This is a genomic window from Bradyrhizobium lupini (genome assembly GCF_040939785.1).
Taxonomy (GTDB): domain Bacteria; phylum Pseudomonadota; class Alphaproteobacteria; order Rhizobiales; family Xanthobacteraceae; genus Bradyrhizobium; species Bradyrhizobium canariense_D.
In genome coordinates this window covers 1525256-1754276 of the sequence record NZ_CP162553.1, presented here as the reverse complement: position 1 = coordinate 1754276, position 229021 = coordinate 1525256, and the positions used below count along the sequence as shown (strand labels likewise).

General features: G+C 63.5%; 196 protein-coding genes, 1 tRNA gene, 11 pseudogenes and 1 riboswitch (2 of these 209 cut by a window edge). Of the genes and pseudogenes, 121 read left to right on the top strand and 87 right to left on the bottom strand.

The genetic code is table 11. The features are described 5' to 3' along the window. A protein-coding gene (locus AB3L03_RS08545; protein WP_204513888.1) for an MBL fold metallo-hydrolase crosses the window boundary here: on the top strand, positions 1–841 show its 3' portion. Its footprint begins 83 nt before the window's first position; 841 of the gene's 924 nt are visible here — the last part of the coding sequence; the start codon falls outside the window, past its left edge; the stop codon is at positions 839–841. Between the two features lie 7 nt (positions 842–848). On the opposite strand, the gene AB3L03_RS08540 is transcribed toward AB3L03_RS08545, so the two are convergent. Both AB3L03_RS08540 and AB3L03_RS08535 read right to left on the bottom strand, forming a co-directional pair. Further along, entirely contained in the window at positions 849–1703 is an 855-nt protein-coding gene (locus AB3L03_RS08540; protein ID WP_085352553.1) for a DUF1499 domain-containing protein, read from the bottom strand. A 242-nt stretch (positions 1704–1945) separates the two neighbouring features. Further along, complete coding sequence (locus AB3L03_RS08535; RefSeq protein WP_085352551.1) at positions 1946–3574, bottom strand: fatty-acid--CoA ligase; 1629 nt, start codon at positions 3572–3574, stop codon at positions 1946–1948. A gap of 65 nt (positions 3575–3639) precedes the next feature. On the opposite strand from AB3L03_RS08535, the pseudogene AB3L03_RS08530 reads away from it, so the two are divergent. After that, a pseudogene (locus tag AB3L03_RS08530) lies at positions 3640–4760 on the top strand (extensin family protein). Positions 4761–4797: 37 nt separating this feature from the next. Here the strand turns inward: AB3L03_RS08530 and AB3L03_RS08525 are convergent. Then, positions 4798–5484, bottom strand: a complete 687-nt coding sequence (locus tag AB3L03_RS08525; protein ID WP_018456233.1) for a L,D-transpeptidase — start codon at positions 5482–5484, stop codon at positions 4798–4800. Positions 5485–5820: 336 nt separating this feature from the next. Here AB3L03_RS08525 and AB3L03_RS08520 point away from each other — a divergent pair, with 336 nt between their 5' ends. Both AB3L03_RS08520 and AB3L03_RS08515 read left to right on the top strand, forming a co-directional pair. Next, positions 5821–6798: a magnesium transporter CorA family protein gene (locus AB3L03_RS08520; RefSeq protein ID WP_018456234.1), complete on the top strand. Its 978-nt coding sequence runs from the start codon at positions 5821–5823 to the stop codon at positions 6796–6798. A gap of 186 nt (positions 6799–6984) precedes the next feature. Beyond that, the gene (locus AB3L03_RS08515; RefSeq protein WP_026233114.1) at positions 6985–7203 is read left to right on the top strand and encodes a hypothetical protein; all 219 of its coding nucleotides are present in this window, start codon (positions 6985–6987) and stop codon (positions 7201–7203) included. Between the two features lie 206 nt (positions 7204–7409). Here the strand turns inward: AB3L03_RS08515 and AB3L03_RS08510 are convergent, their stop codons facing one another. Both AB3L03_RS08510 and pdxH read right to left on the bottom strand, forming a co-directional pair. Then, positions 7410–8162, bottom strand: coding sequence for an SDR family NAD(P)-dependent oxidoreductase (locus tag AB3L03_RS08510; RefSeq protein WP_026233115.1), 753 nt, complete (start codon positions 8160–8162; stop codon positions 7410–7412). Between the two features lie 97 nt (positions 8163–8259). Beyond that, the gene (pdxH, locus tag AB3L03_RS08505) at positions 8260–8901 is read right to left on the bottom strand and encodes a pyridoxamine 5'-phosphate oxidase (RefSeq protein ID WP_018456236.1); all 642 of its coding nucleotides are present in this window, start codon (positions 8899–8901) and stop codon (positions 8260–8262) included. A 113-nt stretch (positions 8902–9014) separates the two neighbouring features. On the opposite strand from pdxH, the gene AB3L03_RS08500 reads away from it, so the two are divergent. Next, positions 9015–9422, top strand: coding sequence for an RT0821/Lpp0805 family surface protein (locus tag AB3L03_RS08500; protein WP_018456237.1), 408 nt, complete (start codon positions 9015–9017; stop codon positions 9420–9422). A gap of 109 nt (positions 9423–9531) precedes the next feature. Then, the gene (locus AB3L03_RS08495) at positions 9532–10497 is read left to right on the top strand and encodes a DnaJ C-terminal domain-containing protein (protein WP_018456238.1); all 966 of its coding nucleotides are present in this window, start codon (positions 9532–9534) and stop codon (positions 10495–10497) included. A gap of 328 nt (positions 10498–10825) precedes the next feature. Here AB3L03_RS08495 and AB3L03_RS08490 read toward each other — a convergent pair whose 3' ends face one another. Together AB3L03_RS08490 and AB3L03_RS08485 are read right to left on the bottom strand one after the other, a co-directional pair. Next, positions 10826–11596 carry an anti-sigma factor gene (locus AB3L03_RS08490; RefSeq protein ID WP_085352549.1) on the bottom strand — a complete coding sequence of 257 codons (771 nt, stop codon included), beginning with the start codon at positions 11594–11596 and terminating at the stop codon, positions 10826–10828. Positions 11597–11702: 106 nt separating this feature from the next. Continuing rightward, positions 11703–12191 carry a sigma-70 family RNA polymerase sigma factor gene (locus tag AB3L03_RS08485; protein WP_007594679.1) on the bottom strand — a complete coding sequence of 163 codons (489 nt, stop codon included), beginning with the start codon at positions 12189–12191 and terminating at the stop codon, positions 11703–11705. Between the two features lie 172 nt (positions 12192–12363). Here AB3L03_RS08485 and fabI point away from each other — a divergent pair, with 172 nt between their 5' ends. The 4 genes from fabI to AB3L03_RS08465 all read left to right on the top strand — a co-directional run bounded on the left by fabI (position 12364) and on the right by AB3L03_RS08465 (position 16318). Next, on the top strand, positions 12364–13179 hold the full coding sequence (gene fabI, locus AB3L03_RS08480) for an enoyl-ACP reductase FabI (RefSeq protein ID WP_204513889.1): 816 nt from the start codon (positions 12364–12366) through the stop codon (positions 13177–13179). Positions 13180–13193: 14 nt separating this feature from the next. Then, the gene (locus tag AB3L03_RS08475; protein WP_204513890.1) at positions 13194–13793 is read left to right on the top strand and encodes a histidine phosphatase family protein; all 600 of its coding nucleotides are present in this window, start codon (positions 13194–13196) and stop codon (positions 13791–13793) included. Between the two features lie 165 nt (positions 13794–13958). Further along, entirely contained in the window at positions 13959–15047 is a 1089-nt protein-coding gene (aroC, locus tag AB3L03_RS08470) for a chorismate synthase (protein ID WP_018456243.1), read from the top strand. Positions 15048–15127: 80 nt separating this feature from the next. Next, positions 15128–16318, top strand: coding sequence for an adenylate/guanylate cyclase domain-containing protein (locus AB3L03_RS08465; RefSeq protein ID WP_204513891.1), 1191 nt, complete (start codon positions 15128–15130; stop codon positions 16316–16318). A 44-nt stretch (positions 16319–16362) separates the two neighbouring features. Here AB3L03_RS08465 and AB3L03_RS08460 read toward each other — a convergent pair whose 3' ends face one another. The 7 genes from AB3L03_RS08460 to AB3L03_RS08430 form a co-directional block, all read right to left on the bottom strand. Then, positions 16363–17478 carry an HWE histidine kinase domain-containing protein gene (locus AB3L03_RS08460; RefSeq protein ID WP_231188772.1) on the bottom strand — a complete coding sequence of 372 codons (1116 nt, stop codon included), beginning with the start codon at positions 17476–17478 and terminating at the stop codon, positions 16363–16365. Between the two features lie 112 nt (positions 17479–17590). After that, positions 17591–17842, bottom strand: coding sequence for a hypothetical protein (locus AB3L03_RS08455; protein WP_026233118.1), 252 nt, complete (start codon positions 17840–17842; stop codon positions 17591–17593). A gap of 551 nt (positions 17843–18393) precedes the next feature. After that, positions 18394–18699, bottom strand: coding sequence for an ATP-dependent Clp protease adapter ClpS (clpS, locus tag AB3L03_RS08450; RefSeq protein ID WP_007594672.1), 306 nt, complete (start codon positions 18697–18699; stop codon positions 18394–18396). A gap of 43 nt (positions 18700–18742) precedes the next feature. After that, positions 18743–19084 carry a DUF190 domain-containing protein gene (locus tag AB3L03_RS08445; protein WP_085384121.1) on the bottom strand — a complete coding sequence of 114 codons (342 nt, stop codon included), beginning with the start codon at positions 19082–19084 and terminating at the stop codon, positions 18743–18745. A 2-nt stretch (positions 19085–19086) separates the two neighbouring features. Next, entirely contained in the window at positions 19087–19515 is a 429-nt protein-coding gene (crcB, locus tag AB3L03_RS08440; RefSeq protein ID WP_085361373.1) for a fluoride efflux transporter CrcB, read from the bottom strand. A 6-nt stretch (positions 19516–19521) separates the two neighbouring features. Beyond that, positions 19522–19920 (bottom strand): fluoride efflux transporter CrcB, encoded by a 399-nt coding sequence (gene crcB, locus AB3L03_RS08435; RefSeq protein WP_162847276.1) that lies wholly within the window; start codon positions 19918–19920, stop codon positions 19522–19524. Between the two features lie 7 nt (positions 19921–19927). After that, positions 19928–21136: an MFS transporter gene (locus AB3L03_RS08430; protein ID WP_368508429.1), complete on the bottom strand. Its 1209-nt coding sequence runs from the start codon at positions 21134–21136 to the stop codon at positions 19928–19930. Between the two features lie 126 nt (positions 21137–21262). Beyond that, positions 21263–21340, bottom strand: a riboswitch (Fluoride riboswitch). A 286-nt stretch (positions 21341–21626) separates the two neighbouring features. Between AB3L03_RS08430 and AB3L03_RS08425 the strand changes: the two genes are divergently transcribed. Then, on the top strand, positions 21627–22511 hold the full coding sequence (locus AB3L03_RS08425; RefSeq protein ID WP_018456251.1) for a DUF1194 domain-containing protein: 885 nt from the start codon (positions 21627–21629) through the stop codon (positions 22509–22511). Between the two features lie 175 nt (positions 22512–22686). After that, positions 22687–23319, top strand: coding sequence for a hypothetical protein (locus tag AB3L03_RS08420; RefSeq protein WP_018456252.1), 633 nt, complete (start codon positions 22687–22689; stop codon positions 23317–23319). A gap of 4 nt (positions 23320–23323) precedes the next feature. On the opposite strand, the gene AB3L03_RS08415 is transcribed toward AB3L03_RS08420, so the two are convergent. The 3 genes from AB3L03_RS08415 to AB3L03_RS08405 all read right to left on the bottom strand — a co-directional run bounded on the left by AB3L03_RS08415 (position 23324) and on the right by AB3L03_RS08405 (position 25168). Beyond that, entirely contained in the window at positions 23324–23488 is a 165-nt protein-coding gene (locus AB3L03_RS08415) for a hypothetical protein (RefSeq protein WP_018456253.1), read from the bottom strand. A gap of 29 nt (positions 23489–23517) precedes the next feature. Then, on the bottom strand, positions 23518–23706 hold the full coding sequence (locus tag AB3L03_RS08410) for a hypothetical protein (protein ID WP_204513893.1): 189 nt from the start codon (positions 23704–23706) through the stop codon (positions 23518–23520). Between the two features lie 403 nt (positions 23707–24109). Continuing rightward, entirely contained in the window at positions 24110–25168 is a 1059-nt protein-coding gene (locus AB3L03_RS08405; protein ID WP_204513894.1) for a class I SAM-dependent methyltransferase, read from the bottom strand. A 166-nt stretch (positions 25169–25334) separates the two neighbouring features. Here AB3L03_RS08405 and AB3L03_RS08400 point away from each other — a divergent pair, with 166 nt between their 5' ends. Then, positions 25335–25937: a hypothetical protein gene (locus AB3L03_RS08400; protein WP_204513895.1), complete on the top strand. Its 603-nt coding sequence runs from the start codon at positions 25335–25337 to the stop codon at positions 25935–25937. On the opposite strand, the gene AB3L03_RS08395 is transcribed toward AB3L03_RS08400, so the two are convergent. From AB3L03_RS08395 to AB3L03_RS08360, 8 genes are all read right to left on the bottom strand, one after another. Next, entirely contained in the window at positions 25938–27185 is a 1248-nt protein-coding gene (locus AB3L03_RS08395) for a class I SAM-dependent RNA methyltransferase (RefSeq protein WP_204513896.1), read from the bottom strand. It abuts the gene before it with no gap. After that, positions 27178–27912 (bottom strand): TlyA family RNA methyltransferase, encoded by a 735-nt coding sequence (locus AB3L03_RS08390; RefSeq protein ID WP_085384123.1) that lies wholly within the window; start codon positions 27910–27912, stop codon positions 27178–27180. The genes AB3L03_RS08395 and AB3L03_RS08390 overlap by 8 nt, the downstream gene beginning before the upstream one ends. 26 nt (positions 27913–27938) lie before the next feature. Next, positions 27939–28493: a nucleoside 2-deoxyribosyltransferase gene (locus tag AB3L03_RS08385; RefSeq protein WP_368508428.1), complete on the bottom strand. Its 555-nt coding sequence runs from the start codon at positions 28491–28493 to the stop codon at positions 27939–27941. A gap of 33 nt (positions 28494–28526) precedes the next feature. Continuing rightward, the gene (gene dxs / locus AB3L03_RS08380) at positions 28527–30455 is read right to left on the bottom strand and encodes a 1-deoxy-D-xylulose-5-phosphate synthase (protein ID WP_026233122.1); all 1929 of its coding nucleotides are present in this window, start codon (positions 30453–30455) and stop codon (positions 28527–28529) included. Between the two features lie 598 nt (positions 30456–31053). Next, on the bottom strand, positions 31054–31305 hold the full coding sequence (locus AB3L03_RS08375) for an exodeoxyribonuclease VII small subunit (protein ID WP_368508427.1): 252 nt from the start codon (positions 31303–31305) through the stop codon (positions 31054–31056). Between the two features lie 73 nt (positions 31306–31378). Then, a complete protein-coding gene (locus AB3L03_RS08370) occupies positions 31379–32308 on the bottom strand; it encodes a histone deacetylase family protein (protein ID WP_018456262.1) in 930 nt (309 codons plus the stop codon). Positions 32309–32441: 133 nt separating this feature from the next. Then, on the bottom strand, positions 32442–34100 hold the full coding sequence (locus AB3L03_RS08365; RefSeq protein ID WP_368508426.1) for a bifunctional UDP-sugar hydrolase/5'-nucleotidase: 1659 nt from the start codon (positions 34098–34100) through the stop codon (positions 32442–32444). Positions 34101–34300: 200 nt separating this feature from the next. After that, on the bottom strand, positions 34301–35059 hold the full coding sequence (locus tag AB3L03_RS08360) for an enoyl-CoA hydratase-related protein (protein WP_204513897.1): 759 nt from the start codon (positions 35057–35059) through the stop codon (positions 34301–34303). A 245-nt stretch (positions 35060–35304) separates the two neighbouring features. Between AB3L03_RS08360 and AB3L03_RS08355 the strand changes: the two genes are divergently transcribed. Then, a complete protein-coding gene (locus AB3L03_RS08355) occupies positions 35305–36546 on the top strand; it encodes an MFS transporter (RefSeq protein WP_085352688.1) in 1242 nt (413 codons plus the stop codon). Positions 36547–36637: 91 nt separating this feature from the next. On the opposite strand, the gene AB3L03_RS08350 is transcribed toward AB3L03_RS08355, so the two are convergent. Beyond that, positions 36638–38416 (bottom strand): acyl-CoA dehydrogenase, encoded by a 1779-nt coding sequence (locus AB3L03_RS08350; RefSeq protein WP_085352538.1) that lies wholly within the window; start codon positions 38414–38416, stop codon positions 36638–36640. Positions 38417–38670: 254 nt separating this feature from the next. Between AB3L03_RS08350 and AB3L03_RS08345 the strand changes: the two genes are divergently transcribed. The 3 genes and pseudogenes from AB3L03_RS08345 to AB3L03_RS08335 all read left to right on the top strand — a co-directional run bounded on the left by AB3L03_RS08345 (position 38671) and on the right by AB3L03_RS08335 (position 39851). Beyond that, positions 38671–38745, top strand: a tRNA-Gln gene (locus tag AB3L03_RS08345). Between the two features lie 274 nt (positions 38746–39019). Further along, positions 39020–39299, top strand: a pseudogene (locus AB3L03_RS08340) (aldehyde dehydrogenase family protein); the annotation flags it as partial. 75 nt (positions 39300–39374) lie between these two features. Beyond that, positions 39375–39851 (top strand): 2Fe-2S iron-sulfur cluster binding domain-containing protein, encoded by a 477-nt coding sequence (locus tag AB3L03_RS08335; protein ID WP_083926417.1) that lies wholly within the window; start codon positions 39375–39377, stop codon positions 39849–39851. Here the strand turns inward: AB3L03_RS08335 and AB3L03_RS08330 are convergent. Then, positions 39799–40140, bottom strand: a complete 342-nt coding sequence (locus tag AB3L03_RS08330; protein WP_231190922.1) for a cyclic nucleotide-binding domain-containing protein — start codon at positions 40138–40140, stop codon at positions 39799–39801. The two genes, AB3L03_RS08335 and AB3L03_RS08330, sit on opposite strands and share 53 nt — an antisense overlap. A 1752-nt stretch (positions 40141–41892) precedes the next feature. Between AB3L03_RS08330 and AB3L03_RS08325 the strand changes: the two genes are divergently transcribed. Further along, complete coding sequence (locus AB3L03_RS08325; protein WP_204513898.1) at positions 41893–42237, top strand: hypothetical protein; 345 nt, start codon at positions 41893–41895, stop codon at positions 42235–42237. A gap of 246 nt (positions 42238–42483) precedes the next feature. Further along, complete coding sequence (locus AB3L03_RS08320) at positions 42484–42666, top strand: hypothetical protein (RefSeq protein WP_085351024.1); 183 nt, start codon at positions 42484–42486, stop codon at positions 42664–42666. A gap of 335 nt (positions 42667–43001) precedes the next feature. Here AB3L03_RS08320 and AB3L03_RS08315 read toward each other — a convergent pair whose 3' ends face one another. The 3 genes from AB3L03_RS08315 to AB3L03_RS08305 all read right to left on the bottom strand — a co-directional run bounded on the left by AB3L03_RS08315 (position 43002) and on the right by AB3L03_RS08305 (position 45771). After that, on the bottom strand, positions 43002–43175 hold the full coding sequence (locus AB3L03_RS08315; RefSeq protein WP_204513899.1) for a hypothetical protein: 174 nt from the start codon (positions 43173–43175) through the stop codon (positions 43002–43004). A gap of 1036 nt (positions 43176–44211) precedes the next feature. Further along, complete coding sequence (locus AB3L03_RS08310; protein ID WP_231188768.1) at positions 44212–44388, bottom strand: hypothetical protein; 177 nt, start codon at positions 44386–44388, stop codon at positions 44212–44214. Positions 44389–45432: 1044 nt separating this feature from the next. Further along, positions 45433–45771 carry an H-NS family nucleoid-associated regulatory protein gene (locus AB3L03_RS08305; protein ID WP_204510834.1) on the bottom strand — a complete coding sequence of 113 codons (339 nt, stop codon included), beginning with the start codon at positions 45769–45771 and terminating at the stop codon, positions 45433–45435. 628 nt (positions 45772–46399) lie between these two features. On the opposite strand from AB3L03_RS08305, the gene AB3L03_RS08300 reads away from it, so the two are divergent. From AB3L03_RS08300 to AB3L03_RS08175, 26 genes are all read left to right on the top strand, one after another. Beyond that, positions 46400–46879: a hypothetical protein gene (locus tag AB3L03_RS08300; RefSeq protein ID WP_231188667.1), complete on the top strand. Its 480-nt coding sequence runs from the start codon at positions 46400–46402 to the stop codon at positions 46877–46879. 2303 nt (positions 46880–49182) lie between these two features. After that, complete coding sequence (locus AB3L03_RS08295; RefSeq protein WP_368508425.1) at positions 49183–52035, top strand: VCBS domain-containing protein; 2853 nt, start codon at positions 49183–49185, stop codon at positions 52033–52035. Beyond that, positions 52032–53534 carry a VCBS domain-containing protein gene (locus tag AB3L03_RS08290; RefSeq protein WP_368509024.1) on the top strand — a complete coding sequence of 501 codons (1503 nt, stop codon included), beginning with the start codon at positions 52032–52034 and terminating at the stop codon, positions 53532–53534. Before AB3L03_RS08295 ends, AB3L03_RS08290 begins: the two co-directional genes overlap by 4 nt. Next, positions 53531–55933 carry a VCBS domain-containing protein gene (locus AB3L03_RS08285; RefSeq protein ID WP_368509023.1) on the top strand — a complete coding sequence of 801 codons (2403 nt, stop codon included), beginning with the start codon at positions 53531–53533 and terminating at the stop codon, positions 55931–55933. Before AB3L03_RS08290 ends, AB3L03_RS08285 begins: the two co-directional genes overlap by 4 nt. Beyond that, complete coding sequence (locus AB3L03_RS08280; RefSeq protein ID WP_368509022.1) at positions 55930–57132, top strand: VCBS domain-containing protein; 1203 nt, start codon at positions 55930–55932, stop codon at positions 57130–57132. The genes AB3L03_RS08285 and AB3L03_RS08280 overlap by 4 nt, the downstream gene beginning before the upstream one ends. Then, complete coding sequence (locus AB3L03_RS08275; RefSeq protein ID WP_326956064.1) at positions 57129–58031, top strand: VCBS domain-containing protein; 903 nt, start codon at positions 57129–57131, stop codon at positions 58029–58031. Before AB3L03_RS08280 ends, AB3L03_RS08275 begins: the two co-directional genes overlap by 4 nt. Further along, entirely contained in the window at positions 58028–64147 is a 6120-nt protein-coding gene (locus AB3L03_RS08270; protein ID WP_368509021.1) for a VCBS domain-containing protein, read from the top strand. Before AB3L03_RS08275 ends, AB3L03_RS08270 begins: the two co-directional genes overlap by 4 nt. A gap of 94 nt (positions 64148–64241) precedes the next feature. After that, positions 64242–65954 (top strand): type I secretion system permease/ATPase, encoded by a 1713-nt coding sequence (locus AB3L03_RS08265; protein ID WP_368508424.1) that lies wholly within the window; start codon positions 64242–64244, stop codon positions 65952–65954. 9 nt (positions 65955–65963) lie between these two features. Beyond that, positions 65964–67334, top strand: coding sequence for an HlyD family type I secretion periplasmic adaptor subunit (locus tag AB3L03_RS08260; protein WP_204513902.1), 1371 nt, complete (start codon positions 65964–65966; stop codon positions 67332–67334). A 406-nt stretch (positions 67335–67740) separates the two neighbouring features. Further along, positions 67741–67980 carry a hypothetical protein gene (locus AB3L03_RS08255; RefSeq protein WP_204513903.1) on the top strand — a complete coding sequence of 80 codons (240 nt, stop codon included), beginning with the start codon at positions 67741–67743 and terminating at the stop codon, positions 67978–67980. Positions 67981–67997: 17 nt separating this feature from the next. After that, positions 67998–68213, top strand: coding sequence for a hypothetical protein (locus tag AB3L03_RS08250; protein ID WP_018458240.1), 216 nt, complete (start codon positions 67998–68000; stop codon positions 68211–68213). A gap of 101 nt (positions 68214–68314) precedes the next feature. After that, positions 68315–68821, top strand: a complete 507-nt coding sequence (locus AB3L03_RS08245) for a prepilin peptidase (RefSeq protein ID WP_162496568.1) — start codon at positions 68315–68317, stop codon at positions 68819–68821. A 1-nt stretch (position 68822) separates the two neighbouring features. Then, positions 68823–69788 (top strand): Flp pilus assembly protein CpaB, encoded by a 966-nt coding sequence (cpaB, locus tag AB3L03_RS08240; RefSeq protein WP_018458242.1) that lies wholly within the window; start codon positions 68823–68825, stop codon positions 69786–69788. Next, complete coding sequence (locus tag AB3L03_RS08235) at positions 69788–70993, top strand: Flp pilus assembly protein, ATPase CpaE (RefSeq protein ID WP_018458243.1); 1206 nt, start codon at positions 69788–69790, stop codon at positions 70991–70993. The genes cpaB and AB3L03_RS08235 overlap by 1 nt, the downstream gene beginning before the upstream one ends. Then, positions 70990–72414 (top strand): CpaF family protein, encoded by a 1425-nt coding sequence (locus AB3L03_RS08230; protein ID WP_204513904.1) that lies wholly within the window; start codon positions 70990–70992, stop codon positions 72412–72414. The genes AB3L03_RS08235 and AB3L03_RS08230 overlap by 4 nt, the downstream gene beginning before the upstream one ends. Beyond that, on the top strand, positions 72411–73343 hold the full coding sequence (locus AB3L03_RS08225; RefSeq protein WP_368508423.1) for a type II secretion system F family protein: 933 nt from the start codon (positions 72411–72413) through the stop codon (positions 73341–73343). Before AB3L03_RS08230 ends, AB3L03_RS08225 begins: the two co-directional genes overlap by 4 nt. Before the next feature lie 53 nt (positions 73344–73396). Continuing rightward, positions 73397–73981: a hypothetical protein gene (locus AB3L03_RS08220; RefSeq protein ID WP_368508422.1), complete on the top strand. Its 585-nt coding sequence runs from the start codon at positions 73397–73399 to the stop codon at positions 73979–73981. Positions 73982–74021: 40 nt separating this feature from the next. Continuing rightward, positions 74022–74249 carry a type II secretion system F family protein gene (locus AB3L03_RS08215; protein ID WP_368508421.1) on the top strand — a complete coding sequence of 76 codons (228 nt, stop codon included), beginning with the start codon at positions 74022–74024 and terminating at the stop codon, positions 74247–74249. Positions 74250–74251: 2 nt separating this feature from the next. After that, positions 74252–74899 (top strand): isoprenylcysteine carboxylmethyltransferase family protein, encoded by a 648-nt coding sequence (locus AB3L03_RS08210; protein WP_018458248.1) that lies wholly within the window; start codon positions 74252–74254, stop codon positions 74897–74899. A 51-nt stretch (positions 74900–74950) separates the two neighbouring features. Then, the gene (locus tag AB3L03_RS08205; RefSeq protein WP_051113041.1) at positions 74951–75397 is read left to right on the top strand and encodes a hypothetical protein; all 447 of its coding nucleotides are present in this window, start codon (positions 74951–74953) and stop codon (positions 75395–75397) included. Between the two features lie 9 nt (positions 75398–75406). Continuing rightward, positions 75407–76744, top strand: a complete 1338-nt coding sequence (locus AB3L03_RS08200; RefSeq protein ID WP_026233541.1) for a TadE/TadG family type IV pilus assembly protein — start codon at positions 75407–75409, stop codon at positions 76742–76744. After that, positions 76741–77160, top strand: coding sequence for a TadE family protein (locus AB3L03_RS08195; protein WP_018458251.1), 420 nt, complete (start codon positions 76741–76743; stop codon positions 77158–77160). The genes AB3L03_RS08200 and AB3L03_RS08195 overlap by 4 nt, the downstream gene beginning before the upstream one ends. 493 nt (positions 77161–77653) lie before the next feature. Further along, on the top strand, positions 77654–78211 hold the full coding sequence (locus AB3L03_RS08190) for a pilus assembly protein N-terminal domain-containing protein (protein WP_368508420.1): 558 nt from the start codon (positions 77654–77656) through the stop codon (positions 78209–78211). Beyond that, positions 78208–79308, top strand: a complete 1101-nt coding sequence (locus AB3L03_RS08185; RefSeq protein ID WP_368508419.1) for a type II and III secretion system protein family protein — start codon at positions 78208–78210, stop codon at positions 79306–79308. Before AB3L03_RS08190 ends, AB3L03_RS08185 begins: the two co-directional genes overlap by 4 nt. Before the next feature lie 12 nt (positions 79309–79320). Beyond that, positions 79321–79719: a hypothetical protein gene (locus AB3L03_RS08180; protein ID WP_018458253.1), complete on the top strand. Its 399-nt coding sequence runs from the start codon at positions 79321–79323 to the stop codon at positions 79717–79719. Positions 79720–79888: 169 nt separating this feature from the next. Then, positions 79889–80338: a tetratricopeptide repeat protein gene (locus tag AB3L03_RS08175; protein WP_368508418.1), complete on the top strand. Its 450-nt coding sequence runs from the start codon at positions 79889–79891 to the stop codon at positions 80336–80338. A 37-nt stretch (positions 80339–80375) separates the two neighbouring features. Here AB3L03_RS08175 and AB3L03_RS08170 read toward each other — a convergent pair whose 3' ends face one another. Together AB3L03_RS08170 and AB3L03_RS08165 are read right to left on the bottom strand one after the other, a co-directional pair. Beyond that, complete coding sequence (locus tag AB3L03_RS08170; RefSeq protein ID WP_368508417.1) at positions 80376–81146, bottom strand: hypothetical protein; 771 nt, start codon at positions 81144–81146, stop codon at positions 80376–80378. 598 nt (positions 81147–81744) lie between these two features. After that, on the bottom strand, positions 81745–83007 hold the full coding sequence (locus AB3L03_RS08165) for an ROK family protein (protein WP_026233544.1): 1263 nt from the start codon (positions 83005–83007) through the stop codon (positions 81745–81747). A gap of 256 nt (positions 83008–83263) precedes the next feature. On the opposite strand from AB3L03_RS08165, the gene AB3L03_RS08160 reads away from it, so the two are divergent. The 4 genes from AB3L03_RS08160 (at position 83264) to AB3L03_RS08145 (ending at position 88363) form a co-directional block, all read left to right on the top strand. Beyond that, positions 83264–84229, top strand: coding sequence for a sugar-binding protein (locus AB3L03_RS08160; RefSeq protein WP_368508416.1), 966 nt, complete (start codon positions 83264–83266; stop codon positions 84227–84229). A gap of 65 nt (positions 84230–84294) precedes the next feature. Beyond that, positions 84295–85821, top strand: a complete 1527-nt coding sequence (locus tag AB3L03_RS08155; protein WP_247404635.1) for a sugar ABC transporter ATP-binding protein — start codon at positions 84295–84297, stop codon at positions 85819–85821. Beyond that, positions 85818–86879 carry an ABC transporter permease gene (locus AB3L03_RS08150; protein WP_204510524.1) on the top strand — a complete coding sequence of 354 codons (1062 nt, stop codon included), beginning with the start codon at positions 85818–85820 and terminating at the stop codon, positions 86877–86879. Before AB3L03_RS08155 ends, AB3L03_RS08150 begins: the two co-directional genes overlap by 4 nt. Positions 86880–87016: 137 nt before the next feature. Next, positions 87017–88363, top strand: coding sequence for a carbohydrate porin (locus AB3L03_RS08145; protein ID WP_368508415.1), 1347 nt, complete (start codon positions 87017–87019; stop codon positions 88361–88363). 109 nt (positions 88364–88472) lie between these two features. Here the strand turns inward: AB3L03_RS08145 and AB3L03_RS08140 are convergent, their stop codons facing one another. Then, the gene (locus tag AB3L03_RS08140; protein WP_368508414.1) at positions 88473–89360 is read right to left on the bottom strand and encodes a VOC family protein; all 888 of its coding nucleotides are present in this window, start codon (positions 89358–89360) and stop codon (positions 88473–88475) included. Between the two features lie 166 nt (positions 89361–89526). On the opposite strand from AB3L03_RS08140, the gene AB3L03_RS08135 reads away from it, so the two are divergent. Further along, a complete protein-coding gene (locus tag AB3L03_RS08135) occupies positions 89527–90714 on the top strand; it encodes a CaiB/BaiF CoA-transferase family protein (RefSeq protein ID WP_018458263.1) in 1188 nt (395 codons plus the stop codon). Here the strand turns inward: AB3L03_RS08135 and AB3L03_RS08130 are convergent. After that, a complete protein-coding gene (locus tag AB3L03_RS08130) occupies positions 90711–91496 on the bottom strand; it encodes a DUF72 domain-containing protein (protein WP_085352054.1) in 786 nt (261 codons plus the stop codon). The two genes, AB3L03_RS08135 and AB3L03_RS08130, sit on opposite strands and share 4 nt — an antisense overlap. Here AB3L03_RS08130 and AB3L03_RS08125 point away from each other — a divergent pair. Continuing rightward, positions 91495–91806 (top strand): hypothetical protein, encoded by a 312-nt coding sequence (locus AB3L03_RS08125; protein ID WP_018458265.1) that lies wholly within the window; start codon positions 91495–91497, stop codon positions 91804–91806. The genes AB3L03_RS08130 and AB3L03_RS08125 overlap by 2 nt on opposite strands. 6 nt (positions 91807–91812) lie before the next feature. On the opposite strand, the gene AB3L03_RS08120 is transcribed toward AB3L03_RS08125, so the two are convergent. The 4 genes from AB3L03_RS08120 to AB3L03_RS08105 all read right to left on the bottom strand — a co-directional run bounded on the left by AB3L03_RS08120 (position 91813) and on the right by AB3L03_RS08105 (position 96701). Further along, on the bottom strand, positions 91813–92961 hold the full coding sequence (locus AB3L03_RS08120) for an amidohydrolase (protein WP_085352055.1): 1149 nt from the start codon (positions 92959–92961) through the stop codon (positions 91813–91815). Positions 92962–93066: 105 nt separating this feature from the next. Further along, positions 93067–94155, bottom strand: coding sequence for a mandelate racemase/muconate lactonizing enzyme family protein (locus AB3L03_RS08115; RefSeq protein WP_018458267.1), 1089 nt, complete (start codon positions 94153–94155; stop codon positions 93067–93069). Positions 94156–94229: 74 nt separating this feature from the next. Further along, positions 94230–95423 (bottom strand): M20/M25/M40 family metallo-hydrolase, encoded by a 1194-nt coding sequence (locus tag AB3L03_RS08110; protein WP_204510528.1) that lies wholly within the window; start codon positions 95421–95423, stop codon positions 94230–94232. Positions 95424–95447: 24 nt separating this feature from the next. Continuing rightward, complete coding sequence (locus AB3L03_RS08105) at positions 95448–96701, bottom strand: MFS transporter (protein ID WP_368508413.1); 1254 nt, start codon at positions 96699–96701, stop codon at positions 95448–95450. Positions 96702–96844: 143 nt separating this feature from the next. On the opposite strand from AB3L03_RS08105, the gene xylB reads away from it, so the two are divergent. From xylB to AB3L03_RS08075, 6 genes are all read left to right on the top strand, one after another. Continuing rightward, positions 96845–98290: a xylulokinase gene (gene xylB, locus AB3L03_RS08100; RefSeq protein WP_204510530.1), complete on the top strand. Its 1446-nt coding sequence runs from the start codon at positions 96845–96847 to the stop codon at positions 98288–98290. Positions 98291–98501: 211 nt separating this feature from the next. Further along, positions 98502–100037, top strand: coding sequence for a sugar ABC transporter ATP-binding protein (locus AB3L03_RS08095; RefSeq protein WP_368508412.1), 1536 nt, complete (start codon positions 98502–98504; stop codon positions 100035–100037). After that, a complete protein-coding gene (locus AB3L03_RS08090; RefSeq protein WP_018458272.1) occupies positions 100030–101085 on the top strand; it encodes a ribose ABC transporter permease in 1056 nt (351 codons plus the stop codon). The genes AB3L03_RS08095 and AB3L03_RS08090 overlap by 8 nt, the downstream gene beginning before the upstream one ends. 153 nt (positions 101086–101238) lie before the next feature. Next, positions 101239–102186: an ABC transporter substrate-binding protein gene (locus tag AB3L03_RS08085; RefSeq protein ID WP_018458273.1), complete on the top strand. Its 948-nt coding sequence runs from the start codon at positions 101239–101241 to the stop codon at positions 102184–102186. Between the two features lie 983 nt (positions 102187–103169). Beyond that, positions 103170–104117, top strand: coding sequence for a phosphatase PAP2 family protein (locus AB3L03_RS08080; RefSeq protein ID WP_085352062.1), 948 nt, complete (start codon positions 103170–103172; stop codon positions 104115–104117). A 387-nt stretch (positions 104118–104504) separates the two neighbouring features. Next, positions 104505–105551 (top strand): sensor histidine kinase, encoded by a 1047-nt coding sequence (locus AB3L03_RS08075; protein ID WP_247363506.1) that lies wholly within the window; start codon positions 104505–104507, stop codon positions 105549–105551. A 156-nt stretch (positions 105552–105707) separates the two neighbouring features. On the opposite strand, the pseudogene AB3L03_RS08070 reads toward AB3L03_RS08075, so the two are convergent. The 6 genes and pseudogenes from AB3L03_RS08070 to AB3L03_RS08045 all read right to left on the bottom strand — a co-directional run. Continuing rightward, positions 105708–106822, bottom strand: a pseudogene (locus tag AB3L03_RS08070) (adenylate/guanylate cyclase domain-containing protein); the annotation flags it as partial. Positions 106823–106884: 62 nt separating this feature from the next. Further along, the gene (locus tag AB3L03_RS08065; protein WP_368508411.1) at positions 106885–107436 is read right to left on the bottom strand and encodes a hypothetical protein; all 552 of its coding nucleotides are present in this window, start codon (positions 107434–107436) and stop codon (positions 106885–106887) included. 130 nt (positions 107437–107566) lie between these two features. After that, positions 107567–108973 (bottom strand): invasion associated locus B family protein, encoded by a 1407-nt coding sequence (locus AB3L03_RS08060; RefSeq protein ID WP_368508410.1) that lies wholly within the window; start codon positions 108971–108973, stop codon positions 107567–107569. A 358-nt stretch (positions 108974–109331) separates the two neighbouring features. Next, a complete protein-coding gene (locus tag AB3L03_RS08055; RefSeq protein ID WP_039799972.1) occupies positions 109332–109682 on the bottom strand; it encodes a hypothetical protein in 351 nt (116 codons plus the stop codon). A gap of 406 nt (positions 109683–110088) precedes the next feature. Continuing rightward, positions 110089–110337, bottom strand: coding sequence for an HGGxSTG domain-containing protein (locus tag AB3L03_RS08050; RefSeq protein WP_368509020.1), 249 nt, complete (start codon positions 110335–110337; stop codon positions 110089–110091). Positions 110338–110366: 29 nt separating this feature from the next. Then, positions 110367–111023: a hypothetical protein gene (locus tag AB3L03_RS08045; protein ID WP_247367108.1), complete on the bottom strand. Its 657-nt coding sequence runs from the start codon at positions 111021–111023 to the stop codon at positions 110367–110369. 441 nt (positions 111024–111464) lie between these two features. Between AB3L03_RS08045 and AB3L03_RS08040 the strand changes: the two genes are divergently transcribed. Continuing rightward, entirely contained in the window at positions 111465–112439 is a 975-nt protein-coding gene (locus AB3L03_RS08040) for a Bug family tripartite tricarboxylate transporter substrate binding protein (protein ID WP_368508409.1), read from the top strand. Here AB3L03_RS08040 and AB3L03_RS08035 read toward each other — a convergent pair. Beyond that, entirely contained in the window at positions 112426–112908 is a 483-nt protein-coding gene (locus AB3L03_RS08035; RefSeq protein WP_085352065.1) for an NUDIX domain-containing protein, read from the bottom strand. The two genes, AB3L03_RS08040 and AB3L03_RS08035, sit on opposite strands and share 14 nt — an antisense overlap. Before the next feature lie 102 nt (positions 112909–113010). On the opposite strand from AB3L03_RS08035, the gene AB3L03_RS08030 reads away from it, so the two are divergent. Then, a complete protein-coding gene (locus AB3L03_RS08030) occupies positions 113011–114135 on the top strand; it encodes a DUF1236 domain-containing protein (protein ID WP_368508408.1) in 1125 nt (374 codons plus the stop codon). Between the two features lie 49 nt (positions 114136–114184). Here the strand turns inward: AB3L03_RS08030 and AB3L03_RS08025 are convergent, their stop codons facing one another. Continuing rightward, positions 114185–115141 carry a lytic transglycosylase domain-containing protein gene (locus tag AB3L03_RS08025; protein ID WP_368508407.1) on the bottom strand — a complete coding sequence of 319 codons (957 nt, stop codon included), beginning with the start codon at positions 115139–115141 and terminating at the stop codon, positions 114185–114187. Positions 115142–115324: 183 nt separating this feature from the next. Between AB3L03_RS08025 and AB3L03_RS08020 the strand changes: the two genes are divergently transcribed. Further along, positions 115325–116359, top strand: coding sequence for a L,D-transpeptidase family protein (locus AB3L03_RS08020; RefSeq protein WP_368508406.1), 1035 nt, complete (start codon positions 115325–115327; stop codon positions 116357–116359). Between the two features lie 346 nt (positions 116360–116705). On the opposite strand, the gene AB3L03_RS08015 is transcribed toward AB3L03_RS08020, so the two are convergent. Beyond that, positions 116706–117563 carry a VOC family protein gene (locus AB3L03_RS08015; RefSeq protein WP_231188748.1) on the bottom strand — a complete coding sequence of 286 codons (858 nt, stop codon included), beginning with the start codon at positions 117561–117563 and terminating at the stop codon, positions 116706–116708. Positions 117564–117710: 147 nt separating this feature from the next. Then, positions 117711–118901 carry a urate hydroxylase PuuD gene (locus AB3L03_RS08010; protein ID WP_204510541.1) on the bottom strand — a complete coding sequence of 397 codons (1191 nt, stop codon included), beginning with the start codon at positions 118899–118901 and terminating at the stop codon, positions 117711–117713. Positions 118902–119135: 234 nt separating this feature from the next. On the opposite strand from AB3L03_RS08010, the gene AB3L03_RS08005 reads away from it, so the two are divergent. After that, positions 119136–120476 (top strand): sorbosone dehydrogenase family protein, encoded by a 1341-nt coding sequence (locus tag AB3L03_RS08005; RefSeq protein WP_204510542.1) that lies wholly within the window; start codon positions 119136–119138, stop codon positions 120474–120476. Positions 120477–120644: 168 nt separating this feature from the next. Here the strand turns inward: AB3L03_RS08005 and AB3L03_RS08000 are convergent, their stop codons facing one another. The 3 genes from AB3L03_RS08000 to AB3L03_RS07990 are packed head-to-tail and all read right to left on the bottom strand — an operon-like array spanning position 120645 to position 122828. Further along, the gene (locus tag AB3L03_RS08000) at positions 120645–121445 is read right to left on the bottom strand and encodes an SDR family NAD(P)-dependent oxidoreductase (protein ID WP_085352069.1); all 801 of its coding nucleotides are present in this window, start codon (positions 121443–121445) and stop codon (positions 120645–120647) included. Between the two features lies 1 nt (position 121446). Continuing rightward, positions 121447–122001 (bottom strand): carboxymuconolactone decarboxylase family protein, encoded by a 555-nt coding sequence (locus tag AB3L03_RS07995; RefSeq protein WP_204510543.1) that lies wholly within the window; start codon positions 121999–122001, stop codon positions 121447–121449. Positions 122002–122015: 14 nt separating this feature from the next. Continuing rightward, positions 122016–122828, bottom strand: a complete 813-nt coding sequence (locus tag AB3L03_RS07990) for an SDR family NAD(P)-dependent oxidoreductase (RefSeq protein ID WP_204510544.1) — start codon at positions 122826–122828, stop codon at positions 122016–122018. A gap of 232 nt (positions 122829–123060) precedes the next feature. On the opposite strand from AB3L03_RS07990, the gene AB3L03_RS07985 reads away from it, so the two are divergent. The 4 genes from AB3L03_RS07985 to cyoD are packed head-to-tail and all read left to right on the top strand — an operon-like array spanning position 123061 to position 126911. Further along, positions 123061–123894, top strand: coding sequence for a ubiquinol oxidase polypeptide II (locus AB3L03_RS07985; RefSeq protein ID WP_018457175.1), 834 nt, complete (start codon positions 123061–123063; stop codon positions 123892–123894). Then, positions 123884–125884, top strand: a complete 2001-nt coding sequence (cyoB, locus tag AB3L03_RS07980; RefSeq protein ID WP_085362444.1) for a cytochrome o ubiquinol oxidase subunit I — start codon at positions 123884–123886, stop codon at positions 125882–125884. The genes AB3L03_RS07985 and cyoB overlap by 11 nt, the downstream gene beginning before the upstream one ends. After that, entirely contained in the window at positions 125884–126525 is a 642-nt protein-coding gene (locus tag AB3L03_RS07975; protein ID WP_018457173.1) for a cytochrome (ubi)quinol oxidase subunit III, read from the top strand. Before cyoB ends, AB3L03_RS07975 begins: the two co-directional genes overlap by 1 nt. Beyond that, positions 126522–126911 (top strand): cytochrome o ubiquinol oxidase subunit IV, encoded by a 390-nt coding sequence (gene cyoD / locus AB3L03_RS07970; RefSeq protein ID WP_018457172.1) that lies wholly within the window; start codon positions 126522–126524, stop codon positions 126909–126911. The genes AB3L03_RS07975 and cyoD overlap by 4 nt, the downstream gene beginning before the upstream one ends. Positions 126912–127130: 219 nt before the next feature. Here cyoD and AB3L03_RS07965 read toward each other — a convergent pair whose 3' ends face one another. Next, entirely contained in the window at positions 127131–127919 is a 789-nt protein-coding gene (locus AB3L03_RS07965; protein ID WP_368508405.1) for a thermonuclease family protein, read from the bottom strand. 196 nt (positions 127920–128115) lie between these two features. On the opposite strand from AB3L03_RS07965, the gene AB3L03_RS07960 reads away from it, so the two are divergent. The 4 genes and pseudogenes from AB3L03_RS07960 to AB3L03_RS07945 all read left to right on the top strand — a co-directional run bounded on the left by AB3L03_RS07960 (position 128116) and on the right by AB3L03_RS07945 (position 133056). Continuing rightward, positions 128116–129714, top strand: a complete 1599-nt coding sequence (locus tag AB3L03_RS07960) for a GMC family oxidoreductase (protein ID WP_368508404.1) — start codon at positions 128116–128118, stop codon at positions 129712–129714. A 7-nt stretch (positions 129715–129721) separates the two neighbouring features. Further along, a pseudogene (locus AB3L03_RS07955) lies at positions 129722–130172 on the top strand (hypothetical protein). 91 nt (positions 130173–130263) lie between these two features. Beyond that, on the top strand, positions 130264–131271 hold the full coding sequence (locus AB3L03_RS07950) for a S1C family serine protease (RefSeq protein ID WP_247296333.1): 1008 nt from the start codon (positions 130264–130266) through the stop codon (positions 131269–131271). A gap of 59 nt (positions 131272–131330) precedes the next feature. Further along, positions 131331–133056, top strand: a pseudogene (locus tag AB3L03_RS07945) (FAD-dependent oxidoreductase). Between the two features lie 205 nt (positions 133057–133261). On the opposite strand, the gene AB3L03_RS07940 reads toward AB3L03_RS07945, so the two are convergent. Next, positions 133262–136738: an indolepyruvate ferredoxin oxidoreductase family protein gene (locus tag AB3L03_RS07940; RefSeq protein WP_247363501.1), complete on the bottom strand. Its 3477-nt coding sequence runs from the start codon at positions 136736–136738 to the stop codon at positions 133262–133264. Positions 136739–136914: 176 nt separating this feature from the next. On the opposite strand from AB3L03_RS07940, the pseudogene AB3L03_RS07935 reads away from it, so the two are divergent. The 3 genes and pseudogenes from AB3L03_RS07935 to AB3L03_RS07925 all read left to right on the top strand — a co-directional run bounded on the left by AB3L03_RS07935 (position 136915) and on the right by AB3L03_RS07925 (position 140458). Next, positions 136915–137885: pseudogene (locus tag AB3L03_RS07935) on the top strand (hypothetical protein). Positions 137886–138090: 205 nt separating this feature from the next. Next, on the top strand, positions 138091–138792 hold the full coding sequence (locus AB3L03_RS07930; RefSeq protein ID WP_018457164.1) for a cysteine hydrolase family protein: 702 nt from the start codon (positions 138091–138093) through the stop codon (positions 138790–138792). Between the two features lie 10 nt (positions 138793–138802). Next, positions 138803–140458 carry a regulator gene (locus AB3L03_RS07925; RefSeq protein WP_368508403.1) on the top strand — a complete coding sequence of 552 codons (1656 nt, stop codon included), beginning with the start codon at positions 138803–138805 and terminating at the stop codon, positions 140456–140458. On the opposite strand, the gene AB3L03_RS07920 is transcribed toward AB3L03_RS07925, so the two are convergent. From AB3L03_RS07920 to AB3L03_RS07875, 10 genes are all read right to left on the bottom strand, one after another. Continuing rightward, positions 140459–141283 (bottom strand): carbohydrate ABC transporter permease, encoded by an 825-nt coding sequence (locus AB3L03_RS07920; protein ID WP_204510551.1) that lies wholly within the window; start codon positions 141281–141283, stop codon positions 140459–140461. After that, complete coding sequence (locus AB3L03_RS07915; RefSeq protein WP_204510552.1) at positions 141280–142218, bottom strand: carbohydrate ABC transporter permease; 939 nt, start codon at positions 142216–142218, stop codon at positions 141280–141282. The genes AB3L03_RS07920 and AB3L03_RS07915 overlap by 4 nt, the downstream gene beginning before the upstream one ends. Further along, positions 142215–143537: an ABC transporter substrate-binding protein gene (locus AB3L03_RS07910; RefSeq protein WP_204510553.1), complete on the bottom strand. Its 1323-nt coding sequence runs from the start codon at positions 143535–143537 to the stop codon at positions 142215–142217. Before AB3L03_RS07910 ends, AB3L03_RS07915 begins: the two co-directional genes overlap by 4 nt. A gap of 78 nt (positions 143538–143615) precedes the next feature. Continuing rightward, on the bottom strand, positions 143616–144395 hold the full coding sequence (soxA, locus tag AB3L03_RS07905; protein WP_204510554.1) for a sulfur oxidation c-type cytochrome SoxA: 780 nt from the start codon (positions 144393–144395) through the stop codon (positions 143616–143618). Continuing rightward, a complete protein-coding gene (soxZ, locus tag AB3L03_RS07900) occupies positions 144392–144709 on the bottom strand; it encodes a thiosulfate oxidation carrier complex protein SoxZ (protein WP_204510555.1) in 318 nt (105 codons plus the stop codon). Before soxZ ends, soxA begins: the two co-directional genes overlap by 4 nt. Next, entirely contained in the window at positions 144709–145176 is a 468-nt protein-coding gene (locus tag AB3L03_RS07895; RefSeq protein ID WP_204510556.1) for a SoxY-related AACIE arm protein, read from the bottom strand. The genes soxZ and AB3L03_RS07895 overlap by 1 nt, the downstream gene beginning before the upstream one ends. A gap of 8 nt (positions 145177–145184) precedes the next feature. Further along, the gene (soxX, locus tag AB3L03_RS07890; RefSeq protein WP_204510557.1) at positions 145185–145634 is read right to left on the bottom strand and encodes a sulfur oxidation c-type cytochrome SoxX; all 450 of its coding nucleotides are present in this window, start codon (positions 145632–145634) and stop codon (positions 145185–145187) included. Next, positions 145627–146898: an FCSD flavin-binding domain-containing protein gene (locus AB3L03_RS07885; protein WP_368508402.1), complete on the bottom strand. Its 1272-nt coding sequence runs from the start codon at positions 146896–146898 to the stop codon at positions 145627–145629. Before AB3L03_RS07885 ends, soxX begins: the two co-directional genes overlap by 8 nt. Before the next feature lie 54 nt (positions 146899–146952). After that, positions 146953–149139, bottom strand: coding sequence for a molybdopterin cofactor-binding domain-containing protein (locus tag AB3L03_RS07880; RefSeq protein WP_204510559.1), 2187 nt, complete (start codon positions 149137–149139; stop codon positions 146953–146955). 11 nt (positions 149140–149150) lie between these two features. After that, positions 149151–149600, bottom strand: a complete 450-nt coding sequence (locus AB3L03_RS07875; protein ID WP_007594050.1) for a (2Fe-2S)-binding protein — start codon at positions 149598–149600, stop codon at positions 149151–149153. Between the two features lie 257 nt (positions 149601–149857). On the opposite strand from AB3L03_RS07875, the gene AB3L03_RS07870 reads away from it, so the two are divergent. Further along, positions 149858–151477, top strand: coding sequence for a B12-binding domain-containing radical SAM protein (locus AB3L03_RS07870; RefSeq protein ID WP_018457153.1), 1620 nt, complete (start codon positions 149858–149860; stop codon positions 151475–151477). A 4-nt stretch (positions 151478–151481) separates the two neighbouring features. Here the strand turns inward: AB3L03_RS07870 and AB3L03_RS07865 are convergent, their stop codons facing one another. Further along, the gene (locus AB3L03_RS07865) at positions 151482–152870 is read right to left on the bottom strand and encodes an MFS transporter (protein WP_085362235.1); all 1389 of its coding nucleotides are present in this window, start codon (positions 152868–152870) and stop codon (positions 151482–151484) included. A 169-nt stretch (positions 152871–153039) separates the two neighbouring features. Between AB3L03_RS07865 and AB3L03_RS07860 the strand changes: the two genes are divergently transcribed. Together AB3L03_RS07860 and AB3L03_RS07855 are read left to right on the top strand one after the other, a co-directional pair. Next, complete coding sequence (locus AB3L03_RS07860; protein WP_368508401.1) at positions 153040–154101, top strand: isocitrate/isopropylmalate dehydrogenase family protein; 1062 nt, start codon at positions 153040–153042, stop codon at positions 154099–154101. A gap of 237 nt (positions 154102–154338) precedes the next feature. After that, positions 154339–154692: a UBP-type zinc finger domain-containing protein gene (locus AB3L03_RS07855; protein ID WP_081747934.1), complete on the top strand. Its 354-nt coding sequence runs from the start codon at positions 154339–154341 to the stop codon at positions 154690–154692. A gap of 110 nt (positions 154693–154802) precedes the next feature. Here AB3L03_RS07855 and AB3L03_RS07850 read toward each other — a convergent pair whose 3' ends face one another. Further along, positions 154803–155546 (bottom strand): SDR family NAD(P)-dependent oxidoreductase, encoded by a 744-nt coding sequence (locus AB3L03_RS07850; RefSeq protein WP_368508400.1) that lies wholly within the window; start codon positions 155544–155546, stop codon positions 154803–154805. 163 nt (positions 155547–155709) lie between these two features. On the opposite strand from AB3L03_RS07850, the gene AB3L03_RS07845 reads away from it, so the two are divergent. The 5 genes and pseudogenes from AB3L03_RS07845 (at position 155710) to AB3L03_RS07825 (ending at position 161876) form a co-directional block, all read left to right on the top strand. Continuing rightward, entirely contained in the window at positions 155710–156480 is a 771-nt protein-coding gene (locus AB3L03_RS07845; protein ID WP_368508399.1) for a methyltransferase domain-containing protein, read from the top strand. A gap of 210 nt (positions 156481–156690) precedes the next feature. Further along, positions 156691–157692 carry a DctP family TRAP transporter solute-binding subunit gene (locus AB3L03_RS07840; protein WP_018457148.1) on the top strand — a complete coding sequence of 334 codons (1002 nt, stop codon included), beginning with the start codon at positions 156691–156693 and terminating at the stop codon, positions 157690–157692. Between the two features lie 67 nt (positions 157693–157759). Next, a pseudogene (locus AB3L03_RS07835) lies at positions 157760–158272 on the top strand (TRAP transporter small permease); the annotation flags it as partial. 267 nt (positions 158273–158539) lie between these two features. Continuing rightward, entirely contained in the window at positions 158540–159820 is a 1281-nt protein-coding gene (locus AB3L03_RS07830) for a TRAP transporter large permease subunit (protein ID WP_240543406.1), read from the top strand. Positions 159821–159944: 124 nt separating this feature from the next. Continuing rightward, a complete protein-coding gene (locus AB3L03_RS07825) occupies positions 159945–161876 on the top strand; it encodes an alkyl/aryl-sulfatase (protein WP_204510562.1) in 1932 nt (643 codons plus the stop codon). A gap of 133 nt (positions 161877–162009) precedes the next feature. On the opposite strand, the gene AB3L03_RS07820 is transcribed toward AB3L03_RS07825, so the two are convergent. Next, positions 162010–163080 carry a glycosyltransferase family 4 protein gene (locus AB3L03_RS07820; protein ID WP_018457145.1) on the bottom strand — a complete coding sequence of 357 codons (1071 nt, stop codon included), beginning with the start codon at positions 163078–163080 and terminating at the stop codon, positions 162010–162012. Positions 163081–163190: 110 nt separating this feature from the next. Beyond that, positions 163191–163457, bottom strand: coding sequence for a hypothetical protein (locus AB3L03_RS07815; RefSeq protein ID WP_247300332.1), 267 nt, complete (start codon positions 163455–163457; stop codon positions 163191–163193). Between AB3L03_RS07815 and AB3L03_RS07810 the strand changes: the two are divergent. The 4 genes and pseudogenes from AB3L03_RS07810 (at position 163380) to AB3L03_RS07795 (ending at position 169285) form a co-directional block, all read left to right on the top strand. Then, positions 163380–165145: pseudogene (locus AB3L03_RS07810) on the top strand (ABC transporter ATP-binding protein). The gene AB3L03_RS07815 and the pseudogene AB3L03_RS07810 overlap by 78 nt on opposite strands. A gap of 56 nt (positions 165146–165201) precedes the next feature. After that, positions 165202–167406 carry an amylo-alpha-1,6-glucosidase gene (locus tag AB3L03_RS07805; protein ID WP_247300300.1) on the top strand — a complete coding sequence of 735 codons (2205 nt, stop codon included), beginning with the start codon at positions 165202–165204 and terminating at the stop codon, positions 167404–167406. Between the two features lie 22 nt (positions 167407–167428). Then, positions 167429–167950: a PRC-barrel domain-containing protein gene (locus AB3L03_RS07800; RefSeq protein ID WP_026233310.1), complete on the top strand. Its 522-nt coding sequence runs from the start codon at positions 167429–167431 to the stop codon at positions 167948–167950. Between the two features lie 23 nt (positions 167951–167973). Then, positions 167974–169285 (top strand): annotated as a pseudogene (locus AB3L03_RS07795) (MFS transporter). Between the two features lie 38 nt (positions 169286–169323). Here AB3L03_RS07795 and AB3L03_RS07790 read toward each other — a convergent pair. The 4 genes and pseudogenes from AB3L03_RS07790 to fixL form a co-directional block, all read right to left on the bottom strand. Beyond that, positions 169324–170022: a helix-turn-helix domain-containing protein gene (locus AB3L03_RS07790; RefSeq protein ID WP_026233309.1), complete on the bottom strand. Its 699-nt coding sequence runs from the start codon at positions 170020–170022 to the stop codon at positions 169324–169326. Between the two features lie 103 nt (positions 170023–170125). Continuing rightward, complete coding sequence (locus AB3L03_RS07785) at positions 170126–170548, bottom strand: response regulator (protein WP_018457138.1); 423 nt, start codon at positions 170546–170548, stop codon at positions 170126–170128. Positions 170549–170607: 59 nt separating this feature from the next. Beyond that, positions 170608–171225, bottom strand: a complete 618-nt coding sequence (gene fixJ / locus AB3L03_RS07780; protein WP_018457137.1) for a response regulator FixJ — start codon at positions 171223–171225, stop codon at positions 170608–170610. Positions 171226–171228: 3 nt separating this feature from the next. After that, positions 171229–172744: pseudogene (fixL, locus tag AB3L03_RS07775) on the bottom strand (sensor protein FixL). Between the two features lie 205 nt (positions 172745–172949). Here fixL and AB3L03_RS07770 point away from each other — a divergent pair. The 10 genes from AB3L03_RS07770 to ccoS all read left to right on the top strand — a co-directional run bounded on the left by AB3L03_RS07770 (position 172950) and on the right by ccoS (position 182360). Further along, a complete protein-coding gene (locus tag AB3L03_RS07770) occupies positions 172950–173783 on the top strand; it encodes a universal stress protein (protein ID WP_204510564.1) in 834 nt (277 codons plus the stop codon). A 38-nt stretch (positions 173784–173821) separates the two neighbouring features. Further along, complete coding sequence (locus tag AB3L03_RS07765; RefSeq protein ID WP_085362242.1) at positions 173822–174247, top strand: HPP family protein; 426 nt, start codon at positions 173822–173824, stop codon at positions 174245–174247. 208 nt (positions 174248–174455) lie between these two features. Further along, positions 174456–176105, top strand: a complete 1650-nt coding sequence (gene ccoN / locus AB3L03_RS07760) for a cytochrome-c oxidase, cbb3-type subunit I (protein ID WP_007607681.1) — start codon at positions 174456–174458, stop codon at positions 176103–176105. A 10-nt stretch (positions 176106–176115) separates the two neighbouring features. Next, positions 176116–176850, top strand: coding sequence for a cytochrome-c oxidase, cbb3-type subunit II (gene ccoO, locus AB3L03_RS07755; RefSeq protein ID WP_204510565.1), 735 nt, complete (start codon positions 176116–176118; stop codon positions 176848–176850). Positions 176851–176863: 13 nt separating this feature from the next. Continuing rightward, positions 176864–177028, top strand: a complete 165-nt coding sequence (locus tag AB3L03_RS07750; RefSeq protein ID WP_018457132.1) for a CcoQ/FixQ family Cbb3-type cytochrome c oxidase assembly chaperone — start codon at positions 176864–176866, stop codon at positions 177026–177028. A gap of 6 nt (positions 177029–177034) precedes the next feature. Beyond that, positions 177035–177910 (top strand): cytochrome-c oxidase, cbb3-type subunit III, encoded by an 876-nt coding sequence (gene ccoP / locus AB3L03_RS07745; RefSeq protein ID WP_204510566.1) that lies wholly within the window; start codon positions 177035–177037, stop codon positions 177908–177910. 111 nt (positions 177911–178021) lie between these two features. Then, positions 178022–179488 (top strand): cytochrome c oxidase accessory protein CcoG, encoded by a 1467-nt coding sequence (gene ccoG, locus AB3L03_RS07740; RefSeq protein ID WP_204510567.1) that lies wholly within the window; start codon positions 178022–178024, stop codon positions 179486–179488. A 15-nt stretch (positions 179489–179503) separates the two neighbouring features. Then, positions 179504–179989, top strand: a complete 486-nt coding sequence (locus AB3L03_RS07735) for a FixH family protein (protein WP_085352098.1) — start codon at positions 179504–179506, stop codon at positions 179987–179989. Positions 179990–180000: 11 nt separating this feature from the next. Beyond that, a complete protein-coding gene (locus tag AB3L03_RS07730; RefSeq protein WP_204510568.1) occupies positions 180001–182193 on the top strand; it encodes a cation-translocating P-type ATPase in 2193 nt (730 codons plus the stop codon). After that, positions 182193–182360 carry a cbb3-type cytochrome oxidase assembly protein CcoS gene (ccoS, locus tag AB3L03_RS07725; protein ID WP_007594007.1) on the top strand — a complete coding sequence of 56 codons (168 nt, stop codon included), beginning with the start codon at positions 182193–182195 and terminating at the stop codon, positions 182358–182360. Before AB3L03_RS07730 ends, ccoS begins: the two co-directional genes overlap by 1 nt. Here ccoS and AB3L03_RS07720 read toward each other — a convergent pair. Both AB3L03_RS07720 and AB3L03_RS07715 read right to left on the bottom strand, forming a co-directional pair. Further along, positions 182357–183559, bottom strand: a complete 1203-nt coding sequence (locus tag AB3L03_RS07720) for an MFS transporter (protein ID WP_368508398.1) — start codon at positions 183557–183559, stop codon at positions 182357–182359. The two genes, ccoS and AB3L03_RS07720, sit on opposite strands and share 4 nt — an antisense overlap. Positions 183560–183659: 100 nt before the next feature. After that, entirely contained in the window at positions 183660–184142 is a 483-nt protein-coding gene (locus AB3L03_RS07715; RefSeq protein WP_204510570.1) for a cupin domain-containing protein, read from the bottom strand. A gap of 242 nt (positions 184143–184384) precedes the next feature. Here AB3L03_RS07715 and AB3L03_RS07710 point away from each other — a divergent pair, with 242 nt between their 5' ends. Both AB3L03_RS07710 and AB3L03_RS07705 read left to right on the top strand, forming a co-directional pair. Further along, positions 184385–184669 (top strand): hypothetical protein, encoded by a 285-nt coding sequence (locus AB3L03_RS07710; protein WP_204510571.1) that lies wholly within the window; start codon positions 184385–184387, stop codon positions 184667–184669. Between the two features lie 80 nt (positions 184670–184749). Then, a complete protein-coding gene (locus tag AB3L03_RS07705; RefSeq protein ID WP_368508397.1) occupies positions 184750–185466 on the top strand; it encodes a peroxiredoxin-like family protein in 717 nt (238 codons plus the stop codon). A gap of 24 nt (positions 185467–185490) precedes the next feature. On the opposite strand, the gene AB3L03_RS07700 is transcribed toward AB3L03_RS07705, so the two are convergent. Next, on the bottom strand, positions 185491–186378 hold the full coding sequence (locus tag AB3L03_RS07700; RefSeq protein WP_018457123.1) for a LysR family transcriptional regulator: 888 nt from the start codon (positions 186376–186378) through the stop codon (positions 185491–185493). A gap of 177 nt (positions 186379–186555) precedes the next feature. Here AB3L03_RS07700 and AB3L03_RS07695 point away from each other — a divergent pair, with 177 nt between their 5' ends. The 3 genes from AB3L03_RS07695 (at position 186556) to AB3L03_RS07685 (ending at position 189620) form a co-directional block, all read left to right on the top strand. Further along, on the top strand, positions 186556–187371 hold the full coding sequence (locus AB3L03_RS07695) for a 3-hydroxybutyrate dehydrogenase (RefSeq protein ID WP_094183368.1): 816 nt from the start codon (positions 186556–186558) through the stop codon (positions 187369–187371). A gap of 68 nt (positions 187372–187439) precedes the next feature. After that, the gene (locus tag AB3L03_RS07690; RefSeq protein WP_018457121.1) at positions 187440–188585 is read left to right on the top strand and encodes a patatin-like phospholipase family protein; all 1146 of its coding nucleotides are present in this window, start codon (positions 187440–187442) and stop codon (positions 188583–188585) included. Positions 188586–188669: 84 nt separating this feature from the next. Beyond that, positions 188670–189620 (top strand): oxygenase MpaB family protein, encoded by a 951-nt coding sequence (locus AB3L03_RS07685; RefSeq protein WP_085385949.1) that lies wholly within the window; start codon positions 188670–188672, stop codon positions 189618–189620. 127 nt (positions 189621–189747) lie between these two features. Here the strand turns inward: AB3L03_RS07685 and glgA are convergent, their stop codons facing one another. Then, positions 189748–191163 carry a glycogen synthase GlgA gene (glgA, locus tag AB3L03_RS07680; protein ID WP_085352107.1) on the bottom strand — a complete coding sequence of 472 codons (1416 nt, stop codon included), beginning with the start codon at positions 191161–191163 and terminating at the stop codon, positions 189748–189750. 195 nt (positions 191164–191358) lie between these two features. Between glgA and AB3L03_RS07675 the strand changes: the two genes are divergently transcribed. From AB3L03_RS07675 to AB3L03_RS07665, 3 genes and pseudogenes are all read left to right on the top strand, one after another. Beyond that, a complete protein-coding gene (locus tag AB3L03_RS07675) occupies positions 191359–192555 on the top strand; it encodes a CaiB/BaiF CoA-transferase family protein (protein WP_204510572.1) in 1197 nt (398 codons plus the stop codon). 184 nt (positions 192556–192739) lie between these two features. Then, entirely contained in the window at positions 192740–193807 is a 1068-nt protein-coding gene (locus AB3L03_RS07670) for an alcohol dehydrogenase (protein WP_204510573.1), read from the top strand. A 131-nt stretch (positions 193808–193938) separates the two neighbouring features. Continuing rightward, positions 193939–195017 (top strand): annotated as a pseudogene (locus AB3L03_RS07665) (isocitrate/isopropylmalate dehydrogenase family protein). 32 nt (positions 195018–195049) lie between these two features. Here AB3L03_RS07665 and AB3L03_RS07660 read toward each other — a convergent pair. The 5 genes from AB3L03_RS07660 to AB3L03_RS07640 all read right to left on the bottom strand — a co-directional run bounded on the left by AB3L03_RS07660 (position 195050) and on the right by AB3L03_RS07640 (position 199620). Further along, positions 195050–195334: a hypothetical protein gene (locus AB3L03_RS07660; protein WP_085352111.1), complete on the bottom strand. Its 285-nt coding sequence runs from the start codon at positions 195332–195334 to the stop codon at positions 195050–195052. A gap of 180 nt (positions 195335–195514) precedes the next feature. Beyond that, positions 195515–196336, bottom strand: a complete 822-nt coding sequence (locus tag AB3L03_RS07655; RefSeq protein ID WP_018457114.1) for an enoyl-CoA hydratase — start codon at positions 196334–196336, stop codon at positions 195515–195517. 111 nt (positions 196337–196447) lie between these two features. Continuing rightward, positions 196448–197797 (bottom strand): murein L,D-transpeptidase, encoded by a 1350-nt coding sequence (locus AB3L03_RS07650; protein WP_085352113.1) that lies wholly within the window; start codon positions 197795–197797, stop codon positions 196448–196450. A gap of 375 nt (positions 197798–198172) precedes the next feature. Further along, positions 198173–198544 carry a helix-turn-helix domain-containing protein gene (locus AB3L03_RS07645; RefSeq protein WP_026233304.1) on the bottom strand — a complete coding sequence of 124 codons (372 nt, stop codon included), beginning with the start codon at positions 198542–198544 and terminating at the stop codon, positions 198173–198175. A gap of 29 nt (positions 198545–198573) precedes the next feature. After that, positions 198574–199620 (bottom strand): LysR family transcriptional regulator, encoded by a 1047-nt coding sequence (locus AB3L03_RS07640; protein ID WP_231188740.1) that lies wholly within the window; start codon positions 199618–199620, stop codon positions 198574–198576. A 514-nt stretch (positions 199621–200134) separates the two neighbouring features. Here AB3L03_RS07640 and AB3L03_RS07635 point away from each other — a divergent pair. Together AB3L03_RS07635 and AB3L03_RS07630 are read left to right on the top strand one after the other, a co-directional pair. After that, positions 200135–200401: a hypothetical protein gene (locus AB3L03_RS07635; RefSeq protein ID WP_018457109.1), complete on the top strand. Its 267-nt coding sequence runs from the start codon at positions 200135–200137 to the stop codon at positions 200399–200401. Between the two features lie 206 nt (positions 200402–200607). After that, positions 200608–201339 carry a cytochrome c biogenesis CcdA family protein gene (locus AB3L03_RS07630; protein WP_204510575.1) on the top strand — a complete coding sequence of 244 codons (732 nt, stop codon included), beginning with the start codon at positions 200608–200610 and terminating at the stop codon, positions 201337–201339. On the opposite strand, the gene AB3L03_RS07625 is transcribed toward AB3L03_RS07630, so the two are convergent. From AB3L03_RS07625 to AB3L03_RS07615, 3 genes are all read right to left on the bottom strand, one after another. Next, positions 201336–202472, bottom strand: a complete 1137-nt coding sequence (locus AB3L03_RS07625) for a mandelate racemase/muconate lactonizing enzyme family protein (protein ID WP_368508396.1) — start codon at positions 202470–202472, stop codon at positions 201336–201338. The two genes, AB3L03_RS07630 and AB3L03_RS07625, sit on opposite strands and share 4 nt — an antisense overlap. A 13-nt stretch (positions 202473–202485) precedes the next feature. Beyond that, the gene (locus tag AB3L03_RS07620) at positions 202486–203943 is read right to left on the bottom strand and encodes a sensor histidine kinase (RefSeq protein WP_368509019.1); all 1458 of its coding nucleotides are present in this window, start codon (positions 203941–203943) and stop codon (positions 202486–202488) included. 347 nt (positions 203944–204290) lie between these two features. After that, positions 204291–204635 carry a DUF1236 domain-containing protein gene (locus tag AB3L03_RS07615; protein ID WP_018457104.1) on the bottom strand — a complete coding sequence of 115 codons (345 nt, stop codon included), beginning with the start codon at positions 204633–204635 and terminating at the stop codon, positions 204291–204293. A 137-nt stretch (positions 204636–204772) separates the two neighbouring features. Here AB3L03_RS07615 and AB3L03_RS07610 point away from each other — a divergent pair, with 137 nt between their 5' ends. The 4 genes from AB3L03_RS07610 (at position 204773) to AB3L03_RS07595 (ending at position 208295) form a co-directional block, all read left to right on the top strand. Then, the gene (locus AB3L03_RS07610; protein ID WP_026233301.1) at positions 204773–205006 is read left to right on the top strand and encodes a hypothetical protein; all 234 of its coding nucleotides are present in this window, start codon (positions 204773–204775) and stop codon (positions 205004–205006) included. Between the two features lie 374 nt (positions 205007–205380). Then, the gene (locus AB3L03_RS07605) at positions 205381–206379 is read left to right on the top strand and encodes a TRAP transporter substrate-binding protein (RefSeq protein WP_018457102.1); all 999 of its coding nucleotides are present in this window, start codon (positions 205381–205383) and stop codon (positions 206377–206379) included. Between the two features lie 84 nt (positions 206380–206463). Next, positions 206464–206979 carry a TRAP transporter small permease gene (locus AB3L03_RS07600; RefSeq protein ID WP_368508395.1) on the top strand — a complete coding sequence of 172 codons (516 nt, stop codon included), beginning with the start codon at positions 206464–206466 and terminating at the stop codon, positions 206977–206979. Next, the gene (locus AB3L03_RS07595) at positions 206976–208295 is read left to right on the top strand and encodes a TRAP transporter large permease (RefSeq protein WP_018457100.1); all 1320 of its coding nucleotides are present in this window, start codon (positions 206976–206978) and stop codon (positions 208293–208295) included. Before AB3L03_RS07600 ends, AB3L03_RS07595 begins: the two co-directional genes overlap by 4 nt. Positions 208296–208344: 49 nt before the next feature. On the opposite strand, the gene AB3L03_RS07590 is transcribed toward AB3L03_RS07595, so the two are convergent. Further along, complete coding sequence (locus AB3L03_RS07590; RefSeq protein ID WP_018457099.1) at positions 208345–209619, bottom strand: serine hydrolase; 1275 nt, start codon at positions 209617–209619, stop codon at positions 208345–208347. Positions 209620–209789: 170 nt separating this feature from the next. On the opposite strand from AB3L03_RS07590, the gene AB3L03_RS07585 reads away from it, so the two are divergent. Further along, positions 209790–210707, top strand: coding sequence for an intradiol ring-cleavage dioxygenase (locus AB3L03_RS07585; protein ID WP_204510580.1), 918 nt, complete (start codon positions 209790–209792; stop codon positions 210705–210707). Positions 210708–210738: 31 nt separating this feature from the next. On the opposite strand, the gene AB3L03_RS07580 is transcribed toward AB3L03_RS07585, so the two are convergent. After that, positions 210739–211632 (bottom strand): LysR family transcriptional regulator, encoded by an 894-nt coding sequence (locus AB3L03_RS07580; RefSeq protein ID WP_204513906.1) that lies wholly within the window; start codon positions 211630–211632, stop codon positions 210739–210741. 100 nt (positions 211633–211732) lie between these two features. Between AB3L03_RS07580 and AB3L03_RS07575 the strand changes: the two genes are divergently transcribed. Further along, complete coding sequence (locus AB3L03_RS07575; RefSeq protein WP_204510581.1) at positions 211733–212602, top strand: SDR family oxidoreductase; 870 nt, start codon at positions 211733–211735, stop codon at positions 212600–212602. Positions 212603–212644: 42 nt separating this feature from the next. After that, complete coding sequence (locus AB3L03_RS07570) at positions 212645–213319, top strand: NAD(P)-dependent oxidoreductase (protein ID WP_204510582.1); 675 nt, start codon at positions 212645–212647, stop codon at positions 213317–213319. Between the two features lie 23 nt (positions 213320–213342). Here AB3L03_RS07570 and AB3L03_RS07565 read toward each other — a convergent pair whose 3' ends face one another. Together AB3L03_RS07565 and AB3L03_RS07560 are read right to left on the bottom strand one after the other, a co-directional pair. Next, complete coding sequence (locus AB3L03_RS07565) at positions 213343–215079, bottom strand: bifunctional protein-serine/threonine kinase/phosphatase (protein ID WP_204513907.1); 1737 nt, start codon at positions 215077–215079, stop codon at positions 213343–213345. Positions 215080–215134: 55 nt separating this feature from the next. Continuing rightward, entirely contained in the window at positions 215135–215974 is an 840-nt protein-coding gene (locus AB3L03_RS07560; RefSeq protein WP_018457093.1) for a formate/nitrite transporter family protein, read from the bottom strand. A gap of 674 nt (positions 215975–216648) precedes the next feature. Between AB3L03_RS07560 and AB3L03_RS07555 the strand changes: the two genes are divergently transcribed. The 10 genes from AB3L03_RS07555 to AB3L03_RS07510 all read left to right on the top strand — a co-directional run. Continuing rightward, entirely contained in the window at positions 216649–217968 is a 1320-nt protein-coding gene (locus AB3L03_RS07555) for a CmpA/NrtA family ABC transporter substrate-binding protein (protein ID WP_085362268.1), read from the top strand. Positions 217969–218028: 60 nt separating this feature from the next. Next, complete coding sequence (ntrB, locus tag AB3L03_RS07550; protein WP_085352122.1) at positions 218029–218925, top strand: nitrate ABC transporter permease; 897 nt, start codon at positions 218029–218031, stop codon at positions 218923–218925. A 12-nt stretch (positions 218926–218937) separates the two neighbouring features. Beyond that, the gene (locus AB3L03_RS07545) at positions 218938–219732 is read left to right on the top strand and encodes an ABC transporter ATP-binding protein (RefSeq protein WP_085362269.1); all 795 of its coding nucleotides are present in this window, start codon (positions 218938–218940) and stop codon (positions 219730–219732) included. 338 nt (positions 219733–220070) lie between these two features. Then, the gene (locus AB3L03_RS07540; RefSeq protein ID WP_204510584.1) at positions 220071–221450 is read left to right on the top strand and encodes an MFS transporter; all 1380 of its coding nucleotides are present in this window, start codon (positions 220071–220073) and stop codon (positions 221448–221450) included. A 119-nt stretch (positions 221451–221569) separates the two neighbouring features. After that, complete coding sequence (locus tag AB3L03_RS07535) at positions 221570–221998, top strand: globin family protein (RefSeq protein WP_026233298.1); 429 nt, start codon at positions 221570–221572, stop codon at positions 221996–221998. Positions 221999–222041: 43 nt separating this feature from the next. After that, a complete protein-coding gene (locus tag AB3L03_RS07530) occupies positions 222042–223226 on the top strand; it encodes an NAD(P)/FAD-dependent oxidoreductase (RefSeq protein ID WP_231190911.1) in 1185 nt (394 codons plus the stop codon). 15 nt (positions 223227–223241) lie between these two features. Next, positions 223242–225947 carry a nitrate reductase gene (locus AB3L03_RS07525; protein WP_204510585.1) on the top strand — a complete coding sequence of 902 codons (2706 nt, stop codon included), beginning with the start codon at positions 223242–223244 and terminating at the stop codon, positions 225945–225947. A gap of 232 nt (positions 225948–226179) precedes the next feature. Continuing rightward, positions 226180–227082: an SMP-30/gluconolactonase/LRE family protein gene (locus tag AB3L03_RS07520; protein WP_085352126.1), complete on the top strand. Its 903-nt coding sequence runs from the start codon at positions 226180–226182 to the stop codon at positions 227080–227082. A 45-nt stretch (positions 227083–227127) separates the two neighbouring features. Continuing rightward, a complete protein-coding gene (locus AB3L03_RS07515; RefSeq protein ID WP_085352127.1) occupies positions 227128–227967 on the top strand; it encodes an aldo/keto reductase in 840 nt (279 codons plus the stop codon). 185 nt (positions 227968–228152) lie between these two features. Beyond that, positions 228153–229021, top strand: partial view of a DMT family transporter gene (locus AB3L03_RS07510; protein ID WP_018457082.1) — the 5' portion only. 73 nt of this gene lie beyond the right edge of the window; the window shows 869 of its 942 coding nt (coding positions 1–869); the start codon lies at positions 228153–228155; its stop codon lies beyond the right edge, outside the window.

Below are 229021 nucleotides of genomic sequence, written 5' to 3'. Positions count from 1 at the left end.
GCGCGTGCTCTGTAACAATCCGAGTCCGTTCACTTTCACCGGCACGGTCAGCTACATCGTGGGCCGGGGCAACGTCGCGATCATCGATCCCGGTCCGGACGACGAGGCGCATGCGGCGGCGCTGCTCGATGCCGTCAGCGGCGAGACGGTGAGCCATATCTTCGTCACCCACACCCACCGCGACCATTCGCCGAACACCGCGCGGATCAAGCGGTCGACCGGCGCGCCAGTTTACGCCGAAGGCCCGCACCGCGCCTCGCGCCCGCGCTTCGAGAGCGAGAAGCACAACCCGGAATCCGGCGCCGACCGCGACTTCGCGCCCGATATCAGGATCGGCCATGGCGACGTGGTCGAAGGAGATGGCTGGCGGCTCGAGGCCGTGGCGACACCCGGCCATACCGCCAATCACCTCGCTTTTGCCTGGTCCGAGCGAAAATTCAACTTCGTCGGCGATCACGTGATGGGGTGGTCGACCTCGATCGTGGCCCCGCCCGACGGGTCGATGATCGACTACATGGAATCGCTGGATCGTCTCGCCGCGCGCGAGGAGGATGTGTATTTCTCCGGTCACGGCCCCGAAATTCCGGACGGTCCGCGCTTCGTGCGCTTCCTGATCCGTCACCGCAAGGCGCGCGAGGCCTCCATCCTGCACCGCCTTGCCAAGGGCGAGACCGACATCCCGACCATGGTCCGGGCGATCTATATCGGCATCGATCCGAGGCTCACCACGGCGGCGGGCTACTCCGTGCTGGCGCATCTGGAAGACCTGGTCGCCCGCGGCGTGGTGGCGACGGACGGCGATCCCGTGATCGGCGGGACCTATCGGATGGCGAACGCTTAGCCTACCGTCACTTCTTCACCGTCTTCGCCGGCGCCTTCGGCGGCGCCACCGGCGTCTTCTTCACCGGCTTGAGTGCGTCGGCATCGGCGGCGGTGTTGAGATCGTCGATGAATTTCTTCACGCGTGCGGCGTTGCTGCCGAGGTCGCTCTCGAAATAGCGCGAGGCGGAGCGGATATCGACGCGGGAATCCTCGCCGTCGGGCACGACCCGGATGGCGATGTCCTCGCGGAAACCCATGATCGGTGAGCGCGCCACCGCCTCGATGCGGCCGATGCGGCGCGGGGGCTGCGGCGCGCGCTCGTCGATGATCAACCATTTGCGCTTGTTGACCAGCTGAAGCGCGATCGCATAGGCGCGGTCGACTGAAATCTCGAGCTCGATCGGCTCGATATCGGGATAGAATTGACGCTGCTGCTCGGCCGAATAGAGGCCGGCATACACAGCGGTATTGGCACCATCGCCGGTGCGCAGGCGGGCCAGGGCGTCGAAGCGCGGCGGGTCGATCGGGTCGGTGGTGATGTCGTGGATCGCCGGCAGCTTGCGGTATTGCAGGCCGAGATAAGCGGGATAGGCGAGGATCGCGCCGTCGATCAGGAACGCAAGCAGGATGCGCGCCATGCCGCGCGAGCCGTTCTGCCAGATCGCGGCGAAGCCGGCGAGCCCGAACAGGATCGAGAGCGCGGCAATCCCGAGCCCGCCGAAGAAGGTCGCGAGCGCCGGCTTCATCTCCAGGAAGCCGAACCGGACGATGATGATCGAGACCACCACCGCCACCACGGCGAACACGGCCAGATTGCGCGCCCAGCTCGCGAGGCTGGAGACGGGCTCCGACTGGTAGGGAGCGGAAAACCTGCGGGCCATCGGGTCAGCTCTGCCGGGATCTTGGGGACGGTGCCGGCCGATCTGGCACGACGATGGGCCGTTGAGACCACGGCCCGCGGGCAAATTCAAGAGTTCCGCAGAAGGCTGCATCGTCATGGCCGGGCTTGACCGGCCATTCACGTCTTTTTGCCATGAGGACGCGGATGTCCGGGCCGTCGCCGCGCCGAAGGGGCTTTGGCCCCGCAGGCGGGACGAAGCCCGGGCACGACGTCCGAGATGGCCTACGCCGCCGCGTTCGGGAAGCGGTATTCCCTAAACTGATCGCGCAGCGCGGTCTTCAGGATCTTGCCCGTCGCCGTGTGGGGGATACCGTCGACGAAGGCAACGTCGTCGGGCATCCACCATTTGGCGATCTTGCCATCCATGAACTTCAGGATGTCCTCGCGGCTGGCCTGCTGGCCCTGCTTCAGCTGCACGATCAGCAGCGGACGCTCGTCCCATTTGGGATGGAACACGCCGATCACGGCGGCTTCCGCCACCGCGGGATGGCCGACTGCGAGGTTCTCCAGCTCGATCGAGGAAATCCACTCGCCGCCGGACTTGATCACGTCCTTGGAGCGGTCGGTGATCCGCATGTAGCCGGCTTCGTCGATGGTCGCGACGTCGCCGGTGTCGAAGAAGCCGTCCTCGTCGAGAATGTTGGCGTCGACCCGGTAATAGGCCTTGGCGACGGCCGGGCCGGCGACCTTGAGGCGGCCGAAGGTCGTGCCGTCCCACGGCAGTTCCTTGCCGGCATCGTCGGTGATCTTCATCTCGACGGCGAACGGCGCGTAGCCCTGCATCTGGAGCACGTCGAGCCGCGCCTCGCCGGTCGCATTCTGGAACGGCGGCTTCAGCGCCGCGACGCTGCCGATCGGGCTCATCTCGGTCATGCCCCAGGCGTGACGGACGTTCGAGCCCATGTCGAGGAAGGCCTTGATCATCGAACGCGGCATCGCCGAGCCGCCGCAGATCACCATCTTCAGGTCCGGCAGCTTCAGATTGTTCGCGGTCATGTGCTGGAGCAGCATCAGCCACACCGTGGGCACGCCGGCGGTATGCGTCACCCTCTCGGTCGAGAGCAGCTCATAGACCGAGGCGCCGTCGAGCTTGGCGCCGGGCATGACGAGCTTGGTGCCCTGCGACGGCGCGGAGAAGGCGATGCCCCAGCTGTTGGCGTGGAAGAGCGGCACCACGGGAAGCATGGTTTCGGAGGCGCTGGTACCGAGCGCGTCGACATTGTTGGCCATCAGCGCGTGCAGCACGTTGGAGCGATGCGAATACAGCACGCCTTTGGGATCGCCGGTGGTGCCCGATGTGTAGCACATCGCGGCCGCCGTGTTCTCGTCAAAGTCCTTCCATTTAAACTTGCCGTCGGCCTCCGCAATCCAGTCCTCGTAGGCGACCACGTTCTTCAGCGTCGTCTGCGGCATGTGCGCCTTGTCGGTGAGCACGACATAGCGTTCCACGCTTGTCAGCTTGTCGGCGATCTTCTCCAGGACCGGAATGAACGTGATATCGGTCATCACGATGCGGTCCTGCGCATGGTTGATGATCCAGGCGATCTGCTCGGGGAAAAGGCGGGGATTGACGGTATGGCAGATGGCGCCGATCCCCATGATGCCGTACCAGACCTCAAGATGGCGCCAGGTGTTCCAGGCGATCGTTGCGACACGGTCGCCGAGCTTGATGCCGTCGCGCTCCAGCATCTGCGAGACCTTGAGCGCGCGCTTGTGGATATCGGCATAGGTGGTGCGATGGATCGGTCCCTCGACCGAGCGCGTCACGACCTCCTGCTTGCCATGAATCTTGGCGGCGTGTTCGATGATCCTGTGGCAGAGCAGGGGCCAGTCTTGCATCAAACCAAGCATTCCGTCGTTCCTCCGAGAAGCCGCTGGGCGGATTGTCGCTCTCAGCGTTGGGCCAAAGAATTGTCATGAGTTTTAGCCTGCCCGCCTTTCGCCGCAAATGGTCTTATCGCGGCTATATGTCCGTCGGCGCGGCAATGGTTACCGTCGCGCTCGGGCTCGCGGATCGGGCAGAGGCGCGCAAATATGGGTCCCCGCTGGACATCTTTGGTATTGCGGCACCACGGCCGCGCGCCACGGTTCATTCTGCCAATATCTCTGGCAGGATCCCGCTCCCAAGACCTCGCCCCGAGGAGGCCCCCAAGGGGTCGGCCAAGGCATCGGACGAGGCTCCTGCGGAGACCGAAGACAAGCCTTCCGCGGACAAACCTGGCGCCGCCCAGCCCGCCGAAGCCGCGCCGCCGCCCGAGAAGCAGGCCTCGGCGTGCCGCCTCGCGCTGACCGAGGAGATCGCGATCGCGCCTTCGATCCCGGATATCCGCGGCCCCGGCGCCTGTGGCGGCGAGGATCTGGTGCGGCTCGAGGCCATCGTGCTGCCGGACAAGCGCAAGGTGGCGGTCAAGCCGGCGGCGATCCTCCGCTGCACCATGGCATCCGCAATCGCCGATTGGGTGCGCAAGGACGTGGTGCCGCTGGCCGCGAGCCTCGGCTCGACCATCAGCGATCTCGACAATTTCGACAGCTTCGAGTGTCGTGGCCGCAACCGCGTCGTCGGCGCCATGCTGTCCGAGCACGGCAAGGCCAATGCGATCGATGTGCGCGCCATCAAGCTCGCTAACGGGCAGTCGATCGGCCTGACCGACCGCACCATGCCGCGCGAGGTGCGCGAGCGCGTGCTGCATTCGGTCTGCTCGCGCTTTTCGACCGTGCTCGGCCCCGGCTCGGATTGGTACCACGAGGACCATATCCATCTCGATCTCGCGCAGCGGCGCAACGACTACCGGATCTGCCAGTGGAACGTCTGGGATCCGCTGCCGCAGGTTGCCCCGCTGCTGCCGGCGGAACGGCCCGAGGAGGCGCCGCCGCGTGAGGTCGCGGCCAAACCCGAAGCGAAGCCCGAGGCCAAGCCCGAGACGAAGCAAGGAATTGACGACGAGGCGTCGGAGAAGTCGGCTGCCTCCCCGGACAAGCCGGCGGCCGACGGCCAAAAGCCCGGCCGCACAAGCCGGCAACAAAAAAGCGCCGGTGAGACCGGCGCTTTTGAATGTCAGAGATCAGGTACCTGATCAGTAGCTGCCCGCCTGGCCAGTTTGGCTGCCGCCGAGCGCAAGCCGTGAATTGTAGGGCGAGTCGCCATGCTTGGGCTCGAGCACCACAACGAGGGTGCCGACCTTGACGCGATCATAGAGGTCGATCGCGTCCTCGTTGGTCAGGCGGATGCAGCCCGACGAGATCGACGCGCCGATATATTCCGGCTGGTTGGTGCCGTGAATGCGGAACAATGTGTCCTTGCCGCCGGAGTAGAGATACATCGCGCGGGAGCCCATTGGATTGTCCGGACCGGGGGCGACGAAGGTGGGCACGCCCAGGCGCGAAATTTCGCCGGGGGTGGGGTGCCAGGCCGGCCACTCGGTCTTGCTGCCCACCTTGGCGATGCCCGACCAAGCCATGGCTTCTTCACCGACGGTGATGCCGTAGCGGATCGCCTTGCCGCCATCCAGAACGTAGTAGAGGTAATGGTTGTCGGAATCGACCACAATCGAGCCCGGCGATTCCTTGCGGTGGTACTCAACGATGGCGCGGCGGAACGGCTCTGCGACCGGGGTGTTCTCGTACCGAACCTTGGCAAGGAGTTCCTTGTCCTTCGGCTTGAAGGCCTTGGTGTCGGTCGCTTCAAAATGCGTGGCCTGCATGCAGCCCGACAGCATCAGGCCAGCGGCCAAAATACCCAGCGTAACTTTCAGCGACGACATGATTTGGTTCCAATCGACAACAACAAGCTTTCGTGGAGCTTGAGTAAGCCCAATTCCACGATTCCGTTGGCCCCATTATCGTTGAAATCTGCCACAATTCCAGCCTCACGACGCTTCTCCCGCGCTGCAAGACCTTACCTGTGGCTTTTCTGCCGCAAGTTTTGCGGGCCAGCGCCGGTTTTTGGGCAAAACGGTCGTAAGTGTCGATTCCGTGCCACAGCTGGGCCATGGCGTCGCCACAAATGCAAACGCTCCGTTAATGTGCTTGTCATCATCAACTTGTCAGAATCGCGCTAAGCGCTGTCAGTCTGTCGCAGGCCCCTGCTGGAGTTGTGCATGTTTTCTGTGTTCGTTCCCTTCGAGTCCTCCCTCAAGAAGGCCGTCATCGAGGATCTCGCAGCAGTCCCGGAGCATGCGGTCTGGATCGACCTGGTCAACCCCACCGCGGCCGAGGACAAAGCCGTCGAGAAGCTCTCGGGGATCGCAATCCCGACCCGGGAGGACATGCAGGAGATCGAGATCTCGAGCCGCCTCTATATGGAGAACGGCGCGCGCTACATGACCGCGACGCTGATGTGCCAATCCGATACCGATATGCCGAGGACCACGGCGGTCACGTTCATTCTGGGCGACCACCGCCTGGTAACGGTGCGCTATGACCAGCCCAAGCCCTTTGCGCTGGTCGAGGCCAAGCTGGCCCGTTCCTGCACACCGGCCATCACCGGCGAGATGGTGCTGATGGAGCTGCTCGATGCCGTGATCGACCGCTGCGCCGACATCCTGGAGCGCTGCGGCGCCGAGATCGATCAGGTCTCCCATGACATTTTCGAGCCGGAGAGCGAGCGCCACGGTCACGCCAAGCAATATTCGCAAATCCTGATCTCGATCGGCCGCAAGGGCGATCTGACCTCCAAGGTCCGCGAGAGCCTGGTCTCGATCGGCCGCGTCGTCGCCTTCCTTTCCGCGGTGGTGGAGGGCGTGAAATGGTCGAAGGACATGCGCGAGCAGCTCAAGACCATGCAGCGTGACGTCGTCTCGCTGACCGATCATGCCTCCTATCTCTCCAGCAAGATCACCTTTGTGCTCGACGCCATGCTCGGCGTCGTCAATCTCGAGCAGAACAACATCATCAAGCTGTTTTCGGTCATGGCGGTTGTCCTGATGCCGCCGACGCTAATCGCCTCGATCTACGGCATGAACTTCAAGTCGATGCCGGAACTCGAATGGGTGCACGGTTATCCGTTCGCGCTGGTGCTGATGCTGATTGCGGCGATCGTTCCGTACTGGATATTCAAGTGGAAGAAGTGGCTGTAATAGTGACCGAGACCTTACGCCGGACGCAGAGACACAGTGTCTGGTGTCGCAGAATAGAGCGGGATTGCGGCCGCACGGCGATGTGTGCTCGCCGCCCCAATTCCTCCGGTAAAATTTGAGCGGTGGGCTGAACGTTTGCGCGAAACTTGTCTGCGATAAGGAGCAGGTAAGCCGCGAGGAACAGCCATGGTTGAAAAACACATAACGACGCCCCCCAACGTCATCGATCTGGCGAGCTATCGCCACGTCGCGACGAGCGGCAAGGCGTCGTCGATGTCGGCGCGCATGTGCCGGCACTGTGGTGCTCCGCTGCTCGACGGCGAGAACGACGACGATTGCTCGACTGCAATCAGCACGGCCGCTCCGCAGCCACGCGAGAGGTCACGTCGGATTCGACTCGATTGAGGAACGGAAAGCTAAGGGCGATCCAGGTCTTGCGGCGGCGTTGTCTGGATCGCCTTGCTTCTCCGGCGTAATTTCCAGCATCATCATTGCGAGGAGCTCGCGACAAAATTGCGAAGCAATTTTGCACTGAAGCGACGAGGCAATCCAGACTGTCCTCACCGAGGCAGTCTGGATTGCTTCGCTTGCGCTTGCAATGACGCGGTAGCCTACACGTGCTGGCCGCCGTTGATGTGGATCTCGGCGCCGTTGACGTAAGAACTGGTGTCCGTGCACAGCACGTAGATGATCTTGGCGACCTCGTCCGGTGTGCCGAGCCGGTGCATCGGGATCTGCTGGTCGACGATCTTCTCGGTGCCCGGCGACAGGATCGAGGTGTCGATCTCGCCCGGCGCGATCGCGTTGACGCGCACGCCGACGCGGCCGAAGTCGGAGGCCATTTCGCGCGTCAGGGACGCCAGCGCGGCCTTCGAGGTGGCGTAGGCCGCGCCCGCGAAGGGATGCACGCGCGAGCCCGCGATCGAGGTGACGTTCACGACAGAGCCCTTGGCCGCCTTCAATTCCTCGATCAGCCCGCGCGCCATCATGATCGGCGCGAAGAAGTTGACATTGAACACGTGCGTCCAGGTGTCGAGGTCGGTGTCGATCGAGCCGAGCCTGGAGCCGCCGGCCCCCTTCGGCGAGATCGCGGCGTTGTTGACCAGCGCATGCAGCATGCCGCCTTCGAGACGGTCGCGGATGTCGGAGATCGCGCGCGTGGTATCTGCGGGGGTGGCGAGGTCGACCTGGATATGGTCCTCAGGGCCCGCGTCCCAGGGACAATCCTCCGGGAACGGATGCCGCGAGCAGGTGATCACGCGCCAGCCGGCCGAGGAGAAACGGATCACGGTGGCATGGCCGATGCCGCGGCTCGCCCCGGTCAGGAGCAGCGTACGGCGCGGCGCATTGGACGACTGCGGCATGGACATCTTTCAGGCTGGAGCATGATCCGGACCCGGAGGGCCGCGTTAGCGCAAACTGTGCAGCGGTTTTCCGAAGGGATCATTCTCGAACAAAGTTCTAGGGATACATTCGCGTCTTGGACCATTTCTGGCCGGCCGCGTCACGGCGAAATTCAATGCGGTCGTGCAGGCGGAACGGGCGGTCGTGCCAGAACTCGATACGCGACGGTGTTATACGCCAGCCGCTCCAGCCCGGCGGACGCGGCACCTTGCCGATCATGTGCTTGGCGGCGACCTTGGCGATCGCCTGCTCGAAAGCGAAGCGGCTCTCGAGCTCCTGCGACTGCTTGCTCGCCCAGGCGCCGATCTGCGCCTGCTTGGGACGGGTGGCGAAATAGGCGTCGGCTTCGGCCTCGGTCACCGGCGTCACGTTGCCGCGGATGCGGACCTGACGGCGCAGCGACTTCCAGTGAAAAAGTAACGCCGCCTTAGGATTTGCGGCGAGTTCGCGGCCCTTCTGGCTGGCGATGTGGCTGTAGAAGACGAAACCATCGGTATCGAAGCCCTTCATCAGCACCATGCGCACGTCCGGCAGGCCGTCGGGATCGACGGTCGCGAGCGCCATGGCGTTCGGATCGTTCGGCTCGCTCTTGATGGCTTCGTTCAGCCAGGCCTCGAACAGCGCAAACGGCTCGTCGGCGGCGGTGAAATCACCGGATGTTAAGGGTGTCTGGTGTTTCATCGAGGTCGTGTCGGTCATGTCTGGGGTCCGAGTTGCGTCCTGCGGTCCAAAACGCGTTGTTGTCTGCTACCGCCCTATATAGGGTATGGGGACGCGTTGGCCTATCGGCGATCCGGCCGTCCGGCTTCGTCATGACGATCATTCTGATCGGACTCGGCACCGGCGGTTGCAGCTTTTCCCGCAACGACAAGAGTGCCTACGCCAAGGCCGATGACAGCGACCTTACCGGCTCGATCGCAATGCCGGCCAGGGTGGCGGCACCGACAGAGACCGATCTCGCCTTTGCCCGCAACGCCGCCTCCGACGTGCTCAGCAAGAACGATAAGGATTCCAGCCAGCATTGGGAGAATCCGGAAACCGGGGCGCGCGGTTCGGTCACGCCGATCGCGCAATCCTATGCCGCCGAGGACGGCCGCAAGTGCCGCGACTTCCTGGCGAGCTACGTCAATGGCAGCACCGAAAGCTGGCTCCAGGGCGCGGGCTGCCAAAGCAGCCGTGGCAGTTGGGAGATTCATACGCTAAAGCCGTGGCGGAGCTAGGAATCGCTTCACCAGGCTAGTTGCAAAAATACCACTCGCCCCCCACATGAGGCTCAGTTGGGGCGGGGAGCCCTTTGAACAATTCGATTTCTTGAAGGAGACGTGACGGATGCGCGACCCCTATGAGGTCTTGGGGGTGCCGCGGAGCGCCAACGCTGCCGCGATCAAGAGCGCCTATCGCAAGCTTGCCAAGAAGCACCATCCCGACAGCAACAAGAACGACCCGAAGGCGGCCGAGCGCTTCGCTGAGCTCAATACGGCCAATGAGATCCTCGGCGACGAGGACAAGCGCAAGCAATTCGACCGCGGCGAGATCGACGCCGACGGCAAGCCGCGCTTCCAGGGTTTTCCGGGCGGCGGCGGTGGGCCGCGCGGGCGCGCGGGTCCCGGCGGGTTCGAGAGCTATACGTTCCGCGGTGGCGGCGCGGGCCCTGGTCCGGGCGGCGGCGCGTTCGAGGACATCCTCAACAGCATGTTCGGAGGAGGGCCGCGTCCGCGCCCAGGGGCCGGCGGCGGTGCCCAGTTCGAATTCGACACCGGCGGGATCGGGCTCGATCTCGACGTCAATGTCGCCATGACCGTCTCGCTGGAGGAGGCGGTGAAGGGCGGCGAGAAGCGCGTCCGGCTGCCGAACGGCAAGGAGCTCAACGTCAAGATTCCGGCCGGCGTGACCGAAGGCCAGCAGATCCGGTTGCGGGGGCAGGGCGAGAGCGCTCAGGGCCACCCGCCGGGCGATCTCCTGATCACGATCGGCATCGCGCAGCATCCGTTCTTCAAGATCGAGGGCGCCGATCTCAGGATCGACCTGCCGGTCACGCTCTACGAGGCGGTGCTTGGCGGCAAGGTCCGCGTGCCCACCCTCGGCAATGCCGTAGAGCTTTCGGTTCCGCAAAACACCTCCAGCGGCCGGACCTTCCGCCTCAAGGGCAAAGGATTGCCAAAAACTGGTGGAACCGGGGATCTCTTCGTCACCGTCAGGATTATGCTACCGGACGGGAACGACGCCGAGCTTGAAGCATTGATGGAAAAGTGGCGGGAGCAGCGCCCCTACAATCCACGTAGCGGGCTTGGCTAAGTGTGATCCGGAAAGTGTGAGGGGTTCTCCTAAAGACTGAGAGCGTCGTGCATCGAGATGATGCTCATCATATGCCCGAGGCGTGGTAGCCCTTCTTGGCTCACGTGCTCGACGTGTCGGCTGTCCGGCGGGGCAGCCGATAAAAAGGTGCGGCCTCGAGAGGGGGACCAGCGCGGTACCAAAAACCCCAATCGAGGCCGCCCGCGTCGATCGGCGGATCGAACGCTGCTCATTTTCGCGTGATCATCCGGTGCGATAATGAGACGCGCCGATGTCTTCATTCCAAATTTTCAATGTCGGAATCGAGGCACCGCGTTTGCGTGGTTGTCTAGGTGCCGCTTTTCTCTGCTTGGTCGTAGACCGCCTGCGCCACTTTGGTCAGCCGGTCCCGGTCGCCGCCACCGCTGACGACGTAGCCGACACCGCGCTCCGACCAGAACAGCGCCCCGTCCTTGTCCGTTCTGGCATACCGCATCTGCGTCGCGCCATTCTCGGTCTTGGCGGTGTAGATCGTGTACCGCTCGCCCGAGGCGCCCTCATACATCAGGAACGACGCCGGGCCGTTCGGCCCCGGCAAGAGCCGGCCGCCGACGAGCTTTAGTCCACTCGCCTCCAGGTTCGGAGCAAACACGGTCCAGCCGCAGCGTCTGGTCAGCCAGGCCTGGAGGTGGTCGCGCTCGTTGCCGCCGACCTCGACGGGATGGCGAACCTCGACGACATAGAGGCGGTGGGCGTCGAGTGCGTCGGTCGTAAAGCTCTGGAAAGTCGAGGGCGCGTTGGCGGCACCGTGCGCCAGCCAGCCGGCGGTGCCGCCGGCCATGAAGGCCACCAGCACAGCCGCGGCGGCGCCATAGAGCCAGTGCCGCGGGCGGCGCTCCAGCCGTTCGAGCTCGAGCCGCGCCGGCACCGGCTCCTGGGCGACGGAATCGTAGCGGGCGTGCAGCATCTCGGCCATGGCGCGCCAGGACTGCACGCGCTCGCCATCCTCGGGCTGCGCGGCAAGCCAGGCCTCGACATCGGCGCGGCGCTCGGCCGGCAGCTCGCCGTCAACATAGGCGTGCAGTTCGTCCTCGGTCACTGGGATCTTGCGGTCGTTCATATCGATCGTCTCTGGCTCTGCGGCCCAAAATGTTCTTCGTGGTTCAACTGCGCCGCTTTCCGCGCCATGCAGGAGAAACGACCGGCGCGATGCATCAATCCTGCCATCATTTCACCCGCCTGAGCGCCGGGCGCTCGCCCTCCAGCGAGGCTTTGACGTGGGCGCGGGCGCGTGCCAGGCGCGACATCACTGTGCCGATCGGCACGCCCTGGATGTCGGCGACCTCGCGGTAGCTCATGCCCTCCAGCATCACCAGGAGCAGCACCGAGCGTTGCTCCTCGACGAGCGTCGCCAGCGCCCTCTCGATATCGCGCCCTTCGGCTTCGGTCCCGCTGGCATCCGGGTTGTTCTCCGTCAGCTGCATGAATTGCGGCCGTCGTGCCAGCGAACGCCGCCGGTTCTTGTTGAGGTTGGTCAGGATCGTATAGAGCCAGCTCCTGACGTCGCCTCCGAGGAACAGACGCTCCGAACGCAGCGCCCGCACCAGCGTATCCTGCACCAGATCGTCGGCCGCATCCGCCTCGCGCGTGAGCGCGCGGGCGTAGCGGCGCAACGCCGGGATCATGGCTTCAACACTCTGGCGAAACGCACTCATTGCGGTCTTGACGTCCTGATGTCGGCGCGAGCGCCACAACGATCATAACACCCGAGCGGAACGGCTATTCCGGCGCTTGAAACAGCGTTAACGCCGCGTATTAGGACTGTACCGCAACGGAGGGCTGGTGTACCTCCAAACCTCACCGGGAGCTCGACGGGACGTTAGCAAAATGGCGCAGAATTCAGGTCTGATGCAGGGCAAGCGGGGCGTGGTCCTCGGCGTTGCCAACAACCGCTCGATCGCCTGGGGCATTGCCAAGGCATGCCACGCGGCCGGCGCGGAGCTTGCCTTCACCTATCAGGGCGATGCGCTGAAGAAGCGCGTCGAGCCGCTCGCCGCCGAGATCGGCGGGCTCGTGCTCGGCCATTGCGACGTCACCGATGCTGCGACCATCGATGCGGCCTTCGCGGTGCTGAAGGAGAAGTGGGGCAAGATCGACTTTCTGGTGCATGCGATCGCCTATGGCGAGCAACTCGACGGCCGCTACGTCGACACCACGCAGGAGAATTTTTCGAAATCCCTGCTGATCTCCTGCTATTCGTTCACGGCGGTGGCGCAGCGCGCCGAGAAGCTGATGACCGACGGTGGCTCGCTCATCACGCTCAGCTATTACGGCGCCGAGAAGTGGATGCCGCATTACAACGTCATGGGCGTCGCGAAAGCGGCGCTCGAAGCGAGCGTGCGTTATCTCGCCGTCGATCTCGGTGAGAAGAATATCCGCGTCAACGCGATCTCCGCGGGGCCGATCAAGACCCTCGCGGCGTCCGGCATCGGCGATTTCAGATATATCCTGAAGTGGAACGAGGCCAACGCACCGCTGCGGCGCAACGTCTCCACGGAAGACGTCGGCGGCAGCGCGCTGTATTTCCTCTCCGACCTCTCGCGCGGCGTCACCGGCGAGGTGCACCACGTCGATTCCGGCTATCACGTGCTCGGCATGAAGCGCCCGGACGCGCCGGACATTTCGTTCGGCGGGAAGGACTAACTTTTCACCCAGCAATGCCCGTCCCCACGATCTATTACCTTCGCCACGGCGAGACCGAGTGGAATGCGCTCGGGAGGCTTCAGGGCATCAAGGACATTCCGCTGAACGCACGCGGTCGCGGTCAGGCGGTGCAGGCCGGCGGCATTCTCGCCGATCTCTTCAAGCGCGAGGACCGCGACAAGGCCGCATTACCCTACGTGTCGAGTCCGCTTGGCCGCGCACGAGAGACCATGGAACTGGCGCGGAGCAAGCTCGAACTGCCGACTGCGGGCTATACGCTCGACGATCGCCTGCGTGAGATCGGCTACGGCACCTGGGAGGGACTGACGCTGGCCGAGAGCGAGGCCTCCGATCCCGACATCTACGCCCGGCGCCTCGCCGACAAATGGACGGTGGGCCCCGCGGGCGGAGAGACCTACGCCGATGTGCAGGTCCGCGTGCGCGCTTGGTACGACCAACTCCGGACCGACACCGTCGCGGTCGCCCATGGTGGGACCTGCCGGGCCCTGATGGTTTCACTCGGCCTGGAGACGCCGGCGAGCGCCGCCGAACTTTATATCGAGCAGGGCGCCGTCTACGTGTTCCGCGACGGGCGGTTGGAGAAGTTTAGTTAAGCCGGTTCGCTTGCGCGTCCTGCGCCGTCATGCCCGGGGCGCCCTTTTGCGCTTGTGGGCCAAGAACGTGGATGGCGGGACAAGCCCGGCCATGACGACCGTGTAGGCATTTGACCCCAATTTCAGGGCGAGTTAAGTCAGCACTGACTTACGAGCTAGATACGGATGTCCTTCAACACCTTCGGCCACATGTTCCGCGTCACGACCTTCGGCGAGAGCCATGGGGTGGCGATCGGCTGCGTGGTCGACGGCTGCCCGCCCATGATCCCGCTCGTCGAGGCCGACATCCAGGGTGATCTTGATCGCCGCCGACCCGGCCAGTCGCGCTTCACGACCCAGCGTCAGGAGCCGGACCAGGTCAAGATCCTCTCCGGCGTGATGGCGCATCCGGAGACCGGCGTGCAGGTGACGACGGGCACGCCGATCGGGCTCCTGATCGAGAACACCGACCAGCGCTCAAAAGACTATTCCGAGATCAAGGACAAGTTTCGGCCTGGCCACGCTGACTTTACCTATGAAGCGAAGTACGGCCTGCGCGACTATCGCGGCGGCGGCCGCTCCTCGGCGCGCGAGACCGCGACGCGCGTCGCCGCCGGCGCGATCGCTCGAAAGGTGCTGCCCGATGTGAAGGTGCGCGGCGCGCTGGTGCAGATGGGGCCACACAAGATCGACCGCGCGAAATGGGACTGGGACGAGATCGCGAAAAACCCGTTCTTCTGTCCGGACAAGGACAAGGCCGCGTTCTTCGAGACCTATCTCGACGGCATCCGCAAGAGCGGCTCCTCGATCGGCGCGGTGATCGAGGTCGTCGCCGAAGGTGTGCCGGCTGGCCTTGGCGCCCCGATCTACGCCAAGCTCGATGCCGAGCTCGCCGCCGCAATGATGAGCATCAATGCGGTGAAGGGCGTCGAGATCGGCGCCGGCTTCGGCGCGGCCGAACTCACCGGGGAAGAGAATGCCGACGAGATGCGCACGGGCAATGACGGCACGCGTTTTCTGTCCAACCACGCTGGTGGCGTGCTGGGCGGCATCTCCACGGGGCAGCCGGTGGTGGTGCGTTTCGCCGTCAAGCCGACCTCGTCGATCCTGCAGCCGCGTCTCACCGTCGATCGCAACGGCGCCGACACCGAGATCATGACCAAGGGCCGCCACGATCCCTGCGTCGGCATCCGCGCCGTCCCCGTCGGCGAAGCCATGATGGCCTGCGTGTTGGCGGATCATTTCCTGCGCGACCGCGGCCAGGTCGGGCGCTAGCGTTCCGCAGGGCGCTTGTATCGCGCCACTAGTCCACCGCGCAGCTTGACGATCCCACAACTTCGTCCGCAAATGCGCGCATGGAAAGCTCCGAGCTCCAACGTATCACCAACTGGCTGATCGACGGCGCCTGGTCGTCGAAGGCCCCGGCCGAGATGACGGCCGAAGCCTGCGAACGGATGGTTGCAGCCGGTCTGCCGCTATGGCGGTTCGGCATCTTCATCCGCACGCTGCATCCCGAAATTTTCGGTCGCAACTTCATCTGGCGGGAAGGCGAGGAGGTCGAGATCGGCACGGTCGATTTCGAGATCCTGGAGACGCCGGAATTCGCCAGAAGTCCGCTGCGGGTCGTGTTCGAGCAGGGACTTGAGGTGCGGGGACGCATGGACGATCCCGGCAGCAAGCATTTCCCTTTTTTCGACGATATGCGTGCCGAAGGCGTAACCGACTACGTCGCGACGCCAATGCAGTTTCTCGACGGCTCGGTCCACGCGACGAGCTGGACAACGCGCCATCCAGGCGGCTTCACCGATGAACACATCGCGGCGATTCACACCATCGTCAAGCCGCTCGCGCGCATCACCGAGATCATCAGCCTGCGCCGCACCGCCGAGATGCTGCTCGACACCTATGTCGGCAATCGTGCCGGCGCGCGCATCCTTGGCGGTCAGATCCGCCGCGGCCACAACGACACCATGCAGGCTGCGATCTGGCTCTCCGATCTGCGCGGCTTCACGGCGCTGTCGGACCGGCTGCCGGCCGAGACCGTGGTCGAGATCCTCAACCATTATTTCGACTGCCAGGTTGCCGCGATCCGCGGCCATGGCGGCGAGGTGCTGAAATTCATGGGCGACGGCCTGCTCGCGGTATTCCCGATCGACGAATATGTCGGCGATGCCGCGCATGTCTGCACGCGGGTGCTGGAGGCAGCGCGCGAATCTCGCGCCAGTGTCGAGGCGCTCGCATATCCTGTCGGCGACGTCGTCGAGCGCTTCCGCTTCGGCGTGGCGCTCCACGTCGGCAACATCCTCTACGGCAATATTGGCGGCGGCAACCGCCTCGACTTCACCTGCATTGGCCCCGCGGTCAATCTTGCTGCGCGGCTGGAGAAGATCACGGGTCGCCTGGGGCGGACCGTCGTGGCCTCAGAAGGCTTCGCCAATGTCTGCCACCACGACTGGCACGAGCTCGGCGAATTCCCGATCGCGGGCTTTTCCAAGGCGCAGCGCGTGTACGGGCTGACGGAGGAGACGCCGGTGGTGATGGCCTGAGGTCATCCTCGGATGTCCGCCGCCGTCAGCCTGGTGAGCAGAATTCAGGCGTTCGACGCCATCACCGACTTCAGCGGTACATCCAGCTGATAGACAAATCCGGACGGTTCGTAGGCCAGCCGCACCTGTCCGTTCAGTTGCTGGCCGAGCGACTCGATCATCCGGGTGCCGTAGCTCCGTCGTGTCGGCGGCGCCACCACGGGGCCGCCGCTTTCGCTCCACTTCAGGCGCAGCCTTTGCTCGATCTCGTCCACCGTCCATGCGATCTCGACATGTCCGGAGGAACTGGACAGTGCGCCGAACTTCGTCGTGTTGGTGCAGAGCTCGTTGAACGTCATCGCGAGCGCTATCACGGCACCGGATGTGATCCGGAGATCCGGCCCATTGAAATGGAATCGTCGACCTCCCTGACCGTCATAGGGATCGGTGGCGCCGCTCAGGGTATGAGTGAGGCTCGCATTGGACCAGCTGACCTGTATCAACAGGTCGTGGGCGCGCCCCAACGCCAGCAAGCGGCCATCCATGGCTTTTTGGCCTTGCTCGAGATTGATTGCGGCCCGGAAGCTCTGGGCTGCGATTGCGCTCACCGTCGCAAGCGTATTCTTGATGCGATGATGCAGCTCTCCGAGGATGAGCTTTTGCAACTTGTCGGCCGCCTCGCGTTCGTGGGCTTCGATGCCGGCTTGAGCGAGCAGGACCTTGGCGTCGGTGTCGGCCTGTTCCAGCAACAGGCGCAGATTGTCGTTCTCCGCCACCAGAACCGATTCCTGTGGCGATCGGGCAACCCCAAGGTTTTCCCCGGGATCCGTTGTGGTCGGAAGGATTTTTAGCGCGCCCGCTCCGATCATCGTCTGCAACTGCGAGATCATTTCGTCGACGGCGAGCGGCTTGCGAAAGAAGCGGCTGTCCGCCGGCGTTTCGGTTTCAGACGGCTTTACCTGACCGGAGACCAGTACGATCTTGATGGCAGGCCAGCGATCGTGCACCGCGTGGGCCAGCTTCAGGCCGTCCATGGTCCCGGGCATCTGGATGTCGCTGAACAGAAGCGAGATGTCCGACCGCGACTCGAGGATCGAGATGGCTTCGTCGGCGTTGACGGCCTCCACAGGGCAGAAGCCTGCATCCTCTACGATATCGACCGCGCGCATGCGCAGGATCATCTCGTCTTCGACGACGAGAACGTTCGGCAAGGAGGTTGGGGGCGTTGACATCTGTGCACGACACTTTCCTGGATCATCCGACAAGCTCGGCCGGCGCTTTGCGATGGTTGGTCTAGCGGCGAGCCGTCACCAAACGAGCTTCATGAACCCTGACATCGGATTCACCCCGGCGCAGACACGATGCTTCGAAGTCCGGCCAGACCTGGCCCAGGCAATTCCGCGCCACCGGAAGGCTCGCCAGCCGGTCCGCCTTCGCCAAAGCAACGGTTTCGCGCGCTTTTACTTGCGGAGCAAAACCGGGCAGCACCATTACGGACACTCCGAGGAGCGCGAACATCGCGAACGCGACAAGAGATTTCATCATTTGGGCTGCTTTGGCTGTTGACCGCCCCGTTTCGTTTGGGGACGCTGTTATAACAACCAAAATGAAATATAGTTCATTTCATACAACTTATATTTGAAGTGCGATTTGAAGGCGGATGCCGCCCTTGGCCCGGATCGTCGCTCGACGTGAACAGGCGGTCGACAAGGTTTGCTTGCCATTACCTCGGGGTTTTGGGGCCAGGCAGGCTTATCCAATCATGAATGTGCGAGGCCGTTTCACTCAATCGCGCCGCCTTGAGCAGCGATTCCCGCTGAACGCCGGGCGGGGCAATCTCTGCGCGACGGCGAGCCTCGGCTGCCAATTGGGCAAGGCGATTGCTCAGAGGGATGGTGCGCTTGGTGGTGTCTTGCATAGGACGCTCCGCATTGGGCGGGAGCGCAAAGACTCTCTCAGTCACCGATGGATGCCGTGATGAGCCGGTGATGGCTCAGCATGCGCCTGTTGACAGCCAATAGATACACTATTCGGCAGAGCAGATTCGGCGCCGAAATCGAAAGCGGGCGCAAAAGCACCAAAGCCGGACCGGTGCACTATTCCTCCGGCTCCGTGGTGAACAGCAGGGGATAGCCCTTGGTGCGGCCGGCATCCGTTGCGCGGGTAGCCTTGGTCTCGGCGACGTCCTTGGTGAAGACCGCGACGACGCAGGCGCCGAGCTTGTGGGCGGTGATCATCACCTTGTAGGCCTGATCCTCGGTCATGCGGAACTCGGCCTTGAGGATCATCGTGACGAATTCGCGGGGCGTAAAGTCGTCGTTGATCAGGATGACCTTATGCAGCTTCGGCCGCTCGACCTTGGTCTTCGTCCTGGTTTTCGGTTTGGCAACGGTATCGTTCATTCCGCCTCCCGGATATGGCGGGCTCGGGTTCCTGCCGGCGCGCTCAGCGCGCGGCCTTCTCACCATATTGCAGGACCTGCACCTTCTCCAAGGTGATCAGGCCGCTCGACATCATGCCATCCAGGATGGGCAGGAATGCATTGATGTTGTCCTCGCTGTCGACGATCTCGATCAGCAACGGCAAGTCTTCCGAGAGCCGCAGAATCTTGGAAGTGTGGAGCCGGCTGGACTTGCCGAAGCCCATCGGGCCGCGCAGCACGGTGGCGCCGGCCAGATGCCGCTCGCGCGCCGTCATCACGATCGCTTCATAGAGCGGCTTGCCGTCGAATTGGTCGTTCTCGCCAAGGAAGATCCGGAGCGAAACTGCCTGATTAAGGATTTGCATGGTCAGCTCCTTCGCAAGCGGTTGGTGCCGCTGGCTATCATGTGGCCTGCCCATACCGACACCAGCCAGCAGATGACGGATGCCGCGATATAGGCGAGCGCCGTATATTTCATGCCGCCGTGGAACAGGCGGAAGGTCTCCAGGCTGAAGGTTGAAAAGGTCGTGTAGCCGCCGCAGAACCCGGTCATGACGAACTGCCGGTGCTCGGGCCGCGCCAGCAGGCGGCCGTCGGGCCCGGTCAGCGTCGCGTAGAAGCCGATGACTAGTGAGCCGGTGGCGTTGATGAACAGCGTCGCGACCGGGAAGCCGGAGCCGGTGTCGAGCGCGAGCCCGACCAGATAGCGCGTTAGCCCGCCGACCATGCTGCCGGCGGCAATCCAGGCATAGAGCGTCGCGGTGCGCCAGCGATCGGCAGAGGAGGGGGACTTCATCTGCCTCTAGCCTCCCAGAGTGTCCGCGAGGAGGAAGCCGCAACTGACGGCCGCGAGGCAGAGCACGACCGAGACCGCGAGATTCCCGAGCGCGTGCATCGCCTCGCCGTTGCGCGCCAGCGTCAGCGTTTGCAGGCTGAACGAGGACACCGTGGTGTAGCAGCCAAGAAAGCCGGTGACCGCGAACAGCCATGGATCGGGCGCGGCGAAGACCGAGCCGGGATGGGTCGCCAATGCGCCAAAAATGCCGATCAGGAAGGCGCCGGTGACGTTGACGGTCACGGTGCCCCACGGAAACGTCTCGCCCAGCCGCCGCGCGATCGCGCCGGAGATGAAATAGCGCGCACAGCCGCCCAGCACGCTGCCGATCATAATCGCAAGCACTCCGCTCAGCACGGCGAACAGCCCCCCGTCATCGTTTCTCCTCCGTTGCCAGCCCGTTGCCGACGGCAAATAGTCCCATGAGCGCGACCAGCGCGAAGCCGAGCCCCGCCAGGAACGTGCCGGCCGGACCATAGGCATCCCACAAGGCGCCGGCGATCACGCTTGCGGCCAGCAAGGCAAGGCCGGTGAACAGGTTGAAATAGCCGAACGCGGTGCCGCGCAAGCTCGGTGGCGCTGCGTCGGCGACGAGGGCCGAGAGCAGGCCTTGCGTCAATCCCATATGCAGTCCCCACAGCACGACGCCGAGGGCGAGGCCGCCAAGGTTTGGCAGCAGCGCGAGCGCGAGATCGGCGCCGGCGAGGAAGACGAGGCCGAGCGCGAGCAGGCCGGTGCGGTTGATCCGGTCCGAGAGCACGCCGGCCGGATAGGCCGACAACGCATAGACGATGTTCATCAGCACCAGCACGGCCGGCACCCACATCGCATTGAGCCCGATATTCTGCGCACGCAGGATCAGGAAGGCCTCGCTGAAACGTGCCAGCGTGAACACGGCGCCAACCGCGACCACGCGCCAGTACACGGACCCGAGCTGGCGCATCGCAGCGGTATTCAGCGGATTCCTTGACGGCTCCCGGCCGGGGTCCGGCTCCGGCTCGCTCACCGCGAACGCGATCAGTCCGAACGACAGGAAGCCCGGCAGCACGGCCACCCAGAACACCATCGTAAAATTGTCCGCCGTCCACCACATCAGGCCGATCGCCATCAGCGGCCCGACGAACGCACCGATGGTGTCGAGCGACTGCCGCAGGCCGAAGCTCGCGCCGCGCAGACCGATAGGTGCTATATCGGCGATCAGCGCATCGCGCGGCGCGCCGCGAATGCCCTTGCCGACGCGATCGATGAAGCGCGCGGCAACCAGCCATTCGACGCTGGGGGCAAGCGGGAACAGCGGTTTTGTCAGCGCGGCCAGCCCGTAGCCGAGCGCAGCGAGCAATTTGCGCCGACCGAGCCAGTCGGACAACGCGCCGGAGAAGATCTTCGTGATCGAGGCGGTCGCCTCGGCAATGCCCTCGATGAAGCCGACGGTGAGCGTGGAGGCGCCGAGCACGGTGACGAGATAGACCGGCAGCAGCGCGTGGATCATCTCGGAAGAGACGTCCATCAGCATCGAGACGAAACCGAGCACCCAGATCCCCCTGGGCAGCCCCGCACGCGCAGCATTCGGTGTTGTCGTCATCACGTCCAGGACTTCTCCTCGGCCTCTGCTTGACCTCTCCTCGGCCTTCATCCAGGCAACAAAAAACCCGCCGGCGGCGGGTTTGTCCATGCTCCCGCCGAAGGCAGAGGCCTAGAAATTGCCTCTCCTCAAGCAGGAGTCATCAGCCCACTACGGTCACAGGCCGCCGGGCGGTTGTCGGGGGACTCCATCCCCATCTGTCCGGCCAGCCTAACATGGAAATCGCGCCGGACAAGTGGGCGAGGTGCGCTGTCCAGTGGCCCGTCAGTCCGGGAGCGGACCGCACATGACGGCATGCCGGCGCCAGCGATCGCGCAGTCCAGCGGCGCGAGCGCGGCAACATCGCGGCCGCTTTGCGTACTGCTTCGCAATTCCGCCTGCAAATGCCTAACTGGCAAATGCCTAACCGGAATGTGAAGCGCGAGCGATCTTCGGACTTTGCGGCAAGGCGATTGCATGTCACCATCAGGTCATACGACGGGAGGCTGCGATGCGCTTGCTGTTCTCGATCGGGGCTGTGCTGGTGACCGGCATGTTCGCCGGAGGGGACGTCGCGGGCATCGCGGCACCAGGACCCAAGTTTGAGTCGCCCAGACTGGCGCTACTCAAAAATCAGCCGCAGCGGCAAGCAGCCGACAGAGACGCGCAGACGGTCGATGTCGAGCTGATCCTCGCCGTCGACGTCTCCTACTCCATGGACATGGACGAGCTCGCGGTCCAGCGTGAAGGCTATGCGCAGGCGATCCAGTCGAAGGAATTCCTGCAGGCGCTGAAGCTGGGCCCGAACGGCCGGATCGCGGTGACCTATTTCGAGTGGGCCGCTTCGACCGACCAGAAGATCATCATTCCGTGGCGGCTGGTCGACGGACCGGAGACCGCCGATGCCGTCGCCGCCGAAATCCTGAAGACGCCGATCCGGCGTGCCTCGCGCACCTCGATCTCCGGCGCGATCAGTTTCGCGATGCCGCTGTTCGACGAGGATCCCTATCGGGGCTTGCGCCGCGTGATCGACATTTCCGGCGACGGTCCCAACAACAATGGCACTCCGGTCACGATTGCGCGCGACGCAGCGATCGAGAAGGGTATCGTCATCAACGGCCTGCCGATCATGGTCAAGGAACCCTCCTACTCGACTATGGATATCGACAATCTCGATTTCTACTATGAGGATTGCGTCATCGGCGGCCCCGGTTCCTTCGTCATCACGATCAAGGACCGCGATAAGTTCAAGGAAGCCATCCGCACCAAGCTCTTGATGGAGGTTGCGGGCCGTATGCCGGAGCGTCCCGTGATGCGGGTTGCGGAGAAGGACAAGGAGCCGCGTGTGAACTGCATGATCGGCGAGAAGATCTGGTCGGACCGCTGGGGTCGCTGAGCGCGGCCACCGGACGAGACCTTTTGCCCTATTTGCCGGCGATGGAATTTTAACCATGCGTTTACCGTTGCGTGGCCCTAATCGGCTGCTTTCATTTGTTTCCGGATAAGGTTCTGACGTTGCTGTCGGGGCGCGAAAGAAGCGGGCCTGTCAGACACATCCGCCGAGCAACCCAATGGCCATCGTCACCTCGAGCACCAGCCAGATTTCTCCCGCTCTCGAGCGAGTGTATCACCAGAGCTCCCTGCTCGGTGAGTGGAAGGGCAATTGGGCTGGCAACAACCAGCCCGTCAGCTTCAAGGTCGTGAACATCCGCGGGGCCCGGGCGCAAGTCGAGTACACCCATAACGGGCGCACCGAGCGCGGCTTTGGCGAGGTCGCCGGTTCGCTTCTCACCTTCGGCACGGTCACGGTCGGCACCAAGGACGGCAAGAGTCTGGTGCTGTTGTCATCTGCAGGCGCGGGCAAGCAGACCGCGACTCTCGAGAAGCAGGCGCCGCCGGCCTCCGACAGCCGCCTGATGGGAAGCTGGGGCGGCTATTCCAGTGACAATGGCAAGAGCGCGAGCTTCAGGGTGCTCGCTGTCAACGGCAACGAAGCGCAGGTCAGCGTCACCACAGATGGCGTCACCCGTCAGGGCACCGGCACCGTCTACAAGAACGTCATCATGTTCGGCCAGGCGCAGATTGCGACCGACGACGGGCAGAATGGCAAGATCATCTACCAGGTCCGCAACAAGTCCTTCGTGGTGCCCGTGACCAAATATCCGCCGTCGGATACATCGTCCTCGGTGGACAGGACGGCGTAGCAGATCACGGCTGCTGCTCGCTGGACCGCGTCAGCGCCTTCAATTGCCGGTCGATCTGACGCAAGACGTCGCAGGCGGTCGCCAAAGCGCCATTGCCGATCAGTCGCCAGATCTCCGTCGCCTGCTCGTCCAGATGCGGAATTGTCAGCGGTAACCGCGCTGCTTCCATAGCGCACCCTTCTCGTTGATGAGATAGCGCTAATTCAGTGCGAACACGATCTGCGCAACGCAGGCCAGCGACCGGTAGACGCATCCGGCGATATGGGTCTGCTCGTTACGTGCGGCCGCAAGCTCCGCATTCTCGATGCCGAAGAGGATTTCCCACTGGAAGCGCCGGATCAGGGCATCCCGCAACGGTTGCGGGTAGGGCAGCGCGATCGATTTCAACCGGTTGATCAGGTCTTGCGGATCGCGCAGTGGTTGGCAATGCGATCTCGCCCATCCAGATCGCCGAGCAGAAGCCGTGTGGATGGCCGGGTTGGTAGTCCATGGTGATGATGCCGGCCCGACAGGATTCCATGATGACTTCGACAGCGTCGGCGTTGCGATAGAGCAGGTCGACCCTTGTCCGCCAACGGACAGCCAGGCACCTCCGATGATCCACGGCCCCCATTCAGCGCCATCGCAAATTCATGGAGAGCGGCTTCGTCGTCCTCCCGTCATGACGGACTCGCGTCGCCTTGTCCGATCGCCAGCTTATGTCGCGGCGCGAGCGAGGAGGGTGTCGGCGCCGGGCGTGGCTGCAGCATCGGCATGGCATATGCCGCGGCCACGCGCCGGAATCGGAAGATCAGATCCGCGCCTCCAGAATCAGATTGAAGGGCGTTTCAGCGGCGCGGCGGAAGCGCGTCAGTCCGCCCTCTTGCGCGACCTTGCGCAGCCTTGCCTCGCCCGCTTGCGCGCCCAGTGCGAGGCCCACCTCCTGGTCGAGCGAGGCCGGCGTGCAGATCATGGTCGACGCCGCATAATAGACCCGCCCGACCGGGTTGAGATTGTCCTCGAGGCGGTCGCCTGCGAACGGCTCGACCAGCATGCAGGTGCCGTCCTTTGCCATGGTCTCGCGCACGTGGCCGATGGCGCCGACGGGATCGCCCATGTCATGCAGGCAATCGAAGAAGCAGACGAGATCATAGCCCTCGGCCGGATAGGTCTTGGCGGAATGAACAGCGAAGCTGACCCGGTCGCCCAATCCGGCTTCGGTGGCCGCCTTTCGCGCGGCCTCGATCGAACCCTCGTGATAGTCGAAGCCGTAGAAGCGGGAGTTCGGGAAGGCTTCCGCCATCAGCCGTGTCGAGACGCCGTGCCCGCAGCCGACATCGGCGACCTTGGCGCCGCGCTTCAGCTTGTCCACGACGCCGTCGAGCGCGGGCAGCCATTCCTGCACCAGATGATGCATGTACCCGGTCCGGAAGAAGCGGGCGGTGCCGCAGAACAGGCACTCGCTGCGCCGGTTCCAGCCGACGCCCTTGCCGGATTTGAATGCGTCCGAGATCTTCGGCTCGTCGAGAAACGCCGAGGCAATGACATTGCCGAACGCGCCGAGGAACACCGGACTGTCCTCATCGGCAAGCGCCATCGCCTGCTCCGGTAGCATCGAGAATTTTGCCGAAGCGGAATCGTATTCGATGTAGCCGGACGCCGCCTGACTCGCGAGCCATTCGCGGACGTAGCGCTCCGCCGTCCCGGTGGCGCTTGCGAGCTCGGACGAGTTCATCGGTCCCTTGGCGGCAAGGGTACGGTAGAGACCGAGCTTGTCCCCGAGCAGGACCAGCGACGCATTCATCGCCGCCCCGAATTCGGTGACCATCTTGCCCATAAAGGCATTCAACTTGTCGGAATTGACCTCCATGACAGCCTCCGTGCTGACGCGCCCCCTTAGGTGGGTCAATCCGGCATGGGGGAAGTTCAAATTGGCAGAAAAACGTGATCCCGGAACTCAGGGAAGAATGGTGTCGCTATGCTGGCATTCATGATGTCTGGTGGGTATAATTCGCAAGCTTTTCGACGGTTATTGAATGTTCAGGCTTACACCCTCTTGCGGTCTCGCGGTTTTTCTTGCCCTGCTCTGCCTCGGCGAAGCGCCGGCTCATGCGCAAGCCGCACCCCTGCAATATTGGATCCCCGGCGGACCTTTCGGCTTCGGCGGTGTTGCCGGCCAGAGCGCCGATAGCTACGGCATTTTCCCGAGCTTCAATGGCGGCGACGCAAGCGGCCGCAGCAATTCTGCGAACGGCTTCTTTGTCGGCAGCCAGCATGGCAATCTCAATTGGAGCGGCCTCAGCCCGGCCGGACTGAGCGGCAATTTCACCGCGCTCTCCTACGACAGCACGCAGTTCGGCTACAACACCAAGACCGCGGGCGGCATGCCCGTCACGTTCTTTGCCGGGTTCGACACCCTGAAATACGGCGGCGGCATTGGCAGCTCGCTTGCGCCGCTCACCTCCAGCGCCTCGCCCGGCTACGGCGCATTTGCGGGTGTCGAGCTCAAGCCGACCTCCAACCTCAGCCTGTCGTTTGGGGCCGGGTTCACCCAGCAGGACTCGGGCCGCATGGATAGCGATCTCAGATCGAACATGCTGCCCGGCGAGTCGCCGGCGTTGAATGGCCTTCGACGCTAACTAGCGCGTGAACTTCGCAACGAGCTCGACATGCGGCGTGTGGCGGAACTGATCCACCGGCACGACTACGTCGATCTTGTACCCGCCATCGATCAGCAGCCGCGCGTCGCGGGCAAAGGTCGCGACATTGCAGGAGACCGCGACCACCACCGGCACCTTGCTCGCGACGAGCTTCAAGGCCTGCGCCTGCGCGCCCTGGCGCGGCGGGTCGAACACGACGGCGTCGAAATCGCGCAGCTCCGGCGCCACCAGGGGACGGCGAAACAGATCGCGCGGCTCGGCCTTGATCGGCTTGAGACCCGGCGTGCGCGCGGCCTTTGCGAGCGCTGCAATGGCGCCGGCGTCGTTGTCATGGGCGGTGACGCGGGCCTTCTCGGCGAGCCGCAATGCAAACGGCCCGACGCCGCAGAAGAGATCGAGAACGTTCTTCGCCTTGCCGATGCGCTCGGCGACCAGCGACGCGAGCGTCTCTTCGCCGGCGACGGTCGCCTGCAGGAACGAGCCCGGCGGCAGCGTCACCTCGGCGCGGCCCATCTGCAGGGTCGGTGGCAGGCGTTGCAGCACCAGTTCGCCGTGCCGTGTCAGCCGCGCCAGGCGGTGCTGCTCGGCGACGCGCGACAGCGCCGTCACGAGCGACGTGGGCAGCGGGCCGGAGCCGCGCACGTCGACATCGAGACCGTTGGCGGTCGCGGTGACCTGGATGTCCAGCGGTTTCGTCACCGGCATTTTGGACGTCAGCAGCTCGGCGAGCGCCCAACCGGCATCGAGTGCACCCTCGAGCCCGGGATCGAGGATCGGGCAGCGATCAATCGGGATGACGTCGTGCGCGCTGGCAGCCGAAAAGCCGACCTTGAGGATGTCATGGGTGCCGAACCGGCCGTGCAGCGTGATGCGCCTGCGCCCCGCGCCGTGAGCGTCGACCAGCGGCGTCACCTCGCAGTCGATGCCGGCCTGGGCCAGGGTCTCGACCACGATGCCGCGCTTCCAGGCGTGATACGGTTCAGTCGCCCAGTGCTGGATCGCGCAGCCGCCGCAGACGCCGAAATGCGGACAGAACGGCGCGACGCGCTCGGGACTGGCGACGTCCACTACCAGCAGCTTGCGGCGGTCGGGATGATTGCCGACGACATGATCGACTTCGACGGTCTCGCCGCCGAGCGTGTAGGGCACATAGATGGCATCGCCAGCGTCGAGCGAGACGCCGTCGCCGCGATGGCCGACGTGATCGATCGTCACGCGCTCAACCACGGCGCGCGCCCAGGAAGAATTCGATGTTGCCGTCGCCGCCGGTGATCGTCGACGGGAACACCTCGATACCGGTGCAGCCGAGCGAGGCAGCAAAGGCGGCGATGTCGTCGCAGATCTCGCGGTGCACGGCGGCGTCGCGGACGATGCCCTTCTTGTTGTGCTTCCGGTCCGCCTCGAATTGCGGCTTGATCAGCGCCAGCAGGCTCATCGGCGCGGCGGCCAGCGACAGCGCGATGGGCAGCACCGTCTTGAGCGAGATGAAGCTGACGTCGATCACGACGACATCGGGCCGCGCCGGCAGGCGCTTGCCGTCATAGGCGCGGATGTCGGTCTCTTCCATCGACACGATCTTGGCGTGACCGCGCAGCGAGGGATGCAACTGGCTGGTGCCGACATCGACGGCAAAGACGAGGCTCGCGCCATTCGCCAGCAGTACCTCGGTGAATCCGCCGGTGGAGGCGCCGACGTCGAGGCAGACATGGTCCTCGATCTCGATCGGGTAGCGCTCCAGCGCGCCGGCGAGCTTGACGCCGCCGCGGGAGACGTAGGGGTGCGCGGGCTCGGCCTGGATCACGGCGTCCTCGGCGATGGTCTCCGACGGCTTTGCGACCTGCTTGTCGTCGGCGGTGACGAGCCCGGCCTCGATCGCCGCGCGCGCCCGCGCCCGGCTCTCGAACAGGCCGCGCTCGACCAGCAGAACATCCGCGCGCTTGCGGGCAGGGGACATCATCTCTCCGAAGACGCCTGAGGCGCTTATGTAGCGATCAATCGCGCGGCCGCCATCCGGACGCAAGCCTCGAACGCGGCCAGATCGTGCCAGACGTCGATCGGCATCTGCGCCGGCGTCACCAGCGGGCAGCCATGCAGCTCCAGCGCGTGGATCATCATGAGATTATCGACGAGGCCAAAATCCTCGACCGTCAGCCCCTGCGCATCGACCAGCCGTCCGTCTTCGGACGTCACGTCCATGAAGCGACTGACACGGTTGGCATAGGCGGCACCGTCATTGGAATAGGCGAGGCAGAACTTGCGGCGGCCGGCCATGTAGCCGAGCTCGTAGACGGTGCCGGGATCGGCGCCGGCGCCGCGGAACGGCGTGAGGTTGGCGATGATCGCATCGGCCGCGTCCATCATCGCCTCGTTGCCGCAAAAGATCTGCCGCGAGGCGTCGGGCGCGGCGCGGTCGATTTCGTTGTCGAGGGGATAGAGGCCGGTGACGCCGTGCGCGGCACAGACCGCGACTTTGTGCCGGCCGATCTCGACCGCATCTGGCAGGAACACGTCGGGGCCTGCCAGATAGATTTTCATCACAGCTGCTTCGCGGAAGGTCGAAGCTCGCTATCAGGCGAGCTTGACCGTCTCGGCCTTGACGTCCTTGCCGAGCGCCTCGAACACCTTGGCGACGATGCCCTTGGCGTCGAGACCGGCACGACCGTACATCGCCGCCGGGGTGTCGTGGTCCTGGAACACGTCGGGCAGCACCATGGTGCGGAACCGCACCAGGCCGCTGTCGAGCGCGCCCTGATCGGTCAGATATTGCGCGACATGCGAGCCGAAACCGCCGACCGAGCCTTCCTCGATCGTGATCAGGATCTCGTGGTCGCGCGCGAGCTTGAGCACGAGCTCGGTGTCCAGCGGTTTCATGAAGCGCGCATCAGCGATCGTGGTCGAAAGGCCGTGGGCTGCAAGCTCGTCGGCGGCCTTCTCGCATTCGGCGAGGCGCGTGCCGAAGGAGAGCAGGGCGATCTTGCTGCCCTGGCGGACGATGCGGCCCTTGCCGATCTCGAGCGGAATGCCGACTTCGGGCATCTCGATGCCTCGGCCTTCGCCGCGCGGATAGCGCAGCGAGCTCGGACGATCATTGATCGCGACCTGGGTTGCAACCATGTGCACCAGCTCGGCTTCATCGGACGCGGCCATGATCACCATGTTCGGCAGACAACCGAGATAGGCGTTGTCGAACGAACCGGCATGGGTGGCGCCGTCGGCGCCGACGAGGCCGGCGCGGTCGATGGCGAAGCGAACCGGCAGGCTCTGGATCGCGACGTCATGCACGATCTGGTCGTAGCCGCGCTGCAGGAACGTCGAGTAGATCGCGCAGAACGGCTTGTAGCCCTCGGTGGCGAGACCGGCGGCGAACGTCACTGCGTGCTGCTCGGCGATGCCGACGTCGAAGGTGCGGTCCGGGAACGCCTTGTTGAAGATGTCGACGCCGGTGCCGGAAGGCATGGCCGCGGTGATGGCGACGATCTTGTCGTCCTTCTCCGCTTCCTTGACGAGGCTCTGGCCGAATACGTTCTGATAGGCCGGCGCGTTCGGCTTGGACTTGGCCTGGGTGCCGGTCGCGACGTCGAACTTGACGACCGCGTGGTACTTGTCGGCGGAGGCTTCCGCCGGGCCGTAGCCCTTGCCCTTCTGCGTCACGACGTGGAGCAGGATCGGGCCGGTCTCCATGTCGCGCACGTTCTTCAGCACCGGCAGGAGATGGTCGAGGTTGTGGCCGTCGATCGGGCCCACGTAATAGAAGCCGAGCTCCTCGAACAGCGTGCCGCCATCCATCATGAAGCCGCGGGAATATTCCTCGACGCGGTTGGCTCGGTTCGCGAGGATCTTGGGCAGGCGCTGGTTGATCTGCTTGGCCACATCGCGCAGCGTGCGATAGGTCTTGCCCGAGTAGAGCCGCGACAGATAGGCGCTCATCGCGCCGACCGGCGGCGCGATCGACATGTCGTTGTCGTTGAGGATGACGATCAGGCGCGAGTTCATCGCCCCCGCATTGTTCATGGCCTCATAGGCCATGCCCGCCGACATCGCGCCGTCACCGATGACGGCTATAACGTTGTTCTTGCCGCCGGAGAGGTCGCGCGCGACCGCCATGCCGAGGCCGGCGGAGATCGAGGTCGAGGAATGCGCGGCGCCGAACGGATCGTAATCGCTCTCGCTGCGCTTGGTGAAGCCGGACAGGCCGCCGCCGGTGCGCAGCGTGCGGATGCGATCGCGCCGGCCGGTGAGGATCTTGTGCGGATAGGCCTGGTGGCCGACGTCCCAGATCAGCCGGTCGCGCGGGGTGTCGAAGACGTAATGGATTGCAGTGGTGAGCTCGACCACACCGAGGCCTGCGCCGAAGTGACCGCCGGTCACCGAGACGGCATCGATGGTCTCCTGGCGCAGCTCGTCGGCGACCTGGCGAACCTGCTCGACCTTGAGTTTGCGCAGGTCGTCCGGCGTCCGGATGGTGTCGAGAAGCGGCGTTTTACTATATGCGTTCACGGCGATTTCCAATTTGTCAGCGCCGGAAGATCGTTCCGGCGCGCGATGGGTTTGCTCAATATCGGCGCAGCGCGAGTCCTTAAACCGTCGGAGCCACCTGCATGGGGCAAAGCCCCGTCTTCAAGCTTAGGTGAGCTTAAGCGCTCTCCGGTTCAGTCTCTGTGATCCCTGTCACTTAGATCGGCTTCGTCCATCCCAGCCAATTCATCAGCAGTTTGAAGCGCTTGTCGTCGGTAATCAGTGCCCACGCAAGGCTTACAAAAAGCCACACTCCGCGCAGCTTTACACCAAAGCTTGGGCCAAAGCCAACCCGCTGGGCCCGATTACGGGCATGCACCTGCAACCCGCGGGCCAGAGTGGTTAATCATGGCGCCATCGGAAGGGTTCCAAGCTAGCCCGGTTCCTCGGCAAGGTTTTTCGCGTGGGGAAGCTATTTTTAGGCCGGATTCAGGAGGGCGAGGAGCGCTCTGAGGGAGGTTCCATAATCTCCGGAGCGCCGGTTCCCTGGAATCAAGCAGCAGCAACGCCGACGGCGGCGTGCGATCATGAAAAATTGCCGGTGCGCGCTGCGTGAGATAGGCGGCTTTGAAGGCGGCCCTTACTGGACGTCGAGCGGCGCGGTGCCGGTCGCCTGGCCGCTGGCATTGGTGGTGATCTTGTCGACGCGCGCCTCGGCCTGGCGCAGCAACTCCTCGCAGCGGCGCTTCAGGGCCTCGCCGCGCTCGTAGATCGTCACGGATTCCTCGAGCGGCACCTTGCCGTCCTCGAGCCGTTTCACGATCGTTTCGAGCTCCTCGATGGCGCGTTCGAAGGTCAGCCTGGAGATGTCGATTTGGGTATTTTCGGCCATATAAGTTTCCGATTGCCCGATTCGGTTCACGTCGCAGAAAGCAAAGTTTTGCGGGCGCAATGTGGCGGGTGTATCAGGCGCCCATCAGGGCGCCGACATGCGCCGTAACAGATTCTTTCAGTCCTTGCAGGTCGTAGCCGCCCTCGAGCACAGAAACAACGCGCCCCCCGGCGGTCTTGTCGGCGAGGTCCATCAGCTTGCGCGTCACCCAGGCATAATCCTCCGCGCGCAAATTCAGCGACGCCAGCGGATCGCGATAATGCGCGTCGAAGCCGGCAGAAATGACGAGCAGTTCCGGGCTGAATTTTTCGAGCTGCGGCAGGATCAAATTCTCGAATGCGATGCGGAATTCCGGCCCACCGTCCTCGGAGGCGAGCGGCGCGTTGACGATGGTGTCGTGGTCGCCGCGCTCGCTCTTGGCACCGGTGCCCGGAAACAGCGGCATCTGGTGCGTCGAGCAGTACATCACGGTCGGGTCCGACCAGAAGATGTCCTGCGTGCCGTTGCCGTGATGAACGTCGAAATCGACGATGGCCGCGCGCTTGATGCCGTATTTGCGCTGCGCGTGGCGCGCGGCGATCGCGACGTTGTCGAAGAAGCAGAAGCCCATCGGCTTGCCGATCTCGGCGTGGTGGCCGGGCGGGCGCACCGCGACGAAGGCGTTGCGATGCTCGCCCGCCATCACCGCTTCGGTTGCTGCGACCGCGCCGCCGACGCCGCGCATCACCGCTTCCCACGTGCCCGGCGACATCGAGGTGTCGCCATCGATATAGACCTGTCCGCTGGTCGGCGCGATGTGGCGCAGCTCCGTGACGTAGTGCTCGTTGTGGCAGAGCGTGACGAGATCGAGATCGCCCTCCGGCGCCTGGTCGCGCACCAGGAACTGGAAACGCTCATGCGACAGCGCCTCCTCCACCGCGCGCAGGCGGTCCGGCCTTTCAGGGTGTCCCGGCGGCGTGACGTGGTCGAGGCAGGCCTTGTGGGAGAGGAGAAGCGTACTCATCAGTCGGCCTCATGGGATGCGGGCTCTCGACGTCGCTTGGCGCATCCGGCGCCAAAACGCAAATGCAAAACCCAATCTATGCGTTCCCCCGGGAATGGCAAAGGGTGTCCCGAACCAGCCCGTTTGATCCGGATCAATTCACGCGCAGGATGCGGCTCAGCGGCAACGGCCCGATCGGTCCGTGCGCCCTGAAGAACGCGAACAGCGCGTCGGCGTCGTAGCCGCCATATTGCGGCCCCGTGCCTTGTTTGGCGGCCGTAAAGCCGTCGCCACCGACTGCGAGGTAATCGTTGAGGGTGACGCGGTAGCCGCTTCCGGCTTCGATCGGCCTGCCATTGAGCGTCATCTTCTCGTTGATCACGCGCTCGCCGAATGGCTTCGCCGCATCCCAGGCGTAACTGAACCCGTTCGAGACCTGGAGTATCCGCGGCCGCTTCGGATCGAGCCATTGCTGCTCCAGCATATCCTTGAGCTGGCTGCCCGTGAGCGTCATGGTGACGAGCTGGTTGCGGAACGGCTGGCTGGCGAAAACGTCGCCGAAGGTGATCGCACCGTTCTCCTTTGGAACGATGTCGGTGCGGATGCCGCCGGGATTGGTGAGCGCGATGACGGCGCCGCCGTCCTTGGCGTCCCTGGTCGCGGCGAGCTGCGCGTCCGCGATGACGTCACCGAGCGGGCTTTCGCCGGCCTCGTTCGGCACGCGTGACAGCGTCTGCGTCACCGATCCAGCCGGGCGATCGGCGATCGGCGCCGAAAGCCTGTCGTACGCGTCAATCAGTGCGGTCTGCTCGGGATCCCTAGGCAGCGAGGCATTGGCGACGAGGACGTTCTCCGCCCTGGCGCCGACGACGTCGCGCGTCGCCGGATCGAGCTTGAGGTCGATCGCGGTGACCAGGGTACCGTATTTGTCGCCGCTGGTGACGAGCCGCCCGTCAATATCGCAGACATAAGCACGATGGGTGTGGCCGCTGACGACGAGGTCGACGGCGCGATCGATTTTTTTCACGATGTCGACGATCGGCCCCGTGATAGCAGGGCATTCATTGTAGTCGCCGGCCGGCTCGCCGCCCTGGTGGATCAGCACTACGATCGCCTCGACCCCACCCGCTTTCAGCTGCGGCACCAGCGCGTTCACCGTTTCGGCTTCGTCGCGGAATTCGAGGCCGGTGATGCCCGATGGCGAGACGATGCCCGCGGTGTCCTTCAAGGTCAGCCCGATGAAGGCGATGGGGATGCCTTCGAATTCCCTGATCTCGTAAGGCGGCAGCACGCTCTTGCCCGTCGCCGTCTCGATGGTGGACGCCGCTAGATAGCGGAATCTGGCGCCCGTAAAGGAATGCGGCCCCTGACAGCCGTCGACGGGATGACAGCCCCCGTTCTGCATCCGCAGGAGCTCGGTCTTGCCTTCGTCGAATTCGTGATTGCCGACCGAGCTGATCGCGAGCCCCATCATCGAGAGCGACTCGATCGACGGTTCGTCGTGGAACATCGCCGACAGGAACGGGCTCGCGCCGATCAGGTCGCCGGCGGCGACGAAGATCGTGTTCTTGTGTCCCTCGCGCAGCTGCTTCACCAGCGTCGCCATGTATTCGGCACCGCCGGCCGCCACCATCACCTTCCTGGCCTTGTCCTCGGGATCGCTGATCCGGATGCCGCCCGGCGGCGGGCGCAGATTGCCGTGGAAATCGTTGATCGCCAGGATGCGCAGCTCGACGGGTGCGGCGGTTTGGGCGGACGCGGGCAGGGCGGCGAGCGCGAGCGAGAAGACGGTCAGCCGGAGAACATGTTGCATGAAACCAGACTAGTCGTTCCGCACGAAGATTTCACGAAGCTTTCTTCCTTCTCCCCTTCTCGAGAAGGTGTCGCGAAGCGCCGGATGAGGGGGTGTCTCCGCAAATTCAAATGTGAGTTCGACTCGCGGATAGAACCCGTCACCCGTCTCGCCGCTTTGCGGCGAGCCAGGCTCTCCCGCCATGGGAGAGGGAAGACAGCCTACCGCTTCTTCCTGTTCATAAACGCGTTGAACGCGGCGGTGGCTTCTTCCGACTTCAGCCGCTCGCCGAACAGATGGGCCTCCTGATCGATGCGGCGGGTGAGCTCCTCGGATGCGACGCGGAGCAGTTTGCGCGAGATCGCGACCGCTTCGGCGGGAAGCCGGCAGATATCGCGCGCCACCTTGCGTGCCTCGACCTCGGTATGACCCGGCGAGACCACGGTGTTGACGAAGCCGGCGGCATGCGCTTCCGCGGCCGTAAAAGTCCGTCCCATCACCAGCATGGCGAAGGCGCGCTGGTAGCCCATCGTGTTCGGCATCAAGAGGCTGGACGCGCCGACCGGCACGAGCCCGAGATGGATGTAGGGCGCGGAGAAGGTCGCCGCGTTCGAGGCCAGCACATAGTCGCAATGGAACAGCATCACGGTGCCCATGCCGATCGACGCGCCGTCCACGGCCGCGATCACCGGCTTGGCGTTGTGAGCTAGCGAATAGAGAAACTTGGCGCCGTCGGACAGCGTCTCGGGGCGCGACGTGTCGGCGTGCATGAAATCGTCGATGTCGTCGCCGGCGGTGAACACGCCGGAGCCCCCGGTGATGATCATGCAGCGGATGTCGGGATTGTTCTGCGCGGTGTCGATCGCGCGGCTCATCTCCCGATACATGTCCTGCGTGATCGCGTTCTTCTTGCTCGGGCGGCGCAGGGTGATCACGCGCGTTCCGCGCTCTTCGCTGACGACGATATTGCCATTCGGCATGAGGGGCCCCTGCGGTCGCCGCGATACTGACATTGCTAGACTCGCGAAACGTCAGCCTACATCATCTTGCAGGCGTGCCAATGCGCTAGCGCGACCTTTTGGAGACCGAATTCGCCCGAGACGGGCGCATCACGCTCGCCGCCGTGTTCCGCGTTGCAATGATCAACCGCCATTTTCGATTGAAAAACCACTGGTTGTGGTGCACGATCGCCTCGCGCCGTTCCATTTGGCCGATTGCCCGATTGATGATTGCCGCCACTCGTGTTGACGAATCCTCGCTGCACTATCGCGGCTGGCGCGTCGTGCTGGCCTGCTTCCTGATGGCTTTCTTCATGTTCGGCTTCGGCCTGTACGGTCAGGGCGTCTATCTCGCGGAACTGCAGCGCGCCCATGGCTGGCCGGGCACGCTGGTCTCCGCGGCCAGCACCTTCTCCTTTCTCCTGACTGCCGTCCTCGTCATCTTCACCGACGATCTGCTCGCCCGCATCGGGCTGCGGTCGCTGATCCTGTGCGGCCTGTCGGCGCTCGGCGCTTCGACGGTGCTGCTGGCGCTGCTGCAGACGCCGTGGCAGCTCTATCTCGCTTATGCGCTGATGTCGGTCGGCTGGACCGGCATGGGCACGGTGGTGATCGCGACCGTGCTGAACTCCTGGTTCGAACGGCGCCGCGGGCTCGCGCTCAGCCTCGCCTACAACGGCGCGACCTGCGGGGGCATCGTGCTCGTGCCGCTGCTGCTGTCGCTGAGTGGCAGCATCGGCTTTCGTTCCGCGATGCTGGCGGCCACGCTGGCGATGGTGGTGCTGGTGCTGCCGGTGGTGGTCATCTTCACCGGGTGGCGAACCGAAATGCCGCCGACGTCGGGTGGGAATTCATCCACTGGCGGCACTGCCTTGCCTTCGGTTCACTCACGCAAGACGCTGCTCGCCAACGCGGCGTTCTGGACCATGGTGCTGCCGATCGCGGTCGCGCTGCTGGCGCAGATGGGATTCATCATCCATCAGGTGACGTTCCTCGAACCGCTGATCGGCCGCGCCAGTGCGGGCCTTGCCGTCACCGTCATGGCGGCGATGGCGGTGGTCGGGCGCCTCTCGCTCGGCCTGTTCGTGGACCGGCTCGATCCGCGGCTCGCCTGCGCGGCATCGATGACGAGCCAGGCGGCGGCGCTGTTCGTGCTTCTGCAAAGCACGAATCCGACCGTGCTGCTCGTGTGCTGCGCCGTCTACGGTTTCTCGATCGGCAACATGATCACGTTTCCGCCCTTGATCATCCAGCGGGAGATCGGCGCGAGCGCCTTCGCCGCTGCGATGGGGCTGGGCACCTCGATCAGCGGCATCGTCAGCGCCTTCGGCCCCGGCATCGTCGGTCTCGTGCGCAGCGTAACCGGCGACTACACGAGCGCGTTTGCGATGTGCGTGGTGCTCGACGTGGTGGCGGCGAGCGTCGTACTATGGCGGCCGGGGCGACGTACGAAGCTTGCGGCTTCGTAGCCCGGATGGAGCGCAGCGCAATCCGGAATTCGTGTCACCAGCAATGATGGCCCCGGATTGCGCTGCGCTCCATCCGGGCTACGCGTCCCAGCTACCCCAACAGCACCGCATCCGCTGCCGCGACCGACTCCGCACTCTCCGTCACGGTGCGCTCGAGCGCGCCGGCCTGCACGGCGATGTTCTCGGCGAAGAAGCGCGCCAGCGAGACGTAGCGCCCGGCGTCCGCGATGCCGTCGGATTTCGCGGCGAGCGCTTCAGACGCCAGCATGCAGCCGCCGAGCGTGGCGCCGAACTGTTGCAGATACGGCGTCGCGCCGGCCAGCGCCTCGTTCGGCGCGGAAGGAAGCCGCTCCAGCAGCCATTTGCTGGTGCGCGTCAGCGCCTCCAGTGCCTCACGCAATTTCACGCCCGTGGTGCCGAAGGCGGGATCGTTGGAGGCTTCGACCTGCTTCACGATTGCGGAGAGTTCGTCGAGCAGCGCCCACACCGACGCGCCGCCGTTGGCCGCGAGCTTTCGCGTGACGAGGTCGATGGCCTGGATGCCGTTGGTGCCCTCGTAGATCGCGGTGATGCGGGCATCGCGATAGTGCTGCGCCGCGCCGGTCTCCTCGATGAAGCCCATGCCGCCATGCACCTGCACGCCGAGATAGGCGACCTCGTTGCCGATGTCGGTCGAATAGCCCTTGGCCATCGGCGTCAGCAATGCCGCACGCGCTGCAGCGTCGGCGCGGACCTTCGGATCCCTGGCACGCGTCGAGACGTCGATCGCCACCGCGGTCGCATAGCAGATGGTGCGCGCCGCAGCGGTCTGCGCCCGCATCCGCATCAGCATGCGCTTGACGTCGGGATGCACGAAGATCGCATCGGAACCGTCACCCTTGTTGCCGAGGGCGCGGCCCTGCTTGCGCTCTTGTGCGTACGACAATGCCTGCTGATAGGCACGGTCGGCAACACCGACGCCTTCGAGGCCGACGCCGAGGCGGGCCTGGTTCATCATCGTGAACATGCAGCGCATGCCCTGGTTCTCTTCGCCGACCAGGAAGCCGATCGCGCCGCCATGATCGCCCATGGTCATGGTGCAGGTGGGGGAGGCATGCATGCCGAGCTTGTGCTCGACGCCGGAGGCAAAGATGTCATTGCGCGCACCCAGCGAGCCGTCTTCGTTGACCATGAATTTCGGCACGAGGAACAGCGATATCCCCTTGGTCCCTGCGGGCGCGTCCGGCAGGCGCGCCAGCACGAAATGCACGATGTTGTCGGTCATGTCGTGCTCGCCGTAGGTGATGAAGATCTTCGTCCCCTTGATGCGATAGGTGCCGTCGGCCTGCTTCTCGGCGCGGGTGCGCAACGCGCCGACATCGGAGCCGGCCTGCGGCTCGGTCAGCTGCATCGTGCCGGTCCATTCGCCGGAGACGAGCTTCTCGAGATAGATTTTCTTCAGCTCGTCGCTGCCATGCGCGTCCAGCGCCTCCATCGCCGACGCCGTCAGCAGCGGGCAGAGGCCGAAGGCGACGTTGGCGGCGCTCCAGATCTCGGTGCAGGCGGCGTTGATCGCGAGCGGCAGGCCCTGGCCGCCGAAATCCTCGGGGCCCGAGACCGCGTTCCAGCCGCCCTCGGTCCAGCGCTTGTAGGCATCCGGCCAGCCCGGCGCGGTCGTGACCTTGCCGTCGCTGAGCTTGATGCCGTGCTCGTCGCCGACTTTGTTGAGCGGCGCCAGCACGTCGGTTGCGAACTTGCCGGCTTCCTCCAGCACGGCGCTCACGATATCGCCGTCGAAATCGCCGTAATGGCCGGCCTCCATGGCAGCTTTCAGGCCGGCGCCGTGGTTGAGCGACAGCAGCATGTCAGAGATCGGCGCGCGGTAGGTCATGGCTCACTCCCGTGGACAGTTCTTGGCGCCGTATTCCCATGAAACGGGGGAGGTCTCAACTGTCAGGAGGGGTGGCGGAACGCCCGTCGGCAACGGGCTGGCGTAGCGCTCCTGTAAGGCATGGCGCGGCGCCACCGGCGCCTGTGGTATTTTGCCCCTCCGGGCGGTTGAAATGCCGCGCCTCTCCCTATAGACCGGCACCACTCGAGGGAATCCGCGGACGCTCCTGTCGCCGCCGTTTCCCGAGGGCCTGATGGGGCGTAGCCAAGTGGTAAGGCAGCGGATTTTGATTCCGCCATTCGGAGGTTCGATCCCTCCCGCCCCAGCCAGCGCTTAAGCTGCTGAGTTCGTTATGTAAGCAGCTCTGATGCCGCCGAATTTTTTGAACGCGTTTGGAAATGGAGCTTCTGATGCTCGTTCCCGAATCAAACTAAACGGCGTCGTGCATTACATCGACCATAGTGGCCTATCTCCGTGGCTTTCATCTCAGTATATACCGCCGAGGCTACTTGGGGTGGTCTGTTACGCCCTCATCGTAGGATAGGGTACTACAGCGAACAATCGGACAAGCAGTCGAAATAATGCATTGGTGCGGAATTCGCCGTGCTGTCCATCATTTCCTACAACACAGTGGAGGAGGCGATCGAGATCGCCGACGACACTGTCTACGGCCTCGGCGCCCACGTGCAGGGCACGGATATGGAAACGGTGCGGGCCGTAGCCGGAGAGATCCGGTCTGGTCAGGTCCATGTGAACTATCCTGACTGGGACCCGAACGCACCTTTCGGTGGATACAAGCGTTCCGGCAACGGCCGGGAGTACGGCCTAGAGGGGTTTGGAAGAATATCTCGAGACAAAGGCCGTTCTCGGATTCTACTCATGAAGTTGCTCTCGTCGCATCGGGTCTTGGCGCTCGTCACGACCAGCGTCCGCCAATGCAAAAGTGTTTCCGGCCGTGATGGCACACGCGTCGGAATCCGCAGAACACCTTCTGGCTCAAGGTCGGGGCTTTGACGGCTGGCTGAGTTGGCCCGTGAGTTCAGTTCGCCCGACATGTGGAGCGGTATCTCATATTTCTCCAGGCCATTTCGAAATCAATCTGTCGCGAGAAACCCGTGCGGCCGTGGATAGATGGCTCCGCGTCGCTGAAGCAAACCGATGGTTCGCGCGATCTTGGGTTGGAAGATGGGCACGGCCGTTATGTTTCGATATCGTGCGATTGCCGTTGAGCCCGGGAAGTCGATTCCTGGATGCACTGATCGATTCAGGAATTTCGCTTGTGGAAGGTGGCTGCGGAACCTGCGAGACACGCGTGATCGAAGGCATGCCGGATCACCGCGAGCAGTTTCTGAGCAAGCAGGAACAAGAGACAAACAAGACGATCATGATTTGCTATTCGGGTGCAAAGTCGAAAAAGCTGACCTTGGACCTCTAAATAGGCCCAACCGACTGCCAACGTCTAATGACAGAACGTGCGCCTTGTCCGATGAGGGGATTCGCGAGGCGATGCCCGCGGCACGAACGACGGCGGTAACGGCCGAAGGGGACGGCTCTAGCACGGAAAGAGTGCCTACTGCTCCCTCGCGCCCTATTGCGGCGCTGGCGACCGTCTGTCCGTTGGCCATGTCGATCATCACAGAAATGGCGCCACTATGAGGAAAGAGGACGTGCTCGGTCTGGTCACCCGCCTGCGAGACGACCGCATCCCGATCGAGCGCTACCATCTCTAGCTCGGGCGCCAGCAGTTCGAGGTCCGCCGCCGGCAGTGTTGCCAGAAGTCGGTTGCCAATTTCGGCGGGAAGCGTCACTGCGGCCTACCTCGAACGATCCGCCGCATCGCATTTCGAGCGTCATAGGGCGGCCAACTCGAACTTTGTTTGAATCCGCCTACGCCTCGCGCCCCGAAGTCCAATTCAGCTGCGGAAGTTCTCAATCTCAAAAACTCCAACCACACGCGTCTCGGAGGCGAATTGTTGTCTCTCAGGATGATTTAGGAGTTAGGTCCCAGCGCGCCGCTGCACAATTGCGAAATGCGCATGGGTAACACCATAGGGAGTTCCGCTTTCCGGGACGCGGCAAGCGCTGCGGCGATCTCGGAAGTGTGGGGCTCGGCTTGACCTAGAAGCTCAACAGCTACGTGATGAAGCCGGGTCATTTCCGCCAGGACAAACGAGACAGTCTGCTTAGGAAGGCCCGGCAGAACGAAATCACGTCTCAGTAACCGAGTGGCTGACCTTGTCAGTAACCGAGTGGCTGGCCTTGCCAAGATGGCAGCCACCGAAATAGGGCGCCTCCGTTGGCGGCATGAGTGGCGGCTCAAACGAGCATCCACATCGTAAACGCGGCGCAGAGGCAGATCGTGCCCACGACAGTCATCCGGCAAAGAAGCGCTCGGTCCGGTCCATGTCGATCATCTTCGAGATCGATCCACGCCCGTAAACGTTTAAAGCTGCACGCTGGCTCCTGCTTGCGCCTGTCGTAATCTGTCAGAGCTTACGTCCCATTAGATGGTGTGAGCGCTCTGCGAACTGGCATTCCAGCAAATTCGATCTGAGGGGCTTCGAAATCAACTGAATCAGCTGGTTGCTAACCGCTATCTGCAAGCCCGCACTGAGCAGCTCTTGACCCTGAGTACGGCAACGCTCGTTGCGTGTGTCGGGCTCTTAGTGTCCAAGTTGCAGTAACTGATAGCCCTCCGAGGCTCGCGCAATAGCGGGGGTTGTGTTGATCAATTGGCATCGGTCGTCGAGCAGGTTCGTGGTCCAATGCGGCGAGACAAAGTAAGGATCAAACGTCGGAGTGATGAAAAGCTAACCATAATCGAAGAAGGATCGCTCAAAAGTTCACTGCTGCTGGTGCGAACCTTATTGCATGCCTGCGCAGAGCGCAGGCGGACGACGCTCTGGCGCTGACACTCGACATTGCACTCAGCGCTGGGACTGCTCACCTGCTTTGATGGATGGCGGACAAAAGGCTCCAGTCATCGGACTGGAGCCGCCACCTTCCTAAGCGCCTCCGCGAGGGGGATTGCGGGCAGTCGGAAGAGCGGGGTTTATCGATCTAGGTCAATGTTTCAACCGGATGCACGCTAGCGGCAAAAGTCAGACTATTGCGCTGTCATAAAACCAGTCAAACACCGGGCTTGTCATTTCAATCTGCGAGACTTTAACTCTGACACTCAGAAATAACAGGTTTGTGAAAAACAAGCCGAAGGGGGTCCGCAGTGGAGAAGGTGCGACGCTTACGCGCGATGGGTTCGCTGTGTCGTCAACAAGCAGCGTACAATGGCGTGAATAAATGGAAGCTCCTCGCGGAAGCAGAATACTGGGAGCACTTGGCTGAGCTTGAGCTGTCGTCCCATTTCCAAGAATGCAACGTCGCTTGTGCAAATGAAAGAACAGAGCCTCAAGCACGCACAGAGGAGAATGATTACTCGCGCCGGGAGACGATTGCCCCCGGATCAACGGCGACCACGAATGACGCGCAGTGTGCGCTTATGCCCCTATGAGCAAGATCCTCGTCGCGGCAATCGAAATGTGGGTTGGTCCAGCGCGCCAGTGTCGGCGACCTTACTCTTCTGGCCTATATGTCGCGATTTTGCGCGCACCTTCCCAAAGCTCGACGTCTTGGCCGTTAACGAGCTGCTTGGCTCGTTCGCTCGCCGTTGGTTCGTCGACGCAATCAAGTTCAAGGCGAAGCTGTATGTGGCCGTCCGATCCAAGAATGTAGGCTCGATACTCCGGCATGAGTTGCTCCAAAACATCAGTTCCGAAGCTGAAACCCGAGAAAATTACAACAACATCAAGAAGCTGTCCATTTAATTAGGACGATACTCCCATCCGTTCCAGACGGATCACTGCTCTGGACATACTCAAGAGCGCCACCGACGCTGAGGAGGTACACGTTCGGATTCACTCAACCCCGAATATTAAGCTGCCTATGATCGATTAATACATTTTACGAATTAAATTCGGATAACTGAAAATAATGTGGTACCTTTGTCGGTCCGAAGACGTTCGTGAAGTGGATGTCATACCTCGACAGAAGATGACGATCGACGTGAATTTTTGAAGACCTGCGGTAGATTTGCGGCCGTAACGCCGCCCGCCATGACCTTGCTTCTATCGACCTCACTCACGTCAAACGCCATCGCTGCGTCTGGGGCAAAAGGTGTGAACGGAGGTGGGGCAGAGCACCATCACCATGAGCACCACCTCGAACACCATCCTCACGACCGGGACGACGATTAGTTGATGAGGGAAGAGGTCCGCCTCAGGCACTCCGGGGCCTCTGCCTTGTAAGCACATGGCCTACTCACCTAGTCGTGAGTTGGGTCGCTGTCGGCGCTCTACACATCTCGGTCGGGTTAATCGAGACGGTCTCTCGCCCATGGGCGCGACCTGCGCCGATAGTGCCACAAACAGCATCAATGTCGTTAGGGGCACCATTCCGGCGCATCATGCTCGCGCGCCGAGAGCGTCGTCGGTCGTGGCGACGTGCAGCGTGTTCAGACTGCGGCCATCGGGCAGCGGAACGGATCAGCAATCACGCCGCTGTCAGTCTCGATTGCTCATCATGCTTCGTGCTACTGCAGTTTCTGGTTGTTGGCTACTTCTCGCGCTAAACTAAGCTCAAGCTCAGTGAGCTTTTCGATCAAGTGCTCCACGATCTCCGCGCAGTCCGAATGCGTCAGCGAATGCACTCCGCGCGATGTCAGGTGGTTCTTGAGGATAGTCGCCATCATGGCTTTGACGCTCATGGACCGGCCTCGTCTGAAAAAGCGGATCGTCACAAAATCAATCTGAAGTAGACGTTGACTATGGACGACACGCAACGGCAAGAAGTTTGGTTCAACCTCCATACAAGTACGGGCGGCGCCTCGCGCTATGTTGCGTTGCGAAGCACGTGCCGTTGCAACACCAAAGCAGCGCTTCGCTCCGAATTCGGGACTTACGAAACAATTCGTTAGCTTTTATCTGGCTTGCTAGGTGCGTGCCGATTACCGCCGATTGCGGCACATGGAATGGGAATACCGGCCCCGGCTGTTCCTCCCAACCTGCGGCCGGGGCCGTTTGAACTTGCACTGCACCGTTCAACCCGGTCCACGACAATGTTTAGAGGCATTGCCATCACGCTATTTGGGCTGACCATTCTTTCGCAGCTCGATCAGACGCTCTTCTATGGTCGAAATACTGGCGCCGCGCTCAGGCTTGTGCGGGACATTAGTCGTGGTTCCGGCCTGTGGTCAGCCGTGCTGCGCTCCTTCGGGCGGGGCATGCGCGAGCTTCCTCGACGGCTACTTCTTCAACAATACCCCTATCGTTCGCGCCATTCGCCTCACTGATCCTGCGTGACGGCCCAGCTCGGCTGCAATCTTCGATACGCCAGCGCCCGTCCGTGCCAGCTTCGACAATTGCTGGACCTCGCGGTCGGTCCATTGCTTTGGCTTCGGCGTTTTCATGGTGCGGTGCTCACCCGCACCAGTTAACCAGCGCGCCTCGTTTCGAACACTTGGGAAATTTACGGGTGGGTCCGTGGGCTGCGATCGAGGTTCACCGAGAAATAGTCGACCACTTCCGTAGCCTCGGCGCCTTGCCTGAAACCCCGCTGTTCTTCGAAATCGACGGAAGGACCATATGGATGAACTGCTGGCGGCGTACAATGACATCACCGCTTCCGGATTGGGCCCTCCCAACCGCAATGCGATGCGGCGAAGGCGGAGCAGCGTTCGCTGGCGGAGCCATGCGCAAAGTTCGGTTGTGCACGCCGATCTAGCCGGCTTGACCTCTTCCGCATCAGCCACGCGTTCGCTGAGAGGGCGGCTTAAACTCCACGACCTCGTGCTGGTCGCACGGATTAGCTCGCTCATTTTTCTTGACGATTAGCTCAAGCTCGAGAGCCTCGAAGGCGAGTTCATCCGCCAAGCGCTTAAACAGCTCGCGCTTTTCTATGTCCGTCGCTTGCTGGCTCATCAGCATAAACTCTCTGGCGTCAGCGCGGACCTTTTCCAAACGTCGTCGGAGGTCCTTCATGTGTGCCGGCTTAGCTTTTAAACTTATCCTTGGCCCGAACAAATCAGTTTGCTGGTTCGGATCCACCCGGAGTCAACTGCCGAAACTCGATACTGGTTCTATGCGGACCGCCAAATTCGCCGCTCTTCGTGCTGCGATATTTGGGCCACGCTCCATGACCCCGCCCCTGTTCAGGGATTGCGGGCTGAGGACGGCCGTCTTGGCCGATGAGCCATCCCTGTCCGGCTCTCGCCGGATGATGCATAGAACTAGCATACCTGAAGGGGGCATGAATGTTCGAAAGCGCACAGACGCGAGTGTTGCGCCGGACTAGGCTGGGAGCGATCCTGGACGCTCGCAAAGCGCTCGGGACCCAACGGCCTCGGGGAGATGCGAAAATGTGCCGGCTGCGCTGAAGCGGCTCCGTCCGCGAACGCAGTGTTGCCGGTTGCGTGCCGGGTATGAGGCAGGAGTAAGCTCGGCAGATTTAGATCAACGATGGTCGTTCTCGTGCGTACTTTTCTTCTCATTGTGGGAATATGGCTACTGGTGAACGTTCTGTTCGTTGTAGTTGTCCTGCCCTCGCGCAGACCGTCACCTACTCGGCGAGCAGGAATTCCATCTCCGGTGACGATTAACACGACGGCCGGTCGCTCGGACGATCACGACCCACCACTCCTGCAGCGCGCAATGAGGCCGGTTGCAATCAGGGTTCTTTTCATCGTGCTCATCCCTCCAGTCCTTCGAGCGTGGAATGCGGTTAGGCGGCACTTCAGAGGGCACGACAACTAGACACGGCCATCGCGTGCTTGAGATTCTCGTCGATGTCCTCACTGCGCCGCGGGCCCCCGAGCGATTCAGCGAGACCATCAGCACAGCGCTCTCGCTATGGCCATGCCTCGAAGCATGGTTATGACCCGCGCTTCAACGATGATGTGAGGAGCTCAGAGCCCAGGGGGAACAGCCGGCGCCAGCATTTCCATCCCAAAATGCCGCAACGCGCGCTCAATTGGTCTGCCGCTTTTCGGCTGAAGCCCGATCGATTAGGAAATCGTCCAATTTTCGGCCGCCTCGAAGCTGCGGCCGCAGCCATCGAGGCAGCCTGCCGCGACCCGACCATGTCTCCGCCGGGTTCTTCGGATTGCGATATTTGGGACGAACGGGCGGGTATGGACGGCGCTCGCGATTGAACCGCGTGGCCTCGTTGGCCAGTCCAATCCTGTGGAGCCGTTCCTCCAAATGTGCTTTTTGCATCAACATTTTCTGAGTGAGTTTGGCGGCGACCTCTTGGTGAAATATCCAGAGCTCGTCAACGGAGAGCGAATTGAAATGCGCGGTGTTCATGGCTCCATCCCTAATCTTGGGCAGAAGGCCCAGGCAGACAAGTCGGGAATCCGGGAACAGACAAGCCCTCAGTTAAATATTGATCATGCAATCCACATTTAATACGAGAGGTAGCAGGGAGAAAGGCGCGACAGTGGTAATATCGTGGCGGAGTATTTAAATCGCCGCGCGGGGTAGCCACGTCTCGTGACCTCCACAAACTCACCCTTGGCCAGTTGCGCTTTCGTGCTCGGGGACGAGCGCAAAGATGGCGATCACCGGACGGCGGCGCGGACGGCTCGATGAATCGCGCTGCCTCGTGACCGGCATATTAATCAGGTAGCCAAGAGTACAATTAATTAATTCATCGCGCCGCCCGATTTAAGCCGCATGGGAGCCGTTGTCGCCGCTAAGGTTCGAGCGGGGGGTGGGGCGCACCCGGGAGTTTTCGATGTCCGGTCATTTGCGATTATACTTCGCCAGTTTGGTGCTTGTCGGAGGTTTATCGGCGGCGCCTGCGTCTTCCAACCCTCTTGCCGACTTCTTCAATACTGCTACGCCCCAACCCACGGTAACCTCTCCGCCGCAAGCCGAATGCGTCCCGCGTCCCGGTACCTCGACCACTGGTGGACAGCATTGGGTCTACCGAATGGACGGTCGCCGCAAATGCTGGTTCCTGGCCGAGGGCATCGCGACGGTGAAGAAGCCGATTCGGGCTCGCATGGCCAAAGACCGCAGCGCCAGTTTGGACGAGAACGGGACGAGGTGGAGCGCGGTCGTTGATGCGCGCGCGGAGGTGCTGCGCTCCGCACCGCCCGAGCAATCTCAGCCGCCTGTACCCGAAATGAAGGTAGCTGATGCCGCTTCCAATCTCGGCACGGGGTCGGCGGCCCCCATTGTCGATCTTCCCAACCAGATCACCTCCGAACACTCCGCACCGGGCCAAGTCGACGTTGGGCAGCTTCTCGCCGACGCACCTCAAGATATGCCGCTGGGCGCGCGCACTGCAGAGGCGCACGGCGAAGCGCGCAGCTGGACGGCCTGGTTCGGTGTACTGCTGATGACGCTTGGTGGCCTCTCGCTCTTGAGCTCGAGCCGCACGCTTCGGCATGCGTGGAGATTACGTTAGCTTAGATGCGAGGTACATCCGCCGCGCAATCAATGGATTCCACGAGCCGGTATAGCCGAACTGCCACACGTACAAAGATTCCGTGCGCCACGCCTAGTTTGGCACCGGCTTAGACGGACATTCGAGTACGATGACGGTCGCCTTTGGGATCGGACTGCATTATGCGGTACAAGGTGTTCGTGGTGGACGGCAGCCGGCAACTGATCTGCGCTGCAAAGCTCGACTGCATTGATGAGCAGACGGCGAGACGCCGAGCCGAGCAAATGCATGACGAGCACGACGTTGAGCTTTGGCAAGGCGATCGACTCGTTGCTGTGTTCCGAAGTGCAACGTCGAATGAAGGTCGGAGCTAACGCGCGATCCTGAATCGACGGCCGGTCTCGCCGCCGAGTTAGTTCGAGCATTGTGAGGCACCCCGGCCTGGCTGGTTGCCGACATGTCGCAGCGACGTCGTCACCAAGGCTCGCTACTGCGGTCCCGGCCGTCTCTAAACGGCTCTTGCTCCGCCGCTCGCTTTGGTACGCCGTCTTCTGCCCATCGTTCTTGCTTCTACATGTCGGAGCTTGCGTCGAAGCTTCTCCACCTCTCTAAGCTCCTCCAGAAGCGCCTGGTGCCGTTCATTCAGAACAGCACTAGAAAAAATCTGACGCGTACTCGACATCACATGCCTCAGAAAATGATTTGAAGTAAGAAGTCGACGAAAAGCGAAAGATAAAGAATACTCCACCGAAGCTCAATGAGCTGAAGCCGCAGCCGCCAGATGCTCCCAGTACTCTGCCTCTGCAAGCAGTTTCCAGCTTCTCTCAGGTTGGAGTGCGGCAGTCTGTCGGCATAGCAGCGCCATTGCACGCAGGCGGCGGGCAGCTTCCATTTCAACCTCCCATGTTTTCCCCCAACATATTTTTCGTTTTTGCGATGGAGTCATCATGATTATATGACATAATCAAATTTCTCATTTAATGGCGGTCAATTTGGTTCCATTTGTAAGCCGACCGGGAACTGCTTTCGGTTTAAGCTTCACATGGATTTCGAATGCTTGCTCGCCGACCCCCGCTGCGCGGTAAAGCGAACGAGACTGCACGGGACGGCAGCACGAGATGCGAAGCTTCATGCGCGAGCATCGCAATGTCAGAAATCCCAGCCGAGGACTCCTCGCCGCCCTCCAGGGCACGTGCGTCGGCTACTGAGCGATAACCCAGCAGTTGGGTTGCGTCAGCGGTCTGGCTACGCGCCTCGCTCTAGGAGCGCACCACCCTTGAGTCCCGCGATGGTCTCACACTCTGGAACGTGGGCCCCCGGCGACAACCACGGCTACCGCCCTCCATGAGGATGACCAGCATCACATTGAAAGCCAAATTCGCCGCGTCACGGCGGGCTTACCTGGAGCGCGTCGGGTGCGTAAGTTAATAATCACGCGCGACGCATTGCGAGGCTGTTGCTTTCATGCCTCGTCTTCGCAGATAGGGCTGAGTTTGGCTCCAGTTGGCTCCCTGCGACTGTCGATCTACGCGAAGCAATGACCATCTCGCGGACGGAGTGCATCAGGGTAAAAGCCGTAAAATTCCGGAGTCGCCTCGCAAGGAGTGGCGCAAGAGCCCCCTTCTTCTTGATTTTGATGCATTAATCATTAAATGCGGCGTATAAATAAATAAATAGACTGACGCTTTAATTTAAAATAGGTTTGATTTAATCCGGGAGTGGATGATCGTGACGCTTCTTGGCCACGGTGGTCGCTTCTGAAGTGGCGAATATTGCAAAATCAATAATTGCCAAACGTGGCGGCCAAGCACTGGCCACGATGGGCAAGGGGGGGTACCGCTAGATCTTTCGCGTAACTTGGCAGCAGTTGATGGAGCTGCGGTCGGCGGACCTATCGCCGTTCGAGCGAGCGCTACCAATTTGCGTGAATTGATTTTGCGGCGACGCTCTCTGCTCTGCATTGGCAGGCGAGGTTGCGAATGACGTGCACGCATTTTGTAGCAATGTTCACTCGGGCGCGGGAAATTTCGAATTCTTCTCCGTCAATTTTCGATTTTTCGATCCAGCCAAGTTTGCGGTTTGCAAACATGGCAGCTGTCGGGCGCTCGACCGTGCACACGACATTCGCTCGCAAGCTCGGAGCGGCTCTAGCCCTAAACAGGCTTGAGCGGCACGAAGCGCTGAGCAGGACGATAGGCATGCTGAGTAGCTCGGCATCTTTCTTCAGCAGCATAGGCAAGGCAACGGCCGATCATCCCCGCGCCATTGTGCAATTTGTGCCGGTCCGTGAATGCGGACGGCGCATCATCCAGAGGATTTAAGCTATGGCGACGCAGGCAACGGGCGGCGGCAGCACGGTTTCGTTCGGCAATACTCCGCAAGCCAACACGGACATTTTCTCGTTTGCGGAAGACGCCAGCAACATTCTCATCTTGAACGTGCTGGCAAATGATCTTGGGGGCGCGGCCAAGACGCTGTTCTCCCTGGACGATGGAATGAGCTCCTCCGCGTCCACCAAAAACTACGCACCAGCGGACTTACTGGTCAAAGATGTAGCGTACAGCAGCGATGCCGCCGGAATGGCCGCAACCGGTGACCGCAGCGCCCTCGGTGCACGCATCTGGATCGAAGCGGACGGCACCGTTCATTACGACAAGGGCGACATCAACGTTCAGCTTCAGGCGCTGGCGACCGGGCAAACGCTGACTGACACGTTCACCTACGCGATCCAGCTGGGCAATGGCACGCTCAGTTGGGCGACCGTGACACTCCAGTTCAATGGGGCAAACGACTCGGTCTTCATCACATCGAGTCCGCAGAGCGGTTCGGTGGTCGAAGACGCGAATGCCACACCCGATGTCTCGGATTCGCAGAGCGCGGCCGGCACTATCAGTTTCAACGACGCCGATCTCAACGACACGCATTCGGCCTCGTTCGCAGCAGCTTCTTCTAACACCACTTCACTCGGCACTTTCTCGCTCGACCCTGTCAACGAGGCGCCCAATGCCGCCAACGGCGCGGTGCAGTGGCACTACAATTTGAACAACGCGGCTGCGCAGTACCTCGCTGCAGGCCAAACCGTCGCCGAGAGTTTCGTGGTGACGATCAATGATGGCCACGGCTCGACAGCCACCCAGACGGTGACGGTCACGATCACCGGCACCAACGACATCGTGTCGATCACCTCGGGTGTCCAGAGCGGCGCGGTGGTGGAGGACGCCCCGTCGACGCCAAGTCTGTCGGATTCCCTGGCTACGGCCGGGAGCATCAGCTTTAACGACGTAGATCTGAGCGATGGGCATACCGCGACGTTTGTCGCCGGGGCCGGCAACACTACCGCGCTCGGCACGTTCTCGCTCGATCCGGTGAGCGAGGCGGCCAATGCTGCCAACGGGTCGGTGCAGTGGCACTACGCCTTGAACAGCGCGGCTGCGCAGTACCTCGCCGAGGGCCAGAGCGTGACCGAGAGCTTCGTGGTGACGATCAATGATGGCCACGGCTCGACAGCCACCCAGACGGTGACGGTCACGACCACCGGCACCAACGACATCGTGTCGATCACCTCGGGTGTCCAGAGCGGCTCGGTGGTGGAGGACGCCCCGGCGACTCCGGATCCGTCGGATTCCCTGACGACAGCCGGCACCATCAGCTTTACCGACGTGGATCTGAGCGACGGGCATACCGCGACGTTTGTCGCCGCGCCAGCCAACACCTCCGCGCTCGGCACCTTCTCGCTTGATACGGTGAGCGAGGGCGCCAACACTGCTAGCGGCTCGGTGCAGTGGCACTACAACTTGAACAACGCGGCCGCGCAATACCTCGCTGCGGGCCAGAGCGTGGTCGAGCACTACGCCGTGACAGTGAGCGACGGCCAAGGCTCGACGGTCACTCAGGACGTCGCCATCACCATAGCTGGTGCGAATGACGTCGTTAGCGTCACCTCTGGTGTTCAGGCCGGCACAGTGGTCGAGGATGCCCCGGCGACGCCGGACCCGTCGGATTCTCTGACCGCAGCCGGCACGGTCAGCTTCACTGACGTGGATCTAAGCGACGGGCATACCGCCACATTCGTCGTTGCGCCAGCCAACACGACTGCGCTCGGCACCTTCTCGCTTGGTCCGGTGAGCGAGGCGGCAAATGCCGCCAACGGGTCGGTGCAGTGGCACTACAACCTTGACAACGTGGCCGCGCAGCACCTCGCTGCGGGCCAGAGCGTGACCGAGAGCTTTGTCGTTACTGTCAATGATGGTCATGGCTCAACGGCCACCCAGACCGTGACGATCACGCTGACCGGCACCAACGACACGCCGGTTGCGGTTGCCGACACCAACAGCGGTCTGGAAGACAGCACCATCACGGGCTCTGTGGCGACCAACGACAGCGACGTGGATGACGGCGCGACGCTGACCTATGCGCAGACCAGCGCGGTCGCCGGCCTGACGATCAACGCGGACGGCAGCTACAGCTTCGAGGCGTCGAATGCGGCCTACCAGCACCTGGCCGAGGGCGCGACGCAGGTCGTGGTTGCGAATTACACGGTCACCGACGAGCATGGCGCCAGCGCCCCCTCGACGCTGACGATCACGCTGACCGGCACCAACGACACGCCGGTTGCGGTTGCCGACACCAACAGCGGTCTGGAAGACAGCACCATCACGGGCTCTGTGGCGACCAACGACAGCGACGTGGATGACGGCGCGACGCTGACCTATGCGCAGACCAGCGCGGTCGCCGGCCTGACGATCAACGCGGACGGCAGCTACAGCTTCGAGGCGTCGAATGCGGCCTACCAGCACCTGGCCGAGGGCGCGACGCAGGTCGTGGTTGCGAATTACACGGTCACCGACGAGCATGGCGCCAGCGCCCCCTCGACGCTGACGATCACGCTGACCGGCACCAACGACACGCCGGTTGCGGTTGCCGACACCAACAGCGGTCTGGAAGACAGCACCATCACGGGCTCTGTGGCGACCAACGACAGCGACGTGGATGACGGCGCGACGCTGACCTATGCGCAGACCAGCGCGGTCGCCGGCCTGACGATCAACGCGGACGGCAGCTACAGCTTCGAGGCGTCGAATGCGGCCTACCAGCACCTGGCCGAGGGCGCGACGCAGGTCGTGGTTGCGAATTACACGGTCACCGACGAGCATGGCGCCAGCGCCCCTCGACGCTGACGATCACGCTGACCGGCACCAACGACACGCCGGTTGCGGTTGCCGACACCAACAGCGGTCTGGAAGACAGCACCATCACGGGCTCTGTGGCGACCAACGACAGCGACGTGGATGACGGCGCGACGCTGACCTATGCGCAGACCAGCGCGGTCGCCGGCCTGACGATCAACGCGGACGGCAGCTACAGCTTCGAGGCGTCGAATGCGGCCTACCAGCACCTGGCCGAGGGCGCGACGCAGGTCGTGGTTGCGAATTACACGGTCACCGACGAGCATGGCGCCAGCGCCCCCTCGACGCTGACGATCACGCTGACCGGCACCAACGACACGCCGGTTGCGGTTGCCGACACCAACAGCGGTCTGGAAGACAGCACCATCACGGGCTCTGTGGCGACCAACGACAGCGACGTGGATGACGGCGCGACGCTGACCTATGCGCAGACCAGCGCGGTCGCCGGCCTGACGATCAACGCGGACGGCAGCTACAGCTTCGAGGCGTCGAATGCGGCCTACCAGCACCTGGCCGAGGGCGCGACGCAGGTCGTGGTTGCGAATTACACGGTCACCGACGAGCATGGCGCCAGCGCCCCCTCGACGCTGACGATCACGCTGACCGGCACCAACGACACGCCGGTTGCGGTTGCCGACACCAACAGCGGTCTGGAAGACAGCACCATCACGGGCTCTGTGGCGACCAACGACAGCGACGTGGATGACGGCGCGACGCTGACCTATGCGCAGACCAGCGCGGTCGCCGGCCTGACGATCAACGCGGACGGCAGCTACAGCTTCGAGGCGTCGAATGCGGCCTACCAGCACCTGGCCGAGGGCGCGACGCAGGTCGTGGTTGCGAATTACACGGTCACCGACGAGCATGGCGCCAGCGCCCCCTCGACGCTGACGATCACGCTGACCGGCACCAACGACACGCCGGTTGCGGTTGCCGACACCAACAGCGGTCTGGAAGACAGCACCATCACGGGCTCTGTGGCGACCAACGACAGCGACGTGGATGACGGCGCGACGCTGACCTATGCGCAGACCAGCGCGGTCGCCGGCCTGACGATCAACGCGGACGGCAGCTACAGCTTCGAGGCGTCGAATGCGGCCTACCAGCACCTGGCCGAGGGCGCGACGCAGGTCGTGGTTGCGAATTACACGGTCACCGACGAGCATGGCGCCAGCGCCCCCTCGACGCTGACGATCACGCTGACCGGCACCAACGACACGCCGGTTGCGGTTGCCGACACCAACAGCGGTCTGGAAGACAGCACCATCACGGGCTCTGTGGCGACCAACGACAGCGACGTGGATGACGGCGCGACGCTGACCTATGCGCAGACCAGCGCGGTCGCCGGCCTGACGATCAACGCGGACGGCAGCTACAGCTTCGAGGCGTCGAATGCGGCCTACCAGCACCTGGCCGAGGGCGCGACGCAGGTCGTGGTTGCGAATTACACGGTCACCGACGAGCATGGCGCCAGCGCCCCTCGACGCTGACGATCACGCTGACCGGCACCAACGACACGCCGGTTGCGGTTGCCGACACCAACAGCGGTCTGGAAGACAGCACCATCACGGGCTCTGTGGCGACCAACGACAGCGACGTGGATGACGGCGCGACGCTGACCTATGCGCAGACCAGCGCGGTCGCCGGCCTGACGATCAACGCGGACGGCAGCTACAGCTTCGAGGCGTCGAATGCGGCCTACCAGCACCTGGCCGAGGGCGCGACGCAGGTCGTGGTTGCGAATTACACGGTCACCGACGAGCATGGCGCCAGCGCCCCCTCGACGCTGACGATCACGCTGACCGGCACCAACGACACGCCGGTTGCGGTTGCCGACACCAACAGCGGTCTGGAAGACAGCACCATCACGGGCTCTGTGGCGACCAACGACAGCGACGTGGATGACGGCGCGACGCTGACCTATGCGCAGACCAGCGCGGTCGCCGGCCTGACGATCAACGCGGACGGCAGCTACAGCTTCGAGGCGTCGAATGCGGCCTACCAGCACCTGGCCGAGGGCGCGACGCAGGTCGTGGTTGCGAATTACACGGTCACCGACGAGCATGGCGCCAGCGCCCCCTCGACGCTGACGATCACGCTGACCGGCACCAACGACACGCCGGTTGCGGTTGCCGACACCAACAGCGGTCTGGAAGACAGCACCATCACGGGCTCTGTGGCGACCAACGACAGCGACGTGGATGACGGCGCGACGCTGACCTATGCGCAGACCAGCGCGGTCGCCGGCCTGACGATCAACGCGGACGGCAGCTACAGCTTCGAGGCGTCGAATGCGGCCTACCAGCACCTGGCCGAGGGCGCGACGCAGGTCGTGGTTGCGAATTACACGGTCACCGACGAGCATGGCGCCAGCGCCCCCTCGACGCTGACGATCACGCTGACCGGCACCAACGACACGCCGGTTGCGGTTGCCGACACCAACAGCGGTCTGGAAGACAGCACCATCACGGGCTCTGTGGCGACCAACGACAGCGACGTGGATGACGGCGCGACGCTGACCTATGCGCAGACCAGCGCGGTCGCCGGCCTGACGATCAACGCGGACGGCAGCTACAGCTTCGAGGCGTCGAATGCGGCCTACCAGCACCTGGCCGAGGGCGCGACGCAGGTCGTGGTTGCGAATTACACGGTCACCGACGAGCATGGCGCCAGCGCCCCCTCGACGCTGACGATCACGCTGACCGGCACCAACGACACGCCGGTTGCGGTTGCCGACACCAACAGCGGTCTGGAAGACAGCACCATCACGGGCTCTGTGGCGACCAACGACAGCGACGTGGATGACGGCGCGACGCTGACCTATGCGCAGACCAGCGCGGTCGCCGGCCTGACGATCAACGCGGACGGCAGCTACAGCTTCGAGGCGTCGAATGCGGCCTACCAGCACCTGGCCGAGGGCGCGACGCAGGTCGTGGTTGCGAATTACACGGTCACCGACGAGCATGGCGCCAGCGCCCCCTCGACGCTGACGATCACGCTGACCGGCACCAACGACACGCCGGTTGCGGTTGCCGACACCAACAGCGGTCTGGAAGACAGCACCATCACGGGCTCTGTGGCGACCAACGACAGCGACGTGGATGACGGCGCGACGCTGACCTATGCGCAGACCAGCGCGGTCGCCGGCCTGACGATCAACGCGGACGGCAGCTACAGCTTCGAGGCGTCGAATGCGGCCTACCAGCACCTGGCCGAGGGCGCGACGCAGGTCGTGGTTGCGAATTACACGGTCACCGACGAGCATGGCGCCAGCGCCCCCTCGACGCTGACGATCACGCTGACCGGCACCAACGACACGCCGGTTGCGGTTGCCGACACCAACAGCGGTCTGGAAGACAGCACCATCACGGGCTCTGTGGCGACCAACGACAGCGACGTGGATGACGGCGCGACGCTGACCTATGCGCAGACCAGCGCGGTCGCCGGCCTGACGATCAACGCGGACGGCAGCTACAGCTTCGAGGCGTCGAATGCGGCCTACCAGCACCTGGCCGAGGGCGCGACGCAGGTCGTGGTTGCGAATTACACGGTCACCGACGAGCATGGCGCCAGCGCCCCCTCGACGCTGACGATCACGCTGACCGGCACCAACGACACGCCGGTTGCGGTTGCCGACACCAACAGCGGTCTGGAAGACAGCACCATCACGGGCTCTGTGGCGACCAACGACAGCGACGTGGATGACGGCGCGACGCTGACCTATGCGCAGACCAGCGCGGTCGCCGGCCTGACGATCAACGCGGACGGCAGCTACAGCTTCGAGGCGTCGAATGCGGCCTACCAGCACCTGGCCGAGGGCGCGACGCAGGTCGTGGTTGCGAATTACACGGTCACCGACGAGCATGGCGCCAGCGCCCCTCGACGCTGACGATCACGCTGACCGGCACCAACGACACGCCGGTTGCGGTTGCCGACACCAACAGCGGTCTGGAAGACAGCACCATCACGGGCTCTGTGGCGACCAACGACAGCGACGTGGATGACGGCGCGACGCTGACCTATGCGCAGACCAGCGCGGTCGCCGGCCTGACGATCAACGCGGACGGCAGCTACAGCTTCGAGGCGTCGAATGCGGCCTACCAGCACCTGGCCGAGGGCGCGACGCAGGTCGTGGTTGCGAATTACACGGTCACCGACGAGCATGGCGCCAGCGCCCCCTCGACGCTGACGATCACGCTGACCGGCACCAACGACACGCCGGTTGCGGTTGCCGACACCAACAGCGGTCTGGAAGACAGCACCATCACGGGCTCTGTGGCGACCAACGACAGCGACGTGGATGACGGCGCGACGCTGACCTATGCGCAGACCAGCGCGGTCGCCGGCCTGACGATCAACGCGGACGGCAGCTACAGCTTCGAGGCGTCGAATGCGGCCTACCAGCACCTGGCCGAGGGCGCGACGCAGGTCGTGGTTGCGAATTACACGGTCACCGACGAGCATGGCGCCAGCGCCCCCTCGACGCTGACGATCACGCTGACCGGCACCAACGACACGCCGGTTGCGGTTGCCGACACCAACAGCGGTCTGGAAGACAGCACCATCACGGGCTCTGTGGCGACCAACGACAGCGACGTGGATGACGGCGCGACGCTGACCTATGCGCAGACCAGCGCGGTCGCCGGCCTGACGATCAACGCGGACGGCAGCTACAGCTTCGAGGCGTCGAATGCGGCCTACCAGCACCTGGCCGAGGGCGCGACGCAGGTCGTGGTTGCGAATTACACGGTCACCGACGAGCATGGCGCCAGCGCCCCCTCGACGCTGACGATCACGCTGACCGGCACCAACGACACGCCGGTTGCGGTTGCCGACACCAACAGCGGTCTGGAAGACAGCACCATCACGGGCTCTGTGGCGACCAACGACAGCGACGTGGATGACGGCGCGACGCTGACCTATGCGCAGACCAGCGCGGTCGCCGGCCTGACGATCAACGCGGACGGCAGCTACAGCTTCGAGGCGTCGAATGCGGCCTACCAGCACCTGGCCGAGGGCGCGACGCAGGTCGTGGTTGCGAATTACACGGTCACCGACGAGCATGGCGCCAGCGCCCCTCGACGCTGACGATCACGCTGACCGGCACCAACGACACGCCGGTTGCGGTTGCCGACACCAACAGCGGTCTGGAAGACAGCACCATCACGGGCTCTGTGGCGACCAACGACAGCGACGTGGATGACGGCGCGACGCTGACCTATGCGCAGACCAGCGCGGTCGCCGGCCTGACGATCAACGCGGACGGCAGCTACAGCTTCGAGGCGTCGAATGCGGCCTACCAGCACCTGGCCGAGGGCGCGACGCAGGTCGTGGTTGCGAATTACACGGTCACCGACGAGCATGGCGCCAGCGCCCCCTCGACGCTGACGATCACGCTGACCGGCACCAACGACACGCCGGTTGCGGTTGCCGACACCAACAGCGGTCTGGAAGACAGCACCATCACGGGCTCTGTGGCGACCAACGACAGCGACGTGGATGACGGCGCGACGCTGACCTATGCGCAGACCAGCGCGGTCGCCGGCCTGACGATCAACGCGGACGGCAGCTACAGCTTCGAGGCGTCGAATGCGGCCTACCAGCACCTGGCCGAGGGCGCGACGCAGGTCGTGGTTGCGAATTACACGGTCACCGACGAGCATGGCGCCAGCGCCCCCTCGACGCTGACGATCACGCTGACCGGCACCAACGACACGCCGGTTGCGGTTGCCGACACCAACAGCGGTCTGGAAGACAGCACCATCACGGGCTCTGTGGCGACCAACGACAGCGACGTGGATGACGGCGCGACGCTGACCTATGCGCAGACCAGCGCGGTCGCCGGCCTGACGATCAACGCGGACGGCAGCTACAGCTTCGAGGCGTCGAATGCGGCCTACCAGCACCTGGCCGAGGGCGCGACGCAGGTCGTGGTTGCGAATTACACGGTCACCGACGAGCATGGCGCCAGCGCCCCTCGACGCTGACGATCACGCTGACCGGCACCAACGACACGCCGGTTGCGGTTGCCGACACCAACAGCGGTCTGGAAGACAGCACCATCACGGGCTCTGTGGCGACCAACGACAGCGACGTGGATGACGGCGCGACGCTGACCTATGCGCAGACCAGCGCGGTCGCCGGCCTGACGATCAACGCGGACGGCAGCTACAGCTTCGAGGCGTCGAATGCGGCCTACCAGCACCTGGCCGAGGGCGCGACGCAGGTCGTGGTTGCGAATTACACGGTCACCGACGAGCATGGCGCCAGCGCCCCCTCGACGCTGACGATCACGCTGACCGGCACCAACGACACGCCGGTTGCGGTTGCCGACACCAACAGCGGTCTGGAAGACAGCACCATCACGGGCTCTGTGGCGACCAACGACAGCGACGTGGATGACGGCGCGACGCTGACCTATGCGCAGACCAGCGCGGTCGCCGGCCTGACGATCAACGCGGACGGCAGCTACAGCTTCGAGGCGTCGAATGCGGCCTACCAGCACCTGGCCGAGGGCGCGACGCAGGTCGTGGTTGCGAATTACACGGTCACCGACGAGCATGGCGCCAGCGCCCCCTCGACGCTGACGATCACGCTGACCGGCACCAACGACACGCCGGTTGCGGTTGCCGACACCAACAGCGGTCTGGAAGACAGCACCATCACGGGCTCTGTGGCGACCAACGACAGCGACGTGGATGACGGCGCGACGCTGACCTATGCGCAGACCAGCGCGGTCGCCGGCCTGACGATCAACGCGGACGGCAGCTACAGCTTCGAGGCGTCGAATGCGGCCTACCAGCACCTGGCCGAGGGCGCGACGCAGGTCGTGGTTGCGAATTACACGGTCACCGACGAGCATGGCGCCAGCGCCCCCTCGACGCTGACGATCACGCTGACCGGCACCAACGACACGCCGGTTGCGGTTGCCGACACCAACAGCGGTCTGGAAGACAGCACCATCACGGGCTCTGTGGCGACCAACGACAGCGACGTGGATGACGGCGCGACGCTGACCTATGCGCAGACCAGCGCGGTCGCCGGCCTGACGATCAACGCGGACGGCAGCTACAGCTTCGAGGCGTCGAATGCGGCCTACCAGCACCTGGCCGAGGGCGCGACGCAGGTCGTGGTTGCGAATTACACGGTCACCGACGAGCATGGCGCCAGCGCCCCCTCGACGCTGACGATCACGCTGACCGGCACCAACGACACGCCGGTTGCGGTTGCCGACACCAACAGCGGTCTGGAAGACAGCACCATCACGGGCTCTGTGGCGACCAACGACAGCGACGTGGATGACGGCGCGACGCTGACCTATGCGCAGACCAGCGCGGTCGCCGGCCTGACGATCAACGCGGACGGCAGCTACAGCTTCGAGGCGTCGAATGCGGCCTACCAGCACCTGGCCGAGGGCGCGACGCAGGTCGTGGTTGCGAATTACACGGTCACCGACGAGCATGGCGCCAGCGCCCCCTCGACGCTGACGATCACGCTGACCGGCACCAACGACACGCCGGTTGCGGTTGCCGACACCAACAGCGGTCTGGAAGACAGCACCATCACGGGCTCTGTGGCGACCAACGACAGCGACGTGGATGACGGCGCGACGCTGACCTATGCGCAGACCAGCGCGGTCGCCGGCCTGACGATCAACGCGGACGGCAGCTACAGCTTCGAGGCGTCGAATGCGGCCTACCAGCACCTGGCCGAGGGCGCGACGCAGGTCGTGGTTGCGAATTACACGGTCACCGACGAGCATGGCGCCAGCGCCCCCTCGACGCTGACGATCACGCTGACCGGCACCAACGACACGCCGGTTGCGGTTGCCGACACCAACAGCGGTCTGGAAGACAGCACCATCACGGGCTCTGTGGCGACCAACGACAGCGACGTGGATGACGGCGCGACGCTGACCTATGCGCAGACCAGCGCGGTCGCCGGCCTGACGATCAACGCGGACGGCAGCTACAGCTTCGAGGCGTCGAATGCGGCCTACCAGCACCTGGCCGAGGGCGCGACGCAGGTCGTGGTTGCGAATTACACGGTCACCGACGAGCATGGCGCCAGCGCCCCCTCGACGCTGACGATCACGCTGACCGGCACCAACGACACGCCGGTTGCGGTTGCCGACACCAACAGCGGTCTGGAAGACAGCACCATCACGGGCTCTGTGGCGACCAACGACAGCGACGTGGATGACGGCGCGACGCTGACCTATGCGCAGACCAGCGCGGTCGCCGGCCTGACGATCAACGCGGACGGCAGCTACAGCTTCGAGGCGTCGAATGCGGCCTACCAGCACCTGGCCGAGGGCGCGACGCAGGTCGTGGTTGCGAATTACACGGTCACCGACGAGCATGGCGCCAGCGCCCCCTCGACGCTGACGATCACGCTGACCGGCACCAACGACACGCCGGTTGCGGTTGCCGACACCAACAGCGGTCTGGAAGACAGCACCATCACGGGCTCTGTGGCGACCAACGACAGCGACGTGGATGACGGCGCGACGCTGACCTATGCGCAGACCAGCGCGGTCGCCGGCCTGACGATCAACGCGGACGGCAGCTACAGCTTCGAGGCGTCGAATGCGGCCTACCAGCACCTGGCCGAGGGCGCGACGCAGGTCGTGGTTGCGAATTACACGGTCACCGACGAGCATGGCGCCAGCGCCCCCTCGACGCTGACGATCACGCTGACCGGCACCAACGACACGCCGGTTGCGGTTGCCGACACCAACAGCGGTCTGGAAGACAGCACCATCACGGGCTCTGTGGCGACCAACGACAGCGACGTGGATGACGGCGCGACGCTGACCTATGCGCAGACCAGCGCGGTCGCCGGCCTGACGATCAACGCGGACGGCAGCTACAGCTTCGAGGCGTCGAATGCGGCCTACCAGCACCTGGCCGAGGGCGCGACGCAGGTCGTGGTTGCGAATTACACGGTCACCGACGAGCATGGCGCCAGCGCCCCCTCGACGCTGACGATCACGCTGACCGGCACCAACGACACGCCGGTTGCGGTTGCCGGTCATACGCTCAACTACACGGAAAACCACGCCGCCACCGCGATCGACCCGGCGCTGACGGTGTCAGACGTCGACAACGCCAATCTCGTCTCGGCGACGGTGCAGATCACCGGCAATTACGTCAATGGCCAGGATGTGCTGGGCTTTACCAACCAGAACGGCATCACCGGATCGTTCAACGCGGCGACCGGGATGCTCACTTTGACCGGGTCATCCAGCGTCGCGAACTACCAGACCGCGCTGGACTCGGTAACCTACTTCAACACCAGTGATAACCCGTCGGGCCTGGCGCGCACTGTCACCATCATCACCAATGACGGGGCCGCCAACAGCGTGGCCGTGACAGACATGATCAATGTGACGCCGGTGAACGACGCACCGGCGCTGGCGACGACCAGCACGCTGGCCTACACCGAGAACCAGGCTGCGACGGCGATCAACACGGCGCTGACGGTCACCGACGCGGACAACCCGACGCTCACCAGCGGCACGGTATCGATCACGGCAAACTTCGTCTCGGGGCAGGACATTCTGGCCTTTACCAATGTCCCCGCAACCATGGGCAACATCGCCGGCTCCTACAACGGCGCTACCGGGGTCATGACCCTAACTTCGGCCGGCGGCACGGCAACGCTGGCGCAGTGGCAGGCGGCGGAGCGTGCGGTGACCTATGCCAACAGCAGCGACAATCCGTCGACGCTGGCGCGTACCGTGACCTATACGGTGGACGACGGCCAGGGCGTCAATCACGCCAGCAACGGGCTGACGAGCACCATCAACATCACGGCAGTGAACGACGCACCGGCGCTAGCGACGACCAGCGCGCTGGCCTACACCGAGAACCAGGCTGCGACGGCGATCAACACGGCGCTGACGGTCACCGACGCGGACAACCCGACGCTCACCAGCGGCACGGTATCGATCACGGCAAACTTCGTCTCGGGGCAGGACATTCTGGCCTTTACCAATGTCCCCGCAACCATGGGCAACATCGCCGGCTCCTACAACGGCGCTACCGGGGTCATGACCCTAACTTCGGCCGGCGGCACGGCAACGCTGGCGCAGTGGCAGGCGGCGGAGCGTGCGGTGACCTATGCCAACAGCAGCGACAATCCGTCGACGCTGGCGCGTACCGTGACCTATACGGTGGACGACGGCCAGGGCGTCAATCACGCCAGCAACGGGCTGACGAGCACCATCAACATCACGGCGGTGAACGACGCACCGGTGAACACTGTTCCTGCTACTTCGGTGAATGCGGGCAATGGATCGGGCACGGCGACTTTTTCGGGAGCAAGCCTCATCAGCATTAGTGATGTGGACGCCGGAAGCGGCAGCGTTACCGTGTCACTATCCCTTGGCGCTTCGGCCCAATCTCTAACCGGTATTCTTACACTTGCTACGACTACCGGCCTCACATTCAACGCCGGAGCCAATGCTACAAAGGCCATGACGTTCACGGGCACAATCACCGATATCAATAACGCCCTGAATGGCATGGTATTCAGTAACGGTTCAAATAATAGTACCCGAACACTGACGATTACAACCAACGACAACGGAAATTCCGGCTCAGGCGGAAGCCATACCGATGTTGACACCGTCTCGGTCGTAAAGGGAAATGGGTCTACCCCCATTACGCCGGCCGGCACTGCCGGAGAGGCGATCAACTTAGCTCTTCCGGATCAGTCGTTAGATCACTTGGTTGCCGTCACGGCTAACATTTCCGGTATTCCCTCTGGATGGATATTGAGCGAGGGAGCCGTTAACAGCGACGGTAGCTGGACCGTGGTGACCAATGACATCGCATCGCTCGCAATTACCTCACCCTCGAATTATACGGGTGCATTGGTGCTCAACGTGACGGAGACCTGGACCAATACTGACGGTAGCACCGGGTCCGCAATTGCCATCGATAACGTCGAAGCCTATGCGCCGGGATCGCCGATCTTCGCGCTCTCAGGGGACGACAACCTGACTGGCTCGAGCGGCCACGACATGTTTGTGTTCTCGCAGCCGATCGGTCATGACGTGATCTATAGCTTCGACGCGACCTCGGATCGGATCGATCTGATCGGCTATGCCAACTTCACCGGCTTTGGCGACATCCAGGCGCACATGGCCAACGATGCTGCCGGCAATGCGGTGATCACGCTCGCCGATGGCCAGTCGATCACGCTAAATGGGGTCGACGCCTCATCGCTCACGGCAAGCGACTTCATCTTCGATCAAACGCCGGTCACTGAAAACGCCGGCCACATGGTGATCAGCGACGGCGCGATCCTACCGCTCTCCGGTGTCATCGACAACACCGGCACGATGGAGTTGAACTCGACAGGCGACGAGACAGACCTTCAGCTGATCGAGCATGGCATCACACTGCAGGGCGGCGGCCATGTCGACCTTTCGGACAGCAGCGAGAACGTGATCACCGGAACGGTCTCGGACGTCACGCTGACGAACGTGGACAACACGATCTCCGGCGCCGGCCATCTCGGAGATGGGGTGATGGTGCTGGTCAACGAAGGCACGATCATCGCCACCGGCACCAATGCACTCGACATCGATACCGGATCTAACGCCGTGACCAACACCGGAACGCTCGAGGCAACAGGAACCGGTGGACTGGAAGTCCACAGCGACCTCATCAACACCGGCGTGTTGTGGGCCAATGGCGGCAACGTCACAATCGATGGCAATGTCAGCGGTAACGGAACGGCTCAGATTAGCGGTTCGGCCACACTCGAATTCGGAGCGGCTTCATCTGCGAATGTAGCGCTTGATGCCCAAGCGACCGGGACAATCGTGCTCCATGACTCCTTCGACTTTAGCGGGGTCGTGTCCGGATTTAACGGGGATGACCACCTGGATCTCCTCGATGTGGCATTCGGGGCCGGCACGACCGCGAGCTATGTCGCAAACCAGGCCGGTACGGGAGGAACCCTGTCGGTGACCGACGGAGTCCATACCGCCAATATTACCCTGTTGGGCCAGTACGACCCCGCGGGCTTCCAAACCGAGGCAGACAAGAACACGGGAACGCTCATCAGCTACCACGACCATCTGGCCTGATGCGCTGCGGGGAAATGGGTCGGGGCGAATGTTGCGGCTCCGACTTTGGATTACGGTGTGATTTTGAAGAGGGGCGGATTTTCCGCTGATCTGTGTGAGTACTCCGTTCAAAAGACCCGACGAACTCCGGCGTTTGCTGCAAAGCTGCCGGGGCTATTTCGTCACTGCCGCGATCTTCAGCTTGGCGATCAATCTGCTTTACCTGGCCGGACCGCTCTACATGCTGCAGGTCTATGACCGGGTGATCGCAAGCGCCAGCGAGATCACGCTGCTGATGCTCACGATCGCGCTGTTGATGGCGTTGCTGGCGCTGGCAGGGCTGGATGCCGTACGCGCCCGCGTGCTGACCCGCGCCAGCATTCGCCTCGACCAGACGATCGCGGCGCGCGTGATGACGGCGATCATTCATCGCTCCGCTGGCGCCGGCGGCGCGCGCAGCCAGCTGCTGCGCGATTTCGACACCTTCCGCCAGTTCGTCACCGGCATGGGGATCCATGCGATCTTCGATCTGCCCTGGGCGCCGATCTACATTGCCGTGATTTTTGTGCTGCACCCGTTCCTGGGGGCGTTCGCATTGGGCTGCTCCATCTTGCTGATTCTTATGGCCCTGTTTAACGAGTGGCGGGTCAAGCTGCCGTTGACGGAGGCCGGCGAGGCGGCTTCCCGGAGCTATAGCTTTACCGAGATGAGCCTGCGCAATACCGAAGTGGTGCGGGCAATGGGCATGACCGAAGGGCTGCTGAGGCGTTGGGCCCGTGATCGCACCCGCATGCTTGAACGGCAGGTCTCTGCGAGCGATCGCGCCGCCACCATGCAGAGCATGATCCGTTTTCTGCGGCTTGCCATGCAGTCGATGATACTTGGCCTCGGCGCCTATCTCGTGATCGAGCGACTTGCAACCGTCGGCGCCATGTTCGCCGCGAGCATTCTGCTCGGAAGAGCCCTGCAGCCGGTAGAGCAGATCGTTGGATCCTGGCGCAATCTTGTATCTGCTCGTGGAGCATTCCTGCGCATCCGCGAGCTCTTGAAAGCCGATCCCCAACGGGAGGTCGGTTTGACGCTGCCGCGCCCGCAGGGCCGACTCTCGGTCGAGGGGCTCTCCTATGTGCCGCCGTTTGGTTCGAAGCCCATCCTGCGCGGGGTATCGTTCGCAATCGAGCCGGGCGAAGTACTAGGCATCATTGGTCCTTCGGGCGCCGGGAAATCCACGCTTTCGCGTCATCTGGTCGGTGTGCTTGCGCCATCTGCTGGCGCGGTGCGACTGGACGGGGCGGACGTCTCGAGCTGGATCAAGACGTCACTCGGCCAGCATATCGGTTATCTCCCCCAGGATATTGAGCTGTTTGCTGACACAGTTGCCGTCAACATCAGCCGATTCCAGGAGGGCGAAGACAGGGAGGTGATTCTGGCGGCGCGGATGGCGGACGTGCACGAGATGATCCTGCGCCTGCCGGATGGCTATGATACGCAGGTGGGAGAAGGCGGCGCCATACTCTCGGGCGGTTATCGTCAGCGTATTGGTCTTGCCCGCGCCATCTTCGCCAATCCGAGCCTTCTCGTGCTCGACGAGCCGAGCTCCAATCTCGACGCCGAAGGAGACGCCGCGCTCGCCGATTGCATTCTTCAACTCAAGAAGCGCGGCACGACGGTGGTGATTATCTCCCATCGGCCGGCCACCATCGGCGTGGCTGACAAGATCCTGGTGCTGCGTGAAGGCGTCGTCGAGATGTTCGGACCGCGCGCCGAGATCCTGGCCCGTCTGACGAGGCCCGTACCGATCCACACGGTCCGCGAGACGACGGGTTAGGACATGGTCATGGCGCTGATGGAGTTTACAAGCTGGTCGAAACCACGCGCATTAGCGCCGAGCTCGACGACTGATCAACTCAGGAGCGGTGCACCGAGCGACTCGATTCGTCGCGTAGCACTCGCGGGATGGCTGATCATCGCCATCTTTTTCGGCGGATTCGGCACCTGGGCGCTGACGGCACCACTCAACGGCGCCGTGGTTGCAAATGCTATCGTAAAGGTCGACGGCAACCGCAAGAGCGTTCAGCACCTCGATGGCGGCATTGTCAGGGAATTGCATGTCCGAGAAGGGGAGCGGGTGCTGGCAGGCGATCTCCTGATCGTTCTGGACGATACGCAGGTCCGTGCCGAGTATGAGGTGCTCACACAACAATATGCCGTGCTTCGTGCAACGGAAGTACGGCTCCTGACGGAGCTCGATCATGGATCCGAGCTGGCCATGCCGGCCGATTTGAGGGCGCGCTCTGATGACCGCTACTTTAAGAGCGTATGGACCGGTCAGCTCAATCAGTTCGACAGTCGGCGAGCATCGCTTGACGGGCAACGAAGCGTCATTCGCGAGAAGATCAACCAGCTTGGGTCACAGATTGTGGGCGCCGAGGCACAGGTCAAGGCCTTCACCGATCAGATCAACTCGGTCCGCAACGAGGCAAAGGATCTTGCGCCGTTGGTCGAACGGGGCCTGATTGCGCGTCCGCGAATTCTCCAGCTGGAGCGGACGGCGTACGGTTTGGAAGGCCAGATCGCCGATACAAAAGCCGGTATCGCGAAGGCCCGACAGGCCATCGCCGAGCAAGAGCAGCAGATCGCCCAACTCGACAATGATCGGATGACAGATGTCACCAAGGACTTGCGTGACACGCAGGCCAGATTGCTCGAGGTCATTCCGAAGGCGTTGAGTGCAAAGTCGGTCCTGGGTCGCATGGAAATTCGGGCGCCCTATACCGGCCGGGTCGTGGGATTGACCGTGTTCGCCGTCGGCAGCGTCATCCAGCGCGGCGACAAGATCCTCGACATCGTACCGGCCGAGGACGCACTCACCATCGAAGCCCAGGTTGCGGTGGAGGACATCAGCGACGTACATCCCAATATGCGCGCCGAAGTCCATCTCACTGCCTACAAGCAGCGCATCGTCCCGATCATTCACGGCGACGTCATTCAGGTTTCGGCTGACCGCCTCACTGATCCCAAGACAAATGCGCCGTACTACACGGCCTTTGTCCGGATTGATCAGAGTGAGTTGGCGGACATGCCGAACATTCGCCTGTACCCTGGCATGCCGGCGACCGTTATGATCCCGACCGTCCAGCGAACCGCGTTTGATTACATCGTCGGGCCGCTCGCGATGTCATTCAATCAGTCGTTCCGGCAGAAGTAACCGGTCAAGCAACCGATGGACGAGGCAATCCAGTAGCGACGCCGAGCCGGACGACGAAGGATCAAATGGCCTCGTCCCGGAGGCCAACTTCGCTTGACGACGCAAATCGCTGCAAAAGCCAGAGGCCGAGGAGGTGCGGTGTGAGAGGCACGAGGCCATCAAGGCATTCATAGCGCTTACCGCACGGGCGATATCAACGGCTTACAGACGGCGCGCTAGGTCATCCGGCCGACCTCGCGAAATTTGATCCATGCACGCTGGTGTCGTCGCTGCATCCGCCGGACATATGCGAGTGGATTGAAAGGGTTGGATGCACTCCGACAGCTCATCGGCTTTGCATAAATATCGAATTTCCGAATAATCAAATTATACCGGCGGCCACCCGTAATAATCCGGTGATTCTTTAATGACTCTCAGCCAGCGCTCTGCCCAGGATTCCGATTGTTGGCCGGCTATCGTCTTTGTATTACGACGTTTTATCGATTTTTGGATTGTCACGACGGCGCGTTTTGCGGCGGTTAATTCAGGATGGCATTATATATTAAATATTGACGCTAATAAACATTTAATGGATAGTTTATCGCTGGCGGCCGGATATAATCCGCAGCCGCTGGAAGTTGCCGAGGTGTCTGCAAATTCATCTTGAAAGAAGGGATTCTTCCAATGTTGCAATATTACATCGAGACCAAGGAAGCGTTGAAGCGTCTGCGGACGGACCAGGATGGCGTGGTGTCATTCGAGTACATCATCGTCGCGGTTTGCATCGTTGGCGCAGTGGGTGCCGTGTTCGGTGGCGGAGCCGGTGGACAGATCGGGGCGGCGTTAACGACCGGGATCACCGCAATCACCACCGCTTTCACCACCGCGATCGCTGGTTGATACGGCCATCTTGGCGCCAGAGGGGGGCAATCCAAGCTGCCCCCCTCCCGCAGGAGTGCTCCCGCTAGTTTGCCTTCCACCTTTTTTGAACCGTGCATTTCATGAGTTGGATTGCTCCCACAGCCTCGACCCTGGAAATCCTGTTGTTGCTCTATGTCGCAACGATGGACGTTGCGACGCGCCTGATCCGAAACGAAATTTGTCTCGCGCTGGCGCTCCTCGGGATCGCCGGTCAGTTGCCTAGCCCGATTCAAGTCGCTGTGTCGCTGATCGCAGCCGCGATCCTCTTTCTGCTGCTTTTTGTCCTATACGCGCGCGGAGGAATTGGTGGCGGCGATGTCAAGCTGCTGGTTGCCCTGGCGGTTGGTCTCCCCCCGAGCGGCGTGATGCAGTTGCTAACGGTCACCGTGCTGGCCGGCGGCGTTCTTGCCTTGGGGCATCTGATGATGCGCCACCTGCCATATCCCAGGTTGGCACCCGCCGGATCGTCGCTCGTACGGCGGATCTACGCGATCGAGCGTTGGCGCCATTTGCGACACGCCCCGCTGCCTTACGGAGTTGCTATCGCATGTGGCGGTATCTGGACCATACTGAGCAAAGGATCGTGAAATGTCATCCGCGCTGCGTCTGTCGATCATCGTGGTGCTTTTGCTTGCAACCACAGCGTTCGGACTGATTGCCTATAGCATGAACCTGCCGAAGGCCACGCCTCCGGTCCCGGTACAGGTGACAGCGACGACCCTCGCGCCGGCGGCGCCGGCGACGGCCGGATACTTTATCGCGGTACGGCCGTTGCCGAGGGGGACGTTGGCCCGCGAAGAGGATTTCGCCGTGCGCGCGGTGCCGCCGGAGCGCGTTCCCCAGGGAGCTATCCTTGAAACCCCCGAGTCCAAGTCCGGACTTCCGGGGTCACTCATCCGCAACTTCGTCGAAGCGGGCAGTCTCATTACATTGCAGGATATCCTGCGTCCGCGGGATCGGGGTTTCCTCGCCAGTATCCTGGCGCCAGACAGCCGTGCCATCAGCATCAAGGTTGACGAGGAGGCCGGTGTCTCGGGCCTCATCAGGCCGGGCGATCACGTGGACGTCGTGTTGACCCAGGTTTTCGAGAAAGTCGATACCGCGCGTCGCGCCCTGAGCGAAACCGTTCTGCGCAATGTTCGAGTCATCGCGATTGATCAGGAGATCGTGCAGGGCGCGCGACCCATTAGCGGGATGGCAGGTAAGCAAACGCAGACTGTTTCACTGGAGCTTACGCAGGTCCAGGTCAAGAAAGTCACCGTCGCAAAGCAGCTCGGGACGCTCTCCTTGGCCGTACGCGCAGCAGTCGATCAGTGGGACAAGGCAGACACCGGCGCGATGTCGAGCTGTGATGTGTCGCCTGAACTTGCCCGCCAGTATGCAATTTCTGCACAGAGAACGGCAGTAGTCGTTCATTCAGGCGGTGAGGTCAAGCAATACACGGTCAGAAAGCAAGTGGAAGACGCTCTCGTCAGCTGCGATGGTGCATCGGATGCCGTAGGCCCGACTGCAACGGCGGTGGGTTACGATAACAGGTTGTCGGAGAAACGCTGATGAACATTGCCATAGCCACTCCGCCTGAAGAATCGACCTCAATCGTCACGCGTAACCGCATCGTCGGTTTCGTAAATGATGAGCTCAGCGCTGCGGCGTTGCGCAAGGGGCTCGAAGGCGCCAACCTCTCGATCAGGCGCGGCACGATCCGCAATGCCATACGGATGCTTGAAACCGACACCGACCTGTTTGCGCTGGTGGCAGACATCAGTGGCATCGATGATCCTTTTACTGAACTGGAAAGGCTGTCTGGCGTCTGTCCACCCGATGTCCGAGTAGCCGTGATCGGCGATAACAGGGAGATTACCTTCTACCGTGAGCTCCTGGAGCTCGGCTTGACGGAGTATCTGCCGCGGCCGCTCACGCGCGATATGGTGCTGGACAAGCTGCGCCCCAAGCTGCTCGGCGACGTGGCAGCCAACCACATCGATCGTGGCGGGCACGTGGTCTCGATCTGCGGGGCGCAGGGCGGCGCCGGCGCCACGAGCATCGCGATCAATCTGGCGCTGCAACTCGCCGAGACAACCAAGGCCAAAGTGGCGCTGCTTGATCTTCATTTGCAGGGCGGCGAGGCCGCCGTGATGCTGGGTGTTCGTCCCGGGCCGGGGCTGCGCATCGCTCTGGAAAATCCGATGCGGGCGGACACACTCTTCCTCGAGCGCGCGGCAATCGAAGTCAACGAAAGGGTTTGCTTGGTCTCGGCCGACGAGGACCTCGATGCGCAGCTCGAAATTACGGAAGCTGGCATACGACACGTGCTGGGTCTGCTGCGTCAACGGTTCAACTACATCGTCGTGGATGTACCCGTCCCGTTTCCGCCGTCGATCTATCCCGTGATTAAACTTTCCCGTCATGTGATGGTGCTGCTCGAATCCGAGGTGACCGGACTTCGCAATGCCCATGCGCTACGCGCCGCCGTGATCAACATCGCGGGCAAGGACCGGGTCTTTACCTTGCTCAACCGGGCCGGTCGTCCCGGGGGCCTGCCGAGGGCGGCGGTCGTCAAGGCGTTGGGTGCAGAGCCCGACATCGTCATTCCCGATCTCGGCAAGGGCATGACCGAGGCGCTCAATCTGGGCATTCCAGCTCTGAAGCACGTCAGAAAATTGCGGCGCCACCTGGCACCGATCGTACGGGAGATCAGCGGTGTCGCTGCTGAGCGGAGTGGCTGGTGGAGGAGGGTGCTCACAGCACATCTGCGATGAAAAAATTTGGTAGGCGTGAAGACGACGCACCAGCTCACATATCTTCATTGGCGACAAGCCTCCCTGCATCTGCGATGGGCTTGCCTTTGCCGCCGCTCAGCACGGCTGTATCCGCACCGAGCGTGCCGTCGCCCGCGCCAAGGCGCGACGAACCGCCGATCGACCAACCCATAATCCCGCCTTCGCTGCGCGAACGGGTAATTGAGCAGATCGAGCCATCGGTGGCCGCAACCGTCTCGCGGGAAGTTCTCCGGCGGCAGATTGAGGAGATCATCCATCAAATTGCCAACCAGGAACGGCTCGAGCTGTCGGGCCGTGAGCAGCTGCAGCTCGCAGACGAAATTGCCGACGACATGACGGGCTACGGGCCGCTCCGTCCGCTACTACTGGACCAATCGATCAACGATATCATGGTGAACGGTCCGAGTAATGTCTACGTGGAGCGAAACGGCAAGCTGGAACGAGTTGCGGTGCGATTCCGGGACAATGGTCACATTGCTTCCGTCGCTCAGAAGATTGCCGCGCAGGTTGGTCGGCGCGTCGACGAGTCCAGTCCGATGGTCGATTGTCGCCTGCTGGATGGCAGCCGGGTCAACATCATCCTCCCGCCGCTGGCGATCCATAGTCCGTGCATTTCCATCCGAAAATTTCCAAGCCGCCGTTTGGACATAGCCGGATTGATTGAAAACGGCTCAATGACCGCGGCCATCGGACGTTTGCTGGAGATCGCCGCCCGCTCGCGGCTCAATGTTCTGGTCTCCGGCGGTACCGGATCCGGCAAGACGACGCTCCTGAACGCTATGAGCCAGTTCATCGATCACACCGAACGCATTGTCACGATCGAGGACGCGGCGGAGTTGCAGCTTCAGCAGCCGCACGTGATCAGCCTGGAGACCCGGCCCCCCAGCCTCGAGGGCACAGGGCAGGTGACACAGCGCGATTTGCTGGTGAATGCCCTGCGCATGCGTCCCGACCGGATCGTCGTTGGCGAGGTGCGCAGTGCCGAAGCATTCGACATGCTGCAGGCGATGAACACCGGCCATGATGGTTCGATCTCCACGGTACACGCGAACAGTACCCGGGATGCCCTGACCCGCATCGAAAACATGGTGCAGATGGGACAGGTCAATCTACCGTCGCGCGCCATTCGAAGTCAGATCGTCGCTGCGCTGGATCTCATTGTGCAGGTCGAACGCATGCGGGACGGACAGCGCCGCATCATTCAGATCAGCGAGGTGATCGGCCTTGAAGGGGAGGTGATCACCACCAATGACATCGCAGCCTTCGAGTATCAAGAGGAGGATGTGAACGGGCGGATATCGGGCAGCTATAAGTCCAACCTTGCAACTCCGAAGTTCAAAAGCCGTCTTGTCTATTTCGGGCTAGATGGTGCTTGGGCCGAGGCCATGAGGCAAGTATGATGCTGGAGTCCGTGATCGTCACTGTTCTGGCCCTCGCGATGTGTGCAGCAGCCATCTCGTTGTGGCTCGACGCTCGGGAAAGACGCATCAATCGCCAGTTGGCGATTGCTCTGCCAACGTCGCATCCGGCTAACCTACCATCCATTCGCCGCTTGGAGACCGGGTCCCAGGCTCAGTTTCTCAATCGGCTGTCCAATTACAATCCCGATATACCCTACGTGTTGCATCCGGCCTATGTGCTGCTCGCCGGTGCATTCGGAGCAGCAGCGATCCTTTATGCGAACAGCCAGCTGGGATATTCCCTGGTCTACGTGTCCATCGTCGCCGCAATCACGGCCATTATTGTGATACGAGGCCTGTTTGGATGGCAGAAACGTCGGTTCGCTCTTCAGCTTTTTCGACAGCTGCCTGACGCGATCCAGCTGGTGACAAGTACCGTGCGATCAGGCCTGCCTGTGCAGGAGGCATTTCGTGCCCTCGCGCGCGATATGCCGCAGCCAACGGCTGGGCAGTTTGCCATCGTATGCAGCGAAGTGAATCTGGGTAGACCTCCAGAGGAAGCTGTCCAGGCTGTCTATCGGCGAACTCAGGTGGCGGAGTATGCGATCTTTGCGGTGACACTTGCCGTTCAGATGAAGTCCGGTGGCAGCCTGGCCGAGACCTTGCAGAACCTGGGAGACACTGTCAGGCAACGTGTTGCGCTGGCTGCTCGCGCCAAGGCACTGGCGGGAGAGGTGATCTTTTCCTCACGAGCGCTGACGGTCTCGCCATTGATTGCAGGTGGGGTCCTATACGCAGCCAATCCGCAAACCGTCGATCTGTTGTTCACCGATCCGGTCGGAAACAAGCTGCTGGTCTACGCAGTCGTTTCGGTGCTTGTTGGAGCCCTGGTGATAAGTTGGATGGTCAGAAGGGAAACAGCACTATGACCTCTGGTCTCAGTCTGGTGGCCCTCGCAGTCGTGGCTGGGACTGCGTCCTGCATGTTGATTATCCGCGAAATACACGTTCGTACATTGGACGCCCGGGTGTCGAACGCTGTGATGGGCGTTGCTGGCCAGTCTGCCCCCTTCCAGGATGTGACCGGTTGGTTTTCGTCACTCGGCATGCGGTATCGTCGCTTCTATGCTGAGGAAAATCTGGATCAGCTACGAACCATCCTTCAATCATCAGGTTTCAATCATCATCGAGCCTTGCCGACCTGGATCGGTGTCAAAGCCGTCAGCATGGCCCTCTGCCCGATCATCGCCGGGTGTGTCGCTCAGCTTTTCGGGAAGGCACTGCTGGATGTGCTGGTCTTCACACTTATTGGCGTGGCGATCGGCATTTTAGCGCCGCGATTGATACTGGCGGTGCTGAAGCGGCGGTTTGATGCCGCCATTCGACTGGGCACGCCGGATATGATCGATTTGCTGGTTGTGTGCAGCGGATCGGGAATGGGCCTGGAAAGCGGGCTGGCACGCGTAGCGCAAGAAATGCATGAGACCAATCCTGCTATAGCCCGGGTCATGAGCGGCCTTCTTGATGATCTCCAGAATCCTGCCAAGGCGCAGCGACGCATTCGATAAACTGGGATCTACGTCGGATGGGCTCCGCCGGTTCGGACTCATGGTCGCCCAAAGCCTGCAATACGGAACGCCGGTGGGCCAGGCTCTGCGGAGTGTCGCTGTCGACCTCCGGCGCGAACGTATTACCAAGCTTGAAGAAAGAGCACACAAGTTGGGCGCCAAGCTGACTATTCCGATGGTGTTGTTCCTGCTTCCAGCCATGTTCGTCATTTTGGGAGGAAGTCCCATTCTGCACCTCGTGCGTTCGTTCGCCAGCTTCGGTAAGTAGCCATGAGCACGATTGCCCTGTCGAAAACCTCCTCTTACGATCGGACGATGCAACTGTTCGGCGGCATGTGGTTCATGTTGCTGGCGCTTGGCGTCGCCATCAAGATCGGATCGTCGGCTCATGATCCCTGGCCGTCGCTCCTGTCGAGTGTTTGCCTCGCTGTCTTCTACGTGCTCCTGGCGCTGTTGATCATCACGCGGCCTCCGGCGAAGGCGCAAGCGAACGGCCGTCTGCCAAGGATAGCGGCGTTCGTCGGTACCTACATGCCGTGGACGATCGCCTTCTTCGGCGAAACCGACAAGGCGTTACCAAACCTGGCGTCCACCGCGTGCGTGTTGATCGGCATGATCATGATGCTGGTCACCATCCGACATCTTGGCAGGTCGTTCAGTCTGGTGCCACAGGCGCGCAACGTGGTGCAAACGGGCCCGTATCGGTGGATCAAGCACCCGCTCTACCTTGCGGAGGAAATCGCCGTGTTGGGCGTGGTGCTGAGAAGCCCGACGCCGCTGACAGCGGCCTTGCTCGTCTTGCATATCGGCGTTCAGGTTTGCCGCATTTATTACGAAGAGGACCTGCTTCGTCGCAACTGCCCGGAATATTCCGGTTACGAAGCATCGCGCTGGAGAGTGGTCCCTTACGTTTGGTGAGTGCTGTTCCGGTCGGAGACCGGAAGGGTGAGTATCGGTGGAGGTCAACTCATGAGCCACAAGAAGTCGTTGATCGTGGATCAACGCGGCGCCGTCGGGCTTGAGGCCATGATCGTCTACATTTTCTTGGCGTCGTTCCTGCTTGTGCCGCTCGCCGACCTGGCTGCTGCGGGCTTCCAGTTTATCTCCGCATGGAGCGCATTGCGCTCCTTCGGGCAGTATGTGCAGTACGCTAATCCGCTCGCCCCTGACGGCACGGTGAGCTGGAAGACAGGGCTACAGACCACAGTCGCAGGTCATGCGATCAGCAACCTTCAGGTTTTGTGCGGCGACGCAGGGGCCACCTGTTCGCCGAGCAATCTTGCTTCTCCAAAGTACATTACATTTTCGACAACCGTCACTTTGGCCCCGCTTGGGGCACGCCCGCCTTTTGTGGGTTCGCTGCTGTGTCCGACCACCTGCACGTACACGCTGCGTCACTCAGAACGCTTCCAGTAGGGTGTTTCCATGCGTGATCTGCTCCGTTCCCAACGAGGTTCCGCCGCATTAGCAACAGTCATCGCTCTCGTGCCGCTCATCGGAGTAGTCGCGATCGGGGCCGAGGCCGGATCGTGGTACGTCACCCGCCAGCACGCGCAGAACGCCGCGGACTCGGCGGCCTATTCGGGCGCATTGCGGCTTTCATGTACGATGGCGGGCGCGGCCTGCGAAACCCAGACAGTGGATTATCGCGGCAAGGAATTCGCGGCACAGAACGGGTTTTGCAACTACAGTCCCAACGACGCTACCGGCTATCCGGGGAGAAACTGTCCGACGAGCCTACCGACCAGAACCTCGCGGGCCGTGCAGATCGATATCGGCGATTACAATGCGGGCGCGTTCACAACGCCACCTGCAGGCACCGGCAATGCCGTTCGCGCCAGGGTCAGCCAGCAACAACCGGCGTACCTGGCGGCAGTGCTGGGTTTGACAACCGTCAACATCCCCGCCCAAGCGATTGCCATGGTTCAGCAGCCGACAAAGGCCTGCGTCCTGGCGCTTGGACCTGACTCAGGCGCGCTCAAGCTTGCTGGCAACCTCAGCAACAACGGAACCGGCTGCGCGCTGATGTCGGATAGCAGTGTTCAACTTGCCAGCACTCCAACGTTCACCGGCTCGGGATGGGCAGTTTATGGTGTAAGTGGCTGCACCCCCACGGGCAGCTGCAGCAATGTCAGCGTGCCGCACAACTATTTCATGACGTACGCTAGCAATCCGCTCAGCAAACTGGACACCGCATCGTTTAACAGCAGGACGGGCAATACAAGTATGCCCTGCACCCTTCAGGCGGATGGGTGGAAGCATTGCGCGCCCAATAGCGCGGGGACTGGAGCTTACGGCAATTTCACGGTGCAGAATGGCGACAAGTACGTTTTGGATCCGGGAACATATTTCTTCTACAAAGCAAATATAAAGATGACCGGCGGACAACTGAAAGGCGCAGGCGTAACCCTCGTCTTGCTCGGAGACTCGCAGCTCACCATCAACGGGGGGACGGCTGATCTCTCCGCACCTGCCACTAACACCTTCTCCTCTGATCTAAATGGCGTCTTGATTGATGATCAGGCCCCGAGCAAGACCAGCAACAAGGTCACTATAAACGGCGGCGGCCAGGTTAGCCTGGGCGGGGCTATCTACTTTCCCAAGGTCGACGTTAGCTGGGCCGGTACGACTTCAAGTGCGAATACGACCTGTTCGCAAGTGATCGCCAAAACGATCGACATGAGCGGTGGCGGCTACCTCAGCACGCAAGGCTGTGCGCCGGCCACCATCATTTACACCCAAGTTGTCGCTTTGGTGCAATGATGAGAAAGCTCGACAATCGCGGTATCGCGCCCTTTGAATTCATCGTGGTGTTCGTGGCGCTTTTCACATTGATGTTCGTCATCTTCGATCTTGGGCGCTATGCCATCACGATGCAATCCTTGCGGACGCTTGCGAGTGCTGGCGCCCGTGCGGTCATGATCAGCTGCTATACGCCTGCCTTGCTTCAAAGCCCGCCGCAGTCGCCGGCCGGCTGCACCGGGGATCCCCTGTCCACCGCCGCCAAGAAGAACGCGGCTCCCTTCCTGTTTTTCGGAGGTCTGACGCCAACGCTGACCGTGGGGGCCAACAGCAACAGCTTGAGTGTTACAGCTTCCCAAGCAAAGTTTACGATGCTGATGCCCATATGGGGCACAGCGCTCAATGCGCCGAGCGCCTCCAACCAGATTCCCTTCTAGGGGCGAATATGGCAGCACGCCTGACATGTTTCGCCCGACAGCGCTACGTGGCCACGCCGTTCGGGCGTCCGCTTTTCGATCGGGGATCAAGAAGTTGGTCGAGTTTGGTCAAACGCGCGGGTGCAGAATTTCACCAGAGGATTTGCACTCGGCCAAGCGAATCTCCGAGCGTGCGACCGAATGTCCTTCGATAGCAAATGCCGCGACGCAAGCGCGCGCCAATTGCACTCGTGCGGCGGGATAGTTCCCCACAGCCAGTGGGAATGATGCGCGCTGGCAACATTGAAGAGTTTTCTTTCCGCTTGCGGCGGTGCGGTAAGTATCTCGTCTTGCAAGCTGCCTGCATCAGGGAGGATGATCTTGGAAACACGAAGTAACGAATTGTAGTGGGACAGATTGTAAGCTCTGCGACGTGGTGCGCAGAGGGGAAATGTTGAGGACGTCGAGCACGTAGATTTGCGGGAATCTTCGTGGATCGCAGTGGGGGACTCGGATGAGTGGCGATGGCGTTTCGGGTAACAAGGTCGGGAGGCTTCTCGCCTTCGGCGTGATGGGTCTGGGCGCGGCGCTCGCCTCGTCTGGGTTCGCTGACCGCGCGGCGGCTGCAGACCGGCGGGGCTCATCCGGCGGCGTCATCGTCAGCGAGATGAACGACGTCCAGCGGGTCAAGCTCGTCCTCAACAAGTCACGTACCTTCAAAGTCGACACGGCCTTTGCGACGATCGTGGCGGGCTCGTCTGACATCGTCGACGTGAAGTCGCTGAGCGATCACCTCATCTACGTGCAGGGCAAGCAGACCGGCACTACCAACGTCATCCTGTTCGACAGCTCGATGAAGCAGATCGGGATTCTCGACGTCGAGGTCGTGATCGATACCGGCAATCTGCAGCAGAACATCCGGACCAGCACCGGCGGGCAAGGTATCCGCGTGTCGGCTTCCGAGGGCCAGGTGGTGCTCAGCGGGGTCGCGGCCGACGCAGTTACGGCCGAGCGGGCCATGGCGATCGCCACCAGCACGGTCGCGAAAGGGGGGTCGTCGTCAACGCGATGAGCGTCGCGGCCCCGCAACAGGTGATGCTCGAGGTGCGCTTTCTCGAGGTCAACCGAGAAGCCGGCCGCAACCTCGGTGTCAATCTTTATGCGGCCAATGCCAACGGCACGAACGTTGGTAACACCGGGCTGGGTCGTGTGACCGCCGCCGGTCGATCACCGATTGGTGGGATCAATACCGCCAACGGTCCTCTCGGTGCCGGGGGAGGGGATGTCGGCGCTCCCCCGACGGGTAGCCTTCCGGTCCTAGGAACTCTGGGAACGCTCGCCGGTACAGCGGGGGGCATCGCGCCGGCCCCGTTCGGAAGCTTGTTGACCAGCATTGTCAGAACCAGCAGCGGCGGCTCGGTGGACCTATTGATCTCGGCGCTGGAAACCAAGGGGTTGGCACGCCGGCTGGCGGAGCCAAATCTGACCACGCTGTCCGGCGATGCCGCGCGCTTTCTTGCCGGCGGTGAGTTTCCGGTACCGATACCGACCCAGACAACAAACGGCTTTCCCACCATCACGATCGACTACAAGAAGTTCGGTGTTGAGCTCGCCTTCGTCCCCACTGTGCTCTCGCGCGGTGTGATCAATCTTCGGGTCGAGCCGTCGGTCAGCGAACTTGATTTCGCCAACGCGGTGACGATCCAGGGGACGACCGTTCCTGCGCTGACCCGTCGCGACGCGCGAACCACGGTGGAGTTGCGCGATGGCCAGAGCTTTGCCATCGCCGGCCTGTTGCAGACCCGCAATCGCCAGGACGTTTCGCAGTTGCCTTGGATCGGCTCGGTGCCGGTGATTGGAAGCCTGTTCAGCAGCAAATCTTATCAGCAGGAAGAAACCGATCTGGTGATCATCGTGACGCCGCGCCTGGTCGCGCCGGCGGCGCCCGGTCAGCAATTGGCCTCGCCGCTCGACTCCCGCCTGCCGGCCAACGACGTCGACTTCTTCCTCAATGGTCAGATGGAAGTCCGCAAGCGTTACAATGACTACGTCAATTCCGGAGGCGAAGTGAAGGGACCGTATGGCCACATCATCGCGCCTGAAGTCCGGGCCCCCATCGTCGTCCCGGCCGCTAGTGCCGATCAGACGGTCGTCAAAACTCTAAACTAAAGGACGCGCGAGATGACGATCAGGCATCTGGTTCTGTTTGCGCCCATCCTGCTCGGGGGATGTTACGGCGTCGCCGGTCATGACGAGGTGGACCGCTACTTTCAGCGTTCCAACAGCATCACGATGACCGCCGGCGATGCCAAGCAGGTCAACGCCGTGACCCATACCATCCACCCATGGCCGCGATACGTGGGCGATCGCCGGATCGCATATGACGCGCGACGTGTGGGCTCGGCCGTGACGCGCTACGGCAACCAGCAACAGCCGGTGGATCAGCTTCCCGATAACGGTGATCCGACGAAACTAATGGGCCAGCGCCCGCCCGTCACGCAGAATGTCAACGTAACTGGATTGGGAGCGGGAGCATCGTCGGGCATATCGGTGCCAGTCGGCGGGGCAGGGGGCAGGTAGCGGCTTTTGGTAGTTGAGTTCAGCGACGGGACATTGAGTGCGGTGCAGTGAGTCCGCTGGGCCGGGCGGGGGATAAAAAATTATGCGACGTGCCATTCTACTGCTGACCTGTTGCTGGCTGGCGCCAGGCCTTGCGGCATGTGACCAGACCACGAGGGTGGCTGCCGTCGTGGCTCCCGTCGACCCACCGGGTGGGGACCCGGTGCAGGAGCCGACCGACGTCAAGTACTACCCGTCGGACGAGCCTGTGCGGCTGGGGCTGGAGCATTACAATCGCGGCAGTTACGGGCTCTCACAGCGCTATTTCAAGGACGCCGTCGAGAAATCACCCAAGGACGTCACCGGCTGGATTGGTCTCGCAGCGAGCTACGACAAGCTGCGTCGTTTCGATCTGGCCGATCAGGCCTATGCGCAAGCGATCCGGCTGGGAGGCGAAACCGTTCAGATTCTGAATGACCAGGGATATTCGTACATGCTGCGCGGCAATCTGAATGCAGCGCGACGGAAATTCGAGAAGGCCTATTCGCTCGACCCAGGTAATCCGGTCATCGCCAATAACCTCGAGCTTCTCAATGGCAGCCGGCGGTTCATTGAAAGACCACCAAACAACCAGCCATAAGCAATCGACCGGATACTGCGATCACGGCCAGTTCTCGTCAATTTGGCCCAATCACAGCATCAGCGTGACGGCTGCCGCTGCGGACGATGACAACAACGCCATTGCGAACGGTAAATCGTGCGCCGAGCAGTTTCCGCACCTTCTCCGTGATCGGAGAGGGAAACGGAACGGTGTCTCCCACGACGGGTTCGCCGACCTTGATCGTCTCAGTCGCGGAGCCTGCAACTGGTGCAGGCTTGATATAGTCTCGGACAAGCTGAATCTCTTCACGTGATAGGATGAGCGGAGCCTGGTCAGGACGGGTCTCCGACGGCGGCTTGGATGTTTCACTGCTTGCTTTTTCACGTATCTCATTGGTGCTTGCGATCTGATCGAGCCTGGCTACGCGTAGCTTGAGCGCGATGATGTCACGTTGCAGTGCTGCGATCTCCAATTTGCGCGCGTTGGCCTGCATGAAGACAATGATCGCGCAAACGCAGCCCACGACAAAGCCGACGCTCAGCAATGCGATCAACCACCGCTCAAAGTTTCCCATCGACCGTCCGGCCGTCCGGGGGAGTTGTTCGCGCTGGAGATGGCTCCGCCAGATGCGGCGTGCTCGGTGCATCCAGTCGGTAGAGCCCGTTACGCTTGCCGCCGGCCGGCCTGACCCAAAATGCGCGGGCGACGAGGCGGCTTCCTCTCGGGCCGGATCAACTAACGACGCCGTGTCGACTTGCTCAAGCTCTAGATCCTCGGGGACGCGATCCTCGGTAGTCAGATGAGCGGCAGGGTGGAAGGGATCCATCTGCTTATCGAGCCGGCCCATCTCCATTCTCCGTGGAGCCATCTATCAACTTCAGCAGTTCCGCCGACGCGGATAGAATAGGGTACCTGAAGATTGGATCAATCGGAACGAAAAAGGCGCCAGGCCGCGCCGTGAACCGTTCTGAGGATAGCTTCAGGAGATAGGGCACCAACAGATGCCAAGTTTCGCCCCGCGAATGCACGTTCCGACCACGCGGACCATAGACAGTGCAATGAGGCACCATGTCGTGCGACGAATGCCCAATTTCAGCTGGTTAAGCCCAGGGTGCGACCGGTACGTTATTGGTTGTTCTACCGCTGTGGCTGTCTCTTAATGAGCCGCTTTATCGGGTTCTTCAGACGCTTACGCCAAGGCGCTTGCATGCGTGATAGCGCGCGCCATGACTAAGCGAATCTGAAGGGCAGCTGCGTTGCTCGATCGATCGCTAGCTGCCCCCTTTTCATTTGGAAACACTAGCCAACCTACTGAAATTACTGGAGCGTGTTTCGACCATTTTTTCCAAATGCGCCTTGAAATCACTATATAATCGAGCAGGTTTTGATTCCGCCATTCGGAGGTTCGATCCCTCCGGCCCCAGCCAGCGCTTAGCTCTCGGCGCTTACTCGGTCGCTTCCATATGGTTTTGGTCCACGACCCGCAGCGTCCGTCGCACCATGCCCTCGACAATGACCGCCGATTCGCTTGGACGCAGATGGATCGCCGTGGACCTGAGCAGCCATGGCAACACCGCCTGCTCAAGCCGCTCCTCATAGGCGTGGCGCATCATGTCGAATGCCATCAGGCCCGGACCCGCCAGGATGACATGGTGCGGCCGCAGCACGGATATCGTTGCTGCGACCGCCTCGGCGAGCGCGCGACCCGCCTGCAGGAATAGGTGCTCGAGACGCGGATCGCCGCCCAGCGCGCGCTCGCGCAACAGGGCCATCTGTCCCTCCGATGGCTGCTGCGAGTCTGCCGGCGGCAGATCGAGAAAGGTGCGGGCGTCGCGGTAGAGCGCGTAATCGGCAAGATAAGCCTCGATGCAGCCGCGCTGGCCGCAGCGGCATTGCGGCCCGTCCGGCGCCAGCTTGACATGGCCGATCTCGCTGCCGGCGCCCCAGCGTGCTTCACCATCGGCAACGACGCCCATCCCGATGCCGTGACCGACCATGATCGTGGCCGAGAGGCCTTGCGCCAATGCCGGTTCGGCGGCCGTGAGGGCGAGCGCGACCGCGACAGCGTCGTTCGCCATGACGACATCGACGCCGAACGCCTGACGTATCGGCGTCGCCAGATCGACTTCGGTGATCGACAGCGCGGGACTCCACAGTGTCGTGCCGGTGTCGACGTTCACGATGCCTTGCAGCGCAATCCCGATTCCCAACAGCCGATGGCGCGGCGTCGCCGTCGCATCGAGCAGCGCATTGATCTGCGCAATCACGAGATCGCGCAGCGCGCCTGCATCGAGCGCGCGCGTCGACAGTGCAAGTCGCGACTGCGCGACGCCGGAGCCCCGGAAATCCGCGATCAGCGTCTCGATCAGGTTCATGCGCACGGAGACCGCGGCGATGCGCCCGAACTCCGGATTCAGGGTCAGCAGCACGGCCGGCCGGCCGCGGCGGCGGCCATTCAGCCCGTCCGCATCTTCTTCCTCGCCGTCCTCGGACCACGGCGTTGCCGCCGTCTCGCTCTCACAGAGTAGCTCTTCTGCGATCAGCCGCGACGTCAGGCCGGAAACGGCCGGGAAGCTCAGCCCTGTACTCCGGGCGAGCGCCACGCGCGGCAGCGGCCCTTGGCGTCGCAAGACATCGACGAGACGGCCGCGGTTGGATTCACGGGCGGTGTTTGACACGCGTCTGGACGGCTCAATTTGGTCAACCATGCTGCCTCTTTAATTCATCAGGTAAATTTAATTGAGGGGATGGGATGCGTGTGTGACCGGAAAAGCACAATCGGATTCGGTTTTCAGCAGCCATATTTACTATTATCGTACCATCTGTACTATTTAGACTTGAAGAAGGGGCAAGTACATCCTGATCCGGCTGATTTGCCCTGCGGCATTTGTTCGCGACGTAAATAAAAGATAGCGCATAAGCGCTGTGAAACCCCTGAACGGGGGTGACCCAAGGGAGGTGTACATGAACAGATCGCTGAAGAAACTAATGGTGTCGCTGTTTGCGACCGCAGCTGCGCTGGCCATCGCCACGGGGGCGGCGCAGGCCCAGCAGAAAAAGACCATCGCGCTGGTCACCAATGCCGCGGCCGATTTCTGGACGATCGCCGGCCGCGGGCTCGAAAAGGCTCAGAAGGAGCACCCGGAATACGACATCCAGTTGATCGTCACCAACGAAGCGACGGCGGCGGGCCAGCGGCGCGAGCTGGACGACCTGCTGGTGCGCGGCGTCGCCGGCATCTCCATCTCGGTCGACGATGCGCCGCACGCAACCGAAGAGCTCAACAAGGTTGCGGCCAAGACCGTGTTGATCACGACGGATAGCGACGCGCCGCAGAGCAAGCGTCTCGCCTATATCGGCACCGACAACGTCGCGGCCGGGCGCCAGGCAGGCGAGGAGATCAAGAAGGCGTTGCCGAACGGTGGCAAGATCGCGCTGTTCGTCGGCACGATGGACGCGGACAACGCCCGCGAGCGGGTGCAGGGTATCAAGGACGCGATCGCCGGCACCAAGGTCGAGCTGGTCGACGTGTTCACCGATCAGGTGGACTTCGCCAAGGCCAAGGCGAACATGGAGAACGTGCTGGTCAAATATCCCGACATCGCGCTGTTGTCCGGCCTCTGGAGCTACGAGACTCCGCTGATCTATGACGCAGTCAAGGCGGCGGGCAAGGCCGGCAAGGTGAAGATCGTCGGCTTCGACGAGGATCAGCGCACGCTGCGGGGAATATCCGACGGGACGATCGAGTCCACTGTCGTGCAGCAGCCGTACGAGTTCGGGTATCTCTCCGCCATCAACATCATCAAGACGCTGAACGGCGACAAGTCCTGGATTCCGGCTGATAGCAAGCTGATCGTGCCGACCCAGGTGGTCAGCAAGTCCAACGTTGCGGAGTTTACCGCTCATCTGAAGGAGCTGCTGAAGAAGTGACTTCAGCGTGCTTCACGGCCCGGCCGCCGCGGTGGCCGGGCTTTGGGCGGGAGGGAAGCGGAGAGATGGCAGAGACACTGCTGGAGCTCAGCGGGATCAGCAAGACCTATCCCGGGGTCAGGGCGCTCGACGACGTCAATCTGCGCGTCTATCGCGGCGAAGTGTTGGGTTTGATCGGCGAGAACGGCGCCGGCAAATCGACGCTGATGCGCGTGCTGGGTGGCGTGATCGCGCCGAGCGAAGGCGTGATCCGCATCGGCACCAGCGAGTATGCCCGAACCACGGTGACCGAGGCGACGCGGGCCGGCATCGCCTTCGTGCACCAGGAGCTGAACTTGTTCGAGAATCTCGACGTCGCAGCCAACGTGTTCATCGGGCGCGAGAAGCTGATGGGCGGGCCGCTGAAGCTGGTGGACAATGCCGAGATGCGTGCTCGGGTGACCCCGCTGCTGGAGCGGCTGGGTGCCGATTTCGCGCCGGATACGCTGGTCGAAGACCTCTCCATCGCCGAGCGGCAAATGGTGGAGATCGCCAAGGCGCTCTCGATCGACGCCCGCGTGATCATCATGGACGAGCCGACCTCCAGCCTGACGATCTCGGAGACCGAACGGCTGCTGGAGGTGATTGCCGATCTGAAGGCGCACGGCATTTCGGTGATCTATATCTCTCACCGGCTCGGAGAGATCATGACCTGCGCCGACCGCGTCGTGGTGCTGCGTGACGGTCGCACCGTGGGAGAACTGGCGCTGAACGAGCTAAGCCATGCCGCGATGATCCGGTTGATGATCGGTCGCGACCTCAAAGCGCTGCATACCCCGCCGAAACAGGCGCCGCAGCCGGGCGGCTGCGATATCGTCGGCGTCGTGACGTCGGCCTTTCCCGACCGGCAGGTTGATCTTTCCGTGCGGCATGGCGAGATCCTGGGACTGGCGGGGCTCGTGGGCGCTGGCCGCACTTCTCTTGCCCGCGCCGCCTTCGGCATTGACCCGCTGCTGGGCGGCGAGATCAGGATCGACAACGCACCGGTCGCTGTCGCATCGCCGCGCGACGCGATCAGCCAAGGCATCTATCTGGTGCCGGAGGACCGCAAGAAATCCGGGCTCGTGCTGGAGCTGCCGATCCGCGAGAACATGACGCTGGCGAGCCTATTGGATCACGCGCGGATGTGGCTGGTCAGCGGCGCGGCCGAGCGCAAGGTCGCGAAGCAGCAGGTGAGGCGCCTCTCCATCAAGGCGCCAAGCATCGATATGGAGGCCGTGACGCTCTCCGGCGGCAACCAGCAGAAGGTCGTGCTCGGCAAATGGCTGTCCATGCAGCCGCGCGTGATGTTCTTCGACGAGCCGACCCGCGGCATCGACGTCGGCGCCAAGGGCGAGATCTACGCGTTGATGCGCGAGCTTGCCGACCAGGGCGTCGCGATCGTGATGATCTCCTCGGACATGGAGGAGGTCATCGGCGTCTCCGACCGCGTGGCGGTCATGCATGAAGGCGGCGTCAGCGGCGTGCTCGAGCGGGAGCAGTTCAGCGAATACAACGTGTTGCGACTGGCCATGGGCCAGGCGCGGGAAACCGCGGAAGCGGCCGCGCCATGATCAGGAAAGAGCTCGGTCTGGCATTGCTGCTGGTGGTGATCGCCGCCATCACGGGCGCGATCAATCCCGCCTTCCTGTCGCTGGTGAACCTCTTGAACATGGCCAATCTGATCGGCCTCTTCGGTGTGTTCGCGCTCGGCGAAGGGCTCGTGATCATCACCGGCGGCATCGACCTGTCGCTCGGCTCGATGTTTGCGCTGCTCGGCGTCGTGTTCGTCGATCTTCTGACGACCTACCAGGTGCCGTGGCCCCTGGCGCTGCTGGCAGTGCTGCTGGGCGGGCTGGTGCTCGGCGGCATCCAGGGGTTCCTGATCACCCGCCTGAAGATGCAGCCCTTCATCGTGACGCTGTGTGGGTTGCTGATCTATCGCGGCGCCGCGCGCTATTACACGAGCGATTCGACCCGTGGCTTCGGTTACGGCGACGAGGCGGCGACACTGAGCAACATCGCCTCGGGCAATTTGGCGGGAATCCCGAACACCTTCATCCTCCTGATCATCCTTGCGCTGATCCTTGGCGTGCTGCTGCACCGCTCGGTCTACGGGCGCTGGCTTTATGCCGTCGGCAAGAACGAGGAGGCGGCACGCTTCTCGGGCATCAACACCAATATCGTGATCGCAACCGCCTATATCATCAGCGGCGGACTCGCCGGAGTTTCGACGGTCTTGTTCGTGTTCTACACGAACTCGGTGTCGCCGAGCTCCTTCGGAAATTTCTACGAGCTCTACGCGATTGCGGCCGCCGTGCTGGGCGGGTGCAGCCTGCGCGGCGGCGAGGGGTCCATTCTCGGTATCGTGCTGGGCACGGCGCTGCTGCAGGTGCTGCAGAACCTGGTGAATATCCTGGGCATCCCGAATTCGCTGAACTTCGCGGTGATGGGGACGGTCATTCTGATCGGCGTGTTGGCGGATCAGCAATTGCAGGCGCGACGGCGGCGCAAGCTGGCACTGGCCGGCGTCGCCCGCACTGCGCCGAAATCGACATTGGCGGAGCAAGTCCAGGGCACGTCACCGCGCGCCGCGGATGCATTGCCGGCGAGAACGGTTGATCGGGCATGACAGATCCACGCTCCAGTTGACACAAGGCTGCCTGGTCGGCGGCCGCTGGGGGAGGGAGCGCGTTCCAGGCTCGAGGGCTTTGGGCAGGGGCGTGAGGCGAAACAAGCAAAGCCTGAGACGGCGGGAGGACGAGTAAAATGTTGCGCAGGTTTATGAACACCGCAGGGGTGTGCGGTGTGGGGATTGCTTTCTCATCGCTGTTTTGCGGTGGAGTGTATGCGGCCGACTTTTCGACGAAAGCTGCGCCTGTTCCTTATGCGGCTGACGATTTCTGGACGAGACCGTATCTGTTCGGCGATCTCGGCAGGACCAGGCTGAAGGAGCAGGGCATCGATATCGGCCTGACGCTCGGTAACGAATCGGTCGGCAATGTCTCCGGCGGAAGCAGGAATACCGCGGCCAACGCCGGCCAGTTGTGGTTCGGCGCGAAGCTGGACATGGGAAAACTCGCCGGCATCCCCGGCGGCACCGTCGGTCTCACGCTGGTCGACCGCTTCGGCAAAAATCTGAATACCGAAGCGGACATTCCCGCCCTGCAGCTGACCAACGAAGTGTTCGGCCGCGGCAATATTCTGCGCCTGACGCAGCTCTATTACTCGCAGAAGCTTTTCGATGACCGCCTTGAACTCAAGGGCGGCCGTCTTCCGGTCGGCTCCGACTTCTTCTTCGGCCTGTGCGAGTTCATCAACCTGACCTTCTGCGGCGGTCAGCCCGGCAACATCCAGGGCGGCTACATCTACAATTGGCCGGTGAGCCAGTGGGCCGGTGTCGTCCACTACAAGATCGCGCCGGAATTCACGGTGTCGGTCGGTGTCTACGATGCCAATCCGGGTTACCTGACGACGTCAGACCCGGGCGTCTACTTCTTGCCCGGCATTCCCGCCTCGAACCCCGCCAGTGGCGTGATGGTGCCGGTGGAGTTGGTCTGGACGCCGAAGGGCCCCTTGACCGGGACCTGGAGACTCGGCGGCTGGTACGACAGCGCCTCGTCCATTGATGGCGGCCTTCCGGGTGTTATCGGCACCATCCCGGGCGTCGGTGGTGTGCCCGATCAAAATATCAGCGATCAACGCGGCCGCTACGGTGTCTACGAATCGATCCTGCAACGATTGACCGTTGACGGTCCCGGTGCGGTAGGTTGGTACACCTTCCTCAATACGACCGTTGCCGATCACCGGACCTCGTACCAGGATTACCAGATCGCCCTGGGCTTCAGGCATACCGGAACGTTCTCCTGGCGTGCCCAGGACGAAGTCGGCTTCGCGGTCGGCACGACGCACGTGAACACGGCTGCCCTCAGTCCGAACGCCGGCGGCAACGAAGTGCCGCTTGAAGTCTGGTACGGATGGCAGGCGACCGGCTGGCTGAACCTCAAGTTCGACGCTCAGTATGTCATCAATCCCGGTGGGCGCGGCTATAACGCGGCGGGCGTGAAGACCGACAACGCCGTGGTTCTTGGCATGCGCACCGAGGTCCACTTCTGACGGGACGCTCACCCGTCTGATGCGAAAGGTGGGGCATGCCCGTCCCACCGGAGCGCACGCAACGTGTGGCGGCTCCACTCAGCGGAGCCGCCCGGGACTTGGTTATCACCTATCCCTCGTATTGATCCGGTCCCATCGCCCAAGACGCCTGATCGTGACCGAACGCGTAATTGCGGTTGTTGATCGCCGGATTGCGATTGACCATCGGCCGCATGAACATCGGGTGGGTGGCGCTGCGCACCTCGTGCTCGACCGTGAACAGCGGCTTGCCGCTGTCGAGATCGACGATGTCGCAGAAGCGGTACTGGTACTGATTGTCCTCGCGCGAGATCAAATCGCGCGCCAGCAGCTTGCGGTAAGGGCCGGAAAAATCGGTGATGTACATCTGCACATGGTGGCCGTCATAGTCGCCTTGCGGCCGATCGGTCTCGCGAAACAACAGATGCTGGTCGCGGCCGGTCTTCACGGCGGCAACCGTACCGTCGCCGTTCCATAACTCGGATGGCATGCCCATGATCTCGGGGTAGAAGGCGCAGATGCGAGCGGCCGATCCCACCGGCACGTCGAACTCGACATAGGGAACGCCGAGCGCGACACGGCCGAAGCGCGCGGCGTCGGGCTCGTAGCAGCGCAGGCGGTTGCCCCACGGACAAATCGCCTCGACATGGTCGTTATGCTCGGCGAAGGCGAACGCGGTGCCCTCGAGCTTTTTGGCGACCGACGCCAATCGCGCCAGCAGCGCCTCGCGGCCCGCGATGACGAGTCCGACATGACCGCGCAGCACCTGCGGCCGGCCGCTCGGCAAATGAAACTGGCTCCGTCCGGCGTTGATCCACATGTTGGTGTCGGACACCATCAGATACGGATCCCGGGTGAGCCCGAGACCTGCGACATAGAACAGCGTGGCGAGGCGCTGGTCCGGGACCTGGATGTTGACGTGCTCGAAATGGATCGCGTTGCCGAGATCTTCTTTGGATCGATCGAATTGTTGCGGCATGGACGGGGCTCTGATGGGGGAGGGACAGGTCCATACTAGAGCACAATTTCCGCCAGTCGAAATGATTCGCCGATCACATCTCGAGGGTGGGGCATGGCGTCCATTGCCACCTTGCCGCAAATGCCAATCCCTGTAAGCTGACAAAAAGCACAAAGGAAAGAGATCGATGGGAGGGGTTCTGGCGGGCGTCCGCGTTCTTGATTTCGGGCGCTATATCGCGGGGCCCTATTGCGCGACCTTGCTGGCCGAATTCGGCGCCGAGGTCATTCGCGTGGAGAAGCGCGACGGCAGCGAGGATCGTTTCGTGGCGCCGGTCGGCGAAACTGGCGAAGGCGCGCTGTTTCTTCAAGTCAACCGCAACAAGAAGTGCCTCACGCTCGATCCGATGAAGCCGGAAGGACAGGAGGTGATGCGCCGCCTGATTGCGACCGCGGACGTGGTCGTCGCCAATTTGCCGCCGCAGACCTTGGGCGCGATGAAGCTCGACTACGATTCGCTCAAGGCGATCAAGCCGGACATCATCCTGACGACGGCCACCGCGTTTGGCGGGCCGGGGCCATGGTCCGACCGTGTCGGCTTCGACGGTGTCGGCCAGGTCATGTCGGGCTCGGTGTACATGACGGGCGCCGGCGATCCACCCTACCGGGCCGCGGTCAACTGGGTCGATTTCGGGACCGCGCTACATTGCGCGTTCGGCACGCTCGCCGCACTGATCGAGCGCGGCAAATCCGGGCGCGGGCAGATCGTCGAGGGCGCGTTGCTCGCAACCGCCTTGTCCTTCACCAACGCGACGCTGATCGAGCAGGCCGTCATCAACGTCAATCGCGTGCCGACAGGCAATCTCGGCCAGACCGCGGCGCCCGCCGACATCTACCGCACCAGGGACGGCTGGGTGCTGTGCCAGGTCACGGGGCATCCGCTGTTCAAGCGCTGGGCGAAACTGATGGGCGAGGAGGAGGTCTGGCTGAACGATCCGCGCTTTGCCGACGACATCAGCCGCGGCAACAATGGCCCTGTCATCAGCGAGCGCATGGCGCGCTGGTGCGCCGAGCGCACCACGCAGGAAGCCGTCGACACCCTGGGCAAGGCCATGATTCCGACCGGCCCCGTGCTGAGCCCGCAGCAGGCGCTGGATCATCCGCACGTCCGCGCCGCCGGATTCATGCAGGACGTCGACTATCCAGGTCTGCCGAAGCCCGCACCGGTGGCACGCGCCGCCGTCCGCCTGTCGGAAACGCCCGGCGAAATCGCGATGCGCCCGCCCACGCTCGGCGAGCATACCGATCTTATCCTGACCGAGCTCGGCTACGACAAGGCCGCGATCGCGGCGCTCCGGCAAGGCGGCATCGTCTAGCGGTGAACAACGGCACCTGCACGGCGGCTTGCCGTCGTGATCGCCGCGCTTTGCCGCACGCTGAGCAATTGCTTCAACGCCTGTGCATCGGCCGGCGCCGCGCTCTTCTGGTCGTTGTCGAAATAGACGTAGACGTCGCAGCCCTGCCGCTTCCAGGATTTGATGCGCCGCGCCCATTGCGCCAGCGTTGGTTTCGTATAGTGCCCGTGATAGCGCCCGCTGGGCCCGTGCCCGCGCACATAGACGAAATCCGCCGTGCGCTTCCATGGCGCGGGCGCGTCGTGATGATCGGACAGGCACAGCGAGATGTTCTCGTCGGCCAGCATCCGCAAGATGCGCGGCTGATACCAGCTCGGATGACGGAATTCGAAACTGTAACGCCGCTTCCGCGACAACAGCTTGAAGAAGCCGGCGAGGCGGTCCGCGTCGGCCTCGAATTGCGGCGGGAGCTGGAACAGGATCGGGCCGGCCTTGCCGCCGAGCCGTGAGATGCGATCCTCCAGCAGTTCGAGGCTGTTCACCGAGCGATCCGACAGGCGCTTCCAGTGCGTGATGAATTTCGAGGCCTTCCAGGCAAAGACGAAATCGCGGCCGGTCTGCTCCCGCCAACCCTCGACGGCCTCCGGCGTCGGGGTGCGGTAGAACACCCCGTTCAGCTCGGTGGTGTCGAACTGTCCGGCGTAGTAGCTCAGCTGCTGCTTCAGCGTCACGCCCTTGGGAAAGAACGGGCCTCGCCAGGAGGCGTAATGCCAGCCGGAAGTTCCGATCAGAACGCGCGCCATGTTCGACGTGTCCATCCATTGCGATTTGCCGGATGGGAACGTCCGTGCGGCCGATACGTTGCTCGTGAGCTTGATCAACGCAGGACCGGAACCGATGTACGCGCTGTTCGAAGGCAACAAGCAGATCGGCGATCCCTTTCCGACGGAGAAGGAGGTGTGGGAAGCCGCCTTGATCGAGGGGCTGGTAACCGACGTACCGGTCGCGGACGAGGAGGGCGGCCGCCTTCTGCCCGCCGGCTATCACGTCGCGCAGGTCGAGGAGACGTTCGAGCCGAAGCCCGGCTGGAAGTTGCCGCGCGAGATCTCGTGAGCGGGCCTAGTTCGAGGCCAGCGCCGCCTTGGCGACTTCCGCCATCCAGCTCGATGCCACCGGCAGGATCGCGTCGTTGAAATCATAGCGCGGGCCGTGCAGCTCGGCGCCATCCCGCAATTCGCCATTGCCGATCCAGACGAAGGCGCCCGGACGCCGCGAGAGATAGTGGGCAAAATCCTCGCCGGCCATGCTGGGCGCGAGGTCGCGCCGCAACTCGGCCCGTACCGTGTCCGCCGCGAGGCGCGCGAGATCCGCTTCTGCCGGCGTGTTGATGACCACGCCGACGCCAATGACGATCTCGGGCGTGACCTTGACGCCGAAGCTCGTGGCAATCCCGGCGCAGATCTGTTCGATCCGCGCCAAAACGGTGTCCTTCACCGCATCGCGATGGTAGCGCAGCGTGCCGCCGATCGAGACGCGTCCGGCGATTTGGTTGCGTGCCGTGCCGCCTTCGAGCGTGCAGAGCGAGAGCACGGCGGTGTCGAGCGGATCGACGCTGCGCGAGACGATCGATTGCAGCGCCACGATCAAATGGCCGGCCGCCATCACCGGATCGCGCGTCAGATGCGGCATGCCGGCGTGACCGGCATGGCCATCGATGGTGATGGTGATGCGCCCGCCGGAGGCCATGACGACGCCGTCATGGACCGCGATGGTGCCGGCGGCGAGCCCCGGCCAGTTGTGAAAGCCGAACACCCGTTGCATCGGAAAGCGGTCGAACAGCCCGGCCGCGACCATCGCGCGCGAGCCGCCATAACCTTCCTCGGCCGGCTGGAAGATGAAATCGACCGTCCCGCTCCAGCTGGTGTCGGCGGCGAGCAGCGCGGCCGCGCCGAGCAGCGAAGCGGTATGCCCGTCATGGCCGCAGGCATGCATCACACCGGGGTTTTGCGAAGCGTAAGCTAGCCCGGTATCTTCGGTGATCGGCAGCGCATCCATGTCGGCCCGCAGGCCGACGCGGCCCTGGGCGTGGCCGCGCGTCAGGGTCGCGACGATGCCGTGACCGCCGATGTTGGCCTCGAAGGAAATGCCGAGCTCGGTGAGCTTGTCCTGCACGAAGGCCGCGGTGGCTTTCTCCTGGAGGGACAGTTCGGGATGCGCATGCAAATGCCGGCGCCACGCGGTCAGTTTCTGGTGCAGCTCGGGGGTCAAGGCGGGAATCTCTCGGCTTGTGTGTCGGCGTCGACACCATAGCCGAATAACCGCAGCTTGCATCAAGCCTCAGCGAATGCCTCGCGTGCAGCAACGCGCTCCCGTCTACGCCGACAGCTTCGCCAGCCCGTCCCAATCGAAGCTGATGCCGTGGCCGATACGGTCCGGCGCGAGCGCAAGCCCGTCCTGCAGCACCAGTGGATGCTCGATAAATTTGTCGAGCCCAAAACCGTGCGCCTCCAGATACGACCGGTTCGGGCAGGCCGCGAGCAGGTGCACGGTGACGTCATGCGCGCCATGGCTGGTGACGGGCAGGTTGAACGCCTCCGACAGCCGCGCGATCTTCATGAAGGCGGAGACGCCGCCGCAATTGGTGACGTCAGGCTCGGGATAGGACACCGCGCCCGCGACGATGTAGTTCTTGAACTCCCAAAGCGAACGCAAATTCTCGCCCGCCGCGATCGGCACGCCGCCGGCCTGCATGATGCGAGTGTGGCCCGCGACGTCGTCGGGAATGATCGGCTCCTCGAGCCAGGTGAGGTCATACGGTTGGAACGCGCGGGCGGCGCGGATCGCTTCCTCGACCGTCCATTTCATGTTGGCATCCACCATCAACGGAAAGCCGTCACCGAGATGCTGTCGCATCGCCGCGACCCGCGCCACATCCGATTTGAGATCGGGGCGGCCGGCCTTCATCTTGATGGCGCGAAAGCCCTTGCTGAGATTGCCGTCAGTCTGCGCGAGCAGTGCCTCGACGGAGAGATCGAGATCGATGCCGCCCGCATAACACGGCACGCGCGCGTCGAACCCGCCGAGCAATCGATACAGCGGCAATTGCGCGCGCCGCGCCTTCAAATCCCACAGCGCGATGTCGAGTGCCGAGAGCGCCAGCACCGCCGGCCCGCCGCGCCCGCCATAATGCAGTGCCCACCAGACCTGGTGCCAGATCGCCTCGGTATCATCGGCCTCGCGGCCTTCGACGAGCGGCGGGATCTCGCGCTTGAGGATGTCGGCGACGGCGCCGCCATTGCGTCCGACCGTGTAAGTGTAGCCGACGCCCTCGGCGCCATCGGCATCCCGGATGCGGCAGGTGATCAGCTCGAACGCCGCCATGTCGCCATGCATCGAGTCCGACAGCGTGACGGGAAGGGGGATCCGGTAGAATCCGGTCTCGATGGTCGAAATGCGCGGCATGCGGCCTCCCTGCGTTTTCTTTGCAGGCTAGGCCGACGCGCACCGCCCGGCAAGCGCGCGCCATGCAAGGCAGCTCACCGCATCGTCGCGAGCTGCACGGCCAGCGCGCAGGCGCGGTCGTATTCGTCGAGATTGATCCACTCGTCGATCGTGTGCACCTCGTTCTGGCCGGCGCCGAAGGTCACGGTCGGAACGCCGTGGCGGACCATCCAGTTGGCATCGAGGCCGCCATTGGCGGTGCGCACGTTCGGGGTGCCGCCGACGGCGGACACGGCCTCCACCGCGCGTCTGACGACGGGAAGGTTGTCCTTCATGCGGAACGGGAAATAGTCGGTCTCGGCCTTGAACTTGACCTTGCCGGACTTGCCTTGCGCGTTGGTGACTTTCTTGGCCGCCTTCTCGAACGCGGCCTTGTAGGCTTTCGTGATCTCCTTGAAGAACTTTCCGTCGTGGCTGCGGCTTTCGCCGCGCACATGCACGTAGTCGGTGACGACGTTGGTGGCGTCGCCCGCGGGCCTTCCCTCGCCGCCGGTGACGGGGCCGACATTGCTGGTGCCTTGCTGCTTGCGCTTGACCACCTTGCCGAACCAGCCGCCGGCCTTCACGTCGGCGAGCGCAAGCGCGAGGATCATGGTCGAGGAGATGCCGCGCTCCGGCGCGACGCCGGCATGCGAGGCGCGGCCGAAGATTTCCACGGTCCAGCGGTCGGCACCCACGGCGCCGATGACGACGTTGGAGGCCGAGCCGCCGTCATAGTTGAAGGCCATCACCGGCGAGCCGAGCTCGTCCAGCTTGACGTGGCGCGCGCCATAGAGCCCGCTCTCCTCGCGCACGCAGAACAGCAGCGTGATCGGCGGATGATCGAGTTGCTGCTTTTCGAGCTCGGCCGCCAGCGTCACCAGCACGCCGCAGCCGCAGCGATTGTCGCCGCCGAGCGCGGTCTTCGCATCATTGACGATCTTGCGACCCGACTTTTTCGGCTTGGCGCCGGCGCATAGCGGCACGGTATCCATGTGGGTCATGAACATGATGCGCGGCTGGTTGTGCAGCGCGCCGCGGCCGGGCAGGTCGACGATGAGGTTGCCGGTCTCGGTCGGCACCGGAATGCGGGTATTGGCGTCGTCGAGCCGGATCGCTTTCGCCGGCACGCCGCTCTCCTTCAGCGCAGCCGTGAGCTCACGCCCGATCGCGGCCTCCTGTCCGGTGACGCCCTCGACGGCGAGAAAGCGCAAGAGGCGGTCGGTGGCGGCTTTGGTGTCGACAGGCATGAGATGTCCCCTTGATGCAGGGCTCTACTCTATCGTCGGTCTTGGCGAGGTATAGACCAAAAAGATCAGCGCGCCGATGCCAAGCATGGCTGCCATGAAAAGCAGCACCGCCGGCAACCCTGCAAACGCCGCCACCGCACCGGTGATCGATTGCATCAGCGCCGCGCCGAGGAAGAAGGCGAGGTTGATCGCCGCGAGCGCCTTGCCCGCAACTTGGGCGTCGATCAGCTGCCGCGACATGCCGAACAGCAGCGGCTGTGCGGAAGTGGCAAGCCCGATGAGCACGAACAGCACGAGGTCGTATTGCGGCGGCATCACCGCAACACCAGACAACACGGAAATGGCATAGCGCGGGGCCCCTAACGCCATCAGCGCCAGCAGCAATGCCCCGACGAGGTGCGTTCCCGCCACCAGCGCGCGGCGGCGTCCCAGCCTGCGGTCGATCATGCCGATGACAAGCGGACCTGCGATCATGGCCAGCGTGAACGCGCCGAGCTGGTTGCCGGCCTCGACCCGCGACAATCCCTTGACCTGCATCAGCCACGGTCCGCCCCACAGGCCGCGCAGCACCAGCGAGGTCGCAAGCGACACCAGGGCCAGCGCGATCAGGCCGCGCAAGGGCCGCGACAGTCCGAGCCTGAGCACCTCGATCATCTGCGACAGCGGCGAGGACTCGTCCTTGTGCTCGGCCGGCTGGCTCGGCACCAGCAGGAACACCGCGAGCGCCACGGCGACGCCGCCGAGCGCCGAGATCCAGAACCCGGCGCGCCAGCCGTAAGTGTCGACCACGAAGGCGAGCGGACTCGACGACAACAGCATGCCGATATTGCCGATCGAGAGGATCGCGCCCGACCACAGCCCAAAGCGCGCGGCCGACAATTGCTTGGCCGCCAACGTCATCGGGCACATCAGCATGCCGGAGGTGGCAATGCCCAGCAGCACCTGCCCGATGGCGAAGCTTTCGGGTCCCGTTGCGAACCCCGACGCGATGGCGCCGACCACGGTTCCCGCGAGCAGGCTCAGCGACACCGGCCGCACGCCAAAGCGGTCCATCGCCGCACCGACCGGGATCTGCGCGGCCGCAAACGCGAACGGGTAGACCGAGGTGAGGCTCGCCAGCGCCTGCGGTTCGATGCCGAAATCCGCCGCCATCAGGTCGAGGCTGACCGCCGGAATGGTGCGCAGCAAGGTCGAGAGCATGTGCCCGCAGGCCAGCGCAAGCAGCGCAAAGATCAGCGCGCGGGTGGCTCCCGCGTCGTGGGTGGCGGCGGTGGTCATGGGCGTTGCGTCCCGGCAAGGTTTCGGGTGGGGTTACATGATTGACGGGTGCATGCCAACATCGGGACCGCCATGGCCGCAATGTCGTGGATGCACAAGGCAACGGACGCGCAAGATCCTAAACGTGCAAGGCTAGTGACATCATGTATCTCGGCATCGACCTCGGCACCTCCGCCGTCAAAATCGTTCTGGTCGACGACGCGCAGCGCGTGGTGGCGAGCCGCAGCCGGTCACTGACGGTCTCCTCGCCGCGTCCCGGCCATTGCGAGCAGGACCCGGCACAGTGGATCGAGGCGACGTTCGCGACGCTGGACGCGCTGAAGGCGGATCACGCGCGCGAGCTGGCCGAGGTCGAGGGCATCGGCCTGTCCGGCCAGATGCACGGCGCGACGCTGCTCGACGCCAGCCACAGGCCGTTGCGGCCCTGCATTCTCTGGAATGACGGACGGTCCTTTGCGGAATGCGCCGAGTTGGAGCGGCGCTGGCCCGCCTTGCGGACCACGACAGGCAACAAGGCGATGCCGGGATTCACCGCGCCAAAATTGCTGTGGGTCGCCAGGCACGAACCGGAGATCTTCGCGGCGACAAAACTCGTGCTGCAACCAAAGGCCTATCTGCGCCTGGTGCTGACCGGCGAGGCGATCGAGGATGTCTCGGACGCCTCGGGTTCGCTGTGGCTCGATGTTAGCAGCCGCGATTGGTCGGATGAAGGACTCGCCGCGACCGCGCTATCGCGCCGGCAGATGCCCCGTCTGGTCGAGGGCTGCGCGCCGGCTGCACGGCTGCGGAGCGAGTTGGCGCAGCGCTGGGGCATGACCGGGCGGCCGATGATCGCGGGCGGGGCCGGCGACAATCCGGCGGGAGCCATCGGCATCGGCGCCATCAATCCCGGGGCAGCCTTCATTTCGCTCGGAACCTCCGGCGCATTGCTGGTGCCGACCGAGACGATCGCGGCCAATCCGGAGCGGGTCGTGCACACGTTCTGTCACGCCGTCCCCGACAGGTGGATTCAAGCCGGCGCGATCCTCTCGGCGGCATCGTGCCTGGCCTGGATCGCGCGGCTGTTGGGGATCCCTGAGACTGAGCTGCTGGCGCCGCTCGGGTTGCGCCCGCGGGCGCCGTCGCCGGTCAGCTTCCTGCCGTACCTCTCCGGCGAACGCACCCCGCACGATGACCCCGACGTGCGCGGCATGCTCGATGGGATCAGTCACGCCACCGATCGTGACGCGATCGTGCAAGCCGTGCTCGAAGGCGTCGCCTTCGCGCTTGCGGATTGCCGGGACGTGCTGGCCGAGACCGGATTGGTGATCGCGGAGGCGGATGTCATCGGCGGCGGCTCACGGTCGCGGTTCTGGCTTTCGGTGCTGGCCAATGTCCTGAACGTGCCGGTGCATCGCTTTGCCGACGGCGAGACGGGCGCGGCGTTCGGTGCGGCGCGGCTTGGTCGCCTCGCCGTCACCGGTGAGGCGATCGACGCCGTCTGCACCGCGCCACAGCGCGTCGAGACCTTCGAGCCCGACGGCGCGCTTGCGCAGGCCTATGCCGAGCGGCTGCCGCAATGGCGCCGCCTGTACCGGCCGCGGCGCTGATCGCGATACGCGATGATGTGGCGAAGAAAAAGGCATCACGCGCGGGATCGGTTCCGTCTGCAAAAGATAAAAGCAGCGCCGGACCGTTGGTCGGTATGCCGGAGGTATTGCCCTGCGCCACAACCTTTTGTTTAATGCTTGCGCGCGCGCCAGGGACCAACGAGACGCGGGTGAGATTGCGATGCCGCCGTCGGCGCATCGGGGAGGTGTGATGAGCGAGCCCATCCTCGAGATGCGCCGGGTCTCTAAATCGTTCTTCAGCATCAAGGCGCTGCGCGACGTCGACCTCACCGTCTACGCGGGCGAAATCCACGCTTTGATGGGCGAGAACGGCGCCGGCAAATCCACCCTGATGAAGATCCTGTCGGGCGCCTACCGGCCGGACCCGGGCAGCGAAATCCGCATCGACGGCCAGCCCGTGCAGATCAGCGGTCCGCTCGGCGGCCGCGCAGCCGGCATCGCGATCATCTATCAGGAACTCTCGCTCGCCCCCAACCTGAGCGTTGCGGAGAATATCTATCTCGGTCGCGAGGTCTCCCGCGGCGGCTTGCTGGCGCGCGAGGCGATGCAGGCCGGCGTCGGTCCGATCCTGGCGCGGCTCGGCGCGGATTTCACGCCGCAGACGCAGGTCGCCAATCTCTCGATGGGCCAGCGCCAACTGGTCGAGATCGCGCGCGCGCTGCACGCCCGCTCCAGGATCCTGATCATGGACGAGCCGACCACCGCGTTGTCGGCCGGTGAGAGCGAAAGGCTGTTCGCGCTGATCCGCCAGCTGCGCGCCGAAGGTCTCGCCATCATCTACATCTCGCATCGCATGGACGAGGTCTATGCGCTCGGCGACCGCGTCACGGTGCTGCGCGACGGCACGCTGGTCGGCTCGCTCGACAAGGCAGACATCCGTGCCGACACCATCGTCCGGATGATGGTGGGACGCGACGTCTCGTCCTTCTACAAGAAGGAGCATGATCCCAGGAACGATCCCAACGCGCGCTCGGGAGCTCCCGTGCTTGCGGCTGTCGATATCGCCGACGGCAGGCGCGTCAAGGGATGTTCGCTGACGGTGCATGCGGGCGAGGTGGTAGGGCTTGCCGGCCTGGTCGGCGCCGGCCGCACCGAGCTTGCGCACCTCATCATCGGCGCCGCGCCCATGATCTCCGGCCATGTCGAGATCGACGGGCGCGCGGCCTCCATCCGCACGCCCGGTGAGGCGCTGGACGCCGGCATTGCCTACCTCACCGAGGACAGGAAGGCGCTCGGCCTGTTCCTCGACATGTCCTGTCTCGACAACATCAATCTCGCGGTGCTCGGCCGGGATGCGAAATTCGGCGGCATTCTCGACCGCGATAAGGCCCGTGACCGCGCCAAGCGCGCGTTCGCGGGGCTCGGCATCCGCGCTGCGAATGTCGGTGTTCCCGCTGGCGGGCTCTCCGGCGGCAACCAGCAGAAAGTGCTGCTGTCGCGGCTGCTCGCGATCGGCCCGAAGATCCTGATCCTCGACGAGCCGACGCGCGGTGTCGACGTCGGCGCCAAGTCCGAGATCTATTCGATCATCGACAATCTCGCGAAGTCGGGCACCGCGGTTCTCGTCATCTCGTCCGACCTGCCCGAGATCATCGGCATCTGCGACCGCGTCATCGTGATGCGTGCAGGACATATCGCCGGGCAGATCCGGCGCGACGCGACATCGCCACTCAGTCAGGAGGAGATCATGGCACTCGCCACCGGAACGGAGCAGCTCGATGCCTGAGAACGGCGCTTCCGCCAACACCGCCCCCGCCAAAGCCGTCCCCGTCGCGCCCGGTCTTGCCGCCGCGCAGGAGACGAAGCGGCAGCGGACGCGGATGATCATTCGCGCGGTCGGCATGCTGCCGGTGCTGCTGCTCTTGTGCATCGGCTTTCACGTGCTGTCGGACGGCCGCTTCTTCACCGGCCAGAACATCGGCATCGTGGTGCAGCAGTCCGCGGTCAATACCGTGCTGGCCGCAGGCATGACCTTCGTCATCCTCACCGGCGGCATCGACCTGTCGGTCGGCTCCATCTTGGCGGCGGCGGCGATGGCCGGGCTGATCATCTCCAAATTTCCAGATCTCGGGGCGCTGTGGTTGCCGGCCGCGGTGCTCACCGGCACCGTCTTCGGCATTCTCAACGGCGGCTTGATCGCGCTGTTGCGCCTGCCGCCCTTCATCGTCACGCTGGGATCCTTGACCGCCGTGCGCGGCGCGGCGCGCCTGCTCGGCGCCGACACCACGGTGTTCAATCCGTCGATCCCCTATGCCTTCATCGGCAACGGTGCTCTGACCCTCATTCCCGGCGTATTGTCGATTCCCTGGCTCTGGGTGATCGCGTTGCTGGTCATCCTGGTGTCGTGGCTGGTGCTCAAGCGCACCGTGCTCGGGGTGCACATCTACGCGGTCGGCGGCAATGAGAGCGCGGCGCGGCTCGCCGGCATCAAGGTCTGGGCCGTGTTGATTTTCGTCTATGGCGTGTCCGGCCTGCTCGCGGGCCTCGGCGGCGCGATGCAGGCAGCGCGCCTCTACGCCGCCAATGGCCTGCAGCTCGGCCAGTCCTACGAACTCGACGCCATCACCGCCGTGATCCTGGGCGGCACCTCCTTTGTCGGCGGCATCGGCTCGATCTGGGGAACGCTGGTCGGCGCGCTGATCATTGCCGTGCTGTCGAACGGCCTGATCCTGATCGGCGTGTCCGACGTCTGGCAATATGTGATCAAGGGTCTGGTCATCATCGGCGCGGTGGCGCTGGACCGCTATCGGCTGCAGGGCTCGGCTCGGACTTGAGAGCATGATCCGAAAAAGTGCGAAGCGGTTTTTCGAAAGGATCATGCTCAAACAAGGAGCATGAAAATGCAGCCGGCACCGCGCCGTCATGTTCATTCCGTCACGGCAACTGGTCGCCGCGCCGGAGCTTCAAACAGACCAGGGAGGAAGCCAATGTTGAAGTCGATCTCGCTTGCCGGCGCCGCGATGGCGCTCGTCCTGAGCTCCGCGCCGTCCTACGCCAAGGAGCTTAAGTCGATCGGCATTTCGCTGGGCTCGCTCGGCAATCCATTCTTCGTCGCGTTGTCGAAGGGCGCCGAGTTCGAGGCCAAGAAGACCAACCCCAACGTGAAGATCACGACGGTGGGCTTCGAATATGATCTCGGCAAGCAGGTCACCCAGATCGACAATTTCATCGCCGCCGGCGTCGACCTGATCCTGCTCAACCCTGGCGATCCCAAGGCGATCGGACCAGCGATCAAGAAGGCGCAGGCCGCCGGCATCGTCGTCGTTGCCGTCGACACCGCGGCCGAAGGCGCCGACGCCACGGTGACCACCAACAACGTCCAGGCCGGCGAGATCTCCTGCCAGTACATCGTCGACAAGCTGGGAGGCAAGGGCGACGTGATCATCGAGAACGGCCCGCAGGTCTCCGCGGTGATCGATCGCGTGGTCGGCTGCAAGAACGTGCTCGGCAAGAATCCCGGCATCAAGGTCCTGTCCAGCGACCAGGACGGCAAGGGCTCGCGCGAAGGTGGCCTCACGGTGGCGCAGGGCTATCTGACCCGCTTCGCCAAGATCGACGCCATCTTCGCCATCAACGACCCGCAGGCGATCGGCACCGACCTCGCCGCGCGCCAGCAGCAGCGCACCGGCATCGTCATCACCGCGGTCGACGGCGCCCCCGACATCGAAGCGGCCCTCAAGGACCCGCAGGCGACGCAGATTCAGGCCTCCGCCTCGCAGGACCCGTTCTTCATGGCCCGCCGCGCCGTGCAGGTCGGCGTCAGCATTCTCAACGGCCAGAAGCCGGCGTCCACGGTTGAGCTGCTGCCGTCGAAACTCGTGACGCGCGACAATGTCGGCGAGTACAAAGGCTGGACCTCGGATCGGTCGCAGTAGCGGGCGAGAGGCGGCCGGCGCCGGATGCGGCGCTGGTCGGCTCGCGTGGCGCGGTATTGGCTAGGCGTGCAGCGGTATCTGCCGCTTGCGATAGCCAAGGTTTCCGAGTTCCTCGGCGAATGTGGTCTTGTTGGCCGTGGCTGCCTCCCTGCTTCGACTCACTGATGCCCGATGGCGGGGCCTGACGCACCAGCGGAAGATGTGGCAGCGATACCTGCAGGATGGCCCCGTTCGCATATCACCAAAGCGGCCTGCGGAACCCGCAGGAGGTCCGGGTCTCCTTGGCGGCGCCGCGCATGCGGAAGGCTGTTTGCCAGCATTTTCGCGCGTAACTTAACGTATACTTTATAGTTCACTGCCTATTGGAGGTTGCAGAGGATTCCCGATGACCTTGAGCCTTTCTTCCGCCGCCACCACGTTGGGTCGCCTAGCCCGGGACGAGCGCGGCAATATCGCCGTCATCTTCGCCATCGCCTTGTTGCCGGTCTTGTCATTCGTCGGCGCTGCAGCGAAATCGACGCCGCCTTCACCCAGATCGGCACATCCATTTCCAAGCTGCGCGTTTCGAAGTAGCCCCACATATCCATTTTGCTTGATATTGGCCCGGGGAAGCAAAGGCTGAAACAGCAGGCAGAGCCCGCCAAGGGCGAAATCGCATCCTCACGTGAGCGCCAACGCGCGTCACATGTTGGCTCGGCGGCTGACCTTCGCGCGAGCGATCGTGACGTCCGTTCGCGAGCTAGACCGGACCGTCGCTCATGCAAAGCGGAGTCGCAGTTTTGACCCGAAGCGGACGTGAGCTCCCTCGGAGCCTACGGTCAGCCGATGATTCAATGCGAACACGCGTAGTCAGATTTGATGAGCAGCGCGGAACCCATCGAGTTCAACACGCGGAAATTGTGTGAGCCAAATTAAACAATCATTAGATGAGCACCAGATATTGATGCTCCAGAAGGGGTCAGGGATCCCGAACGATGCGATAGATGGACAGAGTGATGCGAAATGAAGGCTTTGTCTTTGCCGTCCTCAATGCTTATCGGTTCAGCGAAATTCTGCGCTTGTGGATCGCAATTGCGATTGTTGCAGCCGTTGACCTCGTATGGCTTCGCGCCGCTGGGATGACGATGGCTATCGATCCGACGCAAGCGATTGCGTTCTGTGCTGCTGCTCTTCTCTCCTTTGTTTACACGAGGTTGAGGCCGGATCGGCGTATCGCTGAGCTTGCCACGGCTTTGGCTCAGATCATTGCCTTTACGGTCGTGGGCGCGATCCTGAGTTATCTAACCATCACGGCAAAGTTTCCGTTGGTCGATTCCCAGCTGGCCGGCGTCGACACCCTGCTGAGACTGAATTGGCTGGCTTTCTTTGAGTGGGTTGAGGTCAGACCAATTATCAAAGCGGTCCTCGCAGTCGCGTATCACAGCTGTATGCTGCAGGTCGCCATCTTGTTGGTGTGGCTGAGTGCGTGCGGGCGATTTGAAAGGATGCGAGAGTTTGTTTGGCTGTTCGTAACATCGCTCCTCGTGATTCTTCCGATCTCATGGAGACTGCCGGCAGCGAGCGCATGGGTCTACTTTGGCGTCGTCGAACGCGTCGACGCGTATCATTTGATCGATTTCAACGCACTCCGAAGCGGCGAGATGACACGCATTTCGTTGACGCACGTGAATGGTCTGATCACATTTCCTTCGTTCCACGCTGCGCTGGCCACAATACTTATATACGCCAGCCGAGGCGTGAAGATGCTTTTCCCACTATACCTTGTCTTGAACTTGCTGATGCTTGCTGCAACACCTACTGTAGGCGGCCACTATTTCATCGATATCATCGCCGGTGCGGGCATCGTTCTCTGCCTCGCTTGCCTTCGACAGCTTCGCTGGGGCGTTTTGTTTGCGCGATGGAACACCTCGCCATCGCACGCGGCCGGATAGTCATCCACGCTCTGCAAGCGACAGAGCGATTTGTCTTGGCAGAGGTCATCAAACGACAAACAGATTGAAGTTCGCTTGTGGCCCGAAGGCGAAGGTCGCCATCGCCTGCGGTACACCGGAGCGGGGGCCAGCCGACATCGAGAACACGCGGGCAAACTGACCCGGAACGGACATCGCCAGGGTCTGGTCGATGTCGCCGGCGCGCCCGGTGTAGTGGCACCCCCATCTGGCCCGAAACTGATCTATCGCAGCGCCCGGCGTGGACCGCTTTGACCAACCATCGACATTGCATTGCCGAGAATTTTGGCTTTACGCTTGGGCAACGTGTCAGGAGTTGCGCGCATGGGCGGGGACACAGGTAGCCTTTTCTTGTCGGGGGGCGGCGAGATGGGCGCTCTCACAAGAGCGTTTGACTGGTCAAAAACATCGCTCGGCTCGCCGGAAGCCTGGCCGCAAAGTCTTCGGGTCACGGTGCGGCTCGTTCTTACCTCACGCCACCCGATGTTCATTTGGTGGGGACCGGACCTCATCCAGTTCTATAACGATGCGTATCGCGAAACGATGGGTCCCGAGCGGCATCCGAGCGCCTTGGGCGCGGGCGGCCGTGAATGCTGGGATGAAATATGGGACATCATTGGTCCCCAGATTGAATACGTCATGGCAGGTAAGGGGGCGACGTGGCATGAGGATCAATTGGTGCCTGTAACCCGCCACGGTCGGCGCGAGGATGTCTGGTGGACGTACAGCTTCGGTCCAATTGACCTTGAAGATAAAGTCGGCGGCGTACTCGTTGTCTGTAAAGACGTCACCTCCGAGCACATGGCAAGGGAAGCCCTGAGGCTTATCAACGAAGAGCTAAAGCACCGGTTCAAGAACACCTTTGCTGTGCTTGGTGCTGTTGCCAGCCAAACATTTCGTGACGTATCGAGCCGCGCCGATCTTGAAAAGTATAAGGCACGACTTGCCGCGTTCGGACGAGCACACGCCTTGCTGACTGCGGCGAATTGGGCTGCTGCCCCACTTCGAGATGTCGTCAACACGGCCCTGAGCCCTTACAGAACAGGCGAAGGCCGGATTACGACGTCCGGTCCTCCGCTTGTTCTCAGATCGCAACAGGCTCTCGCCCTTTCCTTAGCGGTTCACGAGCTCGCCACCAATGCAGTAAAGTATGGCGCTCTGAGCGTGACAGGCGGCCGGGTGTCCATCGTGTGGTCAACCGAAGATCAGGCGGGTGATCAAAAATTCGTCTTCGTCTGGCAAGAATTCGGCGGTCCATCTGTGTCGGAGCCCACCGATAAAGGCTTCGGTTCGCAACTCATTTCGGGGGCGCTGGAATACGACTTCAGAGGGTCGGTTGCGGTGTCCTATGAATCGACCGGACTCACTTGCCGCCTCACGGCTCCGCTCGAAAATCTGGAAATGTCACCACAATAGTGGGAGCTTTTACCCGACCCATGTTGACTGCCGCGAGGACGAGGAGCCCCTCACGGGCCCGCATGTCGGGTCCTGTCCCGTAGCTGACCTGCCGCGCGCAGCCGGTGGAGGACCGCTTGTGACCCATTGGAGACGTCCGCCGTATCAGCCCGGCGCTCATTTTTCGATGTGCCACGACCCGTCCCAGTCGTTCGGAGGCGGTTCTGCTTTGAAGCTTCCGATGCGCTCGATTAGGGCCCTTGCAGGCCCGTCGTCGGGCATCGCTTCAAGCGACGCATTGAACGCAGCAAGCGCATCATCCCATCGCCGGTTGCGATAGTTCGAGAGCCCTTCCAGATACTTGTCCCGCAAGACCAGTTGTTGTGGCGTGACATCAGCTCGGCTTCCGAGGATTTCAAAAACGGCCTCGAAACGAGTTTGACCCGCCACCACAATGCGATCGATCTCCCGCGCCTCAAGTGAAGTGCCCACGGCAGCAATAGTTCTTTCGGAAACGAGATTGCGGGTGCCGTACACCTTGTTCGCGCCTTCCAGCCGCGAGGCGAGGTTCACCACATCGCCCATGACGGTGTAGCTCATCATCACGTCGGAGCCGATGCTGCCGACCAGCGCCTCGCCGGTCGCGATCCCGATCCTTAGATCGCATTGCTTCATTGGAGTTGCGCGAACGCCAAGTAGCTCAGGAATCTCCTCGCGCAATTTTCCGATACGTTCGATCATTTCCAGGGAGGCGAGGCATGCAAGGCGGGCATGATCGGCCTCGTCGACGAAAGGTGGGCCCCAATAAGCCATGATGCCGTCGCCGATATACTTGTCGATGATCCCTCGGTTGTTCCGGATTGGTTCGGACATGACCGAAAGGTAGTGGTTCATGACCTTGACGAGACCTTGCGGGGTCATGCCTTCGCTAAGGCTGGTGAAGCCCTTCAAGTCGCAGAACAACACAGTCATCACCCGGCGCTGGCCTTCGGCGGCCGTCAAATTTGGGTGATCGATCAGCCCTTCAACGACGCGCGGATCGATGTATTTTCCGAATGTTTCCTTGATGCGTTGGTTGTTGCGCAATTGCACAACCATTCGATTGAAGGCGGCAGCCAGTTGTCCGATTTCGTCAGTCGCCCTTACATCGATTGATTGATCGAGCTGACCCGCTTCCACCGCGCGGGCACCTTCAAGCAATAGTCGGACAGAGCGAATGATGCCGCCGCTGCCCAGATTGGCGAAGATCAATCGACGATCGCGGCAAGCAGCGTCACGATGGCCGAGGTCAGCGCCACCTGGGTCTGTTCCGACCTCACTTTTGCGATAGCCCCCTCGCTGACGGTCAGCATACTCAATCGAATAGCACTGACCTTCTCATCCAGTCGTCGCGAACAGCGTCTGCTCGCGCAAGGCTGCGTCTCGCCGCTGGAAAGTCTCTCGCCTCAAGGTGTGAAAGTAGCTCTCTGGTCTCCTGCTTCAGCTGGCGGCGAGTATCGCTCAGATTTTCAATCCGGTTGTCGATGCGCGCCAGGGCTGCATTGTCCGAGGGTGTACTTGCGTCCTCAATGATCGAATTGATCAGTGTCCGCGCGGCTTGCGCTTCGCTTTCGACCTCGGCTCCCTTCTCGTTGTAGAGCTCCAAGCGGGCTCTATATCCGAGCACATCGGGCGGCTCCTGCATCTTCGCGATCACCATGCGGCGGACTGCGAGACCTCGTTCCAGAGACAGAGTATTGATCCGCGTTAGATGCCCGTTGATCGGCGCGTACCGTGCAGAGAGTTCATCAAGCAGATGGCCGACCCGCCTGACCATCACTATCGATAGGACCGACGTCGCCAGCATGAGGATGATCAATCCGACGGAGATCGCAACAATCCGCCGCCGTATCGACTGCTTGATCATCGATCCGGAGAATTTCTTCAATCCTTTAAGAGCAGGAATCTTTGAATGTCTCGTGCTCCGTAGAGAAACGTCCGATGTACTCACAGTCGAGCTTCCTTTCGGTCAGCCCCGTCAGGCGGTCCAACTTCATTCATTCTTCAGTCAGGCTGAAATCGAAAGTTTCGGCAGGCGGGTCTTGGTGAACAGCCCCGAACTGGCTCAGCGGCAACTTTATCGTCACCGAAGAGGAGTAAAGGTCTGTGAGTTCGAGTTTGAGCTGTTGGCCGGCTTCCATTTGCGCCGCCACCGTTGGTTCAATTCCACGTGCTGCGATGCAGATGTTGGTGAGACACCAGGTGAAAGGAACCTGGACAGGACTGCCTTGATCTACCGTCACCTTGACTCCCTGCTGCAGATTTGCCCCTTGCGGAACGAACAGCTGCAGGCGAGCGGGACCGTCAGCTCGTTCGATCAGATCGACACGGGCCACGACCTGATCGAGATCGTCCGTGGCGGTTGACGTCGATCGGCATATGTTGGTTCGATCGGATGAGGCGAAACAAAGCTTTTTCCAGGTTGAGAAATGGATGTTCTCAGGCAGCCGCAATCGTCGCGGCTTCGACGGAGGCTCCCGCTGGGCAGAAGGGCCGTTGACTGGCTGCCCAAGCGGCGGAGCGGTCGCTGAATGCCTCTCCAGAAATCGCGATACCAAGGGCGACCAGATCGGCACCGCGTCGGCGGAATCGATCATGAAGTGCCCGTCGGTCCCAAAGGACGGGAGCATACGATAATCGGCATTTCCGCCCGCTTCGACAAAGGCCTGATGCATCCGCATCGTCAATTCCGGACCGAAGTAGCTGTCGTTTTCCGCGTAGATCCAAAGCATCGGTACGCGTGCGGTGCGGCCGAATTCGCTGGTGGCGGCAACGAGCTTGTCGGGAGCACAATTGTTGTTGGGTTTGCCGTCAACTCGGCCTCCGCGTCCCGCTGCAAAGGTAATGATGGCCTGAACTGATGACGGGTTTAGGCTCCCAAGAGCAATCGAGCCCCATCCGCCGCCCGACTGGCCAACGACGATGACCTTACCCGGCTGTATCATCTTCTTCTTGCTCATGTAGTCGATGACCCACTCGTTCAGAGTGGCGATGGCGAGCCCGGAACCGCGGAAGTTTGGGTTGTCGCAGCTACCGACGTGGGCAAAGACGGCTCCGTAGAGACCCTGATCTTTATCATCGAGACTGCTGGCCCCGTACCTGATGGGCGAGATGACCACATAACCGCGACGTGCAAACCAACGTGCCGCGTCCCGATACTCGATCGCCGGAAACATCGTCCGCTGGTTGGCTTCCAGCGAAATTCCATGGTTCATAACCACTAGCGGAAACGGACCATCTCCGACCGGCCGTACCAGGAAGGCAAGCACCGGCAGTGGAAACGGCAGCGCCCAAATTTCCTCTTGGATTACTTGTCCCGCAGTTCGGTCATCTGCCGCGGCTGGGGAATGGACTGCCGAGGGGAAAGCCAGCAAAAGAAGAATGGCCAGCAAGTGCTTCAGCATCTTCTTTCTCCGACGATCTGGTCTGGGTCTGACGCTAGGTCTCGGAGGCAGGAATCCGTTGATTTGGATCAAAGCGACCAACCGCAAGTTCCCGACGTCGTGCGGCTTAGTGGCCTAGCAAAAAAAGCGTCGTCGGAAACTCGGATGAGCGTGCACGGCCTTTCATGCGGCTCCTGGCTTTTTGACGGCCTTAGGGGCTGTTTCGAGCTTTAACCCCGCCGCCGCTATTGTCGTTGGTCTGCTTGTGGGCCTGAAGGCGAAGTATCCGGCACGCCGGCAGCTAGGGCCATAGCGGACATCGAGAATACGCGGGCAAATCGGTGCGAATGACCCGAAGCGGAGCACCTTGAAAGTGAGGTCAAGTCATGAATCCGGGCATGAAGCATCGGACGCGCGGATGGCCGTCTATGTAATGCCTCCAGACCATTGTACGGCCGAAGCGGTTTGGTTCTGTGACAACCGCACCGTCAGGTACGAGCACCCATTCGCCATCGATGAGGACGCGGTAACGGCCCCGACTGGACTCCCAATCGGCATCGGACACTATGTATCCGTCGGCATCAGTACAGCACTTTCCAAATTCGCTCTGCAAGCTTTCAAACCAAGACTTCAGCGGAGAGTGGTCGTATCGGCCATCGTCGCGTGCAAGGACCGGCGTCAGTAGCAACGCTGAACCCAGCAACGATGCCGCAAGTTTCGCTGGAAACATCTGTTTGCCTCCGCGATATTCGCCGGCCGATCCGCTGGCTTGGTGCGGCTTAGGCTGGCAACCCGGAAACTAAATCCGTTGCAACTGCCGCTGACGATCCTCGATGCTGTGATGGGACAGTTCATTCCCATCCCCACTGAGGTGAGTCCGGAAATTCGAGCGAAGGTTCAAATACGACAACGCTTCAACTAAAGGTCAGTGCAGCTGCTTCTTTGGCCTAGCCTGCCCTTAGCCGACCTCTGGGCTGGCGCCGAGCTTGTCCGCTCATGACGGCGTAGCCGACCAAAGCCCTCACAGACTTAAGGAAATGACCCACGGTGCATGAGTCTGCACGGCATCTGTTGCGGATCTCCACAACCGCGTTCGTCAACGACGATTGCGATCTACGGTGCATCGCCTTTATGGCCTATTCGGCAACTCGCGACAGCTCCGCAAGGAGCTTCAACGCATCATTCAGCACGGCCCGATCCCGCGCTCGTTCAGCGGCCGCATCACCCGTGAATTCGCCATGCGTTCGCGCATTCTGATTTCCCTTCGGCGCGCCTGATCTCCGTGCGCCGCCGTGCATGCGGCAGCGAGACTTGCCGTGCACTGCAGGCGCGCGGCAGGCGAGGCCGCTGCGCGTCCCGGCGCCGCAGCGCGGGCTCGTCCACATCGCGCCAGTGTTGCGGATGTGATCGCCGCTCATGCATTGCTGCCCTGTCTGGATTCGGCCCGTTCGTATTCGCCGGCCTCACGCGGCGGGACCAGTCCTGCGGCTGCCGCAGCGTGCGGCTCCGCGACGATCATGCTGGCGTGCTGGGTCACGTTGCCCACGATCGCCCTGCCGCCGTCCTGCACCGACAAATTCCGGACCGTGATCGCGCGCTCGCCGTTGTTGCGGTGGCGGCTGAGTGCCTCGATCTGGCTTGCGAAGGTGCGGGCCAGCCGGGTCAGCGCGCGTGTGAGGCTCTCCTGCTGCGGAACGTCGTCGGTGAGGGCGAGGCGGCAGGCAGAACGCATCGTTGCGGCGTGAACGGACACCATCTGCACCGCGAGCATGGCCTCGATCGAGTCCTTCGGCGCGATGCTCTTCACCAGCGAGATCATGAAGGCGAGATTGGCTTCATCGGGCTTCCGTCCGGTCACGCTGGCCTTCACCAATTGCTTGAGGAGACCATGCAGCGCGTCGCGGTCGGCGGCACCGAGCGCCTCGGCCAGCAGCCGTTCGCCGGCTTGGGGGTCGGCATGGCGGATCGCAATCCCCCGCTTGTAGAGCTTGATCCGCGGGCTCGCGTCGGGGCCGCTGCGATCGTTTGCCGCAACCGGCAGCTTGCTGTGGCGTTTGGCAGATGTCGTCATGTGCTGTGTCCTTTGACCGCGCGGGCTCATTGCGCGCGACATCGATCGCTCGGCTTGCGCGCCTGTGGGATTTTCGGGATGTTGATGAAGGGCTTACGCGCAATCGCCGCGCGACGCCCCGTGGTCGGGCGGCGTGGACGCTGACGATTGTTGCGATGATGGCATTCTGCCGGTGTTTTGCCCGACGTGTCAAACGAAGATTGCGAAGCGCGCAATCCTCGTTCGTGCAAATCCTCGTTCGTGCAAGTCCTTGATCTCGCAAGCGTCGGCTACTGTGCATGGGGTTGTTTTTGCGTTTTTTGTTTCGAACCGGCTCCGACCTGCCGCGCGACGGAATGCCGGCCTGCAAACGCGATTGCGAAATCCGGCGCGGCCGCTCATCATGATCCGCGAATGCGCCGCTACCTGCAAAAGCGGCGAGAACTTCTGGGGAGAGAACGAATGCAACGAACGCTTCGCCTGCTGGCGATCGTCGCCGGATTGTGCGTGACGACGGAGGCCTTCGCGCAAAAATATCCGGTGCGGCCGGTCAAGATCATGGTCGGCTTCAGCGCGGGCGGCCCGGTCGACGTCGTCGCGCGCATCGTCGCCGATCGGCTGAGCAACAAGCTCGGACAAGCTTTCGTGGTCGAGAACCGCGCCGGCGCCAACGGCATGATCGCGGCCGAAGGCGTCGCGCGTGCGGAAGGCGACGGCTACACGATGCTGGCCTGCAACTCCTCCACCATCACGCTCAACAAGACGCTGTTCAAGGATATCCGCTACGACCCGGAAAAGGACTTCGCGCCGCTCACCACCGTCGTGTCGGCGCCGCTCGTGCTGGTGGTCAATCCGGAGAATTCCAAGACGGCCAACATCAACACCGTCGCCGATCTCGTCGCCGCGGCAAAGGCTGCGCCCGGCGCGCTTGCCTACGGCTCGGGCGGCAACGGCAACCTTGCCCATCTCGCCATGGAGCTGCTCAGCGAGAGGGCCGGCGTCAAGATGATCCACGTGCCCTATCGCGGTGGTGCTGCGTCCGAGGTCGGTATCCTCGCGCAGGAGGTCCTGGCAGTGTTCGATCCCTTGTCCGCCGTGCCGCTGGTGAAGGCCGGCAAGCTGCGCGCGCTCGCGGTGTCCTCCGCCGAGCGGCTGCCGGCGTTGCCTGATGTGCCGACCGTCGCGGAAGCCGGCTATCCCGGCTTCGACATCTCGTTCTGGGTCGGCTTCTTCATGCCGAAGGCAACCCCCGCGCCGACGCTCGAGATGCTGCACCGGGAGATCGTCGCCGCAGCCAACGATCCGCTGTTACGGGAGCGGCTGGAGACGCAGGGCATCGTCAGCGTGCTGAGTTCGGCCGACTACGCCGCCAAGATCGCGAAGGAGATCAAGGAACTCGCCGAAGTGGTGGCGGCGGCGAACATCAAGGCGGAGTAGGGCGTCTGCTTGGCGTGCTGCCGGCCACCTGAGCCAGCCGCTCGAGCAGCGGGCGCTGTCCTGCGTTGATCTTCTCGTGCGCTGCTGCGAGCGTGAACCATTCGGCACGATCGACCTCCGGGAAGGTCTGACGTTTGCCGCTGCGTGGCGGCCATTCCATCTCGAATGTGTTGCTGCGAATGCTGCGCAAATCGACGTCGAACTCGGCCGCGAACGCGGTGACGATCTTGCCGCCGCGCTGCCTGACCTGGCCAAGCGAAGTCAGCGGCGTGGACAGCTCAAGCCCAAGCTCCTCGGCAAACTCCCGTCGCGCGGCGGTTTCTGCGTCTTCGTCTGCGTACTCGCCCTTCGGAATCGACCATGCCCCGAGGTCCTTGTTGCGCCAGAACGGTCCTCCGGGATGAACGAGCAGAACCTCGAGCTCCCCACGTTTGCGATAGGCAATGATCCCGGCGCTTTTCGATGGCATCGCAGGTTCCGTTCAGGCGGCGCATTCGGCCGGGAAAAAGTGGAACAGACGCTTTTAGCGCAGGTTAATAGCCAACGCTTTGACCGAACAAGGGAGTGAACCATGATCCGCCTGTTGGCAACGACCGCCTTAGGGCTGGTGCTGGCGAACGCCGCCTTTGCGCAATCGCCAAGCAGCAACACCAAGTCTGAGCAAACGCCGCAATCCCAGTCCAATTCCGCAGCTCCGTCCAACACGTCGCCGTCTGGCGCGGCACAAACACAGCAGTCGCGATCGCAGCCGCAGCAATCATCAACGCCCGGAACGTCGACACAGAATACCCAGGCGACCACTCCGTCTTCCGGATCGGCCAATTCCGGCTCCGGGACCAACGCCACCAACAGCGCGGACACGTCCTCGCGGCCGCCCAGTGGTACGGCAAACTCCAACGCGGCCGGTAACCAGCCCGCCTCGCAGCAGAGCGCCAATCCGCCGGCGGCGAACTCGAACCAGACGCAGGATCGCTCCAACCCTCCGTCGAACAATACCAATCAGGCGCAGCAGGCGCCTGGTTCATCTGGTACCAACCAGGCCCAGCAATCGCCAAACACGCCGAGCAGCAATCAGGCGCAAGACCAGCGGACCGGTGCCAATTCACAGGCCGCCGCCCGCACTGACGTCAACCTCAACAAGCAGCAGGAGACCAAGATCAGCGCGTCCATCTCGCATCTCAACGTGCGGCCGCTGACCAGCGTCAATTTCTCGCTCAACGTCGGCACGGTGGTGCCGCGCGATGTCCAGCTATCGACGCTGCCACCCGATGTGGTCGAGATCGTGCCGCAATATCGCGGCTACAGCTTTGCGCTGGTGAAGGATGAAATCGTCGTGGTCGATCCGGCGACATACAAGATCGTAACCGTGCTGCCGTACTCGGGACAATCCACCGCGACAACGACGACCACGCGTGAGCGCAGCGCCAGCAAGTTTTCGGATCGCGATCGCGAAGTGATCCGCAAGCATGCGAAGACCCGCACCGAGGGACGGAGCGAACGACAGACCACCGGCAGCACCGCGCGGTCCGAGATCCATGTTGGTGACCGCGTTCCCGAGAGTGTCGAGGTCGAGGAATTCCCGAGCACCGTCTATCGGGACGCGCCCGACCTGCGCGAGTACCGCTACATCCACCGCGATACGCGGACCTATGTCGTCGAGCCCCGCGAACGCCGCATCATCGAGGAGATCGACTAGTTCGCGGCCACTGGAAGCCGCTCCATCGAGCGGCTTCCGGATTTGCGCATCAGCCCGAAGATCGTTCGCGCGCTGCAAAACGGATGGCGCGGGCCTTCGCGCTCTTTCCCGCCGCACGCGCGGCGATCATGCTGCGTGCCTTGCCGTGGGTGTTCTTCCGGATCAGAGACGCGAGCCGCTTGCGTGCGTGGCTGGCGGTCAATCGCGCCGCCAGTTGCTCGGCCTTGCGAATGATGGTGGCGACCGAGGGCGTCAGGTTCACCGGAACCCAGGCGACGTCCTTCGTCTTGGACAGGCTGCCGATGCCCTCGCAGGGTGCTTCGCGCGGCAGGTCGATCCGGATCGCGAGGGCTTCCGCGCGTTCGGTCCAGTCCTCGGCCCTGGTGCCGGTGATGATGCGGACATAGTCGCGTGTCTCACGCGGCAGCTCGCTCTCTTTGGCGAGCCATTTCTGGATCTGGCCGGGACCTGCGTTGTAGGCGGCTGCGGCAAGGCCGAGATTGCCGAAATCGTCGCGCAGCTTGCGCAGGAACTTGGCCGATGCCGGCAGCGCCTTCATCGCATCGAACGGATCATCTAGCCCGACCTCCGCTGCCGTTTCCGGCATGAACTGCGCGACGCCCTGCGCGCCGGCCTGGCTGACCTCGTTGGACTTGAAGCGGCTCTCCTGCCAGATCAAACGCGCGAAGAACGGCACGGGAATGCCGCTGGCTTCGGCAGCTCCGCGAAGCGCGTGGCAGAAGCGTTCCGTCGGCGAAACCGGCGCCTGCGCGACGGGTTCGACCGTATCCGGCGGCTCGGGGGTCTCCTCATAGGCCGCACGCGCATTGGCGAGCTCGAGGGCCTGCACGCTTGCAAGGAACAGCTCGACCACCGGAACAAGTGACGAGGCCTGAGTGTTTTGAAGAACGGCGTGATCGAAAGCTGATGGTTGGCGGGACGCCGACGGATCGAAGTCGCACATCAGAATCATGAACGCGGCGCACGCCGCGACGACAAATCGCATTGCTGGAGCAACCTCGAACTGTGGGTGAACGGCCAGCGATGCGCCGGCGATAAGGAGTTATTAACCGAGCGATTGCGGCAAAGCTGCGGTCTCGTCGGTTCCCACGGTGTTACTACGGTGTTCCCGCCGGAAACTCTTTGCTCCGCGAATTTGCGGGGGCGTTGGCGAATGGGGACGAGCGAGATGATGCGGTGGATGCTTGGCGCGGTGATTTCGCTGGCGGCGATCTCTTCGGCGCTTGCGGGCAATCTCGATGCGGCAGCGGTAAACGATGCTGCGCGTCCCGCAAAGCAACCTGCTAGCGACAAGCTCAACGCCGCGATCGTGAAGCTTCAGATTCTGCTCGACCGTGCGCGGTTCTCGCCCGGGGAGATCGACGGCAAGCTCGGAGAGAGCGCGCAGAAGGCACTGAAAGCATTCGCCGAGCAGAACGGCGTTGCATCGGATAAAACGATCGCGCCCGAGCTTTGGGACAAGTTGAACGCCGCGAGCGAAGGCGCCGTCCTCGTCGAATACAAGATCACGGACGCGGATGTGAAGGGCCCGTTTCTGAAGGAGCTGCCCGGCAAGCTTGATGACATGAAGCCGCTGAAGGCGCTGAGCTACACCAGCCCGCTCGAAGGGCTTGCCGAGAAATCCCACATGAGCGCCGATCTGCTCAAGGCGCTCAACCCGGACAAGGCCTTCGACAAGGTGGGAGCGACCATCGTCGTTGCAAACGTTCCGGCGCGGCGAGAGCTTCCGAACATCGCGCGGCTCGACGTCGACAAAAGGAACGGGACGCTGAAAGCATTCGACCAGGGCGCCACCCTGATCGCGTTCTATCCCGCGTCAATCGGAAGTCCGGATCGTCCGACGCCGAGCGGTACGCTCAAGGTCACCAGCACCCACGAGAATCCGGTTTATCACTACAACCCTGACTACAAGTTCAGAAGCGTCAAATCGAAACAGCCGTTCGATGTTCAGCCGGGCCCGAACAATCCGGTGGGAGCATACTGGATCGGCTTGTCCGCACAGGGGTACGGCATCCACGGAACGTCGGAGCCCGACAGGGTCAGCAAGTCCGCGTCGCATGGCTGCGTCAGGTTGACCAATTGGGACGTGCGCGCGCTGGGCGAGCACGTCAAGCGCGGCACACCGGTGGTCTTTCTGGATGCGCCGACGGACTCCTCGTCCGAGCAGCGGCGGAAGTCCGGCGGTAGGCGCGCCTCGAACTAGTCTTTGGGAAAGTCCTTGCGCATCGCGATTTCGGCGGCATCACCGGGCGACAGCACGGTCTGGTCGAACGCTGCTTGCCCTCGTCATGATATCGTAGAGCGAGATGCCCTTGATGGCTTGCCCATGAGCTCGCGGACGCAGTCGGCGAGCGTGCCGTTGTAGACGGGATAGGGCGGACCTCGATCCTTTTGCCTCTGGCCCTTCAGCGACGGTCACTTCTTCAGTTCGGCCGGCGCGTCATAGGCGACCGGCGATATCTCTTTGAACATGCGCTCGGCCCTGAAGGCGCGGGTAGCCCCGAAGCCTGGGGCCGCCCTGTAGACGCTCGTTGAAGAATTAGTTCAAATCAGCCGGCAACAAAGGCGAGCAGGGTGCCGTTCGCCTTGGCCGGCGGCACGCAGATCGCAGGTCCGCTGCGCACGGCTGCCGAACCAAGCGCCTTGTCGGTGGCAGCGAGATCGCCGCTGACAAGCACCAGGGCAGCGCCACCGCGTTCGGAAAGACCCGCGAGCGGCACGCCGGGATAACGTTTGCCGAGCTGCTCCAGCGTCAAGTAAACGAATTCGGCACGATCGCCACCGGAGGGCACGGTCACTGCGCCGTCGGCTTCAGCCTTCGGCTCGCGGTCGATCAGCTGTCCCAGATCCGCGGCTTCCTTCGCGGGCTCGGGCGTCGCGATCAATGTCTGCTTGATCCGCTTGGCCGCATTGGCGTGCTTCATCAGCTCGGGAATCCACACCGTCTCTGGCGTCTTGTGCTGGCAGGCAAAAATGCGCACGCCGCCGGGCGCTTCTGCGGTCGGCCACATGAAGGTGCGGAATTTCGCCGCCGAGATCGTGCCATCAGGCAGCGTCACGGGCCGTTCGAAATCGGTCGGGCCGATCGGCTCCAGGCCACGCGCGCGGATTTCCTCCGCGCCGGCGGTGGAATCGACCGCTGTGAAGGCGATGCGCTCGATGCCTTCGCCGCGCTGGTCGAGGAAGGCACGCGCCGGCGCGTTGTGCTCGGTCGCCGCGAGCACGCCGAGCAGCTCCATATAATCCGGGTCGAACATGATCGTGTAGTTGCCGGTGCCCATATGTGTGCTGTGGGTGCCGCGCGGCGAGATGGTGAAGCCGAGCTGCCGGTAGTTTTCGGCGGCTTTGTCGAGGTCCTGCACCATGACCACGGCGTGGTCGATACCGATGACGTTCTTGAGGGCCACTGTTCTTTCCCCGAGTGCAAACTGACTGGACCGCCGTCGGCGGCCGCAAATCCTGTCTACGCCGGATAGGCGGTCAAGTCATTTTCAAATCGGTGGGACATGCGGAAATTTCATTCCGTGAAGCGCGATATCTGACACTTGATGGCGTCAGCGCGCCTGCTCGATATAGGCGGCGAGGATGGCGCGCTCCTCGCTGGTCATTTCCGTGATGTTGCCCGGCGGCATCGCGTTTGACCAGGCGGCGACGCGGCCGATCAGGCGGATGTTGCGATGGATGTGCTCGGGCGCGTCCAGCAATATGCCCTTCGGCGCGGTGACGATGCCGGCCCAGACCGGTTCGGCGGCGTGGCACATGCTGCAGCGGGACATCACGATCTCCTCGACATTGGCAAGCGTCGGCTGCGCCGACAGCGCGCTTGTCTTGACCTCGCGCGGGCCGGCCGCCGAGAGGAACAGGATCGCGATCACGCCGACCGCTGCGACGCCCCACACCCACCACGGCGATTTGCGCCCGGCGTGCCGCTCGTTGAAGAAATGGCGGATCACGGGGCCGAGCGCCAGGATGATTGCGACGATGATCCAGTTGAAGCGGGTGGCATAGAGCAGGGGATAGTGGTTGCTGATCATCAGCACGACGACAGGCAGCGTCAGATAGTTGTTGTGGACCGAGCGCTCCTTGCTGGTCTTGCCGAGCTTCGGATCGGGCGCCTGTCCTGCGATCAGGGCGGCCGCAATCTTCTTCTGGTTCGGGATGATCAGGGTGAAAACGTTGGCGACCATGATGGTGCCGATGATCGCCCCGATCTGGTTGAAGGCGCCGCGCCCGCTCAGCACGTGGGTGAAAGCATAGGTCAATGCGACCAGAAACAGATAGCCGCCGATGGCGAAGGGCAGCTCGCGCTGCGCGAGCCCGGTACGGCAGGCGCCTTCATAGAGCAGCCATGCCAGCGCGAGGCTCGAGAGGCTGAACAGGCCGGCCTCGAATGGCGTGAGGTCGAGGATCGACTTGTCGACCAGGAACAAATCGGCCTCGAGATAATACACCACCACCATCAGCGCGAAGCCGGACAGCCAGGTGGTGTAGGCCTCCCATTTGAACCAGGTCAGCTCGTCCGGCATCTGCGCGGGCGCGACCAGATATTTCGTGATCCGGTAGAAGCCCCCGCCATGGACCTGCCAGGCCTCGCCCTGGACGCCCTCCGGCAGCTTGCTGTCAGGCCTGAGGCTGAGGTCGAGGGCGATGAAATAGAAGGAACTGCCGATCCAGGCAATCGCGGCGACCACGTGCAGCCAGCGGAGCAGCAGGCTCGCCCATTCCGATATGATGGATCCCCACATGATCACCCCAACGGATGCGACTCCAATGCCGCAGCTTCATGACCGCTACCGGCGGTGCCGCCCTTACAATGTGTCGCACCGATCAGCCGCATTTTCCAGTACGATGGGCTGCGGCTGATGCACATCGTGCGGGCATGAGCTGACGTGGGATTCGGCAGGCATTTGACCTGTCGCAGAACGTTTGCGCGTCGATCGGCGTTGATGCGCAATACGTGAAGGCCGGGAGGAAACGATTTGAAGAACAGGATTTCATTCGCGGCGATGTCCGCGGGATGGCTGGCCGCGGTCGCGACCTGCGCACAGGCTGAGGCGGTGCTGCAAGGCAAGGACGCCTACGGCGATTGGCAGGCCGACAAGCCCGGCACGGTCAGGTTGATCCGGCCGCAGGATCTGGTCAGGCCCGGCGCCACGCGGTCGGTTGCGAGTTCGTCGCGCGTGGTGCCGCGCCCACCGGAGGGGGCGCTTCAGGTACCGGCCGGCTTCAAGATCGAGCTGTTCGCCGAGGGCCTGCGCGCCCCGCGCATCGTGCGCGTGGCGCCGAACGGCGATGTCTACGTCGCCGAGACGCGCGCGGGCAACGTCCGCGTGTTGCGCGCCGGCGAAGGCGGCAAGGCCGCGACCAACGAGGTGTTCGCTGCCGGACTGCGGCAGCCGTTCGGCATCGCCTTCTTCCCAAACGGCGACAATCCGCAGTGGGTCTATGTGGCCAACACCGACAGCGTCGTCCGCTTTCCCTACCAGGCCGGCGATCTCAAGGCGCGCGGCAAGGCGGAGACGATCGTGGCAAGCCTGCCCCACGACGGCGGTCATTCCACCCGCGACATCGTCTTTACGCCCGACAACAAGCGCATGCTGGTGTCGGTCGGCTCGCTCAGCAACGTCGCCGAGGGCATGGGCACGCCGCCGGGTGGCGTGGAAGCCTGGTCGAAAGCGCAACCGCTCGGTGCGGCCTGGGCCAGCGAGACCGAACGCGCCACCGTGCTCGCCTTCACCCCCGAGGGCAAGGAGCGGAAGATCTACGCCAGCGGCATCCGCAACTGCGTCGGACTTGCGATCCAGCCGCAGACCGGGCTGCCCTGGTGCTCGACCAACGAACGCGACGGGCTCGGCGACGATCTCGTGCCTGACTACGTCACCAGCGTGAAGGAAGGCGCGTTCTACGGCTGGCCGTGGTTCTATATCGGCGGCAACGAAGACCCGCGTCACGCCGGAGCGCGGCCGGACCTCAAGGGCAAGGTGACGGTGCCCGATGTGCTGGTGCAGCCGCACTCGGCCTCGCTCGGCATGGCCTTCTATCAGGGGACGCAGTTTCCGTCAGAGTATCAGGGCGATGCTTTCGTGGCCGAGCACGGCTCCTGGAACCGGTCGAAGCGCACCGGCTACAAGGTGATCCGCATCCGGATGAAGGACGGCAAGCCGACCGGCGAGTACGAGGATTTCGTCACGGGGTTTGTGGTGAGCGATACCGAGGTGTGGGGGCGGCCGGTCGGTGTGGCCGTGGCAAAGGACGGGGCGCTGCTGGTGTCGGAGGACGGCAACGGGACGATCTGGCGGGTGACAAGCGTGCCGCGATGAAGGTGTACCCTCGCCCCTTGCGGGAGAGGGTGGCTCGCCGCGCAGCGGCGGGACGAGTGAGGTTCTATCGGCGAACTCCTCTGCGTGTGCGGAGAGAAACCCCTCATCCGGCGCCTCGCGCCACCTTCTCCCGCAAGGGGAGAAGGAAGAGCAGCGTGCTTAGGATGTCTACCCCCGTCTCACACTCGCTCCGCCATCCACCGGCAACGTCACACCGGTGATGAAATTCGCCTCGTCCGAGGCCAGGAACAGCGCGGCATTCGCGACGTCCCACCCCGTGCCCATCTTCTTGCGCAGCGGCACCTTGCTGTCGCGCTCGGCTTCGACTTCGGCGCGGGTCTTGTGCCATTCGCGGGCCCGGGTGTCGACGGCCATCGGCGTGTTCATCAGGCCCGGCAGGATGACGTTGGCGCGGATGCCGTATTCCGCATTCTGGTAGGCGAGCTGTTCGGTGAAGGCGATCATCGCCGATTTCGTCGCCTTGTAGGCGACGTAAGGGTAGGTGGTGATCGCCGCCATCGAGGAGATGTTGATGATCACGCCGCTTCCTTGCGCGCGCATGATCGGGATCACCTCTTTCGCCGCCAGAATGCAGCTCTTCAGATTGATCGCGACGACGCGGTCGAACGCCTCCTCGGTGATTTGCAGCAGCTCGGCGTCGCCGCCGGACAGGCTGACGCCCACATTGTTGTGCAGCACGTCGATCCGGCCCCAGCGCGCCTGTGCCTCCGCGACCATTGCCTTGATGTCGGCAGACTTTGTGACGTCGGCCCTGAACGCCGCTGCCGTGCCATGCTGCGCGGCGATCATGGCGGCGGTTTCCTGCGCTGATTCCAGATGATGATCGACGCACAACACCTTGGCGCCCTCGCGCGCGAAGGTCAGCGCCGTGGCGCGGCCGTTGCCCATGCCTTCGCCCGGGCTCTGCCCGGCGCCCACAACGACCGCAACCTTGTCCTTCAAGCGCATGTTAGTTCACTCCCGGAATCGGGTACTGCTGGAGTACCTCTTTGTAATATGGCTCGTTGTCGATCTTCATGGTGGCGAGCACGCGCACCACGCCGCAATAGAAGGCGATGGTCAGCACGAGGTCGACCATATGTTCGTCCGAGAGATGCTGCTTGATCTCGGCAAAGGTCACATCCGAGATCGCGAGTTCGCGCACCATCTCGCGGGCACCTTTCAGGATCGCCTTGGCCTGTGGCTCGAGCGTCGAGGGCCTACCGTCGGTCTCCGCCATCAGGCCGGCGATGTCATCGTCGGTGACGCCGAACTCCCTGCCGATCTTCACGTGATGAGTGAACTCGTATTCCGACTTCTCCATCCAGCCGACCTGGAGGATCGCAAGCTCCCGCAGGCGCGGGTCGAGTTTGCTCTTGAAGCGGATGTAGCCGCCGATGCCGTTGAAGGCGCGCGCCATATCCGGCGAATTGATCAGCAGCTTGTGCAGATTGGTGTTGCGCTTGAGCATGTCGCGATATTCGGGCGCGACCTGGTCGGCCTCGAGATAGGGCAGGCGAGCCATCCCTGATGTTCCTTTCAGTGTTCTTGTGATTCACGTTCGGGGGCTTGTAGCGTCACGCCGCCGTCGACCACCAGCACCTGGCCGGTGATGTAGCGCGCAAAATTGCTGAGCAGGAATTTGACGGCATGGCCGACGTCCCAGCCGGTGCCTTCCGTTTTCAGCACGGATGCCTTTTCCCGCTGGACGCGAGCCTGCTCACTCATGCCGCGGGCATAGACCATCGGCGTGTACATCGGCCCGGGACAGATGCAGTTGACGCGGATGTTCTCGCGGCCGTGATCGACCGCCATCGCGCGGGTGAGACCGATGATGGCGGCCTTCGAGGTCGTATAGCTCGTGAGCCCGCGTGGCCGCAGCGCCGAGATCGAGGAGATGTTGACGATCGCACCGCCCTGCGCGGTCCGGATCATCGCAGGGATCGCGTGCTTGAAGAGCAGGAACATGCTCTCGACATTGACCTGCATGACGCGGCGATATTGCTCGGGCGCTTCGTCGACCACGCTGCCGCGGCTCCCGATGCCGACATTGTTGTCGAGGAAATCGAGCCGGCCCCAGCGGTCGAGCGCGGCTTCGACCAGTGTCTTGCAATCGCTCTCCCTGGTGACGTCACCGCCATGCGCCGCGGCCGTGCCGCCTTCGGCTGCGATCATCTCCACGGTGCGTTCGGCGAGCTTGAGATCGCGATCGGCCACCAGCACTTTGGCGCCGGCGCGAGCCAGTAGAAGTGCGGCGGCGCGGCCGTTGCCTATGCCGTCGCCCGCAGCACCCCCGCCGCTGACCAGCGCCACCTTGCCGGCGAGACCGGGATCGTCCTCGGGCCCCTGCATGTCGTTTCATCCCAAATATTTTCGTGCAGTCTAGCAATCGCGCGGAGCGGCGAGAAGGGCCGGCTCCCGCTTTCATGTCATTGACATCGCATGGAATTGCATGCCGCCGCACGAGAAGGGCGAACGATCGACCCGCGCCGTTAGGAACCGACCTCACGCAATCGCGTTTGTTGCGGAGCCTTTCCCGCGCTAGGCTCTGTCCCGGGGCTTCCCAAACGCCAGTGGCTTGCCGATGAATCTGCTCGATCCACAAGGGCCTGTGGCTGCGGCCAACAGCACCATCCTGGTCGATTCCGTCTTCATCATGCTCGCGATCGTGGTGCCGACCATTTTCGCGATTTTGGCCTTTGCGTTCTGGTTTCGCGCCTCGAATCCCAAAGCAAAGTTTCAGCCCGACTTCGTCTATTCCGGGCGGGTGGAGATGGTGGTGTGGGCGATCCCCGCGCTCACCGTGATCCTGCTCGGCGGCGTCGCCTGGATCGGCTCGCACCAGCTCGATCCCGCGGCACCCGTGCCCGGCACCGGCAGCCCGGTTCGCATCCAGGCCGTCTCGCTCGATTGGAAATGGCTCTTCATCTATCCGGACCAGCGCATCGCCACCGTCAATACGCTGACGGTGCCGGCAGGCGCCGAGCTGAATTTCCAGCTGACGTCCTCGAGCGTGATGAACACCTTCTTCATCCCGCAGCTCGGCAGCATGATCTACACCATGAACGGCATGGTGACGAAGCTGAACCTACGCGCCGACAACGAAGGCAAGCTGCAGGGACTGTCGGCGCATTTTTCCGGCGACGGATTTCCGGACATGATGTTCGACGTCAACGTGGTCTCGCCGCTCGCCTTTCCGGACTGGGTCGCGACCACGGCGAAGAGCGATGCTGTCCTCAATGAGGACAGCTACAAGAAGCTGATGCAGCAGGGCGTCGAAAAGGGCAGGCCAAGCTACAGGCTCGACGATCCCCGACTGTTCGACCTGATCGCGACCCAGCACATTCCGCCGGGACCGGGGCCGGAGCTCGCATCCGAAGCAGGCCGGTCGCACAGTGGAGGCCATGATGCTCGGTAAGCTCGATTGGTCGGCCATTCCGTTCGATCAGCCGATACCGCTGATCGCAGGCGCCGTGGTGTTGGTCGGGATTCTCGGCGTGCTGGCCTGGGTCGTGGTGAAGGGGCATCTGCCCTATCTCTGGCACGAGTGGATCACCAGCGTCGACCACAAGCGGATCGGCGTGATGTACATCCTGCTGGCCTCGGTGATGCTGCTGCGCGGCGGCAGCGACGCCATCATGATGCGGATTCAGCAGGCGGTCGCCTACCAGTCGCAAGGCTATCTGCCGCCGGAGCACTACAACCAGATATTCTCCGCGCACGGCACCATCATGATCTTTTTCGTGGCGATGCCGTTCGTGATCGGACTGATGAATCTCATCGTGCCGCTCCAGCTTGGCGTACGAGATGTCGCTTTCCCGACGCTCAATTCGGTCGGCTTCTGGCTGACCGCGACCGGTGCGCTGCTGGTCAATCTCTCGCTTGTGATCGGCGAGTTCGCCCGCACCGGCTGGCTCGCCTTTCCGCCGCTGTCGGAACTGTCCTACTCGCCGGGCGTCGGCGTCGATTATTACGCATGGTCGCTGCAGATCTCCGGCGTCGGCACGTTGGTGGCCGGCATCAATCTCGTGACGACGGTGCTGAAGCTGCGCACCAAAGGCATGAACTATCTGCGCATGCCGATGTTCTGCTGGACCACACTGGCCTCGAACCTCCTGATCGTCGCGGCTTTCCCGATTTTGACCGCCACCCTCGCGATGCTGCTGCTCGACCGCTATCTCGGCTTCCACTTCTTTACCAATGAGGCCGGCGGCAATGTCATGATGTTCATGAACCTGATCTGGGCCTGGGGGCATCCCGAGGTCTACATCCTAGTTCTGCCGGCCTTCGGCATCTTCTCCGAGGTGGTCTCGACCTTCTCCGGCAAGGCGCTGTTTGGCTATCGCTCGATGGTGCTGGCGACCATGGCGATCTGCGTCATCTCCTTCATGGTCTGGCTGCATCACTTCTTCACGATGGGAGCGGGTCCCGACGTCAACGCTATCTTCGGCATTGCCAGCATGATCATCGCGATACCGACGGGAGTGAAGATCTACAACTGGCTGTTCACGATGTATGGCGGACGCATCCGCTTCGAGACGCCGATGCTGTGGTCGATAGGCTTCATGGTCACCTTCATCATCGGCGGATTGACGGGCGTGCTGGTCGCGGTGCCGCCGGCCGATTTCATTCTCCACAACAGCATGTTTCTGGTCGCGCACTTCCACAACGTCATCATCGGCGGCGTGCTGTTCGGCGCCTTCGCCGGCTTCGAGTACTGGTTCCCGAAGGCGTTCGGCTTTCGCCTCAACGACCGCTGGGGCAAGCTCGCATTCTGGTTCACTTTCCTCGGCTTCTACGTCACCTTCATCCCGCTCTACGTCGCCGGCATGCTGGGCATGACGCGGCGCATGCAGCACTATGACGTCGCGGCGTGGCGGCCATGGATGCTGGTTGCAGCGGTCGGCATGGCCGTGCTGACGATCGGCGTGATCTGCCAGATCGTGCAGCTCGTGGTCAGCATCCGCAACCGCGAGGCCCTGCGCGACCGCACTGGCGATCCCTGGGACGGCCGCTCGCTGGAATGGGCGACGTCGTCGCCGCCACCCGTTTTCAACTTCGCTTTCAATCCCGATGTGCGCGGCGAGGATGCCTATTGGGACATGAAGGCTCATGCCAAGCAGCAATCGCTCGATCATGATGCGCCCGAGTATCATGACATCGAGATGCCCAGGAACTCGCCGACCGGGTTCGTCTGCGCGTTCTTCGCCACCGTCATGGGCTTTGCGCTGATCTGGCACATCTGGTGGATGGTGATTTTGGGCGGTATCGGAGCGTTCGCGACATTCGTCGTGTTCGCCTGGCGCGACCATGACGAATACGTCATTCCGGCCGAGGAGGTCGCGGCGATAGACCGCGTCAACCTCGAGGAGCGGCGCAGCCTCGTCAGCATGGCGGGGACAGTCTGATGTCAATGACCGCGACCGCCGGCCGAGCGCACGCCGATCCCCATCACATCGGCCTCGTTATCGAGCATCCCGGGCCGGCGCCGAAGCGCATCGTGACCGCCTATGGCTTCTGGATCTTCCTGCTCTCCGACATCGTGATGTTCTCCTGCTTCTTTGCGGCCTACGCGGTGCTGGCCGACCAGACCGCCGGCGGCCCGAAGGGTTCGGAGATATTCGAGCCGCGAAACGTCGCGATCGAGACGGTCTGCCTGCTGCTGTCAAGCTTCACGTGTGGCATGGCGAGCATCGCGGCCGATGTGCGCAACCGGCTGTGGTTCTATCTCGGGATGGCCGTGACGTGTTTGCTCGGCCTCATCTTTCTGGTCATTGAGTTTCGCGAATTCGCTGATCTCGTTGCCCGCGGCTATGGCCCATCGCGCAGCGCTTTCCTGACCTCGTTCTTCTCCCTCGTCGGCTGCCATGGCCTCCACGTCTCCGCCGGCATATTGTGGCTGCTCACCATGATGGCCCAGGTCTTCGCAAAGGGTTTTCGTGCCGACGTGCTGCGCCGGATGATGTGCTTTGCGCTGTTCTGGCACGCGCTCGACATTGTCTGGGTCGGAGTTTTCTCCGTCGTCTATTTGCTTGGGAGTGGCGTATGAGCGATCAGACGCATATGCCGGCCGGCCATGATCTTGCGCCGGGCGATGAGGAGCAACACAGTGTCGGGACGCGCATCCTCGGCTACGTGGTCGGTCTTGTTCTCGCGTTGCTGCTGACGGCGACGTCGTTCTTCATCGCGGGCACGGATCTGGTCTGGCAGCCTTCGATTCCCGTCGCGCTGATCGTGCTGGCGATCGCGCAAATGGGCGTGCATCTCGTGTTCTTCCTGCACATCACCACCGGCCCCGATAATACCAACAACGTGCTGGCGCTCGCCTTCGGGCTGCTGGTGGTGTTCCTGGTGGTCGGTGGCACCGTCTGGATCATGGCGCATCTGAACGCGAACATGCCGGCCATGGATCAGATCATGCCGATGCGCCGCTAGCGCATTGTGCAAAAAAGAAGAGCCGCTTGTTGTGACAAGCGGCCCAAATCTAGGGAGGAAACGCCCGAGCAAAGCAATCGGGCCGGAGCCGGATTGCCGCTAAAGAAACGCTCGCGCAAAGCGCTCGCGTACGCTTACAAATGCAGCAACTCCCGATAGAGTTCAATTCCGGATGAATACTGTCTCCGGCTGCCGCTCACGGCTGCGTGATGAGCTTCGCTATTTTGGCCGCCGGCAATTGTAGGCCTTGCGGAAGCCCGCAGCCTGGGCGTCGTCCTCAGAGCAGAACCAACGGTCCGGCTTGGTGGTCGCTGGGTAGCTCGGACAGCCTCGTAAATGGTAGATGCCGATATTGCCGGTCACGCGCGCGCGCACCGCAAGCTTGCCCTTGATGCCACAGCTCGGCGGCATCGTCAGATCCTCGGGAAACAACACCGCGCAGATCTCCTTGTCGCGGTCGGCGCGGCAGGCGGCGCCCAGGAGCGCGCCGTCCTTCTTGCCGGTGCGGAATTCTTGCGGTGCAACAAAGCAGCCCTTCCAAATTCCGGCCGAGGTTGATTTCGCGTCGGCGGCGGCAGACTTGACGTTCGCCTTGGCCGGCTCGCGAGCAATGGTATAGCCGAGCTTGACCAGCTGCTCGTTCAAGCTGGTCTTGTCGCCCTCGGCCGTGCAGATCGCGCGGTGCCGCTTGCCAAAACTCTTTTCCGGTCCGACATCGTCGCAACGCACCGATCGCTTGCCAATCAGCTTTGCGAGCTGGTCGCGGGCCTCGATGCCGCAGGTCCAGGGATCCGCGTGATCGTCGATGCAGACCTGATCCAGCTCGGGTGCGTCGATGCCCTCGAGGCGGTAGGTGACGTCGCCGAGCTGAACGGCGTTGCCGTCGCGGACCGTCGCGGTGGCCGTCAACGCGGAGCCGGGGCCGGTGGTGCCCAGAAATCCGGACAGGGCGAGAAAGCAAACGAACGCAAAAGCGCGGGCGCTGGCAAAGGATTTTCGGAAGGACATAAGGTCTCGCTATCGATGGCTCGTGCGCCTTGTTCCTAGCATCCGGATGTGGCGATACCAATGGTCTGCGCCCCGCGAAGTGCGACATTCCGGCCCCGCGGCTTTACTCGGCCGCAGCTCTGATCCTATCGTTCGCCGGCCTCGCGGAGCGGACGCCGAATCGCCCGGGAAGCGGCGAAGGGAGGAAAAATTTGCGATGAATGACCCCGTGGACGTCCTGATCATCGGCGCCGGCGCTTCAGGCGCGGCGGTGGCATGGTCGCTGGCCGAGACCAAGATGCATATTCTCTGCGTGGAGCAGGGCGGCTGGATGAACCCGGCGGAATATCCCAGCACGGGCCGGGACTGGGAGGCCAAATTCTACGGCGAGTGGTCGTCAAGCCCCAACGTCCGCGGCCGGCCCGAGGACTATCCGATCAACGACGACAATTCGCCGATCAAGGTCGTCAACTACAATGCGGTCGGTGGCTCGACGGTGATGTACACCGCGCACTGGCCGCGGTTGCATCCCTCCGATTTCAAGGTGAGGACGCTCGACGGCGTCGCCGAAGACTGGCCGATCGAATACGAGGCGCTGACCCCGTTCTTCGAAGAGAACGACCGGATGATGGGCACGTCCGGCCTGTCGGGCGACCCGCTCTCGCCGCTGACGCATCCGCCGATGCCGCCACAGCCGATGGGATTGTCGGGTGCGATCATCGGCAAGACCATGAACAAGCTTGGCTGGCACTGGTGGCCGTCGGATACGACGGTCGCGACCATGGACTACGAGGGCCGCGCGCGCTGCATCAATCTCGGCCATTGCACGCCGGCCTGCGCGCAAGGCGCCAAATCCTCGACCGACATCACCTATTGGCCGCACGCGGTCCGCGCCGGCGTCGAGCTGCGGACTCACTGCCGTGTGCGCGAGATTACCACCGACGAGAGCGGCATGGCCACCGGCGTGGTCTATTACGACAAGGACGGCGTCGAGCAGTTTCAGCCGGCGCATGTCGTTATCATCGCCTGCAACGGAGTCGGCACGCCGCGGCTGCTGCTGAATTCGGCATCGAACCGCTTTCCGAACGGGCTTGCCAATTCGTCCGGCCTCGTCGGCAAGAACCTGATGTTCCATCCCTATGCGCAGATCTACGGCTATGTGAAGGAGCCGACCGATAGCAACCGCGCGCCGCCGACCTGCCTGTGGAGCAAGGAATGGTATGACACGGACCTGTCGCGCGGCTTCGTGCGCGGTTACGGCGTCCAGTTCGTGCGCGGCGCCGGGCCGGTGTTCGAGGCTGTCGTGAGCGAGCAGAAGGGGATCTTGCCGTGGGGCGCCGATCATCACCACGTCTTCCGCAAGCTCAACGGCCACCGGCTCGGCTTTTCCGCGATTTGCGAGGACCTCCCGGAGGAGCATAACCAGGTTACGCTCGATCCGGTCTTGAAGGACGGTCACGGCATTCCCGCGCCGAAGATCAATTACACGATCAGCGAGAACAGCCGGAAGATGATGGAGCATGCGCTGGCGCGGGGCCGGGAGATTCTCGAAACCGCTGGGGCGAGCGACATCTGCGTCAACTCGCCGATCCCCTGGGGCGGCTGGCACCTGCTCGGCACGGCACGCATGGGCACCGACCCTGAACGCTCCGTAGTCAACGAATGGGGCCGCGCGCACGACGTCAAAAACCTCTTCATCGTCGACGGCAGCATCTTCGTTACCTCGGGCGGGGTCAATCCAACGTCCACCATCCAGGCCCTCGCGCTCTACATCGCCGACCAGATGAAGCAGCGCCTCGCCAATCTCTTCGACTGAGGCCATCATGTCCGCAGACAACCAACTGACACGCGCCCAGCGCGACGACCTCCGAGCCATCGCCGCGATGATCGTTCCCGCCAGCGAAGAGTACAAGGTGCCTGGCGCCGACGATCCCCGCGATCCAGGCTGACATGCTGGCGACGTTGGGACGGGACAGCAAACTGGTGGTGGCGGCGCTCGACCATCTGGCGCGGCTTGCTGGCCAACCGTTGGCCGAGCTCGATGCTGCCAGGCGCGATGCGGTGGCGCAGGAGTTTCGCAGGCATGGCGGCCCGGCTGCCGCGACGCTCGTCCGTGTGGTGCTGCAATGCTACTACCGCGACGACCGTGTGCTGGGCTCGCTCGGGATCGAGCCGCGCGCACCTTTTCCCAAGGGCCATGTGCTGCCGGATGGCGACTGGTCGCTGCTCGACCCGGTCAAGGCAAGGGCCGGCACGCTGCGACGGGCGCCCTAGCCACCTGGGCAGTCCAGCCTTGCGCCTTGGACGGGTCCCTTGCGCCTCACGGAGCAGGCCACCATCTGTGTGAGCCCCAAGGACTCCTATCATGTTGGATTTTACTTCTGACGCATCGTCATCGCGAACGCCGGCATCTGTCCCGGTCGATGACCGGGCCGTGCTGGATGCCTATTCCAATGCCGTGATCGACGTGACCGACCGTGTCGGTCCGGCCGTCGTGCGCGTCGAGACCGGACCAAAAGTGCCGAACGGCCGCGAGCGCGGCGGGCTCGGCTCGGGCATCGTGATCTCGCCGGATGGGCTCGTGCTCACCAATAGCCACGTGGTCGGCTCGTCAAAGGAGATCCGGCTGCGCGACGTCGAGGGCCATGTCGGCGACGCCCGGGTGCTCGGCGTCGATCCCGACACTGATCTTGCGCTGCTTCGCGCCAATGGCGTGAGGAACTTGCCCTATGCGGCGCTCGGCAACTCCAAGACCTTGCGGCGGGGCCAGCTCGTGATCGCGATCGGCAATCCGCTCGGCTTTGAATCGACCGTCACCGCCGGCGTGGTCTCGGCGCTCGGGCGTTCGATCCGCTCGGTCAGTGGCCGCACCATCGAGGACGTGATCCAGACCGACGCTGCGCTCAACCCCGGCAATTCCGGTGGCCCGCTGGTATCGTCGAATGCCGAGGTGATCGGCATCAACACCGCCATCATTAACGGCGCGCAAGGCATCTGCTTCGCGGTCGCCAGCAACACCGCGCAATTCGTGCTGTCGGAGATCATCCGCCACGGCTATGTCCGTCGCGCCTATATCGGCGTGGCCGGCCAGACCGCGCCGATCCCGCGGCGGCACGCGTTGCTGGCGGGTGTCGAGAACAAGATGGGCGCGCTGCTGGCGCAGATCGAGCCGGACGGGCCGGCGGCGAAGGCGGGCCTGTTGTCCGGCGATGTCGTCATCGGCCTCGACGGCGTCGAGATCAACGGCGTCGACGATCTGATCCGTGTGCTCGACCGCGACCGGATCGGCCGGCGGCTCGCCATGGACGTCCTGCGGCTCGGCCGTCTGCGGGCGATCGATATCGACCCGGTCGAGCGCAAGCCGGCCCGCTAGCGTGTGGGCGCCTAAGCGGGGTATGACGGTGTCATGCCTCGCTTCGGGAACCCCGCCGCATGATGCCGGCGCATGAGACCTACGATGTCATCGTCGTCGGCGCCGGTGCCGGTGGCATGACGGCCGCGGCCGTCGCCGCCGCCGAAGGCCTGCGCGTGTTGGTGATCGAGAAGACCGCTTTCGTCGGCGGCACCACCGCGTGGTCCGATGGCACGGTCTGGATTCCCGCCAATGCCAAGATGGAAGAGGCGGGGCTCTCCGATAGCGTAACGGACGCCGTGCAATATTTGTCGAGCACAGTGCCCGGAGCCCGCCAATGCGGGCCTCCGCGCCGCTTTCCTCGCGCGCGGACCGGAGGCGGTCACCTATCTCGAAGCCAACACGCAAGTGCGGCTCCAGCCGGTGGAAGCGTGTCCGGACTATTATCCGGAGCGATTGGGCGCGACGCCGGGCGGGCGCGTGCTCGAGCCGGTCGTCTTCGACGGCACGCGGCTGGGGGCCGCATTCGCGCGGCTGCGCGCGCCGGTGCCGGAGTTCACGCTGTTCGGCGGGATGATGGTCAACCGCCTCGACATCCCGCATTTGCACCGGGCCGGAAGATCGCTGCGCTCGACTCTTCGCGCGGCGCGGCTGGTTTCGGAGCATGCGTGGCAGCGGCTGCGCGGCCCGCGCGGCACGACGCTGCAGCTTGGCAACGCACTCGCCGCACGGCTGTATGCCTCGCTGCTGGCCCGGCAGGTTGAGATCCTCTTTAGTGCGGACGTCGAAGGCCTGTCCACGCAGGGCGAGCGGGTCGGCGGGGTAATTATCCGTCATGGCTCGCGCGATCGCCTGATCGCCGCGCGGCGCGGTGTGGTGCTGGCGACCGGCGGCTTTTCGCACGACGCAACCTTGCGCAAGCGCTTCTTCCCACCCGCTGCCGGATTCATCTCGGCGACCCACCCGTCCGCCACGGGTGACGGGCTCCGCCTCGCGACTGTAACCGGCGCAGCGCTCAACACGGATGCGACGAGCCCGGCCTATTGGGTGCCGGCCTCGCTGTTCCGGCGTGCCGATGGAAGCCGTGGTGTTTTCCCGCATACAGCGACCGACCGCGCCAAGCCCGGCGTGATCGCGGTCAATGCGGCCGGCCGGCGCTTCGCCAACGAGGCGCTGTCCTACCACGAGTTCGTGCTCGCGATGCTGCGTGACGGTGACGGCGAATCGGACCGGCCGTTCTATCTGATCTGCGACCGTCCGTTCCTGTGGAGTTACGGCCTAGGCCGCATCAAGCCGTTCACCCGCAATATCAGACGCTATGTGGCGAGCGGCGAGTTGGTCGAGGCCGCTGATATCGCGCAGGTCGCAGCGAAGATCGGCATCAAGCCGTCGATACTCGCGGCGACGATCGCAAACTACAATTCCGATGCGAAGGACGGCCGCGATCCCGAGTTCGGTCGCGGCAGCACCATCTCTCAGCGACACCTTGGTGATATCAGCCACAAGCCGAACCCTTGCGTCGCGCCCATCCTCTACGCGCCGTTCTTTGCGATGCGGATTTATCCGGCCGATCTCGGCACGGCGATCGGCATGAAGGTGGATGCCCAGGCGCGCGTATTGCGCGAGGACGGCACGCCGGTTGCGGGCCTCTACGCCTGCGGCAACGACATGGGCTCGATCATGAACGGCAATTGTCCCGGGCCGGGGATCGCGTTGGGACCGGCACTGACGTTCGGGTACATCGCAGGAAGGCATCTGGCGGAGGGGAGTGTGGCCGGGGCGAGTGCGGCCACAGCGTTGGTCTAGCCATTTCCACCGCTGTCATGCCCCGCGACCCGGCTACGCCAAGGCTTCGCCGAGGTCGAAGTCTGGGCGCGCCGAAGCTTTAGCGTAGGCGGCAGGCGGGGCATCCAGTACGCCGCAGCCCATCGGACTAATCACAACCGCCTCGGAGTACTGGATCGCCCGCCTTTGCGGGCGATGACACCGAGAATGTAGCGCCAGTCTTCCGCTACTCCGCAGCCGCAGCAAAGCGGCTGTTCTCCAGTTCTGCTTCCAGCCGCGCCTTCTCCGCCGCCGCCAGTTTGATGTTGGCTTCCTTGACATGCCCGAAGCCGCGGATCGTCTCCGGCAGCCGCGCGAGCCTCGTCAGCAGCGGGATCTGCTCCGCTTTCAGCCCGGCGATGCGCTGATCGATCATGTCGAAATAATCCGCGACCAGCTTCCGCTCGGTGCGGCGCTCCTCGGTGCGGCCGAACGGGTCGAACGCGCCGCCACGCAGGAACTTCAGCCCGGCGAGGAGGCGGAAGGCGTGAATCATCCAGCCGCCGAATTCCTTCTTCTGGAGGTGTCCCGTCGTCTTGTCGCGCTGCGCGAAGATCGGCGGGGCCAGATAGAACTTCAGCTTGAAGTCGCCGTCGAATTTCTCCGAGACTTTCTTGGAGAAGCTGCCATCGGTGTAAAGCCGCGCGACTTCGTATTCGTCCTTATAGGACATCAGCTTGAACAGGTTTTTCGCGACAGCCTCGGTCAGCTCCGTGCTAGCAGGCGAGGTTGCTGCTTCCGCCTTGCGCACCTTGGCGACGGCGGCGAGGTAGCGATCGGCGTAGGCCCTGTCCTGATAGCCGGTCAAAAACTCCGCGCGCGTTGCGATGATGTCGTCGAGCGACTTTGTCGGCGCGGAGGTTCGGCTCCTGAATTGCAGCACGCTCCGCACCCGCGACATGTCGTGGGCGGCGAGGCGTCCCCAGGTGAAGGCGAGCTTGTTCATTTCGATCGCGGCGCCGTTGATCTCGATGGCGCGAAGCAGCGCTTCCAGCGACAGCGGGATTGCGCCCTTCTGGAAGGCGAAGCCGAGCATGAAGGGATTTGTCGCGATCGAATCGCCCATCAGTGCCGAGGCAATGCCGGTGGCATCGATGATGTCGAGGTTCTTGTCGCCGACGGCGTCGCGCAGCACGGTCTGCATCGTCCCCATCTCGAAATCGAGGTCGGGGTTTTGCACGAAGCTCGCGGTCGGCTGCAGGTCGGCGTTGATATACGCTTTCGTCGTTCCGCGCTCGGCGCGACTGAGCGCGGAGGGACCGGCCGAGACGATCATGTCGCAGCCGAGGATGACGTCGGCGCCGCCCGTCGTGATCCGGACCGCGGAGATGTCTTCCGGCTTCGCGGCGATGCGCACATGGCTCATCACCGCGCCGTTCTTCTGCGACAGGCCGGTGAAGTCCAGCGCCGAGCAGCCGCGGCCGTCGACATGGGCGGCCATGCCGAGCAGCGCGCCGATGGTGATGACGCCGGTGCCGCCGATGCCGGTGACGAGGATGTTGTAGGATGCGTCCAGCTCACGCGCGGGTGGCAGCGGCAGGTCGGCAAACAACTGGCCTGAATCCACCGCCGAGGTCTTGATCCGCTTGAGCGTGCCGCCGTGCACGGTGACGAAGCTCGGGCAAAAACCCTCGACGCAGGAGAAGTCCTTGTTGCAGTTCGACTGGTCGATCTGGCGCTTGCGGCCGAACTCGGTCTCCAGCGGCTGCACCGAGACGCAGTTCGACGCTTGCGAGCAATCGCCGCAACCTTCGCAGACGAGCTCGTTGATGAAAGCGCGCTTGGCGGGATCCGGATAGAGCCCGCGCTTGCGGCGGCGGCGCTTTTCCGCGGCGCAGGTCTGGTCGTAGATCACGACCGTAAGACCCTGGATGTCGCGCAGCTCGCGCTGCACGGCGTCGAGCTCGCGGCGATGATGGACGGTCGCGCCTTGCGGGAAGTAGTTGGTGTCAGGGTATTTGGTCGGATCGTCCGAGACGATCGCGAGCCGCTTGACGCCCTCGGCCCAGACCTGATGCGCGATCTGGGCGACGTTGAAGCCGCCCTCGGCCGGCTGGCCGCCGGTCATCGCGACGGCGTCGTTGTAGAGGATCTTGTAGGTGATGCTGATGCCGGCGGCCGATGCCGCGCGAAGGGCGAGCAGCCCGGAATGGGTGTAGGTGCCGTCGCCGAGATTCTGGAAAATGTGCTGCTCGGTCGTGAAGGGCGCTTGTCCTATCCAGTTCACGCCCTCGGCGCCCATATGCGAGATCAGATCGGTGCGGCGCGTCGGCATGCTCAGAGCCATGCCGTGGCAACCGATGCCGGCCATGGCTCGGCTTCCCTCGGGCACGCGCGTGGAGGTGTTGTGCGGGCAACCCGAGCAGAAGAACGGCGTGCGCGCGAGCTTGATTTGCCCGGAGGCCGGAACAGGAGTGTCGAAGGCCTCGAGCCGGGCGAGGCGCTGCTCCAGCACTGGGCTGTGGTGGCCGAGCTTGCGCAGCCGCGCCACCAGTGCGGATGCAACGATGGTCGGCGTCAGCTCGCCCTCGCTCGGCAATAGCGGCGCGCCGCGTTCGTCGCGCTTCCCGGTAACGGTTGGGCGCCTGGACGCATCGATATTGTAGAGGATGCGCATCAGCTGGTCTTCGATGAAACCGCGCTTCTCCTCGACCACCAGCACGTCCTGAAGCCCTTCGGCGAAGCGCTTGGCCCCGCTTTCTTCCAGCGGCCAGGTCATCGCGACCTTGTAGATGCGCAGGCCAAGGTCCTCCGCGTCCTTGTCGGAAATGCCCAGATCGGCCAGCGCCTGCCGCAGATCAAGATAAGCCTTACCGGTCGCGACGATGCCGAGCCGTGCCGGCCTGGAGTCGAGCACGATGCGGTCGAGCTGGTTGGCGCGCGCAAAGGCCTGCACCGCCGCCATCTTCGGGCCGAACAGGCGCCTCTCTGCGTCCAGCGGCGGATCGGGCCAGCGGATGTTGAGGCCGCCGGGCGGCATCTCGAAATCGTCGGGGAGCTTAATCTGGATGCGTTCGGGATCACTGTAGATCGACGCCGAACTCTCCACGGTTTCGCTGATCGCCTTGAAGCCGACCCAGCAGCCGGAGAAGCGCGACAGCGCAAAACCGTAAAGGCCGAGGTCGAGATAATCCTGCAGCGTCGCCGGGTTGATCACGGGGATCAGCGCCGCTGCGAAGACCTGCTCGCTCTGGTGTGCCAGTGTCGAGGATTGGCAGCCATGGTCGTCGCCGGCAAGCGCGAGTACGCCGCCATTCAGCGAGGTGCCGGCGGCATTCGCATGCTTGAGCGCGTCAACCGAGCGATCGACGCCGGGCCCCTTGCCGTACCAGATGCCGAACACGCCATCGACCTTGGCGCCGGGAAACAGGCCGACCTGCTGGCTGCCCCAGACGGCGGTCGCCGCTAGGTCCTCATTAAGGCCGGGGACGAAGGCAATGTCGTGCTGCTGGAGGTATGACTTCGCGCGCCACAGCGCGTGGTCGTACATGCCGAGCGGGGAGCCCCGATAGCCCGAGATGAAGCCGCCGGTGTTGAGGCCCTGAAGTCGATCGCGTTCGCGCTGCAACATGGGCAACCGGACCAGCGCCTGCGTGCCGGACAGGAAGATCCGCTTCGATTCGAGCCGGTATTTGTCGTCCAGCTCGACCTGCATCAGCGTCATTTCGGAAGTCCTCGTCTCTTGGTCGGCTCTTATTCGACTTGGGGTTTGCGCTGCGGGAGGGAGGAGCGGCTGCGCGACGCGAATTGTGACAGTCAAGGGCATGCACAGGCGAAGTCAATATCGCTGGCCGCATCCGTGGCGCTCCTGCTAGTCATGGCTTGCTTGCGGAGGACACCATGACGGCACAAGTGTTCGATACCGAGATCACGGAGACCGACGGCGCTCTGATCGGGCCGTGGCGTCAGCCGCGTCAGATGCTGCAATCCCAAACCTACGACGCGCACGCCTCGATCCCACGACGACGCCACCGCGCAGAAGCTCGGCTTCAAGGGCGGCACCATCGAGGGCCCGACCCATTTCAGCCAGTTTGCTCCGCTCGGCGCGCGTTTGTGGGGACAGGTCTGGTTCGAGAGCGGCTGTCTCTCCGCGCATTACCGCAGCGTCTGTTACGAAGGCGAGGAGGTGCAGGCGATCCTGTCGAAGCCGCTGCCCGGCACCAGCCAGTGCCAGATCCAGATGGTCAAACGTGACGGCACCGAGGTGCTGCGTGGCACGGCCTCGGTCGGAGAACCGCAGGCCGCAACCGCGCTGGAGGCGCGTCTTGGCGAACTCAAGCCGCTCACTGATCCCGTGATCCTGCGCGACGTGAAGGTGGCGCAGACGAGCCGGCGCCAGGCGGTGCGGATGGCGTTCGACCAGATCATGGGCGAGCTCTATCCGTTCTCGCTGCGGCAGAAGCTCGCCGTCATCACCGAGACCTCGCCGTATTATTCAGGCGCCGGCAATCCTTCTGCGAGATCCGTGGGGCAGGGCGATCATCCCGATGGAGATGCTGAGCGTGCTGTTCCAGTACCGCTCCAAGGACGATCCTCTCCCGGCCAAGGGCCCGGCCGTCGGCCTGTTCGCCGACCAGGAGATCAGGCTGGTGAAGGGCCCGCTGTTTGTGGACGAGGACTACGAAGTCGAGCGCGAGGTCGTCGCGCTCTCCGGCAGCCGACGCACCGAGAGCGCCTGGGTGAAGACGCGCGTGTTCGACAAGACGAATTCGGTGGTGGCGACCATGCTGCTGAACATGGCGACGCTGAAGGATTCTTACGCGCCGTATGAGGAAGAATATCGACGGCTGTACGGAGATACTGCCCGGTAGAAGCGAGCTTCGTTGTCGCTCATCCTTTGGGCAAATGCACGTCGCAAAAGCCGCCGCACAGCGAATAAGCAGACCCCGGATTTCCTCATAACATTCTGACGGCGCAGGAAATTTTCCCGCGCTGTCCGCCCGATTGCCATTGTACACAATGGCACGGCGCTTGCAGAACTCCGGGCAACGAGAGTTCTCGCGGGGGCCTTGAGTCATGTTGAACTCAACCAAGCCGACATTGGGTGTCATCATCGCCGAACCGGAGCCGGTCAAGCTCGACTGGTCGGCTACCGCGCTCCTCATCATCGACATGCAGCGCGACTTCATGGAGCCTGGCGGCTTCGGCGAGACGCTCGGCAACGACGTCAGCCAGCTCGCGCGCGCGGTGAAGCCGATCGGTGCGGTGCTGAAGGCCGCGCGGGAGACCGGCATGCTGGTGATCCACACGCGCGAGGGCCATCTGCCCGATCTCTCCGACGCGCCGCCGGCGAAAGTCGAGCGCGGCGCGCCATCGCTTCGCATCGGGGACCCCGGTCCTATGGGCCGCATTCTCATTCGCGGCGAGGCGGGCCACGACATCATCCCGGAGCTCTATCCGCTCGACAGCGAGATCGTGATCGACAAGCCCGGCAAGGGCGCGTTCTACGCCACCGAGCTCACCGACGTGCTGGAGAAATACGGCATCGAGAATCTGCTGGTGTGCGGCGTCACCACCGAGGTGTGCGTCAACACCACCGTGCGCGAGGCCAACGACCGCGGCTATCGCTGCATCGTCATCTCGGACGGCTGCGCATCCTACTTCCCCGAATTTCACGAGATGGGCTTGAAGATGATCAAGGCCCAGGGCGGCATCTTCGGCTGGGTTGCAAGCTCAGCCGCGGTTCTGGAGGCGATGAAGATTTCCACATCAGCGTAGGGGCATCACGATGAGCACAGGCACGACAGGGACGGCCGGCACCTCCGAGTTCAAGCCAGCACTATGGACACCGGGCGACTGGAACGCGTTTTTCGGCTTCGGCACCAACATCCTCGTCAACATGCTGGTGCTCACAGGCCTGTTGCGCTTCGTGTTGAAGATGCCCGACTCACTGGTGTTCGGCCGCATCCTTCCCGCACTCGGGCTGATGATGTGCCTTTCCACCTTCTACTACGCGTTCCTCGCTTATCGTCTGGCACAGACGACCGGCCGCAACGACGTCTGTGCGTTACCGTCAGGCGTCAGCGTACCGCACATGTTCATCGTCACCTTCGTGATCATGCTGCCGATCACGATCAAGACCGGCGATCCGCTCAAGGGCTGGTCGGCGGGCCTGGTCTGGGTGTTCTTCCAGAGCTTCATCCTGATGATCGGCGGCTTCATCGCGCCGTTCATTCGAAAAATCACGCCGCGCGCGGCGCTGCTCGGTACGCTCGCCGGCGTATCCGTCACCTTCATCTCGATGCGGCCGGCGCTCGAAATGTACATGACGCCGCAGATCGGCCTGGTCTGCTTCGCCATCATTCTGGTGAGCTGGTTCGGTGGCGTGAAATATTGGCGCGGCATTCCCGCCGGTCTCGTCGCGATCGCGGTGGGCATGGTCATCGCATGGGGTTCGAACCTGTTCGGCCTCGGTCTCGGTGGACTGAGCGTCAAAGGCGTCGGTGATGCCTTTGCCAATTTCGGCTTCTCGGTGCCGATCCCGGCGGTAGGCTACGTCTTCTCCGGTTTCGAATTCCTCGGAATCATTCTGGTTACCGCCATTCCGTTCGGCATCTATGATCTCGTCGAGGCCATGGACAATGTCGAGAGCGCGGAGGCCGCCGGCGACGAATATCCGACCACGCGCGTGCTCACCGCCGACGGAATCGTCAGCCTGATTGGCTGCCTGATGGGCAATCCCTTCATCAACGCCGTCTATATCGGCCATCCCGGCTGGAAGGCGATGGGCGGCCGCATTGGTTACTCGGCTGCGACCGGCATCATGGTGGTGGTGCTGGCTTGGTTCGGCATCATCTCGGTGCTGCTGGCGCTGGTCCCGGTCGCCGCGATCTCGCCCATCCTGCTCTATATCGGCATGCTGATCGGCGCGCAGGCGTTCCAGACCACGCCGGTCAAGCACGCGCCCGCGATCGTGCTGGCGCTGACGCCGCATCTGGCCGCCTGGGCCAAGCTCCAGATCGACACCATGCTGGGCTCGACCATGAACGCGGCTGCGACCGTCGGCGGAATGGCCGCCGACAAGGCCGACGCGGTCAAGGCTGCGGCGATCGCAGCACTGCCTCAGCAGGGCGTGTTCTATCACGGACTCGAAGTGATGGGCGGCGGCTCCATCCTCGGCGGCCTGATCCTGGGTGCGATCGGTGTCTTCATCATCGAGCGCGACTTCGAGAAGGCCTCGGCGTTTGCGCTGGTTGGTGCGATCCTGACCTACTTCGGCTTCATGCACGGCGAAGCCGTCGGCATCGGCGGCGGCTTTGGCGTCACGCCCGCGGTCGCGTTCGCCTATGCCGTGATGGCCGCCGGTTTGTTCGCGGCCAGCCGGCTCGGCGCGAGCGAGTCCTACATGCCGCACGCGGACATGCACGCGGCACCGGCGGAGTAGCTACCCGCCCTTGACGGCACCCGCGGTGAGCCCGGCGACGATCTGTCGCTGGGCGAACACCGTGAGCAGCAGCACCGGAAGGGTGACGATCAGCGCGGCGGCCGCGAGCGGCCCCCAGCTCAATTGGTCGAACGAGATCATGTTGTAGACCGCGACTGGCAAGGTGCGTGTCTCGCGTCCGGCCAGCACGATGCCAAAGACAAAGTTGTTCCAGGAGAAGATCACGGCGAGAATGAAAGCGACCGCGATGCCAGGCTTGGCGATCGGCAGCGCGACATGGCGGAAGACCTGCCAGCGCGTGGCGCCGTCGATGAGGGCTGCTTCTTCCAGCTCCATTGGCGTCGTCTCGAAATAGCCGATCATAATCCAGATCACGATCGGCACCGTGACCACGAGGTGGATGATGATCTGCGGCACCAGCGTGCCGAGCAGTCCCAGCCACTGGAACATGAGAAACAGCGGGATCAGATAGGACAGGCCCGGCGTGATGCGGGCGATCAGGATCACGATCGCGGATTTATGCGCGGCCATGCGTGCGATGCCGTAGCCGGCGGGAACGCCGACGAGCAGGGCAAGCAGCGTCGCACTGCCGGTGACGATCAGGCTGTTGATGAAATAGGTCAGAAAGCGGTTGGAGGCGAGCACGTCGGCATAGTTTTTCCAGGCGACATGCTCGGGAAAGAACACCGGCGGGTATGCGGCGTTGTCGATCTCGAATTTGAGCGACAGCGACAGCATCCAGAGAAAGAACAGGATCGCCGGCGACACGATGAGGAACACCGAGAACCACAGGCCGATCTTGCCGATGATTTGCCTTGGACTCATGTGCCGCTCGCGATCTCGGTCCACAGCATGCGTTGGCGTGCATAAAGCATCACCGCCGCGAGCAGAACGATCAGCAGGAAGAACACGACCGCGATCGCCGAGCCGTAGCCGAGGTCGTAATAGGAGAAGGCGACGCTGTAGAGATAGATGTTGATCGTCTCCGACGCCGATCCCGGACCGCCCTGCGTGATCGCGAAAATGATGTCGAAGCTCTTCACGGCATCGATCATGCGGATCATGCCGGCGATGAACAGGAACGGCATGATCAGCGGCAGGGTGATGAAGCGGAACACCTGCCAGATGCTGGCGCCGTCGATCTGTGCACTTTCGTAAGGCTCGGTCGGGATCGCTGCCAGGCCGCCGAGTACGATCAGCATGACCAGCGGCGTCCATTGCCAGGTCTCGACCAGCACCAGCGAGGGAATGACGGTCGCGGGATGGAATACCCAGAGCTGCGCGGGGATTCCGACCAGTGACAGCAGATAGTTCAGTACGCCGAGCTGCGGGTGGAACATCATGGTCCAGACCAGCGCGATCGCCACCGGCGTCGCCATCATCGGCATGATGAAGACGCCGCGCAGAAAGCCGCGGCCAGGGAATTTCTGGTGAAACACTACGGCCGCAAACGTGCCGAGCACGAGCGGCAGCAGCACGGACAGTATGGTGTAGACCAGTGTGTGCCCGACGGCCTCGATGAAGCGGGGATCGCTCGTCAGCCGCAGATAATTGGACAAGCCAACGAAGGTGGTCGAGGAGCCGACCTTCCACTCGTTCAGGCTCATCCAGATCGTGAAGACCCACGGAAAGATGATGATCGCGATCACGACGACCAGCGCCGGGACCACGAACGGCCAGTAGGACGGCGGCCGCAACTCCTTCTCCGGCGCGGCTTCAGACTGTGCCGCGCCCGGAGTCGATTGTGTCAACGCACTCACGCCTTCTCGCTACGCTCCAGGATCGGCCGGTACTGATCGTTGGCCTTCTTCAGCTCGGCGGCAGGATCGGCGCCGGACAAGGTCGCAGTGACCGCGGCGCCGACGATATCGCGGAATTCGGCGACGGGAATAACGACGGGCAGGCCCAGCTTGCTGATCTTGCCGGAATCGATCACCGATTGCAGCCATTCCTTGGTCTTGACGCCCTTCTGGACCTCGGGATCGCCAAGGATGGAGTTGCGGAACGGCACGCCGCCGCCGGCCTGCAGCAGCCGCGCGCCCTGGGTTTTCGAGACCACCCATTGGCAGAGCAGATAGGCGGCTTCCTTGTTCTTGCTCGCAGCGGCAACGCCGATGCCGTCGCCATAGGTCGAGGAATATTGGCCCTTGGGGCCGGCGGGCACGACGGTGTAGCCGACCTTGCCGACGACGCGCGAGGCGGCCGGGTCTTCCAACGGCGGCGCCCAGCCGACGCCGTCGATCCACATCGCGGATCGGCCTTGCGTGAACGAGGCCATCGACTCCATCCAGTTGAAGCCGGCGACGCCTGGAGGTGCCGATTTCGTCAGGAGCGTCTGATAGAGCTTGGTCGCCGCAATGGCTTCCGGACCGTCCGTCAGGATGTTGCCCTTGGCGTCGAGGAATTCCCCGCCATAGTTGAGGAAGAAGTTGCTCCACATCGCCATGTTGGCGTTGCGTAAGCCGCGCCCGACAAAGCCGTAGATCCCTTCCTTGGTATCGGTGAGCTTCTCGGCCGCCGCAGCCATCTCGTCGAGGGTCTTGGGAACGGTGACGCCCTTCTTCTCGAACAGCTCCTTGTTGTAGTAGAGGATGAAATAATCGACCGACCACGGCAGCGACAGCATCTGGCCCTTGTCGTTCCTGGCGTATTGCAGGCCGGCTGCCGAGAAGTCGCCCTCGACGAGATCGGCCGCGGTGAGCGCCGGGTCCTTCATGAAGGGCGTCAAGTCGGCGAGCCAGCCGGCCTTCTCGAATTGCCGCTTCTGCACATGGTAGCTGAGATGGACGACGTCGAAGCTCGGCCGTCCCGAGGTGAACTCGATCACCACCTTTTGGCGCTGCTGCTGCTCGGGAATCTGCTCCGCTTCGACCTGGATGCCGGTGAGTTCGGTGAACTCCTTCACGTATTTTTGCAGGTTGTCGCCGCGGGGCCCCTTGGCGAGGATCACCTCGAGCTTGGTCCCCGCGTATTTCTTCCAGTTCACCTCGGCACGCGCCGGCAATCCCGTCAGGCTGAGCGCGCCAGCTGCGGCAGTGCCCGTCAAGAGCGTACGACGCGAGATTTTGTGGTTGACCACTTGAGGTCCCTCCCTGTGACTCAATTTGGGCGGATACTAGCGGCCGTTCTGCTTCTGCCTAGTCCTAATCTGCGGAATTCAGGGCCGCACGGCCGGCGTCTCCATCGGCAAGCCATGCGCTCGCGACATCAGATAGAGTTCGAGCGCGACCAACTCGGGCGCGCCGAAATCATAGGCCTGGGCGCGGACACCCGTCATGCAACTGCGTAGCCGCCGCTCCAGCGATCCCAGCGTCTGCCATTCCAGGCGATAAAGCGGATAGCCGGTCGGCTGTCCTTGCGTGACCGGCGCGCCGGCAAGCCGCTTGTTGAAATTGTCGTCGTGGCAATTGGTGCAGGCAAGATTGAGCTGGCCTTCGCGCTGCATGAAGAGGGCGCGGCCCTGTTCGACGAATGGCTTCAGTTGCGGATCGTCGCCCGCGGTGATCGCGGTGCCGCGCGATTGGTGCGCGACGAAGGCGGACAGGGCCAGCAAATCGCGGCTCTCGTAGGGGAGCGGCCTCGCCTGCTGATGATTGCTGCGGCACAGATTGATGCGCTGGTCGAGCGTGACGGGGCGCGCCAGCGCCTTGTCGAAGGCCGGATAGCGCGCCGCGACGCCTTTCATGCTGCCGCGTGCATCGCCATGGCAATCCACGCAGGCCTTGTCGGCGCTGCCGGTCCTCTTCGTCCATAACGCCTCGCCGTCGAGCACGAACAGCATGCCGGGATTTGAGGTGTCGTCATCCTGCATCGCGCGCGTGTCGGGCCCCATGAACGAATAGCCGGAGCGGCGCGCGTCCGGCGCAATCTCGCCGGCGAGCAGGGCAGGGACCGTGGCGAGGAGCGCCGCGGCCGATATCGCGCGCCAAAAACTCATTCGACCGTGATCGACGCCGATGCGCTGGACGAATAGCCGTTGTCGCCGATCCACTCGAACTCGAACTTACCGCTCTGCTTCGCGACCGTGAAAAACGACAGATAGGGATTGGCTGCTATCGCCGGAAAGAGATCGGCGCGAAAAATCTCGGTGCCGTTGTAGCGGCACGTGAAACTCGTGATGATGTCGCGCGGCACCAGCGCGCCGTCCGCGGTATGGCGGAAGCCCGTCTCCATGATGTGCGAGGTCAACGTGCGGATCTCGATGATTTCGCCGCGCCTGGCTTTCGGCGGAACGTTGATGAGCGCGGCCATCAATTCATCTCCTCGGTGCAGGCGGCCAGCGTCACCACGATCTCGGCCGTGACCTGCCAGAACGTGTCGTCGGAAAGACGCGCGATCGCCACCACCTTCTGGGTGTCGGCGAGCCGAATCCGGGTCGAGATTTGGGCGCGGCCGGACGAGGGGCCGAGATAGAAATTGCCGATGTTCGGCTGCGGGTTCTTCTCGTTGAAGACGTGGATGCTCTTGACGTAGTCGCCCGCCGTCATCGGGCTCGCGACGCTCACGGTCAGCGGCACCGTGTTGCCGTTCTCGACCAGCGGCGGAATGTCGAGCTTCACCTTGCCGGTGCGGACAGGTGCTTCGCCGACGACGTTGCGGATCGCGGCAGTGAGCATCGCCGGTGTCGCCTCGAGCGGCCGCAGCGTGACCATCGGGATCGCCCCGGCGAACGTCACGCTTCCGGCAAGATTCAGGAATTGGCGTCGCGTGGTTGGCATGAACAGTCCTAGTCCCGAAGCGTTGCGAGAAAAGCCACGATGTCCTCGATCTCGGCGGCGGACAATATCGGTTTGCCGACGAAATTTCGCCCGACCCGCACGAGGTGGTCGGTGCGATAATAGGACGGCATGATGGTCTCCGCGTTGAAGCGCGCCGCATCGACCAGTCGAAGCCGCAACTGGCTCATCGTCCAGCGGTTCCCCGCACCCGAGAGGTCGGGCGCGAGGTCGCCCTGGAACCGGGTCTCCGGGAACGGACCGGAATGGCAGAGGATGCAGGTCGTCGTGCGCGCCAGCACCAGCGCGCGCCCGCGCGCGGCATCGCCGGGCGCGCCGGTGAGCGATTCCGCGATGCCGTCGCCGGCGACGTTGTAGTGCCGGAGCTCCTCGGCTCCCGCATGGCAGGCGAACGCGCAACTGGCGATGAGCGCTGCGATATGGACCAATGCTCTAGCCAAAGGTGTCCGCCGTGATGGCTCGAAACCAGCGCTCGGCTTCAGTCGCCTCGCGGGCGCGCAATTCGCGCGGCGCATCGGCCGGGCTGGTCGCTCCGCCCTCGACCTCGGCGAAGATGTCGCCCCTGGGCTGGTAATTGCCCGCGAGTGAAAAGCCGTAGCCGGGTGCGACAATGTTGTAGCACACGCCTGTCAGTCGCGGCGTTTCTGGTGCGCGGCCGGCAAGGAGGTTCACGATCGCGGAAGCGCAGGCCTTGCCCTGTGCGCTTGCCGCGGATGCCGATTTGGGAATGCCCCCGCCGAGGCAGGCATCGCCGATGACGTGGATGTTCGGGACAAGTTTCGATTCGAAGGTAACGGGATCGATCGGGCACCAGCCGGTCGCATCCGCCGCGCCCGCGACCTCAGCGATGCGTCCGGCACGCTGCGGCGGGATGACGTTGGCGACGTCGGGGGTGTAATTGCCGAATTCGGTGACGACGGTCCTGGTCCCAGGATCGACCGAGGTCACGCGGCCGCCTTGCGACAGAGCGATGCGTTCGATCATGTCACCGTAAAGCTCCTTCCACGCCTTCTCGAACAGCCGCTGCTGGGAGAAAGTGTCCTTGGCATCGAGAATCAAGACCTTTGAACGCGGCTTCGTCGTTTTCAGGTAATGCGCGATCAGGCTGGCTCGCTCGTAAGGCGCCGGCGGACAGCGCGAGGGATTGGCGGGGATGGCAATGGCGACAGTGCCGCCGTCCGGCATGGCCTCCAGCTGCCCACGCAGCAATAGCGTCTGCGCACCGGCCTTCCAGGCATGCGGCATCTTTTCTGATGTGGCGTCGTCGTAGCCGGGCAGAGCCTCGAAATGGAAGTCGATGCCGGGAGAGAGGACGAGACGATCATAGGGCAGCGCAACGCCATCGGCCGTCACGACGCTGCGCAGCTGCGGCTCGATCGTGGTTACGGCTTGGCTGATCACCGTGACGCCTTCGGCGGCGACCTTGTCATAGCCAAACTGCTGCACGTCGATCTCGCGCAGACCCGCGATCACCTCGTTGCTGAACGGGCAGGAAGTGAAGACGGTACTGGGTTCGATCAGGATGACTTGCAAGTTTGCCCGCGCGCGCTTCAGCGCGCGGGCGCACGCCGCACCACCGAAGCCGCCGCCGACCACGACGACGCGGCCCGCCGATTGCGCGCGCAGGATCGTAGGGGTGGCGAATGATGTGGCCGCGGCGGCGATGCCGAGGACGGCATCCCGCCGTGTCACCGGCGCATTCATGAGTCTTGTCCGGAAAGTGTGCCGCGGCGGCGGTTGCGGCCGCCGCGGCGTTTCTCAGGCGAAGGTGATGTTCTGGTCGCGCAGCGGCACCGAACGGATGCGTTTGCCCGTCGCCGCGAAGTACGCATTGAGCACCGCCGGCGCCGCGACGCCGATGGTCGGCTCGCCGACACCGCCCCAGAACCCGCCGCTCGGCACCATCACCGACTCCACCTTCGGCATCTCGTTGATGCGCATCGAATTGTAGGTGTCGAAGTTGGTCTGCTCGATCTTGCCGTCCTTGACGGTGCAGCCGCCGTAGAACAGCGCGGAGAGGCCATAGACGAAGGACCCCGCGATCTGCCGCTCCACCTGGGCCGGATTGACGACGTAGCCGGGATCGGTGGAGGCGACGATGCGATGCACCTTGATCTTGTTGCCGTCGGTCACCGAGATTTCGGCAGCGCCGGCGACATAGCTGCCATAGCCCATCACCTGCGCGATGCCGCGATAGATGCCCTGTGGCGCCGGAGTGCTCCAGCCGATCTTCTCGGCCACGGCATTGAGCACCGCCAGATGCTTGGGGTGATTGCCCATCAGCTTGCGGCGGAATTCGAGCGGGTCCTGGCCTGCGGCCTGGGCCAGCTCGTCCATGAAGCATTCCATGTAGATCGCGTTGTGATTGACGTTGACGCCGCGCCAGAAGCCCGGCGGAACGTGCGGGTTGCGCATCGCATGCTCGACCAGGAGGTTCGGCACGGAGTAACCGAACGCGGCTTCGCCGGACTGGGCGACGCCCTGGAATGCGGCCGGATCCATGCCGTTCTGCAGCGCTTCGGGGCGGAGCGAGAACAGGATCGATTGCCCGGACAGGCGGTAGTGCAGCGCGACCAGATTGTTGTCGGCATCGAACGCGCCGGTCATCTTGCACTGGGTGATCGGGTGATATCTGCCGTGCGCCATGTCCTCTTCGCGCGACCACAACAGCTTGATCGGCGTGCCCGGCATCTCCTTGGCGATCAAGACGGCCTGGCGGACATAGTCGGTCTGGCCGCGCCGGCCGAAGCCGCCGCCCGGCATCACCTTGTGCACGTCGCACTTCTCCGCCGGCAGGCCCGACGCTTCCAACGTGGCCGCGAAGGCTGCCTCGCCATTCTGCGTGCCGCACCAGACCTCGCATTTGTCCGCCGTGTAGAGCGCCGTGGCGTTCATTGGCTCCATGGTGGCGTGGTTCTGGTAGGGATAGCTGTAGACGGCCTCGATTTTCTTGGCGGCACCGGCAATCGCCGCCTTCGCGTCGCCGTTCTTGTTGCCGACATAGGCCGGCTGCCCGTTGTCGAGGCCCTCGGTCAGCCATTTCGCGATCGACTCGCTCGAGACCTTGGCGTTGTCGCCCTCGTCCCAGACGATCGGCAGCGCCTCCAGTGCGGTCTTGGCGTGCCACCAGGTGTCGGCAACGACGGCGACCGCGGTGTCGCCGACCTCGACGACCTTCTTGACTCCTTTCATGCCGGTGATCTTGGCTTCGTCATAGCTTTTCAGCTTGCCGCCGAACACCGGGCAATCCTTGATCGCGGCGTTCAGCATGCCCGGCAGCTTGACGTCGATGCCGTAGACCATGGTGCCGGTGGTCTTCTCGGCGGTGTCCAGCCGCTTCACGCCCTTGCCGATCAGCTTCCAGTCCTTGGGGTCCTTCAGCTTGACCTCGGCCGGCGGCGTCCGCTTGGCCGCGGCCTCGGCGACCTTGCCGTAGGTCGTGGTCTTGCCGGACGGCGTGTGGGTAATGACGCTGTTGGCGGCCGTGCATTCGGACGCCGGCACTTTCCACGCCTCGGCGGCGGCCTGGATCAGCATCACGCGTGCGGTGGCACCGCCCTTGCGGACATAGTCTTGCGAAGAGCGGATGCCGCGGCTGCCGCCGGTCGAGAAATCGCCCCAGACGCGCTTGCGGGCGACGCTCTGGCCCGGTGTCGGATATTCGGTCGAGACCTTCGACCAGTCGCATTCGAGTTCCTCGGCGACGAGCTGGGCAAGGCCCGTGAGGGAGCCCTGGCCCATTTCGGAGCGGGCGATGCGGATGACGACGGTGTCGTCGGGCCTGACCACGACCCAGGCGCCGATCTCCGGGGAGCCGTCGGCCGCGCGGACCACGGCGGGACCGCCGAAGGGGATATCGAGGCCGATTGCGAGACCTGCGCCGACCGCGGCGGTGCCGATGACGAAGGCACGGCGGTTCATCCTGGGAGAGACATGCTTGTTCATGTGGCGGCTCCTTACGCGCTTGCGATCGTGTGGATCGCTTCGCGCACCTGCTGGAAGGTGCCGCAGCGGCAGATATTGGTGATGGCCTCGTCGATGTCGGCGTCGGTCGGCTTCGGCTTCTCGCTCAGCAGCGCCGCCACCGCCATGATCATGCCGCTCTGGCAATAGCCGCATTGCGGAACGTCCTGGGCAATCCAGGCTTCCTGCACCTTGTGCAGCGCGTTGCCGGAGGCGAGCCCTTCGATGGTCGTGATCTTCTTGCCTGCGGCTTCGCCGACCGAAACCCCGCAGGAGCGGGTGGCGACGCCGTCGATGTGAACGGTGCAGGCGCCGCATTGTGCAATGCCGCAGCCATATTTGGTGCCGGTGAGGCCGGCATTCTCGCGGATCGCCCAGAGCAGGGGCGTATCCGGCTCGACGTCGAGCGTGAAGGTTTTTCCGTTGATTGTTAGGTTTGCCATCGCAGTCCCCTGATTGGCCCAATCCACCGACTGGACTCAGCGGCGCAATGTGTCCGGCAAATTGGAAACGTTCAAATCAATAGTCCGAGGGGTAACCGGCGGGGATTCCTTCCCCGGGCGCCCGCGGCACGGCTTGGAGCGACGTCTACTGGCTTCCGCGCCGACGCCCCCGGAACCGAGAGCGACAGTTTGTCCCTTTTGGCAGGGTGCAAGTCGAGAATGCTCTGCTACAGTGGAATCAGCCAAAAAGGGGTTCCATGAACGTACCGCAGCCTTGCAAAGTCCTGATGCTCTATCCGCTGTTCTCGGCAGAGTCCTTCTGGAGCTTTGGCGAATCCTGCAAAGTGTTGGGTGTGAAGCGGCCCGCGGCCCCTTTGGGGCTGATCACCGTTGCCGCGATGCTGCCCGAGAGCTGGACGGTCCGGCTGATCGATTGCAACACGGAATCCTTCAGCGACGAGGATCTTTCCTGGGCCGACGTCGTCTTCACCGGCGGAATGATGCCGCAGCAGGCCGACACGCTGCGCCTGATCGAAATTTGCCGTGCCGCGGGCAAGCCGGTGGTCGTGGGCGGTCCCGATCCCACCTCGAGCCCCCATATCTATGAGAGGGCCGACTTCCAGGTGCTCGGAGAGGCCGAAAGCGTTCTCCACGAATTCGTCGCGGCCTGGGACAGTGGCGCACGCTCCGGCGTCTTCATTGCGCCGAAATTCCAGGCCGACGTCACCAAGACGCCGGTTCCGCGCTTCGATCTGCTGAAGTTCGAGGACTACCTTTATCTCGGTGTGCAGTATTCCCGCGGCTGCCCGTTCACCTGCGAGTTCTGCGATATCATCGAGCTCTATGGCCGGGTGCCGCGAACCAAGACGAACGAGCAAATGCTGGTCGAGCTCGACAGGCTCTATGCCATGGGCTACCGCGGCCATCTCGACTTCGTCGACGACAATTTCATCGGCAACAAGAAGTCGTTGCGGCTGTTCCTGCCCCAGCTGGCCGAATGGCAACGTGCTCACGGCTATCCCTTTGAATTGTCGACTGAGGCCTCGGTCAATCTGGCCGACGATCCCGAGCTCCTGAACCTGATGGGCCAGGCGAATTTCTTCGCCATCTTCGTCGGTATCGAAAGTCCGGATCCGGCGACGCTGGTCGCCATGCGGAAGAAGCAGAACACGCGGCGCAACATCGCCGAGAGCATCCACAAGATCTACGCCGCGGGCATGCTCGTCACCGCGGGTTTCATCGTCGGCTTCGACAATGAGAAGCTCTCGATGGCGGATGCCATGATCGACTTCATCGAAGAGGCGGCGATCCCGGTCAGCATGGTCGGCCTGCTCTATGCCTTGCCGAACACGCAGCTGACGCGCCGCCTGGAGCGCGAAGGGCGGTTGCATCCGGGCCATGACTTGGCGCCGACCATCGGCGCGGATCAGTGCACCGCCGGGATCAACTTCGATCCGGTGCGTCCATTGCGCGACATTCTGACGGACTACAAGCGCGTGCTGGAGCACATCTACAGCCCGGCCGCCTATGCAAGGCGTATCGACCGACTGATGACGCTGCTCGACCGCTCTCGCCAGCGCCAGGAGCTCGCGGAAGGCGATATCCGTGCCCGGATCGGCGCGATGGAAACGGTGCACAAGGTGGTCACAGCCCTTCCCGAGGCGCGCGGGCCGCTGTGGCAGACCTTCATGAACTGCGCCAAGCGCGACACAACATCGGCGCGGATCGCCGTGCAGATGATCGCTGCCTATGCGCATCTCGGGCCGTTCTCGCGCAAGGTCATCGCTGCCATCGATGAGCGCCTCGCTGCGCTCGACGAGGAGACTGTCATTCCGGCCGCGACAGTCGAGGTGACGGCGGCCCGACATCTGGCTTGACCGTCTACTCCACCGCCAGCCGCAAAAAGCTCATCACGCTGCCGAGTACGGCGAAGCCGGCGCCGAGTGCCAATGCCACGACTGCGCCGTCGTGACCGGCCAGCGAGAAGCAGAGCGCGGCCAGCGCCGCCCCTGTCGTCTGCCCCGTCAGGCGCGCGGTGGCGACGATGCCGGAGGCGCTGCCGCTGCGATGCGGCGGCGCGCTCGACATCACCGCTTTCATGTTCGGCGCCTGGAAGAAGCCGAATCCCATGCCGCAGATCACCATCCGCCAGATAATGTCGGGAATCGCAGGATTGGCCGGCAGCATCGCCAGCAGCGCCATGCCGAGGCCGAGCAGCACGAGCCCGATGCCGCCGAGCAATCCGACCGCGTGCCGGTCGGAGAGGCGCCCGGCGATCGGCGCCATGATGCCGACCACCAGCGGCCATGGCGTCATGAAGAAGCCGGTCTCGACCTGCGAACGCCCCAGCACGTCTTCGAAATAGAACGGCAGCGAGACGAAGGCGAGGCCCTGCACCGCGAACGAGCACACGGCCGTCGCGGCCGACAGCGCGAACATTGGCCGGCTGAACAGGTCGATCGGCAGCATCGGCGCCGGATGGTCGGCATGGCGGCGCGTCAGGATGAAGCCGAGCACCAGGGCCGTGACCAGCTCGATGCCCACGACAACCGGTGAGAGATTGTGCGCGGCACTGCCGATGCCCGTGATGAACAGCCCGAGACAGGCCGACGCCAAGGCCGCGCCGAGAAAGTCAAAGCCGTGATCGGCGCGCGGCGTCTTCGGCAGCATCGCAAATCCGATGCCGATCGCGACGAGGCCGAACGGGATGTTGACGGCGAACAGCCATGGCCACGGGCCGAGCGCGAGGATAGCGGAAGCGATCGAGGGACCAAAGGTGAAGGCGGTCGCGACCACCAGCGCGTTGTGGCCGAAGCCGCGGCCGAGCATCCGGCCGGGATAGACGAAGCGCACCAGCGCCGTGTTGACGCTCATGATGCCGCTCGCACCTAACCCTTGCAGCGTGCGCGCAACCAGCAGGCTCTCCAGCGACCAGGCCACCGCGCAGAACAGCGAGGCGATGGTGAACAGGATCAGGCCGCCGAGATAGATGCGCTGGTGCCCGACGATCTCGCCGAGTGCTCCCAACGGCAGCAACGTCGCCACCAGCGCGATCTGGTAGACGTTGACCACCCAGACCGATTGCTCCGGGCTCACATGCAGGTCGCCGGCAATGGCGGGCAGCGCGATGTTGGCGATCGCGGTGTCGAGCGACGCCATCGCCAGCGCGGTGAAGATCGCGGCAATGGCCCAGCGCCGCTGTGCGGCTGGAAGGCCGTCGGAAATGGTGTGGTCGGGCTCGCGCGCGCCGGCGGGTAACGTGATTGTCATTGCGTTAGCGCGTTGCTCCGGCGGCCGGCTCCAGGGGACTCGGCATGTACTACGGCGCGGCCGCCTTCCACAGGCATATGCTTGCATGCTGTGTATGCGCGAAGGCTGGGCGATGAACCTGCGCGCCGGCGTATGATCGCGCGAACTGCTGCAATGTCAGGGGACCGCCATGCACATCGTCGTTTTGCCCGGTGACGGCATCGGGCCCGAGATCACGGCCGCGACATCAGGCGTGTTGCGCGCGGCCTCCGAACGCTTCCAGCTCAATCTGCAGCTGGAGGAGCACGCGGTCGGGCATGCGAGCCTCAAACAATTTGGCACGACGGTGCGCCCCGAGCTGCTCGACATCGTCCGCGCCGCCGACGGCCTGATCCTCGGGCCGACCGCGACCTTCGACTTCAAGGACGAGGCCCATGGCGAGATCAACCCGTCGCGATATTTTCGCAAGAACCTCGACCTCTACGCCAATGTCAGGCCCGCACGCACCTATGCGGGGCGGTCCGGCCGGGTGGGCGATTTCGACCTCGTCGTGGTGCGCGAGAACACAGAAGGGTTTTACGCCGACCGCAACATGGAGCAGGGCAATGGCGAGATGCTGGTCACGCCTGACGTCGTGATCTCGCTGCGCCGGATCACGCGCCTGTGCTGCGAGCGCATCGCGCACGCGGCGTGCCGGCTGGCGATGAAGCGGCGCAAGCATCTCACCATCGTGCACAAGGCCAATGTGCTCAAGCTCGGTGACGGCATGTTCCTCGAGATCTGCCGCGAGACGGCGAAGGCCTATCCCGGCCTTGGGATCGACGACATCCTCATCGACGCCATGATGGCGCATGTGGTGCGCAACCCCGACCGCTTCGACGTCATCGTCGCCACCAACATGTTTGGCGACATCCTGTCCGATCTCACCGCCGAACTCTCCGGCAGCCTCGGTCTCGGCGGCTCGCTCAATGTCGGCGACAGCTTCGCCATGGCGCAGGCCGCGCATGGCTCGGCGCCTGACATAGCCGGACAGGATGTTGCCAATCCAGTCTCGCTGATCCTGTCCACGGCCCTGCTGCTCGGATGGCACGGCGAGAATAGCGGCGCGGTGCGCTACGAGGAAGCCGCACGTGCGATCGAGGCGGCGGTGGCAAAAGCGATCGGCGAGCGCAGGGCAACGCGCGATGTCGGCGGAAAGCTCGGCACGATCGCCGCGGGGGCGGCGATTGCGGAAATCCTGCAGGCCGGGTGAGTGGTTATGCGGGGCCTTGTTTTTTTTAAGGGCTCAAAACAAAAAAGCGCGAAAACAACCCCATGCACAGTAGAAGGCCCCTTGATTAATAAGGGATTTCCGAACCGCGCAGCGGCGGCATTCGCCGCTGCCATGACGTTGACCCGTCGGGCAAAACACTGGCAAAATGCGATCGTGGCGGAGATCGCGGCGTGAATGCATCGGTGGTGGCTGCGGGCAATTTCAGTGAGCTGACCTATGAAGTCTGAGAGGGGTGGCATCAATCTCGCGGCCAAACCAAGCGGAACGGGGTGCGTGGAATGCTCGGCTGCGGGCGGGTGGTGGTTTCACCTTCGCAGATGTGTCGAATGCGGTCACATCGGCTGCTGTGATGCGTCACCAAATCAGCACGCAACGAAACACAGCGCGGCGACAGGTCATCCGATCATCACGAGCTTCGAGCCGGGCGAACGATGGTTTTACGACTATCGCACGGGAGAGGCTTTCGCCGGCCCGAAGCTTCAAGGTCCTCACGCGCATCCGTTGGATCAGCCGGTGCCCGGACCGGACGGCGCGGTGCCTCCGGACTGGCAAACGCTGCTGCATGAGTAAGGCGGTAGGCCGTAGGATGGGTAGAGCACTTGCGAAACCCATCAGGTTCACGTCGTATGCTGTCGATGGGTTTCGCTGCGCTCTACCCATCCTACGAAGTCCAATCGGTTCTAGAACTGATACCTCCGCAACCCCCCATCCACCGGGATCACCGTGCCCGTGATGTAGCGCGCCACGGGTGATGCCAGGAACACCGCGAGCGCGGCGAGGTCTTCCGGCTCGCCCCAATAGCCGACCGGGATCTCTTCTTCCGCGAAGCGCTCGCGATAATCAGGCGCGTAGTTGCGGCGGATCTGTTCGCTCATGATGCGGCCGGGCGGGATGCAGTTGATGGTGATGCCGTGCTCGCCGATCTCGCGCGACAGGCCTTTGGCCCAGGCGTGCACGGCGGCTTTGGCGGCAAACGCGGCGTTGAGGCCTTCCGGCTCGGACTTGCCGGTGATGTTGACGATGCGGCCCCATTTGCGCTCGATCATCTGCGGCAGCAGCGCATGCGCGATGCGGCGGTAGCTGGTGAAATTCAGCGCGATCGCCTCGTCCCATTGGCTTTCAGGCGCATCGACGGGGAGGGGGCGGCTTCCGCCGGCATTGTTGATCAGGATGTCGACATGGCCGAGCTCTTTGAGCGCGAACGCCGAAATCTTCTCGGCCGCGTCCTTGGCCATCACGTCCTGCTCGAATGGCGTGATCAGACCGGAGCCGACTTCCGTTACCAGCTCGGCGAGCAGGTCGGTGCGCCGTGCCACGCCGACGACGCGCACGCCTTCGGCAGCCAAGCCCTTGGCGATGGCACGGCCGATGCCGACGCTCGCTCCGGTGACGACGGCGGTTTTCGATTTGAGCCCGAGATCCATGGTGACACGCCCTCTTGTTCGCTTTTCTGCTTGTCGCTGGGCTGTTCGTTCTTCTGTTCGTTTTCCTGCCCTGTCCCCGTCAGCCTGATTTGCCCGACCGGGAGGAGCAGTGGTAACCAAGAGCCGCGTTGAAGGGAACACGAAAAAGAAAAGGCGCCGAGCGATGGTCTGGGATCCGCAGCAATATCTGAAATTCTCCGGCCACCGGCTCCGGCCCGCCGTCGACCTCTTGATGCGGATCCCGGATTCTGGTCCGCGTGCGATTGCCGATCTCGGCGCCGGCGCCGGCAACGTCACCAAGCTGATCAAGGAGCGTTGGCCGGACGCGACGGTGACCGGTGTCGAGGGTTCGGCCGAGATGGTCGCCGCCGGCCGCAAGGCGGCGCCGGACGTGGAATGGTCACACGAGGATCTCGGCCACTGGCGTCCGACGAAGCAATATGACGTCGTCTACTCCAATGCCGCGCTGCACTGGCTGCCCAATCATGCGGCCCTGTTTCCGTCGATCATGGAGAAGGTGACGCCCGGCGGAATGCTCGCTGTGCAGATGCCGCGCAACTTTCTGGCGCCCTCGCATGTGCTGATCGGCGAGACCGCGCTGAACGGTCCCTGGCGGTCCAAGGTCGAGCATCTCGTCACGCCGCCGCCGGTCGAAGCGCCGGCCTATTATCACGGTCTTCTTGCTCCGATGTCGGCCAATATCGACATCTGGGAGACCGAATATCTGCAGGTGCTGGAAGGCGGGAATCCCGTGAAGGAGTGGACCAAGGGGACCTGGCTGACGCGCTATCTCGACATCTTGCAGGGCGACGAGAAGGCCGCGTTCGAAGCCGCCTATGGGATGCGGGTCGCGAAAGCCTATCCGAAGAACGCCGCGGGACAGACGCTGTTTCCGTTCCGGCGTCTGTTCATGGTCGCCCAGCGCAACGGCTGATCGCACTGCCGCAATGCGACATAAGCGCTCGTTTCCGGGAGCGGCAGCAGGTGCCGGGTTGCGCATTCAGCAGCGGCCAAGATAGCTTGAAGGTTGCTTGGCTGCGGCAAATTGGGCTTAGGTCTAGTTGTTCGGGTGGCGGATTGCTGTCAGTACTGAAATCGGAAAACAAAAAAGACCCGGTTTTAGAGGTTGTTGGGAGGTTCGTTCATGCGCAAGCTGCTTCTTGCGGTCGCCGCCGCAGCTGTTCTCGTGGGGCCCGCCGTTGCCGAGGCCCAGAGCCCGATCGTCATCAAATTCAGCCACGTCGTCGCCAACGATACTCCCAAGGGCAAGGGCGCCCTGAAGTTCAAGGAACTTGCGGAGAAGTACACCGACGGCAAGGTCAAGGTCGAAATCTACCCGAACTCCACGCTGTACAAGGACAAGGAGGAGATCGAGGCGCTGCAGCTCGGCTCGGTGCACATGCTCGCCCCCTCGACCGCGAAGTTCGCACCGCTCGGTATCAAGGAGTTCGAGGCGCTCGACCTGCCCTGGTTGTTCAAGGACGATCAAACCTATTCCAACGCGATGAAGGGCACGATCGGCAAGTGGCTGTTCGATAAGCTCGAGACCAAGGGCATCACCGGGCTCGCTTATTGGGACAACGGCTTCCACATGCTCTCCGCCAACCGTGCCCTGATAAAGCCGACCGATTTCCAGGGTCTCAAATTCCGCATCTCCGGATCGAAGGTCGCCGACCAATATCTCCGTATCATGGGTTCGATCCCTCAGATAATGGCGTTTTCCGAAGTCTACCAGGCTTTGCAGACGGGCGTGGTCGACGGCTGCGAGAATACCGCGTCCAATTACCTGACTCAGAAGTTCTACGAGGTGCAGAAGGACATCACGGTGTCCTATCACGCGCACCTGCAATATGCCGTCATCGTCAATTCGAAATTCTGGTCCGGCCTGCCGCCCGATATCCGCGCCCAGCTCGAGAAGGCGATGAACGAGGCGACCGACTACACCAATTCGATCGCGCGTCAGGAAAACGAGGATGCGCTGGCCGAGATCAAGAAGACGGGCAAGACCACGCTGCATTATCTGACTGACGCCGATCGCAAGGCGTGGCAGGAGGCGATGCAGCCGACCTACAAATGGGCAAAGGGGCGGGTCGGGCAGGAGGTGCTCGATCTCCTCGCCAAGGAACTCGACGTCAAGATGAACTGACGCCGGCGCGCTGGAAGAACAACCATGAACGGTCGGGGGTGATCGCACTCCCGGCCGTTGCTCTTGAATGATGAGCCAAGCTGAGGGGACCAAGTTGCTGCGTGCATTGGATCGTGTGCTCGATCATCTCGAGGAATGGCTGATCGCGACGATGATCGCGGCCGCGACATTGCTCATCTTCGTTGCCGTGCTGCACCGATATGGCGCCGGGCTGTCGATCGACATCGCCAAATGGGCGGAGGCGCGCAACCTGTCCTTGCTGGCCGCGCCCGCGCGAGCGGCGTTCGTCTGGCTTGCCGCTCTCGACTTGTCCTGGGCGCAGGAACTCTGCATCTACATGTTCATCTGGATGGCGAAGTTCGGTGCGGCCTACGGGGTGCGCACCGGCATCCATGTAGGCGTCGACGTCCTGGTCAATGTCCTTCCCGGCGGATCGCGCCGCCGCGTCATCACGTTCGGCCTGATGTGCGGCGCCCTTTTCACTGCCATCGTGTGCTATTTCGGGGCCGCGTTCGTCGGCCAGATGTGGCAGACCGGCCAGCAATCCAACGACTTGGAAGCACCGATGTGGCTGGTGTATCTCACCATCCCGCTCGGCTCCGGGCTGATGTGCTTCCGCTTCCTGCAGGTCGCCTGGTCGTTCTATCGCACCGGCGAACTGCCGCATCACGACATGGCAGGCGTCGAGGGCGTCGAAATAGACCCGGTCCATCCGGCCCCGGTCACGCGCAGTCAGGTCGTCCGCGACGAACGCAGCCCGCTCGGCTGGGTCCTGATGTTGTTGCCGGTCCTGATCGTCGCCGTGTGCTTCGCCCATTCGGCGCACGTGATCACGATGCCGCAGGGCCTGCGTGTCGCCGTGGTTTTCGGCCTTCTGCTGTCGTTGATGCTCACGGGCATGCCGATCTCCATCGCGCTCGGCCTGACCGTGCTCAGCTTCATGTTCACGTTGACCGACGTACGGACGGAATCGGTGGCGCTGAAGCTGTTTACCGGCATCGAGAGCTTCGAGATCATGGCGATCCCGTTCTTCATCCTTGCCGGCAACTTCCTGACCCATGGCGGCGTGGCGCGCCGGATGATCACGTTCGCGACTTCGCTGGTCGGCCATTGGTACGGAGGCCTTGCGCTCTCGGGCGTGGTCGCCTGCGCGCTGTTCGCCGCGATTTCCGGCTCGTCGCCGGCCACCGTGGTGGCGATCGGATCGGTGATCCTGCCCGCGATGGTCGCGCAGGGATTTCCCAAGAAGTTCGGGGCGGGCGTGATCACGACCTCCGGCTCGCTGGGAATTCTCATTCCACCGTCGATTCCAATGGTGCTGTTTGCCGTCTCCACCAACACCTCCGTCGGCAAGCTGTTCATCGCCGGCATCGTGCCGGGAATGGTGCTCGCCATGCTGCTTGGCGCCACGACGTTCTACCGGGCCTGGCGTAACGACTATCCGAGGATGCCGAAAGCAACCCTCTACGAACGCTTCGATGCGTTCCGCAAGTCGATCTGGGGTATCCTGCTGATCGTGATCGTGATCGGTGGCATCTACAGCGGCCTGTTCACACCGACCGAAGCTGCCGCCGTCAGCGCGGTGTACGCCTTCATCGTCGCAGTGTTCATCTACAAGGATCTGAAGCTGCGAGACGTGCCGCGGGTGCTGCTGTCGTCGGCAAATCTTTCAGCGATGCTGCTCTACATCATCACCAACGCCGTCTTGTTCTCGTTCCTGATGACTTACGAGAACGTGCCGCAAGCGCTCGCGCAATGGATGATCGACCAGGGCCTCGGCTGGATCGGCTTCCTCCTCGTCGTCAATCTCCTGCTGCTATTAGCCGGCAACGTGATGGAGCCATCCTCGATCATCCTGATCATGGCGCCGATCCTGTTTCCGGTTGCGATCAAGCTCGGCATCGATCCGATCCATTTCGGCATCCTGATGACGGTCAACATGGAGGTCGGGCTGTGCCATCCGCCGGTCGGCCTCAATCTCTACGTGGCCTCAGGCATCGCCAAGATGGGTATCACCGAGCTCACGGTCGCGGTGTGGCCATGGCTGCTGACGATGTTGGGATTCCTGGTGGTCGTGACCTATTGGCCCGGCCTGTCGCTGTGGCTGCCGAGGCTGTTGGGCATGTAGCCCGCGAACACGCTGCTTCTCTCCACCTGTGGGCGCGGGGCTACGCATTGCTGCGCCCTCCCGTCATGGCAATCGGCCGCGGGATGCGGTTAGATGCCGCGCAACAGGCGGGGAGGAGATCGAGATGACGGACACGTCCAGCAACGAGCCGAAGGGCGCAACGCCGTCCGTCATCGCGCAGCAAACGGCGATGCTGAATGCACTGCCGTTTTCCGACACGCGCGATTTCGACGACGCCGCGCGCGGCTTCCTCGGCACGATCGAGAACGCGGAGATCACCAATCCGCAAGGGCGGACGGTCTGGAGCCTCGAGCCGTACGCCTTTCTTGCCGCCGAGCAGGCGCCGACCACGGTCAATCCGAGCCTGTGGCGGCAGTCGCGGCTCAACATGCAGCACGGCCTTTTCGAGGTCGTGCCCGGCGTGTACCAGGTGCGGGGGCTCGACATTGCCAACATGACGCTGATCGAAGGCCACAGCGGCGTCATCGTCGTCGACACCCTGACCTCGATCGAGGGCGCGCGCGCCGCGCTCGATCTCTACTACAGGCATCGTGGCCAGCGGCCGGTCGCGGCCGTGATCTTCACCCATACCCACACCGACCATTGGGGTGGTGCGCGCGGCGTGCTGGAGGAGGATGCACTCGCGAGCGGCCGCGTGCCGATCATCGCGCCGAACTTGTTCATGGAGCATGCCGTCTCCGAGAACATCATCGCGGGACCTGCGATGCTGCGCCGGGCGCAGTACCAGTTCGGGCCGCTCCTCGCCAAGGGCGCGCGCGGGCAGGTCGATTGCGGCCTCGGCAAGTCGATGGCGGCAGGTTCGGTGGCGCTGCTGCGACCGACTGACCTGATCATGGCGACCGGCGACCGGCGCGTAATCGACGGCGTTGAATTCGAATTCCAGATGGCGCCGAACAGCGAAGCGCCGGCGGAGATGCATTTCTTCATCCCGCGCTACAAGCTGTTGAACCTCGCCGAGAACTGCACCCACAATTTCCACAATCTGCTGCCGTTCCGCGGCGCCGATGTGCGCGACGCGCTGGCCTGGTCGAAATATCTGGGCGAGGCCTTGCAGCTCTGGGATGGCAAGGCGGAGGCGATGTGCGGCCAGCATCACTGGCCGGTGTGGGGACACGAACGCATCGGCACGATGATCCGGCAGCAGCGCGACCTCTACAAATTCGCGCATGACCAGACCATCCGCCTGATGAACCACGGCCTCACCGCGGCCGAGATCGCTGAAACGATCCAGCTGCCCAAGAGCCTGGAGGGCGCCTGGCACGGCCGCGGCTATTACGGCCACATCCGGCACAATGTGAAGGCGATCTATCAAAAATATCTGGGCTGGTACGACGCCAATCCGGTCAATCTCGATCCCTTGCCCCCGGTTGAGTCGGGCAAGAAATACGTCGAGTACATGGGCGGCGCCGACGCCATCCTCGCGCGGGCGCGTGCCGATTTCGACAAGGGCGAATTCCGCTTCGTGGCGCAGGCGCTCGGCCATCTCGTCTTTGCCCAGCCGGACAACGCGGCGGCGCGTGCATTGCTGGCGGATACGCTGGAGCAGCTCGGCTACGCTGCTGAAAGCGCGACCTGGCGCAATGCCTATCTGTTCGGCGCGCAGGAATTGCGCCAGGGCATGCCGAAGGTGCCGGCGCGCCCGCCGATGCCGCGCGAGACGCTGGCGGCGCTGCGCACCTCACAGCTCTGGGACGTGCTCGGCATCCGCCTGAACGGACCAAAGGCGGAAGGAAAGCACATCGTGCTGAACTGGAGCTTCTCCGACACCGGCGAGACCTTCGTGCTCAATCTGGAGAACTGCGCGCTGACTTACACAGAGGGCATGCAGGCGCACAATGCCGATGCCAGCTTCACGCTGGCGCGGTCGACGCTCGACGAGGTGATCGCAAAACTGACCAGCTTCCCGGAGGCCGTGGCCGCCGGCAAGGTCAAATTCGCCGGCAACCCGATGCGCCTCGCCGAGCTGATGGGCCTGATGGACGAATTCCCGCGCATGTTCGAGATCGTCGAGCCGAAGCGGGCCGTGGTGAGGTAGGGCAGCCGTCACCGCGTTCCTACTGTCATCGTCCGGCTTGACCGGACGATCCAGTACTCCGCGGCGGGAGTTGCGTGAGCAAACTGCTGCCGCGGGGTACTGGATGCCCCGCCTATGCGGGGCATGACAGTGGCTACTCCGCGCTGCTCACCAGCTTGATCCGCGGCGCCTGTTCCTCGCCGAGGCTGCGATAGGCCGCGAGATAATCCAGCGCCATGCGACGCGCCGTGAAACGCGTCTCGAACTGCTTGCGAATGACGGAGCGGTCGAGTTGCTGCAGGCGGCCGACGACGCCGGCCGCGCTGAGGACGTCCTCGACGACGAAGCCGGTGAGGCCCTCGTCGATGATCTCCGGCACTGAGCCGCGGTTGAAGGCGATGACCGGCGTTCCGCAAGCCATGGCCTCGATCATCACCAGGCCAAACGGCTCCGGCCAGTCGATCGGGAGCAATAAGCCCAGCGCGCCGCTCAAAAAGTCCGACTTCTCGTGATCGCTGATCTCGCCGATGAATTCCACCAGCGGATTGTTCTCGATCATCGGCCGGATCAGCTCGTCATAGTAATCCTGGTCGGCACGATCAACCTTGGCGGCGATCTTGAGCGGAATGCCACAATGCGTCGCGATCTTGATGGCGCGGTCGACGCCCTTTTCCGGTGCGATGCGGCCAAGCACGGCGAGGTATTCCTGTTTCGCCGGCTTCGGCGTCAGCAGGTTCTCCGGCAGGCCGTGGTGGATCGTCCTCACCCAGTTCGCCTGCGGCACCGGCCGGCGCTGCGCGTTCGAGATCGAGATGACGGGGACCTTCGAGAAGGTGTTGAAGACCGGTTGATGCTCCGGCAGGTCGAGCCGGCCGTGCAGCGTGGTCAGGAACGGTGTCGGCTGCCGGTAGAACAGCGACCACGGATAATAATCGAGATGGAAGTGGAGGAAGTCGAACTCCTCGTCGTCACATTTCTGCCGCACCCGCTCCAGCATCACCATGTGCAGCGCATTGGGATCGCGCACGGAACCGTCGAGGCGGAGCGCCCGGGGCCATAACGCGTCCAGCTTCGCCGAGGTCTGCGAGTCGCCGCTGGCGAACAGCGTTACGTCGTGCCCAAGGGCCACCAGCTCTTCCGTCAACCAATGCACCACCCGCTCGGTGCCGCCATACAGCTTGGGTGGAACAGCCTCCGTCAACGGAGCTACCTGCGCGATGCGCATCTCACCATCTCCTCTGTGCGATCATGATTGTAGAAAGCCCCCGCCTGTTCAGCACCGGCACGCCAGACAAGGGAACGTTCCCGCACTTGCGAAGTTCCTCCTTCCGAACGTTACTTATTCGACACGTCGGACGCCTGTTTCGACACGTCGGACGCCTGTCGCGATGCTGCCATCACATCTTCGCAGAACGCCCGCATCCGCATGTCGTGATGGCGTTGCCCGGGAACCGAGGCGAAGTGGTCGATGTTCAGTCGGCTAACAACAAAAGTTTGAATCATCACGACGGGGTCAATAGTCACATGGATCATCTTTCTGGGTATGCGCACCGGCCGTTTGCCTTTGTTTTGCGCTATCTTCGGCGTCGGCTCGCGTCGCATCTCGTGATCCTGACCGCTGTGGTGGCGGCCGTTGCCTGCTCAGTAGGCACTCAGTATGGCGTCAAATCCCTGGTCGACAGCTTGTCGGCCGGCGCTTCGCATGGTGGGAGCGTATGGCTGGCATTCATTTTCCTCATGACGTTGATCGCCGCCGATAATTTCCTTTGGCGGATCGCGAGCTGGACCGCCAGCTTCACCTTCGTCCGTGTCACGGGTGATTTACGCCGTGACATATTTCGTCATCTGACCGGCCACGCGCCGAGCTACTTCTCCGACCGGATGCCCGGCATGCTGACGAGCCGCATCACGGCGACGTCCAATGCGGTGTTCACGGTCGAAAACATGTTCGTCTGGAATGTGTTGCCGCCGTGCATCGCAACAGTTGCGGCCATCGCGCTGATTGGAACCGTCAGCCCTTACATGGCACTCGGCCTGATGGTGATTGCCGGCGGCATGGTGCTTGCGATGTTCCGCCTTGCGGCCGCAGGGAAACCTCTGCACGACGACTTCGCCGACAAAGCCGCCGTCGTCGACGGCGAGATGATCGACGTCATCAGCAACATGCCGCTGGTGCGCGCCTTCTGCGGCATCGGGCACGAGCATGAGCGGTTCGACGCGACCGTGAACCGGGAGCTCACCGCGCGCGGCCGCAGCCTGCGCTATCTGGAGAAGCTGCGGCTTATCCATGCCGGCGTCACAGTCGTGCTCACGATCGCCCTGATGGCCTGGGCGATCATGCTCTGGCAGGACGGCAGGGCAACGACCGGCGACGTCGTGCTGGTCTGCACCCTCGGTCTCTCCATACTGAACGCGACGCGCGATCTCGCGGTGGCGCTGGTCGACGTCACCCAGCACGTTGCGCGGCTGACCGAGGCGATCGCCACACTGCTGGTGCCGCATGAATTGCGCGACCACCCCGAGGCCGAGCCGCTGGTGAAGAGCGGCGCCGCGATCGCGTTCAACAATGTCACCTTCGGCTATCCCGGCGGCGAAAAGATCTTCGAGCGCTTCAGCCTGCGGCTGCAACCCGGCCAGCGCGTCGGCCTGGTCGGCCAGTCCGGCGGCGGCAAGTCGACGCTGTTCACGCTGCTCCAGCGCTTCTACGATACCGACGAGGGAAGTATCACCATCGACGGCCAGGACATTTCCAAGGTGACGCAGCTGAGCCTGCGCGAGGCCATCTCGGTCGTGCCGCAGGACATTTCCTTGTTCCACCGCTCGATTCGCGAGAATATCCGCTATGGTCGCCCGAACGCGACCGACGACGAGGTGCTGCGTGCGGCCATTGCGGCGCGCTGCGATTTCGTCGAGAGTCTCGCCTGGTGGTCTCGACACCATGGTCGGCGACCGCGGCGTCAAGATGTCCGGCGGCCAGCGCCAGCGCATCGCAATCGCGCGCGCCTTCCTGAAGGACGCGCCGATCCTGCTGCTGGACGAGGCGACCGCCGCGCTCGACAGCGAATCCGAGGAGGCGATCCGCGAGGCGTTGTCGCGGCTGATGCGCGGCCGGACGGTCATCGCGATCGCGCATCGCCTCGCGACCCTGCGCAATTTCGATCGCGTGGTCGTGTTGAGGGGGTGGTAAGATCATCGAGGACGGGTCGCCCGAGCGTCTGATGCAGGGCCACGGGCCCTATCGTGAGCTGGTCACGCAGGAAATGAGCCGGCTCGCCCAAGCCGCCGCGTAAACCAATAGTCGCGTTCGAGTCGGTTGCGTGTCGAAACAAGCGCAGGGGAGCTGCTGATGTCGGCTGAAGCCGTTACCCAATTCGTCTCCGTGACGCGGACCGTGGACCAGGTCGCGGAGCAGCCTTTCTATATTCCGATGACGGGACCGTCAGCGCGGCCGCGGCGTTCGCTCAAGCACGACGACACCTTTATCGTGCTCGACAGCCATGGTGACATCGGCGCTTCGGCCGGCGGGCCCGATGGCCTGTTTCATCACGACACGCGCTACCTTGCGAGGCTCGAGCTCGTGCTCGACGATCTCCAGCCGTTACTGCTGGGCTCGAACCTGCGCGACGACAACTCAGCCCTGACCGTCGATCTCACCAATCCGGACATCTACCGGCAGGGCAGCCTCGTGCTGCAAAAGGACCTGCTGCACATCGTGCGCACGATCTTCCTGTGGCGCGGCACCGCGTATCAGCGCATCGGCGTGCAGAACCACGGCGACCGCCCAGCCGGCTTTGCGCTGACGCTGCTGTTCGACAACGATTTCGCCGATCTGTTCGAGGTCCGCGGCGAACGGCGCCCGCGCCGCGGCATCGGCTCGAGCCGGCTGTTGGGACCGACCGACGTGCTGTTCGATTACCGCGGTCTCGATGACGCCGAGCGCACCACGGGCCTGCATTTCGACCCGCGCCCAACCAAGTTGTCGGTGAATGCCGCGACCTGGCAGCTCGAACTCGACCCGCATGAGTCGAAATCCTTGTTCGTGGCCGTGTCCTGCAATCGGCCGGTCGCGGAGAAGCCTGCGCGCTTTTTCAGAAGCCTGCTCGCCCATCGCCGCGAGATGCGGCAATCGACGATGGGGGCGGCCAGCATCGAGACCTCCAACAACATCTTCAACGAGGTGCTGTGCCAGGCCATGGCCGACCTCAACATGCTGATGACGGAGACGCCGCAGGGCCGCTATCCCTATGCGGGAATTCCCTGGTACTCGACGACGTTCGGCCGTGACGGGCTGATCACCGCGTTGCAGATGCTGTGGGTCGATCCGCGAATCGCCAAGGGCGTGCTGCGGCGGCTCGCCCATTTCCAAGCCAAGGCGGTCGATCCGCTCGCCGATGCCGCGCCAGGCAAGATCCTGCATGAGATGCGCGGCGGCGAGATGGCGGCGCTGCGGGAGGTACCGTTCGCGCAATATTACGGCAGCGTCGATTCCACGGCCTTGTTCGTCCTGCTGGCGGGAAGCTATTTCGAGCGCACCGGCGACCAGACGACGTTGACCGAGCTGTGGCCGGCGATCGAGGCGGGGCTGGCCTGGATCGACGGTCCGGGGGACCCCGACAAGGACGGCTTCGTCGAATATCAGCGCGCCACGGAAAAGGGCCTCGCCAACCAGGGCTGGAAGGATTCCTACGACGCGATCTTCCATGCTGATGGCCAGCTCGCGGAAGGCAATCTCGCGCTGGCCGAGGTGCAAGGTTACGTCTTTGCGGCCAAGCGGCTCGCCGCGCGCTGCGCGCTTCGGCTGGGCAAGCCTGATCTCGCCAAGAAGCTCGAGGCCGAGGCCAAGACGCTGGCCGAGCGTTTCGAGGCCGCGTTCTGGTGCGAGGAGCTCGGTACCTATGCGCTTGCGCTCGACGGCAAGAAGCGGCCCTGCAAGGTGCGGACCTCCAACGCCGGCCAGGTCCTGTTCAGCGGCATGATCCGCGAGGACCGCGCGCGCCTCGTCGCCGCCGATTTGATGCGGCCGCATTTCTTCTCGGGCTGGGGCATCCGCACCGTCGCGCAAGGCGAGGTGCGTTACAATCCGATGTCCTATCATGACGGGTCGATCTGGCCGCACGACAATGCGCTGATCGCGCTCGGGCTCGCGCGTTATGGGCTCAAGCATTCGGTCGCGCATGTCTTCAAGGGATTGTTCGACGCCGCGACCTACATGGACCTGCGCCGGTTGCCCGAATTATTCTGCGGTTTCCGGCGCGAAAAGCGGCGCGGCCCGACGCTCTATCCGGTCGCCTGCGCGCCGCAGGCCTGGGCCAGCGCAACGGCGTTCACGCTATTGGAGGCGGCGCTGGGCATCGAGTTCGACGTGGCGCGCGGCGAGATCCGGCTGCGCAATCCGCATCTGCCGGCGTTCCTGCACGAGGTGATCTTGCGCGATCTGCGTCTGGGCGAGTCCAGCGTGGACCTGCGCGTCAGCCGCCATGGCGACGACGTGGCGCTGGAGGTGTTGCGCACGCGTGGCCAGATTCAGGTCTCGATCGTGCTGGCGCGCTAGCGGCGCGCCGGAAGGAGGGTGCATGCGTACCGCCGGATGGTTGGCTCTGGGCGTCGTGATCGTCTGCGGAACGACTCTCGCCGTGTCACGCGCCGCGGAGGAGTCGCCCGCACCCTCGACGGAAGCGAATGCACCGCCGACGGCGCAGCCGCCGGCGTCATCGGTCCCCGTCACGCCAAAGAATGCCGCGCCACCGCCGTCGGTCACGATCATCGGCGCGAGCGATGCGCACGGTGTGCTTGGCCGTGACGTGCTCAGCGCGGCGAACGAAGACATGGGCCGCATCGTCGACGTCATCGTCGATCGGAGCGGGCACGTGCGCGCCGCCGTGATCGATTTCGGCGGCTTCCTCGGCGTCGGCAGCCGCAAGATCGTGGTGGACTGGAACGCGCTCCGATTCGGCAAGATCACCAACAAGAAGGACAGCATCACGCTGGAATTGACCAAGGCACAGGTCGCAGCCGCGCCGGAATACAAGGAGGACACGCCGATGGTGGTACTCGGCGCGTCCGGCAGCCTGCAGCCGCTGCAAGCTGTTCAGTGAGGCGCGGGGAGGGATGGCCGCCGGTGCTGTTGTCGAGGAAGCCGAATGATGCAGACCGCGAGGGCCGCGTTGAGCAGGATAAATTCTCGGCGCCGTCGCCTGCCGGCATTCCGGCTCCGTCGCGCCAGAGCCTGCGTGGCCTCGACTGGTTCATCTTCTTCCTCGCCGACGTGCAGACCGGATTCGGGCCGTTCATCGCAGTTTATCTGACGACCCAGAAATGGACCCAGGTCGAGATCGGCCTCGTGCTGTCGATCGGCGGCATCGTTGCCCTGATCGGTCAGATGCCGGGCGGCGCCATCATCGATGCCGCGAAATCCGAGCGGCTGGTCGCCGGCCTCGCGATCGGCACGATCGGCTGCTGCGCGCTCGCCTATGCGGCGATGCCGATCTTCCCCGTGGTGGTGGCTGCGGCCACCTTGCACGCGGCAGCGAGCTGCGTGCTCGGACCGGCGATCGCGGCGATCAGCCTCGGTCTGGTCGGCCCGCTCGCGATCGGCGAGCGTCTCGGCCGCAACGCGCGCTTTGCTTCGCTCGGCAACGGCGTTGCGGCCGCCGTGATGGGTACTGCCGGCTATCTGCTGTCGAGCCGGTCGGTGTTCCTGGTCACCTTCCTGCTCGCAATTCCCACCTTGATCGCACTCTCGCATCCGCGAGCACGAAGTCGACATCGCGCGCTGTCACGGCGAGATGCCGCGCGAGGCGGAGGATCGCGGCGACACCAATATCTGGCATCTGATCCGGCAGCGGCCGCTCATTGTCTTTGCACTCAGCGTGCTCCTGTTGCAGCTCGCGAACGCCTCGATGATGCCGCTGATGGCAAGCGCGGTGACAGCGCGATCGAGCGAGTGGGCGACGGTGCTCGTCGCTTTTTGCATCGTCGTGCCGCAGGCGATCGTGGCGCTGCTGTCGCCGAGCGTCGGGCGCAAGGCGCAAGTATGGGGCCGCAGGCCGCTGCTGCTGATCGGATTCGCGGCGCTGACGATTCGCGGTCTGCTGTTCGCGACAGTGCGCGATCCGTATCTGCTGGTGCTGGTGCAGGTGTTCGACGGCCTCACCGCGGCGGTGTTCGCGGTGATGATCCCGCTGATCGTGGCCGACGTCGCCTTCGGCAGCGGCCATTTCAACCTCGCGCAGGGCATTGTCGGCACGGCAATGGGCATCGGCGCGTCGCTGAGCACCGCGCTTGGCGGCTATGTCAGCGATAAATTCGGCAATGCCATGGCGTTCACCGGACTGTCCGGCGTCGCGGCGACGGGACTTCTGCTTATTCTGCTTGTCATGCCGGAGACGCGGCGCAAGGGCATGATCGCAGCAAAAGAAATGGCCGGCTGAATCAATCAGCCGGCCATGAGGGGGTGGGAGAGGGGAGATCAGGCGTCGAGATTGTGCAGGCGTGCGCGGTTGCGCAGCACGATATGGCGGGCGCCGGAGAAGCCGAGAATGCCCTGGGCGTGAAGCTGCGACAGCGCGCGCGAGACGGTCTCGAGCGTGAGACCGAGATAGTCGCCAATGTCGCGGCGGCACATCGGCAGCGCCATCATGCCTGCAACCGCGAGGCGGCGGTCCATTTCGAGCAGGAAGGTTGCGACGCGCTCCATCGCGGTCTTGCGGCCCAGCAGCAGCATGTGGTCCTCGGCGTGGCGAAGCTCACCGGCGGTCATCGCCCAAAGCTTGCGGGCGACCTGGACGTCGGTGGCTGCGGCCTTCTCGAGGCTCGCGCGCTTCACGAGGCGCACAGTGGTGTCGATGATAGCTTCAGCAGCAAGGCGGTGGGTGGTGCCGGATTCGAGGCCGAACACGTCGCCGGGAAGGTGGAAGGAGCCGATCTGGCGGCGGCCGTCGGAGAGAAGCTTGTAGCTGCGCACGGCGCCGGTGACGACCTGATAGACATACTCGGCCGACTCGTCCTCGCCATAGATTTCCTCCTCCTTGCGGTAGGAGAACTCGGTGGCAACGAGGCCGACATGGCCGGCGATCGCACCGAACTGGTCAGAGACGGGATGGGCGGGTGCGATCTTGCCGCCGATCTGGGTCTTGATCGCCGGGGCGTTGAAGGTCTGGGTCAGCATCTGCGCCATCTCCGTTGTGATGACGCTTAGGTACGCGGTATCGGGTGCCTCGAAAATTTCGCGAGATATCTTAAGGAGATTGCCTTACGTAGAATCCCGTAGGTCAGCTATGGACCCGGTTCTGGATGGCGTGGCGAATGCGTTTGACCAGGTTTTCGTCCAGAAGCGGCTTCAGAATCACTTCATTCACGCCTGCGGCCGCCGCCCGGGCCGAGATATTCGAGTCGGGATAGCCGGTGATCAGGATCACGGGGGTATCGCCCTCGGACTGGCGCAGTCGCCCGGCCAGCTCGATGCCGTTGATGTCAGGCATTTTGTAGTCGATCACGTAACAGTCTGCACCGGACGGGCGCGCCGCATTGAGCAGCGCCGTGGCGTTCCTGAAGGTCCGTACGGCAAAACCGTCGGTTTCCAGCAAAAACCTCAGCGAGCCAAGCACAGCGGCATCGTCGTCGACCACATAGACAGTTGGCTTTGCGGGTGACGACATCTGGAGCCGCTCGGGATGGGAGCTGATCGCAATCATTCCGATCTGGTAGCACAGGGCGAGCGGAGGGTTTTGACTTGCCTCAACTCCTGTTGACTTCAATCATTGAGCATTCCGGCGCGCATCGCTAGCCGGACCAGCTCCGACAGGCTGTTGGCCTGCATCTTGGTCATTACGTTGGCCCGGTAGACCTCGATGGTGCGCGGGCTGATGTCGTACTCGCGAGCGATCAGCTTGTTGGAGAGGCCCGCGATCAGCCCCTCCATGACCTGTCGTTCTCTGGGGCTCAGGGACGCGACGCGAGCGGCGACGTCCTGGCCCATGGCCTCGTTCCTGGCGGCCGGCTCGCCCTCGCGGATCGCGGATTCGATCATGGCGACGAGGCGGTCATCCTCGAACGGCTTTTCCAGGAAATCCATCGCACCGAGCTTCATCGCCTCGACCGCGAGCGGCACGTCGCCATGACCGGTCATGATCAGGATCGGAAACCGGCTGCGCTGCGCCTTCAGGCGCTTCAGAAGCTCGATCCCATCGATGCCGGGCATCCGCACGTCGGAGACGACGCAGCCGAAGGCGAGGCCGGGCAGGGCATCGAGAAAACTCTGCGCGTTGTCGAACAGTGTGACGCCGAAGCCGGCTGAATCCAGCAGGAAGTTCAGCGAATCCCGCATCGCCTCGTCGTCGTCAATGACGTAGATGGTTCCCTTGGTCGTCATGGATCAGTTCTCGTCGGCTGCCGGCAAGGTGAAGCGGAATGTCGCCCCACCCGATGCGTTGCTCTCGGCCCACATCCGGCCGCCGTGAGCCTCGATGATCGAGCGGCTGATGGAAAGTCCCACGCCCATGCCGGTGTCTTTGGTGGTGAAGAAAGTCTGAAACAGGTTTGGCATGACGTCGTCCTGGAAGCCGGAGCCGGAGTCGGAGACCTCGATCTCGATCATGTCGTCGGCGGCGCGGGTGTTGGTGACGACGAGCTCGCGCCGTGGCGACTTCGCCATCGCTTCCAGCGCGTTGCGGAAGAGGTTGACCAGCACCTGCTGGATTTGCACCCGGTCGGCGAGCACGAGATCGGCATTTGGATTGAGGCTGAACCGAAGCTGCACGTCCTGCTCGCGCGCGCCGGCGAGCCCGAGCGCGCCGGCCTCCTCGATCAGCTTGGACAGGCTCTCGACCCTTTTCTCCGATTCGCCGCGGGAGACGAAGTCGCGCAAGCGGCGGATGATCTGGCCGGCGCGCAGCGCCTGCTCGGCGGCGCGGTCCAGCGCGCTCTCGATCTTCGGCGTATTCGGATCCTGGCTTCCGGCGAGGAGCCGCCGCGACCCCTTCATGTAGTTGCTGATCGCTGCCAGCGGCTGGTTGAGCTCGTGAGCGAGCGCGGACGCCATTTCGCCCATCGCGCTCAGCCGCGAGACGTGGACAAGTTCGGACTGCAGTTCCTGGAGCCGCGCCTGGGTTTTCTGATGCTCGGTCAGATCGCGGACGAAACCGGTGAAATAGGGCTCGCCGCCCGACTGCATCTCGCCGATCGACAGGTGCATCGGAAAGGTCGTGCCGTCGCGGCGCTTGCCGGTCACGATGCGGCCGATGCCGATGATGTGTGGGTCGCTGGTGGTCCGGTAGCGCGCGATGTAGCCGTCGTGACGTGAGCTGTCGGGCTCCGGCATCAGGATGCGGACGTTCTGGCCGATCGCCTCCGACTCGACCCAGCCGAACAGGCGCTCGGCCGCCGCGCTGAAGAGCTGGATGACGCCGTGGCCGTCGATGACGATCATGGCGTCTGGAATCGTCTGGAGGATCGAGCGGAGGTGACTCTCGCGCGTGCGCAGGGTTTCCTCGACCTGCTTCTCTTCATCGACGTCAAGAAAGATGCCGCTGAGATGTCGGGCGGCGCCGGCGTCGTCCCGAATCAGCCCCGCGCGCGCACGGATCCACTGCGCTCTGCCCAACGCCCCCGCGACCCTGAACGACACGTCGAAGCTGCCGCCCCGTTCGGAGACGTGTCGGATCGCACTCGATCCGCTCGCGGTCGTTCGGCTCCAGCCGGGACAGGAACAGCGCGTAACTCACCGATTGGCCAGATTCGATTCCGAACAGGATCCTGGCCGTCTCCGACCACTCCAACTCCAGTGTCTTGAGATCGAGGTCCCAGGTCCCGACGCCAAATCCTTCGATTCGAACGCGGAAATGTTCGCCCCGGCCGTCATCTTGCGGATGAATCACGCGGGTCGGCGCCAAACGATCACTCCCATTCTGATGCGGGGAACCGCACAGCGTTACCGTTGGCAATGTACCCAAGGAGGGGCCAGAGGCAAGTTCCGATGTCTTATACCATCGGCAGATTTCCGGCCGGCGCGGTGATCCAAGGTTTTGATCTATCTCATCCTGCCCCGGCGGCGGTGGGCTTACGATCGGATCAAAGCTCATTGCCCCGGAGACTCCGATGACATACGCGACCGTGATGGTCAGCCTGGCGCTCGATCAGCCCAACGAGGCGCGGCTTCAGGTCGCGGGCGAGCTTGCCGAACGATTTGAGGCGTCGATCATCGGCGTTGCTGCGGCGCAGTTCGCCCCGCCGCTCTACTACAGCGATGGCGCCGCAGCGCAGGGACTGATCGATGAGGGAGAAGCCTCGGTCAAGCGACGCCTGAGCAGGCTCGAGGCGCAATTCCGCGCCGCGATCAGGAATCGCGGCGGGCATGTGGAATGGCGCAGCGCCATGGATTTCCCGGCGCGCCTTACGTTCGCTCAGGCACGTTGCGCCGACATCGTCGTCGCCGGCGGGCAGAGCCCGGCCTTCTCCGACGCCTTCGCGCTCGCGAGCCCAAAGGATCTGGTGATGCAAGCCGGCCGACCGATCCTGGTCGTGCCTGACGGGGTCAACTGGCTCGATCTGCGCAGCGTCCTGGTGGCGTGGAAGGATACGCCGGAAGCGCGGCGGGCGCTCGCCGATGCGCTGCCATTACTGCGCAAGGCCAGGGATGTCACCGTCCTCGCAATTCCCGAAGGTGACGACGACCGCACTGCCGCGGTCGCTGGCGCGACCGACGTGACGGCGTGGCTTGCCCGCCACGGCGTGACCGCGATCACGCGCGTTTCCGAAGCGGCCCGGAACGAAACCGTCGCCGGGCAACTGGAGAAAATTGCCGGCGACGTCGGCGCCAGCATGATCGTCGCCGGTGCCTACGGTCATTCGCGCTTCCGCGAACTGATCCTCGGCGGCGTCACCCAATATCTGGTCACTCAATCTGCCCGCTGCGTGCTGCTGTCGCACTGACGCTGGAGCGATACAAGACCAATCAAAGAGGACGCGCCGTGTACAGATTCCTTGAACAGACCGTCGAAAGCTACATGACGCAGGACGTCAGGACAGTGAGGCGCGACCTCGACCTGCTCGCGCTGAGCGAGATGTTCGAGCGCGATGATTTCAATTCCTATCCGGTCGAGGACGACGGACAGGTCGTCGGCATCGTCACCAAGTTCGACATCCTGAAGTGCTTCGCCTTCACGCCGAGCCAGATGCTGCCGCGCTACCACGACCTGATGACCCGCAAAATCGGCGACGTCATGACGCCCGACTTTATCTATGTCAGCCCCGACACGCGGCTGACGCGCGTGCTCCAGATCATGGTCGAGCACCGCATCAGGAGCATCATCGTGCTCGACGGCGCGCAGAAGCTGATCGGAATCGTCGCGCGCGAGGACGTCATCGCGGCGCTCAAGGCGACGGCACGCGACTGAGGAGGCGGCTGCAGATTCGCAATTCTCGACTCCGCCATGTCACGCAGGCGGTGGGCTGCCGTTTATGCTCTGCGGTGCCCAAGCGACTGATATCGCTCTGCGATCTACATCGGTCTCACATTAACAGAAATCCACATAGCTTGATTTCAATCAATTCCCCGCGAGGGCGAATGTGGTTTCTGGCCCTGTGTTCTTTCAGAGAGTCCGCATGAGCCAGCCCTCCATCTCCAAGTCCATGACGTCAGGTGAAAGCGGCCTGGCTGTCGTGTTCGCGGTCACCGCCTTCCTCTGCGTGATTGCCTCGGCCAAGGCGCTCGATGCGCCCTTCGCCTTCCATGCCGCGCTGAGCGCGGCGGCGAGCCTGGCCGCGGTCTTCTGCATCATCAACCGTTACCTCGACCGACCGGCGGCGCTGCCGCCTGCGGAGATCAACGGCCGGCCCAACTACAACATGGGGCCGATCAAGTTCTCCTCCGTCATGGCGATGTTCTGGGGCATTGCCGGCTTTCTCGTCGGCCTCATCATCGCCTCGCAACTGGCGTGGCCGGCGCTGAACTTCGATCTGCCCTGGACCAGCTTCGGCCGCCTGCGTCCGCTGCACACGTCCGCAGTGATCTTCGCCTTCGGCGGCAACGTCCTGATCGCGACGTCGTTCTACGTCGTCCAGAAGAGCTGCCGCGTGCGCCTTGCAGGCGATCTCGCGCCCTGGTTCGTCGTCGTAGGCTACAACTTCTTCATCCTGATCGCCGGCACCGGCTATCTGCTCGGCGTCACCCAGTCGAAGGAATATGCCGAGCCGGAATGGTACGCCGATCTGTGGCTGACCATCGTCTGGGTCACCTATCTGCTGGTCTTCCTTGCCACGATCATCAAGCGCAAGGAGCCGCACATCTTTGTCGCGAACTGGTTCTATCTCGCCTTCATCGTGACGATCGCGGTCTTGCATCTCGGCAACAACCCGGCGCTGCCGGTCTCGGTGTTCGGCTCGAAATCCTACATCGCCTGGGGCGGCATCCAGGATGCCATGTTCCAGTGGTGGTACGGCCACAACGCGGTCGGCTTCTTCCTGACCGCCGGCTTCCTCGCCATCATGTATTACTTCATCCCGAAGCGGGCCGAGCGGCCGATCTATTCCTACCGTCTCTCGATCATCCACTTCTGGGCGCTGATCTTCCTGTACATCTGGGCCGGCCCACACCATCTGCACTACACGGCGCTGCCGGACTGGACCCAGACGCTCGGCATGACCTTCTCCATCATGCTGTGGATGCCGTCCTGGGGCGGCATGATCAACGGCCTGATGACGCTGTCGGGCGCCTGGGACAAGCTGCGCACCGATCCCGTGCTGCGCATGCTCGTGGTCTCCGTCGCCTTCTACGGCATGTCGACCTTCGAAGGCCCGATGATGTCGATCAAGGTGGTCAACTCGCTCAGCCACTACACCGACTGGACCATCGGCCACGTGCACTCCGGCGCGCTCGGCTGGGTTGGTTTCGTCTCCTTCGGCGCGCTCTACTGCCTCGTGCCCTGGATCTGGAATCGGAAGGGCCTCTACAGCCTCAAGCTCGTCAACTGGCACTTCTGGATCGCGACGCTTGGCATCGTCCTCTACATCTCGGCGATGTGGGTGTCCGGCATCCTCCAGGGCCTGATGTGGCGCGCCTACACCTCGCTCGGCTTCCTCGAATATTCCTTCATCGAGACCGTCGAGGCGATGCATCCCTTCTACATCATCCGCGCCGCCGGCGGCGGGCTGTTCCTGATCGGCGCGCTGATCATGGCCTATAATCTCTGGATGACGGTTCGCGTCGGCGAACAGGAAGTCCAGATGCCCGTCGCTCTTCAGCCGGCGGAATGAGGAGTCTTCCATGTCGTTCTGGACACGCCACCAAATCTTCGAAAAGAACTCGATCATCCTCATCGTCGGCATCCTGCTGGTGATCGCGATCGGCGGTCTCGTCGAGATCACCCCGCTGTTCTACCTCAAGAGCACGATCGAGGCGGTCGACGGGATCAGGCCGTATACGCCGCTGGAGCTCGCCGGGCGCAACGTCTACATCCGCGAGGGCTGCTATCTCTGCCATTCGCAGATGATCCGGCCCTTGCGCGACGACGTCGAGCGCTACGGACATTTCTCGTTGGCCGCCGAGAGCATGTACGACCATCCGTTCCAGTGGGGCTCGAAGCGCACCGGTCCCGACCTTGCCCGCGTCGGCGCCAAATATTCCGACGACTGGCATGTGACCCATCTGGCCAATCCGCGCGCGATCGTGCCGCAGTCGGTGATGCCAGGCTATCCGTTCCTCAGCCAGACCGAGATCGATCCGGACACGATCGCCGACCACATGCGCACGCTGCGGACCGTCGGCACGCCCTACACCGACGACCAGATCGCCAATGCGGGCGCCGACATGAAGGCCCAGGCCGATCCTGACAATGCCGGCTCCGACGCTTTCACCAAGCGCTACGCCAAGGCCGTGGTGCGCAACTTCGACGGCAAGGCCGGCACGCCGACCGAGATGGACGCGCTGATCGCCTATCTCCAGATGCTCGGCACGCTGGTCGATTTCAAGATCTACAACGAGAAAGCCAATCTTCGCTGAGAAGGCACCCACGATGAAAGCCATCCTGACACTCGACAATCTCGCGTCCGGTCTCGTGACCACGATCTGGACGCCGGTCTTCGTCGCGATCTTTCTCGCGATCATCGCCTACGCATTATGGCCCCGTAACAAGGCTGCGTTCGACGAAGCAGCACACCTGCCGTTGCGGGAGGAGTGAGAGACCATGACCGATCATCATAGCGACATCGATTCCGTCACCGGCAAGTCCACGACCGGACATGAATGGGACGGCATCAAGGAGCTCAACACGCCGCTGCCGCGCTGGTGGGTGATCAGCTTCTACCTCACCATCGTCTGGTCGATCGGCTACTGGATCGTGTATCCGGCCTGGCCGCTGATCTCCAGCAATACCACGGGCCTGTTCGGCTACTCGACACGCGCCGATGTCGCGGTCGAGCTCGCCAATCTCGAGAAGATCCGCGGAGCCAAGATGGTTGCGCTGGGCGCGGCCTCGCTCGCCGACATCGAGAAGGACCTGGCGCTGCTGGCGCTCGCGCGCGCCAAGGGCAAGACCGTGTTCGGCGACAATTGCGCGCCATGTCACGGCTCAGGCGGCGCGGGTGCCAAGGGCTATCCGAATCTGAACGACGACGACTGGCTGTGGGGCGGTTCGCTCGACCAGATCATGCAGACCATCCAGTTCGGCGCACGTTCCGGCCACGCCAAGACGCATGAAGGCCAGATGCTCGCATTCGGCAAGGACGGCGTGCTGAAGCCGGATGAGATCGTCACGGCCGCCAACTATGTCCGGGCACTGTCGGGCCTTCCGACCCGCAAGGGCTATGACGCGGCCAAGGGCGAGAAGATCTTCGCGGAGAATTGCGTCGCCTGCCATGGCGACGGCGGCAAGGGCAACCCGGAGATGGGTGCCCCCAACCTGACCGATAAGATCTGGCTCTATGGTTCGGACGAGGCGACGCTGATCGAGACCATCAGCCAGGGCCGCGCGGGCGTGATGCCGGCCTGGGAAGGGCGGCTCGATCCCGCCACCATCAAGGCGATGGCAGTTTACGTCCACTCGCTGGGCGGCGGAAAATAGCCAATCCGGGACAAGCGGGGGCGAACAAAAAAAGCCCCCGCTTGCGCTGGATCAACTGACGCGGCGGCGTCGGGTCTAGGTTTTATCGCACCTCTCGAAAAGCTGCAGGCGATGAACAGGACCGCGAACCCAAAAGAGCTCCCATTAGACGATGACAACGGGCCGCTCTATGTGGCCCAGAAGAAAGTCTATCCCCAGAGCACCTCCGGCACCTTCCGCCGGATCAAATGGGGCCTGATGGCCTTCTGCCTCGGCGTCTACTACTTCCTGCCGTTCGTGCGCTGGAACCGCGGACTCGGCGCTCCCAGCCAAGCGGTGCTGATCGATCTTCCCAACAGTCGCTTCTATTTCTTCTTCATCGAGCTGTGGCCGCAGGAGGTCTACTACTTCACCGGCCTGCTCATCGTCGCCGCGGTGGCGCTATTCCTGATGAACTCGGTCGGCGGCCGTATCTGGTGCGGCTATCTCTGTCCGCAGACGGTGTGGACCGACCTGTTCTATGCGGTCGAGCGTCTGATCGAGGGTGACCGGCGCGAGCGGATGAAGAAGGACAAATCGTCCGACCCGATGAAGCTGGAGCGGATCTCCGAGATCGTGCTCAAGCATTCGATCTGGCTCTTGATCGGGTGGTGGACCGGCGGCGCCTGGGTGCTCTATTTCAACGACGCACCGACGCTGGTCAAGGAACTCGTCACGTTCCAGGCGCCGATGCTCGCCTATGTCTGGATCGGCATTCTCACCGCGACGACCTATCTGCTCGCCGGCTACATGCGCGAGCAGGTCTGCACCTATATGTGCCCGTGGCCGCGCATCCAGGCGGCGCTGACCGATGAATGGGCGCTCAACGTCACCTACCGCTACGACCGCGGCGAGAAGCGTACGTCGGTGAAGAAGGCGGCCGAGCTGCGCGCGCTCGGGCAGCAGGTTGGTGATTGCGTCGATTGCTACCAGTGCGTGGCAGTCTGCCCGACCGGCATCGACATCCGCAACGGACCGCAGATGGAATGCATCCAGTGCGGGCTCTGCATTGATGCCTGCGACAATGTGATGACGAAAATCGGCCGGCCGAAGCGGCTGATCGGCTATGACAACGACGTCAACATCCAGCGCCGCCAGGAAGGCAAGGCGCCGATCTACCGCATCGTCCGGGCCCGCACCGTCTCCTACAGCGCGATCATCGCGGCGGTCGGCGGCATCATGATCTATACGCTGGCGACTCGCAGCCTGCTCGACGTCAACGTGCTGCACGACCGCAACCCGGTCGCGGTCAGGCTCAGCGACGGCTCGATCCGCAATGCCTACACGGTGCGGCTGCTCAACAAGAGCGGTTACGACCGGGTCATCGCGATCGACGCGAGCGGCCCGGTCAATGCGACAATCCATGTCATCGGAATCGATTCTGTGACGCCGGACCGGCCGATGATCGTGGTTCCGCGCGACTCCACCAGCGAGCTGCGGCTGCTCGTGACCGCTTCGGTGGAGGGCAATCCGGAAAAGTCCATCCCGGTTCACTTTCACGTCACCGATATCGGCCTCGGCGAAGTCGCCAGCGCCACCGACAATTTCGTCGCGCCCTAGGATCAGGAGTTCGCCATGGCAACCAAGCCGCTGACCGGAACAAAAGTGTTTCTGATGCTGGTCGCCTTCTTCGGCGTCGTGATCGGCGTCAACGCGACCATGATGAAGCTCGCGATCGCGACGCTGCCAGGGACGGACGTCGACAGCCCCTATGCCGCTGGGCTCGCCTATGACCGCGAGATCTCGGCGGCGCAGGACCAGGCTGCGCGCAAATGGAAGGTCAACGCCCATGTCGAGCGCCGCGCCGATGGCGGCGCCGTGCTTCAGGTCGAGGCGCGCGACGCGAGCGGCCAGCCGATCGCCGGACTGAAATTCGGCGGCCGCCTGGAGCGGCCGACCGACAAGCGCGCCGATCTCGCAATCGAGCTCTCGGAGGCCGGTATCGGCCTCTATCGCGGCGATGCCGCATCGGTCGCGTCGGGCCAGTGGGACTTGGTGATCCAGGGCGAGGCGCGGGGAACGCGCGTGTTCATGTCGCGCAACCGCGTGATCCTGAACTGAAGGATTTTGCCATGCACGTCTCGCGGGACTTTTCGCATTACGTCCGGACTGCGGGCGAGGGCGTCCAGCACATCGATCTCGCGGTCGAGGGCGTGCACTGCGCCGGCTGTATGGCCAAGATCGAGCGCGGGCTGTCCGCGATTCCCGACGTCACGCTGGCGCGCGTGAACCTCACCGACCGGCGCGTTGCGCTGGAATGGAAGGCGGGCACGCTCGATCCTATCAGCTTCATCGATCGCCTCGAAGAGCTCGGCTACAAGGCCTATCCTTACGAAACCGAGAGCGCGGAGGCGACCGAGGTCGCCGAATCGCGCTTCCTGCTGCGTTGCCTCGGCGTCGCCGCGTTCGCCACCATGAACGTGATGATGCTGTCGATCCCGGTGTGGTCCGGCAACGTCTCGGACATGCTGCCGGAGCAGCGCGATTTCTTCCACTGGCTGTCGGCGCTGATCGCGCTGCCGGCGGCGGCCTATGCCGGCCAGCCGTTCTTCCGCTCGGCCTGGCGCGCGCTGTCGGCCAGGACCACCAACATGGACGTGCCGATCTCGATCGGCGTGACGCTGGCGCTCGGCATGTCCGTGGTCGAGACCATCAACCACGCCGAGCACGCCTATTTCGACGCGGCGATCATGCTGCTCACTTTCCTACTGGTCGGTCGCTTCCTCGACCAGAACATGCGGCGGCGGACCCGCGCGGTCGCGGGCAATCTCGCCGCGCTCAAGGCGGAGACCGCGGCCAAGTTCGTCGGGCCCGACGAGATATCCCAAGTGCCGGTGGCCGCGATCTATCCCGGCGACATCGTGCTGCTGCGGCCCGGCGAGCGCTGCGCGGTCGACGGCACTGTGATCGAGGGCCGTTCCGAGATCGACCAGAGCCTGATCACCGGCGAGACGCTCTACGTCACGGCAGGCCAGGGCACGCCGGTCTATGCGGGATCGATGAACATCTCGGGGACCTTGCGGGTGCGGGTCTCGGCGGCCTCCGAGGCGACGCTGCTCGCCGAGATCACGCGGCTGCTCGACAATGCGCTGCAGGCGCGCTCGCGCTACATGCGGCTCGCAGACCGCGCTTCGCGACTCTACGCGCCGGTGGTGCATGCCACCGCGCTCGTCACCATCCTCGGCTGGGTCATCGCGGGCGCCGGCTGGCATGATGCCATCGTGACCGGCGTCGCGGTGCTGATCATCACCTGTCCCTGCGCGCTCGGGCTCGCCATTCCGACGGTACAGACCGTGGCCTCTGGCGCGATGTTCAAGGCTGGTGTCCTGCTGAATTCCGGCGATGCCATCGAGCGTCTCGCGGAAGCCGATCACGTCGTCTTCGACAAGACCGGCACGCTGACGCTGCCCGATCTCGAAGTGATGAATGCGGCCGATATTCCAGCAGACATCTTCGAGCTTGCCGGGCGGCTCGCGCTGTCGAGCCATCATCCGGTCGCCGCCGCGGTCGCGCAGGCCGCCGACGCCAGATCGCCGATCGTTGGCGCGGTCGAGGAGGCCGGCCAGGGCGTGCGCGCTGTGGTCGATGGCATCGAGATTCGCCTCGGCCGTCCGTCTTTCTGCGGCGCCGAGACGCTGGTCTCGGACGTGACACATCTCGACCCCGAAGCCTCCGTCGTGGCTTTCAGCAAGGGCAGCGAAAAATTCATCCTCTCCGTGCGCCAGGGCCTCCGTCCCGATGCGCAGGCTGTGATCGCGGCGCTGAAGGCGCGCAATATCGGCATCGAGATTCTCTCCGGCGACCGTGAACCGGCGGTGATCGCGGCGGCCCACGCGCTGGGCATCTCCGAATGGCGCGCCGGGGTGACCCCGGCCGACAAGATCGCGCGGATCGAGGTCCTGAAGCAGCGGGGCATGAAGGTCCTGATGGTCGGCGACGGCATGAACGATGCGCCCTCGCTGGCGGCGGCCCATGTCTCGATATCGCCGATCTCGGCCGCGCATTTGAGCCAAGCGACCGCCGATCTCGTCTTCCTCGGTCGGCCGCTGGCCCCGGTTGTCGCCGCCATCGATGCTTCGCGCAAGGCGCTGCACCTGATGCGGCAGAATCTCTGGCTGGCGATCGGCTACAATTTCCTCGCGGTGCCGGTCGCGATCAGCGGCGTCGTCACGCCGCTGATCGCGGCTGCCGCCATGAGCGGATCGTCGATCCTGGTGATGCTGAATTCGCTGCGTGCGCGCGGCGCCCCGCGGGAGATCGTGTGATGGAAATCCTGGTCATCCTGGTGCCGCTGGCGCTGATGCTCGGTCTCGCCGGTCTGGCCGCTTTCCTTTGGTCGCTTCGAAGCGGCCAGTACGACGATCTCGACGGCGCCGCCTGGCGCGCCATCGCCGACGACGAGCCGCCGCAGGAGGCGCCGGCCAAGCGCTAGCGCTTCAAGGCGAGCGTCAGCAGGGCCGCGACAGCGAGCGCCAGGCCCACCCCGGCCACGCAGGCATGCCAGCCATACGCGTCGAACAGCCGGCCGAGGACGGCGGTGCCGACGAGCCCACCGCAGAAATAGCAGGCGAGATAGGTGCCGCTGGCGATGCCGCGGTTTACAGCCGCAGCCTGTCCGACGAATCCTGTCGCAGCCGCTTGCGCGGAAAAGGTGCCGGTTCCGACCAGAACCATCCCGGCGAGGACCGCGCCCAGGTGCGGGACCAACATCAGCGGCAAGCCGACCCCGGCGATGGCGAGCGAGCCCCAGATCGTCGGACGCGTTCCGAGGCGCGACGCCACTTTGCCAGCCAGCAACGTGGTGACCACCGACGGCAGGAAGACGAAGTAAACGAAGCCGAGGTCCATCATGCCCAGCGACAGCGGTGGTCGAACCAGAACGAAATTGACGAATGTGAAGGTGCCGATGAATGCGAACAGGATGCAGAAGCCGATGCCGTAGGCGGCACGCAGCCGTGCATCCTGCCACTGCGCGATCGTCGCGGCAAACGCCGATGCCGTCGACGTCGTTGCACGCGTCGGCTGTACGCGCGCAATGGTGAAATAGACCAGGGCGGCACCGGCCAGATTGAGGGCCGCGAAGAAGTAGAAATTCCATGCCAGGCCAAGGCTATCGGCGATCGCGGCCGAGACCAGCCGGCCGACGAGATTGCTGGCGACGTTTCCTGTGATGTAGGCGGCAAAGGCGCCGCTGGAATCCATTGCGCTGCATTGCTCGCCGAGATGAGCCAATGTCAATGCGAAGGCGGACGCCATGCAGAGACCCTGCGCGACCCGCAGGCCGGTGAAGACGGCAAGATTGGGTGCAGTCGCCAGCAGGCTCGTCGGAATCGCGAGCAGGGTCAGGCTGAGCAGGATGCCGGTCCGCCTGTCGATGTGCGGGCTGAGAAGGCCGACGACGAGGCCTGCGACGGCCATGCCGAACGTGCTGGCGTTGACGGCCAGGCTCATCGCGGCCGGCGTGACGCCGTAGCGGCGCGTCAGCGAGGGCAGGATCGCCTGCGTCGCGAAGAGATCGACGACCGTCAGGAACGCAGTGAGGCCGATCACGAGAGAGCGAAGCGCAAGACCTGGTGAATGCGCGTCCATCGCCATCGCGGTTGGTTTGATCGGCGCGGAAAGATCGGTCATGGCAGGCCTCCCTTGTGATGAATGTGGCGCCCGCATGCGGGGCAGCATGGGGATCGCGGGCGCCACATTCCGTCACGCGTGCGCTGGGGTCGCGCACCCGTTACATGTTGTGGTCGTGCGGGTCCTTGCGGACGTCGCCGACATAGAGAATGACCGTTTCCTTGCCGAGGTTCTTCCACCAGTGCGAGGTGCCGGACACCTCCGGGCGGATGTCGCCGGCCTTGTGCACGATCGGATCGACGCAGTTGGAAACGTGTTCGACGATCTCGCCTTGCTGCACGAAGATCAGGGCAGGGCGGTCGTCATGGCTGTGCCAGGGCACGATGCCGCCGGGCTCGATGGTCAGCTTGCGGAAGCGCAGCTCGCGGCCTTCGATATGCGCCGGCTGTTTGCCGAGGTCGATGGCGCCGAGCGTGACGTCGGTGACGCCGACCGGCTTGTAGTCGACCATCTGCTGCGCGTTCGGCTTGATCTTGTCGGCCGGGCATTCGCCGGCGGAGACTGGCTGCGCCGAGAGTGTCAATACGCCGAGGATGGCCAAGCCGGGCCAGACCGCACGCGACAATGTGTGATGCTTGAACATCGGGACGTCTCCTGTGTTGGCCGCAACCGCAATGGTCGCTGGCTATGTTGGGACTTTCGTCGAGAGAGCGCTCGTTCTGAAATGCTCTTTCGCTCTCGCTGCGATAGACCGGCGCTATCGGGCCCGATAGGCGCTCGCTATCGAACCGATTGGGGATTGGCATTTCCGCTTCCCGAGCGACTGGCGTTCGATGGTGGGGCGCCCGGTTGGCGGGCGTTCACGTCACTCCGGAGGAACATCTCATGACGAAATTGTCCAAGACCTTGATTGCCACGGCTGCGTTCGTGGTCATCGCCACATCGGCCTTCGCGGAAGCCACATGGGACTTCAAGGCCGGCATGGCCTATATGTATGGCGGACCCGGCAAGATGTCGGCGATGGCCATGGCCCCGGCGGAGAAGAACCACGAGGCCATGATGAAGAACGCCAAGAAAGTCCCCGACAACACCGTCTTCTTCATGGACAACGGATCGCTGTATTCCACCTCGGGGCGGCTGGACCCGACCGGCAATTTCTACGTGAACTGATCGCGTGCGCATGACGGCCGCCCCTTGCGGGCGGCCGGATCGGGCACCTAATATTCGTCCCCTGAACGCTGGAGCGCAAGATGACCTCTCTCTCGCCGGCCGATGCCGAGCGGCTTAAACACGCCTTCCAGCGCTGCCGTGACATGGATGGCACGCTGAACGAGCAGCTCCGCGCCTATGCCGACGCCAGCCGCGACGTGTTCCCGGCCTATGGCGAGGCAGTCGACAATCTGGTGACCAGATTGAATGGAAACGGCGGCGGCGAGACCGCGCCGCGTCCGGGCGAGTCGATGCCGCCGTTCATGTTGCCGGACGAGAGCGGGCGTCTCGTCGCGCTGTCCTCACTGCTGGAGAGCGGCCCGGTCGCCGTGATGTTTTTCCGCGGCCATTGGTGTCCCTATTGCCGGCTCAATGTCCGCGCGGTGGTCCAGGCGCTGGACCGCGTCGAGTCCATGGGTGCGCGCATAGTCGCGATCATGCCGGAGACGCAGGAATACACCCAGCAGCTCAAGGCGGAAGCTGGTGCCCCATTTCCGATCCTGACCGACCTCGACAACGGCTATGCGTTGTCGCTCAATCTCGCGATCTGGCTCGGTGCCGAGATCCAGCACCTGTTGTCCTATCAGGACATGGCGAAATTCCACGGCAATGATGGCTGGATGCTGCCGATCCCGGCCGTGTTCGTCGTTGGTCGCGACGGTCTCGTGAAAGCCCGCTTCGTCGATCCGGATTTCCGCAAGCAGATCGAGATCGATGATCTGCTTGAAGCGTTGGAAGGCGCGAGCAGGGAGGCCTGAAAGAGTGAGGAGCGAGCGTGGCTGCTACCCCGCAATCTCCCGCCAATCCGCACCGCGCAACATGCGCATAACGGCATTGGCCACCGCCGTGCGCTGCCGGCCGGCCACCCCGTAGAGGCTGACGGTGCGACGGGCGTCCAGCCCGGCGACCGCAGCGCGCGTCAACGTCTCCGGAACGGGCGAGGTGTGCGGCAGCATGGCGACGCCGATGTCGGCCTCGACCAGCTCGATCAAATCGCGCTCGTTCGAGATTTCGTGACCCTGCTCGATCGCGATGCCGTGCTCGCGCAGGCTCGCCGAGATACGGGCGGAATGCTCGCAAAACGTCCGGCTCAGCAGCTGCTCCGCGCGCAGATCGTCCAGTGCGATGCTGCTGCGGCCGGCCAGGCGATGTCCGTCGCTGACCACGAGCTCGAAGCTCTCGGTGAACAGCGGCCAGACATCGAGCCGCTCCCAGGCCTCGTCGATGTCCGCGGCAATCCCTAGCTCGGCCTCGCCCTTCTTCAGGAACTCGGCCACTTCACGACTCGAGCCGCGCAGGAAGCGGAATTCGAGCCGGTTGAACTGCCGCTTGATCTGGTTGAGATGCGGAATGAGGAGCGACAGGTCGATCGCATGCGTCAGCGCGACGCGGAGCGCGCCGATCTCGCCGCTCCGGAACGAGGAGGCCAGCGATCGGGCGCCGGTGGCCGCTTCGAAACACTGCTTCAGCAGCGGATGCATGCGCTGGCCGAGCTCGGTCAATTGCGCCGCGGGCCGTTCGCGGCGAAACAGATCGCCGCCGAGCTCGGCCTCGAGCTGCTTGATCGCGCGCGTCAGCGAAGGCTGCGTCACGTTGCATTCCTCGGCGGCACGCGTGAAGTTCAAGAGTTGCGCCACCGCGAGGAAATAGCGGACCTGGTGCATTTCCATGGATCGGCTCCCGGCAAGATCAGCCGAAAGCTAGCCGATCGGCGCGGAGAATGACATCCCGACCGCAATAGCGCACAGGCATGGTTTCGGAAGCCAACGGGCATTTCCGTCAAACCCGGCGATGCTTCACAGTCGGCTCAGCACAAGTCGTCATGTCAAAGGAGTTTGCCCGTGAATATGTCCGTCAAACCGCAGACGTCCGCCTCCCGGGCGCTCGCGGGCAAGGTTGCGCTGGTCACGGGCTCAACCAGTGGCATCGGCCTCGGTATCGCGCGGGCACTTGCCGCGGCCGGCGCCGACATCGTGCTGAACGGCCTTGGTGTGGCGGCCGAGCTCGACCGGACGCGCGAGCAGATCGCGGCGGAGTTCGGCGTCAAGGCAAGGTTTTCGCCGGCCGACATGACCAGACCGAATTCGATCGCCGAAATGATCGCGGCGACGGTTGCGCAGGCCGGCCGCCTGGATATCCTGATCAACAATGCCGGCATCCAGCACGTTGCGCCGCTGGAGCAGTTTCCGGTCGAGAAATGGGACCAGATCCTCGCGATCAATCTGTCGTCGGCCTTCCACACCACGCGGCTCGCGCTGCCCGCAATGCGACAGAACGGGTTCGGGCGGATCATCAACATCGCCTCCGCGCACGGCCTGGTCGCCTCGCCGTTCAAGGCGGCCTACGTCGCCGCCAAGCACGGCATCGTCGGGCTCACCAAGGTGACCGCGCTGGAGACGGCAGAAGAGGGCATTACCTGCAACGCGATCTGTCCCGGCTATGTCTATACGCCACTGGTCGAGGCGCAGATCGATGGGCAGGCCAAGGCGCATGGAATCTCGCGTGACCAGGTGATCCGTGACGTGCTGCTGGCGCAACAGCCGAACAAGCGCTTCTCGACCGTCGAGGAGCTCGGTGCGCTCAGCGTATTTCTGTCCACCAACGCAGCGGCCACGATCACCGGGATTGCGTTGCCCGTGGACGGAGGCTGGACCGCGCATTGAGGCGAGCGCGTAACATAGGGTCGCTAGGAGCGAACATGGCAAGGGTACGGGCTCTCAGGGAGCAGAATATGAACGATGTGAAGCGCGATACCAGCGTGTCGAAGGATCTGCCCGGCCAGGTGGTGCTGGTGCTTCAGGGCGGCGGTGCACTCGGATCCTATCAGGCCGGGGTGTACCAGGCGCTGCACGAGGCCGGCATCGAGCCGGACTGGATCATCGGCACCTCGATCGGCGCCATCAATGCCTGGCTCATTGCGGGCAACGCGCCTGACCAGCGGCTGCTGCGCCTGAAGCAGTTCTGGAAACGGATGGAGCAGAATCCGGTCTGGAATCTGCGCACCCCGTTTGCCGGCTTCAATGAAAAGCTCGCCTATTGGTCGACCTTGACCCACGGCATTCCCGGCTTCTTCCGTCCCAATCCATTGGCGCATGCGGGCGATTCCTATCCGCTCGGAGCCGATCACGCCGGCTTCTATTCGACGGCGCCGCTGGAGCGGACGCTGCTCGAGCTTGTCGATTTCGGCCGGATCAACCGCTGCGCGCCACGGTTGACGGTCGGCGCCGCTCACGTCCGCAGCAGCCAGATGCGCTATTTCGACAGCCGCGACGGCGAGCTGACGGTGAAGCATGTCATGGCTTCGGGCGCGCTGCCGCCGGCGTTTCCGGCGGTACGCATCGACGGCGAGCTCTATTGGGACGGCGGCATTCTGTCGAACACGCCGACCGAGGCCGTCTTCGACGACAATCCGCGCAAAAATTCGCTGATCCTCGCCGTGCATTTGTGGAATCCCGCCGGCGCCGAGCCGACCACGATGGCGGAGGTGCTGAACCGGCACAAGGATGTGCAATATTCCAGCCGGATCGCGAGCCAGATCACGCGCCAGCAGCAAACCCATCGCCTGCGCCACGTCATTAGCCAGCTCGCCGCGCGACTGCCTGAAAGCGAGCGCAGCAATCCGGCGGTGAGGGAATTGATCGACTACGGCTGCCCGACCAGGATGCATGTCGTGCGCCTGCTTGCGCCGCAGCTCGACCGCGAGAGCCACACCAAGGATATCGACTTCAGTCCGTCCGGCATCATGCGGCGCTGGGATGCCGGCTATTCGCACACAAAGTCAGTGCTTGAGCGAAGGCCGTGGGTTGGCGAGTTCGATCCGCTCGCGAGCGTGGTGCTGCACGAACATATGGACGAGATGCCGATGGCGGCGGAGTAGGGCCGCAAGCGATCGTCCCCTTCATCGAATTGCCACATGCCTTGCGGATTGTCGGTCCTGGTCCGCAATCGAAAGTCCCTGCAGGTGGTGTCCGGGAGCGAACTTGAATCTGCCCTTGATACCGTCCGCGCCAACGCGGCGGGACCGGTCGCCGGCGTGTTCGGCCCTGACACGGTGACCTGGCAAATCGACCGCGAGGCCGTGATCTTTCTCGGCGCCGGCCGGGCGCTGCTCCTTCAACTCGCGCATCCCTGGGTCGCCGCCGCCATCGCCGAGCATTCGAAAACCCTCGCTGATCCGATCGGACGATTTCACCGCACCTTCGACATCGTCTTTGCCATGGTGTTCGGTTCGCTTGACCGCGCGCTGTTGTCGTCGCGGCAATTGCACCGGCGCCACAGCATGATCGTCGGCGAGATGCCCGAGACCGTCGGTCCATTCGCGGCAGGCTCGCGCTACTGTGCCAACGACATCCCGTCGCTGCGCTGGGTTCATGCCACGCTGGTCGAGACCGCGCTGATGGCGCATGATCTGGTCTTGCCGCCGCTCTCGGCGGACGAACGCGAACGCTACTGGGCCGAGAGTCGGTTGTTCGGTGCGTTGTTCGGGTTGACGGCGCACGATCTGCCGGCGGACTGGTCCGGCTTTGCGGCCTACACCGCGGCAATGACGCAGTCGGATACGCTGACCGTCAGCCCGGCCGCGCGCGAGATCGCCGCGCAGATCTTTGGTGGAGCGCGCCCGTGGTTGCGTCCGCCGCGCTGGTATCGCGCGCTCACCGCGAGCCTGCTGCCGGAAAGCTTGCGTGTGGGATTCGGGTTCGAGCTTGACGAGCGTGACACCAGATCCGCCGAGAAGGCGCTGCGATGGATACGGCGGGTCTATCCAAGGTTGCCAGACCGGCTGCGCTATGTCGGTCCCTACCAGGAAGCGCAAGCGCGGCTGCGCGGAGAGCCGCAGCCCGACTGGATGACGCGGTGCCTCAACCGTGCCTGGATCGGACGGTCGCAGATGGATGTGCGCGGGAGGGGGTGAAGTCCTCCGCCGTTGCCACAAACCACCGTCATTGCGAGGAGCTCTTGCGACGAAGCAATCCAGGCTGCTGCCACGGAAACAGTCTGGATTGCTTCGCTACGCTCGCAATGACGAGGACACGCAGGCCTCACACCGCCGCCAGCTTCCGGTACAGCGCGTTGTAGCTGCCGGCCGGGATGCTCCAGGAGAACGACCGTCCCATCGCACTGCGACGCATGGTGTCGAGCTGGTCCTGCGCCATGAAGGCGGAGAACGCACGGCGGACGCCGCCGAGGAAGGATTCATGCGAAGGTTTTGAGAACAGGAAGCCGGTTTCGCCGTCGGTAATGGTCTCGGCGAGGCCGCCGGTCTGGTGGCCGATCGGCAGCGAGCCGAAGCGCTGGGCGTACATCTGGCTGAGCCCGCAGGGCTCGAAGCGTGACGGCATCAATGTGAAGTCGCTACCGGCGAAGATGCGGCGCGCCTGGGCCTCGTTGAAGCCGATCACGACCCCGATCGCGTCAGGCCGCCGGCGATGCGCGTCGATTAGCGCCTGCTCGAGCGCCGGCTCGCCGGAGCCGGTGACCACGATCTGCCCGCCGGCATCGACGATCTCGTCGGCCGCCGCCAGCACGAGGTCGATGCCCTTCTGGTGCACGAGGCGGGCGACGATGCCGAACATCGGGCCGCGCGACACCGCAAGCCCGAACTGCTTGCGCACGTAATCCGCATTGGCCTTCTTGCCGACCCAGTCGCCGGCGCCGAACTGCTGGGCAAGCTGGGCGCAGGAACGCGGGTCCCAGCTCTCGTCGATGCCGTTGAGGATGCCGGTGAGCTCGGCCGCGTCGGAGCGGACTCGAAGCAGGCCTTCGAGACCGCAGCCGAATTCATCCGTGGTGATCTCCCGCGCATAGGTGCCGCTGACTGTGGTGAGATGCGAGGCGTAGACCAGCCCGGCCTTGAGGAAGGAGAGCTGGTCGTAGAACTCGACGCCGTCGATGTGGAAGGAGCTCTCCGGCGCGCCGATCCGCCGCAGCGAGTCCTTCGGGAAGAGGCCCTGATAGGCGAGGTTGTGAATGGTCAGGATCGACGGCAGCTTGGAGCCGCGCCAGGCGAGGTAGGCCGGCACGAGCGAAGCCTGCCAGTCATTGGCGTGGATCAGGTCTGCTGCCCAATCCTTGTCCAGCGTGCCCATCGCCAGCTCAGCGGCGGCCGAGGCAAAGCGCGCGAAACGGATGTCGTTATCGGGCCAGTCGCGCCCGGACTCGTCGCCATAGGGGTTGCCGGGCCGGTCGTAGAGTTGCGAGCACAACAGCACATAGACCGGCAGGCCGTCCTTGGTCGCGGCGCGGCCGAGCGAGCAGGCCGGCATCTCCGCGAACGCCGGACAGCGGCCAACGACCTGAATATGCGTGAGTTGTTCGATGATGTCGCGATAGCCGGGCAACATGATCCGGATGTCGGCGAAAGGACGAAGGGCTCGGGGGAGTGCAGCGGAAACGGCTCCAAGTCCGCCGACGCGGACAAAGTCGTCCATTTCTGTCGTAACGAACAAGACCCTCAAGAACTGCTGCCCTCTGCCGGAGCCCGATTGCTGCTATGCAAGAACGGGTCCAGTTGCCCTGGAATTCCCAAACCCGCCCGCGAGACGTGTCTGTTCGGTAAAGACTTTCCTACTCAGCGGCCGCCCTCTAGGGTCGGCGCACCAACAACAGAGAACTTCGATAAGTTCCTAAGTGACTCAAGGACGCAAGCAGGCATGCAGCTATCAGATAAGCATGAGGGGACCACGCCAAAGGCCTTCGCCGGCCTTAGGGTCCTGGATTTTTCGACCACCATCGCCGGTCCCCATTGTGCGCGGATGCTCGCCGACATGGGCGCCGAGGTCATCAAGATCGAGACCGACGGCGGCGAGACGATGCGGACCCGGCCGCCGCTGCGCAAGGGCTGCAGCACCGTGTTCGGCCAGCTCAACGTCGGCAAGAAGAGCGTCGTGCTCGACCTCAAGTCCGAGGACGGCAAGGAGGCGGTCCGCCGGCTGGCCGCGACTGCCGACATCCTGGTCGAGAACTTCCGCCCGGGCGTGATGCATCGGCTGCGGCTCGACTATGACAGAATACGCACGGTCAACCCGAAGTTGATCTACTGCTCGATCTCCGGCTACGGCCAGAGCGGCCCGTCGGCCGAGCTGCCGGCCTATGCGCCGGTGATCCATGCAGCCTCGGGCTACGACATGGCGCATCTCGCCTATCAGCCCGGCCGCAGCCGCCCGGATTATTGCGGCATCTACCATGCCGACGTCGTCACCGGCACCTACGGGTTCGGCGCGATCGCGTCGGCGCTCTACCAGCGCACCCTGACTGGGCTCGGCCAGCATATCGACGTTTCCATGCTGGAATCGATGCTGACGCTGACATTGATCGAGTTGCAGAACTCGCAGTTCACCGTGAAGCCGCCGCCGCGCCCGATGTTCGGGCCGACCGAGACGGCGAGCGGTTATGTCATGATCACGGTTGCCAGCGAGAAGACGTTTCAGGGACTGATGGGAGTGATCGGCCGCCCCGAATGGATCTCCGATCCGCGCTTCTCCACCTACGCCGCGCGTCGCGATCATTGGGCCGACTTGATGGACGGTGTCGAGGCCTGGTCGCGGCAGCTCTCGACCGATGTCTGTCTTGTCGCGTTAGGTGCGGCCGGCGTGCCGGCCTCGGCCTACCGCACTGTGTCCGAAGCACTGGCCGATCCGCAGCTCGCGCACCGAGAGGCGCTCTCGTCTGTCGAGGATGAAGGCGGCTCGTTCCAGGTCCTCAATCTGCCGTTCCGGATGACCGGTGCTGATACAACACCGGGCAAGACGATGGCCGTTCTTGGCGAGCACACGGACGGACTGCGCGCGGAGATCGGGCTCACCGACAATGCGCCAATTCCGTCAGGCAAAACAGCCGTGCAAGGCTGAGGGCAAGGCTGACGGCAAGTCTCACGGGAAGTCTGACGGATACCACGCTGTGGCAAGCAATGCGGCGTTGCGCGTGGCCGGCTTGCCATCATCCGTCAGCCTAAATTAGACAGGTCCGAGTTTGTCTCGTCCTGCCGCCCATGCCATGGTGGCGACGATAAGAAAAATATCCGGGAGGACGCCAATGAAAAGTTTCAAGGTCGCCGATTTCAAGGCGCCGCTGCAGGAGTTCGACGAGGCCACGCCGCAACCGTCCGGCACGCAGGTGCTGATCAAGGTGAAGGCGGCCGGCGTCTGCCATAGCGACCTTCACATTTGGGAAGGTGGCTACGATCTCGGCCACGGCCGCAAGCCGCTCTCGCTGAAGGATCGCGGCATCAACCTGCCGCTGACCATGGGGCACGAGACGGTCGGCGAGGTGCTCGCCTTCGGCCCGGACGTGAAGTCGTCGGACCAGGGCGACGTGAAGATCGGCGATGTCGGGCTGGTCTATCCCTGGATCGGTTGCGGCAAATGCGCGACCTGTCTCGCCGGTGACGAGAACATGTGCCTGACGCCGCGCTCGCTCGGCGTCTATTGCGCCGGCGGCTATTCCGACCACATGCTGGTGCCGCATCCGCGCTATTTGCTCAACCTCAAAGGCCTCGATCCCGCGTCAGCTGCACCCTACGCCTGCTCGGGCGTCACGACCTACAGCGCGCTGAAGAAGCTCGAGCAGCACTTCGACACGCCGATCGTGATGTTCGGCGCCGGCGGACTTGGCCTGATGGCACTGTCGCTGCTGAAGGCGATGGGCGGCAAGGGCGCGATCATGGTCGACATCGACGCGAAGAAACGCGAAGCGGCGGAGCAAGCCGGCGCGCTCGCGACCGTCGATCCCAAGGCGGCCGACGCGCTGGAGCAGCTTGCCAAGAAAGCCGGTGGTCCCATCCGCGCCGTGCTCGATCTCGTCGGAAACGCCGCCACCACGCAACTCGGCTTCGACTGCCTGACCAAGGGCGGCAAGCTCGTCCTCGTCGGCCTGTTCGGCGGCGGTGCGACCTGGGCGCTGCCGCTGATTCCGATCAAGGCGGTGACGATCCAGGGCAGCTATGTCGGCAATTTGCGCGAGACGCAGGAGCTGCTCGACCTGGTGCGAGCGAAGAACATAGCGCCGATCCCCGTGACGCGGCAGCCGCTCGCCAAGGCCAACGACGCGCTGGTGCAGCTGCAGCAGGGCGCGGTGGTTGGCCGCACGGTGCTGACGCCGTAACCAACGCTCCATCCTCCGTCATTGCGAGGAGCGAAGCGACGAAGCAATCCAGAGTGTTTCCGCAGATGCAGTTCTGGATTGCTTCGCTTCGCTCGCAATGACGATTTAGCTCGCTCCTCCTGAGGCTTCCCATGTCCGCAAATAATGCCTTCCACATTGCCGTGCTTGCCGGTGACGGCATCGGTCCCGAAGTCATGGCGCCGGCCATCGAAGTCCTGCGCAAGATCGAGACGAAATCCGGCCTGAGCTTTCGCTTCACCGAGGGCCGGCGGGCGCCAATCATTATCTCGCCGCCGGCAAGTCGATGCCGGACACCACCATCAAGCTGTGCGAGGAGGCGGACGCGATCCTGCTCGGCGCCTGCGGCCTGCCGTCGGTGCGCTATCCTGACAACACCGAGATCGCGCCGCAGATCGAGCTGCGCTTCATCTTCGATCTCTATGCCGGTGTGCGCCCGGCGCGGCTCATTCCGGGCGTGCCGAGCCCGATCGTCGGCGCCGACCAGCGCGGCATCGATCTCGTCGTGATCAGGGAGTCCACCGAAGGCCTGTTCGCCTCGATGGGCAAGGGCGTCGTCACCCATGAGGAGGCGCGCGAAACCATGGTGATCACGCGCAAGACGTCCGAGCGCCTGTTCGAGTTCTCGTTTCGCCTCGCCGAGCGGCGCAAGGCGCGCGGCAAGCCCGGCGCGCTGGCCTGCGTCGACAAGGCGAACGTGTTCAAGGCCTTTGCGTTCTTCCGCGGCATCTTCGACGAGATCGCCAAGCGTCATCCGGAGGTGAAGACCGACCGGCTCTATGTCGATGCTTGCTCAGCGATGCTGGTGAAGCGTCCTTGGGATTTCGACGTGATGGTGATGGAGAACATGTTCGGAGACATCGTCTCCGACATCACCGCGAGCCTGATCGGCGGCCTCGGCATGGCGCCCTCGGCCGACATCGGCGACAAATATGCCGCGTTCCAGCCTTGCCACGGCACCGCGCCCGACATCATGGGGCAGGGCAAGGCCAATCCCACCGGGATGATCTTGTCGGCTGCAATGATGCTGGACTGGCTCGCCGACAAGCACGGTGTCGAGGGCGCCGCCGAGGCCTGCGAGCAAATCGAGCGCGCTGTGGACAAGGTCTACGCCGGCGGCCTCAAGCCGATGGAGTTCGGCGGCAGCAACGGTACCGCCGACATTACGAAGGCGGTACTTGCGGCGCTGTAGTCAAGGAAGAGGGCCTCGCGGCCCCTCGAAATTCACCAGCGACGCCAGTGGCGGTGGCCGCCCCAGCCCCACGGACGGCCGCCGTAGAAGCGTCGCGGGCCGCCGTAAAAACCGTAGGCGCCGTAATAATTCGGACGCCAGAAGCAGCGACCCCAGGGGTTGCAGACCCAGCGCACCTGATCGACGTCGGCTGCCGGGCCGCTCGCGATACGGTCGGCCTGCGGAATGCCGTTCGGCATCGCTGCGAGTGCCTGTCCTGATGCGAGAGCGGCGCCGCCCAGGGCAGCCAGACCAACAACAGCAAATTTCAGTTTCATCGCAATCTCCCTCGTTTGATGGCGAGAGAACTTCCAGCAAATCAGCTGGTTGCTATGGTGTTGCGGGGCCGTGGGAATTTAATCTTCCTGAATGCATGTTCAGTTTGCCCGCCGTCATCGCGAAGAGCCAAGCAGGCAGAGGCACTCTGGATTGTTTCATTTTGCTCGCTGGCGACGGAATCACTGTCCCTGGAACTGCGGCTTGCGCTTCTCCATGAAGGCCTGCCGGCCCTCGCGAAAATCCACGCTGTCCATACAGGCCGTGCCGACCGCCCTGATCGCGTCCATGTCGCGCGCGCTTTCGTCCTTCAACACTTGCGCGATGGTGAGCTTGGCGGCCTTGATCGCGAGCGGCGCATTTTGCGAGATCGTCTCGGCGATGGCCATGGTCTCGCCCCAGAGCTGATCCTCCGGAAGCACGCGCTCGACCAACCCGATGCGCAGCGCTTCCGACGCATCGATGCGCATGCCCGTATACATCAGGAGCCGTGCCCAGGACGGGCCAACCAGCGACACCAAGTGCCGCAAGCCGTCATAGCCATAAGCGATGCCGAGCTTCGCCGCGGGAATGCCGAACTGGCTGCCATGGGAGGCGATGCGGATGTCGGCGAGCATCGCCACCTGCATGCCGCCGCCGAGACAAAAACCCTGGATGCAGGCAATCGTTGGCTTGGGATAATCGGCGAGCAGCGCGCGCTGGGCGGCGCTGCGTTTTGCGTATTCCTCGGAAGCGGCGGCGTTATGGCGCGTCTTCTCGAACTGGCTGATGTCGGCGCCCGACACGAATGCCTTGCCACCGCCGCCGCGCAGGATCACGACGCGCACGGCAGCGTCATCGCGTAAGGCGGTCAGCGCCTCGCCAAATCCCTCCCACATCTCCAGCGACATCGCGTTGCGCTTGTCGGGATTGTTGAACGTGATCACGCCGACGCCACTGGCTGTGTGCTTGAGGATCTTGCCGTCGGCGTAGGGAATTTCGGTCGTGCTGGACATGTCGGACATCGCGGGCGCTTTCGTTGGCGAGGCGCAATGTTCGGCCGGGGCGAGGCCAGGGTCAACCGCGACAACGGACCTGGCTTTGCAGCCGCCTGTGCCGCGATTGCATGGCGCGATCTATCTGGTCATGTGCGCGGTCAGCGGGTGGCTGCCGGCATTGCTGAAGAAGGCCGCCTCTTCGGCGGTCGCCTCCAGCAACTGCTCGTCCTGGTGATAGACGTCGTTGCGGAACTGGACGGTCTGGTCCTTGGTCATCCACGCCGTGAGGTAGATCCAGGCCACCGGCACCTTCTTCGCCATGGCGACGTCGAGATGCTGGCCGCTGGCGATCTCCGCGTCGATCGCGGCGCGGCTCCATTTCGGCTGGTCCTTCAGCAGCCAGGCGGCGAGATCGCGCACATTGTCGACGCGCGAGCAGCCGTGGGAATCGAAGCGGTAATCATCGCTGAACAGATTGCGCTGGTTGGTGTCGTGCATGTAGACCGAATAGGAATTCGGCATGTCGATCTTGACCGCGCCGAGCGCGTTGAACGTGCCGTTGTGCTGGCGCACGGTGAAATTCGGCGTATGGGTGCCCGACCAGTCAACCGAATTCGGGTCGATCGGATTGTCGTGGGCGTCGAGCACCTCCATGTGCATGCGCGACAGATAGCTGGGATCCTTGCGCATATGCGCGGAGATCTCGGTCTTGGCGATCGAGGAGGGCACCGTCCAGGTCGGATTGAGGACGACGCTGCTGATCTGGGCCGTCAGCGTCGGCGAGGGCTTTTCGGTCTTGCCGACGATCACGCGATAGCGCCTTACCACGACGTCGTTCTCGACCGCTTCGGCAAAGGCGGCGGGGATGTTGACCACGACATAGCGCTGGCCGAAGCCGAAATTCATGTTCTCGAGCCGCTGCAGCGAAGCCTCCAGCTGCCGGATGCGCTTCTGCACCGGCACGTTCATCGCCGCGATCGTGCGCGGCGTCATCGTTCCGGTCGGCGCGAGGCCGTGGCGGGCCTGGAAGCGTTTCACGGCGTCGGCGAGATCCTGGTCGAGGGCGCCGCTCGCCTTGTCGGCGGAAAGATCGCCGGAGACGATCAGCCGTTTGCGCAGGAGATCGTCATTGGCGCCCTGGGCGCCGGGCGCGAATTTGGCGTCCGCCGGGATCGTCGGCCAGCCGCCGCGCACGGCCAGATCGGAATAGCTCAGCGCCGCATCCTTGATGCGCTGGGCGGAGCCTTCGTCATAGGTCGGCTCATGCGTCAGCGCGAGCGCTGCGGCCGAACGGCTCTCCGCCGTAGATGCGGCCGCCGGCGCGGCGGTTTTCGGTGCGGCTGCGTGGGCCGGATTGGCGATGGCCGGCACCGTGCCAGCCGCAGTCGCCGGCTTGGGCCCGGCCTGTCCAATGGTCTCGGTCTGAGCAAGCGCAGAGGCGCTCGCAAGCATGCCGACGGCAATGATTATCGCATGGCGCTTCGACATGTGTCCCATCTTCCCTATGAGAGCGAGGCACGGACAGGCGCTCGCATCGGCAATTCCCGGTTCGTCGGGCTGATTCGAGAAATCGGCGGGAGGCTAGCGCCTCCCGGTTGCGGCTCCCTTAAGCACGGCGCATCGCGAGCCCCATGCGCAAGGCACGCGGTCTCTGGATTGGGTCGCGAGAGGGCCGGAATGGGTTCGCGCAAACCGCGGGCGACGGCGGGAAAAATGGTCAACAAAAAGGGGCGGTCATGCCGCCCCGAGAAGTCCGCGCGAGCGCGCGGCCGGAGATATCTCGTCCGGATCTCGTCCAATCCAGCCGCGCCCCGTGGCGCGGCGGATTGAACATCGGGCAGAAAGGCACGAATGCCGATCGGCTCAGGCTTCGTTCGCCGCGATCGATTCCATCAGCGAGACGAGCTGACGCTGCACCGTCTGGTCCTTGATCTTGCTGTAGGCGCGCAGCAGGCGGAGGCTGAAGGCCGAGTCCAGGAAGAGCAGGCTCTCGACTTCGCGCGCCTTGTTGTCGCCGTCATAGAAGAAGGTCACGGGCACATCGAGGGCGGTGGCGATCTGCTGAAGCCGGGCCGCGCCGACGCGATTGACGCCCTTCTCGTACTTCTGGACCTGCTGGAAACTGACGCCGAGCTTCTCGCCGAGCTCGGCCTGCGAGACCTTCATCTCGACGCGCCGTAGACGGATTCGCTTGCCCAGCTCAATGTCCGGCTTGCCGGCACTGCGCTGCTTCATTCTCTTCGCCGCTGTCTTCATCTTTTTTCTCATCGGTCTTCGGTTGAAAACCCCCCGAAGAGCTGGGTCAGGGGTTCGCCCATATACTCGTCCTTGAATTCATGCGGGTGCACGAACTCTTCCTTAAACCACGGGAAACGCGCCGGATTGAAGGCTTCGATCAGCCAGTCAATCATGTGTCGTACGCGCGGAATCCGGCCGCTACCGGGATGGTAGGACAACCAGATATCCAGCGGTCTGTTCAGCTCGACCTCCAGTGGAATCAACTTCCCGCCAAGCGCAATGGCGTAGCTCGGAAACACGCCGATTCCGGCGCCATTCGCGACCGCCCAGTAGTTGGCGCTCGAGACGTTGGTCTTCATGACCAGAAGGTCACGTTCCGGAACGCCGGGGAAGAAGCTCTCGAAAGTTTGCTTGGCAGCAAGCTGGTCGGCGAACTGCAGCACCAGGCGGTGCTTGATCAACTCCATCGCCGAGCGCGGCGCGCCATGTTTCGAAATGTATTTCTCGGAGGCCCAGAACATCAGATGCATGCGGCCGAGCCGCACCAGCTTGACGTCGAGCGCCGAAGGCCGCGACAGGTGAATGGCGACGTCGGCCTCATGGCGGGAGACGTCGGCCGAACGCATCGCGCAATGCAGATCGACCAGGATCTTCGGATAGGTCTGCTGGAATTCGACCAGTCGCGGGGCGAGCCAGAATGTGCCAAGTCCCTCGGTGACGGCGACGCGGACCTCGCCGGACAGGGCGTTCGCCGTCGAATCGCTGGTGCGCAGCACGTCGAAGGCAGCCGCCTCCATTTGCTCGACGGCGGAGACCACCAGCGCGCCTTCGTCGGTCAGACGGGTGCCGTGGACGTCGCGGGTGAACAACGTGGTGCCGGTCTGGCGTTCGAAATCATCGATCCGGCGGCGAACGGCGTTGATCGACAGCGACAGGCGCTCGGCCGCCGAGCGGAAACTTCCGCATCGGACAACTTCCAGGAAAATGCGCGCCGCATCCCAGTCCGAGAGGCCGCTGACGTTTGTCTTTGGGCGTTCCTCCAGAGGAACGCCCCTTTCCGCCAAGGAGTGCATACAAGTCCCTTCGGGTCGCTAAACTGGCAGAATCTCGGGAAAACCACAACCACGGCGGGTTGGGGAACGACGAGTTTTGAACGTCATCCTTACTACGCCGCAGGTGGTATTCGGGTGCTGCCAAGCCTAGGAACAAGGGCTAGGAATCGGGCAAACCATCGCCCGTATGAGGGGTGTGGCGTGAGTTCCGTTGTGAGCCGTGACTTGCCTGCGGGATTGTCGGCATTGTCCGCAATGAACGTCCTTGCGCGAGAGCAGGTGCCTTCCGCGATGGATCAATTGCAGCACGCCAGGCGTTTTACGAGCGAGCGTTTTACGATCGAGCGCTTTACGACTGAGCGTTTCGACGGCCGGCGGCGCGACGCGATACGCGCCGGAACCGCGGTTTCAAGGCAGAAACACACTGAAATCATGTTCGGGGGCGTAGCGGCCTCGTGTTATCCTCGACGCTCCATGGGGGCCAAAGGGGTCGTCACAACCACGTCTCACAGGCCGAATTAGCGGAAAGAACGCCGTGTCGCATTCAGACGAACAGTTGCAGTCGGTGCTGGAAACGCTCGAAGAGTGCCGCAGGGTGCTCAACGAGAGCAATAGCCGTGAGTCGGCCGAGCTGCTGTCCATTGTCATCCTGGACGTGCGGATGAAGCTCAAAGGAATTGACAGTGCCGATCTCAAGGCACTGTGCGACGAAATGCTGCGGACGGCCACGAGCGAACCGCAGCCCCCTTCCAAGCAGACGCAGGACCAGCCCCGGCGTCCGCTGCTCCGCGTGGTGAAGTAGCCGCGCCGCCGAGTTTCGCTTTTTGGCGAGATTTGTGCGTGTCCCGGTGCCGCATCTGTGATCACAGACGGCATCGGGAGGAGCCCTGGTTTTGTGCGCCTCTGTTGCGCATTCGCTGGCATCGGCTACACCAGAGCCGGTTCGGCTCCGGGCCGCGCGCATTCCCCGCGCGCCGCATCGGCGCCAGAGATGGTTCCGACTGCATCATGCAAAATGTTTCGATCCCGGCGGCGCTGATTGCCGGCCTCGTCAGCTTCCTCTCCCCGTGCGTCCTGCCGCTGGTCCCGCCCTACCTGATCTATCTGACGGGCGCGACGATCGAGCATGTCGAAAGCGAAGAGCCCGCATCGGCCTCCAAACGCGCCATCATGATGTCGGCACTCCTGTTCGTGCTCGGCTTCTCCACGGTGTTCGTGGCGCTCGGCGCCAGCGCCTCGCTGATCGGGGCGCTGATCCGGGCCTGGTCGGCCGAACTCTCGATCCTCGCCGGCATCGTCATCATCGTCATGGGCCTGCACTTCCTCGGCCTGACGCGCATCGGCCTGTTGATGCGCGAGGGACGCTTGACCGCGCCCAAGCCCGTCGGCCTCTGGGGCGCTTATGTGATGGGGCTGGCCTTTGCCTTTGGCTGGACACCCTGTATCGGCCCGATCCTCGCCGCGATCCTCTCGGTCGCCGCCGCCGAAGCGACAGTGACGAGAGGCGCCGGCCTGCTCGCGGTCTATTCGGCCGGGCTCGGCATTCCCTTCCTGATCGCTGCCCTGATGATCGAGCAGTTTTCCACCCTGTTCGCGCGCATGAAGGGCCATCTCGTCAATGTCGAGCGTGCCATGGGCGTCCTGATGGTGATCACCGGTATTGGATTCCTCACCGGCGCGGTCTCGAACGTGAGCATCTGGCTGCTGGAGACGTTTCCGACGTTGCAGACGATCGGTTAGGCCTCCGCATCAAAGCGCGCTAGCGCGGCGCGGTCGATCTCGATACCGAGGCCCGGCCCCTCGGGCACCCGCACGACGCCGCTCGCATGCTCGATCGGCTCCTGCAAAATCGCCTGCCGGATCGGATGTTCAGTGCGGTCGAATTCCAGCATCGGCTCGAGCGGTGACAGCGAAGTCGGCGTTTGCGAGGGCAGCACCGCGAGGAGCTGGAGCGAGGCGGCGATCGCAATCCCGGTGCCCCAGACGTGCGGATTGTAGCGGATGCCGAACGCCTCGCTCATGTCGGCGATCTTCTTGCATTCGGAGAGACCACCTGCCGCGCAGGTGTCGGGCTGGGCGATGTCAAGTGCGTGCGAGACGAACAACTCGCGGAAGCCGAAGCGCGTGAATTCGCACTCGCCGCCGGCGACCGGAATCGTAAGCGCGGATTTCACCGCGTGATAGCCCGCGATGTCCTCCGGCGGCACCGGCTCCTCGAACCATCCGATGTCATGGCGCTCGATCAGGCGGCCGAGCCGGATCGCCGCGACCGCGTCATAGGCGTGGTTCGCATCGACCATCAGCGCGACATCGGGGCCGATCGCCTCGCGCACCGCGCGGGTGACCGCGGCATCCTCCGCGATGCCGAAACCGACCTTCAGCTTCACGGCGCGGAATCCTTCGGCGGCATAACCCGCCGCTTCCTCCGCCAGATAGTTCAGCGGATCGCCTGACTTGCGCCGGTAGAGACCGGTCGCATAGGCCGCAACCTGCTTGCGCGCGCCGCCGCCGAGAAGCTGATGCACGGGTACGCCGAAATGCTTGCCCTTGATGTCCCATAGCGCGATGTCGATGCCGCTCATCCCCTGGATCACGACGCCCTTCTGGCCGTGATCCCGCAGGCGCGCATAGACCATCTGCCACAGCACGTCGGTGCGCAACGGATCCTCGCCGATCAGCCACGGAGCGATACTCTGCACCACTGCCGCCGTGATGCGCGCCGGGCCGTAGCATTCACCCCATCCGACAAGACCATTGTCAGTCTCGATCTCGACCAGCATTGCGGTGCGCGTGTCGTACCAGGCGCGCGAATAGGCAAAGGGCTGCGACAGCTTTGCTTCGAGAATGTGCGTGCGAACCCTAGTGATCTTCATTGCCGGCCTCCGTTCATCGCGCCTCGTCCAGCGCGCAAATCACCGTGCAGACCACGCCGCGGGGCAGGAAGTCGACCGTTGCCTCGCCGCCGAGCTGGTCGCGCGCGCTGCGCTCGATCAGGCGCGAGCCGAAGCCGCGTTGCACCGGCGCCGTCACCGGCGGTCCGCCGATCTCGGTCCAGATCAGGCGCAGCCGCGGCTTCGGCGCATCGGCGACGACCTGCCACTCCAGCGTCACCCGGCCGGTCTCGTTGGATAGCGCGCCGTATTTCGCCGCGTTGGTGGCGATCTCGTGCACGATCATCGACAGCACCACGGCGAGCCGCGGCGACAGCGGCACCGCGGGTCCGGCCATGCGGATGCGCTCCGGATTATTCAGCAGGAACGGCTGGAGCGCGCGGGCGATCACGTCCCGCAGCTCGGAGCCCGCCCATTTCTCCTGGCTGAGCAAATTATGCGCCTCGGCCAGCGCGCCGAGCCGGCCCTCGAATTTTACCCGCTCGTCCCGGCTGGCGCTGCGGAAGGTCTGCACCGCGATCGCCTGCATCAACGCGAGCGTGTTCTTGACGCGATGGTTGAGCTCGTCGATCAGGAGATCGTGCAGCATCTCGCCGCGCGCGATCGTGGTCGCCATCCGGACCGCGAAGGTCAGGCCGGTCAGCAGCAGGACGCCGCCGATAAAACTGGTGATCGCGATGTTGCGCCAGAGCGGAGCGATTAGCGAGCTCTCGGCGACGCCGGCCACGATGGTCCAGCCGGTCAGCCGCGACCTCGTATAGACGGTGGACAACGCGACGCCGTCGAGCGAAACCGTCGAGAGTGCGGCTTCCGGCGTGCGCAACATACTCTCGTACAGTGCGCCGGTAGCCCGTTTGCCAAAGATCTCCGTAGGGTTCGGCGTGCGCGCGAACACGATAGCCTTGGTGTCGAGCAGGGAGACCGTCCAATCCCGGTCGGGCCGTTGCTTTTCCACCAGGTCCTGAAAGGTGCTGACCGGCGGGCTGAAGCAGAGGTCGTAGATCACTTCGCCGTCGCGGAGCACCGGAACCTCGACCGTAAGCACCTGCCGGCCGTTGATCGCGCCGGTGAACAGGTCGGAATATTGCGGCGACCTGGTCGCAAACACCTTCTCGATGATCTCAAGATGACCGCGTGGCGGCAGGCTTGCGGTGTCCTCGGTCGCGGAGGAAAACAACAGCCGGCCCTTGCGATCGGAGATCAGCACGAGGCCGCCTTTGCCGTACTGGTCGACGAAGCCGAGCGCGATGCGGCGGAAGCTCTGGAAGTCGTCGTTGCGCAGCGAATTCGTCAGTGCAAGCACCTGCAGGCCGCCGGTCATCCGCTGCACCTCGGAGTCCAGCACGAGGCGCATGCTGCGCACATTCTCCAGCACGCGGCGGGTCGCGTCGTTGCGGTCCTGTTTGTAATTGTAGACGGCAATGCCGACCGCGAAGACGATCAGCGGCAACATCGTTCCCGTCACCAGAAGAGCGAGCCGGACCGGCAAAGTGAGCTTTGACAAACGCGGGCGTCCCGGTTCCAGCGCAGGGGAGCGCCGGATTTATGATTTTGGGAGACCATAGGGGCGGGATTTGCGCTACGCCAATAATTTTTGCGTTCGGACGCGCCGCCCAGGAAGAAGATTTTGCAGCGCCGTCCGCGGCTGCGCCTCCAGCTCATGCTGATTGCGGTCAGTAGGAGACACATGGCGTACACGGCCGCCAGGCTGAGCCCGGCGATCCGGGCCTCTCGATGCGATTTCATAATGTCAACTCCCAGAGAGGGAGGCCGCCTCAAGGCGGCCCCCTTACACCTGGATCAATCAATTTCCTGAACGACCGTGCGCGTACCGGGATCGACGAGCATCACGCGATCGCCGGAGTAGACGTAGCGATACTTCGTCAGCGACGGACCCCAGTCTGCGGGAACGGCCTCAAGCTCGACGTCGCTCGGCACCGCCGCACCGACAACGATCTTTTCCTTCGTGGTCACCGGGCGAATGCGATGCTCGGTGACGTAGGATTTGATCTTGGTTCGGTACTGCGGCTCGATCTGGACGGCCGCCGCGTGGCCCGTCCCGGTCGTCGTCACGACGGTCGATTGCGCGAAAGCACCGGTCGACATCAGGACCGCCGCGGCGGAAAGCAGGAACAACTTCTTCATCTCGTTCTCCTCGTTTGAACATGCGCCGCAACAACCCCTCATTGCGGACAGCGTTCCCGGCTCAGGGAACTAATTGCCGCTTTTTCCCGTTTGTAGATGACCGGGCTGACGGCTCGGGCTCTGGAGGAGGACTACAAATGAAGTTGAAGATAGTAACTGCAGCATTGATGCTTTCCGCAATATCCCTGCCGGCGTTCGCGGCCGACGAGTTCTATGTCGTGCAGGACGTCAAGACGAAGAAGTGCACAATCGTCGACAAGAAGCCGACGGACACGTCCATGACCGTCGTCAGCCCATCGGGCGCGATCTACAAATCGCGCACCGAAGCTGAAGCCGGCATGAAGACCGTCAAGGTCTGCACGTCCAACTGAGGAGGATGACAAATGCCAGTTCTGATTCTCTGGGCCGTGCCGGCCGTGCTGGTGATCGGCGGCGGCATCTATCTGATCGGCCACATGCACTAAGCGGCAGTGGAAGGCGGGTCTGTGCGTGCAGCGCACGGGCCCGCACGCCGTCTGTCTGCTAAGAGAGGCTGCTCCCCTCGGCCTGCCACGCACCGGCAGGAGCGCAAGTTGCAGTGCAGCAGTTCGCGAAAGGGGTGGCCCTGCGACGAAGAGGGCCTCCCGCGCGCGTGAAATGACTTCCGTCCCGCCGAGGTTTTCCATACGCTTCCCACTCGCAAGCCGCATACCGGCTGCGCTCACGGCCCGGCGACAGGGCCGGAGCATCAAAAGGAGGGGAGACGATGAAGCGAAGATCATTTCTCGCTGGGCTCGGCGCGACCACTGCGGCGGCTGCGATGGGCATGCCGTCAATCGTCAGGGCACAGTCGCCGATCACATTGAACGGCGCGGTCCAGTTCAACGACGACCACGCCTTCAACCGGGCCCTGCTCCGGTTCGAAGAGCTGGTCAAGAAGTACTACGGCAAGCCCGTCAACTTCACACTGCACAGGAATTCCTCGCTTGGCCTCGAAAAGCAATATTTCGAGTACATGTCGCAGGGCAAAGCCGTCGATTACGGCATCGTCTCGCCGGCTCACATGTCGACCTTCGCCAAGGCGGCCCCGTTCATCGACGCGCCCTTCGTGTTCAAGGGCATCGACCACATGAACAAGGTCGTCGAAGCCAATATCCTGGCGCCGATCGCCGACGAAGTCGCGTCCAAGGCCGAGGTCGTTCTGATCGGCTATTCCGGCGGTGGCATCCGCAATATCTTCGCCAACAAGCCGCTCAAGACTCTCGCCGACCTTAGGGGACTCAAGGTGCGCGTACAGGGCGCGCCGATCTGGTCGAAGACCTTTGCGGCCGTGGGCATGAGCCCGACGGTGATCGCCTACAACGAAATCTACAACGCGATCCAGAACGGCGTGATTGCGGCCGGCGAGAACGAGGCGGCCGGCGTCGAGGCGATGAAGTTCTACGAAGTGGCTCCGCATCTCAACCTGACCCAACACGCCGTGTCGATCCGGCCGATCTGCTTCTCGGTGAAGACGCTAAAGACCTTGCCGAAGGAGTTGCAGGACGCGATCATGAAGGCCGGCAAGGAGGCCGGCGACTACGGCCGACAACTGGAGTCGAGTGAAGAAGTCGTCAAGCTCGACACGCTGGAGAAGGCCGGGAAGCTCAAGCGCGTTCCCTTCGAAGAACGGGACGCCATGAAGAAGCTCGCCGATCCCGTGATGGCCACCTACGCCAAGGAAATTGGCGCGGAAGGCATTTTCGAGAAGATCAACGTCGTCTGAAAACTGTCGCCGCCCACGCGACAGGACGTCGGGGCAAGCCAGACGGCTTGCCCCATTGCGTGATTGTGATCCCCCGGAGTCGTGATGACTGAAATATCGATGCCACCGAACCCGTCGCCATGGCGCCGAGCAACGGCGGCCTATGCAAAACTGCTGGAAATCCTGCTCGCCACCTCCGTCGGTATGCTGGTCATTCCGGTCACGTTGCAGATCATCTCGCGCTACACGCCTTTGATTCCGTCCTACATCTGGACCGAGGAGATGGCGCGGTTCATGTTCATCTGGACGATCATGATTGGCGCCATGGTCGGCATCAGAGAGTCGCAGCATTTTGAAGTCGACATCTGGCCTGACCTGTCACGCCGAAGCGAAGCCATGGTCCGGATTCTCGCGCGGCTCGGCGTGCTGGCGCTGGCACTGGTGTTCGTAACCGCCGGAATCGAGTTCACCCGCTTTGCCTGGAACAGAACTTCGGAGCTGGCCGATCTGCCGCTTTGGCTGATCCACGTCGCCTGGCCGATTTCCGGCGTGACCTGGATCGTGTTCGCCGGTGAACAGATCGTCGACGAGATGCGGATTTTGTTTGGGGCAAATCAATGAGCGGCAATGTTCTTTCTGCCGGGCAGGCCGCAATGGTCCTGTTCGGTACTTTCGTTGGCCTGCTCATCATCCGCGTCCCGGTCGCCTTCGCGCTTGGCCTTGCCTGCGTGCCGATCCTGCTGATCGAGCCGCATCTGTCGCTGATGACGCTCGCGCAGGAAACCTTCAACGCCTACAATTCATTCATCCTGCTAGCGGTCCCGTTCTTCCTGCTCACCGCCAATCTGATGAGCATCGGCGGCATCACCGACCGGCTGGTCGCGCTGTCCCGCTCGATGGTCGGGCACTGGCCGGGGTCGCTGGCGCAGATCAACGTGGTGCTGTCGGTGTTCTTTGCCGGCATCTCCGGATCCTCCACCGCGGACGCGGCGAGCCAGTCCAAGATATTCATCGATGCCCAGACCAAGGAGGGCTACGACCTCTCGTTCTCGATCGCCATCACCGCGGTCTCGGCCGTGCTCGCCGTCATCATCCCACCCTCGATCCTGATGATCGTGTGGGGCGGACTGATCTCGACCTCGATCGCCGCGATGTACCTCGCAGGCATCGTGCCGGGATTGCTAATCGCGGGCGCGCAGATGGCAACAGTGCATATCTATGCCGTGCGCCGGGGCTATCCGACCTATCCGAAGGACACCTGGAGGGAGATGTGCTGCGCCATCTGGCGCTCGATACCGGCGCTGATGACGCCGTTCATCATTGTCGGCGGCATCCTGCTGGGGTGGTTCACCGCGACCGAATCCGCCTGCGTCGCAGTGCTCTATTCCGTGGCGCTGTCGACGTTCTTCTACCGTGAAACCGGCGCGCGCGAACTCTACAAGGCGCTGCTCGATACCGGGCGCCTTGCCGGCGTGGCGCTGTTCTGCGTGGGTACCGCGAGCGCGTTCGGCTGGCTGCTGGCCTATTACAGGATTCCGCAGGAACTGCTGGCTAACGTCTCGACCTGGGGCATGGGCGCGATCGGGGCCGGCTTCTTCATCGCGTTCTGCTTTCTGGTGGTGGGCTGCTTCCTCGACGCCATTCCGGCGATCATCATCGTCGGCACCGTTCTCGAACCGCTGGCGAAATCGGTCGACCTTCATCCGGTGCAGTTTGCGATCATCTCGATCGTCTCGCTCGCCTTCGGATTGGTGACGCCGCCTTATGGCCTCTGCTTGATGATCGCCTGCTCGATCGCCGGGGTACGGCTGCGCTATGCGCTTAAGGACACGGTGATCATGCTGATCCCCATGCTGCTCGTGCTGGCGGCGCTCATTATTTGGCCCAGCGTTTCCCTGTTCCTGCCGCGCCTGATCGTGCCGGAGATGTTGAAATGAGCGGGGCTTGATCCCGCGGCTCTGATGCCGCGGGATCGGTGCATTTTTCTCAGAGATTGCTCTCGGTGATCGCAGCGTAGACCATGCTGCGCAGCTCGCGCCGGAGCGGGTAGGCGCTCGACGGCAGCACCTGCGTCATGAAGATGGTGATCAATTCTTCGGCCGGGTCGATCCAGAACGACGTCGTGGCCGCGCCGCCCCAATTGTATTCACCGGGGCTGCCGGCGACCAGCGTCTCGGCCGGGCGCATCGTCACGGCGAAGCCGAGGCCGAAGCCGATGCCGTTGTAGGCGGCTTCCGCGAACAGCGAGCGCGACACTTCCGGCAGCGAGCGTCCACCCGGAATGTGGTTGGTCGTCATAAGCGCCAGCGTCTTCGGCCCGATCAACCTGACGCCGCCGAGTTCGCCGCCATTGAGCAGCGCACGGCAGAAGGTGAGATAGTCGGCCGTCGTCGAGCACAGCCCGCCGCCGCCCGAAATCAGGGACGGCGGTGACAGGAACGAACTCTTGGTTGGATCATCCTGCAACGTCAGGCCCTCGCGGCGCTGGCCGGCATGGAAGGTCATGCCGCCACCCGGGTCGGCCGAGTAACAGGCAGCGAACCGGTGGGCCTTGGAAGCCGGCACGTGGAAATCAGTGTCGGTCATGCCGAGTGGATCGAGAATGCGCTGTTTCAGGAACTGCTCGAACGGTATGCCGGAGATCTTGCCAATGAGGTAGCCGAGCACGTCGGTCGAAACCGAGTAATTCCAGGCCTCGCCCGGCGAGAACTCCAGCGGGATTTTTGCAAGGCTCTCGATCATGGTCTGGAGCGTGCCGGATTTCTCGACCTCGCCGATCTTTTCGGCGCGGTAGGCGGCATCGACGTTCGAGCGCTGCTGGAAGCCGTAGGTGAGGCCGGAGGTGTGGCGCAGGAGGTCGACGATCAGCATCGGCCGCGACGGCGGCCGGGTCAGGAAGGAAGGCGCAGTGCCGGCGACGAACACGCCGAGATCCTTCCATTCCGGAATGTACTTGGCGACCGGCTCATCGATGGCGACGAGGCCTTGCTCGACCAGCATCATGAAGGCGACGCTGGTGAGCGGCTTCGTCATGGAATAGATGCGGTAGATGGTGTCATCCTTGACGGGCAGCTTGCGTTCGACGTCGGCAAAACCCTGCACCGAGCTGTGGGCGATCTTGCCACGGCGATAGACCAGGAGATGCGTGCCCGGGAAGCGACCGGCATCGATGTACCGGCTCTTCAGATGCGCATCGACACGGTCGAGCGCGGCCTTGGACATGCCCACGGATTCGGGCGAGGCGGGGGTGGGGGCGAGCATCAGTTCCTCCGAAAGTTTTGTCCGCCGTTGATAGCCGAAAAGGCGGTCTTATTCCAACCCGGTCGCGCTTAACGCCGGCCGGCTGTTTGGTGTAGGCTTCACTTTGGAACGCCTCCAAGCAGCCCAAAAAGATCCCCAACGGGCCAATGAGAAAACGCAGGCAAACGACCATGACCCAGTTCAACGAAACCGAACTCACCGAAGCCGTCGTCCGGAGCTTTGACCAGACACCTGACCCGCGCGCGAAATTCCTGCTCCAGGAATTGGTGAAGTCGCTGCACGATTACGTGAGCAAGACCGGCCTCACTTTCGCGGAATGGGAATACGCCATCGATTTCCTGACCCGCACCGGCCAGAAATGCACGGACACACGACAGGAATTCATCCTGCTGTCCGACGTGCTCGGCGTCTCCATGCTGGTCGACGCGGTCAACCATCGCGAGCGCGAGGGCGCCACCCAGACCACCGTGCTCGGGCCGTTCTATGTCGGCGAGCACAAGGTGACCGCGCACGGAACCGACATCTCTCCGAACAATCAAACCGGCGAACGGATGTTCGTGCAGAGCCGTGTCACCGATCTCGACGGCAAGCCGCTCGCGAATGTCCCCGTCGACGTCTGGCACGCTGACGATGACGGCTTCTATGACTCGCAGAAGCCGAACTATGACGAGGTCGGTGCCTCGGCGCGGGCGCGCTTCATCACCGACAGCGATGGCCGCTTCTTCTTCCGCACCATCTTGCCGTGCAGCTACCCGATCCCGACCGACGGCCCGGTCGGCGAGATGATCGTGCAGACCAACCGTCACCCGATGCGCCCGGCGCATGTGCACTTCCTGGTCAATGCCAAGGGCTACGAGCCGCTGATCACCCACGTCTTCATGGACGGCGACAAATATCTGGATTCCGACGTGGTGTTCGGCGTGAAGGACGACCTCGTCGCCAAGGTCGAGCCGCGCAACGATCTCGAGCTGCCCGACGGCAGCAAGGCGAACGGGCGATGGCACCTGATGACCTACGAATTCCACCTCAAGCCCGGCGGCGGCATGGCGCCGAAGCCGCTGGGGACGAAGGCGGAGGAGCACGCCTGACCGTCAGGCGCGAGCAGCGCGCGCCGCCCGCTCATCTCCCGATAAACGCCGCCAGCTCGTCAGGCGTCCCCATCGGAAAGGCTTCTTTCATGAAGTCGAGGAAGGCGGAGACGCGCGCGCTCAACAGCCGGCGCGATGGATAGAGCGTCCACAACGCGATCTCCGGTCCGTCGATGTCGCCCCAATGCACCAGCGTGCCGGCAGCCAGGTCGTGACTGACCAGTGATACCGGAAGGCGTGCGGCGCCGACGCCCGCCCGGACCGCGTCGCGAACCATGACGAGCGATGACAGGCGCAGGACCGGATCAATCGCGATGCGCGACCTTCCACTGGGCATCGTGACTTCCCAGCTTGTCAGCTGGTCGCCCGCTCCGCGCATGACAGCCGGCACAGCGATGCCGTCCCTCGGTCGTTTCAGGTCCGGGCTTGCCACGACCACCAGCCGATCGCGCAGAAAGATTCGTCCGACAAGGCTGTCATCCGGATCGGGATTGACCCGAATGACGAGGTCATACCCTTCCTCCACCATGTCGACGGAGCGATCTTCCGTCGTGACCTCAAGACGGATCTCCGGATATCTGAGCGCGAACCCAGCCGCGAGGTTTCCCATTGCAGTCTGCGAGAACAGCAAGGGCGCGCTGATCCGCAAGCGCCCCCGCGGCCTGTCCCCACCCGAGGCGATCGCTGTCGCCGTCTCATCGAGCTCGGTGAGCAAGGCCCCCGTTCGCTCGTAAAGGGCGCGTCCTTCCTGTGTGAGTTTCAGGGTGCGCGCCCCGCGCTCGAACAGGCGCAGGTCGAGGGCAGCTTCCAGCTCGGCGACCCGCCGGGACAGGGTGGCTTTCGGGCGTCCGGTGGCGCGTGCGGCCCGTCCGAAGCCGCCGTGCCGGGCGACGAGATTGAAGTCGGTCAGTGCGAGCAGGTACATCGTTCCACCAGTGAGACAGTCCGTCCAAATATAGCGGCTATCGGTTCGTTTGTGGATCGCTAATTTCCGGGTGTCTTCTGACCAACCCGGAGTGATCTCCATGACCATCCTCGTTACCGGTGCAACCGGCACCGTCGGCCGCCACGTCGTCGAACAGCTCGCCAAACGCGGCGCCGATGTCCGTGCTCTCGCCCGCGATCCAGCCAAGGCAAACCTCCCGGCAGGCGTCACCGTCGTGCAGGGCGACCTGCTCGACGTCGACTCGATCCGCAGCGCGTTCAAGGGCGTCTCGACCCTGTTCCTGCTCAACGCAGTGGTGCCGGATGAATTCACGCAAGCGCTGATCGCGCTCAACGTCGCCCGCGAGGCTGGCGTCGAGCGGGTCGTGTACCTCTCGGTGATCCACAGCGATCGCTACGTGAACGTCCCGCACTTTGCCGGCAAGTTCGGCGTCGAGCGGATGATCGAGCAGATGGGCTTCAACGCCACCATCCTGCGCCCGGCGTACTTCATGAACAACGACGTCACGATCAAGGACGTGGTGACCGGATATGGCATCTATCCGATGCCGATCGGGAGCAGGGGACTCGCCATGATCCATGCGCGCGACATCGGTGAGATCGCGGCCCTCGAGCTGATCCGTCGTGAGCGCGCTGCAACACCGCTTCCGCTCACGCGCATCAATCTTGTCGGTCCCGATACGCTGACCGGCGCGAAAGCCGCCGCCGCCTGGTCGGAGGTGCTGGGTCGCACGATCGCCTATCCCGGTGACGATACCGCCGGCTTCGAGAAGAATCTCCGGCAGTTCATGCCGAGCTGGATGGCCTACGACATGCGGCTGATGAGCGAGCGTTTCCTCACCGAGGGAATGGTCCCCGAAGCCGGCGACGTCGAGCGTCTGACCGCGTTGTTGGGCCGTCCCCTGCGCTCCTATCGCGACTTCGTCTCCGAAATCGCGGCCTCTGCCTGACGGCATGGGCACGTCCCCATCACGACAACGAGGACTCCCATCATGACCTCTTCAATCGCCACTGTTCCGGCGGATCCGCAAGGTGCGACGAAGATATTGGTGCTTGGAGCGACCGGTGCCACCGGTCGCCTGATCGTCAACCAGGCGGTGGCGCGAGGCTACGACGTCACCGTGCTGGTGCGTTCCGCCGAGAAGGCACGTGACATCACGGGGGCGAAGCTTATCGTCGGAGACGCCCGCGATGAAACAGCCCTGCGCGCAGCCCTCAAAGGCCGTGAGGCCGTGGTCAGTGCGCTGGGTACACCGGTAAGCCCGTTCCGCGAGGTGACGCTTCTCTCGACCGGGACGCGCGCGCTCGTGAGCGCGATGAAGGCCGAGCAGGTCTCGCGGCTCGTTTGCATCACGGGAATGGGCGCCGGCGACAGTGCCGGGCACGGCGGCTTTGTCGCCGACAATGTGATCTTTCCGCTTCTCCTGAAGAAGGTGTACACCGACAAGGACCGGCAGGAAGCAATCGTCAAAGACAGCGGGCTGGACTGGGTCCTGGTTCGCCCCTCGATCCTGAACAACAAGCCCGGCCGCGGCTCGGTCCGGGCCCTGACGGATCTTTCGGGCTTCCATGGCGGTAGCATCGCGCGCGAAGACGTTGCGACATTCGTGCTGGATCAAGTGCGCGCCGATACCTGGCTGCATCGGTCTCCGCTGATCACGTGGTGATGCTTTGCGTGGCGACACCCGGATCAGCGCGCGTGCAACATCGCAAGCAGGACCACGACGACGCAGGCGAGCGCCGCCGTGGTCAATTTCCAGAACATCAGCGGGCTGCGCTCCAAGAGCGGCGTGATCCGCGTGTCGAGATAGGCCGGATTGGGTGTGCGAAGCTCGAAGACGAATTCGGACAGATCCTCGTGCCGCTTGTAGGGATCCGGATGCAGCGCACGTCTGAGCGCGCCGTCGACCCAGGCGGGCACGTTGCTGTCGTCATCGGCCGGGCGGTATTTGAGCCTCCGCACGTCCGCCTTGCGCCGGATCCTGGCGATTTGAGTGCCGTAGGGAAGCTTTCCCGTCAGCATCTGGTAACAGATCACGGCGAGCGAAAACATGTCGGAGCGCGGCGAGCCGCCTTGCCCAAGAAAATATTCCGGCGCCGTGTACTGGACCGTTCCCAGAATTTCGTCGGCCTCGTCCTGAGGGGTGGCCTCCGCGACGCCTGCCACCCTGACCGATCCGAAGTCAATGATCTTCGCGGTGCCGGTCTTGTCGATCAGGATGTTGTCGGGCCTCAAGTCCTGATGCAGCATCTCCATGCGGTGGAAGGCGCGCAGGCCCGCGGCGATCTGCTCGACCAGTCCGCGGACGGTTTCGAGATCGGGACGTGGATTGTCCGTCATCCATTGCCGCAAAGTCTGACCTTCGACGAATTCGGTCGCGACGTAGAGGTAGCTGCGCCGTTTCGACTGTGACAACGGCTTGAGCACGTGCGGGCTGTCGATCCGGCGCGCGATCCACTCCTCCATCAGGAAGCGCTTGAGGTATGCGGCATTGTCGCGCAAATCGATCGACGGGAGCTTCAGCGCGACCGGCTCCTCGGTCACCGCGTCGACGGCAAGGTAGATGTGGCTGCGGCTGCTGGCGTGGATTTCGCGGACGATCCTGTAGCCGTCGAAGACGGCCCGCGGCTCCGGCAGCGGGGGAAGCGGCAGCTGGGAGGTCTGGTTGAAGATGCCGGCCGGCTCGCGCTGCGGCACTGCATCGATGCGGAGGATCTGGACTGTGATGTTGTCGTCGCTGCCGCGCCGGTAGGCTTCCTCGACGATCGCCTTCGCCGCTCCGTCGAGCTCGGCTGCATGCTCGCTGAGCGCACTCGTGACAAAACGCGCGTCGACGAATTCATAGGCGCCGTCGGTCGCCAGCAGGAACGTGTCGCCAGTCTCGATCTCGAAACTCTGGTAGTCGATCTCGAGCTGCGGATTGATCCCGAGCGCACGGCCGAGATAGGTCTGCTCCGAGGACACGATGATCCGGTGATCGTCGGTCAGCTGTTCGAGCGCCTTGCCGGCCACGCGGTAGACGCGACAGTCGCCGACGTGGAAGATGTGCGCGGTGGTCGCCTTGATGACCATGGCGCTCAGCGTGCAGACATAACCCTTGTCACGGTCATAGGCATATTGGCTCTTGCGCGTCTGCGCGTGGAGCCAGGAATTGGTCGCGTCCAGCACGCGGCGGGCGGAGGTCTTCACCGTCCAGGATTCCGACGTGCAATAATAGTCCATCAGGAAGCTCTTGACCGCCGACTCGCTGGCGATCTGGCTCACCGTGCTGCTGGAGATGCCGTCGGCGAGGACGGCTGCAATGCCCTTCAGGCTGAGCATCGGCTCGTCCGGAACGAGGACGCCGTGAAAATCCTGGTTGATGGGCTTGCGACCCTTGTCGGAATGCTGGCCGACCGAGATCTGAAGTCCGCGAGTCATCGTCATCACCGGCAAAGGGGAGCCTCACCCTGATCGGGCGAGGCTCTCCTGTCGAGACGTATCAGGCCGCGACGCGGGGCGACGTGGCCTTGCCGGCCTGGCGCTTCGGCTTGGTCATGACGTGCGTGGCGTAGAGGGTCATGCCGGTGAAGGCGAGGCCGCCGACGAGGTTGCCGAGCACCGTCGGGATCTCGTTCCAGATCAGGTAATCCATGATCGAGAATTTTGCGTGCAGCATCAGGCCCGACGGGAACAGGAACATGTTCACGACGGAATGCTCGAACACCATGTAGAAGAACACCAGGATCGGCATCCACATCGCGATGACCTTGCCGGGGACCGAGGTCGAGATCATGGCGCCGACCACGCCGGTCGAGACCATCCAGTTGCAAAGCATGCCGCGCAGGAACAGCGTCGCCATGCCGGCCGCGCCATGCGCAGCGTAGCCCAGCGTTCGGCCTTCGCCGATATTGCCGATCGCGGTGCCGATCTTATCGGGGTCCTGCGTGAAGCCGAAGGTCGTGACGAAAGCCATCATGAAGGCCACGGTGAAGGCGCCGGCGAAGTTGCCGACGAAGACGAGGCCCCAGTTGCGCAAGACGCCACCGATGGTGACGCCGGGGCGCTTGTCGATCAGCGCGAGCGGGGAGAGCACGAACACGCCGGTCAGGAGGTCGAAGCCCAGCAGATACAGCATGACGAAGCCGACCGGGAACAGCAGCGCGCCGATCAGCGGCTGCCCCGTGTTCACGTTGATCGTGACGGCGAACCATGCCGCGAGCGCCAGGATGGCGCCGGCCATGTAGGCGCGGATGATGGTATCCCGGGTGGACATGAAGACTTTGGACTCGCCCGCATCCACCATCTTGGTGACGAATTCCGAAGGCGCGAGATACGACATCGATGGTTCCTTTTGCTTCCTAAGAAAGAGATCTCGCCCTCCTGCGAGAGCGATTGAACGTCACTGCCCGTGCGGGCTGACCTGCCGCGCACGAGGCGATGGAGAGTTGGAAGCCTTTGGGATTGCGTCACGACGACCGAGCCGAGGAGGGCCGCGAAGCAGTTGAGCTTCCGGGATGCAGCCGCCAGCGCCTGCATCAATGCGGCAAAGCCGCAGTCTTCATTGACGTAAATGGAGAAGCAAGTTGCGTGCCGTGTGCTGGGCTCATAAAAAGCAAGCAACATCAATCTGGTAGAGCTTTGGCTGCCCCGGCTTTTGCGCTTGATGCGGCCTTTTGCTTGAGCTGCTGCACAACTGTTGTGCGCCGCACAATTATTGGGCAAGCCGCAAATTTCGCGAGCGGAACGGGCCTGCGACAGACTGGCGCGCTGCCTGTAGCATACTGATCTTTCGAGATTTTCTACGTTGCGGCGCTTGGCACGAAGCTTGAATAGTTCCAGGCCGACGCCATTGAAGCCGTCCCGCGAGACTTCTCATCCGAATTGCCGACGCCACCAGACGGGGGTCCCCCCGTCGCGCGTTCGCATGCGCTGCTTCAGGCGTCGCCGGACGGACGGGCTGCTCGTGTGCACTGACGCAATCATTCTGCAACGACGCAAAGGACGATACCGCCTATGACCAAGCGCACCCGCCGGCCGTCGGACACTGGCCTCAGCCGCCGTCAATTGTTGAAGGCCGCCGGCTCGACCGCCGCACTCCTGGCCGCCGTAAAACTGAATTTCCCCGCTGGCGCCTTCGCGCAGGACGCCGGCCCCGAGGTCAAGGGTGCCAAGCTCGGCTTCATCGCGCTGAGCGATGCCGGCCCCTTGTTCGTGGCCAAGGACAAGGGCCTGTTCGCCAAATACGGCATGCCCGACACCGACGTGCAGAAGCAAGCCTCCTGGGGCACCACGCGGGACAATCTCGTGCTCGGCTCCGAAGGCAACGGCATCGACGGGGCGCATATCCTGACCCCGATGCCGTATCTGATCTCGGCCGGCAAGGTGACGCAGAACAATCAGCCAACGCCGATGTACATCCTGGCGCGGCTCAATCTCGACAGCCAGTGCATCTCCGTCGCCAACGAATATGCCGACCTGAAGCTCGGCGTCGACGCCACGCCCTTCAAGGCGGCGCTGGAGAAGAAGAGGGCCTCGGGCAAGGCCGTGAAGGCCGCGATGACCTTCCCCGGCGGCACGCATGACCTCTGGATCCGTTACTGGCTCGCCGCCGGCGGGATCGATCCCGACAAGGACATCGAGACCATCGTGGTGCCGCCGCCGCAGATGGTGGCCAACATGAAGGTCGGCACCATGGATTGCTTCTGCGTCGGCGAGCCCTGGAATCTGCAATTGATCCATCAGAACATCGGCTACACCGCCATCAACACCGGCGAACTCTGGAACAAGCATCCGGAAAAATCCTTCGGCATGCGCGCCGCCTTCGTCGATAAATATCCAAAGGCCTCGAAGGCGCTGCTGATGGCAGTGATGGAAGCGCAGCAATGGTCGGACAAGGCCGAGAACAAGGCCGAGCTTGCCGCCATCATGGGCAAGCGGCAGTGGATGAACTGCCCCGTCGAAGACGTGCTCGACCGCACCGCTGGCAAGTTCGACTACGGCATCCCGGGCAAGGTGGTCGAGAACTCCCCGCACATCATGAAGTATTGGCGCGACTTCGCCTCCTATCCGTTCCAGAGCCACGACCTCTGGTTCCTCACGGAGGACATCCGCTGGGGCAAGTACGAGGCGAATTTCGACACCAAGGCGCTGATCGCCAAGGTCAACCGCGAGGACATGTGGCGCGATGCGGCCAAGACGCTCGGCGTCGCAAGTGCGGAGATCCCGGCCTCTACGTCGCGCGGCAAGGAGACCTTCTTCGACGGCAAGGTGTTCGATCCGGAAAATCCCGCTGCCTATCTGAAGTCGCTCGCGATCAAGCGCGTCGAAGTCTGATGGAGCCAGCGGCCGCCTCCGGGCGGCCGCATCGTCTTTTGCAGCCGGAGAGATATTGCGATGAACATGCCCGCCACGAAGATCGAGGTTGAGACCGCGAAGCCCGCGAGCGCTGCCGCACCGGTCGTCGCGATGACACCGAAGCGGCCGCCGCGCTCGGAGACTTACGCGCGGATGGCGCGGGAGACCGCCGTGCGCGTCATCCCGCCGCTCGTCGTGGTCGCGTTGCTCATGCTGATATGGGAGCTGGTCTGCCGTCGCGCCGGCTCGGCGCTGCCGCCGCCGTCAAAAGTCTTCAAGGACACCAAGGAGCTGATCCTCGATCCGTTCTTCGACCATGGCGGCATCGACAAGGGTCTGTTCTGGCATCTCTCCGCCAGTCTCCAGCGCGTTGCCCTCGGCTATTCGCTCTCCGCCATCGCCGGCATCGCGCTCGGCGTCCTGGTCGGCCAGTCGGTCTGGGCCATGCGCGGGCTCGATCCGCTGTTCCAGGTCTTGCGCACGATCCCACCGCTGGCCTGGCTGCCGCTTTCGCTCGCGGCCTTCCGTGACGGCCAGCCGTCGGCGATCTTCGTCATCTTCATTACCTCGGTCTGGCCGATCATCATCAACACCGCGGTCGGCATCCGCAACATTCCGCAGGACTATCGCAACGTCGCCGCAGTGGTGCAGCTCAACCCGCTCGAGTTCTTTGCCAAGATCATGATCCCTGCCGCCGCGCCCTACATCTTCACGGGACTTCGCATCGGAATCGGCCTGTCATGGCTCGCGATCGTCGCCGCGGAAATGCTGATCGGCGGCGTCGGCATCGGCTTCTTCATCTGGGACGCCTGGAACTCCTCGCATATCAGCGAAATCATCCTGGCGCTGTTCTATGTCGGCATCATCGGCTTCGTGCTCGACCGCCTGATCGCGGGCGCCGGCAAGATCGTCACCCGCGGCACCGCGCTGAACTAAAAGGGGAAGCACATGACCGCTTATCTGAAGCTCGACCATATCGACAAGATTTTCACCCGCGGCGCAGCCTCCACGGAGGTGCTGAAGGATATCAATCTCACCATCGACAAGGGCGAATACGTCTCGATCATCGGCCATTCCGGTTGCGGCAAGTCGACCCTGCTCAACATCATCGCAGGCCTGACCAACGCCACCATGGGCGGCGTGCTGCTCGAGAACCGCGAGGTGAACTCGCCGGGACCGGATCGCGCGGTGGTGTTCCAGAACCACAGCCTGTTGCCATGGCTGACCGTGTACGAGAACGTCCGGCTCGGCGTCGACAAGGTCTTCGCCAAGACCAAGAAACGCGCCGAACGCGACGCCTGGGTCATGCACAATCTCAACCTCGTGCAGATGGCCCATGCCAAGGACAAGCGGCCCTCGGAAATCTCCGGCGGCATGAAGCAACGCGTCGGCATTGCCCGCGCGCTTGCCATGGAGCCGAAAGTATTGCTGCTCGACGAGCCTTTCGGCGCGCTCGACGCACTGACCCGCGCGCATTTGCAGGATTCGGTGATGGCGCTGCATCAGAAGCTCGGCAACACCATTCTGATGATCACCCACGACGTCGACGAGGCGGTGCTGCTGTCCGATCGCATCGTCATGATGACGAATGGGCCGAGCGCGCGCATCGGCGAGGTGCTGGAGGTGCCGCTGGCGCGGCCGCGCAAGCGGCTCGAACTCGCGACCAACGTCACTTACCTGAAGTGCCGGCAGCGCGTGCTCGAATTCCTCTATGAGCGTCATCGCTTCGTCGAAGCCGCGTAGGCGCGTCACCAACAGGTGCTCACGCAACGCCTAATTTTGAATCATCAAGCTCAATCCTTGTGCGGCGCACAGGGATTGAGCGAATCGCAAAATTTGCGTGCGAAATAGTGCTGCAAGAATTTGGGGCACGACGAACAAGCTCCTGAATTTCCTGCGTTTCCGGAATGCGCGCAGTTGGCACGGAAATTGAAACACCGACCGCGACGCCAACGACGACGTCCCTCAACATCATCAATCAGCATCGTGAACTCGCCACCGGGGCTTGGCCTCGGCGCGCGCCTCCGTGGCCGGAGGCTGAGCCTGCAACGACGCAGCGGTGAGGCAAGAAGGGATACTCAATGACGAAGAATCCAACCTGGATTTCAGACTGGCGCCCCGAAGATGAGGCGTTCTGGAATGCGACTGGCAAGACTATCGCGCGACGCAACCTGATCTGGTCGATCGTGGCCGAACATATCGGCTTCTCGGTCTGGCTGATCTGGAGCATCGTCACCACCAAGCTGCCGCAGGCGGGCTTCCACTACACCACCGACCAGCTGTTCCAGCTCGTCGCGGTGCCCGGGCTGATCGGCGCGTTGATGCGCTTTCCCTACACCTTCGCGGTGACGACCTTCGGCGGGCGCAACTGGACCATCTTCAGCGCGGCGATCTTGCTCATTCCGACGCTTTCGCTGGCCTATTTCGTCGGCCAGCCCGACACGCCGTTCTGGCTGATGCTGCTGATTGCCTCGACCGCCGGTCTCGGCGGCGGCAATTTTGCTTCCAGCATGACGAACATCTCGTTCTTCTTCCCCGACCGGATGAAGGGGTGGGCGCTCGGACTGAATGCGGCCGGCGGCAATATCGGCGTCTCCAGCGTGCAGCTCCTGACCCCGATCCTGATGACGGTCGCCGTCATCAACCTGTTCCAGGCATCGCCCGTCGACGGCGTCTTCCTCCAGAACGCCGGCCTGATGTGGGTGCTGCCGATCGCGATCGCGGTGTTCGGCGCAGTGTTCTTCATGAACAACCTGACCACGGCCAAGTCGTCGATCAAGAACCAGCTCGCCGTGGTCAGGCGCAAGCACACCTGGATCATGGCGTATCTCTATATCGGCACGTTCGGCTCCTTCATCGGCTACTCGGCTGCATTTCCGCTGTTGATCAAGACCCAGTTCCCGCAAGTCACCATTGCGATCGCGTTCCTGGGGCCGCTGGTCGGCTCGCTGTCGCGGCCGCTCGGCGGCTGGCTTGCCGACAGGATCGGCGGCTCGGTGATCACGTTCTGGAATTTCATCGTGATGGCAGGCGCGACGATCGGCGTGCTCTACTTCGTCGGGCACAAGGATTTCATCGGCTTTCTGTCGATGTTCCTGGTCCTGTTCGTGACGACGGGCATCGGCAACGGCTCGACCTACCGCATGATCCCCTCGATCTTCCGCGAGCAGAACTTGTTCAGGGTGCGCGGCAAGGGCGATGCGGAGCGCGCGGTCGCCTTGAAGACGGCGAGCATCGAGAGCGGTGCTGCGGTCGGCTTCATCGGCGCGGTCGGCGCCGTTGGCGGCTATCTGATCCCGACCGGGTTCGGCAAGTCGATCGCGCTGACCGGCGGGCCGCAGCTCGCGCTCGCGATCTATCTCGGCTTCTACGCCTCCTGCCTCGCGCTGACCTGGTGGTTCTATCTGCGTCGCAGCCCGCAGGGCGAAGGCGCGTCAAGCCTCGCCGGCGCGCGTGTCTAATACTTGGTACGAATCTCGCTTCTCCCCATACGCGGGGAGAAGCATTGCCCGACAGTTTGACAATGAACCTGGTTCGCAATGGCGCGCACCAAGGCAAACCCAACAGGCAGGAGAACATCATGACGCCGGAACAGATCACCCTCGTGCAGCAGAGCTTTGCCAAGGTCGCGCCGATTTCCGCGCAGGCCGCGGTGCTGTTCTACGATCGCCTGTTCGAGGTGGCGCCATCCGTGCGCGCGATGTTCCCCGAGGACATGACCGAGCAGCGCAAGAAGCTGATGGGCATGCTCGCCGCCGTCGTCGGCGGTCTGTCGAATCTGGACTCGATTCTTCCGGCGGCCTCCGCGCTTGCGAAGCGTCACGTCGGCTACGGCGCCAAGGCCGAGCACTACCCCGTGGTCGGCGCGACCTTGCTGTGGACCCTGGAGAAGGGCCTTGGCGAGGCCTGGACGCCCGAACTCGCTACCGCCTGGACCGACGCCTACGGCGTGTTGTCCGGCTACATGATGTCCGAGGCCTACGGCGCACAGTCGCAGGCCGCTGAATAGGAGATGCGTTGTGAGTGAACCGCTGGTCATTGTCGGAAACGGTATGGCGGCCGCGCGTCTGGTCGACGAGCTCGCCAAGACCGCACTCGGCCGCTACGCGGTCGCCGTCATCGGCGAAGAGCCGCGGCTCGCTTACAACCGTGTTCTGCTCTCCTCCGTGCTGGCCGGCGAGACCGGCTCGCACGAGATCGAGCTCCGACCCGCCGACTGGTGGCGCCATCGCGGTGTCACGGTGCGCTACGGCTATCGGGTCACCGAGATCGACACCGGCCGACGCGAGCTCAAGATCGAAGGCGAAGAGAGCATGGAATATTCCAAGCTCGTGCTCGCCGTCGGCTCGACGCCGCTACGGCTCAACGTGCCCGGCGCCGATCTCGCCGGCGTGCACACCTTTCGCGATACCCGCGACGTCGACCTGCTGCTGACGCTCGCGGCCGCCAGGAAGCGCGTCGTCGTGGTCGGCGGTGGTCTGCTCGGACTCGAAGCGGCCTACGGCCTCGCCAAGGCCGGAGCGCCGGTGACGCTGCTGCACCTGATGGACCGGCTGATGGAGCGCCAGCTCGATGCCTCCGCCGCGGACCTGCTCAAGACACTGGTCGAGCGCAAGGGCATTCGTATCCTGCTCAATGCATCCACAGCGCGCATCCACGGCGAAGGTCATGTCCAAGCGGTCGAGCTTGCCGACGGCAGCCGCATCGAGGCCGATGCGGTGATCTTCGCCGCCGGCATCAGGCCCAACATTGCGCTCGCAAAGGACGCCGGCATCGCAGTCAACCGCGGCATCGTCGTCAACGACGAGATGCAGACGGCGTCACCCGATATCTACGCGCTTGGCGAATGCGCCGAGCATCGCGGCACCTGCTACGGCCTCGTCGAGCCTGCCTACGAGCAGGCGCGCGTGCTGGCGCGGCATCTCGCGGGCCGTCCCGCGGCCTATCAGGGCAGCGTGGTCTCGACCAATCTGAAGGTGTCGGGCGTCAGCGTATTCTCCGCGGGCGACTTCATGGGCGGGGAGGGCAGCGAGAGCCTCGTGCTGTCAGACCGCAGGCGCGGCACCTACAAGAAGCTCGTCATCTCCGACGGCCGGCTCACCGGCGCGGTGCTGATCGGCGATACCGTCGATGCGCTCTGGTATCTCGAGCTGATCCGCAATCGTGACAAGGTGGCGGCGATCCGCACCGACATGATGTTCGGCCGCGCGCTCGCGCGTCCCTCCAAAGCGGCTTGATTGAGGCGGCTCGATATGACGGCGATCGATCCCACGCTCCGCGCTACCAAAACGACCTGTCCGTATTGCGGCGTCGGCTGCGGCGTGCTGGCGACGCCAGACGGCAAGGGCGGCGCGGCGATCGCGGGCGATCCCGATCATCCTGCCAATTTCGGCCGGCTGTGCTCCAAGGGCTCGGCGCTCGGCGAGACGGTCGGGCTCGAAAGCCGGCTGCTCTATCCGATGATCCGCTGCAAGGGCGTGCTCGAACGCGTCGCCTGGAGCGATGCGCTCGATCACGTCGCCCACCGCATGCAGCACATCGTCGCGCGCGACGGCGCCGACGCGGTCGCATTCTATCTCTCGGGCCAGCTGCTGACCGAGGACTATTACGTCGCCAACAAGCTGATGAAGGGCTTTGTCGGCACTGCGAACGTCGACACCAATTCGCGGCTCTGCATGTCGTCATCGGTCGCCGGTCACCGCCGCGCCTTCGGCGCCGACACCGTGCCCGGCTGCTACGAGGATCTCGACCAGGCCGATCTTCTGGTGTTCGTCGGCTCGAATGCCGCCTGGTGCCATCCCGTGCTGTTCCAGCGCATGCTGAAGAACCGGCAGGAGCGCGGCGCGCGCATGATCGTGATCGATCCGCGCCGCACCGACACCGCGACCGACGTCGATCTGTTCCTCGGCCTCAAGCCCGGCACCGACACGGCGTTGTTCTCCGGCCTGTTCGTTCACCTCGCCGACAATGGTGCCCTGGATCAGGACTACATCGGGCAAAACACGTCGGGCTTTGACGACGCGCTGGCGCGCGCACGCAGCATCGCCGGCAGCATCACCGCGACCGCACTGGCGACCGGCCTCTCCGAGCAGGACGTTGCCACCTTCTTCAAGATGTTCCGTGACACGCCCCGCGTCGTCACGCTGTACTCGCAGGGTGTCAATCAGTCGGCGCAGGGCACCGACAAGGTCAACGCGATCCTGAACTGCCATCTCGCCACGGGGCGCATCGGCAAGCCCGGTGCGTCGCCGTTCTCGCTCACCGGCCAGCCCAACGCGATGGGCGGCCGCGAGGTCGGCGGCCTCGCCAACCAGCTCGCCGCACACATGAACTTCACGCCGCCGGACATCGATCGCGTGCGGCGGTTCTGGAAGGCGCCGCGTATCGCGACCCATGAAGGGTTGAAGGCGGTGCAGCTGTTCGAAGCCATCAACCGCGGCGAGGTCAAGGCGCTGTGGGTGATGGGCACCAACCCCGCGGTGTCGCTGCCCGACGCGGACTTCGTGCGCGAGGCGCTGAAGAAGCTCGAGCTGTTCGTGGTCTCCGAGAACGTGCTCTCCAACGACACGGTCGATGCCGGGCCGCACGTGCTGCTGCCCGCGCTGGCCTGGGGCGAGAAGTCGGGCACCGTGACCAATTCCGAGCGCCGGATCTCGCGCCAGCGTTCGTTCCTGCCGGCGCCCGGCGAGGCGCGGCCGGACTGGTGGATCCTGAGCGAAACCGCAAAACGCCTCGGCTTCGGCGACAGTTTTAATTACAAATCCGCAGCCGACATCTTTCGCGAGCACGCCGCGCTCTCGGCGTTCGAGAACGATGGCAGCCGCGACTTCGATATCGGCGCGCTGACCTCGCTGTCCGACGAGGGCTTCGACGCGTTGAAGCCCGTGCAGTGGCCCGCGCGCGAAGGCCAGGCGCCCGGCGAGCGCTTCTTCGCGGCCGGCGGGTTCTTCACCAATGACGGCAAGGGCCGCTTCGTCGCGCCGGAGGTGCCGGCGCTGCGCGGCGAGACCGGGCCGTCGCGGCCGCTGCGGCTCAACACCGGGCGCATCCGCGACCAGTGGCACACCATGACGCGCACGGGCCTCAGCCAGCGGCTCGGCGCGCATCTGCCCGAGCCGTTCGTCGAGATTCATCCCGATGACGCCGGCAGATACAACGTCGTTCATGACGGCTATGCCCGCATCACCACTGACTACGGCCAGTGCACCCTCAAGGTCGTCGTCAGCGACCGCCAGCAGCGCGGCACGCTGTTCGCGCCGATCCACTGGAGTGCGATGAACGCCTCGCACGGTCGCGTCGGGGCGCTGGTCGCACCGTTCACCGATCCGTTCTCGGGGCAGCCGGAGTCGAAGGCGACACCGGCGGCGATTTCGCCTTATGAATACGTCTTCCGCGGCTTTGCGTTGTCGCGCAAGCAGCTGGAGCTGCCGCCGAACCTGATGTGGACCCGCGTCACTGTTACCGGCGGCTTCGGCTACCTCTTCGCCGACAATGCGGACCTGTCGCGCTGGCCGGCCTGGCTCGGTGGCGTTGCCGGCGAGGACGTCGCCGACTATCGCGACCTCGGCGGCGGCGTTTATCGCGCGGCCTCGTTTGCCGGCGACCGCATCGAAACCTGCCTGTTCGTCGGCCCCGCGCATGATGCCGGGGACTGGGAGGTGGTGAAGAGCCTGTTCGTGGCCGACCACGTCACCGATGAGCAGCGGCGCATGCTGCTGTCCGGCAAGTCGAGCGAGGGCGCGGCTTCGACCGGTCCTGTCGTCTGTGCCTGCTTCGGCGTCGGCCGCGGCACCATCTGCGACACCATCGCCGCAGGCGCGCGCACAGCCGCCGAGATCGGCGCAAAGCTCAAGGCCGGCACCAATTGCGGCTCCTGCATCCCCGAGCTGAAGCGCCTGATCGCGACGACCGAAATTGCGCCGGCGAAGCATGCCAAGCACGCGGGCGCGGCGGGGTAGGGGCGACTTTCTCGGTCGTCGCGCATACTCCGCCGTCATCGCCCGGCTTGACCGGGCGATCCAGTACGCCGAGACGCCTGTGATCAAGCGCTAAGGCCACTGCGTACTGGATTCCCTGCTTTCGCGGGGAATGACAGCGAGGGCGGGGCGCTATGCTTCGGCCCAATCGACGCACGCCTCATTGTGCCCTATGGTGCCGCGCTCTCGCCCTCAACACGCAAAAACAACAATGATGTACCTGGAAACGCCGCCGCGCCTGATCGAGACCAGGCTCTTTTCCGCCATGCCCGACAAATTCCGCCGCAAGGGCGAGCGCACCGATTGGGCCGATGCCAACCGGCCCGGTGTGCCGACGGATTCCTTCATCGAAGGGCCGTCGTTCGACAAGGATGCCAATCTCTACATCGTCGACATTCCCTTCGGCCGCATCTTCCGCATTGCGCCTGACGGCGAGTGGTCGCTGGCGATTGAATATGAGGGCTGGCCGAACGGGCTGAAGATCGCGGCCGACGGCCGCATCCTGGTCGCCGACTACAGGCACGGCATCATGGAGTTCGACGCCAGGGCAGGGCGCATTGCGCCGGTGCTGACCTCGCGCAACTCGGAGTCTTTCCGGGGCTGCAACGATCTGCATCTCGCGTCCAACGGCGACATCTATTTCACCGACCAGGGACAGACCGGCCTGCATGACCCCAGCGGCCGCGTCTATCGCCTGACGCAAAGCGGCCGGCTCGATTGCCTGATCGACACTGGTATCAGCCCGAATGGCCTGGTGCTCGATCCAACCGAGACCGTGCTGTTCGTCGCAATGACGCGCGACAACGCGGTGTGGCGGCTGCCGTTCATGAAGGACGGCAGCGTGTCGAAGGTTGGCCGCTTCTGCTCGCTGTTCGGCACCAGTGGCCCTGATGGCATGACAATGGATGCCAAGGGCCGCCTGTTCGTCGGTCACGCCTCACTCGGCCATGTCTTCGTGTTCGCGCCCAACGGCGAATTGATTGCGCGGGTGAAATCGTGTGCAGGGCCGAACTGCACCAATGTCGCGATTGGTGGCGCGAAGAAGGATCGGCTCTACATCACGGAGTCCGCAACCGGTAGCGTATTGGTCGCTGACATCGGCGGATTGAACTCTTGAGCGCGACGGCGGTTGCCTCAGCGAACGAGTGGTATCGGAGCAAATATGAACACGAAACCCTTCGGCAAAACGGGTGCCAGCGTCTCCGTCATCGGGCAGGGCACCTGGTATCTCGACCATGGCGATCGCAAGCGCGCGATCGCGGCGCTTCAGCGCGGGCTCGATCTAGGCATGACCCACATCGATACCGCCGAGATGTATGGCGATGCCGAACTCGTCATTGCGGATGCGATCGCGGGCCGACGCGACGAGGTTTTCTTGGTGTCAAAGGTGCTGCCGAGCAACGCCTCGCGCCGCGGAACCATCACTGCCTGTGAGCGCTCGCTGAAGCGGCTGAAAACCGATCGGCTCGACTGCTATCTGCTGCATTGGCGCGGCTCGTATCCGCTGGAGGACACCGTCGCCGCATTCGAGGAACTGGTGAAGGCCGGCAAGATCAAATCCTGGGGCGTCTCCAATTTCGATGCCGATGATCTCGACGAGATCCTCGACGCCGCCGGCGAACACCGCATCGCCTGCAATCAGGTGCTCTATCATCTGAAGGAACGCGCGATCGAGCACGCGGTGATCCCGTGGTGCGAACGGCATGGTGTCGCTGTGGTCGCCTATTCGCCATTCGGCCACGATGATTTCCCTGCGAGCAACAGCAAGGGCGGCGCGGTGCTGGCGCGCATCGCGGAGGCGCGTCGCGCGACGCCGCGCCAGGTCGCACTGAGCTTCCTCACCCGTGCAACTACGGTGTTCGCGATCCCGAAGGCGTCGTCCGCGGAACATGCCGGCGACAATGCTGCGGCCGGCGATCTGGTGCTGACGAAATACGAGATCGCGGCGCTCGATGCGGCGTTTCCGCGCGGTCCGAAGCCGCGCGGCCTGCCCATGCTGTAGTGCACAAACGCCCGTTATTAATGGAGTCTTGACGTGCGCGGACGTGAGCGCATATCGGCATCCTGTTTTCGGAAGTTGTGAAAGCGGCGCAATTATCGTTTTTTACGATCATTCCCGATTCGCATTCCTAGGTTCCAGCCGTGACCCCGCCGCCCGCCGCAGCCGCAAGGCTCGACAGTATTCCCATGCCCATGCCGGAAAAGAAGCCGCAGGCGCGACGGGCGCCGGCGCGCGTCGATCACCCGTTCAAAGGCATCGCGCTGGTGCTGCTGTCGACGATCTTTCTCGGCTGCTCCGATGTTACCGCGAAATATCTGTCGTCGAGCCTGCCGTCGATCGAGATCACCTGGATCCGCTTCGTGACGTTTGCGCTGATGTTCACGCCGGTGATGCTGCCGGGCTCGCCGCTCCATGCGATGCGCACCGAGCGCCTCGGCCTGCAGTTGATGCGCGGCGCGGCATTGCTCGGCTCTTCGCTGTTCTTCATCACCGGCCTGAGCTTCCTGCCGATCGCAGAAGCGTCCGCGACCGGCTTCGTCTCGCCGCTGTTCGTCACCGCGCTCTCGATCGTCTTCCTGAGCGAGAAGGTCGGCATGCGCCGTTGGATCGCGACCGCGATCGGCCTGACCGGCGTGCTGATCATCCTGCGCCCGGGCTCCAGCGCGTTTCACGCCGCCGCCTTCTTCCCGATCGTCTCGGCGTTCTGCTGGGCCGCGGCGCTGATCCTGACGCGCATGATGAGCGGGCGTGAAGCCGTCCTCACCACGATGGCCTATTCGGCGCTGACGGGCGTTGCGATCCTCTCCCTGATGGTACCGTTCGTCTGGGTCACGCCGACCTGGACGGCGATCGGGCTTGGCATCGTGATCGGCGTCGCCTCCACCGTCGGCCAGTGGATCATCGTGCTGGCCTATCGCTACGGCGATGCCTCGGTACTGGCGCCGTTCTCCTACACGCAGTTGCTGTGGGTGAGCATCCTCGGCTTCTTCCTGTTCGGCGAAGTGCCTGATGTCTGGACCGTCACCGGTGCGGCCTTCATCGTCGCCAGCGGCCT

What these genes read in the sequence shown, in the direction of transcription:
- AB3L03_RS08355 (WP_085352688.1), top strand. Translation starts at nt 35,305, where the DNA reads ATGATTGCCGCCACTCGTGTTGACGAATCCTCGCTGCACTATCGCGGC.
- AB3L03_RS08500 (WP_018456237.1), top strand. Translation starts at nt 9,015, where the DNA reads ATGACGATCATTCTGATCGGACTCGGCACCGGCGGTTGCAGCTTTTCC.
- AB3L03_RS08535 (WP_085352551.1), bottom strand. Translation starts at nt 3,574, where the DNA reads ATGCTTGGTTTGATGCAAGACTGGCCCCTGCTCTGCCACAGGATCATC.
- AB3L03_RS08400 (WP_204513895.1), top strand. Translation starts at nt 25,335, where the DNA reads ATGTTCAGGCTTACACCCTCTTGCGGTCTCGCGGTTTTTCTTGCCCTG.
- AB3L03_RS07590 (WP_018457099.1), bottom strand. Translation starts at nt 209,619, where the DNA reads ATGCTCGCCCCCACCCCCGCCTCGCCCGAATCCGTGGGCATGTCCAAG.
- AB3L03_RS08110 (WP_204510528.1), bottom strand. Translation starts at nt 95,423, where the DNA reads ATGCCTGTCGACACCAAAGCCGCCACCGACCGCCTCTTGCGCTTTCTC.
- AB3L03_RS08180 (WP_018458253.1), top strand. Translation starts at nt 79,321, where the DNA reads ATGACGATCAGGCATCTGGTTCTGTTTGCGCCCATCCTGCTCGGGGGA.
- AB3L03_RS08195 (WP_018458251.1), top strand. Translation starts at nt 76,741, where the DNA reads ATGATGAGAAAGCTCGACAATCGCGGTATCGCGCCCTTTGAATTCATC.
- AB3L03_RS08080 (WP_085352062.1), top strand. Translation starts at nt 103,170, where the DNA reads ATGGACAGAGTGATGCGAAATGAAGGCTTTGTCTTTGCCGTCCTCAAT.
- AB3L03_RS08335 (WP_083926417.1), top strand. Translation starts at nt 39,375, where the DNA reads ATGGCACACGCGTCGGAATCCGCAGAACACCTTCTGGCTCAAGGTCGG.
- AB3L03_RS08025 (WP_368508407.1), bottom strand. Translation starts at nt 115,141, where the DNA reads ATGCGATTTGTCGTCGCGGCGTGCGCCGCGTTCATGATTCTGATGTGC.
- AB3L03_RS08405 (WP_204513894.1), bottom strand. Translation starts at nt 25,168, where the DNA reads ATGGAGGTCAATTCCGACAAGTTGAATGCCTTTATGGGCAAGATGGTC.
- AB3L03_RS08475 (WP_204513890.1), top strand. Translation starts at nt 13,194, where the DNA reads ATGCCCGTCCCCACGATCTATTACCTTCGCCACGGCGAGACCGAGTGG.
- AB3L03_RS08020 (WP_368508406.1), top strand. Translation starts at nt 115,325, where the DNA reads ATGATGCGGTGGATGCTTGGCGCGGTGATTTCGCTGGCGGCGATCTCT.
- AB3L03_RS07985 (WP_018457175.1), top strand. Translation starts at nt 123,061, where the DNA reads ATGAATCTGCTCGATCCACAAGGGCCTGTGGCTGCGGCCAACAGCACC.
- AB3L03_RS08155 (WP_247404635.1), top strand. Translation starts at nt 84,295, where the DNA reads ATGGCAGAGACACTGCTGGAGCTCAGCGGGATCAGCAAGACCTATCCC.
- AB3L03_RS08010 (WP_204510541.1), bottom strand. Translation starts at nt 118,901, where the DNA reads ATGTGGGGATCCATCATATCGGAATGGGCGAGCCTGCTGCTCCGCTGG.
- AB3L03_RS07545 (WP_085362269.1), top strand. Translation starts at nt 218,938, where the DNA reads ATGACCGCTTATCTGAAGCTCGACCATATCGACAAGATTTTCACCCGC.
- AB3L03_RS07925 (WP_368508403.1), top strand. Translation starts at nt 138,803, where the DNA reads ATGAGCACAGGCACGACAGGGACGGCCGGCACCTCCGAGTTCAAGCCA.
- AB3L03_RS08525 (WP_018456233.1), bottom strand. Translation starts at nt 5,484, where the DNA reads ATGTCGTCGCTGAAAGTTACGCTGGGTATTTTGGCCGCTGGCCTGATG.
- AB3L03_RS08135 (WP_018458263.1), top strand. Translation starts at nt 89,527, where the DNA reads ATGGGAGGGGTTCTGGCGGGCGTCCGCGTTCTTGATTTCGGGCGCTAT.
- AB3L03_RS08465 (WP_204513891.1), top strand. Translation starts at nt 15,128, where the DNA reads ATGGAAAGCTCCGAGCTCCAACGTATCACCAACTGGCTGATCGACGGC.
- AB3L03_RS08150 (WP_204510524.1), top strand. Translation starts at nt 85,818, where the DNA reads ATGATCAGGAAAGAGCTCGGTCTGGCATTGCTGCTGGTGGTGATCGCC.
- AB3L03_RS07990 (WP_204510544.1), bottom strand. Translation starts at nt 122,828, where the DNA reads ATGCAGGGGCCCGAGGACGATCCCGGTCTCGCCGGCAAGGTGGCGCTG.
- cyoB (WP_085362444.1), top strand. Translation starts at nt 123,884, where the DNA reads ATGCTCGGTAAGCTCGATTGGTCGGCCATTCCGTTCGATCAGCCGATA.
- AB3L03_RS08330 (WP_231190922.1), bottom strand. Translation starts at nt 40,140, where the DNA reads ATGGTAGCGCTCGATCGGGATGCGGTCGTCTCGCAGGCGGGTGACCAG.
- AB3L03_RS07805 (WP_247300300.1), top strand. Translation starts at nt 165,202, where the DNA reads ATGTCGGCTGAAGCCGTTACCCAATTCGTCTCCGTGACGCGGACCGTG.
- AB3L03_RS07625 (WP_368508396.1), bottom strand. Translation starts at nt 202,472, where the DNA reads ATGAAGATCACTAGGGTTCGCACGCACATTCTCGAAGCAAAGCTGTCG.
- AB3L03_RS07705 (WP_368508397.1), top strand. Translation starts at nt 184,750, where the DNA reads ATGACCTCTCTCTCGCCGGCCGATGCCGAGCGGCTTAAACACGCCTTC.
- AB3L03_RS08430 (WP_368508429.1), bottom strand. Translation starts at nt 21,136, where the DNA reads ATGACGACAACACCGAATGCTGCGCGTGCGGGGCTGCCCAGGGGGATC.
- AB3L03_RS07815 (WP_247300332.1), bottom strand. Translation starts at nt 163,457, where the DNA reads ATGCGACGCGAGCCGACGCCGAAGATAGCGCAAAACAAAGGCAAACGG.
- AB3L03_RS07820 (WP_018457145.1), bottom strand. Translation starts at nt 163,080, where the DNA reads ATGCGCATCGCGCAGGTAGCTCCGTTGACGGAGGCTGTTCCACCCAAG.
- AB3L03_RS07565 (WP_204513907.1), bottom strand. Translation starts at nt 215,079, where the DNA reads ATGACGATGACTCGCGGACTTCAGATCTCGGTCGGCCAGCATTCCGAC.
- AB3L03_RS07870 (WP_018457153.1), top strand. Translation starts at nt 149,858, where the DNA reads ATGAACGTACCGCAGCCTTGCAAAGTCCTGATGCTCTATCCGCTGTTC.
- AB3L03_RS08115 (WP_018458267.1), bottom strand. Translation starts at nt 94,155, where the DNA reads ATGCCGCGCATTTCGACCATCGAGACCGGATTCTACCGGATCCCCCTT.
- AB3L03_RS08485 (WP_007594679.1), bottom strand. Translation starts at nt 12,191, where the DNA reads ATGAGTGCGTTTCGCCAGAGTGTTGAAGCCATGATCCCGGCGTTGCGC.
- AB3L03_RS08415 (WP_018456253.1), bottom strand. Translation starts at nt 23,488, where the DNA reads ATGGAAGCAGCGCGGTTACCGCTGACAATTCCGCATCTGGACGAGCAG.
- AB3L03_RS08455 (WP_026233118.1), bottom strand. Translation starts at nt 17,842, where the DNA reads ATGATGAAATCTCTTGTCGCGTTCGCGATGTTCGCGCTCCTCGGAGTG.
- AB3L03_RS08035 (WP_085352065.1), bottom strand. Translation starts at nt 112,908, where the DNA reads ATGCCATCGAAAAGCGCCGGGATCATTGCCTATCGCAAACGTGGGGAG.
- AB3L03_RS08000 (WP_085352069.1), bottom strand. Translation starts at nt 121,445, where the DNA reads ATGCGCTTGAAGGACAAGGTTGCGGTCGTTGTGGGCGCCGGGCAGAGC.
- AB3L03_RS08305 (WP_204510834.1), bottom strand. Translation starts at nt 45,771, where the DNA reads ATGAACACCGCGCATTTCAATTCGCTCTCCGTTGACGAGCTCTGGATA.
- AB3L03_RS07580 (WP_204513906.1), bottom strand. Translation starts at nt 211,632, where the DNA reads ATGTACCTGCTCGCACTGACCGACTTCAATCTCGTCGCCCGGCACGGC.
- ccoS (WP_007594007.1), top strand. Translation starts at nt 182,193, where the DNA reads ATGGAAATCCTGGTCATCCTGGTGCCGCTGGCGCTGATGCTCGGTCTC.
- pdxH (WP_018456236.1), bottom strand. Translation starts at nt 8,901, where the DNA reads ATGACCGACACGACCTCGATGAAACACCAGACACCCTTAACATCCGGT.
- AB3L03_RS07730 (WP_204510568.1), top strand. Translation starts at nt 180,001, where the DNA reads ATGCACGTCTCGCGGGACTTTTCGCATTACGTCCGGACTGCGGGCGAG.
- AB3L03_RS08165 (WP_026233544.1), bottom strand. Translation starts at nt 83,007, where the DNA reads ATGGTTGACCAAATTGAGCCGTCCAGACGCGTGTCAAACACCGCCCGT.
- AB3L03_RS07975 (WP_018457173.1), top strand. Translation starts at nt 125,884, where the DNA reads ATGTCAATGACCGCGACCGCCGGCCGAGCGCACGCCGATCCCCATCAC.
- AB3L03_RS07555 (WP_085362268.1), top strand. Translation starts at nt 216,649, where the DNA reads ATGACCAAGCGCACCCGCCGGCCGTCGGACACTGGCCTCAGCCGCCGT.
- AB3L03_RS07660 (WP_085352111.1), bottom strand. Translation starts at nt 195,334, where the DNA reads ATGAAACTGAAATTTGCTGTTGTTGGTCTGGCTGCCCTGGGCGGCGCC.
- AB3L03_RS07965 (WP_368508405.1), bottom strand. Translation starts at nt 127,919, where the DNA reads ATGTCCTTCCGAAAATCCTTTGCCAGCGCCCGCGCTTTTGCGTTCGTT.
- AB3L03_RS08460 (WP_231188772.1), bottom strand. Translation starts at nt 17,478, where the DNA reads ATGATCCTGCGCATGCGCGCGGTCGATATCGTAGAGGATGCAGGCTTC.
- ccoO (WP_204510565.1), top strand. Translation starts at nt 176,116, where the DNA reads ATGTCGTTCTGGACACGCCACCAAATCTTCGAAAAGAACTCGATCATC.
- AB3L03_RS08420 (WP_018456252.1), top strand. Translation starts at nt 22,687, where the DNA reads ATGGCCATCGTCACCTCGAGCACCAGCCAGATTTCTCCCGCTCTCGAG.
- aroC (WP_018456243.1), top strand. Translation starts at nt 13,959, where the DNA reads ATGTCCTTCAACACCTTCGGCCACATGTTCCGCGTCACGACCTTCGGC.
- clpS (WP_007594672.1), bottom strand. Translation starts at nt 18,699, where the DNA reads ATGAACGATACCGTTGCCAAACCGAAAACCAGGACGAAGACCAAGGTC.
- AB3L03_RS07825 (WP_204510562.1), top strand. Translation starts at nt 159,945, where the DNA reads ATGACGGACACGTCCAGCAACGAGCCGAAGGGCGCAACGCCGTCCGTC.
- AB3L03_RS08360 (WP_204513897.1), bottom strand. Translation starts at nt 35,059, where the DNA reads ATGCCGAATGGCAATATCGTCGTCAGCGAAGAGCGCGGAACGCGCGTG.
- AB3L03_RS08495 (WP_018456238.1), top strand. Translation starts at nt 9,532, where the DNA reads ATGCGCGACCCCTATGAGGTCTTGGGGGTGCCGCGGAGCGCCAACGCT.
- AB3L03_RS08295 (WP_368508425.1), top strand. Translation starts at nt 49,183, where the DNA reads ATGGCGACGCAGGCAACGGGCGGCGGCAGCACGGTTTCGTTCGGCAAT.
- AB3L03_RS08090 (WP_018458272.1), top strand. Translation starts at nt 100,030, where the DNA reads ATGCCTGAGAACGGCGCTTCCGCCAACACCGCCCCCGCCAAAGCCGTC.
- AB3L03_RS08385 (WP_368508428.1), bottom strand. Translation starts at nt 28,493, where the DNA reads ATGAAAATCTATCTGGCAGGCCCCGACGTGTTCCTGCCAGATGCGGTC.
- AB3L03_RS07540 (WP_204510584.1), top strand. Translation starts at nt 220,071, where the DNA reads ATGACGAAGAATCCAACCTGGATTTCAGACTGGCGCCCCGAAGATGAG.
- AB3L03_RS08185 (WP_368508419.1), top strand. Translation starts at nt 78,208, where the DNA reads ATGAGCGTCGCGGCCCCGCAACAGGTGATGCTCGAGGTGCGCTTTCTC.
- AB3L03_RS08445 (WP_085384121.1), bottom strand. Translation starts at nt 19,084, where the DNA reads ATGCAAATCCTTAATCAGGCAGTTTCGCTCCGGATCTTCCTTGGCGAG.
- AB3L03_RS07885 (WP_368508402.1), bottom strand. Translation starts at nt 146,898, where the DNA reads ATGAATGCGCCGGTGACACGGCGGGATGCCGTCCTCGGCATCGCCGCC.
- AB3L03_RS08365 (WP_368508426.1), bottom strand. Translation starts at nt 34,100, where the DNA reads ATGCAACATGTTCTCCGGCTGACCGTCTTCTCGCTCGCGCTCGCCGCC.
- AB3L03_RS08200 (WP_026233541.1), top strand. Translation starts at nt 75,407, where the DNA reads ATGCGTGATCTGCTCCGTTCCCAACGAGGTTCCGCCGCATTAGCAACA.
- AB3L03_RS08375 (WP_368508427.1), bottom strand. Translation starts at nt 31,305, where the DNA reads ATGGCCGAAAATACCCAAATCGACATCTCCAGGCTGACCTTCGAACGC.
- AB3L03_RS08040 (WP_368508409.1), top strand. Translation starts at nt 111,465, where the DNA reads ATGCAACGAACGCTTCGCCTGCTGGCGATCGTCGCCGGATTGTGCGTG.
- AB3L03_RS07800 (WP_026233310.1), top strand. Translation starts at nt 167,429, where the DNA reads ATGCGTACCGCCGGATGGTTGGCTCTGGGCGTCGTGATCGTCTGCGGA.
- AB3L03_RS07840 (WP_018457148.1), top strand. Translation starts at nt 156,691, where the DNA reads ATGCGCAAGCTGCTTCTTGCGGTCGCCGCCGCAGCTGTTCTCGTGGGG.
- ccoP (WP_204510566.1), top strand. Translation starts at nt 177,035, where the DNA reads ATGACCGATCATCATAGCGACATCGATTCCGTCACCGGCAAGTCCACG.
- AB3L03_RS08250 (WP_018458240.1), top strand. Translation starts at nt 67,998, where the DNA reads ATGTTGCAATATTACATCGAGACCAAGGAAGCGTTGAAGCGTCTGCGG.
- AB3L03_RS08390 (WP_085384123.1), bottom strand. Translation starts at nt 27,912, where the DNA reads ATGTCCCCTGCCCGCAAGCGCGCGGATGTTCTGCTGGTCGAGCGCGGC.
- AB3L03_RS07850 (WP_368508400.1), bottom strand. Translation starts at nt 155,546, where the DNA reads ATGGATCTCGGGCTCAAATCGAAAACCGCCGTCGTCACCGGAGCGAGC.
- AB3L03_RS08045 (WP_247367108.1), bottom strand. Translation starts at nt 111,023, where the DNA reads ATGACGACATCTGCCAAACGCCACAGCAAGCTGCCGGTTGCGGCAAAC.
- soxZ (WP_204510555.1), bottom strand. Translation starts at nt 144,709, where the DNA reads ATGGCCGCGCTCATCAACGTTCCGCCGAAAGCCAGGCGCGGCGAAATC.
- AB3L03_RS08130 (WP_085352054.1), bottom strand. Translation starts at nt 91,496, where the DNA reads ATGGCGCGCGTTCTGATCGGAACTTCCGGCTGGCATTACGCCTCCTGG.
- AB3L03_RS07560 (WP_018457093.1), bottom strand. Translation starts at nt 215,974, where the DNA reads ATGTCGTATCTCGCGCCTTCGGAATTCGTCACCAAGATGGTGGATGCG.
- fixJ (WP_018457137.1), bottom strand. Translation starts at nt 171,225, where the DNA reads ATGACGACCAAGGGAACCATCTACGTCATTGACGACGACGAGGCGATG.
- AB3L03_RS08515 (WP_026233114.1), top strand. Translation starts at nt 6,985, where the DNA reads ATGGTTGAAAAACACATAACGACGCCCCCCAACGTCATCGATCTGGCG.
- cpaB (WP_018458242.1), top strand. Translation starts at nt 68,823, where the DNA reads ATGTCATCCGCGCTGCGTCTGTCGATCATCGTGGTGCTTTTGCTTGCA.
- AB3L03_RS07845 (WP_368508399.1), top strand. Translation starts at nt 155,710, where the DNA reads ATGGTCTGGGATCCGCAGCAATATCTGAAATTCTCCGGCCACCGGCTC.
- AB3L03_RS07735 (WP_085352098.1), top strand. Translation starts at nt 179,504, where the DNA reads ATGGCAACCAAGCCGCTGACCGGAACAAAAGTGTTTCTGATGCTGGTC.
- AB3L03_RS08215 (WP_368508421.1), top strand. Translation starts at nt 74,022, where the DNA reads ATGGTCGCCCAAAGCCTGCAATACGGAACGCCGGTGGGCCAGGCTCTG.
- AB3L03_RS07650 (WP_085352113.1), bottom strand. Translation starts at nt 197,797, where the DNA reads ATGTCGAAGCGCCATGCGATAATCATTGCCGTCGGCATGCTTGCGAGC.
- AB3L03_RS07605 (WP_018457102.1), top strand. Translation starts at nt 205,381, where the DNA reads ATGAAGCGAAGATCATTTCTCGCTGGGCTCGGCGCGACCACTGCGGCG.
- AB3L03_RS07585 (WP_204510580.1), top strand. Translation starts at nt 209,790, where the DNA reads ATGACCCAGTTCAACGAAACCGAACTCACCGAAGCCGTCGTCCGGAGC.
- fabI (WP_204513889.1), top strand. Translation starts at nt 12,364, where the DNA reads ATGGCGCAGAATTCAGGTCTGATGCAGGGCAAGCGGGGCGTGGTCCTC.
- AB3L03_RS07865 (WP_085362235.1), bottom strand. Translation starts at nt 152,870, where the DNA reads ATGACAATCACGTTACCCGCCGGCGCGCGCGAGCCCGACCACACCATT.
- AB3L03_RS07855 (WP_081747934.1), top strand. Translation starts at nt 154,339, where the DNA reads ATGAAGTCTGAGAGGGGTGGCATCAATCTCGCGGCCAAACCAAGCGGA.
- AB3L03_RS08245 (WP_162496568.1), top strand. Translation starts at nt 68,315, where the DNA reads ATGAGTTGGATTGCTCCCACAGCCTCGACCCTGGAAATCCTGTTGTTG.
- AB3L03_RS07520 (WP_085352126.1), top strand. Translation starts at nt 226,180, where the DNA reads ATGTACCTGGAAACGCCGCCGCGCCTGATCGAGACCAGGCTCTTTTCC.
- AB3L03_RS08050 (WP_368509020.1), bottom strand. Translation starts at nt 110,337, where the DNA reads ATGTGGACGAGCCCGCGCTGCGGCGCCGGGACGCGCAGCGGCCTCGCC.
- AB3L03_RS07860 (WP_368508401.1), top strand. Translation starts at nt 153,040, where the DNA reads ATGCACATCGTCGTTTTGCCCGGTGACGGCATCGGGCCCGAGATCACG.
- AB3L03_RS07695 (WP_094183368.1), top strand. Translation starts at nt 186,556, where the DNA reads ATGTCCGTCAAACCGCAGACGTCCGCCTCCCGGGCGCTCGCGGGCAAG.
- AB3L03_RS08145 (WP_368508415.1), top strand. Translation starts at nt 87,017, where the DNA reads ATGTTGCGCAGGTTTATGAACACCGCAGGGGTGTGCGGTGTGGGGATT.
- AB3L03_RS07700 (WP_018457123.1), bottom strand. Translation starts at nt 186,378, where the DNA reads ATGGAAATGCACCAGGTCCGCTATTTCCTCGCGGTGGCGCAACTCTTG.
- AB3L03_RS07675 (WP_204510572.1), top strand. Translation starts at nt 191,359, where the DNA reads ATGCAGCTATCAGATAAGCATGAGGGGACCACGCCAAAGGCCTTCGCC.
- AB3L03_RS07940 (WP_247363501.1), bottom strand. Translation starts at nt 136,738, where the DNA reads ATGACGCTGATGCAGGTCGAGCTGGACGACAAATACCGGCTCGAATCG.
- AB3L03_RS08055 (WP_039799972.1), bottom strand. Translation starts at nt 109,682, where the DNA reads ATGTTTCCAGCGAAACTTGCGGCATCGTTGCTGGGTTCAGCGTTGCTA.
- AB3L03_RS08315 (WP_204513899.1), bottom strand. Translation starts at nt 43,175, where the DNA reads ATGAGCGTCAAAGCCATGATGGCGACTATCCTCAAGAACCACCTGACA.
- AB3L03_RS07575 (WP_204510581.1), top strand. Translation starts at nt 211,733, where the DNA reads ATGACCATCCTCGTTACCGGTGCAACCGGCACCGTCGGCCGCCACGTC.
- ntrB (WP_085352122.1), top strand. Translation starts at nt 218,029, where the DNA reads ATGAACATGCCCGCCACGAAGATCGAGGTTGAGACCGCGAAGCCCGCG.
- AB3L03_RS07640 (WP_231188740.1), bottom strand. Translation starts at nt 199,620, where the DNA reads ATGCACTCCTTGGCGGAAAGGGGCGTTCCTCTGGAGGAACGCCCAAAG.
- AB3L03_RS07525 (WP_204510585.1), top strand. Translation starts at nt 223,242, where the DNA reads ATGACGGCGATCGATCCCACGCTCCGCGCTACCAAAACGACCTGTCCG.
- AB3L03_RS07880 (WP_204510559.1), bottom strand. Translation starts at nt 149,139, where the DNA reads ATGAACAAGCATGTCTCTCCCAGGATGAACCGCCGTGCCTTCGTCATC.
- AB3L03_RS08540 (WP_085352553.1), bottom strand. Translation starts at nt 1,703, where the DNA reads ATGGCCCGCAGGTTTTCCGCTCCCTACCAGTCGGAGCCCGTCTCCAGC.
- ccoG (WP_204510567.1), top strand. Translation starts at nt 178,022, where the DNA reads ATGAACAGGACCGCGAACCCAAAAGAGCTCCCATTAGACGATGACAAC.
- AB3L03_RS08065 (WP_368508411.1), bottom strand. Translation starts at nt 107,436, where the DNA reads ATGATCAAGCAGTCGATACGGCGGCGGATTGTTGCGATCTCCGTCGGA.
- AB3L03_RS08490 (WP_085352549.1), bottom strand. Translation starts at nt 11,596, where the DNA reads ATGAACGACCGCAAGATCCCAGTGACCGAGGACGAACTGCACGCCTAT.
- AB3L03_RS08325 (WP_204513898.1), top strand. Translation starts at nt 41,893, where the DNA reads ATGACGCGCAGTGTGCGCTTATGCCCCTATGAGCAAGATCCTCGTCGC.
- xylB (WP_204510530.1), top strand. Translation starts at nt 96,845, where the DNA reads ATGTATCTCGGCATCGACCTCGGCACCTCCGCCGTCAAAATCGTTCTG.
- AB3L03_RS08225 (WP_368508423.1), top strand. Translation starts at nt 72,411, where the DNA reads ATGATGCTGGAGTCCGTGATCGTCACTGTTCTGGCCCTCGCGATGTGT.
- AB3L03_RS07995 (WP_204510543.1), bottom strand. Translation starts at nt 122,001, where the DNA reads ATGGCTCGCCTGCCCTATCTCGAGGCCGACCAGGTCGCGCCCGAATAT.
- AB3L03_RS07535 (WP_026233298.1), top strand. Translation starts at nt 221,570, where the DNA reads ATGACGCCGGAACAGATCACCCTCGTGCAGCAGAGCTTTGCCAAGGTC.
- AB3L03_RS08170 (WP_368508417.1), bottom strand. Translation starts at nt 81,146, where the DNA reads ATGGGCCGGCTCGATAAGCAGATGGATCCCTTCCACCCTGCCGCTCAT.
- cyoD (WP_018457172.1), top strand. Translation starts at nt 126,522, where the DNA reads ATGAGCGATCAGACGCATATGCCGGCCGGCCATGATCTTGCGCCGGGC.
- soxA (WP_204510554.1), bottom strand. Translation starts at nt 144,395, where the DNA reads ATGAGTTTTTGGCGCGCGATATCGGCCGCGGCGCTCCTCGCCACGGTC.
- AB3L03_RS08310 (WP_231188768.1), bottom strand. Translation starts at nt 44,388, where the DNA reads ATGAGCCAGCAAGCGACGGACATAGAAAAGCGCGAGCTGTTTAAGCGC.
- AB3L03_RS07770 (WP_204510564.1), top strand. Translation starts at nt 172,950, where the DNA reads ATGACATACGCGACCGTGATGGTCAGCCTGGCGCTCGATCAGCCCAAC.
- AB3L03_RS07785 (WP_018457138.1), bottom strand. Translation starts at nt 170,548, where the DNA reads ATGATTGCGATCAGCTCCCATCCCGAGCGGCTCCAGATGTCGTCACCC.
- AB3L03_RS07670 (WP_204510573.1), top strand. Translation starts at nt 192,740, where the DNA reads ATGAAAAGTTTCAAGGTCGCCGATTTCAAGGCGCCGCTGCAGGAGTTC.
- AB3L03_RS07620 (WP_368509019.1), bottom strand. Translation starts at nt 203,943, where the DNA reads ATGTTGCCGCTGATCGTCTTCGCGGTCGGCATTGCCGTCTACAATTAC.
- AB3L03_RS08510 (WP_026233115.1), bottom strand. Translation starts at nt 8,162, where the DNA reads ATGCCGCAGTCGTCCAATGCGCCGCGCCGTACGCTGCTCCTGACCGGG.
- AB3L03_RS07950 (WP_247296333.1), top strand. Translation starts at nt 130,264, where the DNA reads ATGTTGGATTTTACTTCTGACGCATCGTCATCGCGAACGCCGGCATCT.
- AB3L03_RS08140 (WP_368508414.1), bottom strand. Translation starts at nt 89,360, where the DNA reads ATGCCGCAACAATTCGATCGATCCAAAGAAGATCTCGGCAACGCGATC.
- AB3L03_RS08220 (WP_368508422.1), top strand. Translation starts at nt 73,397, where the DNA reads ATGTTGATTATCCGCGAAATACACGTTCGTACATTGGACGCCCGGGTG.
- AB3L03_RS07720 (WP_368508398.1), bottom strand. Translation starts at nt 183,559, where the DNA reads ATGACCGATCTTTCCGCGCCGATCAAACCAACCGCGATGGCGATGGAC.
- AB3L03_RS07530 (WP_231190911.1), top strand. Translation starts at nt 222,042, where the DNA reads ATGGCGGCCGCGCGTCTGGTCGACGAGCTCGCCAAGACCGCACTCGGC.
- AB3L03_RS07710 (WP_204510571.1), top strand. Translation starts at nt 184,385, where the DNA reads ATGACGAAATTGTCCAAGACCTTGATTGCCACGGCTGCGTTCGTGGTC.
- AB3L03_RS07615 (WP_018457104.1), bottom strand. Translation starts at nt 204,635, where the DNA reads ATGAAGAAGTTGTTCCTGCTTTCCGCCGCGGCGGTCCTGATGTCGACC.
- AB3L03_RS07960 (WP_368508404.1), top strand. Translation starts at nt 128,116, where the DNA reads ATGAATGACCCCGTGGACGTCCTGATCATCGGCGCCGGCGCTTCAGGC.
- AB3L03_RS08370 (WP_018456262.1), bottom strand. Translation starts at nt 32,308, where the DNA reads ATGAGTACGCTTCTCCTCTCCCACAAGGCCTGCCTCGACCACGTCACG.
- AB3L03_RS08350 (WP_085352538.1), bottom strand. Translation starts at nt 38,416, where the DNA reads ATGACCTACCGCGCGCCGATCTCTGACATGCTGCTGTCGCTCAACCAC.
- AB3L03_RS08105 (WP_368508413.1), bottom strand. Translation starts at nt 96,701, where the DNA reads ATGACCACCGCCGCCACCCACGACGCGGGAGCCACCCGCGCGCTGATC.
- AB3L03_RS07600 (WP_368508395.1), top strand. Translation starts at nt 206,464, where the DNA reads ATGACTGAAATATCGATGCCACCGAACCCGTCGCCATGGCGCCGAGCA.
- AB3L03_RS07570 (WP_204510582.1), top strand. Translation starts at nt 212,645, where the DNA reads ATGACCTCTTCAATCGCCACTGTTCCGGCGGATCCGCAAGGTGCGACG.
- AB3L03_RS07895 (WP_204510556.1), bottom strand. Translation starts at nt 145,176, where the DNA reads ATGCCAACCACGCGACGCCAATTCCTGAATCTTGCCGGAAGCGTGACG.
- AB3L03_RS08235 (WP_018458243.1), top strand. Translation starts at nt 69,788, where the DNA reads ATGAACATTGCCATAGCCACTCCGCCTGAAGAATCGACCTCAATCGTC.
- AB3L03_RS07645 (WP_026233304.1), bottom strand. Translation starts at nt 198,544, where the DNA reads ATGAAGCAGCGCAGTGCCGGCAAGCCGGACATTGAGCTGGGCAAGCGA.
- AB3L03_RS07595 (WP_018457100.1), top strand. Translation starts at nt 206,976, where the DNA reads ATGAGCGGCAATGTTCTTTCTGCCGGGCAGGCCGCAATGGTCCTGTTC.
- AB3L03_RS08260 (WP_204513902.1), top strand. Translation starts at nt 65,964, where the DNA reads ATGGCGCTGATGGAGTTTACAAGCTGGTCGAAACCACGCGCATTAGCG.
- AB3L03_RS07920 (WP_204510551.1), bottom strand. Translation starts at nt 141,283, where the DNA reads ATGAGTCCAAGGCAAATCATCGGCAAGATCGGCCTGTGGTTCTCGGTG.
- AB3L03_RS08425 (WP_018456251.1), top strand. Translation starts at nt 21,627, where the DNA reads ATGCGCTTGCTGTTCTCGATCGGGGCTGTGCTGGTGACCGGCATGTTC.
- AB3L03_RS08205 (WP_051113041.1), top strand. Translation starts at nt 74,951, where the DNA reads ATGAGCCACAAGAAGTCGTTGATCGTGGATCAACGCGGCGCCGTCGGG.
- AB3L03_RS07655 (WP_018457114.1), bottom strand. Translation starts at nt 196,336, where the DNA reads ATGTCCGACATGTCCAGCACGACCGAAATTCCCTACGCCGACGGCAAG.
- crcB (WP_085361373.1), bottom strand. Translation starts at nt 19,515, where the DNA reads ATGAAGTCCCCCTCCTCTGCCGATCGCTGGCGCACCGCGACGCTCTAT.
- AB3L03_RS08255 (WP_204513903.1), top strand. Translation starts at nt 67,741, where the DNA reads ATGACTCTCAGCCAGCGCTCTGCCCAGGATTCCGATTGTTGGCCGGCT.
- AB3L03_RS08520 (WP_018456234.1), top strand. Translation starts at nt 5,821, where the DNA reads ATGTTTTCTGTGTTCGTTCCCTTCGAGTCCTCCCTCAAGAAGGCCGTC.
- AB3L03_RS08030 (WP_368508408.1), top strand. Translation starts at nt 113,011, where the DNA reads ATGATCCGCCTGTTGGCAACGACCGCCTTAGGGCTGGTGCTGGCGAAC.
- AB3L03_RS08160 (WP_368508416.1), top strand. Translation starts at nt 83,264, where the DNA reads ATGAACAGATCGCTGAAGAAACTAATGGTGTCGCTGTTTGCGACCGCA.
- AB3L03_RS08085 (WP_018458273.1), top strand. Translation starts at nt 101,239, where the DNA reads ATGTTGAAGTCGATCTCGCTTGCCGGCGCCGCGATGGCGCTCGTCCTG.
- AB3L03_RS08125 (WP_018458265.1), top strand. Translation starts at nt 91,495, where the DNA reads ATGTTCGACGTGTCCATCCATTGCGATTTGCCGGATGGGAACGTCCGT.
- AB3L03_RS07715 (WP_204510570.1), bottom strand. Translation starts at nt 184,142, where the DNA reads ATGTTCAAGCATCACACATTGTCGCGTGCGGTCTGGCCCGGCTTGGCC.
- AB3L03_RS08190 (WP_368508420.1), top strand. Translation starts at nt 77,654, where the DNA reads ATGAGTGGCGATGGCGTTTCGGGTAACAAGGTCGGGAGGCTTCTCGCC.
- AB3L03_RS07630 (WP_204510575.1), top strand. Translation starts at nt 200,608, where the DNA reads ATGCAAAATGTTTCGATCCCGGCGGCGCTGATTGCCGGCCTCGTCAGC.
- AB3L03_RS08060 (WP_368508410.1), bottom strand. Translation starts at nt 108,973, where the DNA reads ATGCTGAAGCACTTGCTGGCCATTCTTCTTTTGCTGGCTTTCCCCTCG.
- AB3L03_RS08075 (WP_247363506.1), top strand. Translation starts at nt 104,505, where the DNA reads ATGGGCGCTCTCACAAGAGCGTTTGACTGGTCAAAAACATCGCTCGGC.
- AB3L03_RS07790 (WP_026233309.1), bottom strand. Translation starts at nt 170,022, where the DNA reads ATGCTGACCCAGACCTTCAACGCCCCGGCGATCAAGACCCAGATCGGC.
- AB3L03_RS08210 (WP_018458248.1), top strand. Translation starts at nt 74,252, where the DNA reads ATGAGCACGATTGCCCTGTCGAAAACCTCCTCTTACGATCGGACGATG.
- AB3L03_RS07515 (WP_085352127.1), top strand. Translation starts at nt 227,128, where the DNA reads ATGAACACGAAACCCTTCGGCAAAACGGGTGCCAGCGTCTCCGTCATC.
- AB3L03_RS08230 (WP_204513904.1), top strand. Translation starts at nt 70,990, where the DNA reads ATGAAAAAATTTGGTAGGCGTGAAGACGACGCACCAGCTCACATATCT.
- AB3L03_RS07750 (WP_018457132.1), top strand. Translation starts at nt 176,864, where the DNA reads ATGAAAGCCATCCTGACACTCGACAATCTCGCGTCCGGTCTCGTGACC.
- AB3L03_RS07930 (WP_018457164.1), top strand. Translation starts at nt 138,091, where the DNA reads ATGTTGAACTCAACCAAGCCGACATTGGGTGTCATCATCGCCGAACCG.
- AB3L03_RS08300 (WP_231188667.1), top strand. Translation starts at nt 46,400, where the DNA reads ATGGACGGTCGCCGCAAATGCTGGTTCCTGGCCGAGGGCATCGCGACG.
- AB3L03_RS07875 (WP_007594050.1), bottom strand. Translation starts at nt 149,600, where the DNA reads ATGGCAAACCTAACAATCAACGGAAAAACCTTCACGCTCGACGTCGAG.
- AB3L03_RS07610 (WP_026233301.1), top strand. Translation starts at nt 204,773, where the DNA reads ATGAAGTTGAAGATAGTAACTGCAGCATTGATGCTTTCCGCAATATCC.
- AB3L03_RS08095 (WP_368508412.1), top strand. Translation starts at nt 98,502, where the DNA reads ATGAGCGAGCCCATCCTCGAGATGCGCCGGGTCTCTAAATCGTTCTTC.
- ccoN (WP_007607681.1), top strand. Translation starts at nt 174,456, where the DNA reads ATGAGCCAGCCCTCCATCTCCAAGTCCATGACGTCAGGTGAAAGCGGC.
- AB3L03_RS07690 (WP_018457121.1), top strand. Translation starts at nt 187,440, where the DNA reads ATGAACGATGTGAAGCGCGATACCAGCGTGTCGAAGGATCTGCCCGGC.